Annotated in this window: 227 protein-coding genes and 5 pseudogenes (1 of these 232 cut by a window edge); 115 read left to right on the top strand and 117 right to left on the bottom strand. The window is 66.8% G+C overall.

The window, feature by feature from the left end; genetic code table 11:
- Both dnaE and ABIC28_RS13080 read left to right on the top strand, forming a co-directional pair.
- Positions 1-2,904: DNA polymerase III subunit alpha (gene dnaE / locus ABIC28_RS13075; protein WP_354579232.1), on the top strand; the 2,904-nt coding region annotated here is incomplete at its 5' end.
- 1,005 nt (positions 2,905-3,909) lie between these two features.
- Complete coding sequence (locus tag ABIC28_RS13080) at positions 3,910-4,038, top strand: hypothetical protein (RefSeq protein ID WP_354579234.1); 129 nt, start codon at positions 3,910-3,912, stop codon at positions 4,036-4,038.
- Between the two features lie 163 nt (positions 4,039-4,201).
- Here ABIC28_RS13080 and ABIC28_RS13085 read toward each other — a convergent pair whose 3' ends face one another.
- Complete coding sequence (locus ABIC28_RS13085; RefSeq protein WP_354579236.1) at positions 4,202-4,849, bottom strand: HAD family hydrolase; 648 nt, start codon at positions 4,847-4,849, stop codon at positions 4,202-4,204.
- 173 nt (positions 4,850-5,022) lie between these two features.
- Here ABIC28_RS13085 and ABIC28_RS13090 point away from each other — a divergent pair, with 173 nt between their 5' ends.
- Positions 5,023-5,700: a TetR/AcrR family transcriptional regulator gene (locus ABIC28_RS13090; RefSeq protein WP_354579237.1), complete on the top strand. Its 678-nt coding sequence runs from the start codon at positions 5,023-5,025 to the stop codon at positions 5,698-5,700.
- Positions 5,697-6,626, top strand: coding sequence for a TIGR01777 family oxidoreductase (locus tag ABIC28_RS13095; RefSeq protein ID WP_354579239.1), 930 nt, complete (start codon positions 5,697-5,699; stop codon positions 6,624-6,626). Before ABIC28_RS13090 ends, ABIC28_RS13095 begins: the two co-directional genes overlap by 4 nt.
- A 60-nt stretch (positions 6,627-6,686) precedes the next feature.
- Here the strand turns inward: ABIC28_RS13095 and ABIC28_RS13100 are convergent, their stop codons facing one another.
- A complete protein-coding gene (locus ABIC28_RS13100) occupies positions 6,687-7,448 on the bottom strand; it encodes an SDR family oxidoreductase (protein ID WP_354579241.1) in 762 nt (253 codons plus the stop codon).
- A gap of 129 nt (positions 7,449-7,577) precedes the next feature.
- Here ABIC28_RS13100 and ABIC28_RS13105 point away from each other — a divergent pair, with 129 nt between their 5' ends.
- Entirely contained in the window at positions 7,578-7,862 is a 285-nt protein-coding gene (locus ABIC28_RS13105; RefSeq protein ID WP_354579243.1) for a winged helix-turn-helix transcriptional regulator, read from the top strand.
- A gap of 138 nt (positions 7,863-8,000) precedes the next feature.
- On the top strand, positions 8,001-8,516 hold the full coding sequence (locus ABIC28_RS13110; protein WP_354579245.1) for a hypothetical protein: 516 nt from the start codon (positions 8,001-8,003) through the stop codon (positions 8,514-8,516).
- Positions 8,517-8,960: 444 nt separating this feature from the next.
- Here the strand turns inward: ABIC28_RS13110 and ABIC28_RS13115 are convergent, their stop codons facing one another.
- The 7 genes from ABIC28_RS13115 to ABIC28_RS13145 form a co-directional block, all read right to left on the bottom strand.
- Positions 8,961-9,998, bottom strand: coding sequence for a hypothetical protein (locus ABIC28_RS13115; RefSeq protein WP_354579247.1), 1,038 nt, complete (start codon positions 9,996-9,998; stop codon positions 8,961-8,963).
- Positions 9,999-10,066: 68 nt separating this feature from the next.
- On the bottom strand, positions 10,067-10,972 hold the full coding sequence (locus ABIC28_RS13120) for a hypothetical protein (protein ID WP_354579249.1): 906 nt from the start codon (positions 10,970-10,972) through the stop codon (positions 10,067-10,069).
- Between the two features lie 656 nt (positions 10,973-11,628).
- Complete coding sequence (locus ABIC28_RS13125) at positions 11,629-12,357, bottom strand: barstar family protein (RefSeq protein ID WP_502945016.1); 729 nt, start codon at positions 12,355-12,357, stop codon at positions 11,629-11,631.
- Between the two features lie 234 nt (positions 12,358-12,591).
- A complete protein-coding gene (locus ABIC28_RS13130; protein ID WP_143548437.1) occupies positions 12,592-12,852 on the bottom strand; it encodes a hypothetical protein in 261 nt (86 codons plus the stop codon).
- Positions 12,853-12,864: 12 nt separating this feature from the next.
- On the bottom strand, positions 12,865-13,347 hold the full coding sequence (locus tag ABIC28_RS13135; protein WP_209928380.1) for an LppA family lipoprotein: 483 nt from the start codon (positions 13,345-13,347) through the stop codon (positions 12,865-12,867).
- Positions 13,348-13,421: 74 nt separating this feature from the next.
- Entirely contained in the window at positions 13,422-16,022 is a 2,601-nt protein-coding gene (locus ABIC28_RS13140) for an alpha/beta hydrolase (RefSeq protein ID WP_209928379.1), read from the bottom strand.
- Positions 16,023-16,132: 110 nt separating this feature from the next.
- The gene (locus tag ABIC28_RS13145) at positions 16,133-16,813 is read right to left on the bottom strand and encodes an MspA family porin (protein ID WP_354579254.1); all 681 of its coding nucleotides are present in this window, start codon (positions 16,811-16,813) and stop codon (positions 16,133-16,135) included.
- Positions 16,814-17,064: 251 nt separating this feature from the next.
- Here ABIC28_RS13145 and ABIC28_RS13150 point away from each other — a divergent pair, with 251 nt between their 5' ends.
- The 3 genes from ABIC28_RS13150 to ABIC28_RS13160 all read left to right on the top strand — a co-directional run bounded on the left by ABIC28_RS13150 (position 17,065) and on the right by ABIC28_RS13160 (position 18,787).
- Positions 17,065-17,238 (top strand): hypothetical protein, encoded by a 174-nt coding sequence (locus ABIC28_RS13150; protein WP_179800534.1) that lies wholly within the window; start codon positions 17,065-17,067, stop codon positions 17,236-17,238.
- 263 nt (positions 17,239-17,501) lie between these two features.
- Positions 17,502-17,855 (top strand): hypothetical protein, encoded by a 354-nt coding sequence (locus ABIC28_RS13155; protein ID WP_354579256.1) that lies wholly within the window; start codon positions 17,502-17,504, stop codon positions 17,853-17,855.
- A 152-nt stretch (positions 17,856-18,007) separates the two neighbouring features.
- Positions 18,008-18,787: a hypothetical protein gene (locus ABIC28_RS13160; protein ID WP_354579258.1), complete on the top strand. Its 780-nt coding sequence runs from the start codon at positions 18,008-18,010 to the stop codon at positions 18,785-18,787.
- A gap of 433 nt (positions 18,788-19,220) precedes the next feature.
- Here the strand turns inward: ABIC28_RS13160 and ABIC28_RS13165 are convergent, their stop codons facing one another.
- The 4 genes from ABIC28_RS13165 to ABIC28_RS13180 form a co-directional block, all read right to left on the bottom strand.
- The gene (locus ABIC28_RS13165; protein ID WP_097211596.1) at positions 19,221-19,784 is read right to left on the bottom strand and encodes a maleylpyruvate isomerase N-terminal domain-containing protein; all 564 of its coding nucleotides are present in this window, start codon (positions 19,782-19,784) and stop codon (positions 19,221-19,223) included.
- 44 nt (positions 19,785-19,828) lie between these two features.
- Positions 19,829-20,788 carry a quinone oxidoreductase family protein gene (locus ABIC28_RS13170; RefSeq protein WP_354579260.1) on the bottom strand — a complete coding sequence of 320 codons (960 nt, stop codon included), beginning with the start codon at positions 20,786-20,788 and terminating at the stop codon, positions 19,829-19,831.
- Positions 20,789-21,756: 968 nt separating this feature from the next.
- Positions 21,757-22,203, bottom strand: a complete 447-nt coding sequence (locus ABIC28_RS13175; protein ID WP_209928372.1) for a DUF1579 family protein — start codon at positions 22,201-22,203, stop codon at positions 21,757-21,759.
- A gap of 761 nt (positions 22,204-22,964) precedes the next feature.
- Positions 22,965-23,294 carry a MerR family transcriptional regulator gene (locus ABIC28_RS13180; protein ID WP_354579263.1) on the bottom strand — a complete coding sequence of 110 codons (330 nt, stop codon included), beginning with the start codon at positions 23,292-23,294 and terminating at the stop codon, positions 22,965-22,967.
- Positions 23,295-23,434: 140 nt separating this feature from the next.
- Between ABIC28_RS13180 and ABIC28_RS13185 the strand changes: the two genes are divergently transcribed.
- Complete coding sequence (locus ABIC28_RS13185; protein WP_280923632.1) at positions 23,435-23,857, top strand: Hsp20/alpha crystallin family protein; 423 nt, start codon at positions 23,435-23,437, stop codon at positions 23,855-23,857.
- A 389-nt stretch (positions 23,858-24,246) separates the two neighbouring features.
- Complete coding sequence (locus ABIC28_RS13190; RefSeq protein ID WP_354579265.1) at positions 24,247-24,678, top strand: STAS domain-containing protein; 432 nt, start codon at positions 24,247-24,249, stop codon at positions 24,676-24,678.
- A gap of 574 nt (positions 24,679-25,252) precedes the next feature.
- Here the strand turns inward: ABIC28_RS13190 and ABIC28_RS13195 are convergent.
- Positions 25,253-25,684 carry an STAS domain-containing protein gene (locus ABIC28_RS13195; RefSeq protein ID WP_354579592.1) on the bottom strand — a complete coding sequence of 144 codons (432 nt, stop codon included), beginning with the start codon at positions 25,682-25,684 and terminating at the stop codon, positions 25,253-25,255.
- Positions 25,685-25,914: 230 nt separating this feature from the next.
- Positions 25,915-26,286 (bottom strand): hypothetical protein, encoded by a 372-nt coding sequence (locus tag ABIC28_RS13200; protein ID WP_097211605.1) that lies wholly within the window; start codon positions 26,284-26,286, stop codon positions 25,915-25,917.
- Positions 26,287-26,430: 144 nt separating this feature from the next.
- On the opposite strand from ABIC28_RS13200, the gene ABIC28_RS13205 reads away from it, so the two are divergent.
- Complete coding sequence (locus ABIC28_RS13205; protein WP_097211791.1) at positions 26,431-26,994, top strand: hemerythrin domain-containing protein; 564 nt, start codon at positions 26,431-26,433, stop codon at positions 26,992-26,994.
- 157 nt (positions 26,995-27,151) lie between these two features.
- On the opposite strand, the gene ABIC28_RS13210 is transcribed toward ABIC28_RS13205, so the two are convergent.
- A complete protein-coding gene (locus tag ABIC28_RS13210) occupies positions 27,152-27,586 on the bottom strand; it encodes a hypothetical protein (RefSeq protein WP_306455728.1) in 435 nt (144 codons plus the stop codon).
- Between ABIC28_RS13210 and ABIC28_RS13215 the strand changes: the two genes are divergently transcribed.
- Entirely contained in the window at positions 27,579-28,430 is an 852-nt protein-coding gene (locus tag ABIC28_RS13215; RefSeq protein ID WP_354579267.1) for an SDR family oxidoreductase, read from the top strand. The genes ABIC28_RS13210 and ABIC28_RS13215 overlap by 8 nt on opposite strands.
- A 379-nt stretch (positions 28,431-28,809) precedes the next feature.
- Here ABIC28_RS13215 and ABIC28_RS13220 read toward each other — a convergent pair whose 3' ends face one another.
- Positions 28,810-28,974 carry a hypothetical protein gene (locus ABIC28_RS13220; protein ID WP_179800536.1) on the bottom strand — a complete coding sequence of 55 codons (165 nt, stop codon included), beginning with the start codon at positions 28,972-28,974 and terminating at the stop codon, positions 28,810-28,812.
- Between the two features lie 392 nt (positions 28,975-29,366).
- Here ABIC28_RS13220 and ABIC28_RS13225 point away from each other — a divergent pair, with 392 nt between their 5' ends.
- The 4 genes and pseudogenes from ABIC28_RS13225 to ABIC28_RS13240 all read left to right on the top strand — a co-directional run bounded on the left by ABIC28_RS13225 (position 29,367) and on the right by ABIC28_RS13240 (position 31,025).
- Positions 29,367-29,789, top strand: coding sequence for a VOC family protein (locus ABIC28_RS13225; protein WP_097211607.1), 423 nt, complete (start codon positions 29,367-29,369; stop codon positions 29,787-29,789).
- Between the two features lie 137 nt (positions 29,790-29,926).
- Complete coding sequence (locus ABIC28_RS13230) at positions 29,927-30,187, top strand: DUF4186 family protein (RefSeq protein ID WP_307861320.1); 261 nt, start codon at positions 29,927-29,929, stop codon at positions 30,185-30,187.
- 246 nt (positions 30,188-30,433) lie between these two features.
- Positions 30,434-30,619: pseudogene (locus tag ABIC28_RS27245) on the top strand (DUF4158 domain-containing protein); the annotation flags it as partial.
- 13 nt (positions 30,620-30,632) lie between these two features.
- A complete protein-coding gene (locus tag ABIC28_RS13240) occupies positions 30,633-31,025 on the top strand; it encodes a DUF4158 domain-containing protein (RefSeq protein ID WP_257017452.1) in 393 nt (130 codons plus the stop codon).
- Positions 31,026-31,309: 284 nt separating this feature from the next.
- On the opposite strand, the gene ABIC28_RS13245 is transcribed toward ABIC28_RS13240, so the two are convergent.
- Both ABIC28_RS13245 and ABIC28_RS13250 read right to left on the bottom strand, forming a co-directional pair.
- Positions 31,310-31,606 (bottom strand): MerR family transcriptional regulator, encoded by a 297-nt coding sequence (locus ABIC28_RS13245; protein WP_179800546.1) that lies wholly within the window; start codon positions 31,604-31,606, stop codon positions 31,310-31,312.
- 1,037 nt (positions 31,607-32,643) lie between these two features.
- The gene (locus ABIC28_RS13250) at positions 32,644-32,943 is read right to left on the bottom strand and encodes a hypothetical protein (RefSeq protein ID WP_143548442.1); all 300 of its coding nucleotides are present in this window, start codon (positions 32,941-32,943) and stop codon (positions 32,644-32,646) included.
- A gap of 1,043 nt (positions 32,944-33,986) precedes the next feature.
- Here ABIC28_RS13250 and ABIC28_RS13255 point away from each other — a divergent pair.
- The 3 genes and pseudogenes from ABIC28_RS13255 to ABIC28_RS13265 all read left to right on the top strand — a co-directional run bounded on the left by ABIC28_RS13255 (position 33,987) and on the right by ABIC28_RS13265 (position 36,674).
- Positions 33,987-34,808: a CPBP family intramembrane glutamic endopeptidase gene (locus ABIC28_RS13255; protein ID WP_269589710.1), complete on the top strand. Its 822-nt coding sequence runs from the start codon at positions 33,987-33,989 to the stop codon at positions 34,806-34,808.
- A 533-nt stretch (positions 34,809-35,341) separates the two neighbouring features.
- Positions 35,342-35,623, top strand: a pseudogene (locus tag ABIC28_RS13260) (histidine kinase); the annotation flags it as partial.
- Between the two features lie 382 nt (positions 35,624-36,005).
- Entirely contained in the window at positions 36,006-36,674 is a 669-nt protein-coding gene (locus ABIC28_RS13265) for a response regulator (RefSeq protein ID WP_209928359.1), read from the top strand.
- Positions 36,675-37,124: 450 nt separating this feature from the next.
- Here ABIC28_RS13265 and ABIC28_RS13270 read toward each other — a convergent pair whose 3' ends face one another.
- The 3 genes and pseudogenes from ABIC28_RS13270 to ABIC28_RS13280 form a co-directional block, all read right to left on the bottom strand.
- Positions 37,125-37,661 (bottom strand): AAA family ATPase, encoded by a 537-nt coding sequence (locus ABIC28_RS13270; protein WP_269589708.1) that lies wholly within the window; start codon positions 37,659-37,661, stop codon positions 37,125-37,127.
- Between the two features lie 123 nt (positions 37,662-37,784).
- Positions 37,785-37,904 (bottom strand): annotated as a pseudogene (locus ABIC28_RS13275) (IS21-like element helper ATPase IstB); the annotation flags it as partial.
- Between the two features lie 1,043 nt (positions 37,905-38,947).
- A complete protein-coding gene (locus ABIC28_RS13280; RefSeq protein WP_108168818.1) occupies positions 38,948-39,388 on the bottom strand; it encodes a decarboxylase in 441 nt (146 codons plus the stop codon).
- Positions 39,389-39,949: 561 nt separating this feature from the next.
- Here ABIC28_RS13280 and ABIC28_RS13285 point away from each other — a divergent pair.
- Genes ABIC28_RS13285 through ABIC28_RS13300 form a run of 4 tightly spaced genes read left to right on the top strand, consistent with a single transcriptional unit; the run spans position 39,950 to position 42,282 of the window.
- Positions 39,950-40,300, top strand: a complete 351-nt coding sequence (locus ABIC28_RS13285; RefSeq protein ID WP_097211614.1) for a PadR family transcriptional regulator — start codon at positions 39,950-39,952, stop codon at positions 40,298-40,300.
- A gap of 2 nt (positions 40,301-40,302) precedes the next feature.
- Positions 40,303-40,665, top strand: a complete 363-nt coding sequence (locus ABIC28_RS13290) for a DUF1048 domain-containing protein (protein WP_097211615.1) — start codon at positions 40,303-40,305, stop codon at positions 40,663-40,665.
- Between the two features lie 25 nt (positions 40,666-40,690).
- The gene (locus ABIC28_RS13295) at positions 40,691-41,521 is read left to right on the top strand and encodes an ABC transporter ATP-binding protein (RefSeq protein ID WP_097211616.1); all 831 of its coding nucleotides are present in this window, start codon (positions 40,691-40,693) and stop codon (positions 41,519-41,521) included.
- Positions 41,518-42,282, top strand: coding sequence for an ABC transporter permease (locus tag ABIC28_RS13300; RefSeq protein ID WP_097211617.1), 765 nt, complete (start codon positions 41,518-41,520; stop codon positions 42,280-42,282). The genes ABIC28_RS13295 and ABIC28_RS13300 overlap by 4 nt, the downstream gene beginning before the upstream one ends.
- Positions 42,283-42,449: 167 nt before the next feature.
- Here the strand turns inward: ABIC28_RS13300 and ABIC28_RS13305 are convergent, their stop codons facing one another.
- From ABIC28_RS13305 to ABIC28_RS13315, 3 genes are all read right to left on the bottom strand, one after another.
- Entirely contained in the window at positions 42,450-42,695 is a 246-nt protein-coding gene (locus ABIC28_RS13305) for a hypothetical protein (RefSeq protein ID WP_354579274.1), read from the bottom strand.
- A 475-nt stretch (positions 42,696-43,170) separates the two neighbouring features.
- The gene (locus tag ABIC28_RS13310; RefSeq protein WP_354579595.1) at positions 43,171-44,394 is read right to left on the bottom strand and encodes an alpha/beta hydrolase family protein; all 1,224 of its coding nucleotides are present in this window, start codon (positions 44,392-44,394) and stop codon (positions 43,171-43,173) included.
- Between the two features lie 201 nt (positions 44,395-44,595).
- A complete protein-coding gene (locus tag ABIC28_RS13315) occupies positions 44,596-45,705 on the bottom strand; it encodes a DUF418 domain-containing protein (RefSeq protein WP_354579276.1) in 1,110 nt (369 codons plus the stop codon).
- A 186-nt stretch (positions 45,706-45,891) separates the two neighbouring features.
- On the opposite strand from ABIC28_RS13315, the gene ABIC28_RS13320 reads away from it, so the two are divergent.
- From ABIC28_RS13320 to ABIC28_RS13330, 3 genes are all read left to right on the top strand, one after another.
- Positions 45,892-47,097 (top strand): sensor histidine kinase, encoded by a 1,206-nt coding sequence (locus ABIC28_RS13320; RefSeq protein ID WP_354579278.1) that lies wholly within the window; start codon positions 45,892-45,894, stop codon positions 47,095-47,097.
- Between the two features lie 17 nt (positions 47,098-47,114).
- Entirely contained in the window at positions 47,115-47,747 is a 633-nt protein-coding gene (locus tag ABIC28_RS13325) for a response regulator (protein WP_257017458.1), read from the top strand.
- Between the two features lie 64 nt (positions 47,748-47,811).
- Positions 47,812-48,033 (top strand): hypothetical protein, encoded by a 222-nt coding sequence (locus ABIC28_RS13330; protein WP_097211622.1) that lies wholly within the window; start codon positions 47,812-47,814, stop codon positions 48,031-48,033.
- Between the two features lie 299 nt (positions 48,034-48,332).
- Here the strand turns inward: ABIC28_RS13330 and ABIC28_RS13335 are convergent, their stop codons facing one another.
- Positions 48,333-48,869: a MarR family winged helix-turn-helix transcriptional regulator gene (locus ABIC28_RS13335; protein ID WP_258195860.1), complete on the bottom strand. Its 537-nt coding sequence runs from the start codon at positions 48,867-48,869 to the stop codon at positions 48,333-48,335.
- Between ABIC28_RS13335 and ABIC28_RS13340 the strand changes: the two genes are divergently transcribed.
- On the top strand, positions 48,838-49,920 hold the full coding sequence (locus tag ABIC28_RS13340; RefSeq protein WP_354579281.1) for a substrate-binding domain-containing protein: 1,083 nt from the start codon (positions 48,838-48,840) through the stop codon (positions 49,918-49,920). The two genes, ABIC28_RS13335 and ABIC28_RS13340, sit on opposite strands and share 32 nt — an antisense overlap.
- 107 nt (positions 49,921-50,027) lie before the next feature.
- Here ABIC28_RS13340 and ABIC28_RS13345 read toward each other — a convergent pair whose 3' ends face one another.
- Positions 50,028-51,593, bottom strand: coding sequence for a purine-cytosine permease family protein (locus tag ABIC28_RS13345; protein ID WP_354579283.1), 1,566 nt, complete (start codon positions 51,591-51,593; stop codon positions 50,028-50,030).
- A 394-nt stretch (positions 51,594-51,987) separates the two neighbouring features.
- Between ABIC28_RS13345 and ABIC28_RS13350 the strand changes: the two genes are divergently transcribed.
- The 3 genes from ABIC28_RS13350 to ABIC28_RS13360 all read left to right on the top strand — a co-directional run bounded on the left by ABIC28_RS13350 (position 51,988) and on the right by ABIC28_RS13360 (position 54,779).
- Positions 51,988-52,269, top strand: coding sequence for an FmdB family zinc ribbon protein (locus ABIC28_RS13350; protein WP_179800547.1), 282 nt, complete (start codon positions 51,988-51,990; stop codon positions 52,267-52,269).
- A gap of 19 nt (positions 52,270-52,288) precedes the next feature.
- Positions 52,289-53,542: a formamidase gene (gene fmdA / locus ABIC28_RS13355; RefSeq protein WP_097211624.1), complete on the top strand. Its 1,254-nt coding sequence runs from the start codon at positions 52,289-52,291 to the stop codon at positions 53,540-53,542.
- Positions 53,543-54,167: 625 nt separating this feature from the next.
- Positions 54,168-54,779 (top strand): AAA family ATPase, encoded by a 612-nt coding sequence (locus ABIC28_RS13360; RefSeq protein ID WP_354579285.1) that lies wholly within the window; start codon positions 54,168-54,170, stop codon positions 54,777-54,779.
- A 611-nt stretch (positions 54,780-55,390) separates the two neighbouring features.
- On the opposite strand, the gene ABIC28_RS13365 is transcribed toward ABIC28_RS13360, so the two are convergent.
- From ABIC28_RS13365 to ABIC28_RS13380, 4 genes are read right to left on the bottom strand one after another with little or no spacing between them, the layout of a single operon-like run.
- Positions 55,391-55,972 carry a GTP-binding protein gene (locus ABIC28_RS13365; protein WP_097211626.1) on the bottom strand — a complete coding sequence of 194 codons (582 nt, stop codon included), beginning with the start codon at positions 55,970-55,972 and terminating at the stop codon, positions 55,391-55,393.
- Between the two features lie 6 nt (positions 55,973-55,978).
- Complete coding sequence (locus tag ABIC28_RS13370; RefSeq protein WP_097211627.1) at positions 55,979-56,368, bottom strand: DUF742 domain-containing protein; 390 nt, start codon at positions 56,366-56,368, stop codon at positions 55,979-55,981.
- 6 nt (positions 56,369-56,374) lie between these two features.
- The gene (locus tag ABIC28_RS13375; protein ID WP_097211797.1) at positions 56,375-56,788 is read right to left on the bottom strand and encodes a roadblock/LC7 domain-containing protein; all 414 of its coding nucleotides are present in this window, start codon (positions 56,786-56,788) and stop codon (positions 56,375-56,377) included.
- 2 nt (positions 56,789-56,790) lie between these two features.
- Positions 56,791-59,250 (bottom strand): sensor histidine kinase, encoded by a 2,460-nt coding sequence (locus ABIC28_RS13380; protein WP_354579288.1) that lies wholly within the window; start codon positions 59,248-59,250, stop codon positions 56,791-56,793.
- An 860-nt stretch (positions 59,251-60,110) separates the two neighbouring features.
- On the opposite strand from ABIC28_RS13380, the gene ABIC28_RS13385 reads away from it, so the two are divergent.
- The gene (locus ABIC28_RS13385; protein WP_143548444.1) at positions 60,111-60,371 is read left to right on the top strand and encodes a hypothetical protein; all 261 of its coding nucleotides are present in this window, start codon (positions 60,111-60,113) and stop codon (positions 60,369-60,371) included.
- Positions 60,372-60,529: 158 nt separating this feature from the next.
- Here the strand turns inward: ABIC28_RS13385 and ABIC28_RS13390 are convergent, their stop codons facing one another.
- Entirely contained in the window at positions 60,530-61,327 is a 798-nt protein-coding gene (locus ABIC28_RS13390) for an alpha/beta fold hydrolase (RefSeq protein ID WP_354579291.1), read from the bottom strand.
- Positions 61,328-61,694: 367 nt separating this feature from the next.
- On the opposite strand from ABIC28_RS13390, the gene ABIC28_RS13395 reads away from it, so the two are divergent.
- From ABIC28_RS13395 to ABIC28_RS13435, 9 genes are all read left to right on the top strand, one after another.
- On the top strand, positions 61,695-63,209 hold the full coding sequence (locus tag ABIC28_RS13395) for an MFS transporter (protein ID WP_354579292.1): 1,515 nt from the start codon (positions 61,695-61,697) through the stop codon (positions 63,207-63,209).
- Positions 63,199-63,816, top strand: a complete 618-nt coding sequence (locus ABIC28_RS13400; RefSeq protein ID WP_245221135.1) for a TetR family transcriptional regulator — start codon at positions 63,199-63,201, stop codon at positions 63,814-63,816. The genes ABIC28_RS13395 and ABIC28_RS13400 overlap by 11 nt, the downstream gene beginning before the upstream one ends.
- 162 nt (positions 63,817-63,978) lie before the next feature.
- Entirely contained in the window at positions 63,979-64,650 is a 672-nt protein-coding gene (locus tag ABIC28_RS13405) for an SRPBCC family protein (RefSeq protein ID WP_269589695.1), read from the top strand.
- 417 nt (positions 64,651-65,067) lie between these two features.
- Positions 65,068-65,538 (top strand): Hsp20/alpha crystallin family protein, encoded by a 471-nt coding sequence (locus tag ABIC28_RS13410; RefSeq protein WP_257017461.1) that lies wholly within the window; start codon positions 65,068-65,070, stop codon positions 65,536-65,538.
- A gap of 991 nt (positions 65,539-66,529) precedes the next feature.
- On the top strand, positions 66,530-67,156 hold the full coding sequence (locus tag ABIC28_RS13415; RefSeq protein WP_354579295.1) for a hypothetical protein: 627 nt from the start codon (positions 66,530-66,532) through the stop codon (positions 67,154-67,156).
- Between the two features lie 109 nt (positions 67,157-67,265).
- Positions 67,266-67,931 (top strand): DUF6891 domain-containing protein, encoded by a 666-nt coding sequence (locus ABIC28_RS13420; RefSeq protein ID WP_097211635.1) that lies wholly within the window; start codon positions 67,266-67,268, stop codon positions 67,929-67,931.
- Between the two features lie 119 nt (positions 67,932-68,050).
- Positions 68,051-68,902, top strand: a complete 852-nt coding sequence (locus tag ABIC28_RS13425; protein ID WP_209928346.1) for a DUF1707 SHOCT-like domain-containing protein — start codon at positions 68,051-68,053, stop codon at positions 68,900-68,902.
- The gene (locus ABIC28_RS13430) at positions 68,899-69,720 is read left to right on the top strand and encodes a DUF1707 SHOCT-like domain-containing protein (RefSeq protein ID WP_097211637.1); all 822 of its coding nucleotides are present in this window, start codon (positions 68,899-68,901) and stop codon (positions 69,718-69,720) included. Before ABIC28_RS13425 ends, ABIC28_RS13430 begins: the two co-directional genes overlap by 4 nt.
- Before the next feature lie 144 nt (positions 69,721-69,864).
- On the top strand, positions 69,865-72,036 hold the full coding sequence (locus ABIC28_RS13435; protein ID WP_209928345.1) for a hypothetical protein: 2,172 nt from the start codon (positions 69,865-69,867) through the stop codon (positions 72,034-72,036).
- A 22-nt stretch (positions 72,037-72,058) separates the two neighbouring features.
- Here the strand turns inward: ABIC28_RS13435 and ABIC28_RS13440 are convergent, their stop codons facing one another.
- The 8 genes from ABIC28_RS13440 to ABIC28_RS13475 all read right to left on the bottom strand — a co-directional run bounded on the left by ABIC28_RS13440 (position 72,059) and on the right by ABIC28_RS13475 (position 77,053).
- Positions 72,059-72,814, bottom strand: a complete 756-nt coding sequence (locus ABIC28_RS13440) for a GntR family transcriptional regulator (protein WP_354579297.1) — start codon at positions 72,812-72,814, stop codon at positions 72,059-72,061.
- A complete protein-coding gene (trpA, locus tag ABIC28_RS13445; RefSeq protein WP_258195861.1) occupies positions 72,811-73,590 on the bottom strand; it encodes a tryptophan synthase subunit alpha in 780 nt (259 codons plus the stop codon). Before trpA ends, ABIC28_RS13440 begins: the two co-directional genes overlap by 4 nt.
- Positions 73,577-74,755: a tryptophan synthase subunit beta gene (trpB, locus tag ABIC28_RS13450; RefSeq protein ID WP_108168825.1), complete on the bottom strand. Its 1,179-nt coding sequence runs from the start codon at positions 74,753-74,755 to the stop codon at positions 73,577-73,579. The genes trpA and trpB overlap by 14 nt, the downstream gene beginning before the upstream one ends.
- Before the next feature lie 119 nt (positions 74,756-74,874).
- Positions 74,875-75,261 carry an HsmA family protein gene (locus ABIC28_RS13455; RefSeq protein WP_097211642.1) on the bottom strand — a complete coding sequence of 129 codons (387 nt, stop codon included), beginning with the start codon at positions 75,259-75,261 and terminating at the stop codon, positions 74,875-74,877.
- A gap of 32 nt (positions 75,262-75,293) precedes the next feature.
- Positions 75,294-75,734 (bottom strand): DUF7832 domain-containing protein, encoded by a 441-nt coding sequence (locus ABIC28_RS13460; RefSeq protein WP_097211643.1) that lies wholly within the window; start codon positions 75,732-75,734, stop codon positions 75,294-75,296.
- A gap of 85 nt (positions 75,735-75,819) precedes the next feature.
- Complete coding sequence (locus tag ABIC28_RS13465; protein ID WP_097211644.1) at positions 75,820-76,080, bottom strand: hypothetical protein; 261 nt, start codon at positions 76,078-76,080, stop codon at positions 75,820-75,822.
- Positions 76,077-76,283 carry a hypothetical protein gene (locus ABIC28_RS13470; RefSeq protein ID WP_108168819.1) on the bottom strand — a complete coding sequence of 69 codons (207 nt, stop codon included), beginning with the start codon at positions 76,281-76,283 and terminating at the stop codon, positions 76,077-76,079. Before ABIC28_RS13470 ends, ABIC28_RS13465 begins: the two co-directional genes overlap by 4 nt.
- An 89-nt stretch (positions 76,284-76,372) precedes the next feature.
- Positions 76,373-77,053 (bottom strand): P-loop NTPase family protein, encoded by a 681-nt coding sequence (locus ABIC28_RS13475; RefSeq protein WP_218840969.1) that lies wholly within the window; start codon positions 77,051-77,053, stop codon positions 76,373-76,375.
- A gap of 407 nt (positions 77,054-77,460) precedes the next feature.
- On the opposite strand from ABIC28_RS13475, the gene ABIC28_RS13480 reads away from it, so the two are divergent.
- Positions 77,461-78,102 (top strand): SMI1/KNR4 family protein, encoded by a 642-nt coding sequence (locus ABIC28_RS13480; protein WP_097211645.1) that lies wholly within the window; start codon positions 77,461-77,463, stop codon positions 78,100-78,102.
- A 49-nt stretch (positions 78,103-78,151) separates the two neighbouring features.
- Here ABIC28_RS13480 and ABIC28_RS13485 read toward each other — a convergent pair whose 3' ends face one another.
- Positions 78,152-79,597: a DUF6924 domain-containing protein gene (locus tag ABIC28_RS13485; protein WP_143548445.1), complete on the bottom strand. Its 1,446-nt coding sequence runs from the start codon at positions 79,595-79,597 to the stop codon at positions 78,152-78,154.
- Positions 79,598-80,161: 564 nt separating this feature from the next.
- Between ABIC28_RS13485 and ABIC28_RS13490 the strand changes: the two genes are divergently transcribed.
- From ABIC28_RS13490 to ABIC28_RS13505, 4 genes are all read left to right on the top strand, one after another.
- Positions 80,162-80,611, top strand: coding sequence for an SRPBCC family protein (locus ABIC28_RS13490; RefSeq protein WP_097211647.1), 450 nt, complete (start codon positions 80,162-80,164; stop codon positions 80,609-80,611).
- Positions 80,612-80,713: 102 nt separating this feature from the next.
- Entirely contained in the window at positions 80,714-81,235 is a 522-nt protein-coding gene (locus tag ABIC28_RS13495) for a cysteine hydrolase family protein (RefSeq protein WP_097211648.1), read from the top strand.
- 11 nt (positions 81,236-81,246) lie between these two features.
- A complete protein-coding gene (locus tag ABIC28_RS13500; RefSeq protein ID WP_097211649.1) occupies positions 81,247-81,681 on the top strand; it encodes a MerR family transcriptional regulator in 435 nt (144 codons plus the stop codon).
- Positions 81,678-82,712, top strand: a complete 1,035-nt coding sequence (locus ABIC28_RS13505) for an aldo/keto reductase (RefSeq protein ID WP_097211650.1) — start codon at positions 81,678-81,680, stop codon at positions 82,710-82,712. The genes ABIC28_RS13500 and ABIC28_RS13505 overlap by 4 nt, the downstream gene beginning before the upstream one ends.
- Positions 82,713-82,736: 24 nt before the next feature.
- Here the strand turns inward: ABIC28_RS13505 and ABIC28_RS13510 are convergent, their stop codons facing one another.
- The 3 genes from ABIC28_RS13510 to ABIC28_RS13520 are packed head-to-tail and all read right to left on the bottom strand — an operon-like array spanning position 82,737 to position 85,600.
- Complete coding sequence (locus tag ABIC28_RS13510) at positions 82,737-83,360, bottom strand: IMPACT family protein (RefSeq protein WP_097211651.1); 624 nt, start codon at positions 83,358-83,360, stop codon at positions 82,737-82,739.
- A 29-nt stretch (positions 83,361-83,389) separates the two neighbouring features.
- Positions 83,390-84,220 (bottom strand): DUF1707 SHOCT-like domain-containing protein, encoded by an 831-nt coding sequence (locus ABIC28_RS13515; protein ID WP_354579305.1) that lies wholly within the window; start codon positions 84,218-84,220, stop codon positions 83,390-83,392.
- 21 nt (positions 84,221-84,241) lie between these two features.
- The gene (locus ABIC28_RS13520) at positions 84,242-85,600 is read right to left on the bottom strand and encodes a flavin-containing monooxygenase (protein WP_209928327.1); all 1,359 of its coding nucleotides are present in this window, start codon (positions 85,598-85,600) and stop codon (positions 84,242-84,244) included.
- Positions 85,601-85,644: 44 nt separating this feature from the next.
- Between ABIC28_RS13520 and ABIC28_RS13525 the strand changes: the two genes are divergently transcribed.
- Positions 85,645-86,565, top strand: coding sequence for a poly(ethylene terephthalate) hydrolase family protein (locus ABIC28_RS13525; RefSeq protein ID WP_354579307.1), 921 nt, complete (start codon positions 85,645-85,647; stop codon positions 86,563-86,565).
- A gap of 12 nt (positions 86,566-86,577) precedes the next feature.
- Entirely contained in the window at positions 86,578-87,039 is a 462-nt protein-coding gene (locus tag ABIC28_RS13530) for a HEAT repeat domain-containing protein (protein WP_108168820.1), read from the top strand.
- Positions 87,040-87,267: 228 nt separating this feature from the next.
- Here ABIC28_RS13530 and ABIC28_RS13535 read toward each other — a convergent pair whose 3' ends face one another.
- Positions 87,268-88,452, bottom strand: a complete 1,185-nt coding sequence (locus ABIC28_RS13535) for an FAD-dependent monooxygenase (protein WP_354579310.1) — start codon at positions 88,450-88,452, stop codon at positions 87,268-87,270.
- A gap of 100 nt (positions 88,453-88,552) precedes the next feature.
- Between ABIC28_RS13535 and ABIC28_RS13540 the strand changes: the two genes are divergently transcribed.
- Complete coding sequence (locus tag ABIC28_RS13540; protein ID WP_209928324.1) at positions 88,553-89,284, top strand: TetR/AcrR family transcriptional regulator; 732 nt, start codon at positions 88,553-88,555, stop codon at positions 89,282-89,284.
- Between the two features lie 135 nt (positions 89,285-89,419).
- Here ABIC28_RS13540 and ABIC28_RS13545 read toward each other — a convergent pair whose 3' ends face one another.
- A complete protein-coding gene (locus ABIC28_RS13545) occupies positions 89,420-90,154 on the bottom strand; it encodes an SDR family oxidoreductase (protein WP_257017464.1) in 735 nt (244 codons plus the stop codon).
- A 75-nt stretch (positions 90,155-90,229) separates the two neighbouring features.
- On the opposite strand from ABIC28_RS13545, the gene ABIC28_RS13550 reads away from it, so the two are divergent.
- Positions 90,230-90,844, top strand: coding sequence for a TetR/AcrR family transcriptional regulator (locus ABIC28_RS13550; RefSeq protein WP_097211657.1), 615 nt, complete (start codon positions 90,230-90,232; stop codon positions 90,842-90,844).
- Positions 90,845-90,981: 137 nt separating this feature from the next.
- Here ABIC28_RS13550 and ABIC28_RS13555 read toward each other — a convergent pair whose 3' ends face one another.
- From ABIC28_RS13555 to ABIC28_RS13565, 3 genes and pseudogenes are all read right to left on the bottom strand, one after another.
- A complete protein-coding gene (locus ABIC28_RS13555; protein ID WP_097211658.1) occupies positions 90,982-92,469 on the bottom strand; it encodes a GMC family oxidoreductase in 1,488 nt (495 codons plus the stop codon).
- Between the two features lie 111 nt (positions 92,470-92,580).
- Positions 92,581-93,073 (bottom strand): annotated as a pseudogene (locus ABIC28_RS13560) (DinB family protein).
- 23 nt (positions 93,074-93,096) lie between these two features.
- The gene (locus ABIC28_RS13565; RefSeq protein WP_354579314.1) at positions 93,097-93,723 is read right to left on the bottom strand and encodes a class I SAM-dependent methyltransferase; all 627 of its coding nucleotides are present in this window, start codon (positions 93,721-93,723) and stop codon (positions 93,097-93,099) included.
- 87 nt (positions 93,724-93,810) lie between these two features.
- Here ABIC28_RS13565 and ABIC28_RS13570 point away from each other — a divergent pair, with 87 nt between their 5' ends.
- A complete protein-coding gene (locus ABIC28_RS13570; RefSeq protein ID WP_097211659.1) occupies positions 93,811-94,404 on the top strand; it encodes a helix-turn-helix domain-containing protein in 594 nt (197 codons plus the stop codon).
- Positions 94,405-94,886: 482 nt separating this feature from the next.
- On the opposite strand, the gene ABIC28_RS13575 is transcribed toward ABIC28_RS13570, so the two are convergent.
- Together ABIC28_RS13575 and ABIC28_RS13580 are read right to left on the bottom strand one after the other, a co-directional pair.
- Complete coding sequence (locus ABIC28_RS13575) at positions 94,887-95,795, bottom strand: hypothetical protein (RefSeq protein WP_354579316.1); 909 nt, start codon at positions 95,793-95,795, stop codon at positions 94,887-94,889.
- 135 nt (positions 95,796-95,930) lie between these two features.
- On the bottom strand, positions 95,931-96,614 hold the full coding sequence (locus tag ABIC28_RS13580) for a transglutaminase-like domain-containing protein (protein ID WP_097211661.1): 684 nt from the start codon (positions 96,612-96,614) through the stop codon (positions 95,931-95,933).
- Positions 96,615-96,691: 77 nt separating this feature from the next.
- Here ABIC28_RS13580 and ABIC28_RS13585 point away from each other — a divergent pair, with 77 nt between their 5' ends.
- Complete coding sequence (locus ABIC28_RS13585) at positions 96,692-97,366, top strand: hypothetical protein (RefSeq protein WP_097211662.1); 675 nt, start codon at positions 96,692-96,694, stop codon at positions 97,364-97,366.
- Positions 97,367-97,373: 7 nt separating this feature from the next.
- Here ABIC28_RS13585 and ABIC28_RS13590 read toward each other — a convergent pair whose 3' ends face one another.
- The 4 genes from ABIC28_RS13590 to ABIC28_RS13605 all read right to left on the bottom strand — a co-directional run bounded on the left by ABIC28_RS13590 (position 97,374) and on the right by ABIC28_RS13605 (position 99,835).
- On the bottom strand, positions 97,374-98,024 hold the full coding sequence (locus ABIC28_RS13590) for a hypothetical protein (protein ID WP_354579319.1): 651 nt from the start codon (positions 98,022-98,024) through the stop codon (positions 97,374-97,376).
- Complete coding sequence (locus tag ABIC28_RS13595; RefSeq protein ID WP_097211664.1) at positions 98,011-98,721, bottom strand: hypothetical protein; 711 nt, start codon at positions 98,719-98,721, stop codon at positions 98,011-98,013. The genes ABIC28_RS13590 and ABIC28_RS13595 overlap by 14 nt, the downstream gene beginning before the upstream one ends.
- Positions 98,722-98,939: 218 nt before the next feature.
- The gene (locus ABIC28_RS13600; RefSeq protein ID WP_097211665.1) at positions 98,940-99,371 is read right to left on the bottom strand and encodes a hypothetical protein; all 432 of its coding nucleotides are present in this window, start codon (positions 99,369-99,371) and stop codon (positions 98,940-98,942) included.
- A 38-nt stretch (positions 99,372-99,409) separates the two neighbouring features.
- Entirely contained in the window at positions 99,410-99,835 is a 426-nt protein-coding gene (locus ABIC28_RS13605; protein ID WP_097211666.1) for a hypothetical protein, read from the bottom strand.
- A 74-nt stretch (positions 99,836-99,909) separates the two neighbouring features.
- Between ABIC28_RS13605 and ABIC28_RS13610 the strand changes: the two genes are divergently transcribed.
- Positions 99,910-100,323, top strand: coding sequence for a hypothetical protein (locus tag ABIC28_RS13610; protein WP_143548446.1), 414 nt, complete (start codon positions 99,910-99,912; stop codon positions 100,321-100,323).
- Positions 100,324-100,328: 5 nt separating this feature from the next.
- Here ABIC28_RS13610 and ABIC28_RS13615 read toward each other — a convergent pair whose 3' ends face one another.
- The 6 genes from ABIC28_RS13615 to cycA all read right to left on the bottom strand — a co-directional run bounded on the left by ABIC28_RS13615 (position 100,329) and on the right by cycA (position 105,446).
- Complete coding sequence (locus ABIC28_RS13615; protein WP_097211668.1) at positions 100,329-100,700, bottom strand: DUF4259 domain-containing protein; 372 nt, start codon at positions 100,698-100,700, stop codon at positions 100,329-100,331.
- A 67-nt stretch (positions 100,701-100,767) separates the two neighbouring features.
- A complete protein-coding gene (locus ABIC28_RS13620; protein WP_097211669.1) occupies positions 100,768-101,184 on the bottom strand; it encodes a hypothetical protein in 417 nt (138 codons plus the stop codon).
- 40 nt (positions 101,185-101,224) lie between these two features.
- On the bottom strand, positions 101,225-101,857 hold the full coding sequence (locus ABIC28_RS13625) for a class I SAM-dependent methyltransferase (protein WP_097211670.1): 633 nt from the start codon (positions 101,855-101,857) through the stop codon (positions 101,225-101,227).
- A 62-nt stretch (positions 101,858-101,919) separates the two neighbouring features.
- The gene (locus ABIC28_RS13630) at positions 101,920-103,530 is read right to left on the bottom strand and encodes a hypothetical protein (protein WP_097211671.1); all 1,611 of its coding nucleotides are present in this window, start codon (positions 103,528-103,530) and stop codon (positions 101,920-101,922) included.
- An 11-nt stretch (positions 103,531-103,541) separates the two neighbouring features.
- Entirely contained in the window at positions 103,542-103,913 is a 372-nt protein-coding gene (locus ABIC28_RS13635; protein WP_097211672.1) for a DUF3955 domain-containing protein, read from the bottom strand.
- Positions 103,914-103,985: 72 nt separating this feature from the next.
- The gene (gene cycA, locus ABIC28_RS13640; protein ID WP_097211673.1) at positions 103,986-105,446 is read right to left on the bottom strand and encodes a D-serine/D-alanine/glycine transporter; all 1,461 of its coding nucleotides are present in this window, start codon (positions 105,444-105,446) and stop codon (positions 103,986-103,988) included.
- A gap of 734 nt (positions 105,447-106,180) precedes the next feature.
- Here cycA and ABIC28_RS13645 point away from each other — a divergent pair.
- The 7 genes from ABIC28_RS13645 (at position 106,181) to ABIC28_RS13675 (ending at position 112,311) form a co-directional block, all read left to right on the top strand.
- Positions 106,181-107,437: an NAD(P)/FAD-dependent oxidoreductase gene (locus tag ABIC28_RS13645; protein ID WP_097211805.1), complete on the top strand. Its 1,257-nt coding sequence runs from the start codon at positions 106,181-106,183 to the stop codon at positions 107,435-107,437.
- Positions 107,438-107,738: 301 nt separating this feature from the next.
- On the top strand, positions 107,739-109,406 hold the full coding sequence (locus ABIC28_RS13650) for a PucR family transcriptional regulator (protein ID WP_097211674.1): 1,668 nt from the start codon (positions 107,739-107,741) through the stop codon (positions 109,404-109,406).
- Positions 109,407-109,773: 367 nt separating this feature from the next.
- Complete coding sequence (locus tag ABIC28_RS13655; RefSeq protein ID WP_245222178.1) at positions 109,774-110,232, top strand: RidA family protein; 459 nt, start codon at positions 109,774-109,776, stop codon at positions 110,230-110,232.
- Between the two features lie 115 nt (positions 110,233-110,347).
- Positions 110,348-110,581, top strand: coding sequence for a hypothetical protein (locus tag ABIC28_RS13660; RefSeq protein ID WP_097211676.1), 234 nt, complete (start codon positions 110,348-110,350; stop codon positions 110,579-110,581).
- A gap of 15 nt (positions 110,582-110,596) precedes the next feature.
- Positions 110,597-110,869: a WhiB family transcriptional regulator gene (locus ABIC28_RS13665; RefSeq protein ID WP_097211677.1), complete on the top strand. Its 273-nt coding sequence runs from the start codon at positions 110,597-110,599 to the stop codon at positions 110,867-110,869.
- A gap of 33 nt (positions 110,870-110,902) precedes the next feature.
- Positions 110,903-112,099, top strand: a complete 1,197-nt coding sequence (gene alr, locus ABIC28_RS13670; protein ID WP_097211806.1) for an alanine racemase — start codon at positions 110,903-110,905, stop codon at positions 112,097-112,099.
- Positions 112,096-112,311, top strand: coding sequence for a hypothetical protein (locus tag ABIC28_RS13675; protein WP_143548447.1), 216 nt, complete (start codon positions 112,096-112,098; stop codon positions 112,309-112,311). The genes alr and ABIC28_RS13675 overlap by 4 nt, the downstream gene beginning before the upstream one ends.
- Before the next feature lie 46 nt (positions 112,312-112,357).
- On the opposite strand, the gene ABIC28_RS13680 is transcribed toward ABIC28_RS13675, so the two are convergent.
- Both ABIC28_RS13680 and ABIC28_RS13685 read right to left on the bottom strand, forming a co-directional pair.
- Positions 112,358-113,386: a MerR family transcriptional regulator gene (locus tag ABIC28_RS13680; protein WP_097211678.1), complete on the bottom strand. Its 1,029-nt coding sequence runs from the start codon at positions 113,384-113,386 to the stop codon at positions 112,358-112,360.
- Positions 113,387-113,397: 11 nt separating this feature from the next.
- On the bottom strand, positions 113,398-114,063 hold the full coding sequence (locus ABIC28_RS13685) for a HEAT repeat domain-containing protein (RefSeq protein WP_269589672.1): 666 nt from the start codon (positions 114,061-114,063) through the stop codon (positions 113,398-113,400).
- A gap of 132 nt (positions 114,064-114,195) precedes the next feature.
- On the opposite strand from ABIC28_RS13685, the gene ABIC28_RS13690 reads away from it, so the two are divergent.
- A complete protein-coding gene (locus tag ABIC28_RS13690) occupies positions 114,196-114,819 on the top strand; it encodes a class I SAM-dependent methyltransferase (protein ID WP_354579326.1) in 624 nt (207 codons plus the stop codon).
- On the opposite strand, the gene ABIC28_RS13695 is transcribed toward ABIC28_RS13690, so the two are convergent.
- Positions 114,784-115,671 carry a hypothetical protein gene (locus tag ABIC28_RS13695; RefSeq protein ID WP_354579328.1) on the bottom strand — a complete coding sequence of 296 codons (888 nt, stop codon included), beginning with the start codon at positions 115,669-115,671 and terminating at the stop codon, positions 114,784-114,786. The genes ABIC28_RS13690 and ABIC28_RS13695 overlap by 36 nt on opposite strands.
- A 201-nt stretch (positions 115,672-115,872) precedes the next feature.
- Between ABIC28_RS13695 and ABIC28_RS13700 the strand changes: the two genes are divergently transcribed.
- The 6 genes from ABIC28_RS13700 to erm all read left to right on the top strand — a co-directional run bounded on the left by ABIC28_RS13700 (position 115,873) and on the right by erm (position 122,026).
- Positions 115,873-116,826, top strand: a complete 954-nt coding sequence (locus ABIC28_RS13700; RefSeq protein WP_269589669.1) for an STM4015 family protein — start codon at positions 115,873-115,875, stop codon at positions 116,824-116,826.
- Complete coding sequence (locus ABIC28_RS13705) at positions 116,823-117,917, top strand: STM4014 family protein (protein WP_269589668.1); 1,095 nt, start codon at positions 116,823-116,825, stop codon at positions 117,915-117,917. Before ABIC28_RS13700 ends, ABIC28_RS13705 begins: the two co-directional genes overlap by 4 nt.
- A complete protein-coding gene (locus tag ABIC28_RS13710; RefSeq protein ID WP_097211683.1) occupies positions 117,904-118,770 on the top strand; it encodes an STM4013/SEN3800 family hydrolase in 867 nt (288 codons plus the stop codon). The genes ABIC28_RS13705 and ABIC28_RS13710 overlap by 14 nt, the downstream gene beginning before the upstream one ends.
- Complete coding sequence (locus ABIC28_RS13715; protein ID WP_354579332.1) at positions 118,767-120,125, top strand: STM4012 family radical SAM protein; 1,359 nt, start codon at positions 118,767-118,769, stop codon at positions 120,123-120,125. Before ABIC28_RS13710 ends, ABIC28_RS13715 begins: the two co-directional genes overlap by 4 nt.
- Before the next feature lie 2 nt (positions 120,126-120,127).
- The gene (locus ABIC28_RS13720; protein ID WP_354579334.1) at positions 120,128-121,036 is read left to right on the top strand and encodes an STM4011 family radical SAM protein; all 909 of its coding nucleotides are present in this window, start codon (positions 120,128-120,130) and stop codon (positions 121,034-121,036) included.
- A 177-nt stretch (positions 121,037-121,213) separates the two neighbouring features.
- The gene (gene erm / locus ABIC28_RS13725; RefSeq protein WP_354579336.1) at positions 121,214-122,026 is read left to right on the top strand and encodes an ErmE/ErmH/ErmO/ErmR family 23S rRNA (adenine(2058)-N(6))-methyltransferase; all 813 of its coding nucleotides are present in this window, start codon (positions 121,214-121,216) and stop codon (positions 122,024-122,026) included.
- 99 nt (positions 122,027-122,125) lie between these two features.
- Here erm and ABIC28_RS13730 read toward each other — a convergent pair whose 3' ends face one another.
- The gene (locus tag ABIC28_RS13730) at positions 122,126-122,845 is read right to left on the bottom strand and encodes a GbsR/MarR family transcriptional regulator (protein ID WP_097211686.1); all 720 of its coding nucleotides are present in this window, start codon (positions 122,843-122,845) and stop codon (positions 122,126-122,128) included.
- A 277-nt stretch (positions 122,846-123,122) separates the two neighbouring features.
- Between ABIC28_RS13730 and ABIC28_RS13735 the strand changes: the two genes are divergently transcribed.
- Complete coding sequence (locus ABIC28_RS13735; protein WP_354579338.1) at positions 123,123-123,911, top strand: alpha/beta fold hydrolase; 789 nt, start codon at positions 123,123-123,125, stop codon at positions 123,909-123,911.
- 97 nt (positions 123,912-124,008) lie between these two features.
- The gene (locus ABIC28_RS13740) at positions 124,009-124,407 is read left to right on the top strand and encodes a hypothetical protein (protein ID WP_209928302.1); all 399 of its coding nucleotides are present in this window, start codon (positions 124,009-124,011) and stop codon (positions 124,405-124,407) included.
- A gap of 79 nt (positions 124,408-124,486) precedes the next feature.
- Here ABIC28_RS13740 and ABIC28_RS13745 read toward each other — a convergent pair whose 3' ends face one another.
- On the bottom strand, positions 124,487-124,891 hold the full coding sequence (locus ABIC28_RS13745; protein WP_354579340.1) for a DUF4259 domain-containing protein: 405 nt from the start codon (positions 124,889-124,891) through the stop codon (positions 124,487-124,489).
- Between the two features lie 395 nt (positions 124,892-125,286).
- Between ABIC28_RS13745 and ABIC28_RS13750 the strand changes: the two genes are divergently transcribed.
- A complete protein-coding gene (locus ABIC28_RS13750) occupies positions 125,287-127,659 on the top strand; it encodes an MMPL family transporter (RefSeq protein ID WP_354579342.1) in 2,373 nt (790 codons plus the stop codon).
- Positions 127,660-127,765: 106 nt separating this feature from the next.
- On the opposite strand, the gene ABIC28_RS13755 is transcribed toward ABIC28_RS13750, so the two are convergent.
- Positions 127,766-128,143: a hypothetical protein gene (locus tag ABIC28_RS13755; protein ID WP_097211690.1), complete on the bottom strand. Its 378-nt coding sequence runs from the start codon at positions 128,141-128,143 to the stop codon at positions 127,766-127,768.
- A gap of 350 nt (positions 128,144-128,493) precedes the next feature.
- Between ABIC28_RS13755 and ABIC28_RS13760 the strand changes: the two genes are divergently transcribed.
- The gene (locus tag ABIC28_RS13760; protein WP_097211691.1) at positions 128,494-128,913 is read left to right on the top strand and encodes a helix-turn-helix domain-containing protein; all 420 of its coding nucleotides are present in this window, start codon (positions 128,494-128,496) and stop codon (positions 128,911-128,913) included.
- 18 nt (positions 128,914-128,931) lie between these two features.
- On the opposite strand, the gene ABIC28_RS13765 is transcribed toward ABIC28_RS13760, so the two are convergent.
- Both ABIC28_RS13765 and ABIC28_RS13770 read right to left on the bottom strand, forming a co-directional pair.
- Positions 128,932-129,882, bottom strand: a complete 951-nt coding sequence (locus ABIC28_RS13765) for a hypothetical protein (protein ID WP_143548448.1) — start codon at positions 129,880-129,882, stop codon at positions 128,932-128,934.
- On the bottom strand, positions 129,879-130,379 hold the full coding sequence (locus ABIC28_RS13770) for an ImmA/IrrE family metallo-endopeptidase (RefSeq protein WP_097211693.1): 501 nt from the start codon (positions 130,377-130,379) through the stop codon (positions 129,879-129,881). Before ABIC28_RS13770 ends, ABIC28_RS13765 begins: the two co-directional genes overlap by 4 nt.
- Positions 130,380-132,047: 1,668 nt before the next feature.
- Between ABIC28_RS13770 and ABIC28_RS13775 the strand changes: the two genes are divergently transcribed.
- The 3 genes from ABIC28_RS13775 (at position 132,048) to ABIC28_RS13785 (ending at position 134,223) form a co-directional block, all read left to right on the top strand.
- On the top strand, positions 132,048-132,656 hold the full coding sequence (locus ABIC28_RS13775) for a hypothetical protein (protein ID WP_143548450.1): 609 nt from the start codon (positions 132,048-132,050) through the stop codon (positions 132,654-132,656).
- A 309-nt stretch (positions 132,657-132,965) separates the two neighbouring features.
- A complete protein-coding gene (locus ABIC28_RS13780; RefSeq protein WP_097211696.1) occupies positions 132,966-133,181 on the top strand; it encodes a hypothetical protein in 216 nt (71 codons plus the stop codon).
- Between the two features lie 109 nt (positions 133,182-133,290).
- Complete coding sequence (locus ABIC28_RS13785; protein ID WP_097211697.1) at positions 133,291-134,223, top strand: hypothetical protein; 933 nt, start codon at positions 133,291-133,293, stop codon at positions 134,221-134,223.
- Between the two features lie 30 nt (positions 134,224-134,253).
- On the opposite strand, the gene rox is transcribed toward ABIC28_RS13785, so the two are convergent.
- On the bottom strand, positions 134,254-135,684 hold the full coding sequence (gene rox, locus ABIC28_RS13790; protein WP_354579347.1) for a rifampin monooxygenase: 1,431 nt from the start codon (positions 135,682-135,684) through the stop codon (positions 134,254-134,256).
- A 392-nt stretch (positions 135,685-136,076) separates the two neighbouring features.
- On the opposite strand from rox, the gene ABIC28_RS13795 reads away from it, so the two are divergent.
- Both ABIC28_RS13795 and ABIC28_RS13800 read left to right on the top strand, forming a co-directional pair.
- Positions 136,077-138,272, top strand: a complete 2,196-nt coding sequence (locus tag ABIC28_RS13795) for an acyltransferase family protein (protein ID WP_354579349.1) — start codon at positions 136,077-136,079, stop codon at positions 138,270-138,272.
- 443 nt (positions 138,273-138,715) lie between these two features.
- Positions 138,716-139,471, top strand: a complete 756-nt coding sequence (locus ABIC28_RS13800) for a hypothetical protein (RefSeq protein WP_209928286.1) — start codon at positions 138,716-138,718, stop codon at positions 139,469-139,471.
- A 1-nt stretch (position 139,472) separates the two neighbouring features.
- Here ABIC28_RS13800 and ABIC28_RS13805 read toward each other — a convergent pair whose 3' ends face one another.
- Positions 139,473-139,904 (bottom strand): nitroreductase/quinone reductase family protein, encoded by a 432-nt coding sequence (locus tag ABIC28_RS13805; protein WP_097211700.1) that lies wholly within the window; start codon positions 139,902-139,904, stop codon positions 139,473-139,475.
- Positions 139,905-139,907: 3 nt separating this feature from the next.
- The gene (locus tag ABIC28_RS13810) at positions 139,908-140,483 is read right to left on the bottom strand and encodes a pentapeptide repeat-containing protein (protein ID WP_097211701.1); all 576 of its coding nucleotides are present in this window, start codon (positions 140,481-140,483) and stop codon (positions 139,908-139,910) included.
- A gap of 87 nt (positions 140,484-140,570) precedes the next feature.
- Between ABIC28_RS13810 and ABIC28_RS13815 the strand changes: the two genes are divergently transcribed.
- The 7 genes from ABIC28_RS13815 (at position 140,571) to ABIC28_RS13845 (ending at position 148,579) form a co-directional block, all read left to right on the top strand.
- Positions 140,571-141,167 (top strand): TetR/AcrR family transcriptional regulator, encoded by a 597-nt coding sequence (locus tag ABIC28_RS13815; protein WP_209928284.1) that lies wholly within the window; start codon positions 140,571-140,573, stop codon positions 141,165-141,167.
- A 223-nt stretch (positions 141,168-141,390) separates the two neighbouring features.
- Complete coding sequence (locus tag ABIC28_RS13820) at positions 141,391-143,760, top strand: ATP-binding protein (protein ID WP_354579352.1); 2,370 nt, start codon at positions 141,391-141,393, stop codon at positions 143,758-143,760.
- 24 nt (positions 143,761-143,784) lie between these two features.
- The gene (locus tag ABIC28_RS13825) at positions 143,785-144,036 is read left to right on the top strand and encodes a dihydrofolate reductase family protein (RefSeq protein ID WP_209929218.1); all 252 of its coding nucleotides are present in this window, start codon (positions 143,785-143,787) and stop codon (positions 144,034-144,036) included.
- Between the two features lie 130 nt (positions 144,037-144,166).
- Positions 144,167-144,640, top strand: a complete 474-nt coding sequence (locus tag ABIC28_RS13830; protein ID WP_097211704.1) for a flavodoxin family protein — start codon at positions 144,167-144,169, stop codon at positions 144,638-144,640.
- Positions 144,641-144,687: 47 nt separating this feature from the next.
- Positions 144,688-145,131 carry a hypothetical protein gene (locus ABIC28_RS13835; RefSeq protein ID WP_097211705.1) on the top strand — a complete coding sequence of 148 codons (444 nt, stop codon included), beginning with the start codon at positions 144,688-144,690 and terminating at the stop codon, positions 145,129-145,131.
- 148 nt (positions 145,132-145,279) lie between these two features.
- Positions 145,280-146,863, top strand: a complete 1,584-nt coding sequence (locus tag ABIC28_RS13840; RefSeq protein WP_354579355.1) for an MFS transporter — start codon at positions 145,280-145,282, stop codon at positions 146,861-146,863.
- 108 nt (positions 146,864-146,971) lie between these two features.
- Positions 146,972-148,579, top strand: coding sequence for an AMP-binding protein (locus ABIC28_RS13845; RefSeq protein WP_354579357.1), 1,608 nt, complete (start codon positions 146,972-146,974; stop codon positions 148,577-148,579).
- 81 nt (positions 148,580-148,660) lie between these two features.
- Here ABIC28_RS13845 and ABIC28_RS13850 read toward each other — a convergent pair whose 3' ends face one another.
- Positions 148,661-149,695, bottom strand: coding sequence for an SMI1/KNR4 family protein (locus ABIC28_RS13850; protein WP_209928276.1), 1,035 nt, complete (start codon positions 149,693-149,695; stop codon positions 148,661-148,663).
- Positions 149,696-149,731: 36 nt separating this feature from the next.
- Between ABIC28_RS13850 and ABIC28_RS13855 the strand changes: the two genes are divergently transcribed.
- The 3 genes from ABIC28_RS13855 to ABIC28_RS13865 all read left to right on the top strand — a co-directional run bounded on the left by ABIC28_RS13855 (position 149,732) and on the right by ABIC28_RS13865 (position 151,985).
- On the top strand, positions 149,732-150,121 hold the full coding sequence (locus tag ABIC28_RS13855) for a hypothetical protein (protein ID WP_269589656.1): 390 nt from the start codon (positions 149,732-149,734) through the stop codon (positions 150,119-150,121).
- A 99-nt stretch (positions 150,122-150,220) separates the two neighbouring features.
- On the top strand, positions 150,221-150,847 hold the full coding sequence (locus ABIC28_RS13860; RefSeq protein ID WP_354579359.1) for an AF_1327 family membrane protein: 627 nt from the start codon (positions 150,221-150,223) through the stop codon (positions 150,845-150,847).
- 163 nt (positions 150,848-151,010) lie between these two features.
- Positions 151,011-151,985 (top strand): hypothetical protein, encoded by a 975-nt coding sequence (locus ABIC28_RS13865; RefSeq protein ID WP_354579361.1) that lies wholly within the window; start codon positions 151,011-151,013, stop codon positions 151,983-151,985.
- A 109-nt stretch (positions 151,986-152,094) separates the two neighbouring features.
- Here ABIC28_RS13865 and ABIC28_RS13870 read toward each other — a convergent pair whose 3' ends face one another.
- Entirely contained in the window at positions 152,095-152,229 is a 135-nt protein-coding gene (locus ABIC28_RS13870; RefSeq protein WP_257017466.1) for a hypothetical protein, read from the bottom strand.
- A 191-nt stretch (positions 152,230-152,420) separates the two neighbouring features.
- Between ABIC28_RS13870 and ABIC28_RS13875 the strand changes: the two genes are divergently transcribed.
- Positions 152,421-153,572 (top strand): acetyl-CoA C-acetyltransferase, encoded by a 1,152-nt coding sequence (locus tag ABIC28_RS13875; RefSeq protein ID WP_354579364.1) that lies wholly within the window; start codon positions 152,421-152,423, stop codon positions 153,570-153,572.
- A gap of 178 nt (positions 153,573-153,750) precedes the next feature.
- Complete coding sequence (locus ABIC28_RS13880; RefSeq protein ID WP_209928268.1) at positions 153,751-154,287, top strand: hypothetical protein; 537 nt, start codon at positions 153,751-153,753, stop codon at positions 154,285-154,287.
- A 55-nt stretch (positions 154,288-154,342) separates the two neighbouring features.
- Here the strand turns inward: ABIC28_RS13880 and ABIC28_RS13885 are convergent, their stop codons facing one another.
- Entirely contained in the window at positions 154,343-154,927 is a 585-nt protein-coding gene (locus ABIC28_RS13885) for a TetR/AcrR family transcriptional regulator (protein WP_097211712.1), read from the bottom strand.
- A gap of 89 nt (positions 154,928-155,016) precedes the next feature.
- Between ABIC28_RS13885 and ABIC28_RS13890 the strand changes: the two genes are divergently transcribed.
- Positions 155,017-156,054 (top strand): beta-ketoacyl-ACP synthase III, encoded by a 1,038-nt coding sequence (locus tag ABIC28_RS13890; RefSeq protein ID WP_097211713.1) that lies wholly within the window; start codon positions 155,017-155,019, stop codon positions 156,052-156,054.
- 93 nt (positions 156,055-156,147) lie between these two features.
- Here ABIC28_RS13890 and ABIC28_RS13895 read toward each other — a convergent pair whose 3' ends face one another.
- Positions 156,148-156,882 (bottom strand): SMI1/KNR4 family protein, encoded by a 735-nt coding sequence (locus ABIC28_RS13895; protein WP_354579367.1) that lies wholly within the window; start codon positions 156,880-156,882, stop codon positions 156,148-156,150.
- 49 nt (positions 156,883-156,931) lie between these two features.
- Here ABIC28_RS13895 and ABIC28_RS13900 point away from each other — a divergent pair, with 49 nt between their 5' ends.
- Entirely contained in the window at positions 156,932-158,185 is a 1,254-nt protein-coding gene (locus ABIC28_RS13900; RefSeq protein WP_354579369.1) for a DUF4303 domain-containing protein, read from the top strand.
- A 75-nt stretch (positions 158,186-158,260) separates the two neighbouring features.
- Here ABIC28_RS13900 and ABIC28_RS13905 read toward each other — a convergent pair whose 3' ends face one another.
- A complete protein-coding gene (locus tag ABIC28_RS13905; protein ID WP_354579599.1) occupies positions 158,261-160,579 on the bottom strand; it encodes an FHA domain-containing protein in 2,319 nt (772 codons plus the stop codon).
- A gap of 136 nt (positions 160,580-160,715) precedes the next feature.
- Positions 160,716-161,891, bottom strand: a complete 1,176-nt coding sequence (locus ABIC28_RS13910) for an NADH:flavin oxidoreductase (protein WP_097211716.1) — start codon at positions 161,889-161,891, stop codon at positions 160,716-160,718.
- A gap of 193 nt (positions 161,892-162,084) precedes the next feature.
- Here ABIC28_RS13910 and ABIC28_RS13915 point away from each other — a divergent pair, with 193 nt between their 5' ends.
- On the top strand, positions 162,085-162,585 hold the full coding sequence (locus ABIC28_RS13915) for a nuclear transport factor 2 family protein (protein WP_097211717.1): 501 nt from the start codon (positions 162,085-162,087) through the stop codon (positions 162,583-162,585).
- 4 nt (positions 162,586-162,589) lie between these two features.
- Here the strand turns inward: ABIC28_RS13915 and ABIC28_RS13920 are convergent, their stop codons facing one another.
- The 3 genes and pseudogenes from ABIC28_RS13920 to ABIC28_RS13930 form a co-directional block, all read right to left on the bottom strand.
- Entirely contained in the window at positions 162,590-163,600 is a 1,011-nt protein-coding gene (locus tag ABIC28_RS13920; protein ID WP_354579372.1) for a LacI family DNA-binding transcriptional regulator, read from the bottom strand.
- Positions 163,601-163,734: 134 nt separating this feature from the next.
- A pseudogene (locus ABIC28_RS13925) lies at positions 163,735-164,274 on the bottom strand (LLM class flavin-dependent oxidoreductase); the annotation flags it as partial.
- An 84-nt stretch (positions 164,275-164,358) separates the two neighbouring features.
- Positions 164,359-165,309 carry a GlxA family transcriptional regulator gene (locus ABIC28_RS13930; RefSeq protein WP_097211720.1) on the bottom strand — a complete coding sequence of 317 codons (951 nt, stop codon included), beginning with the start codon at positions 165,307-165,309 and terminating at the stop codon, positions 164,359-164,361.
- 70 nt (positions 165,310-165,379) lie between these two features.
- Between ABIC28_RS13930 and ABIC28_RS13935 the strand changes: the two genes are divergently transcribed.
- Complete coding sequence (locus ABIC28_RS13935) at positions 165,380-166,186, top strand: MBL fold metallo-hydrolase (RefSeq protein ID WP_354579374.1); 807 nt, start codon at positions 165,380-165,382, stop codon at positions 166,184-166,186.
- Between the two features lie 294 nt (positions 166,187-166,480).
- Here ABIC28_RS13935 and ABIC28_RS13940 read toward each other — a convergent pair whose 3' ends face one another.
- Both ABIC28_RS13940 and pip read right to left on the bottom strand, forming a co-directional pair.
- Positions 166,481-167,236 carry an alpha/beta hydrolase family protein gene (locus ABIC28_RS13940; RefSeq protein WP_354579376.1) on the bottom strand — a complete coding sequence of 252 codons (756 nt, stop codon included), beginning with the start codon at positions 167,234-167,236 and terminating at the stop codon, positions 166,481-166,483.
- 167 nt (positions 167,237-167,403) lie between these two features.
- A complete protein-coding gene (gene pip / locus ABIC28_RS13945; protein ID WP_354579378.1) occupies positions 167,404-168,369 on the bottom strand; it encodes a prolyl aminopeptidase in 966 nt (321 codons plus the stop codon).
- 67 nt (positions 168,370-168,436) lie between these two features.
- Here pip and ABIC28_RS13950 point away from each other — a divergent pair, with 67 nt between their 5' ends.
- Complete coding sequence (locus ABIC28_RS13950) at positions 168,437-168,757, top strand: DUF6191 domain-containing protein (RefSeq protein ID WP_269589649.1); 321 nt, start codon at positions 168,437-168,439, stop codon at positions 168,755-168,757.
- Positions 168,758-168,788: 31 nt separating this feature from the next.
- Here the strand turns inward: ABIC28_RS13950 and ABIC28_RS13955 are convergent, their stop codons facing one another.
- The 5 genes from ABIC28_RS13955 to ABIC28_RS13975 form a co-directional block, all read right to left on the bottom strand.
- On the bottom strand, positions 168,789-169,235 hold the full coding sequence (locus tag ABIC28_RS13955) for a MarR family winged helix-turn-helix transcriptional regulator (RefSeq protein WP_269589648.1): 447 nt from the start codon (positions 169,233-169,235) through the stop codon (positions 168,789-168,791).
- Positions 169,232-169,858 (bottom strand): DJ-1/PfpI family protein, encoded by a 627-nt coding sequence (locus tag ABIC28_RS13960; protein WP_354579381.1) that lies wholly within the window; start codon positions 169,856-169,858, stop codon positions 169,232-169,234. The genes ABIC28_RS13955 and ABIC28_RS13960 overlap by 4 nt, the downstream gene beginning before the upstream one ends.
- Positions 169,859-169,913: 55 nt before the next feature.
- The gene (locus ABIC28_RS13965) at positions 169,914-170,549 is read right to left on the bottom strand and encodes a pyridoxamine 5'-phosphate oxidase family protein (protein WP_269589647.1); all 636 of its coding nucleotides are present in this window, start codon (positions 170,547-170,549) and stop codon (positions 169,914-169,916) included.
- A gap of 78 nt (positions 170,550-170,627) precedes the next feature.
- Positions 170,628-171,665 carry an alpha/beta fold hydrolase gene (locus tag ABIC28_RS13970; RefSeq protein WP_354579384.1) on the bottom strand — a complete coding sequence of 346 codons (1,038 nt, stop codon included), beginning with the start codon at positions 171,663-171,665 and terminating at the stop codon, positions 170,628-170,630.
- 11 nt (positions 171,666-171,676) lie between these two features.
- A complete protein-coding gene (locus ABIC28_RS13975) occupies positions 171,677-173,362 on the bottom strand; it encodes an alpha/beta fold hydrolase (RefSeq protein ID WP_354579601.1) in 1,686 nt (561 codons plus the stop codon).
- 341 nt (positions 173,363-173,703) lie between these two features.
- Between ABIC28_RS13975 and ABIC28_RS13980 the strand changes: the two genes are divergently transcribed.
- The 3 genes from ABIC28_RS13980 to ABIC28_RS13990 all read left to right on the top strand — a co-directional run bounded on the left by ABIC28_RS13980 (position 173,704) and on the right by ABIC28_RS13990 (position 177,356).
- Positions 173,704-175,266 (top strand): hypothetical protein, encoded by a 1,563-nt coding sequence (locus ABIC28_RS13980; protein WP_354579603.1) that lies wholly within the window; start codon positions 173,704-173,706, stop codon positions 175,264-175,266.
- 54 nt (positions 175,267-175,320) lie between these two features.
- Positions 175,321-175,866 (top strand): TetR/AcrR family transcriptional regulator, encoded by a 546-nt coding sequence (locus tag ABIC28_RS13985; RefSeq protein WP_209928259.1) that lies wholly within the window; start codon positions 175,321-175,323, stop codon positions 175,864-175,866.
- A gap of 113 nt (positions 175,867-175,979) precedes the next feature.
- Positions 175,980-177,356, top strand: coding sequence for a flavin monoamine oxidase family protein (locus tag ABIC28_RS13990; RefSeq protein ID WP_354579386.1), 1,377 nt, complete (start codon positions 175,980-175,982; stop codon positions 177,354-177,356).
- A 96-nt stretch (positions 177,357-177,452) separates the two neighbouring features.
- Here the strand turns inward: ABIC28_RS13990 and ABIC28_RS13995 are convergent, their stop codons facing one another.
- The 4 genes from ABIC28_RS13995 to ABIC28_RS14010 all read right to left on the bottom strand — a co-directional run bounded on the left by ABIC28_RS13995 (position 177,453) and on the right by ABIC28_RS14010 (position 182,698).
- Complete coding sequence (locus ABIC28_RS13995; protein WP_354579388.1) at positions 177,453-179,078, bottom strand: AMP-dependent synthetase/ligase; 1,626 nt, start codon at positions 179,076-179,078, stop codon at positions 177,453-177,455.
- Positions 179,079-179,145: 67 nt separating this feature from the next.
- Positions 179,146-180,663 (bottom strand): flavin-containing monooxygenase, encoded by a 1,518-nt coding sequence (locus ABIC28_RS14000; protein ID WP_354579390.1) that lies wholly within the window; start codon positions 180,661-180,663, stop codon positions 179,146-179,148.
- Positions 180,660-181,886, bottom strand: coding sequence for a serine hydrolase domain-containing protein (locus ABIC28_RS14005; protein WP_354579392.1), 1,227 nt, complete (start codon positions 181,884-181,886; stop codon positions 180,660-180,662). The genes ABIC28_RS14000 and ABIC28_RS14005 overlap by 4 nt, the downstream gene beginning before the upstream one ends.
- A 38-nt stretch (positions 181,887-181,924) precedes the next feature.
- Complete coding sequence (locus tag ABIC28_RS14010) at positions 181,925-182,698, bottom strand: SDR family NAD(P)-dependent oxidoreductase (protein ID WP_354579394.1); 774 nt, start codon at positions 182,696-182,698, stop codon at positions 181,925-181,927.
- Between the two features lie 165 nt (positions 182,699-182,863).
- Between ABIC28_RS14010 and ABIC28_RS14015 the strand changes: the two genes are divergently transcribed.
- The 3 genes from ABIC28_RS14015 (at position 182,864) to ABIC28_RS14025 (ending at position 185,131) form a co-directional block, all read left to right on the top strand.
- Positions 182,864-183,781 (top strand): crotonase/enoyl-CoA hydratase family protein, encoded by a 918-nt coding sequence (locus ABIC28_RS14015; RefSeq protein WP_257017476.1) that lies wholly within the window; start codon positions 182,864-182,866, stop codon positions 183,779-183,781.
- Positions 183,765-184,382, top strand: coding sequence for a TetR/AcrR family transcriptional regulator (locus ABIC28_RS14020; protein ID WP_097211736.1), 618 nt, complete (start codon positions 183,765-183,767; stop codon positions 184,380-184,382). Before ABIC28_RS14015 ends, ABIC28_RS14020 begins: the two co-directional genes overlap by 17 nt.
- Before the next feature lie 146 nt (positions 184,383-184,528).
- Positions 184,529-185,131, top strand: coding sequence for a TetR/AcrR family transcriptional regulator (locus tag ABIC28_RS14025; protein ID WP_354579397.1), 603 nt, complete (start codon positions 184,529-184,531; stop codon positions 185,129-185,131).
- On the opposite strand, the gene ABIC28_RS14030 is transcribed toward ABIC28_RS14025, so the two are convergent.
- The 6 genes from ABIC28_RS14030 to ABIC28_RS14055 form a co-directional block, all read right to left on the bottom strand.
- The gene (locus ABIC28_RS14030) at positions 185,105-185,695 is read right to left on the bottom strand and encodes an SMP-30/gluconolactonase/LRE family protein (RefSeq protein WP_354579399.1); all 591 of its coding nucleotides are present in this window, start codon (positions 185,693-185,695) and stop codon (positions 185,105-185,107) included. The genes ABIC28_RS14025 and ABIC28_RS14030 overlap by 27 nt on opposite strands.
- Positions 185,696-185,926: 231 nt before the next feature.
- Positions 185,927-188,170 (bottom strand): acyl-CoA dehydrogenase family protein, encoded by a 2,244-nt coding sequence (locus ABIC28_RS14035; RefSeq protein WP_354579401.1) that lies wholly within the window; start codon positions 188,168-188,170, stop codon positions 185,927-185,929.
- 29 nt (positions 188,171-188,199) lie between these two features.
- A complete protein-coding gene (locus tag ABIC28_RS14040) occupies positions 188,200-189,156 on the bottom strand; it encodes an SDR family NAD(P)-dependent oxidoreductase (RefSeq protein ID WP_097211815.1) in 957 nt (318 codons plus the stop codon).
- Entirely contained in the window at positions 189,153-189,962 is an 810-nt protein-coding gene (locus ABIC28_RS14045; protein ID WP_097211740.1) for an enoyl-CoA hydratase/isomerase family protein, read from the bottom strand. The genes ABIC28_RS14040 and ABIC28_RS14045 overlap by 4 nt, the downstream gene beginning before the upstream one ends.
- Positions 189,959-190,975 (bottom strand): TIGR03617 family F420-dependent LLM class oxidoreductase, encoded by a 1,017-nt coding sequence (locus ABIC28_RS14050; RefSeq protein ID WP_269589641.1) that lies wholly within the window; start codon positions 190,973-190,975, stop codon positions 189,959-189,961. Before ABIC28_RS14050 ends, ABIC28_RS14045 begins: the two co-directional genes overlap by 4 nt.
- Positions 190,972-191,589, bottom strand: coding sequence for a TetR/AcrR family transcriptional regulator (locus ABIC28_RS14055; RefSeq protein ID WP_257017470.1), 618 nt, complete (start codon positions 191,587-191,589; stop codon positions 190,972-190,974). Before ABIC28_RS14055 ends, ABIC28_RS14050 begins: the two co-directional genes overlap by 4 nt.
- A 126-nt stretch (positions 191,590-191,715) precedes the next feature.
- On the opposite strand from ABIC28_RS14055, the gene ABIC28_RS14060 reads away from it, so the two are divergent.
- The 3 genes from ABIC28_RS14060 to ABIC28_RS14070 all read left to right on the top strand — a co-directional run bounded on the left by ABIC28_RS14060 (position 191,716) and on the right by ABIC28_RS14070 (position 195,129).
- The gene (locus tag ABIC28_RS14060) at positions 191,716-193,146 is read left to right on the top strand and encodes an aldehyde dehydrogenase family protein (protein WP_354579405.1); all 1,431 of its coding nucleotides are present in this window, start codon (positions 191,716-191,718) and stop codon (positions 193,144-193,146) included.
- Positions 193,147-193,208: 62 nt separating this feature from the next.
- Positions 193,209-194,345, top strand: a complete 1,137-nt coding sequence (locus tag ABIC28_RS14065) for a thiolase family protein (RefSeq protein ID WP_097211744.1) — start codon at positions 193,209-193,211, stop codon at positions 194,343-194,345.
- Positions 194,346-194,364: 19 nt separating this feature from the next.
- The gene (locus ABIC28_RS14070; protein WP_354579408.1) at positions 194,365-195,129 is read left to right on the top strand and encodes an SDR family NAD(P)-dependent oxidoreductase; all 765 of its coding nucleotides are present in this window, start codon (positions 194,365-194,367) and stop codon (positions 195,127-195,129) included.
- Between the two features lie 103 nt (positions 195,130-195,232).
- Here the strand turns inward: ABIC28_RS14070 and ABIC28_RS14075 are convergent, their stop codons facing one another.
- Positions 195,233-196,237 (bottom strand): poly(ethylene terephthalate) hydrolase family protein, encoded by a 1,005-nt coding sequence (locus tag ABIC28_RS14075; RefSeq protein ID WP_108168824.1) that lies wholly within the window; start codon positions 196,235-196,237, stop codon positions 195,233-195,235.
- Positions 196,238-196,354: 117 nt separating this feature from the next.
- Here ABIC28_RS14075 and ABIC28_RS14080 point away from each other — a divergent pair, with 117 nt between their 5' ends.
- The 6 genes from ABIC28_RS14080 (at position 196,355) to ABIC28_RS14105 (ending at position 204,111) form a co-directional block, all read left to right on the top strand.
- Positions 196,355-196,972, top strand: coding sequence for a TetR/AcrR family transcriptional regulator (locus ABIC28_RS14080; protein WP_209928253.1), 618 nt, complete (start codon positions 196,355-196,357; stop codon positions 196,970-196,972).
- A gap of 154 nt (positions 196,973-197,126) precedes the next feature.
- Positions 197,127-199,568, top strand: a complete 2,442-nt coding sequence (locus ABIC28_RS14085; protein ID WP_354579411.1) for a beta-glucosidase — start codon at positions 197,127-197,129, stop codon at positions 199,566-199,568.
- A 221-nt stretch (positions 199,569-199,789) separates the two neighbouring features.
- Entirely contained in the window at positions 199,790-200,392 is a 603-nt protein-coding gene (locus ABIC28_RS14090) for a TetR/AcrR family transcriptional regulator (protein WP_354579413.1), read from the top strand.
- Between the two features lie 22 nt (positions 200,393-200,414).
- Positions 200,415-201,959, top strand: coding sequence for a flavin-containing monooxygenase (locus ABIC28_RS14095; RefSeq protein WP_354579415.1), 1,545 nt, complete (start codon positions 200,415-200,417; stop codon positions 201,957-201,959).
- Positions 201,956-202,771, top strand: coding sequence for a mycofactocin-coupled SDR family oxidoreductase (locus ABIC28_RS14100; RefSeq protein ID WP_354579417.1), 816 nt, complete (start codon positions 201,956-201,958; stop codon positions 202,769-202,771). The genes ABIC28_RS14095 and ABIC28_RS14100 overlap by 4 nt, the downstream gene beginning before the upstream one ends.
- Positions 202,772-202,941: 170 nt before the next feature.
- Positions 202,942-204,111, top strand: a complete 1,170-nt coding sequence (locus tag ABIC28_RS14105) for a serine hydrolase domain-containing protein (protein ID WP_097211751.1) — start codon at positions 202,942-202,944, stop codon at positions 204,109-204,111.
- 78 nt (positions 204,112-204,189) lie between these two features.
- Here the strand turns inward: ABIC28_RS14105 and ABIC28_RS14110 are convergent, their stop codons facing one another.
- Together ABIC28_RS14110 and ABIC28_RS14115 are read right to left on the bottom strand one after the other, a co-directional pair.
- The gene (locus ABIC28_RS14110) at positions 204,190-205,350 is read right to left on the bottom strand and encodes a hypothetical protein (RefSeq protein WP_354579419.1); all 1,161 of its coding nucleotides are present in this window, start codon (positions 205,348-205,350) and stop codon (positions 204,190-204,192) included.
- On the bottom strand, positions 205,350-206,300 hold the full coding sequence (locus ABIC28_RS14115) for a metal-dependent hydrolase (protein ID WP_269589636.1): 951 nt from the start codon (positions 206,298-206,300) through the stop codon (positions 205,350-205,352). Before ABIC28_RS14115 ends, ABIC28_RS14110 begins: the two co-directional genes overlap by 1 nt.
- A gap of 162 nt (positions 206,301-206,462) precedes the next feature.
- Here ABIC28_RS14115 and ABIC28_RS14120 point away from each other — a divergent pair, with 162 nt between their 5' ends.
- Complete coding sequence (locus ABIC28_RS14120; RefSeq protein ID WP_354579422.1) at positions 206,463-207,083, top strand: TetR/AcrR family transcriptional regulator; 621 nt, start codon at positions 206,463-206,465, stop codon at positions 207,081-207,083.
- Positions 207,084-207,167: 84 nt separating this feature from the next.
- Positions 207,168-207,914, top strand: coding sequence for a thioesterase family protein (locus ABIC28_RS14125; RefSeq protein ID WP_269589634.1), 747 nt, complete (start codon positions 207,168-207,170; stop codon positions 207,912-207,914).
- Position 207,915: 1 nt separating this feature from the next.
- Here the strand turns inward: ABIC28_RS14125 and ABIC28_RS14130 are convergent, their stop codons facing one another.
- Positions 207,916-208,509: an NADPH-dependent FMN reductase gene (locus ABIC28_RS14130; protein WP_354579424.1), complete on the bottom strand. Its 594-nt coding sequence runs from the start codon at positions 208,507-208,509 to the stop codon at positions 207,916-207,918.
- Between the two features lie 145 nt (positions 208,510-208,654).
- Here ABIC28_RS14130 and ABIC28_RS14135 point away from each other — a divergent pair, with 145 nt between their 5' ends.
- Positions 208,655-209,512 carry a helix-turn-helix domain-containing protein gene (locus tag ABIC28_RS14135; RefSeq protein WP_354579426.1) on the top strand — a complete coding sequence of 286 codons (858 nt, stop codon included), beginning with the start codon at positions 208,655-208,657 and terminating at the stop codon, positions 209,510-209,512.
- A gap of 6 nt (positions 209,513-209,518) precedes the next feature.
- On the opposite strand, the gene ABIC28_RS14140 is transcribed toward ABIC28_RS14135, so the two are convergent.
- From ABIC28_RS14140 to ABIC28_RS14155, 4 genes are all read right to left on the bottom strand, one after another.
- On the bottom strand, positions 209,519-210,394 hold the full coding sequence (locus tag ABIC28_RS14140) for an alpha/beta fold hydrolase (protein WP_354579428.1): 876 nt from the start codon (positions 210,392-210,394) through the stop codon (positions 209,519-209,521).
- 30 nt (positions 210,395-210,424) lie between these two features.
- On the bottom strand, positions 210,425-211,234 hold the full coding sequence (locus ABIC28_RS14145) for an SGNH/GDSL hydrolase family protein (RefSeq protein ID WP_354579430.1): 810 nt from the start codon (positions 211,232-211,234) through the stop codon (positions 210,425-210,427).
- Positions 211,231-211,965 carry a hypothetical protein gene (locus ABIC28_RS14150; protein WP_269589629.1) on the bottom strand — a complete coding sequence of 245 codons (735 nt, stop codon included), beginning with the start codon at positions 211,963-211,965 and terminating at the stop codon, positions 211,231-211,233. The genes ABIC28_RS14145 and ABIC28_RS14150 overlap by 4 nt, the downstream gene beginning before the upstream one ends.
- 62 nt (positions 211,966-212,027) lie before the next feature.
- Positions 212,028-212,801 carry an SDR family NAD(P)-dependent oxidoreductase gene (locus tag ABIC28_RS14155; protein WP_269589628.1) on the bottom strand — a complete coding sequence of 258 codons (774 nt, stop codon included), beginning with the start codon at positions 212,799-212,801 and terminating at the stop codon, positions 212,028-212,030.
- Between the two features lie 50 nt (positions 212,802-212,851).
- On the opposite strand from ABIC28_RS14155, the gene ABIC28_RS14160 reads away from it, so the two are divergent.
- Positions 212,852-213,340 carry a MarR family winged helix-turn-helix transcriptional regulator gene (locus ABIC28_RS14160; RefSeq protein ID WP_097211759.1) on the top strand — a complete coding sequence of 163 codons (489 nt, stop codon included), beginning with the start codon at positions 212,852-212,854 and terminating at the stop codon, positions 213,338-213,340.
- 73 nt (positions 213,341-213,413) lie between these two features.
- Here ABIC28_RS14160 and ABIC28_RS14165 read toward each other — a convergent pair whose 3' ends face one another.
- Both ABIC28_RS14165 and ABIC28_RS14170 read right to left on the bottom strand, forming a co-directional pair.
- Positions 213,414-214,046 carry an NAD(P)-dependent oxidoreductase gene (locus ABIC28_RS14165; RefSeq protein ID WP_354579433.1) on the bottom strand — a complete coding sequence of 211 codons (633 nt, stop codon included), beginning with the start codon at positions 214,044-214,046 and terminating at the stop codon, positions 213,414-213,416.
- A 146-nt stretch (positions 214,047-214,192) separates the two neighbouring features.
- Complete coding sequence (locus tag ABIC28_RS14170; RefSeq protein ID WP_354579435.1) at positions 214,193-214,417, bottom strand: putative antibiotic biosynthesis monooxygenase; 225 nt, start codon at positions 214,415-214,417, stop codon at positions 214,193-214,195.
- Positions 214,418-214,563: 146 nt separating this feature from the next.
- Between ABIC28_RS14170 and ABIC28_RS14175 the strand changes: the two genes are divergently transcribed.
- Both ABIC28_RS14175 and ABIC28_RS14180 read left to right on the top strand, forming a co-directional pair.
- The gene (locus tag ABIC28_RS14175) at positions 214,564-215,370 is read left to right on the top strand and encodes a helix-turn-helix domain-containing protein (protein ID WP_354579437.1); all 807 of its coding nucleotides are present in this window, start codon (positions 214,564-214,566) and stop codon (positions 215,368-215,370) included.
- Positions 215,371-215,587: 217 nt separating this feature from the next.
- On the top strand, positions 215,588-216,052 hold the full coding sequence (locus tag ABIC28_RS14180; protein WP_097211763.1) for a MarR family winged helix-turn-helix transcriptional regulator: 465 nt from the start codon (positions 215,588-215,590) through the stop codon (positions 216,050-216,052).
- Positions 216,053-216,124: 72 nt separating this feature from the next.
- Here the strand turns inward: ABIC28_RS14180 and ABIC28_RS14185 are convergent, their stop codons facing one another.
- Positions 216,125-217,036 carry a VOC family protein gene (locus tag ABIC28_RS14185; RefSeq protein WP_354579439.1) on the bottom strand — a complete coding sequence of 304 codons (912 nt, stop codon included), beginning with the start codon at positions 217,034-217,036 and terminating at the stop codon, positions 216,125-216,127.
- A gap of 190 nt (positions 217,037-217,226) precedes the next feature.
- The gene (locus ABIC28_RS14190; protein WP_354579441.1) at positions 217,227-217,946 is read right to left on the bottom strand and encodes a DUF4386 domain-containing protein; all 720 of its coding nucleotides are present in this window, start codon (positions 217,944-217,946) and stop codon (positions 217,227-217,229) included.
- A 116-nt stretch (positions 217,947-218,062) separates the two neighbouring features.
- Between ABIC28_RS14190 and ABIC28_RS14195 the strand changes: the two genes are divergently transcribed.
- A complete protein-coding gene (locus ABIC28_RS14195; protein WP_097211820.1) occupies positions 218,063-218,755 on the top strand; it encodes a TetR/AcrR family transcriptional regulator in 693 nt (230 codons plus the stop codon).
- Between the two features lie 43 nt (positions 218,756-218,798).
- Here the strand turns inward: ABIC28_RS14195 and ABIC28_RS14200 are convergent, their stop codons facing one another.
- From ABIC28_RS14200 to ABIC28_RS14230, 7 genes are all read right to left on the bottom strand, one after another.
- Positions 218,799-219,311 carry a hypothetical protein gene (locus ABIC28_RS14200; protein WP_269589620.1) on the bottom strand — a complete coding sequence of 171 codons (513 nt, stop codon included), beginning with the start codon at positions 219,309-219,311 and terminating at the stop codon, positions 218,799-218,801.
- A 51-nt stretch (positions 219,312-219,362) separates the two neighbouring features.
- Entirely contained in the window at positions 219,363-220,232 is an 870-nt protein-coding gene (locus ABIC28_RS14205; protein WP_269589619.1) for a citryl-CoA lyase, read from the bottom strand.
- On the bottom strand, positions 220,229-221,479 hold the full coding sequence (locus ABIC28_RS14210; RefSeq protein WP_257017472.1) for a CaiB/BaiF CoA transferase family protein: 1,251 nt from the start codon (positions 221,477-221,479) through the stop codon (positions 220,229-220,231). Before ABIC28_RS14210 ends, ABIC28_RS14205 begins: the two co-directional genes overlap by 4 nt.
- On the bottom strand, positions 221,476-222,249 hold the full coding sequence (locus ABIC28_RS14215; protein WP_097211768.1) for an IclR family transcriptional regulator: 774 nt from the start codon (positions 222,247-222,249) through the stop codon (positions 221,476-221,478). The genes ABIC28_RS14210 and ABIC28_RS14215 overlap by 4 nt, the downstream gene beginning before the upstream one ends.
- 180 nt (positions 222,250-222,429) lie before the next feature.
- Positions 222,430-223,713 carry an RNA polymerase sigma factor gene (locus tag ABIC28_RS14220; RefSeq protein WP_354579445.1) on the bottom strand — a complete coding sequence of 428 codons (1,284 nt, stop codon included), beginning with the start codon at positions 223,711-223,713 and terminating at the stop codon, positions 222,430-222,432.
- Positions 223,714-223,731: 18 nt separating this feature from the next.
- Positions 223,732-224,151 carry a YciI family protein gene (locus tag ABIC28_RS14225; RefSeq protein ID WP_097211770.1) on the bottom strand — a complete coding sequence of 140 codons (420 nt, stop codon included), beginning with the start codon at positions 224,149-224,151 and terminating at the stop codon, positions 223,732-223,734.
- A gap of 131 nt (positions 224,152-224,282) precedes the next feature.
- On the bottom strand, positions 224,283-225,565 hold the 3' portion of the coding sequence (locus tag ABIC28_RS14230) for an MFS transporter (protein ID WP_354579448.1). It continues 166 nt past the right edge of the window; only the last 1,283 of its 1,449 coding nucleotides appear in the window; its start codon lies off the right edge, out of view; its stop codon occupies positions 224,283-224,285.

Below are 225,565 nucleotides of genomic sequence, written 5' to 3' on the forward strand. Positions count from 1 at the left end.
GCGACCAACGACTGCCACTACGTCACCAAGGACGCCGCCGAGAATCACGAGGCGCTGCTCTGCATCCAGACTGGCAAGACGCTCAGCGATCCCACCCGGTTCAAGTTCGACGGTGACGGCTACTACCTCAAGTCGGCCGAGGAGATGCGGGCGATCTGGGACGACGAGGTCCCGGGCGCCTGCGACTCGACGCTGCTGATCGCCGAGCGCATCCAGCCCTACGACGATGTCTGGAAGCACCGCGACCGGATGCCGATCTTCCCGGTCCCGGACGGACACACCCAGCAGACGTTCCTGCGCCACGAGGTGCTGCGCGGACTCGACCGTCGCTTCCTTGGCGGTCCGCCGCTGGAGTACCTCGAGCGCGCCGATTACGAGATCGGCGTCATCAACGAGATGGGCTTCCCGGCCTACTTTCTCGTCGTCGGTGACCTGATCAACCACGCCAAGGAGGTCGGCATCCGCGTCGGCCCCGGCCGAGGATCCGCGGCAGGCTCGCTCGTCGCGTACGCGATGGGCATCACCAACATCGACCCCATTCCGCATGGTCTGCTGTTCGAGCGGTTCCTCAACCCCGAGCGCGTCTCGATGCCCGATATCGACATCGACTTCGACGACCGTCGCCGCGGGGAGATGGTCCGCTACGCCACCGACAAGTGGGGCAGCGACCGCGTCGCCCAGGTCATCACGTTCGGCACCATCAAGACCAAGGCCGCGATCAAGGACTCCGCCCGAGTCCAGTTCGGCCAGCCCGGTTTCGCCATCGCCGATCAGATCACCAAGGCGCTGCCGCCGCCGATCATGGCCAAGGACATCTCGGTCTCGGGCATCACCGACCCTGAGCACGAGCGCTACAAGGAGGCCGTCGAGGTCCGGGCGCTGATCGACTCCAACCCGGACGTCGCGAAGATCTATCAGACCGCCAAGGGGCTCGAGGGCCTGATCCGCAACGCGGGCGTACACGCCTGCGCGGTGATCATGTCGTCCGAACCGCTCACCGACGCGATCCCCGTGTGGAAGCGCGCGCAGGACGGCGCGATCATCACCGGCTGGGACTACCCGTCCTGCGAGGCCATCGGCCTGCTCAAGATGGACTTCCTCGGACTGCGCAACCTCACCGTCATCGGCGACGCGTTCGACAACATCAAGAACAACCGCGGCATCGACCTCGACCTCGATACCCTCGCGCTGGACGACGCAGCCACCTATGCGATGCTCGCCCGCGGCGACAACCTCGGTGTCTTCCAGCTCGATTCCGCGGGCATGCGCGAGCTTCTGCTCCGCATGGCGCCAACGGAGTTCAACGATCTCATCGCATCGAACGCCCTCTACCGACCCGGCCCCATGGGAGTCGGAGCGCACTGGGCATACGCGGACCGCAAAAACGGCCGTGAGGCCGTGACACCAATCCATCCGGAACTCGACGAATCGCTCCGCGAGATCCTAGGCGAGACTTACGCACTGATCGTCTACCAGGAGCAGATCATGCAGATCGCCCAGAAGGTGGCCGGCTACACCCTCGGACAGGCAGACCTGCTCCGCCGCGCAATGGGCAAGAAGAAGCCAGAAGTCCTCGCCGCCGAGTTCGAGAACTTCCGCAACGGTATGCGCGGCAACGGCTACAGCGACGAAGCAGTCACCGCCCTGTGGGAGGCCGTGCTGCCGTTCGCCGGCTACGCCTACAACAAGTCACACGCCGCCGGATACAGCCTGGTCATGTACTGGACCGCCTACCTCAAGGCCAATTACCCAGCCGAGTACATGGCCGGCCTGCTCACCTCCGTCGGCGACGACAAAGACAAGACCGCCATCTACCTGGCGGACTGCCGCAAGCGAGGCATCACCGTGCTACCGCCCGACGTCAACGCCTCTCGCGTCGACTTCGCCTCGGTCGGCGAGGACATCCGGTTCGGCCTCGGCGCCGTGCGCAACGTCGGCGCCAACGTGGTGGGCTCGATCATCGCGGCCCGGGAGGAGAAGGGGAAGTTCACCGACTTCTCCGACTACCTTGGCAAGATCGACGCGCTCGCGTGCTCGAAGAAGGTCACCGAATCCCTCATCAAGGCAGGCGGATTCGATTCCCTCGAGCATCCGCGCAAGGGCCTGATGCTGGTGCACGCCGACGCGATCGACGCGGTGATGGGCACCAAAAAGGCCGAGGCCATGGGCCAGTTCGACCTCTTCGGCGGCGACGCCGACGAGTCGATCACGTCCGTCTTCAACGTCAAGGTGCCCGACGAGGAGTGGGACACCAAGCACAAGCTCGCCCTCGAACGCGAGATGTTGGGCCTGTACGTATCCGGCCACCCCCTCGACGGCATCGCCACTGCGCTCACATCACTCACCGACACCTCGATCGCAGCTGTGCACGCAGGAAAGGTTCGCCACGGCCAGAAGATCGTGATCGGCGGCATTGTCGCGGCAGTCGACCGCCGCGTGAACAAGAAGGGCGAACCGTGGGCCATCGTCGAGATCTCCGACCTCGACGCTGCCACCGAGATACTCATCTTCTCCTCGACCTACACCAGCTTCCATCACACTCTCACCGAGGACTCCGTCTTGCTCGTCACCGCGAACGTCAACATCCGCGAGGACAGGACGTCAGTCGTCGCAGTCGAGATCTCCACACCCGACCTGGGAGTTGGCGGACCATCCTCCGCCCCGATGACCCTCACCATCCCGGTCCACGCGTGCACACGACCCAACGTCGAAGCCCTCCGTGATGTCCTGCAGGGTCACCCCGGAAGCACCGACGTGCACATCGTGCTGACCGGCACCACGACGACACGGTTGGCAACAGACCCGAAGTTTCGGGTCCACAAGACTCCAGGCCTATTCGGAGATCTCAAGGCTCTGTTCGGAGCCAACTGCCTGACAACAGCTGCTCCTGCAACGAATGCGTAGATTGCGTCAGCGGACTGGCAGCCGAGTCGCCTTCGACATTCCCAATCTTGATCAGCAGGGGCTGCCCCCCGGTTTAGTTGTGTGACAACCGGACGAACGCCCCGCCCCTATTCTTCTCTCCGGGGCCCTCCCCATCCATCCAACCAACCCGCCACCGTCTCCACCAAAGTCGGCCCATTTCATCCACGCCGCCAAGCCATCTCCGGCCCCGCCGCCTGCCTGCCATTGCATTCCACAACACGCGCGCGGGGCCGCCGCTGCCGGCCTGGCCGCACCGCAGGTCAGTACGCTCGGCACTCATGGTTGCGGACTATGTTGCGGAGGCTGGGTTCAGCGAGTGCGCGCGTACCGACATGGACTGCATGCCCGGATTCGGAATATCCTGGTCGAGCTCGCGCTCGCCGGCGCCGCCACCGTCCTATGGCTGGCACTTGCAGTGTCCGCTTCCGTCACCATCCTTTCGTCGAGCACCCCGATTATCAGACGAGCGCTATGGGTGGCCACCGTATGGTTGGTCCCGCTGGTCGGCGCAATCGTGTGGTTCATCCATGCGCATCGCAATCAGACGTCAGGGAGCCGACACCGCACCGAGGTCCTTTAGGTAGGTTCGACCGGCGCATTCGAAGCCGCTGCTCCCTCGCTTGATAGTGCCGATCAACGCCGTGGAATCAGCCGGGCAGGTGAGCATGTCAGCTCGCCAAGACTCGAGCGATGGACTTCCGCGGTATCTGCCCTCTCATCGCCATATCCTGAGTGACTGAGCACGAATCCAGCTGCAGATCAGATCGCTCGCCTACTGGTCGAGCAGGAAGACCTTCTGCTCGATCACCGCGAACTCGAGGCTCGCCTGGACCGATTGAGGCGACGAATCGATGACGTGAGCACGGAGATCGCCTCACTTCACCGAGTTGAGCGCGAACTGCTCCAACGTCACCCGGAGCTCGAACAGGACTGATTCTGAGGCTGGAGGCAGTCCCCTCCTGCCGCCCTGCCAGTGGCAATGCGGTGTGCAAGCAGGAGCTCTTCTACCTGGCTCTCGAAGTGTGGTGGCACGCGCTGGCCACCTTCGGTATGGACGGGTATCTCGACTTCAACGGCGCGATGCGTGAGCAGTTCACCGTGCCGAGCGCCTGACTCATACTTCCGGCGTAGTGCGAGGGCAACCTCGCTCTAGTCGAAACCAGAATCACCACGAGCATCGACCTGCTGACCGTCACAGGACCACGTAGAAGGTGCACCCGACGGACGGATCCGTCTATCCGTCCGGTCACAGCAGTGAGCTCCGGGACGCGTGCAACTACTGGCTGGAACGAGTGCGCCGCGGCACCGAATCCAGAAGCCCAACAGACCTCAACGCAGATTCGACCTCGTCTGCTGTAGATGCTTGCTCCGCTCGAATGCCCAGAGTGCGAGCACTATTGATGTTCTGCGCCTTGTCGTCGACAAAGAAGACGTCTGGGGCTGACGCGTTCAACAGTGCAAGCCCCGCTCGAAATGCCTCAGCATCCGGCTTCGTCGCTCCGAGCATGCAGGAAAACACATGCTGGTCGAAAGCACGTCTAGGCAAGAGGCTGTCGACCACCGCAAGGAGAACCGGACCGTTGTCAGTGAACGTGGCAACTGTGACACCGTCCGCCCGAAGCTCGGAGGCGAGATCAATGAGGCCGGCGACGGGCTCGAACGCGCTGATCCAGTGCCGACGCAGCACATGCAGGTCCTCCCGGAATCCGAAGGAACGGAAACGCTCCAAGATCTCGGTCTCCGAGTACGTCCCGAGGTCGCACTCCTCATCGAAGCCTGACTCGAACACCAGCGCAGACACATCTCCCGGAGTGACACCCATCGCCTCGGCCAACCTAGCGGCACGACGATCCGGATCGAACTGACACACCACGCCACCCAAATCGAACAGAACAACCTCAGGTCGTTGGCTGTCCACCGTCATGCCTCAGCACGATAGACGCCACAACCCGTCTGACAACCACACAGCGCGAACACTCCTTCGAGAGTCCCCGATCAACACAGACCGACAACCTTGGCGGGTGGCCAACTGCCCTATTTGAACGCGTTCGACTCTGGCGTTACGCTCAAGTTGAACACGTTCAAACAGGAGATGCCATGAGCGATCGCGGGACCGAGACTCGGGGAAAGCTGGTGGAGACCGCGTTGCGGCTCTTTCGTGACGAGGGCTTCCAGTCGACGACGATGCGCCGGATCGCCGGGGAGGCAGGCGTCTCGCTCGGTAATGCCTACTACTACTTCGCCAGCAAGGACGAGCTCGTTCATGAGCTGTATCTGGTGATCCAGCGCGATCACCGTGATCGGGCGCTTCCACTCCTGCGTGAGGGCGGCTCTCTCGAGGAGAATCTGAGGACGGTTCTGCACGCCGGACTCGATGTCATGGCTCCGTATCACGGCTTCGGCGGCACATTTCTGCAGAGCGCCCTGCCGACGACATCGCGATCGAGCCCGTTTTCGGTCGAGTCGACCGACGCGCGGGCGATGGCAATCGATCTGATGCGCGATGCTCTGGTGGCCTCGAAGCAACGGACGCCGCCGTCATTAGAGAAGGAGCTCCCCACACTTCTGTGGCTCACCTATCTCGGCGTGACTTTGCACTGGGTCACCGATGCGTCTCCCGAGCAGACACGCACCCGCGCGCTGATCGACGGCCTTTCCCCTGTGGTTGCCAAGGCAGTCAAGCTCGCCCGATTGCCAGTTGCCCGGAGCTTGGTCGGCGATGTCGCCAAGTTGATGGCCAAAGTCAGTACCCGAGAAGGAGTCACAGCGCGATGAGCACTATGAACAGCGTCGTCATTTGCGGCGCGTCAGGTTACATCGGGCTGTATCTCCGCCGCTCGCTCGAGGCGGACGAGGTCGCGGTGCGGACAATCGGCCGACGGGACGCGAGCGATGCGACCTGGTCCGATGAGCAAAGTGTCGTCGATGTTCTCAGCGGCGCAGATCTGGTCGTCAACCTCGCCGGCCGTTCGGTGAGCTGCCGCTACAACAAACGCAATGCCGATGAGATCTTCTCATCACGGGTGGAAACCACCGCCCTACTTGGCCGCGCCCTGGCCCGCACGCCGCAGCCACCGTCGCTGTGGGCAAATGCCAGCACCGGCACGATCTACCGAGATGCTCGTGATCGACCGATGGACGAGGCGACCGGCGAACTGGGCACAGGATTCTCCGTGGCCGTCGCACGAGCCTGGGAGCAGGAGCTATTCGCAGCACCAACACCCATCCGCAAGGTCGCGCTCCGAATGTCGATCGTGCTCGGCGCCAGCGGCGGGGCGATCAACCCCATCATCAATCTGACCCGCCTGGGCTTCGGCGGCAAGATGGGCGACGGCCGGCAGATGTTCAGTTGGGTGCACATTGAGGATGTCGTCCGCTCGATCACCCATGTCTTCGAACACCGGGACATCTCCGGGCCGGTCAACATCGCTGCGCCGGTCCCCGTGACCAACGACGAGATGATGCGTGAGATGCGCGAGGCGCTGGGTCGACGGCGTGGGTTGCCGACACCCGGCTGGATGCTGGAGCTCGGCGCACGGATCATCCGCACCGAGGCCGAGCTGGTACTCAAGAGCCGTTGGGTCGCCCCGACTGTGCTCGCAGACACCGGCTTCCGGTTCAAATACCCGACACTGAAGTCGGCGTTGAACCAGATCGCTCAGGAGACTCCGCGCGGACTACTTCCCGTGGCACTCGGCTGAACGACAAGGCGCCCGTATCAACCTTCACAAACCCATGTCGCTGCCGTAGGTACCAAAAGGTTATGGGGTTGGCATCGAGAGGTAGTCCAGCCCGCCGATGTAGACCGTGTGACCCGTAGCGTCATTGCTACGGGTGGCATCGGCGACCGCGCGGGCGAACCCCTCGACCGTTGGCAGTGGTCCTTGATCGCGACGTGCCTCAACGGCGTCACTGTTCCGGCGTTCGAGCAGTCGCACGATGATCGTGCCGTCGATCATGTCGCCCGACACAACGATGAGCTCGACTCCGTGATCGGAGAGCTGCGGGATCATCTTCCGCAGCGCATCTTCTCCTGCCCGCTTGCTCTCCGCGATGGGTGCATACTCGGCCGGCACGGGTTTGCGGCCGTGAAAATGCGCCTGATGGCTGGTGACGAACACGATCCGAGACCCAGAAGGCATGAGCGGCAACGCAAGTTTGACGAGCCTGAGCTGCGCATCACGGTTGATCTTCATCGGGTAGTCCGGCTCCGCACCGAGTTCGAGCCCGCCGGATGCGTTCAATACGAGCACATCCACGCGCCCGAACTCCGTGGCTACCTCGGTGATCAAGCGGTTCGCCGCCACCTCATCTGATAGGTCAGCACCGGCTACCGATGCAGTCCCTCCTGCTTGAGCGATGCTGTCAGCGATGGCCTGCGCACGCTTCAACTTCTCTCGATAGTTGATGATCACGTGATCCCCGTCCGCCCCAAGCGCCCGCGCAGTCTCGGCGCCAATCCCGCGCGATGCACCCGTGACCAGGACGACCCGCCGACTATCAAGGTCTACGACCTCGCTCATGCCACCCCTCCTCATGACCCAAACGCTTCTAATTTCGAACCACTATGATGGTTCGAAATGAGAAGCGCAAGAGAACCGCAACGATCCCGACAGCTGAGCGAGCCCTCCCCCGAGCCGATACTTGCGACGATGGAGCTCCTTGGACAGCGCTGGATCTTGCGTGCGCTCTGGGAGCTAGAGCCCGGCCCGTTGGGCTTTCTCGAGCTTCGCCGTCGGATGGGAAACTGCTCGTCGAGCACGCTTTCGGAGCGGCTGCAACAACTGCAGAACGCTGCAATGATCGAGAAGCGGTCCGACAAGACCTATGAGCTGACCGTCGCAGGAATGGAGCTCGGCGCCGCCTTGCAGCAAGTCTGGGACTGGTCCGAACGTTGGTCGGCACATCTCGACACCCGCTCCACCCCGGACGGTTAGTTGTCGTCCGAACTGGGGCCCTGATCGTCTGCGGCCGGGCGAAGCATCGTCCTGGAATTCGGCAGAACGGCTGACGCTCGCGGCCTACGCTGGCACTACAGCAAGGGTCGGGGTGGATCCCACGTTGGAGGGCACGCCATGCGCCGTACATCGATTCATCGCCTACTCATCGCCGGAACCATCGCGTCGGCAACCACACTGATGCCGCTCCTCGGCTCCACGGCCGCGGCAAACCCGCCGCCCGGCCCAGCGGATTCGACCACGGCGTTCCAGATCCCGGTCACGTTCCTCTCGGGTTGCGGGGTCGGGTTCAGGTGCTACTTGCCGCCGCTGGTGCCCCTGACCCCCACGGCAACGACGGGAGCGCCGGGCGAAGTGACCTTTCAGCTTGCCCGTCCAACCACGTACCAGATCGACTCGTACGACTGCATTGGTGTAACCGTGAACTGGCGAAACCTGACGACCGGCGCCACTGGCACCACCCAGGTCCGACGCGTCCCGATCGACTACAGTCGCACAACGCCGCAGGACTTTTGCGCGTACACCCCTTCGACAGCGGAAACCGGCAGCGGCGTCGTCACCGCGACCGCCGACGCGCGGACCCCCGATCACCGCCCCGTCAGCCCGGGCGTCGTGATCCTCCCAGTCCCCTAGACCGGCATTCAAAGGAACTCATCCAGATTTGTGTGATCACGAGCCCCCTCCAAATGTGATCACCGACTGGTCAACCTATCCAATCTGCATGAGGCCCAGCATGACCCGTCATAGGTGAACGCCCCGGTGGCCTTTCCATTCCATCCACCCACGGCAATCCATCCATCCACGGCTCCACGCCCCATCCATAGTCACCATCCATGGACGGGGGCGTTCAACCGCTCGCGAGGGTGTTTACCCCATCGAGTCCGTTTGGGTTTACCAATGCGCACCGGCCGCGACGTGATGCTCGGATTCCACCCTCGATGCCGATTCCGACCACCTCAGCCCGCTCGAACGCTGCAATCGAACTGATCCTCCGTCTCGATGCGTTCCGGCCGTCGCCGCGGACCGGTGAAAGGCCGCGAATGACCTCCAAGGCCGAGTGCGGCGGAACTGATCGCCTCACGGACCGTCCGAGCCGCCGAAGACAAGCTGTGGTGCACCGACGATTGGATCGCCCGGGTGAAGTTGGTGCTGCAGGATCGCGACCGCGGCCGCGTCGAGAGTGCCGCGGTAGATGGCGCATGCCCAGTCGAATTCCCTTGTAGACCAGGCAACCTGGAATCCATGCGTCTTCACTCTCCACGGTTCTTGTGACCGTGGTCGCCGTATCAACCAACCCGGACTGTCACCTGACTCTCGACTCGGGCCGAGGGGCGCGGAAAATGCCCCGGATTCGTCATCCGACAGGTCGACCATGCGTGGCGTGAAGTCCATCAACACCGGCACGTGCATTGGTTCGGCGTTGATGTTCTCGCGAAACCACTGCATCGCCCCATCCGACCGGCGAGGAACGCCACGCCCGGCTTGGGCGCGCGACTCGGCGTCGGTGACGACCGGCCCGTTCCAGGTGAACAGTGCCGGGTCGATCGGCGAGCCGACGGCGACCTCCATGTATACGGCTCCATCGACACCGTCACCAGAGTGCTGTCCCAGCACGGCGCCGCTGGCGGCATCGACGACCAGCCGAACCGACAGGCGGGGCATCGCCCTACTCTCACGCGGTGCCAGCTCCACCGACCAGCAGCGACGGCCAAGGAAATCCACATCTGTGACCGGCCCGGTCGGGCGGGCGTGGTGGTTGCGGACCCAGTGATTGACGGGCCGAGTGATGACCAGTTCCCTGCCGGGGCCCAGGAATTGCACACTGCGGAGCTCGGTGCACCGCGGCCGCTCGGAGCTGGATGTGAAGTCCCAGGCGGTTTCGCCGTCGCTCACGAACAGCGGATCCCCGTCCATCGACTCGATCCGGGTCCGGCGCCCCCAGCGATACAGGTGGACGCCGTCGTGACGAAGGCGCGGCAAAACAGGCTCTTCACCATAGGAGCCGTAGGAGAAGCGCCATGGTTCGTCGGTGTTCCGGTACGGGACAACGACGCCGTGCACCGGCTGTTTCGGCCCGTCGGCCATTGTCACCAACATTTCAACCCATTCGGTCACGTTTCCTCCCTCAGTAGTCGACTCGTGTGCCGCGCTATCACCCCGATCCGGCCGCGGCTCATCGGCGCTCACACGTACAAGACCCCGTCAACGGCGTGAGTGACGGGCGGATAGGCGCGCGTTCCGGCTTGTTCCATCAGTTCCACGCGTGCGTATTTCATGATGTCCTTGAGTCGCTCTCCCCCTTCGTCATAGAGGTTCAGTCGCGCGACCAGAGTCAGCCCGGGGTAGTGCGTGTGAGTGAATCTCAGATGGATACGTCCGTCGGGCCAGGTGCCGACGTAGTTCGCTTCGACGTTGCTGACGTGGTCGGAGAAGCGGAATCCGTCCAGTTTGCGGAGGCAGTACTGCACGTAGGAGTCGTGATCGAGCGGCTGCGGTCCCACCGGACGGCAGTGCGCGGAGATGTCGAGGCCGTCGGCGGCGCCGACCCGGTTCACCGTGCCGCTGTCGACGGTGCAGGTGATCACGTAGCGACCTTCACCAGTATGCGTTTCCGGCCTCACCACCAGCCAGAGACGACCAGACGCGACCGCGCCGTGGATCACCCTGACGTCCCGAAGCTCGAGGACGCGCAGCGGCTCCGGGTCGCCGTCACGGAAGGCCCGGATCACCGTGATCTCGGGTCGCGCGTCGTCCTTTCCCCAGTACCAGCGGATTCCGCCGCCAGAGGCCCTTTTCCTGTGATGTGCCTCGTTGTAGTGGGCGTCGGCGTACTCACTCGTGTGCCAACCGGCTCCCATAGCAGGTGCCTGTCTCGCGGACAGATGTTGTGCGCGGCTGATCAGCGAGGGGACAGCTGCAGTCCAAGGCAGTTGGAGCCACGACTTGGTGTATTGCACGACGTACTCGTCGGGCACGACCTTGCCCCGATCCGATCTTCGTGGCACCCGCACCCACGGAGCGTCTTCGACACCGAGTAACAGCGCGTCCTCATCAAAGTCGAGGGTCGCCAGTTTGCCCTCGACGTCCACGCACTCGACACCTCCGGAGGGCAGTGCAAGGAGAAGACCTGATCGTCCCACCTGTCGGCGGGGCGGAATGTGCGGCGACGATGTGACGTCTAAGGGGCTCCGCGAAGGTCTCAGACACCACGCGCCTGCCGGGCCAGCGCACACAAGGACGTGATGTTCTATGTATTCGGCGTGGTCGATGCCATCGGGCCCGACTCTCGCAAGCGGACCATCACGATAATTCTGGATCCATAGACCGTTCGGGTCGGCGACGATCGTCGGAGGTTGCGAATCGGCTGGCCCGGGCGGAAGTGCCGTCCATTCGACGATCCGCTCGAGGTGATCAGTAACCGGATCGAGAACCGCCGCGACAGGTTGGGTGTCATCGACAATCCAGACGTAGCCACAGGAAGAGAACACATATCGGGGGCGCAGCGCTCTGCGCACCGTTGAAGCGCGGGTCATGCGCCTTTCTGCCGTGTCATGTTGCCCAGAATACGCATCACGCACGATTTCAGGCGGTAGATCCCCTGGGGCATCCTGGTGGACTGGGCACACCGAACAGCAACATGCGTTCAGGGATAGCGTCAACGCCCAATCCCAGCCGCACCACGATCACCCGTTGACGGGCGCGACGAGGTCTTCGCGGCGAGCGGCATTAGCGATGTTGCCGCGCGTCACCAATCATCGGAGTCGTCGCGCAGTTCGCTGTACTCACCGAGGATGCGTTCCTTCTCCGCGCCGAATGGGTAGCTGGAAACCCTTGAAGAACCCGTTATCAGCCCGGCATGACGCACTGCCCGATAGATGTCCTCGTCGATCTCGCCGAGGTCGCCCTCCCCGCGTAGACCAACAACCACGACCACGTCGCAACATTGTCGTTGCTGCTCTAAGAGATGCTCAGACGAATCATCGACGGCGAGTCGGACCGGGTCGAGGATCTGCCACCTCGCCCACCCACCAACCCGCTCCTCGAGTGTGGATGCGATGACCTCGATGGTCGCGGCGGCGTCAGTGTTGGTGGTTTCAAATCGGAACTCGACGAACTCCTTCTCTGTGATGGGCCAGGAACTCGGCGGTATATCCCAGACGCTCCCGGCTCGGACCGGTCGTCCATCGACGGGACCGAGGTCGTCAGCCGTCGACTCGACGATGCACAACATCGGGTGCGAGAAGAGCGCCGCCAGGCGCGCTTGCTTCGCGAAAATGGTCAGCATCACATCTGCCGTGTGACGGTCCAGGTTCACCAGGGTGTCGTAGCCGGCAAGAGCGAGGACTGTGCCGGTTGTATCTGGGTCGCTGCCGTATCGAAATTCGCCGACATCGTACATCAGGTCGTTGAAGGCATCGAGGTTCTTGCCGTAGAAGGCGGGGAAGGACAGTGCACCGGCCAACACCGTGTGCACGTCGGTGACGGTGATGCTGTGCTGCAGATCGATCCGATGGACCAGGTAGCCGAGTTCATCGAGTCGCCGAGAAGCGCAGTCGAACCCGAATCGGGTGTCGTACCTGTACACGGATCCGTTCTGCAACAGGCTCCAGTCAAAGCGCTGCCGTTGCGTGTCGAAGAGCTCTCGATCAAGCGGGTCGAAGACAGGACCGCGAGGCATGCACGAATCGTAGATGCTGTACGAGCTCGGTCAGTGTGCCCGCACCGCCGCGACAACGGAGTCCGTTCCGTTCCAGAACAGTCGACCGGCGACCGACATCACAAGGAAGAACCCCAGGTACACGGTGACGGTTCCGTGGGCGTCCGCCCAGCGGGTCAGGTTGGTCATATTCGCGAATGCGGCGATCAGCAGAGCGAGTCCGGCAAGTAGGGCCAGACATGCGCGGGTCATTTCAACCGGGGAGGAGGGCGCGGTGTCGCTGGTCGGGTTGTGAGTTGCAGTGCTGTTCATGGGTTCTGATCCTCAGGAGGTAGCAGGCGGGGAGGTCGTGGCGTGGTGGTCGGCGGCAGGAAGATGGCAGCCGGTAGTGGCCGTGAGATTCGTATTTCCGCGATGACCGAATTCGAGGAAGCCGCCGTCGGGGCTGTCACGCCGGATTTCATGGCGGCCAGGCTCGCTGGCGTAGACCAGTGTGGAGTCAAATCCGTACCGGACGGAGATCTCCTCGACCACCGCGAGGGCGGAGGGCCACACCTGGTCAGGAACCGGCCCGGCAGCATGCCAATCGGGGATGGCCACGGTTCGCCCGCCGAGATGGACGAGGTCATCGGAGCAGCCGGCGTGCGTTGCGGTCCGCCACGGTTCCCAGCGCAGTGTGGGGACGATCGGGCCGAGCGCAGTGACGATCTCCCCGAGCATTCTCTGGTAGGTGGCGACGGCTTCCTCACTGGTGGGACGGGCGAGGAGCTCGCGCATCCCTTCGTCGTGGGTGACGGGCTGGTTCATGCATCCTCCTGACAAGACGGCGACCGCACACACCGCCACGATCGCGGCGGCGGGACGCCGAAACCTGATGGTGTTCATCCGGTCACGACCAAATGTGGCAATCCGGCGAGGACGACGGCCATGTTGTAGAGGCTCATGGACTGATTCTTGTAGTACTCGCTGTGCCCCTCTGAACCGACCCGGTGCCCATCACCGGGTACCGCACCCTCGGAAGTCGACAGTTCGGTGATGCCGTCGACGGCAGTGGGGGCATCGCCGAACTGTCCGAGTGCCAGCAGTGGGTTGATTGCGAGCTGAGCGACGGGAGGAATCCAGGAGCGTATTTCTGCCTGGCCGGCGACCGGATCGCCGTCCGCGGCTAGCGCGTAGCCATGGGTGCCCTGCAGGTCGGTGGCGGTGTCGGTGCCGATGCCCGGGGAACCGAAGAACACGACGTTGTCGGTGGGGGTGTTCTGTTGCACAGCGAGCCCGGCGGTGTAAGAGCCGTAGGAATGTGCGAGCACCGTCATATTCGGGTCTGCGGGGCGCGAGGCTTCGACGCCGCGCAGGAACGACGTCAGCTGATCCGCACCGGACTCCGCCTTTCCCGACGTCGCCACGCCCAGCGGTGCGCTCATCTGCGGGGCCTCGTATCCCATCCACGTCACCACCGCCACAGTCTGATTCTCCCTACCCGGTTCACGATCGAGCTGGAGCTCAGCTTGGCTTTTCAGGTTGGCGGCATCGCTGTCCGAAGCTTCGATGCCACCGTCGACTGTGGTTGTGAAGCCGTGAACCCGAACCGCTACGTTGTCGGCGGTATCGACGTCGCCGACGGAGATCGCGGCCTTCGTCAGGTCGCCGGAGTTGTCAAGAAGAAGCAGCTGACGGGTTTGGCCATCACCGCGGTTGAGCACGTTCTCGATGGCCTCCAGAGAAGCGATCTTGTGCTCCGTTTCGGCGAGTTCACGCGCGGCCAGTTCCTGCCCAGGTGGCATGACCCCCGCGAACGCGTTACCCGGATGAGGTTTGCCGAGTTCGCTTCGGAGTCGGGCTTCTTCGGCGGTCAGGCGCGCGCGTTCGGTGGCCAGACGAGCCCGGTTGGCGCGGTCACGTGCGGAAGCGGGGATCCCGTCGTGTGTGCCGACCCACTCCGGGTAGGTCCGGATCACCCGCTCACGCTGCGCAGGGGTCAGCGCCGCCCAGTAGTCAGAGGCGGAGGTGACCCCGGCCCCCGGGTCAGCGTCCTCATCGGATTGTGGAGGGTCAGGCGGCGGCACCGTGACGATTTCCTCGAGCGCGCTGCCCTGGCCGCTGCCCTGCGTCGAGTTGTACGTCGTGGGCGCGGTGTTTCCGGCCAGTTCGTTGCCCCATTCACCGGCACCGATCTGCGGACTACCTGCCTGCTGCTCCTCGATGGCGTCCAGTGCGGTGCCGTCACCGGCGTTGGCCGTGTTGTACGTCGTGGGCGCAGTGTTTCCGGCCAGCTCGTTGGCCATTTCGGTGGCGCCGATCTGCGGGTTTCCGATGGCGGGCGCCTGTTCGGCTGTCGGCGGATTCGTGGCGCGGGGAACCGAGCGGCCGGGCGACTTGTCGACAGGGGTTCCGGTGCCAGAAGCTGCGGTACCGCCGCCACCGAACTTGCCCCCGTTCGGCGGGGGGTCGGCGAGGATCGGGTACGCGGTGTCGGAGTCTGCGAAGACCTGCTGGATCAGCTGTCCGTCACGGACGACGAACCGTGTCAGCACGGGTCGCCCGTTGGCGTCGTACGCCCACGGCATCGCGACGCCGCCGACCCGGTTGCCCCCGGCGTCGAGGATCGAGGCGGAACCGTCGAGCTCGACGACGATCCGCCCGCCCGGCGGCACCGCCATGATCTCGACGACCCCTTCGCGTGGCGAGGTGGGGTCGTTGATGAGCAGCAGAGTCCGGAATCCTCCGCCCTCAGCGATCGCGAGGCGCTCGACCCCGCCGGGCGCGTACTGCATGAGCGGTGCGGCGGCGGTCGTCACCAGTCGTGAGAGCAGGGCCTCCGGCGGCGCCGCTGCGATTCGCGAGGCTGCGGCGGTGGTTGAGGCTCGCCGACGGCGCCCCGCACCGAGGCCCCCGGCGGTGAAGGCGGCGGCAGCGATCACCAATGCCAATCCCACATCGTCGGTGTTGCCACCAGAGACGGGGGTCGGCAGCGCCCTCGCATCGTGATGGATCGGCGCCGGTGCGCTCGGCGGAGCGGTGTCCGTGCCCACTGGCGAGGAGACAGTACCTGTGGTCGGTGCAGTCAGTTGGGCGCTCAGGCCGTCCGGCGGCGCGTTGGTGCCCGCGGAATCGCCGGCCGCCCTGGTCTGAGGGCTCGCCAACATCGTCGACGGCGGCTGGGCGCCGGTGCTCTCAGGCGAGAGATCACTCGTGCCCCCGACCACCCCGATGCCGCCGACGTTTACGCCGATTCCGGTGCCGTTGTCGGTACCGGTCGGCACCGCACCCATCGTCGGCTGCGGTGTCGTCGTGGTGGGCTGCGACTGCCCAGGGTCCACGCACACGTACGGCGGGGACGGTGGCGGCGCGTCAGCCGCGGTGGAACCGGGATGCGCGGCAACCCAACCCTGCACCCACACCTGGTTGTACTGGGCCGTTTCTCGTGCGCAGCGCTCGGCGGGGGTTTCCTGTGCGTTGGCCGTGGCGGTGCATCCGAGCATCCCGATTCCCACCCCGGACATCGCCGCGAACACGGCGACCGCAGCGGCGCCCCGACGACAGCTGCTGTTCGTAATTCGGCACGGTGTCAACGTAATTCGCCGCCCTCGCGCTAGAGCCACATCGGCTTGCTGTAGGCGTAGACGACCTCGTTGGACACCGTCGTCGACACCGTCAGCTTCGACACCAACCGCGTCGAAACCGGACCGAGGCAGTTGTTGACCTTGATCGGCAACTCCGCGACCCGCACCCCACCTAGGAACGGATCACCCGGATTGGTGGGCTGCTCGAGCTGCTTCTTACCCAGACTGACGGTCGAGACCGCACCTGGCTTGAGCTGAGTGCTCACGGACGGACCCACACTCGCGTTCAAACCAGGCGAAAAACCCGACACCGGACCGATATTCACGTTCGCCGATGCACCGACGCTGCCCTGCAACCCGACGGTCACGCCATTGGACACGTCAAGGCCGCACCCGATGTCAATCGACAACTCCACCTCGGCGCCATGCAGGGCGCCGGTCCCGCCGCGCTGCACCTGCCCGGCCGCCAACACGGAGATGAAGCCCTCCCGCGTGGTGTTCGCAACCGCCAGATTCGGCACGGGCGTCACCGTCATGTCCCGCAGCGCGGCCTCCGCCCGCCACCCACCGAGCGTGGTTATCGAGCGCTGCTCATCGGCCAGTGGTGACACATCCGCCGAGCTGACACCCACCCCAACCGTGAGTGCCGCGGCCACCGCGACGGCCCCCGCCGCCACCGCTCCGCCCCTGATCCGAGACAACTTACGCATCAATACCCCTCCCCTGAGTATTTGCTAGACATTTGCCCAGCCCGCTTGACGTTGCCCCACGCCCCACATATCCGCAACCCGCCATCACAGAATCTCACGCTCACCCACCGGCCCGAGTAACATCATTTACCCTCGTCACGCCGCAAAAGCCGCCCTGCATACAAGCGCCGGCAGTGTCGTCCATCACAATCTGCGGTCCAACCCGTGCGGACCCAACCCCGACCCCGCCGTCCCTACGGAGGTAGCTTGGAATGAACCGATATCAGAGCGCAGCGATCGGCCTGTACCTCACGGCAACGATCGCGCAGGCACTGACCTGGAGCGACCTCAGCGGCGACGAGCGGAGCACGCGCATCGCCCTATTCCTCCTCGCCGGGTCGCTCCTGGCGGCCATCCTCGGCGCAGCCGCACGACCAAAGGACTGACACCGGAAGGGATACGCGAAAGCACTCACGGCCATCCGCCCACACCACACGCCAGACTTGCGAGTGTCATCGTGCCCGAATGTGCCACTCCCGCAACCAGATACGAGCTGGGAATAGCGCTGCTCGGCGCGCCCGATGGAGACGGCAGCCCGGAGTGATCCCCCACACAAACGCCCACCGAGAGGTGGTGACCGCACGGCCGATGTGTTCGGGTGGGGTTCGTAGCTGCCGACACTCGGCAGCCAACAGGGGAGGAAATCGCCATGCGAAACACCATCACAAAAACCATCCAATTCACCACCGTCGCAGCAGGAATCGGCGCGGCCATGACCCTCGGCGCCGGCGCCGCATCCGCACTGACCGTCACACCGATCCCCGGCGGCACCACCATCGAACTCAACGCAGCCGAAACGGCCGCGCTGGCAAACGCACACATCGCCGGCCCCGTCCTCAACCCGCTCTACCCGAACCTCCGCAGCGTCGACAACGGTCTGAGCTTCGGCGACAGCGTGCAGATCTCCGCCGACCGCGGCGCCGCCGCACACCGCGGCAGTGGAGCCGACGTGTATGGCCCGCTGCACTACCCAAACACGGTCCGGCTCTACCACTACGAGTAAACCGTCGGACCGCCCTGGGACCCTGACGAAGGCCCGCCCCAATCGTCACAGGGCGGGCCAGTCGCACCCGCCAGCCAGGACGAGAACCCGCTCACGAAACCGACCTGGGACCACGCTCCCCAGCAACCGCAACCTCCGGAGGATCGGGTCTGATGACCGAGACCAACGCTGAGTTCAACGCGCGGATGGCCCGCGAACTGTACGAGAAGGAACGCCCCCGCAAGGGCCGCGGTGCGGCGCGGAACCGGATCCTCGCCGGCGCCGCCGAACGCCTCGGCCCGGAGTGGGTGGTCATCGACAAGGGCATCAACGCATCGCTGCTGTGGACGCCGGTGCGGTGGTGGTATTGCGCGATCGGGAACACCGCCGCTCCGAATCGGGAGGAGTTGACGGTCTCGCACTTTCCGCTCCTGGTGCCACTACACCCGGGTTCCTACGTTTTCGATCAGGACGGCTATGCGGGTACGCGGTATTACTTGGGTGATACGGCCGTCTACCCGACCTCGATCGACCTGTTCGACCTTGATGCCGGTGTCGAGATGGTGTGTTGGTGGGCGCTCGGCCCGGCGATGGAGCGATTCACTCTGCACAGCGACCGCCGTATGACTGAGCTGCTCGAGATTACATTTCGCGATCACCTCAAACGCCGGCCTCTTCAGTGGCCGCAGTTGGCGGGGTGGCGGGCCCTCTACGGGACAGGTGACCCTATCGAGGTCATCGAGAATATGATCGACGTCCTCATCAATCACGGAGGTTTCGAGGAGAATCTGCCGTTCTGGCAGGAGTTCCACGATGTCGCGGCGGTAGGTGACCGGGTGGCGACGGTGCGGTGGCTCGACGGGCAGCGCCGCCGCGTGCTCACCGACCTACTCGGCCTGCCTGACCGCTACGTCGCTGACGTGATCGACACCGACAGCCAACCCCTGACCTGACACGTCACTCGGACGGTTCACCCGACCGTCGCGCGCACGCTGGAACTCATCCAGATTTGTGTGATCAGGAGCCCTCCTTAAGTGTGATTACCGATTGGTTAACCTATCCAATCCGGCTGCAGCGCAGAACGAACCGTCATTGGTGAACACCCCTCCATGGTCCATCCATCATCCATCCACATCCACCATCCATTCCATCCATCTCGCTCGCGGCCCGCGCGCACAGAAGCGCTGGCGCGGATCTCTCTCTCCATCCATCCACCCACTCCACCAGACAGCTCCATCCACATCCGCTCCATCAGGCTCGGGTTCGCCGAGGATCTCGCCCCAGGAGTCGAGAATGCCGCGGGGGAGGTGTCAGTCACGCAGAGGAACCAGGTTCTGCGGAGCGATGCGGGATGCCTGAGTCGGCCGGGGCGCCGGGCCCCGAACGTCACCCACGACCCCACTCGGCGAGCACCTCGGCGGTCAGCCCGCCACCTGCCGAAGTTGTCACATGCCCGAGTACCCCATGTGTGCGGAGCATCGTGCGAACTGCCTTGCCACGGTTGAGAAGAAACCGACAAAGTGACGGATCTAGTTCGATACTCGGCTCGGCGACAGAGGCGATGTCCCAGCCATGGAACACCAACTCCTGCACACGCATCACCAGCAGCGTTTGTGCGTCAACGTCCTGGAGCGGATGGTGCAGGACGATGCCCTCGTCGCGGTGGTCGACGAATTCGCGGCGAAGTGCGTCCGCCAGCTTGCGGTGTGCTCCAGCTGGGTCGTCCCCGACATGATCCGCGGTTCGGCTCCAAGCAATCTCGGCGGGATCAACACCGGAAAAGTAATGCGCGTAGCGGATCGCCCCGCCGAGAACGTGGTTGGCGACGTCATGCGTACTCCATCCCGGGCACCGGCTGGGCTGGGCCCCGATCGCGTCCTCGCCGCGGAGCACCCCCGCGAACGTTTCCGTGGCAAGGTCGAGCTTCTCCAGATCGACATCGGAGATCATTTGGTCGCGTCCGTCCTCTCACTATTCTGATGGGATCCGCAGCGCTAGGGGACGAAGACGAATTTGCTTGCCGCGCCGGCGGCCAGTTCGCTATAGGTTTCCACCGCTTGGTCCAGCGGACGGGGGATGATGTCTGCCGGTGCGTCGAGTGCACCGGACTCGAACAGTGGCCGCAGGGCGTTGAGTCCGCCTGCACTGGTGATGGTGTCGTGGCGGGCGGAATTGACTCCAATAAGAGTGGCTCCATGTCGATAGAGTTCGAGCACCGGAACGCGCTCGTGACCGTCTGCGGGAGCCGCGATGATCGCCACCCGTCCACCGGCCGCCAACGCCGGAATCGCGGCCGGCAGCCAGAATCCGGTCGTGTCGAACACGACCTCGGCACCGTCGTCAAAGTGGTCACGCACCCGCGCGTCCAGCCCGGTATCGAGCACGATCGCCTCGATGGCTTTGGCCCGTAGTTCCTCGGCGTGCTCGGCGCGGCGGACGGCCACCAGGACGCGGGCTTTACGGGCGGCCGCTAGAGCCTGGGCGGCGCTGCCGACCGCACCCATGCCGATCACAACCACTGTCGTCCCGGCGCCGATCCCGCAGCGCTCCACGGCCTCCCATGCAGTCAGGTGCGGCACACCGCTCGCCGCTGCTGCTGCGAATGACAGATTCTCTGGCTTGGCCGCCACCCCGCGTGCCGGCAGCGCGACAAATTCGGCGTGTGAACCGTCCCGGGTGAACCCGAGTTCTCGACCACTTCCCCACACATCGAGACCGAGCAGGTCGGCAGGGCCGGCGACTACGGTGCCGGCGAAGTCACGGCCCGGGGTCCGCGGCACCGTCGTGTATGGGAACTTGCCGAGCACATTCTTGAAATCGCTGGGATTGAGCCCGGCCGCACGCACCTGCACTACGACCTCGCCCTCGCCAACTTGCGGCAGGGAGACGCGGTCGAGATGCAGTGCGTCCAGCGAGCCGATGCTGTCGAACCGCACGGCGATCATGTCCGTCATCAGTGTTCTTCCTTCGCTATTGCGCTGGGAGTTGCCGGCGCGGCACGTCGCCCCTGCGCCGCACAGCGTTGTTCCTCCGTGACCGGCCGCGCGCCGTCTATCCATGCCGGCCGCACTGATCGGACCGTGGTTGGAGCACGGTCGGGCAACGATGGATCGCGGTTAGGCGCTCCAGGAAGACCTCGATCGGCTCGACCACGCTGAAGTCCTCGTCGAGGACAGTCCACGACTCGTCACCACCGTTCGATGGCAAGACTCGCTGAACAAGCACCGCAACCCCCAACCACCGCACCGACGTTCGGGATGGCTACGTCATCGCGTGCAATGTTGAGTGCCATGAACCCGAACGTAGAACACGTTCCAGCCCACGTCCAGTTAAACGAACCGATTGGTCCTTTTTGTGTCGATTCCCCATTCCGAGCGTTCGGCAGTCACAGTGCACACCAGCCAGACGGAGCATCCGCGCCTATCGAGGCCATGGAACGACACAGGAACCGACTCGCCTGCGCTTGGACCACACAGCGCCCCTCCTGGGACACCCGGATAACACCGCTCGTTTGCGAGCAATTGGGGACGCAGCGTCACCGCCCTGGTCCCGTGTCGACTAACCGATGAGGTCCTCGAGCGCCGTGCCAGCGCTCTCAGGGAGCTGACCACCGCCGCCGCTCGGTAGGCGCGCAGATTAAGTCGACTCCCGGGCGCGATGCCTGGATGTCCTGTTTGACGAGTCACGCCAACCGACAGCCTGGAACTCATGCAGATTTGTGTGATCTGGAGCCATCCTTAAGTGTGATTACCGACTGGTCAACCTAGTGAATTCGCGTGCAGCCCAGCGCGCTCCGCCATTGGTGAACGCCCTTCCATTCCATCCATCCATCCATCCATCACCCACACCTATCGCTGTCGACTATTAGCGATCGTCAAGTAGGACACCCTTCGAACCCAATGCAATCCGGGTTGGGCGTGCGCTACGCCATAGCGACGAATCGCATGTCCATCCAGTGAATCCAGCTGCCAGTGTCGTCCTGCCGCTCCCATCGCGCCGTCATGGACGACTTGTCCTCGGACGGCCGGAGGGTGCTGCGCATCCCGTCGCCCAGGAACGTCCATGATCGGTCGGCGTTCAGGTTCGCGGTCATCCTCCCGTACGCGCCGGAGCCGTCGAACGCCCGCATGGCGTACGTGTCGGTCGCGGCGTCGTGGTCACCGATGAGCTCAAGGGCCTGCACGTGGTCGTCGCCCATCGTGACGTCAACACGATGGACGATCCATCGCCCGCCGGGCATCCACTCGTACTCGTCGGTGCCGTCGATTATCGCGGCGGGCTCCCCTTGCTCGTCGAACGCAGTGCCCGACGTCCTCCACCGTCCGATGATGGTCTCGAACGAGCGCATGTCGTCTGCTGTGACTGTCATGTAGTTCCCCTCGTAGTCAAGCGCGGTCGCGCACCGCCGACCTCCCGGAACCACCCTCTTCCCGGTCGTCTGGTGGCGGCGACGGCCCCGCCAGTGCGCACGGCGATCGGCGACTCCCTCAGGTAGACCCGCCGGCGCTCGAAAACTCATCGGTCCGGACTCTGCATTCACTCGGCGAGGAGCCTTCCGGTCGCCTGCGCAGAAGACCCGATTCCGCTGTCGCGCACCCTGGACACCGCGGACAATCGCTTACGACCCAGCCGTTTGTGTGCGCTAACGCCTCCGCCGTGGATCTGTCCGGCGCGGTGGTGCTGTACCCGAGATCGCAGCGGACGCAGCGAAAGCTCCATCGACGGGAAGCTGCATCGTCAGATCGAAGCACTGCGATTGCCCTTCATCACGGCCTGCGACCACTCGTTGAGGGGGCTTGGATCCGGCCAATGGACCGGATCCTCAGCGGGGGAAACGGGGTCGCGGCTACGCATAGTCGACTCGCCGGCCCGGGGCTTCGTGTGATCATCTTCGCGGCGCACAGCTCTGCACCTCCCTGACGCCTGTGCGCCCGCCCAGTGCGAACGCGACTCACTGTGCACTTTCAAGCTAGCACCGGACGTCGCTAGGTTCCAGACTTCACTACCTTTTTCCTATGCCATACGGCATAGAAAAGTTGCTCTACTCATCAGAAGAGGAAGAATCGCTGGGAACCGCGAGAGGCACGGGTCGGACACCGCATTGATGGGCAGCTCGGCAGGCAGACCGCCCTAACGGACCTGCTGCCGAGGGGAAGTGGCCTCGCGCCCAGCACGCAGGTCCGCATTCTCGGACTCAAGGCGCAGATTGTCCGCCTCGAGCGACAGAATCCGCGCTACACCTGCGAGGTTCACACCAGCGTCAACGAGCTCGGCGACCCTCTGCAGGATTGCCAGATCGTCGTCGCTGTAACGCCGGGTTCCGCCTTCCGTCCTGGCTGGGGTGAGCAGGCCTCGCTGTTCATACAGGCGCAATGTCTGCGGGTCGATGCCCGACAACTCGGAAGCGACCGAGATGCCGTAGACACCCAACCGGGAGCGCGGGGTGGACTCGTTCACCATCCGCGGCCCTCCATCTTTTGATCCTCTTGCACCAGGTAAGCCATAGTGCCATCATAATCTATGGCGGGAACATGAGGTTACCTTCCCGCGTTGACAAGGGTATCAACTGTTCATCTGTATGAAGTTGCCTGGAGGTGACGATGATGTTGATGCGTACTGATCCGTTCCGTGACTTCGACCGCCTCGCCCAGCAGGTCTTCGGGACGGTGGCGCGTCCGGCTGTGATGCCTCTGGATGCGTGGCGCGACGGTGACAAGTTCATTGCCGAATTCGATCTTCCCGGGGTGAAGGCCGACTCGATCGATCTCGATGTCGAGCAGAACGTGCTGACCGTTCACGCAGAACGCCCGGAGTTGAGCACGGATTGTGAACTGGTCTCCGCCGAGCGGCCACGTGGCGTGTTCAGCCGGCAACTGTTCCTCGGCGAAACCCTCGATACCGCCGGCATCGAGGCAAGCTATGAGGACGGGGTCCTGAGATTGTCCATTCCTGTCGCGGAGAAGGCGAAACCACGCAGGATTGAGATCGCGGGCAAACGGGAGCAAAAGGTGATCGACGCCTGACTCAACGTTCTGGCCCGGTCGCAGTCGATGGCGGACCTGGTTCGCCGTCCAATCCCGTGCCTGGGTACCACCCGCAACGCTCGGGACATGGGAAATATGGCCTCACTGCCGACATCGTTCCTGTCGGCACTGAGGCCACACTCTGGGGGCATGGCAGGCCGAGTTCGCGCTTGAATGCTCGATGCTTGACACCCACCCCAGCGATCTTGAAAAAGGGGTTCACCCGGCGAAACACTCTTCAGATCCGCCATGTTTCTTGGTGGGCATGAACCTGGTAGAGAACACAGCCAAGCCGAAGCGCTGAGGGCGGCAAGTCCACGCCATTCTTCTCACCAGGGTCAATCCGGTTTCCTTCGAGCGACGACGTCCTCAAGACCGGAGGCCGTGACATGAAGATTCACATTCATCACTACAGCCGCTTGGACGACTGCCTGTGCGCAGGGCGGGATCGCCGCGGTGGGCCCGGGTCGACGGTCGTCGACATCAGAGGGGAAATCGACTACGCATCCGCCGAAACTCTGCGATCAGCCCTCGACGCCGGCATCGATTCAGCGGTCATGAGCCTGATAGTCGATCTGACTCACTCAACATTTCTAGGAGTCTCTGGCGCACAGGCACTGGCCCGCGCAAATATCCATGCGTCCGCCAATGGTCTACAGCTACTCCTCGTAGCGCCACCACAGTGTCTGGAACGAGCCCTTGAAGTGACCGGCCTGACGGACCAATTCCAAATCTTCCCCTCGCTCCAGAGGGCGGTGGATGAGAACCGACGGTTGCGGGCCGAGAAGGAATCAAGCGATACGCGAACACGCGCAGGATGATCGACGAGGCAGACGATGCGGACGGGTTCGACCATCAACGGCGGAGAGTGAGCGCAGACGATCCCCGCATCTATCCAGGACCGAACGTACTGCGCAACACGCAAGTTCGACCTCCGTAAGAGCGTGCGACTGGAACGTGTCCCAGTCTCCAGAGCCTGGTCGCCTCGCTCGGCTGCCGTCGCGCCAATTGAGGGAAAGCAGACTTCGCGCCACCGGCTGAAATGACCACGACACTCGGCGATCTCGTCAAGCTATCGAGGTAGCGCGCATTCCCTGGGCGGCCCCCACCAGCGCGGGCAGCAGCTTGATGGGGGCCGTGCCCGCGGGAGTGTGCGTTGCGGACGCACCGACCGTATCGAACATAAGGCCGCGTGAGGAGGGAAATCTACGCCTCCGTCACTGGCCGGATCCTGACGGTCGATCGATACAGCGGGGCCGCCTCGGACTTGGCTGAAGGAACTGATCCACGGCCTGCGCAAGGACAGAGACCGTCGGCAGCCGACAGTTGCCTCCGACGGTCCCTGTTCGGCGTGCTGAATCCACGCAGCGGCACGAGCACGCCGAACCCCCACCACTAGCAATTTACCCCCGCAGCGCTGCAATGGATCTGGGTCGGCACCACCAGAGAAAGGGACCACCGATAGCGGCTTTCGCATGCTTCGAATGCGCGTTTCGGCGAGGTGAAGCAGTGGAACTGCTTGTCAGCGCCCGTGACGGAGAGGGCGCGCTCCACGCAGTGGGGACCGCCGACCAGGACGACGTCCACCCCCGCGCACCCGGCACGCCAATGCACCCGGGTGAGAGCTTCGATGGCCGATACCGCCAGGAAGGTAACTCTGGAGAGGTCCACGACGAGGCCGTATTCGGCGGCGTTGGCTCCTGCGTCGAGCCGCCTTTCGAGGTCGGGCAAGGTATGCACGTCCACCTCCCCCGATACCTCGATGACGCCAATTCCGACGCTGGGTACACCTGCGGGGATTCGGCCAATTCCGGGGCCGTCTGGCATCGGCCGGCGGGTGAGTATGGGTGAAATCGACACAGCAGGCCTCCTGGTTCTTGCTGCACCTCCCGGGTCGAGTGCGCCACGCCAGAAAGCAGATGCTGATTGCTCACGGGCTCACGGGCTCACGTGAGAGGCAAGCGGGGGCGGCTGTGGACTCAACCAACTAGGGTCTACCACCCTCGTCGCGCGCTGTACAGGCCCCTTTTCGGCTCGATGCACCCGGGCCCCTTGGGCTATCGCCCGGCGGGACTCTGCGAGACGTGTTCGCTCAGGCGGCGCAGAAATCTCTCGCGATGCCCGTGCAGCAGTTCCGCCTCGGCCGCGTGCACGGCCTCTTCGTGCTGCTCGACCCTGCGCAGTTCGAGTGCGCGAGTCACGCGCGCCGGGGCCGTCTCCTCATGCAGTCGACAGGCGCGAGCTGCGGCCGACTCGTCACGCAGCAAATGAGCGGCCACGCGATCGCAGTCGATGAGGATTCGCTCGTATCCCAGGCGCAGCGCCGACTCTTCGGGGAGACGCACGACAGCGACATCCTCGATCAGCTGGAGCGGTAGGCGTACGAGCCTGTAGTTGAATCGGGCCATCGCCAAGGGCAGGCCGAACACGGCTCGATCGTACCGACCGCGTCGTGCTGAGGGCTGTGGACAGCCGTTGTGGAATTCGCTGTGTGTTTCCTGGGTGAGTTTCGTGCCCAGGCCCCGCGGGTAGGCCAGGTGTGGCAAATGACCGCGACACGGAAGGCCGAGCCGATGCCCACGACACAAATCCGATCGACCGAAGATGTGGTCCAGTTCCTGGTTGGCCAGCACCAACAGATCAAGACCCTGTTCCGCGAGGTCCTCGCCCAGTCTGGCCAAGCCCGAGAGGAAGCATTCTTCGAGCTCCGACGACTGCTCGCGATCCACGAGGCCGCTGAGGAAGAGGTCGTTCATCCCCGCGCCCGACGCGACCTCGACAACGGAGAGCCACTCATCGAGGAGCGGCTCGAAGAGGAACACGAAGCCAAGGTGGCGCTGTCCGAGCTCGAGGAGCTCGATGTCGACTCGGACGAGTTCACCGCGAAGATCAGGGAGCTACAGTCCGCGGTCCTCGAGCACGCCGAGCATGAGGAGAACGAGGAGTTCGATCGGCTACGCAAGGCCCTGACCGACGAAGAGCTCGCCCGCATGACCAACTCGGTCAAATTGGCCGAAGCGATCGCACCCACACGCCCGCATCCAGGAGTCGAGTCAAAGGCAGAGAACATTCTCGTCGGACCATTCGCGGCCATGCTCGATCGGGCGCGTGACGTGATCGACGGACGTCGTACCTGAGCCGGGCCCCTGCGTGACTTGGCGGGCGACGACTTAGCTCAAGTTCCCCCACTCCGGTCGCTGTCGCTGTCGACGGCTCAGTCGATCGATCGCGATCGGCGCGCGGCTATGTGGTTGTCCCGCTGTTGTCACGCAGCTTCCGAAGGACCTGGTCGACTCAGCCTCGGGTGAGCGGATCATGAGGCGCTGACCTGATCCGCCGATGTTCGAGGACTACCAGGGCGACGCCGGCAACAAACAAGCTCAGGCCAGTGACACCGCTGATCCATGCCCAACCCTCGAACCCGTATCCGGCCGCCACCAGGCACAGCGCCATCAGCACCACGCCTGCCGCGACCACCGCGTAGCCGACCCAGCTGCGCGTGTCGATCACCGCTTCGCCGGCGTGCGGTCGAGCGGTCCTGGCGTCATCTCGAATGTCATCCCTGTCCTCGTTCACCGTGACTCCCTTCGCGTTCCTACCGTTGGATACCCCGGTCGCATACGCATACGCATACGGCGGGCAGAAGGGTTCGCGTTTCGCCTTCGTGCAGTCGGGTAGCCCGGTGTCGATGAAACCAAGTTCTGCCGCGGAGGCCACGACGATGAGCACCGAGCACACCCCCCACACCATCAACTATCCGGGCGAGACGGAGGAGATGGCCGAGGAACCGCACGACGAGATGCGCCGATACCGGGGTCGTGGCTTGCTCGAGGGCAAGAAGGCACTGATCACCGGCGGCGATTCCGGCATCGGCCGCGCGGTGGCGGTCGCGTTCGCCAAGGAAGGTGCCGATGTCGCCATCGCCTACCTCGAGGAGGAGCGGGATGCGGAACACACCACCGCCCTGGTGGCCGCCGAGGGACGCACCTGCGCCAGATTCAGAGGCGATCTAGCGGAACCGGCACACTGCCGCGCCGTGGTCGAACACACCGTTGACGAACTGGGCGCGCTGGACATCCTGGTCAACAATGTCGCCTACCAGAACCCGGTCGAGGACCTCGCCGAACTGTCCGACGAACAGTGGCGACGCACCTTCGCCGTGAACATCGACAGCTACTTCCATGTCACCAAAGCCGCACTGAACCATCTGCCAGATGGAGGATCGATCATCAACACCAGCTCGATCAACGGCCTACGCGGGAACCGGACCCTGATCGACTACTCCGCGACGAAGGGTGCGGTCATCGCACTCACCTACGCGCTGGCCCAGGCACTCCTCGATCGCGGTATCCGGGTCAACTGCGTGGCACCCGGACCGGTCTGGACCCCGCTCATCCCGGCTACGATGAGCGCCGACAAGGTCGCCGGGTTCGGTAGCCAGGCACCCTTCGGTCGAGCCGCGCAGCCGGACGAGATCGCCCCCTCTTATGTCTTCTTCGCCTCCTGCCTTTTGTCCTCGTACTACTCCGGTGAGGTGCTCGCCCCGATCGGCGGCGAAACGCTACCTGGGTGACCAGACACACGAAACCCGCGGAGCGAACACAGTTGAGCAGCGCGTCGCGCCACCAGAGAACCTCAGGAAACCAGCACCGAGCTACGGGAATTGCGCGAGCGGCTCGTAGCACCGAATGCGGGAAATCCTCGCCGACGATGGTGCGAGCACGTCTAGTCCGCGGCCCTACGCCAAACTTCTCTACAGTCCACCGGTGTCCGGTTTGACGATCGTTGGGCAGGACAGTTTTGTGCCTGCATGCGTCTTGGCAGCTGTCGTCGGCCGCTCTCGGCGGGAAACGCGCACAAGGGCATTCAGCGCCCCGTGCCGCGCAGTATTGAAATTGAATCCTCGGTTGGCACATCACCCCATGACGACGAGGAACCCGACGATATGTCGGTCAGTCTTCGAGTTCGTCGATGTTGTACTTGATGGCTGCGTCGCTGATCAGCAAGCCGAGCCCGAGGGCCGCGCTGCCGAGGGCGAGTCCGATGGTGAGAGCCAAACCCACACCCAGACCCAGCGCGAGGGCGGTGCTGCCCAGACCCAGAAAGAGGCCGAGCATGATCTCTCCCAATTCAGTGGATTTGTTCCCGACATCGCCGGGAAATCCTGACATATCCATTCTCGTCCGGTAGCACCTGCTACAGAAGAACCCAGGGGTACGGAAAACGGATGCTGGGGCGGCCATGCGTCTCCGGCGCTGGAGGCCCAGAAGGCCAGGACAGGCAGGCTCCGAGATCAGGGTTCGCAATAATCGACTGCGAGTGGCGCGAGTTCGGAATGAGGCGTCCACTGTCCACGCTGGCGCAGTAGTAGCACCAGGGAGACCAGCCGGTCGGCGCGCATAAACAAAAGACTTACCAGTAATCACGACAGGAGGTGTCGTGATTCGTTGAGACCTTGATTCTGCGCCCATCGGACAGCCCGATGGTCACTTCACGAAGGAGCGTCCAAGTGGGGTCTCAGGTCAATCCGTGCATCACGTTCAACGGCAACGCGCGGCAGGCAATGGAGTTCTATCGGCAGGTTTTCGGCGGCGAGCTGGAGATAGGAACCGTCGCGGACTTCGGCTTACCGGACGCACCCAACGCCGACAAGATCATGCACTCTCGTCTAGACACTTCGGCCGGCTACACGCTGATGGCATGGGATTTCCCCGACGACCGGCCAGGCCATCCGCCCTATCGGCCAGGGAACAACGTCGCGGTCTTCCTCGGCGGCGACGACGGCGAACTCCGCGACTACTTCCAGAAGCTGTCCGTCGGCGGCACCGTCACCCTGCCGCTGGAAATGCAGGTCTGGGGCGACGAGGCAGGCTCGCTCGTGGACCAGTTCGGGATCAGCTGGATGTTCAACATCACCGCCCAGCACAACTGAAACACGACGGAGTCGCCCGTGTTGATCGAAGAGTTGAACGCCAAGCTGGAACGGATCGGACAGCAACCCTTCCGCTCGAAGTTCCAGCTGAGCGGCCGGGACCGCGCAATGGTCGAACACCGCGGATTTGCGACTGTGTGCGCGGGCACACAGACGAACTGATCCGTGACCGGCTTGCCCCCGCCCAACCACACAACGACGGCCGGCAAACGCCCTACTGCGGCCATCCCGTCTTCGTCGCTCAACACGCGACCGCGACCTGCTGCCGCATCTGCCTGCAGCATTGGCACGCAATCCCAGCCGGCCGTGCGCTCAGCGACACCGAACGCAGCCATGTCGTGGAGGTGATCTGCTTCTGGATCGCGAAGCAGTGCGACCCAGGGCACCCTCCACCGTGACCACGCGGTTGCTGTCAACCTGCCGCGTGGATCACTGCCTCGCTGCGGCACGCCATCGGCGGCCAGCCACCGGCCGCCATGCCCAACCGTGGCGTCACCAACGTCATGGCCTCATACATCTACCAGCACCGACCATCAAAACGCCGTTGCAGTATTAGCGGAGGTTTGGGCTTGAGGCCGGGCTATGGTGCCGGATCTACGCAACGGTGAGCGGTGTTGCGGTGTAGGTGATTTCATGGCGCCGTGATGGATGGGGGCTACGGCCGGGTCGGTTCGTATTCACGTGTGGAGATGGAGCGGTTCTTCCACCCGGACGATGAGGACCGGCGGCTGATCGCGGCCCGTCGCCGCGATTACAACCGGCTCGGCTACGCCGTGCAGATGATCACGGTCTGTCATTTGGGCATGTTCCTGACCTACCCGCTGGATGTGCCGCCGGAGTTGGGTGGAGTACCCGGCCGAGCAGTTGGGCATCGACGACCCGGCATGTCTGAAGGACTACGCAGATCGGCGAATGACCCGGTTCGAGCATCAGGCCGAGATCACGCAGGAGTACGGCTTGGCCGCGTTCGCGGACGTGGAGGCGGAGCTGGCGGTGGATCGCGGACCAGGCGTGGATGACCGGCGACGGACCGAAGGTGATCTTCGAGGGCGCGGTGGCGTGGCTGCGGGCATGCCAAACCTGCTGCCCGGCATCACGGGGTTGGAGAGGCTGGTCGCCGCGGGCCGTGAGGTCGCTGACAAGCGTCTGTGGAATCAACTCGCGGGCAGGTTGGACCCGGCCGGGTCGGCGTCGCTGCTCGCCCTGCAAACCGCTCAACCCCACGAGTCAACCTGAGTGGGGGCAGTCCGACCGCTACCGCAGATAGTTTCCCGAGTCGTCCCCGCGGGTCAGGTGAATCGCGCCAGGACGACTCAGAGGTTACCGCACATAGTGAGCTGCTATGTGCGGTAACTCCTTTCGGGCCCATTGTTCCTGCAATGCCGTCCGAGTGAAGTCGACGGGGGCGGACCTCTAGCGAGAGCCTCCTCCGCGCGACCGACAGGTATCGGTGCGATAACTAGGGAATGGGACTGCTCCCCGAGCTCCGCGTCGTGAGTCCATGGCGCTATACAGCCGGGTCAGTCGGTGGTGGCTTCAGTGTTCGTGGCCTGGTCTGGGTGCTGCTGTGCCTGGCGGAATTCGGTATTGATCCGTTGGGCTTCGGTGAGTTGGTCTTCGAGGATGATGATGCGGCAGGCGGCGTCGAGTGCGGTGCCCTGGTCTATTAGTTCGCGGGCGCGGGCGGCGACGCGTAGTTGATATCGGGAGTAGCGTCGGTGGCCGCCTTCGGATCGCACCGGGGTGACCAAGTTCGCGGTGTCGAGGCTGCGGAGAAAGGCTTGTGTGACGCCCAGGAGTTCGGCGGCGCGTCCCATGCTGTACGCCGGGAAGTCCTCGTCGTCGATTCTGTCTCCCGGGCCGCGGTCGTTCGGTTTCGCCGGAATGTTCGTGGCACCTTTCGTATGCACGGACGGGGGCCCCGGCGCCTGTGCGGCGCCGGGGCCCGAGGGGATTCACTTGAACAGACCAGCCATTCGGCCGGCTTCCTTACTGGTTCCCCGCCTCGGCGGACGGGACGCGATCGTGTAACAGCTGACCGTGCACCACCTCCTAGTCGGGACTTTTCAATGTTCCGGGGCGGCGATCTTGCAACCGCCCAGGTGCGACGCCTGCGTGCGTCGCATTTCCTGCAACTTCCTGTTCCGCTCTACCGGGCTCATCTGACTGCCCGGTAGAGCGGCGGGACGCGTCGAGTCTTCCGAAACACACTCAACACATCTTCTCGACGCGTCCCGCCCTACTTACCGGTCTTCCTTCATGCGGGCAGTTCGTCCTCTGCCACGCCCCTTGGATCCGTCTCTCATCTACGGCTGGAAGATTACAACGGCGACATTCGATTGTCTACAGTCGCCACTACAGAATCTTCGTGAGCGCGGTCACTCACTCGAACCTGCAGTTCAGAGCGCTTGAAGCGGGTCTCGTGGCGGCGCGCGCGCCATCCGAGAGTGAGCTGTGCGCGCCCGGCCTCCCGATTTCCCGCCGGTGAACCCCGCACTGACAGAATGGAACCCATGCCACTACCCCTAGACGCAGCGTTCAGACGCCGCGTATATGCGAATCGACAGCGCGTGAAAGACGACAGGGAACGGGTGCCCGGAACAAATCGACGGTGGCCGGACGATGGTGGGGCTGTGCAAGGGCGGGTGATCCCGCTCAGCCATGCCACCGCGATGAAATCCGCGCGCGCAGAACTCGCCACCCACGCGCGCAGCATCGAGAACCTTCACGGGGCAATTCATCCCTGAAATATTCTGCACTACAGAGGTTTCGGCGACAGTTCATGGCTAAAAACGTGACTGCTGCCGAGCAGCCTCTGTGTGGACACGAGATTCAGCCCCGACGGGTCTGCCGGTTACCGATGCTTGGCGAGGAATGGGCGGTGCACGACAACATCGTCTGCTGGCGCGAAGGTGATGGCGTCGATGCCCGGTTCGGCGAAGGTGACGCGGACTTCCGGATTGTGGGGTTCATTGTCTTGCCGACGCTCAACAGTTGTTTCGACCAGGTAGCTGCGGCGATATGTCCGCCCGGATTGTTCGCTGGTGTCCACCTCGACGAGGATCGGCCCTTCGCTGGCGAAATCTGGCAGGTCCGCCGCTTTGATAGAGACAGTCAGGATGCTGGTTGGCGCCTGTTGGGTAGCAGAAGACATGGCGGCCGTCGTTCCTTCACTCGGGTCTGACGCGCATCACTATCGGTGGCTTCCCGCTAATCCTACGCGTGGATGGTGCGGACCGATCTGGACTCCTCGTCTGTGCCTCGCGGCGTTACGTGGCGGTGTTCTCGCGTCGCTTCTTGGCGTTTCCGAGGGGATGACTGCCGCCGCGGCTCTTCCCAATCCGCCGCGCACGGGTTCGCGGGTCCTGTATGACGATCGGCTACCAGTACGCCCTCAGGCTTGCGCGAAGCCGATTGGGCGCCCACCCAAGTTGGGCGTAACGCTCGGTATGTTTTGGGCGATTCTCCCGATATGAACAAGATGAGAGCAGCAACGCTCGTTGCGACAGTAGGGGTGCTCGGTCTTCTCGGGGGCGGGGTCGCAAATGCATCACCGGGCGGCTACGACCCGTACGCCGGCCTTCCGCTCGAGGTCCGAAATTGGCTGCAGCCGACTGTTGCCGCTGTGATGCACTTCTTCGGCATCGGGTAGCCAATCTCTTCAAACTGATCAGCCCCGGCCGAGATCCTCGGCCGGGGCTGATCTCGTCGTCCTCCATCGATAGGCGGACCCTATCGCTGTCGGCTGTCCTGCAAGGCGATCGCCAAGTCGGACGGCCATCTCGAATTGGCGTAGCAAATCCGAGATGGATCAGACGCCGGCGCAGGCGTCCCGGTAACCCGTCCTGCATCTCAGTCCGGGAAGGCTGGCCTATCCCGGACTCGAGCCCACCCAACGGTCAAAAGACTGGAACTCCTCCAGATTTGTGTGATCCGGGGCCATTCTTAAGTGTGATTACTGACCTGTAGACCTGCCCAATCTGCATGCAGCCCAGAACGCTCTGCCATGGTGAACACCCCTCCATCCACCCACCTCTGGCCTGCCGCGGTTGCAGCGACGCATCGCGTCGTAGGTAGCGTGCACGCCACCCCGAGACGGTCGCGTGGGCTACAGCCTTTCCGTTCACCATGTCGTGAAGTGGAGGCATGACCACTGCTTCGACCTTTCGGCCATCTGCAACCGTCCTCGATTCGTCCGTGCGCGCACGTGGAGTTCTCTGGTTCCTCGTTCTCGCGTTCGGGGCTTCCTGGGTTCCGTGGGCAATCGTGTGGGCCGCCGGCTACTCGCTCGACGACCCAGTCGTCCAACTGCTCACCGCCGCGTTCGTGCCCGCCGTCGCCGCGATCGTCACGCGCCGGTGGATCACCCGCGAAGGGTTCTCCGATGCGGGGCTGAGGCCCCGACTGCGTGGGGCGTGGTCGTCGTACCTGATCGCCGCGCTGCTTCCCGTAGCGGTTCTCGCGACCGCGTTGGCAGCGGCCGCGGTGACGGGCGTGTGGGACGTCGCGGCGTGGAACTTCGGGCGGGACGACCTGACCTTCGTCCTGATCGCGGTGGTGGTCCCGATTGTGGCTGCGCCCGTGTTCTGGGGAGAGGAGTTCGGCTGGACCGCGTACCTGCGGGATCGTCTCGTTCCGGGTAGGCCGGTCGCAACGACAGTCGCGACCGGCCTGGTCTGGGGTGTGTGGCACTGGCCTCTGCCCTGGGTGGGGTACTTCGGCGCCGGTGGTACCGCCACCGATGCGGTCGTGGCGATGCTGATGTGGCTTCCGTTGTCGGTGCTGCTGGAATTCGTGATCGGTTGGCTGTGGAGTCGTAGTGGGTCGGTGTGGCCGCCCGCGATCCTGCACGGCGGCAGCAACCTCGTCGTAGCCGTCGGTCTCGAGCGTTTCGTGGATCCCGGCGCCAACGCGAGTGCCGTTACGCTTCTCATGTGCGCCGCCTACGTTCCCGTCGTCCTCCTCATCGTCGGGACGACGAGGGTACGTCGGCGCGCGGCGATCGGGGCCGCGCAGTGAGGGGTGGCGTGTCGGCAGCACTGCGGTCTGGCCCCCGGTACCTCCGCACCGTGTGGCCCTGGCGGTCGTTGGCCTGCCTTGCCACCGCGGGCGTCCTCTCGATTGTCACCGTGATCGGCATCCTCCCTGTCCTGCTGTTGGGCATGACGCGTCGACTGCGGACAGCGTTGTGGGAACCGATGCTTCGCGCGCACAGCGCGCGACTGAGGCTGGTCGATCGGTCGATCGCGGACTATGCGGACGTGGAGGTGACGGCGTCCGCGAACGAGGAGCGACTGCCGACGATGCGGCATGTCGCGTACGTCCTGTGTGCGGCGATCTCCGGCGGCGCCGCCACCCTCCTGGCGATCTTCGGCGTCACCATTGTCGGGATGCTTCTAGCCGCGCCCGTGGTCATCCGCGACGACCACTTCGATCTCGGCGCGTGGACTGTCGAAACCAGTTCGGGTGCCTGGGGTTTGGCGCTGGCCGGGGCAGTCGGCACGGTGCTGCTGCTGGTGGCGGTCGGCGCCTGGGCCGCGTTCGAGGCGGCGATGGCCCGTCGTCTCCTCGGGTCCGACGCCGATCCGTGGCGTCTCGAAGCGGCCCGCCTCGAGACGACCCGTTCCGCGCTACTCGACGCAGAGGGCTCGGAGCGGACCCTCCTCGAATCGGAATTACACGACCGGGTACAGCACCGACTGGTTGCGCTGTCGATGAACCTCGGACTGGCCGAAGCAGCCGACTCGGACGGACCGACGGGCCGGCTCGCCGCCGATGCTCACCGGCAGGTGGACGAGACGCTCGCGGAGTTGCGGGCCGTGCTGCGCGGCTACTCGCCGCGGGCGTTGATCGAGCGGGGCCTCGCCCCCGCGCTGACGGACCTGGTGGCAGACGTCCCGCTCGACGTGACCATCGCGCTCGACGGTGTCACCGGTGCGGGGGAACGACTGTCGCCGCCGGTCGAGCACATGTCCTACGTGTTGGTGTCCGAGGCCCTGACGAACGCCGTGCGACACGCACAGACTCGACATGTCACCGTGCAGGGTGACCGCGTCGGGGACATGTGGCTGTTGACCGTCACCGACGACGGCGCGGGCGGCGCACACATCACTGCCGGTGGCGGTCTGGACAGGCTGCGTGGTCGTCTCGGCGCTCTCGACGGAAACCTTTCTGTGACAAGTCCGGTCGGGGGTCCCACGACAATTCGGATGGAGTGTGAGTCCGACCGAACGGCCGCTGCGGATCGTGCTCGCAGAGGACAGCCCACTGCTACGGGCCGGCGTGGAGAGCGTGCTGGCGTCCGCCGGACACGTGGTGTGCGCGGGTGTGGCGGATGCGCAGGGGCTCCTCCACGCGTGGGAGGCGCACCGACCGGACCTCGTGGTGACCGATGTCCGGATGCCGCCGACCAACACCGATGACGGACTGCGCGCGGCGGCGGCACTCCGCCAGCGCGATCCGGACCTCCCGATCGTTGTACTGTCCCAATACGTCTCGGTCGCCTATCTCGACGAGTTGCTCGGCGACGACACCGCACGGGGCGGCGTGGGATACCTCCTGAAGGAGCGCGTCGGACATGTCCGTCAGTTTCTCGACGCCGTGGATCGGGTTGCTCGTGGTGAGACCATCATCGATCCCGACGTCGTGCGGGCTCTGGTCAAGGCCACCCGCAGCCGCGCGCCGCTGGCGGTTCTCACGGACCGCGAGCGGGAGGTCCTCGCACTGGTCGCCGAGGGGCACACCAACTCCCTGATCGCACAGCGGTTGACGGTGTCCGAAGCCGCCGTGCGCAAGCACGTCGGGTCCATCTTCTCGAAGTTGCCGCTGCAGGACGGTGACAGACGCGTGCAGGCGACGCTCATCTACCTACGGTCGCTGGGCTGACGACGGGGCGAGGCAGGTCTACGCTGCCCCGGTCCGACCACAGCCACCGCCGCAGGACTGCTCCAATCGACACCTGACTGCGGCACCTGCATGCCATCCATCTGGAATCCATCCAGATTTGTGTGATCAAGAGCCGTCCTTAAGTGTGACTACCGACTGGTCAACCTATCCAATCCGCATGCCGCCCAGAACAACCCACCATTGATGAACATCGCCACGTTTCCAGTCCACGCTCTTCCAGGACCGGCCGTACGGCTTTGGCTGGCTCGTACGCAGTCGTCGGCCAGCCCGCTCGCTCCACGGCGGGCGTCCAAGCCCCGTCGACCCCGCACGCGCCGCCCGGCGCGGCGCGTCCACGCCCGCGACGTCGAGGCTGGGCTGCCCGGTTGTGATGCCGCGGCTGCCGCACCAATTTCTTCCTTGGCGTGTTCACCGTCCGACGTTGCCGAGCTAGAGGCGAAGGCGAAACCTACTGGAAGCAAGGGCGTCGGTGACACGTTCGATTGTGCGGCGCGCATCGTCGCTCGACGTGTCGAGTACGTACGGCTCGTACTCACCCAGGGACGCGAACTGCGCCCACATCGTGACAATCGGGTGCTCGTCGACGAGCGCATCGGGCGCCGTGCGAGCCTGAGCGCGCGAGAGAGTGGTGCTGCGGTCGGGCCGGAGTACGACGTAGTGGAGGGCGATATCCGTTGTGTGGCTGCGGAAGTGATCGAGCATCCACGGCCCGACGATACCGTCGAGTACCGCTGTGAATCCGCCCGCCGCGTACGTGAAAGCAGCTCCGGCGATGACGTCCATGACGGTCTGGTTCTGTTTAGCGGATGCTGGCTCGTACGGCGGGATCGCCCCGGCGACAATGTAATGCCAGAAGTCATCGGTATGCAGGTGCACGCCCCGCTCGAAGCTCCGGGCGAGCGCGGCCGCGACAGTGCTCTTCCCCGCTCCCGGCGGGCCGGTCAGAATGATCACGGTTCCGCTCATCCGATGAGCCCCCTTTCGTGCCGTCCTGTGCGCTCGGTCAGCAGATCACTCTTCTTCGACCCGACTGGCTCTGTCAACTGGAAATGGCGCAAGGTGGGGTCTGACCGTCCCGACCCCGACGGGTTAGCCGGCTGTCGCTGCTTCGGTGTGGGCGAGTCGATAGGCGTGGGTGCTGGTCTCGATGATGGTGTTGCGGTGGGTGAACCGGTCGACGATGGCTGCGCAGAGTCTGGGGTCGGTGAAGAGGGTGCGGGGCGCACGATTCGCTTTCCGCGGCGTTAACCGCGGCACCTAAAGGCCATCAATCTGGAATCCATCCAGATTTGTGTGATTAGAAGCGCCCGTTAAGTGTGGTCACCGACCGGTGAACCTATCCAATCCGCATGCAGCCCAGAACGAACCGCCATAGGTGAACACCCCTCCATCCAACCATCCACTGTCCACATCCATTCATCCATCCATGCGTTGGAAGGGCATCCGGATTTTCGGGAAGTCCTCATCTCTCAGCGTGACCGTTTTGGCACATCCGCACTCCACGCCGGGGCCGAGAAGGTCGCAGTGCGCCGTTGGGACTTCATATCGGCGACGCATCGATCTAGGAGCCCGCAGACTTCTAATCTACGCCGGGGCAAGCGCTGTCCCCCGGCAACGCCGGGTGCCGTTCGGCTTCCTGGGTCCGTGCGGGCGAAAGGCCCATGGCTTTCGCAGTCGGCGCTGGACTTCTGCCCGCTCACAGCCGGCACTCATGTCACGGGCGATCGGAATCGACTCGACAAGCCCAGGTGGAGTACTCCTCGCGGACGAGGATCGGGTGTTCACCCCGCGAATCCAGTCTTGGGTGGTGTCGGGCCGTGCCGTGATGCCGATAGACCCCTACGGGACTGGCAGTGGCACAGGGCAATTCGGGTGTCACAGCGACGGCGACGGATCGGCCGAGTCGGCTACAGGAGGCTGAGGCAGTACAAGTAGAAGCGGTGGACAACCAGCACTGCGACGGCGAGGAACCAGAATGTCACCGAGATCAGGTGGCTCCCGGCCGCGGTCATGGCTTTCGTACGGACGGGCCGGGCGAAGGTGCCGTTGTGCAGTTTCCGGAGGGTGACGTATCAGAAGACCTGGATGGTCGCGGCCCACACGACCATGCAGTACGGACAGAGGGCGCCGATGACGTAGAGCTCTGCGCGATCAGCCAGTGCACGAATGCCACGGCAGCGGTCGCACCGAGTTTCAGGCCCAGCCAATACCAGCGGGCGCCGGAGGCGAGTACGGCGCCGGTCGCCGCAAGGTCAGTCCGTCGAAGTCGTAGCGAAAGCAGTGGGCCTGGTCATGAATGTGACGCTGGGGCGCGGGAACCGGTAGGTCGCACACGCCACATCCAACGCCTCGTCCACCGCGGTGACCAGTTCGAGCTCGTGCCCCGCCGGCCGTTCAGCAACCTCGATGACCAACTCGGTGAGGATTTGGCCGTGGTCACGGTGGACCTGCTCCATCAGCGAGACCATCAAGTCGACTGTCGCGCCGATGCTCCGAGGCGCGGCTACTTCACCGCTGACGGTGTAGCAGAGCCCGACCAAGGAGAGGTTTGGCTGCTCGATCACCTCAGTCAGCTCGCGCGTGATCGCGCGCCGGGTCGCCGCATCAGCCTGCTGGGGCACGTGAACCAGAGCGTTCCGCTTCGGCTGCGGCCGAGCCAGCCAATGGTGGCGTCGGTGCAGATTCAGGGTCATCGAGTGCCTCCTAGGACCTCCGGGCGTCTCGGGTGCAGACTCCCTCTCCCCATATGTACCGCTGATAGCAGTCGACGCGCCGCCCCATTGACGAACTGCTTACATTGCCGCGCACATCGTTGACGCGACCTTCACGCCCCGGTCCTCAAGTCGTGGTCGCGCAGGGACCCGCCTAATCGGCTAACCCGTGGCGCACCTTGTGGTTACGGCCCGTGCACGGCTGTGTGTGGATCGTTGCGCCACTCGGCTTCGAAGCGTTCACTCCCGCGGGCAACCCCGACAGGTTTCGGGCTGTACATCGCCAGAGCGGGATCGCTGTCCAAGAACGCCCTCCAGATGCTCGCCTGCCGGAACGCAGACAATCAAGTCTGGTCGCCTGGCGACTGTTTCTCCTGCTCCCGCCCAGAGGCGCCTACACGTCGATTCGGGAACCCACGATCACTGTCCGCTCGCCCGGCAGGCCGAAATACTCCGCAGCATCTACCCCTTGCGCGATCACTACTCAGTGCTACTATCTAGTAGTAGTCAGCAACACTGAGTAGTGGAGAGGAGGGGGGTTCCATGGGCAGGCAGATGACCGAGATGCTCAAAGGCACGCTCGAGGGCATCGTCCTCGCGATTCTGGCCGTGCGGCCGGCGTACGGCTACGAGATCACGGCGCGGCTTCGCGAGCAGGGTTTCTCCGAGATCGCCGAGGGCACCATCTACGCCCTGCTGGTCAGGATCGAGCAGCGCGGGTTCGTCGATGTGGAGAAGGTCCCGTCCGAGAAGGGGCCGCCGCGCAAGGTGTACTCGCTCAACTTGCTGGGCGGCGAGTACCTCGAAGAGTTCTGGAGGACGTGGAGCTTCCTCGCGGAACGGATCGAACAGCTCCACCAACACGTCGAACACCCGCAGAACGAAGGAGAGTAGTCATGGCCGCAGGATGGATCGAGCAGATCACGGGCTCGTTCGAGGACAAGAAGCGTTGGCGCGAGTACAAGGCCCGCAAGGAACAGCTCCCTACGAGCTACCGAACCGGGATCGACGGGCTTGAGCGCTATTTCATGTACGCCGGGTCGATCGTCAAGGGCGATGTCCTCATGCAGATGCACGAGGACCTCGCCGACCTGATCGAGCGCGCCGCTGCAGACGGCACCCCGATCCGCGACATCGTCGGGGACGACCCGGTGGAGTTTGCGGACACCTTCATCCAGAACTACTCGGACGGCCAATGGATCAACAAGGAGCGCAAGCGCCTGACGGACGCCATCGATCAGGCCGCCGACGAGGAATGAACCCGCCAAGAACGGAGAACCGGATATGACCACCGATCAGGCCCTCGAACCCGCGATCCGGGTGCAGGGCATCGTGAAATCGTTCAATGACCTACACGTGCTGCGGGGTGTCGACTTCGACGTGACAGCGGGGAGCATCCTCGCGCTGCTCGGCTCGAACGGTGCTGGCAAGACCACGCTGGTGCGGATCCTGTCGACGCTACTGAAGGCCGACGCGGGCGCCGCCACGGTGCACGGCTTCGACGTCGCCGCGAATCCCGGCAACGTGCGCGAGTCGATCAGCCTGACCGGCCAGTTCGCCGCGATCGATGAAGTGCTCACCGGCCGTGAGAACCTCGTACTGGTCGCCAAGCTGCGTCACCTGAAGAACCCGAGTGCGATCGCCGACGACATGCTCGCCCGCTTCTCACTCACCGATGCAGGCAGCCGCAAGGCGGCGACGTACTCGGGTGGCATGCGACGTCGGCTCGACATCGCGATGAGCCTGATCGGGAACCCGCCGATCATCTTCCTCGACGAACCCACCACCGGGCTGGACCCACAGGCCCGGATCGAGGTGTGGCAGACGGTCAAGGAACTCGCCAGGGGCGGCACGACCGTGCTGCTGACCACCCAGCACCTCGACGAGGCCGAGCAGCTCGCCGACCGCATCGCGATCCTGCACAAGGGCACGATCATCCAGAACGGCACCCTCACCGAACTCAAGAAACTCCTCCCGCCCGCCAAGGTCGAGTACATCGAGAAGCAGCCCTCCCTCGAGGACGTCTTCCTCTCCCTCGTCGGTGACACCGGCGAGACCGAAACCGCCGGCGACCGTACCGACGGCACCGTCCCGGCAGGAAAGGAATCCCGATGACCACCCACGTCCTCGGCGACACCGGCGTCCTCACCGGCCGCTCGCTGCAACACATCGTCCGCAGCCCTGACACGATCGTCACCACCGCGGTGACCCCGATCGCGCTGATGCTGCTGTTCACGTACGTGTTCGGCGGCGCGATCAACACCGGATCCGACGAGTCGTACGCGAACTACATGCTCCCCGGCATCCTGCTCATCACGATCGCGTCCGGCATCGCGTACACCGCGTACCGGCTGTTCCTCGACATGCAGGGCGGCATCTTCGAACGCTTCCAGTCCATGCCGATCGCGAGGTCGAGCGTGCTCTGGGCGCATGTGCTCACCTCCATGGCCGCGAACCTGGTCTCGGTCGCGATCGTCACCGGCGTCGCGCTGCTCATGGGGTTCCGCACCGGAGCATCCGTGGCCGCGTGGCTCGCGGTCGCCGGCATCCTGATCCTGTTCACCCTCGCACTGACCTGGATCGCCGTGATTGCCGGGCTCTCGGCGAAGACGATCGACGGCGCGAGCGCGTTCAGCTACCCGCTGATCTTCCTGCCGTTCATCAGCTCGGCGTTCGTGCCCACCGACTCGATGCCCGGCCCGGTCGCATGGTTCGCCGAGAACCAGCCCGTGACTTCCATCGTGAACACTATCCGAGCCCTGTTCGCCCAGGAACCCGTCGGCAGTGACATCTGGATCGCCCTCGGTTGGCTGGTCGGCATCCTCGTCGTCGCCTACACCTTCGCGATCACCATCTACCGTCGCAAGATCAGCTGAGTCCGAGCGCCTCCCACGGAAGGCACACACCCGTGCCACACGACGTCGCCCGCTTCCCCGCACCGGGGCGGGCGGCATCGTCAATCAGCGGCGCGGTCCCCGAGGCTGGGCATGGTTGGGTGATGACGCATGCTCAGCATGTCGTTCCCGAGTTGTCGAGTTTCTCGTCAAGCACCACAGCTGAAGAAGCGAACCAATCGAAACGGTTTCTTCGACCCGAAAGCCAAGCGCGAAGCAACCTGGAACTCATCCAGATTCGTGTGATCTATAGCCGCCCTTAAGTGTGATTGCCAACTGGTCAACCTATCCAATCCCCATGCAGCCCAGACCGAATCGCCATTGGTGAACACCCCTCCACCCACGCGCTCGCCTTCCATCCACATCCACCCACCTTCCTCCATCCATTCATCCATCCATGCCGCTCCATCTCGCTCGCTCGGTGCCGTTGCAGGAGACCCTCGACGCGGCTGGTGTCGCGGGCGATCGGCACGTCCTCGACCAAACCGGGCGGAATGCAGGCGGAGAACAGGGTGCCGTCGACGGTGCCCCGAATCGGGCCGGGATGCACGGCGCACCGGCGGGGATGAAGGTCGACGATCAGGATGTCTTCCTGCCGCAACGGCAGGGAGAACGTCAGCGGGCGGCGCAGTTGTATGCGCGGTCACACAGGGGCTCACGCGGCGCCGGCATCTCCCCCGCTCGATCGGACCAGTCCCGCCCTGCCGTCGCGTTATACAATCCTGACGATGCTTGCACCTAAAACTGCAGTAGTGCAATCGATTTCATCCGCGCGCAATGGAGGTTTCATCCGACCTGCAGCTTCCTCCGTCGCCGAAGCCTGCTTCTCGCGACCAGGCATCGACGCCTCCAGGCGTAATACGAGTGGCCTCACCGGGTGTACGCCACCTCGGGGAAGTCGGGCGAAGGGCCGTCCAGCAGGTGACCGATGCCGCGCAATTGCTGGTCGAAGAAGGCGAGTGGATAGGCTTGCTGGAACGCAAGCGCACGATCGGTCGGGATGGTGCCGACCATTTCTTGTATGTCCTCCGACGAAACGCCTGCGAACGGAAGAGCGATCGGTATGAGCTGAGCGTCATCGCCGAAAGAGTTGTGCGCCGCACCCTTCAGTGTCAGGTTGAGTCGCCATCCGCGCAGATTTGACCAGAACTTCTGTAGGAGAGGGTTGGTGGCCCTGCCGCCCTTGCCCTCGGTGTCCACCACGAGGAATGGTCGATCCAGGCCGGCCTCGACGACCGGTCCGACACCTCCGCCGTCCAGACCCATGCCTGCCTTGATGCGTCCGTCGGCGTACATCGCCGATGCTGTGGCCGCGGCACCGAGAGAATGACCCATCATGCCGACCCGCGTGAGGTCCAGTGCACCTGCGAGGCCTGCGGGAAGTGGCGCGCTGTCGACGTCGGGGTTGTGACCGGCCTCCAGCGACTCGAGCTGATCGAGTACGAATCGTGCGTCGTCCGTACGAACGCTGACCGCTTTGCCGAAGTCCGTGATCTCGCCCTCCGGATTCGTCACGACCCGATTGCCTGGGAATTCCACGACCATTGCGTCGTAGGTGTGATCGATGGCGACCACCAGGTACCCGCGGCTGGCCAGCTCCTGTACGACGCCGGTGCCATAGGCTCGTGATGCGTTGGCTCCAGGGGAATACAGCACCACCGGCAAGTCCCCCAGGCTCCGGTCGACAGGCGCTCCCACGAGGCCCCGAGTATTGCCGAAGGCAACCTTGCCCGGCTCCACACCGGCGTGTTCCATATAGCTGTCAGCAGCGGCCTTCGGCAACCACGGTGCGCTCGGGTACTCGCCCTCACCTGCCCGCGTGGGATACCACAGGCTGACCATCAGGTCCCGCTTTTCGTTGGCCACCCAGGGATCTGGGCGTGACTCGTCGATCAGGTGGAGGGACTGTGTGCCGATCCGATTCGGTCCGGTTGGCGCTGCCGGCGAAAAATCGGCGGCTCCGAGACTGGGCGCTGGGAGCGCCCCCGATGTTGTCGCGATGCGAGCTTCCGTGTTCGCACAGGCCGTGGTGGCGGTCGCTACGGCGACTGTAATCAGCGCTGCGCCAGAGATCATCATTGCTCGTCTGTTCATGCTTCCCACGATCGCGCACCGCAAGGCACCACACATCTGCGCACGGGAGGACATTTGCTCCGAGTTCCTCAGGGATAACCCCTACTGGCATCGCGGCGGATAATCGGAGTGGCGCGCGGTCCACCGCCGATACCCGGTCTTCGAGAGCGCCTACGCTGTTCAGGCCGGACCGGACGCGACGGGCCGCGCACCTGGTGGTCATCACGAGCGCGATCGGCCGTAGGTCGCCATACGAAGGACCCACTCGACCGGGCCGTAGCGGTGGCGCCGGACCCACCACGCGCTGACAACCAGCTGGATCGCATAGACCGACGCGGCGATGCCGAGCACCGCCCAGTCGGACAGGCGCCCGACGAGCGCGAAACCGTATCCGGTGAAGATGATGGCGGTGACCACCGACTGGCCGATGTAATTGGTCGCCGCGAGCTTTCCGGCCGGCGCCAGCACCCGGGCGACCGATGGGTGCCGGTCCATGACCCGCAGCACGGTGGCCCCGTACGCCGCGGCCAGGACCGGGCTTGCGAGTGCGTTCGGGCCGGTCAGGATCGGCATCTCGGTCACCGCAGAGAGCACGGAGATCGGAGCCGCGACTCCGAAGCCGATCCACTGGACGGGGCGGAGCAACGGCCGGTAGCGCTCCGGGCGTTCGAGCAGCCGCACCTTGCCGGCAGCCAGGCCGACCAGGAACAGTGGCAGCACACTGAGCAGACTGATGAGCAGGAACGCGGCGATGTTATCGGTGAAGTTCTCCCATCGGTAGTGCGCGGCGTCCAACCATCCCGACTGCATCGCCGCCAACTCCCTCGCGGTCTCCGCATCCTCCGCGGAGCCGGTGGCCGCCGCGGATTTGATCATGCCCAGCACGGTCATCCCGATAACGGAGATTGAGAAGGGCACCGCCGCCGCGATCAGCGCGGTTCGGGGGCGAAGGGAACTGAGCGCCAACAGGATCAGGCCCATGACCCCGTAGCAAAACAGGATGTCTCCGCTGAAGAAGAACACGTAGTGCACCAGCCCGACCGCCATCAGCGCCAGGCAACGCCGCACTGTCCTGGCTCGCGGGCTCGCCCCGGCGCGCTTTGCCGAACGGATCTGCATCGTGAGGGAGTAGCCGAACAGGAAGGAGAAGATCACGTAGAACTTGTTGTGGAATATCGCCGCGATCAGCGACTGCGCTGGACCGTCGGCGAATCCGCCCGGGGTCGACATCACGGTGATGTTGACCATGAGGATGCCGCCGAGCGCGAAACCGCGCAGCACGTCGAGTGCTTCGATGCGAGAGACCGCAGGGGCCCCTATCTGGGTAGTCATACCGTGACATTAGGAGCGCATGCACAGTGTTCAGATCGCCCTGCGGGCAGATTCGGCCGCAAGCACACTGGGGAGCTTTCCCTAGGGGAAAACCCTGATTGCGGCGGGCGACGACCGGTCTGTGCCGTGCCGATCATCGGACCGTAGGGGGATGTCTCGGCGGGCACCACTTCCTACGATGGGCAGATGCCGGTCACGCCGCATCCACCCCTGATCACGCGGCTTCCGCCCGGATTCTGGCTCGTGCTCGATGCCGCATTCGGCGCGCTGGTCGCGCTATGGAGCATTGTCGAGCTGCAAGGGGAATCCCGCGATCCAGACCCACTCGGCCGCGGACTCCCACATCCGGGCCCGGCCGCCCTTGCGCTGGCCGTCGGAACCATCATCGCCTCAGGCATGGTGATCGCACTGCGCCGCCGCGCCCCGCTCGGTGCGTCCCTGGCCCTTCTGGCAACGTGGGTCGTCTTCGTCGCCGTGGACGGTCGGTACTGGATCGCCGTCGTCGTATGCACCACCACAATCGTCGCCGCGACCATGGTGGTGTACCTCCTGGCGTCGACCCGCGGCACCTGGATCGGCCTGAGGGCGCTCGGGGTCGCCGTCGCGGCCGGCGCCCTGGCGCTCTTCGGCCATGCCGACCTGCGACAGTTCGGGTACCTGGCCGCCATCGCCACGACGAGCGCGTGGGCGATCGGGTACGCGGTCGCACGGCATCGCGCATACCGCACGGACCTCGCCCGACACGAGCGCCGGCTCGTGCACGCCGAGTTCGTAGAACAGCGGCTCGAGATCGCCCGCGAACTGCACGACGTCATCGCCCACAGCATGAGTGTGGTCTCCATCCAATCCGGGTACGGGCTCTACGTGCTCGATCGAGACCCGGCGAAGGCACGCTCGGCCCTCGACGCGATCCAGGCCACGAGCCAGTCCTCGATCCGAGAGCTGCGGAACCTGCTCGCCGTGCTGCGCGCGGGGTCCGGCAACGACGGCACCGACGGTCTGGTCCCCACACCCCGGCTCGCGGACCTCGACACCGTGATCGGCCGGACCGAGGACGCCGGCGTCCAGGTGGACCTGCGGATCACCGGCACCGCCCGGCCCCTCACTGCGGGCATGGAGGTGTCCGTCTACCGGATCATCCAGGAAGCCCTCACCAACGTGGTCAAGCACGCGGATGCGACGACAGCCGTAGTCCGGGTGGACTACAGGGCGGACGAGTTGGCCGTCGAGATCTGCGACGACGGCTGCGGCGGGACCGCCGCTCCGGACGGGCACGGCCTGTCTGGGATGCGGGAACGGGTGGCGATCTATGGTGGACGATTCAGCGCGGGTGCCGGACCGGACACGGGCTTCCTGGTCTCGGCCCGTCTCCCGATGGGCGGACTCAGTTGAGATCACGGACGATTCGCGTGCTGGTGGCCGACGACCAGATGCTGGTGCGGTCCGGCGTGCGCGGCATCCTCGAGGCCGCCGACGGATTCGCCGTGGTCGGCGAGGCCTCCGATGGGCGGGAAGCGGTGGCCATCGCGCGTGCGACGGACCCCGACGTCGTCCTGATGGACATCCGGATGCCCGGCATGGACGGGATCGAGGCGACCCGCCGCATCACGGCGACCATGCAGGCACGGGTTCTGATTCTGACGACCTTCGACATCGACGACTACGTTTACGGCGCGCTTCGCGCCGGCGCGAGCGGATTCCTCCTCAAAGAGGCCACACCACAACAGTTGCTCGACGCAATCGAGGTCGTCGCCGCCGGCGAGGCCCTGCTGGCACCGAGCGTCACCCGCCGACTGATCGGGGAGTTCACCAGCCGGCCCACCGATGCCCCACCGGTCCCGATCGGCCCGCTCGCCATCACCGCCCGCGAGCGCGAGGTGCTCACCCTCATCGCGGAGGGCCTGACGAACAAGCAGATCGCAGATCAGCTGTACATCACTGAGGGCACGACGAAAACGCATGTCGGCCACCTACTCGCCAAGCTCGACGCACGCGACCGCGTACACCTGGTGATCATCGCGTTCCAGGCCGGCCTGGCGTGAGCTCGACCAGACAGTGACCGGCCCGGCCTCGTCTCCTCCCCCTTACCTTCTTCCTAGCCCCGGTATGTCTCCTTCCCTCTGTTATCAGACCGAGGAAGTCGAACACGTATGGGTCCTGGACCAGCTGCTGAGCGAGGTCCGACTCCGAGACAGCGAGCGTCATCGCGGGATGGCGGCCGACGAAACCTACTGGCTCACCGATACCGCCTGGATCGGCACCGATTCGCTCACCTGGGTGCTCGACGACCCTCGTGAGCAGCCCGCATTAGCCGAAGAAACGCATTAAGGACACCGAACCGCCCAACCGCCACTGGAAATGATCCGAACCTCGCGTCGGCCGCTGGGGCCGGTATGCCTCCGCACGGTGGCGGTGGCAGTTCCGATCCGGTCGGGAGCGTCAGGTCACTGTTCGGATCGTCAGGTCGAAACTGGCGCCCGCTGCTAATTCGCCCCGTCAGTCTGCAGTTCCAAGACTGTGGACTGACGGGGCGCGCCATCTGCGGTTCCCATATCCATTCTGAAACCGACATTGGCCGCCCGGTGAACCAGCCTTCCAGTCGGTGAGTCGCCCCAGCGTTCCTGGCTCTAGATCCGGGCAGGCTCGGGGTCGTGCAGTTGTTCGAGGAATGCACTCAATGACCGCGCCAGCCGGCCGTTGTCGTCGGCGAACCGGTCCAGGCCGCCGGCCTCGATGGCGCGGGTCATCTTCTGATGGGTGGCGAGTCCTCGCCTGGTGGGGAAGACGAGCACGCGCCGGCGGTCGGTGTCGTCGACTTTGCGGTGCACGAGGTTGTCGGCGATCATCGCGTCGATCAGCCGGGTCAGGCTGGCCCCGGTGAGCTGTGTCGCGTCGGCGAGTTGCGCCATCGGGTGGCCGGCGGAATCCGCCACGGCGGCAAGTACATGCCAGCGGGCGGTCGAGGTTTCTCCGAGGCAGGTTGAGATGGACCGTTCCAGTTCTTGTGAGGCTTGCCGCACCAGTCGCGTCAACTGCTCGAGCGCGGTGGCGCCGGTGCTATTGTCCACAACGACACTATACAGCGCCGTATGGGATTGTTTCAGATAGAAATATATGGCGGCGGTGAAACCCATGACGAATTCGATCTCGGCTTTCGGTCGCACTCGACAGAGCATCGACATTGCGCTGGTCGTGCCACGCAGCGGTGCGGCTGGAATGTTCGGCCCGTCCTGTGAGGCATCCGCAGACCTGGCCGTCGCAGCCCTCAACGCGGCACGTGGCATTCTTGACCGGCCCGTGAGGCTGCACCCTGTCGACGCCGGGGCGCCGCTGCCGGTATTGGCGGCGCAGATCGACACAATGGTCAGCTCCGGGTCGATTGACGGCGTCGTCGGCTGGCATCTGTCCGATGCTCGCAAGGTGATCACACCGACGACCGCGGGCCGAGTTCCTTACGTCTACACCACCTTCTACGAGGGCGGTGAGGATTCCGACGGCGTCTACATGGTCGGCGAGACACCGGAGCAGCAGTTGTTCCCGGCAATGAGCTGGCTGCGCGCCGAACTGGGAATCCGCCGCTGGTGTCTGGTCGGCAACGACTACGTGTGGCCACGGGAAACAGCAAGGACAACACGGGAATTCGCCGGCTCAACCGGCATGGACATCGTCGGGGAATCGTTCGTCCCCCTCGGTGGACGCGATTTCACTGCGGCGCTCGAGATGGTTCGGCGCTCGCGGGCACAGGGCGTGTTGTTGTTGATGGTCGGCGCCGACTGTGCCGCCTTCAACGATGCGTTCGCACGGGCCGGCCTCGACGGGGACCGGATCCGGCTGAGCATGATGATCGGCGAGGACGTGCTCTACTCGGGCGGACCGGACAGCACACGCGGATTGTTCACCGCCAGCGGCTATTTCGAGGGCGTGATCTCGTCGGCAGGCATGGATTTCGGTGCCCGCTACCTCGAACACCACGGTCCGGCGGCGCCAGCGCTGAACAACATCGGCGAATCCTGCTACGAGGGGATCCTGCTGTTCGCGGCCTTGGCACAGGCGGCCCGGAGCCTCGACCTGCGTGCGATCGAACGTCATGCCCCCTCCGTTACCTACGGCGGTCCGCGCGGTGAGGTCCGGGTACGCGGAACCCACACCACCCAGCCCGTCTATCTCGCCGCCGCGGACGAACTCGAATTCAACGTGCTCGCCGAATTGACCTGAGATTTGTCGGTGCAAGCCCGGTCGTTTACGGCGGGGAGGATGACAAGCCCTGACCGGACAGTCCCAGCCAGGTCGGGTGAACGACCTGGCCAGGACGTCCATGCCGATCACACGACGCTGTGTGCTTGCCGAAGGCCGAGTCCGTCGGCGTCGACGTCATTCTTGTAGGACGCGGATTGGCACTGCTCGTGACAGTTCTTGGTGAGTGTGCAGCTGAGCGAGGAGATCGGTCCGCCATGGAACGGGCAGTCGTGCACCATGTCGGGTAGTTCGTAGCGCTTCCCGTCCACGATGTCGAGGAGGGTCTGCCCGGCCCACAGTGGTTCCTTTTCGATCTCTTCACGGAGCGGGTTCGGCCGGGCCAGGTAGTATTTGCCGCCGGTGAGGACCGCGATGAGTGGGGTCAGGACCAGTGCGATCGCCAGTGCCAGGTAGGGCGACCACGCCTGCAGGAAGGCGCCGAAAGCTCCGAAGTAGGCGACGATCGAGACCGATGATGCGACCAGCATCGAAACGAATCCGACCGGGTTGATCGGATAGAGGTAGGCCCGCTTGAACTCGATGTAGGGCGGGCTGATCTTGAGGATCCCCTTGTTGATGACGAGATCCGCGACGATGGCTCCGATCCAGGCGATGGCCACGTTGGAGTAGAACCCCAGGATCGTGTTCAGGACGGTGAACATGTTCGCCAGCATCAGTGTCAGCGCGATCGTGATGTGCAGGGCGAGCCAGACGACGCGGCCGGGGTGGACGTGGAGGACGCGGCTGAAGAAGTTCGACCACGACAGCGAACCCGAGTAGGCGTTGGTGACGTTGATCTTGATCTGGGAGAGCAGCACCATGACTGTGGCGATCGCGAGGGCCACGGTGGGGTTGTGGATCATCGAGCCGTAGCTGCCGAGGAACTGCTCGATCGGCTCGGTGGCCCGGGCGAAGCCCACTTCTCCAGCGACGTAGAACGCGAGGAACGCTCCGCAGATCTGTTTGGCGGCACCGAGGATCACCCATCCGGGGCCGGCGGCGAGTACGGCGGCCCACCACCGCAGCGGCGGGGTCTCAGACTTTTCGGGCATGAAACGCAGGTAGTCGACCTGCTCGCCGATCTGTGCGATCAGGGACAGGGCCACGCCGGCGCCCGCGCCGACCGCGATAGCGGTTACCCGTTCAGTGCCGCCGTCTCCGCCCCATGAGAGAAACCCGTCGAAGCCGCTCGGGTCGGCGATCGCGATCATCACCAGCGGCGCGGCGAACAGGATCAGCCACAGTGGCTGTGTCCACACCTGGAATTTCGCCAGTGCAGACATGCCGTACAGGACGAGCGGAATGATGATGAGGGAGCCGAGCAGGTATCCGACTGGCAGCGGCATGTCAAAGGCCAAATACATCGCCTGGGCCATGATCGCACCCTCGAGTGCGAAGAAGATGAAGCAGAAGCTGGCGTAGATCAGGCTGGTCAGAGTGGACCCAAAGTAGCCGAACCCGGCGCCGCGGGTGAGTAGGTCCATGTCCAGGTTGTACTTCGCGGCGTAGTACGCGATCGGGATACCGGTCAGGAAGATGGTTACCGCTGCGACGAGGATCGCCACGATCGCGCTGGCAGCGCCATGGCTGACGGCGATCGACGCGCCGATGGAGTAGTCGGCGAGATACGCGATGCCTCCCAGTGCGGTCACGGAACAGGCCATCGGACTCCAGCGGCGGAACGACTTCGGTGCGTAGCGCAGCGAATAGTCCTCGATGTTATCCTTCGCGGCCCACTCCCGGAACCTGGACCAGGTTGTTCGTGTGCCCGTGTCCGTCGGTTGATGCCCGGCGGGTGTTGGCGAGACGGTGCTCATCTGTGTCCTCTCTTGCTGTCGAAGCTGCGGCGTGTCCACGAGCTGCAGTAGGCAAGACGCTAAGGGCAATAGGCCCAAATGGAACTACTTCATATGGAAATTAACGGGACCGCCACAAGACGCCGCGCACGTAACACGAAGCTCACCTGACGGATTCGCCGCGGTGACCTACCGCGACTTATATCGTCGCCATACGGAATAGCTCCGCATGAAACTAAAGGAGGTGGCCATGCCCTACTACCAGTTCACATGCCGAAGCTGCGGCAGCTTCGACAGCAACTACGCAATGGCCGACGTCCCACTCGAGTCCCCCTGCCCGCACTGCGCAAACCCCAGTGCTCGAAGCTTCGGCGGCGCCGGCCTGATCAGAACTCGGTCCGCGGCCACACGACTGATCGACCAAACGAAACGGACCGCCAGCGAACCCGCAGTCGTCAGCGCGCCACCGTCCAACACCGGAAGCCGGGCCTTCACCCGAAACCCTTTGCACCGCCAGCTCCCCCGCCCCTGATACCGAAAGAAGGTCCGCCATGCCCGAACTGATCTTCCCCCTCGACTCCACCAAGAAGTTCACCGATCAACACATCGTCGGCCACAACCGCTGGCACCCCGACATCCCCGCGGCCGTGACCGTCAAACCGGGCGACGAGTTCCGCGTACACGTCCGCGAATGGTTCGATGGCGCCATCCACAACGACGACTCCGCCGAGGACGTTCTCCATGCCCCGCTCAGCACCGTGCACTGCCTCTCCGGCCCGTTCGCGATCGAAGGCGCACAACCAGGCGACCTGCTTATCGTCGACATCCTCGACATCGGACCGATCCCCCAAGAAGACTCGGGTCCACTCGCCGGCCAAGGCTGGGGATACACGGGCATCTTCGCCACCGAGAACGGCGGCGGATTTCTCACGGAACAGTTTCCCGACGCCTACAAGGCGATCTGGGACTTCAGCGGCCACACCGCCACCTCCCGGCACATCCCCGGGGTCAGCTTCACCGGCATCACGCACCCCGGCCTCATGGGAACCGCCCCCTCCGCTGCGCTGCTGGCAAAGTGGAACACCCGAGAAGGCGCACTAATCGCGACCGACCCGCAGCGGGTACCGCCGCTCGCGCTGCCACCCGAGCCGCAAGACGCGATCCTCGGATCACTGACCGGTACCGCATTCGATCGGGCCGCAGCCGAAGCCGCACGCACCGCCCCACCGCGCGAGAACGGAGGCAACCAGGACATCAAGAACCTCACCCGCGGCAGCCGGGTCTTCTACCCGGTGTTCGTCGACGGCGCGAACCTGTCCGTCGGCGACCTTCACTTCTCCCAAGGCGACGGCGAAATCACCTTCTGCGGCGCCATCGAGATGGGCGGCTTCATCGACCTACGAGTCGATCTGATCAAGAACGGCATGGAGCTCTACGGCGTCGCCGAGAACGCAATCTTCCTGCCGGGCAACGAAGGTCCGAACTACACCGAATTCTTGGCCTTCTCCGGCACCTCGGTCACCCTCGACGGCAAACAGCGCTACCTCGACTCCCAGCTGTCCTTCCAACGTGCCTGCTTGCACGCTATCGACTACCTCACAAAGTTCGGCTACAGCCCGGAGCAGGCCTACCTGCTGCTCGGGGCCGCGCCGATCGAAGGACGCTTTTCCGGGGTGGTCGACATCCCCAACTCCTGCGCCACCGTCTACATTCCGACCGCCATATTCGACTTCCCTATCGTCCCGACCGCCGCCGGACCCATCACTATCAACCCTGGCCCCGGCGCCCCCCGAGCCACCCGATAAGGGGTCTGAGGAGTATTGCCGACCGATCTACTGCTCAGCCTCAACCCGCCGACTCATCATGCCTAGAGTCCCAGAACATTCACTGCAACAATGTATTCAGACATGACTCACGCCAAGAACCCTGCATCGGACAGATGCAGGGTTCTTTCCGGCGAGATGCAGTGTCGGTCCCCGGAAGTGAGAGGCCACTGTCGAATTGGTCGCCGTGCTGGAGTGTTGTCAGCCAGAGCTGGATTGGTGACCTGAGGTCCGCGATGCCGGCCGTAGATCCGGGGGGCGAGCGCGTCCGTCTGACTGCGGGCATCGCGGGGGTGGGGCGTGAATGTCATCAATCTGGAATCCATCCAGACTTGTGTGATTCGAAGCGCCCGTCAAGTGTGATCACCGACTGGTCAACCTATCCAATCCGCATGCAGCCCAGACCGAACAGGCATAGGTGAACACCCCTCCATCCACGAACTGCGACGAACGAGATCGCAAACTCGCAAGAGCGGTGGCCTTCTTCATTTCGTTGCACGGATCGGTCCGCTGGTCACGGCTGTCCCAGTCGGTTTCTCCGAATCAGGTGAGACTGCTACGAGGTCAGCGCCGACGCGAATCGGCCGTGCTCGCTAGGCTCGGCGCAATGCTCATATGGATCAACGGCGCGTTCGGTGCGGGAAAGACTCAGACTGCGTTCGAGTTGAATCGACGTGTCTCTCGCTCTCACGTCGCCGATCCTGAACTCATCGGTTTCGCAATCCACAAGATGCTTCCGGCATCCGCGCGACGCGACTTTCAGGACCGACCCCAGTGGCGATCAGCTGTAGTCGCGACGCTCGCCGACGCGGTGGCTGCCCACGACGGTCCAGTGATCGTCCCGATGACGCTGGTCAACCCGGACTATTTCGACGAGATCATGGTGGGTCTGTCCGCCGAAGGTGTTGACGTCAGACACTTCTCCCTCGTCGCGTCACCAGACACTCTCCGACGTCGACTGCGAACCCGCGCCGGTTACTGGCTGGGTCGCGCTGTGGGAAGCGATGAAACCTGGGCTATGCAACAGATCGGCCGGTGCGTGACCGCGCTAGCCACGGAACGATTCACTGAACATGTCGATACCGACGATCGCGCCGTCGACGACGTAGTCGAGCACATTGCGGCACGCACGGACTTACACCTGGCACACGACCGCCTGGACCCCGTCCGCTATCAGCTCCGGCGGGCCGCAGTCGGCATCCGTCATATCAGAACCTGAGTGGCGATCGGTAAACAGGACGGAGTCGCAGCTGATCGACGAAGAGCGATCGACGCACGGTGGTCGATCCGTACAGCACCTACCAGTTGGACGACGAGTTACCAGGTCGCGACGTGTAGCGGCCGGCCTTGCGTCCCGCGCGAGCACGACGTCCGGCCGCAAAGATGCCCAGCACCAGAATCCCTGTGAACAGCATCACCCCGCCTACATACGCGACAGCGATCATCTGGTTCGACATAGCTGGTCAACCTATCGCCGATCGCTGTCCCACGGATCACCGCCCCACTCGTCATCGACGACGTCCAGCCAAGGATCGGGACTGGGATCCGGCGGCCGCGGCGCCTCGTCATCAGCCCGCGCGCTCCGCGGGCCCGGACACGAACTGCGACGGCCGCCCTGCCGCAGGACCTGTCCCCTAACGACCTAGCCCGCAGCATGCCCGAACAGCTCGGCCGCCCCGGCCGCTACGAACGCCAGCCGCTCGACGAGCTGCATGCCACCCCCACTCCCTTCCAGAGGATGGAGAGTGAGTCTGCGACCGCGCAGGCGTGTTCGAACCGCCCCGGTGAGTCCGGCGACTGATCCCGCCGCGACGACAAACGTTACGTTGCTCAGGCCACCGCGGTGCTGACCTGGGCGATGAGGTGTTCGACGAGCGTTATCAGTACAGATTTGCACGAATCGCGATCACGAGCGTCGCAAAGCACGATGGGGGTTTCGGTATCGAGGTCGAGTGCCTCGCGAACCTCGTCAGTTGTGTAGGCCTGGGCGCTGTCAAAACAGTTCACCGCGACCGCGAACGAGACTCCCCGCCGTTCGAAGAAGTCGATGGCGGCGAACGAGTTCTCCAACCGACGGGTGTCTGCGAGAACGATGGCGCCGAGGGCCCCGCGCACCAGTTCGTCCCAAAGGAACCAGAATCGGTCCTGTCCAGGAGTGCCGAACAGGTACAGAACCAGGCTTTCATCGAGGGTGATACGACCGAAGTCCAGGGCCACGGTGGTCGTGGTCTTACCCTCCACGCCCGACAAATCGTCGATGCCGGTGGATAATTCGGTGATCGTTTCCTCGGTACGCAGTGGTGCGATCTCGCTGACGGAGGCCACCATCGTGGTCTTACCGACTCCGAAGCCGCCGGCTACGAGGATTTTGACCGAAGCAGCCAGGTCGGCTGAGGACGCATTGTCATGCATAGTTGTCTACAGCTTTCGGATTCCATCGAGCACTGCTTGCAAGATGTTCAGGTCGCCGATCCCGGCAATGTCGTTGTAGGAGTCGCTGCTGGCGGGAGCCCGGAAGTTCAGCATTCCCTCGGCGATGAGATCACCGACCAGGATTTTGGTAACCGCCAGAGGCAGATTCAGGTGCGCCGAGACCTCGGCCACCGACTGCGCAATAGAGCACAGCTGAACGATCTCCGCGTACTCCGTTTCGATGTGCTGCAGCCGCGGAGCGGGGGACACGGTCACTACGAGCGTGAGCATGTCGAGATCGTGTCCCGCGCCCATCGTGCGGCCCCGTGTGACGGCGTACGGGCGGACCAGAGGACCTGCCGCATCGTCGAACCACGATTGACCTATACCTGTCACGGCAACCTACGCTCCCTGCTCGGCCACACCGTTACGAGGATGGGCGGACAGATAGCTACCGACACGCTGCACAGTCAGGTTCATTTCATACGCGACCATACCCAGATTCGCGGTGTCGACGGCTTGCAACGCGATACATGCGTTGCTTCCGGCCGCCGTCACGAACAACACCGCCTTCTCGAGCTCGATGACGGCCTGGCGAACGCCGCCGCCTTGAAAGCGATGTCCCGCGCTGCGGGCTAGTCCGTACAGGGTGGCCGACATGGCGCCGAAGTGCTCGGCGTCCTCACGGCTCATGGACGTGGACCGGCCCAGCAGCAGACCATCGGTGGAAAGCACGACTGCGTAGCGCACCCCGGCAAGACGATTGACCAGATCGTCGAGAAGCCAGTTCAGATCACCTGTGTTAGAAGTCGTCACGTTCACCTTCCTTCACCTTCCATTTCGTCCCTCGTTGTATACCCCTGCGGTGGTTCCGAATGGCGAGCCTGCTGGGTACCGTACGCGATGGCGGACATCAGATCTCGCGCTTCCTCCGCCGATCGTGACGGCTGCTGCGCGTCCACCTCGAGTTGAGTGTCGTGCGCCAGCTCCGGCGCCAGACTGGCCTGCCGGCGCCGGCGAGGCAGGCTTGGGCGAACGCCACCGCCGTTGTCGGGCAACGGTTGCGGGGTGAGGGCCTCCGGCTCGACAGCGGGGGTCGGCGGCTCATGCCACGGCGTTGCCACAGAAGATTCCGTGTACTCGGTGTGCGGCGCGCTATCGATGCGCTCGACATTCGACCACGCCTGTGGCGGGGCCACCGACTGCACTGGCTGTTCGATGGGAGGCGCTGGAGCCGGGGGTGCCAGTGTCGCGACACCCGCTGCAGCCGAGACCGATTCGGAAGAATCGAGGTCCGGTATCGCAGTGGCTATCCGCCTCTCGGGCCGATGTCCGGCGAACCGATCCGGCTGATGGCCAGCTACAGGTGTCGCATCGGCGGCGACCACCGAGTTCGGCACCAGCACGATGGCGCGAACGCCGCCGTACTCGGATTCGGTTAGCTGCACAGAGATTCCGTGCCGTCCACCCAGTTGTGAAACGATGAACAAGCCCAGGCGTGAAGTCGCAGAGAGCGTTTCGACTCCGAAATCCGGTGGATTGCGCAGCATCTCGTTGACGCGGTCGAGTTCTTCGACGGACATCCCCATGCCCTGATCAGTGATCTCGATCGCGACACCCTTGCCGACCACGTTGCCGCTCACCTCGACGCGCGACTGCGGCGGGGAGAACGCCGTCGCGTTGTCGATCAGTTCGGCGAGCAGGTGGATGAGGTCGGCGACCACATTGCCGACGATGAACACCTGAGGCATGCGGCGGGTGTGCACCCGCGTGTAGTCGAGGCTCTCGCCGGTCGCGCTACGCACCAGATCGACCAGTGGCACCGGACTCCGCCACTGCCGGCCGGGCTCGCCACCACCGAGGATGATGAGGTTCTCGGCGTTGCGGCGTTCGCGGGTCGCCAGGTGGTCGAGTCGGAAGAATGTCTCCAGCAGGGCGGGATCCTCTTGGCTTTGTTCGGCCTCGTCCAGGACCTCGAGTTGCCGGTGCACCACCATCTGGCTTCGGTGGGCGATGTTGAGGAACACCGCGCGCACGCCCTCGCGGGTGCGGGCCTCGGTGACCGCGGCGGAAACGGCTGCTGTGTGTGCACGATTGAAGGCCTGTGCCACCGAGCCGATTTCGTCGTCCCCGAAGTCCAGGTGCGCAGCTTTGGGATCGATTTGCTCGCCCGCACCCAGCTTGCGCATGGTTTCGGGCAGTTCGACCTCTGCCAGGTCCAGCGTTTCCTTGCGTAGGCGCGTGAGCCGCCCGATCAGTCGGTTGGCCATCCATAGCGACAGCAGGAACGCGACGAGCGCAAGCGCGAGCACAGCGGCACCCGCCCACAGTGAGTTCGCCGCGGTGCGTTTGCCCTCGTCGGCAGCAATCTGGTTCGCATGGTCGTTCAGGCCTTTCCATGCGCCGATCACCCCTGCAGACAGCTGTTCCTGCGCGGTCTGCCACTCGGCAAAGGTCATTGGCGGTGGCGGGACGTCACCGTTCTTGTCCGACTTCGGCGGATTGATGAGGTAGTCCTCCATCGCGGCCACCTGCTGCCAGCTGGGAGAGGCCAGCGCTGCCTGGATCTTCTCAGCTGCTGGATCAGCGCCCAGGTCGGCGGCGAGCTGCGGAAGTGCGGTCCGGTAGAACCCGACCAGATTTCGATAGTCGTTGCGCAGTGGACCGCTGCTGAGCTGCCCCTGTAGTTCGGCAGCGGTGAGCGCGGCGGAACGCGACATTCCCTCCATCGCGTGCAGGACCCGCACGCCATTGATCAGCGTGACGCCGACCTGGGCGTTGGGTGCGTTGCCGGTGATGAGGTTGGTGCCGAGCGCAACCGCATCGAGAATCGTGTTGTAGAGGGCGAATGTGTCCTCGATCGGCATTCTTCCTGCATCGATCTGACCGCGAATCTGGGGCAGGCGAGCCAACAAGGTGTCGAATCCACCCGTGTCGGCACCCATGGTGCCCTGCGACGCGCTCTGCAGCCTCGATGAGTAGGGGGCCAGCTCTGCGAACGCGGTGTCGAGCTTGTTCCGTGCTGCGGCGAGCGCGGCCGGATCGCTCTGTTCACCGGACAGATGCCACAGCGACAGCATCCGTTCCTGTTCTACCCCGGCAACCACGTCGCGAGCGAGGCTCACGGCATCTCCGTTCGCTGCCGCCCATTGTTCGGACTGTCGGCCCTCACGTATCAGGTATCCCGCCGTGCCTACACCGATTCCGAGCAACGCCAGGCTTGGAACCAACGCGATGGCCAGGATCCGGGCTCGGACACCGAGGCGCACTTTCAACATCGGGGGAATATAACTGGTCGAATTCCTACCGCGTACGTCGGCCTCGCCACCCCGAACTTTCTTGATTCGGCTGGGCCGCTTGGTGTTTAACCCTAAACTCGGGCGGGTCGAGGTGGGTTGCAAGGCTAACGAATTTTCTCTCTCTTCGTAGTGCCTCTAGAGACGATGGCGGACCTGGCCGATGGGGACTGCCCCGGCTGTGTCCCGTGCGGCCGACCTCATCGAAGCGATGCGCGCGAGTGCGTTGAATGATCGGCCGTTGGAACGCGGATGAAGGCGGATGAAGGCGGGCCCAGCCTGGCCACCTTCGTCGCCCACCGGCGAGGCGACTGAGCCGACGGTAGCCCAAATCTGCGCCACGGACTTCCACCTGGCACACGACCGCCTGAACCCCGTCCGCGATCAGCTCCGGCGGGCCGCAGATGCCGTCGACGAGGATGATGGCTACCAGTTGGACGACGAGTTACCAGGTCGCGACGTGTAGCGGCCGGCCTTGCGTCCCGCGCGAGCACGACGTCCGGCCGCAAAGATGCCCAGCAGCAGAATCCCTGCGAACAGCATCACCCCGCCTACATACGCGACAGCGATCATCTGGTTCGACATAGCTGGTCAACCTATCGCCGATCGCTGTCCCACGGATTGCCGCCCAGTCGTCGTCGACGGCGTCCATCCAGGGATCCGGCGGCAGCGGGAGCTCGTCATCCGTCCGCGCGCGCCATTCTGTGTAGAGAAATCGACACCGGGACAACGGGATTCTCGATGCCACCGATGCGATCGAATCAGCCACCAACCGGACGGGCGATATATATGGTTTCCACGACGTCACTCGGCGTCGAACAGCACTAGTGGAGAGGATCACCTTGAAGCGTTCAATCATCGTTGCGTTGGCCAGCGCAGCCATCGCCCTCGGCACCGCGGCTTCGGCATCGGCCGCGCCGGTCAACCTCGGAAATCCGGCTGATGTCGCCGATTCCGGCAGCAGCAACTTCTTCAATGCAACCCCTGGCCACAACTCCGGATCCACCGACCTCGCGAACAGTGTGGGACTGGCTCCGTTTGACTTGCTGTGCAGGCTGCTCACCGGCGAGCCGCTAATAGCCTGTATTCCACACGATTTGTGACCCCATGAATGGGTTGCGAAGCCGATGACACACCGTGCGTCCTCGCCCTGTCCGCACAAAACCTGGCTCCGCGCCGAGTCGCCACAATGGTGTTGGTGAACACTCCCCGCCCCTGCCCCGCCACCAATTCAGTGGTGTCACACAGCAACACGACATCATCACGGCATGGCCGCCCCTCGCCTCGCCTGCTGTCCAACCCCTTCGCCGACCACGGATTCCGGCTGGAGGACCAGCATGGCGGCGAGCAGTTGATCCCAAGCGGTGGCCGGAAGTTCGTGGCCGATGCCGTTCAGGGGGAGCAGGTCGGCGCCGGGGATCTCGCGAGCCATGGCCTGTCCGTTGCCGTACGGAAAGAACGGGTCATCGGTACCGTGGACGACGAGGGTCGGCACGGCGATGTCGCCCAGGCGCTCCCGCCAGCGGTCGCCCGCCTCGGCAAATGCCAGGTTGCGCATGCTGGAGGCCATGTTGGTGGTGCGGTCGACCATTCGGGTCACCTGATGACGCGCCTCCTGTTCGTCGAATCCGAGTGCGCCCGCTCGTACCCGGGCCTGTTCGACGCCGTAGTCGATCACCGCCGCCCGGTCGGACCAGTCCGGATCGGCTGCCTTGGTAAAGAACTCCACGATCCGGTCCGAGTGTTCGGGTAGATCCGTGTCCGCCGGGCCCGGGGAGGTCGGACGGGTGTTGATCAGGGTCAGCGCCGACATACGGCCGGGATGGTCGAGGGCGGCAAGCTGACAGATCCATCCGGCCACCGAGAAGCCCACCAGGTGAGCTCGCGGAAGTTCGAAGACATCCATCAGTCCAATGACGTCCGAGACCAAGTCACGGAGGCTGTAGCCGGGAGAGCCGGTCGCATAACTAGTCGACCGGCCAGTGTCGCGGATGTCATAGCGCAGGACGAACCGACCAGCGCCGGCAAGCCGGTCGCAGAACCGGTCGTCCCAGAACAATCTCGATGTGCACGGCAGCACCACCGGCGGCCGCCTCCGGTCCCCAAATGTGGTCACACACAGGTCGACGTCACCGAGGGCGACCAGGCGCTCTGGCGATCGTTGAATATGAAGCGGCATGGCGACTCCTCCACGGTTGCATCTCGCAAGAAGAGACCACTTCCGCGGCTCTAACTCATCGGTCCGGGTGCCCTTCCATGACCAGCGACGAAGCCGAGCGCCAACCACGCTGGAAATCATCCATCCATCGCCGTCCACCGCCATCCAGCGGGCAGGTGCCGAATGGATGACGCTTCAAGTTTTGACAGTTACTACTAAATGCGAGACACTCTCATTATCGAGTAGACCCCAAATGATAGGAACTGCCATGAAAGCACCAGGCGTGCGCCGTTGGCTGGCCCTCGGCGCCCTGGCCGTCGCCATGCTGACCATCGGACTCGACGTCACCGTCCTGACCGTCGCCCTGCCCACCCTCGCCGTCGACCTGCACGCCGACACCGCCGCGCTGCAGTGGTTCAGCGGCGCGTACACCCTCGCCCTCGCCGCCTTCATGCTTCCGGCCGGCGCGCTTGGTGACCGCTACGGACGCAAGAAGTTCCTGCTCGCCGCCCTACTGCTGTTCGGCGCGGCCTCGATCGCCTGTGCCTTCGCGGCCTCCTCCGGACAGCTCATCGCCGCCCGCGTGGTGCTCGGCGTCGCGGCGGCCGCCATGATGCCGCTGTCCATGTCGGTGCTGCCCGGCCTGTTCCCCGAACCGGCGCAGCGTCAGCGCGCCCTCACCATCTGGATCACCTCCACCGCCATCGGCCTGCCGCTCGGCCCGATCCTCGGCGGCTGGCTGCTGCAGAACTTCTGGTGGGGTTCGGTGTTCCTGCTCAATGTGCCCATGGTGGCCATCGGGGCGACCGCCGTCGCGCTACTGGTGCCAGAATCGAGCTCCGACAACAAGTTCCGGCTCGATCTGCCGGGTGTCGCCCTGTCGATCGCCGGAATGCTCGGTCTTACATACGGTTTCATTCGCTGCGGACAGGAAGGCTGGGATGATGGCCTCGCCTGGGCGGCCATTCTCGGCGGCGCGCTCGTGCTCGGGGCGTTCGTGCTGTGGCAGCGGCGCGCGGCCTATCCGCTGATCGACCTCGGCCTCTTCGGCGCACGCGGATTCCGCTGGGGCACCGTCTATCTGGTCCTGGTCAACTTCGCCATGTTCGGCATCTTCTTCACCATGCCGCAGTACTTCCAGTCCGTGCTCGGCACCGACACCCTCGGGAGCGGACTGCGGCTGCTGCCACTCATCGGCGGGCTCGCCGTCGGTAGCCGGGTGGTGGACAGGGTGCTGCCCAAGGCTGGGCTGCGCGCAGTGCTGACCGCCGGATTCGCGCTGCTCGCAGCCGGACTCGGCATGGGTGCACTGCTCACCGTGGACAGCGGCTACGGGCTCGCGGCCACCGCGCTGGTCCTGCTCGGCTTCGGCATGGGGCTGGTCATGCCCGCCGCCATGGGTCTGGCCATGGACGACCTCACCCCCGAACGCGCCGGCTCCGGCTCCGCACTGCTGCAGGCGCTGCGGCAGGCGGCGGGAACCATCGGCGTCGCCGTGCTAGGCACCGTGTTGTCCACGCAGTACCGTTCCAGCCTCGGCGAGCTCAACCACGACCCCGTCTCCGACGGTGTCAACGCCGGGATGGGAGTCGCGCACAAACTCGGCGATCCGGCCATGCTCACCCACGTGCAGACGGCGTTCATGGACGGCATGAGCGTCATGCTCTGGGTGTGCGCCGCGATCTGCCTCGCCGCCACCGTTCTGGCCGCGACGCTGACCCAGCGAAAGCCGGTGACACCGGAGCCCGAGACCGATGCTGCACAATCGGTTCATGCCAGCTGAGTCCACCAACGCTCTACATTCCGAAGAACCCGCACGTCGGCCCAAGCCGACGCTGCGGGAACGGAAGAAGGAACGCACTCGGCGCACCATCCGCACCGAGGCGTTCCGCCTCTTCCGGGAGCAGGGCTATACCGAGACCACCGTCGAACAGATCGCGGAGGCCGCGGACATCTCGCCCAGCACCTTCTTCCGCTACTTCCCGTCCAAGGAGCAGGTGGTACTCGCCGACGACCTGGATCCGGTCATGATCCAGGCCATCGAACGCCAACCGGCCGATATGCCGCTGCTCGCGGCCTTCCGCCAGGCCACCATCGAATCCTTCGAGGAGATCTCCGACGAGGACTACGCGTTCGAGAAGGAACGGATCAACCTGGTGTACTCGGTGCCGGAACTGCGCGGTGTCATCGCCCGGGAATTCGAGCGCAATATCGAACTGGTCGTGGGACTCGCGGTGGCGCGAACCGGGCGCAGCACAGAGGATTTCGAGATCCGCGCACTTGCGGGCGCGCTCACAGGGGCCATGCTGGCGCAGATGGGGCGCGACCCGTTCGATCTCGATCAGATCCTGCGCATCATCGATTTCCTGGGTTCCGGAATGCCGATCTAGACCGGCCGCACGCCGGTCAGGCTCGCCACCGTGTCGTCGCTTGCGGTCGAGAAGAATCCGCCCTCCACGTCAACGAGGCCGTGTCGTTTGAAGGCACGGGCGGCGTATCATTCGCCCGGTCGCCGAAGGGCGGCAGCGGTCTCGACGGATGAGGAAACGCGAATGGTCGAACGTCCTGAGCAGATCTGCGGACAGCGAGCCGGGAGCTCGGCACCCAAGCTTGTCGCAGCCTGCGTGCTGGCCGCCTGCATCACGCTGGGCGGCACGGGAGTCGCCGGGGCCGATCCCGATTCGGGTTCCTCGTCCGCACTGGACGCGGAATGGGAGGCCTCGTGGGCCGCCTACGAGTTCGAGGAGAGCCAGGCCGGTTCGGCACTGGTGACGGTGAACGTCGACCTGCCGGTCACCATCGACGCGCCCATCGATCGCGTGTTCCCGGCGTATTCGAACTTCTCCAACGGCTTCGGACGGCACCCGTTCCTGAAGGGCGTGCTCGATCGCCGCAAGTACACCGAGGGTGGCGCCGACGTATGGGAGTTCATCGCCCTCGAGAACATCCCGGCAGGTCCGATGTCGATCCCGGGACGCACCGTCGGGCAGCAGCGGGTGTACGCCGCCGACCACTGGTACAGCACCGATACCTGGGACATGCCCGGCGTGATCACCCACCAGAAGGTCACCTTCGCCGAGGACGGCGACGCAACCACGGTCACCGAGCACCTGACGTTCTCGGCGCCGGCGGCGCTGATCGACTACACCGTGCAGAACGGCGTGTCCTCGCACATCGCGAACCAGCAGGCCGTGCAACGCGACATCGAAAACGGCACGCTCTAGGCGCTGATCGCGCCGGCCGAGGGCCAACCGCGCTCATATCTGTGATCACGGGGCATCGAGGCGGTGATCGCCGAGCCGGAGTGATGCTCGCAGCCCGCAACGGAATGCTCAGCATCCCGCCGGCGGAGCCGGTGCGACTGCGGATCAACTCCTGGATCCGAGCCCAGCACCTGTCCGACAACGTCGTCGACAGCGTCAGATGTCACCGCCTGTCAGAAGCGACGCAGACTCGTCCGCACCGACGCATAGGAGCGCCTGGACTGCCCCGAGCTCCACTGACTCGTCAACCAAACCGGGGGCAATCCCCTGGCACTGGCACTAGTGCCTGCGAAGTGCTAAACCGAAAGGAGTACAGCCGAGCCGATATCCCACCACGGTGGCGGGGTGCGGCCCACCAACCTGTAGGAGGTGGTTGCTGTGCCACTTCGATTCGATCCATTCCGCGATTTCGACAGGCTCACCGAGCAGGTGCTCGGGGCGTCGGCCGGATCCGCCCGGGCCCCACGGTTCATGCCGATGGACCTCTACCGGTCCGGCGATCACTACGTACTGCACGCCGACCTTCCGGGTGTGGACCCAGGTTCCGTCGAGGTCAGCGTCGAAGGCGGCATCCTCACGGTGAAGGCCCAGCGCAGCGAGCGCACCGAACATGATGTGCAGTGGCTGGCCTCTGAACGTTTCGCCGGGGGTTACATGCGCCAACTGTCTCTCGGCGACGGAATTGACTCCGAGCACATCGCCGCGACCTATCAGAATGGAGTGCTCACGGTCACCCTCCCGGTGGTGGAGAAGGCCAAGCCCAGGCGCATCGAGATCACTCCCGGCGCGAGTGAGGAAAGGAAGATCATCGAGCCCGCCGACGCACCCGAGCAGGCCAACAAGACGTAGATTCTTCACAGGACGGGTTCAAGCTTGCCGGGGCGGTCAGCGCGGGTCGGCGGCGGATAGGCGTGCGGATCGACGACGGCATCCCCGTCAAGCGATCTCGACTGGCTTCGCCCTCGATCGCGTCTAGCTAAGTGCGCGTCCCCAGCTCCAAAGGACGTTTGCGTGGGCCCGCTCGAGTTCTCGATTCTCCGCCCTTCGAGCAGTTGCGGGGCGACGACCGGCTCGCTCCAGCGCTACTTCGCGCCCCAAGTTGTGATCCCCCTGACCGGTCCCCTTGCCGGTGCCTTCTCGTCGTGCTTGCGAGTGAGGTTTCTGGCGACCGCTAGGACAGCGCGCGCTGTCGTCGCCCTGGCTGACTTGTCGGCATCACCTGTGCGCTGAGAGTGCTGGCGCGGACGAGAGGCATTGCCGCTACTCGGACTCGACCACATGGCCGTCTGGGTTTACGCCCCACCATCCGCCGCAGAGGAGGAGCTCCGATCCGAATCTGCTGTCGCGAATCACGATCGTCCTGTTCGGATCAGGCCGCACAGGATCGTCGTCACGAGTGTCAACTCCTCATGAAGAAGCTGGGAACCAGCGAGCACCACAAGTTGACAGATTCGAAATATACCGAATGCGGTCGGGGTTTTTCGGTGCGCGAGAGTCGGTTTCAGATCAGGTTCGACTGCCATTAAACAGATCCCGCCGCACCCGGTCTAATATATGTGCGCCAAGTGCGAGTCCAGATCGGACGGGTCACGACGAGAATTCAGCGTCTTGCACGCGGCACGCATCGCGCGCGAGCCGTGCCCAGAGATTGCACGAACTTCTGCCGCTGGTCGTATGACAGGCGACTCGAGTCATCGACTGACAGGTTCCGGCGTCGACCTCTGAGACCGACGCCGGCTATGTCTATCCTCCGCCGTACCACCAACCACTGTGTCGCTACGAACCGCTACTCTCCTACCCACTGCGATCAACAAGATCGGACTCGTGGACGAATGGAGCGATGATGGGCATCCAGGGATGCAGCGAGTCCGGAACCCCCGATGGTGCAGAAGCAGCGGCGACGAGTATTCCTGCACCGCTTCTTCGGGACTACCGCCACATCGGAGGAATCGAATCAATCGCGGTCGACGGCACTCGGTACTTCTTCGGCTACGACTTCAGCGAGGATCTGGTGCTTTCCCCACTCATCGACGACACCGAACTCATGTCGGTCTTCGCGGAGACGCACATGGAGCAGCGGGACGGCCTGCACGATCGCGAGTACTGGCGGGATCTCGTTGATGGATCACTCGAATACTCAGGGTTGGCGGAGCCGGAATCTTGCTCCTTCGAGTCCGACCAACTGCGCTTGATCGTCACCTCGCTGAAGAATATTGCCGAGACCGGAGTGCCGGCGCCTGACTTCGACTACCCCTACCACCTGAGATTCCTGTTGTCCTCCGCCGGGCAGTGGGAAGAGCAATTCACCGCAACCGAAGAGGGCATGACGGCCCTCCAGGGCATCGAGAGCTCTGCCGGAGGGACCACGCTCGAGCAGATCGCTCGGGACGTTCTCCTCGAGACTCGGAATGCGATGAATGTTGCTGGGGGAAACTGGGCAGAGGTCTTCAACGCACTCGCACACTGACGACGCGGTACCGCTCCCCGACGCTGAATCCACCCGTGGATCGACGAAAGCTAGCATCGTCGCTGCCGGGCGATTTGCCCGGTTCCGCTCGTTATCCGGAGGTGGCGCTGTGAGCGCGTTGTCGAACCCGAACACGTTCCCGCCCTACGCCACCCTGCCCGACCTGCCCCTCGACGAGGACGGCCGCGTTGAGCTGACCCGGCAGATCTGGGATCAGCTGATCACCGGCCGCGGCGACGCCGACGATTTCGTCGACACCTACGGCGACGACTACGACCTCACCGACGAGCAGCTCCGGGCGGCGTTCGCCGCGCTCCGAACCGCACGGCTGCTCCAGCAGACGGAGATCGGCCCGTACACCTCCCGCACGATCGCCGCGTTCGAGGAGCTCAATGCCAACGGCGTGGTCGCCCGCGCGGACTTCTCCTGCTGCGGCAGCTGCGCGTCCGGCGAGATCTGGGGCGAGCTCGACGACAGCCGCCACTGGATGGGCTACGCCTACTTCCACCAACAGGACACCAGCGGTCTCATCGAGGACGGCGAGACCTATATCGGGTACGGCGCGTTCCCGCCCGAGGACTTCGACGAGGCCACCTACGACACGCTCAGCGATGACGCGAAACAAGACCTCTACACGGCCGACGTGACGCGCCTGCTCGACGACGTGATGTTCCCCGTCTTCCTGCGGCACGGCATCGAGCCGGAATGGAACCGCGACCTGGGCACGAGGGTGCTGCTCAAGAACGCCGACTGGTACAGCCCGATCGAGGCGTAGCGCCCGGTCGAGTGGGCGTAGCCGCACGTGGGGACCGAAATACGGCATGGACAGGTCGGGACCGGATCGGTCCGGAGCCGGGCGGACAAGGTTCCGAACGGTTTCCTAGGATCACGTGCGTGCCTGATCAGGTTTCCTCCACTCGCGCGCGCGATATCGATCGCGCCCAGACATGCGGGCTGCTCGACGCCGGCTACGGCGAGGGACAGCTCGACCCGGCCGAGTACGAGGCCCGCACCGCCGCGGCAATGAAGGCCAAGACGCTCGGTGAACTCGACGCGCTGGCCTCGGACCTGCAGATTCCCGAGCATCTCGTCGAGGCCGCACGCGCTTCCGCACCGGTACCACGCAGGCGCGTTCCCGGACGCGTCGTGGCCGCCGGTGTCGTCGCGGCCGTGGCGGTCGTCGGAACCGTCGTGTTGATGACCCGAGGCCACGACGCGGCACCCGCGACGGTCGTCGCAGCCGAACCGGTTCCGGCGCCCGTCGCTCCTGGCGAGCCGCAGCCGATCGTGATCGAACCGCTCGATCCGCGCTCTCCCGCCGCGATCCGTGACTTCCTACATCAGTACGAGCAGACGTTCGGGGATCTGCGGGTGGATGAAGTGCTGTTCTACCCGACCTACGTGTTCTTCACCCGAATGCTGCAGGACCAGCCGCACCGCGAGCAGAGTTGGAGCTTCCGCGCCGGCTTCTCCACGTCGGGGTCGCCGAGTTCACGCACCTCCGACACCGACACGGTCGATCTCGCAGCCCTCGACATCGACCGGCTCGGCGAGCTGATCACGACGGGGGCGGGCCTGGTCGGGATCCCGGCGGGAAAGGTGGAGCACATCTTCGTGCGCCCCGATTCGTCGACCGGCGAGGGTCTGGTCAGCGTGTTGTTCCAGGACAAAGACGATCGACGGGGAATGGTGGACACGCGCCTGAACGGCACGGTCGTCGACGTCTCCAAGGCCGAGGGACGATGACCACACCGAACAGCCGGCGCCCTCGGGCCTCGGCACTGCGGCTGCGCGCCCGCGACGTCGACCGCGCCGCGGTGTGTGACGTCCTCGATGCGGCGTATTCCGACGGCCAGCTGAGCGATGTGGAGCACCGACATCGGACCGAGGCGACCCGGTCGGCGCGAACGCTCGCCGACCTCGACCGACTCGTGCGGGACCTGCAGGTACATCCGGATCTGCACGATGCCGTGCCGACACCGCCATCACTGCGGGACGCCCGCTGGGCCGTCGCGCTCTCGGCAGCCGTGGTCCTGGTGTGCGGAATCGTGGTGGTCACGTCGGCCCGGGATCACGACGAGCCGGCCACCGCCGCCGCGACGACCACGGAGTTGACCACCGCGGCAGGACTCGGACGGATGCTCGACGAGATAGCCCACCAACTGGGCAACTCGGAGGTCGACCAGCTGACCGTCTACCCCGAGTACGCGACGTTCTCACGCCCGGTGCCCAGCAAACCCGGCCTCGCGCAGAGGTACGAGTACCAGGTCGAAAAGGGACAGGCCCGGATCACGGAAAACGGGACGTCGTCCAATCGCACCGAGGGCGTTCCCATCAACCTGGCGGAGCTGCGCCCGAACGTCCCGCGGGTGATCGGGCTGCTCCACGGCGCGGATCGCACGCTTCGCGTGGACGACCCGACCCGGATCCACATGGAAGCGAAGCGCGGCGATGACGGGCCGGTCGTGAGCATCCACTTGTGGAACGAGGACGCGGGCGCGCAGGGCTTCCTGACGGTCGGGTTCGACGGCGCCGTCCGCAGCGTCTACCGAAGCGACCAATAGTTCCTCGCCCTGCAAGCGACGCCAGGCCCATCAACTCGGCTACACGATCACCTGAAGCGGCGGATACGCCGACCCGTCGCGGTGGCGGCGCAACTGTGCAACTGCCCTGTCCGACACCGGGCAGTTCAATGACAAGGAGACCCCATGAACAGCGTGTCCCGGCGCACCCACCTCGCCGAGGTCGACTGGCCGACACTGGAACACGCCTACGGCGACGCGAGCGATGTGCCCGGCTGGATCGAGGGGCTCGCCGGCGCGGAGACGGTCGAGGAGTCGCTGCACGAACTGTGGGCGGCGGTGTTGCACCAGGGAACCCTCTATGACTCGACCGCGCCGGCGATGACGTCGATCGCGTCGGTGCTCGGCGCACGGCAGTCCGCGGATGCGGAGAGCACGGCGTGGTTGCTGCTGATGTTCGCCGACACGGTGCGTGCCTACGAACAGGTCGAGGTGGACGACGCCGAGACGGCCGCCCTGGTCCGGTCGGCCCGGGACTCGTTGATCGATATCGCGGCGCTCGTGCGACCACTGATCGTCGACGACGGCTCGGAGGCCGCGGCCGCGGCATTGCTGCAGGCCGCTGCGCGCACGGCCGATTCCGCTGCCCTCGACACGCTCGCGGCGCGGGCGTGCTCCCGCCCGGCGGAGCAGGTCGAGCAGGCATGTGTCGCCGCGCTCACGACTCTCGGTGTCGATGTCTCGGCCGCCCTCGCTGACGGGGATCCCGGCCTGGTGATGGCGGCGACGCTCGCGCGGATCACGGCCGGGGGCACTGAGACCACCGATCTCGACGCGCTCGTAGCGGGATGGGAGCTCGCCGTCGAGGTGGCGCCCCGCATCGCGTTCGGCGTCGGAAACCTCCCGGAATGGTTGAGCGAGGTCAACCCGGAGGCATCGGCTGTCGTACTCGCCGCGCTGCCGGCGCCGGACGAGACGACGATCGCAGGGCTCGTCGATGTCGTCATCGGTTCCCGGAGCAACGCTCCGGCGGCGGTCCGTCGCTTGCTCGCGCTGGCGGCGCTGCCTGAGGCCAGGCCGGAGGCGATGATCGCTGCGCTCCGGCAGTGCCCACCGACACCCGAGGTCTGCGACCTGCTCGTCGCCCTCGCGGAGCGGGTCACTACGGGCGACACCTCCGCCATCGGGTCGAGCACCGTCGACACGGATGCTCGGGCAGATTCCGCGCTCGCTCTGCTGCGGGCCGGCGACGGACGGTGGGCTCGCCCGATGGCTCAGGCCCTGCTCACGAACCCCGCCGCGCGCGGCCTCATGGTTGCCGCCTCCGCGTCGGGACGGTCCGCGCTCGGCTACGCGCTCGTCCGCGAACACGCACCGTCCGCCACCATGCTCATCGTCGGCATCCGGCAGGCGCTGCGGCAGCAGCCTCCTGCCGATCCGTCCCGCGACGGCGCCGGACACCTCATCGAGTTGCTCGCCTCCTGGCCCGCCGAGACTGCCGCCGAGGCCCTGCCCGAGGTACAGGAGATGCTCGCGGTCGCGCCGAAGCAGTCCGCCGACGCGCTCGCGACATGGGGCGACACCGCCGGCATCGACCGCGTCCGCGAGGCGAGCGTTTCCGGCGACGCGACCGTGCTGCTCGCTCTCGCACGCCTGACGAAGGACCCGGAGGACTTCCATCGCGTCCTCGACGCTGACCTCGAGTACAGGGAGTCCGCGGTGCTCGCGCACTGGGCTGACCGCACCGATCCGCGCTTCCTCGACTGGTGCCGCAGCCTCGTCGGCGAGGAGCCCGCGACGAGCGACTACCAGCGAGATAACCAGCTCGCCTCACTACGCATTCTCGCCGCCACCGACCCGGGCGAGGCCGCAACCGGCTGGCCCGTGCTTCGCAGCATCATCGACGAGGGGCGCGGCCCGATCGAAGAAGCCATCGGTCTCGCGCTCGAGTGGCGCGCCCAGCAGTTGCTACCGCCCAAGGCGCACACCGACTTCGAGGCGCTGCTCGCCGACCTCGTCGTCACCGACCGCAAGAACTACAACGGCCCGCTCATCAAAGCCAATGCCGCCGCCGCGATCGCCCTCCTCGACCTCGGGCTGCCCCTGCCCGGCACTCCCACACGAATCGTGAAGATCGTCGCGGGTGCCCTGACCGACCGGTGGGCACGCGATCTCGGCCTCCGACTCGCCGAACGGCTGGCGGCAGCACCGGCAACGGTCCGCCGCGAGGTCGCGAAGAAGCTCCGTTCCCTCGTGGACCGCGACGATCGCTTCGACTCCAGCGGCGACATCGCTGTCGAGGATGAACGCGCGCTTGCCCGCCTGCGCCCGATCCTGCACGACCTGGAGATCGACTGAACCCCGCCGTACCCACACGTCGTCAGGTGTGCCGGTCGTTGATGCGATAGGTGACGCGAAGCTGCTGGGGCCCGCGGTCGATGTGGATCTCTGCGATGTCGGACGGAATGAGGGCGGTGTCGTGCAGGACCGGGGTGCCGTCCTCGGTGACGTTCGTCCGGCGACTGAGCATCGCCGGGCTCTGCTCCGGGCGCGCCAGCAGTTCGGCTTCGGCAGCACCGAGCGTGGTGACGGTGATCGACTCGTTGGCCGAGGCGACCGGGTAACCGTGTTGTGCGAGAACCTGATACAGCGACGCGTCGACCAGTTCATCCGGGGAGATCCCCATTCCCCGCGGGATGTAGGAGTACTGGAGCACGGCGGGATGCGTGTCGATCACGCGGTGGCGGGTGACCACGAGCACCTGCTCGGTCGGCCCGAGGTGCAGCGAGCGGGCGACCTCGGGTGGCGGAATCTCGCGCGCTGACCCGAGAATGTGCGTCTCGACGTTGGCACCCTGCGCCCTGAGATCATCCGCAAACCCCGATAGGTGGAGCAGGTTGTAGGTGTACCGCTTGTTCGCCGGGAAGGTACCCGCGCCCGGACGCATTTCGATCAGCCCGTCGTTCTCCAGCAGTTGCAGTGCCTGCCGGAGGGTCATGATCGTGACACCGTAGGACGCCGCGAGTTCACGCTGCGCGGGCAAGGCGTCGTCGGACTGCCATTCGCCGGTGTCGATCCTGGCCCGCAGGTCGTCGTAGATCGCCAGGTACTTGGGCAGTCGAGATTGCCTGGTCACGGAATTGCTGCCTCGTCGAGTCGTTGGCGGAAGTCTTGGACGGTTCCCATGATCGACGCCGCGGTCGCACCCTCGAGCACCGGGTCCATCAGCGCCGAGGCGACGACCACGCCGTCGGAGTACCGAGCGGCCCGTGCCGCGCGCTCGGGTGAGTCGATTCCGAACCCGATCACAACCGGCAGACCGTCCGCCGACCGGAGGCGTTGGGCGAACTCCCACCCGCTCTCGTCCGTGGTCCGGTGCCGCCCGGTCGGCGCCATCGCGCCCATCGAGTAGACGAATCCGCCACTGGCCCGGGCGATTTGCTGCGCCGTGTCCGCCGATGTCGACGGGGCCGCCATGAGCACCGGAGCCACGCCCGCGGTGTGGGCCGCCGCGAGATAGTCCGCCGATTCCTCGAACGGCAGATCCGCGACAATGGACCCGCTGATTCCGGCGGCGGCGATCGCACCCAGGTAGTTCGGGACGCCGCGCGAGACCAGGTGATTGCTGTAGGTCATGGCGATCAGCGGCACGGACACGTTCGGGAGTTCGTCCATGATTCGTTCCACCTGCGCACCCCGCTGCAGAGCGGCGAGGGAGGCGCGCTGGATGACTGCCCCGTCCAGCATCGGGTCCGAGAACGGGAGCCCGATCTCGACGGCGTCGGCACCCCCGTCGATCATGGCCTGCACGAGATCGGTCCAATCCTCTCGGATCCCGCCCATGACATAGCCGATCAGGCATTTGGAGCCGCTGTCGCGGACCTTGCGAAGCGTCATCTCAAGCACGTTCACGGTCGAGTCTCCTGACTTGTTCGGCATCCTTGTCGCCGCGGCCGGACACCGTGACCAGGACGGTGGAGTCGGGAGCGAACTGTCGGTCGCGGGCGGCCTGCGCGACCCAGGCGAGCGCGTGCGCGGACTCCAGGGCGGGGAAGATGCCTTCGAGTCGCGCGAGCTGCCCGGCCGCGTCGAGGACCTGCTCGTCGGTGACGGTCACGTAGTCCGCGCGGCCGAGCTCGGCGAGGTGGGCGTGCTCGGGCCCCAGCCCCGGATAGTCGAGACCGGCAGCGACGGAATGCGCTTCGAGCACTTGACCCGCATCGTCCTGCAGGTAGAGCGACATCGAGCCGTGCAGCACACCCAGGGTGCCGTTGGTGGCGCCGGCGCCACCCGCACCCTCGACGCCGACGAGTCGCGCCTGCGACGAGGCGAACCCGGCGAACGTTCCCGCCGCGTTGGATCCGCCACCGACGCACGCGACGACGATGTCGGGGACGCCGCCGGCGAGCAGGTGCGCGCACTGCGCCGCCGCCTCGATCCCGATCACGGACTGGAACTCGCGAACGATCCACGGGTAGGGGTGCGGCCCGAGCACCGAGCCCAGGCAGTAGTGGCTCTCGTCCGCCCGAGTGACCCAATGCCGAAAGGCCTCGCTGGTGGCATCCTTCAGCGTCCTGGCGCCGGTTCGAACCGGAATCACCTGCGCGCCGAGCGTCTCCATCCTGTAGACGTTGAGCTCCTGCCGGGCCATGTCGACCTCGCCCATGTACACGGTGCACTTCATGCCGAGCAGTGCAGCGGCCGTTGCCGTGGCGACGCCGTGCTGACCGGCGCCGGTTTCCGCCATGAGTTCGCGCTTGCCCATCCTGCGGGCCAGGAGTGCTTGGCCCAGAGCATTGTTGAGCTTGTGACTGCCAGTGTGATTGAGGTCCTCACGCTTGAGCAGGACGCGGACGCCGAGTGCCTCGGAAAGCCGCAGTGCCCGCGTGACGGGCGTCGGCCGTCCGCAGTACTCGGCCAGGAGTCGGCTGAGTTCCGCCCGAAACTCCGGGTCCGCCCACGCATCGCGGAAGCCTGCTTCGACCGCGCGGCATGCCGGCGCGAGCGCCTCGGGGACGTACCGCCCACCGAATCGACCGAACCTGCCGGACAACCCAGGGTCGCCCATTGGTGACATGGCCACACCCACCCCCAATTCTTTCCAGTGTTCTAGTGTTCTAGAACAATATCAAAGTAGCAGGCCGGCGAAGGCGCAGCGCAGCCAGAGTCACCTAGGTCCGGCTGGCTCAGGCCGCGCTAGCCGGTCATGGCGCCGATGGCCCCCGTGAAGTAGGGCACCAGCCAGATCGTCCACACGACCAGGCTGAACTGGTGGAACTTCGCCTTCTCCGAGGGGCGATCGCGGAGCAGGACAATGACGGCCCACACCAGGTGAATGGCCATGAGCACGATCGCCAAGGCTCCGGTGACGATCATGATCTTGTCGAAGGTGGATGTTCCGGTTTCCGATGACCCGTCGGAGATTTGGCTCATCAGGAAGGTACCGGTGGCGTCGCAGACCAGGCCGAGCGCGAAGGCGCAGGCGTGCCACCACTTCAGGGTCTTCTGGATCCGTTCCGACCACACGCCGATGGAATAGAAGACCAGGGCAAACGTGATGACGATGATCGCGGTGGCCAGCATGTCCCCGAGACTAGCCACCACCATGGAGGTGGTCATCGGAGGTAGCGCGGCCGCCCGGCGTCCACCCAGGCGCGGAAGCGTGCGGCGATCCGATCCGCGATCACGGCGTACGTCTCCCAGCTGTCCTCGACCCGGTAGATGTTCGCCGCTGTGGTGTCGAACGCGTCGAGATAGTCGTCGATGTACCGGGAGTCGTCGTTCTCGCCGGCGTAGTACGCGACGGCGAAGGCGTTGCCGTCGGCGGTGAGATCGTCGCTGACGAACTTCTCGTCGAGCACCTTCAACAGAAAGCCGCCGGGCGTCACCTCCCGAGACTCGAGTGGTTCGAGTTCATCCTCGACATCCTCCCCCGCGAAACCGCTCAGCAGGCACCACGCGACAAACATGCCGATGTGAGTGCCACCAGCAGCATTCGGCAGATCGTCGGGAAACCTGCCGCCGTAATGCCAGGCGGCGTCGTCGTATTTCGTCACGGATTCTCTTCCTTCGGTTCGGTCCACGTTGCAGTGCGCCACGAACTACATCGTCGCTCGGATCAGAGCTGTCGATTCTGTTGGTTCACGGCAATCCAGGCCACGATCTGGGTCCGCGAGGCGCGACGAGGTTTGCCACCTCGGTTTCGCGGCGGGTCAACACGGATACCGCGGATTTCGTCGGGGGCTTATCGGCGCGCTGGTCTCCGAGTGCGTACGCGACCGCGTCGTCGATGCTCACGGCGGCACCGGTGCGGAATGCGTCGCCGTAGGCTTGATTCCCGAGCGCGTCGCGGGTGAGCGCCTCACATTCGTCGTGGTTCCCGAGCAGGTGCGGTTGGGTCACTGAAACGCTCCCGAGCGTCTGCGAGAGGTTCTTCCGGCGGCACCCATCAGGACGGCGGCGCGCGTCGGCTTGTCTTCGCGTATCGCGATCCAGGCCAACGTCTCCAGGCACCAGCCGGCCACGAACGGGACGCTGACCTTTCCGATCAGCCGCAACGTCTGTTCCATCAGGGTTGCGGCCCGATCGGCCGCTCCCGCCCTCACTCCATCACCACGATAGATGGAAAGCTTTTCGGAACAGTGTTTCTGACGTCCGACAACCAGGACTGAACAACACGAACCAACCCCCGCCGTCACGCGTCGAGGTGACCCCCGCCCAGCGACCTGAGCCACGCATCGACCTCACGCTGTCCCGCGAGCCGAATCACTGGCCACCCCGACGCGACCCGCACTGCCATCCGCTGCCGAGTGACAGCGTGCTGTGTCCATGCCCAGAGAATGATGTTGTCCTGCGGATTGCGCTTCACCCACGACAACGGACTCTCACGGTTGCCGTGCCACAGCTCCTCGCGCAAGAGACCGCGCCGAAGCGTGCGCCGGATAACCCTGCCCATCACGACCGGCCGGGAGTGATCGAGCCACACGACCGCGTCGGCGCCACCCGGCGTGCCCGGGTCAAGTAAGCCATCCAAACGCGATGTCCAGTTGCCGTCGATCACCCACCCGCTCGGGTGCTCGGCCGTGAAATCGCGAACAAGCGAACGTGCCTCGTCGAGATCGCGATACGTCCAATCAGCGTCCCAGAAGACCGCATCGAGCTCTAGGCGTGGAACGCCGAGAACCTCCGATACTCGCGCCGCGAGCCGACTCTTGCCGGCCCCGGACGTCCCCAGAACACGCAACCTGCGCGGGACAGATGCGGCCGTCGAATGGGTGGCAGCAGCCTCACGGACCATCCACTCAATGTAGGGCGTGCCCGGAACCACCAACCACTCGATACACACGGCACGACCCGGACCGTGCAGCAGCGGCACTCGGAGGTCCAGCCCGCCCCGATCTGGAACGGGCTGGACCTGCCGGTAGCGGACTCGCTTGAGCGCTACGACATCGAGACGAGGCCGGCGCCACCCCAGATCGCGAGGAGCCCGACTGCGCCGACTCCCGCGATGGTGCCAATCTGACCGAGCTGTTCGTCTGAAGAACCCATGGATGTACTCCTTTGTTGATGGTCGGGTTGTCGTACCAGCGGGCAGCGAAATACGTTGCCCGACTGGACGACGCCACATTCATACATGCCGAGTCCCCCAGCTCGCATTCATGCACGTCGGGGCTGCACCAACGGGGCAACGCGAATAACTCGAGTTGCCTGCACGGCGGTCAGCGCGGGTGCGTCCGCGACTCGTACGCCTAGTCAGGAGCACGGTTTGCGTAGGGTTCGCTCATGACTGTCGCCGCCGAGTGGGCAAGGCTGCTTGACGTCCTTCGAGAGGTCGCGCCCAGCACCGCGAACTCGTTCCGCCCACCCGCCTCGCCCGAGGCGCTAGCCCGGATCGAAGCCCTGACGGGAACGGTCTGGCCATCTGAACTGCGCGAGTTCTTTTCGCTGCATGACGGTCAGATCGACAATTCTCCGGCGGGTGGCGGCTCGGGAGAGTTGCTCCCCGTGCAGCATCTTCTCAGCCTCGACGGGGTTGCAGACTGGCACGCGATGTCAGCCGAAGTGTGGCGCGAGCTCGCAGATGCGGACACCGACTATTACGAAGGCGGATACGACGGCGTGTGCGTTCAGCACCCGAACGCCGGCTCAACCGCCATGATGTTCCTCCCGAGCTATATTCCCATCGCCGAACTAGACGCCTACGCGTACTTCTGCGACACCCGCCCGGGTGAACACCACGGCTGTGTACGCGAATTCGACAAGTACTCCGCAGACAGCCACGGACCCGCCTGGTCATCCATCAGCGCGATGCTCGCAGGAGTCCGAACCTGCATCACCGACTCCCTCCCAATCGGATATTGGGTGCCAGTCATCGAAAATGGCATCCTGTTCTGGGAAGTCGTCGACAACAGCCAAGGCCCATAGCGGAGCCATACCCCATCGAGATCAGAGGCCCGCACAGCCGTTTGCTCGTTCAGGAGAATCCGCGATAGACCCCGTCGGGGCCGGCAGAATCGGCGAAGTCCTCGAAGTCCATGTTGGCGAGGGAGAGGTTGTTCTCGATGGACCACATCTGCGACGGGATCACCCTCACGGTCTGGCCTCTGCCATGACCTGAGTCTGCGGGTCCGGTGTCCACGGCGAGGATCGGATGTTCGGGGTCGGTGATCGTGGTGGTGTCTGCGATGAACACGTAGTACGGGGGCCGGTCACCGATCCGTTCGAGCAGATCTGAGATCGACAAGCCGTCGTTCGCAGGGTTGTCGATACAGGTCAGGCACGCCATGAATTCGGATTCGTCGCCTTCGCCGGCCGCCATCGCCGCGGCGGCCACCTCGCGCCAGGCGGCGCCGTTGCTGAAATCGGTTCGGATGAACAATGAATCCCCGCCTCGATCGCCGAGGTAGTCGTCGAGGTGGCGACCTGTCCCCAACATTTCACTGAGTTCGGCGTCGGCCCGTTCGGCTGTGTCACGGTCGAGCATCTCGCGGATCTGCGCGGCGGTGGTGGCCGGCGGGTCAGCCGGAACGATCGAGCCGATGATTCGTGCGCAGTCGTCGGAGTCGATCAGGTTGTGGCTGCGGATCTCAAACGTCCATGGACCGATTGCTTCGCGGTGACGCAACGGTGTCTGCCCTTGCATCCAGGTGATCTCGGGCTCGCCGACCTCGGTGACCCATTGGCGCAGAGTGAGGTAGCCGTACTGAGCCGTCACCTGCAGATCCATGGCCCCGGTTCGTGGATCACCGTCAACCGGTTGGACTTCGATGGTCCGCGGCAACCAGGCGACCTGCGGCCGCGGCATCTGCGCGAGCGCCTGTGCCTTCGCTTCATACTCGCGCTGAGCAGGGGTGATGAACCGATCCTCTTCCTCCCGGACCGGGCCGATCCAGGTGAACAACGCCGGATCGAAGTCTTCGTCGAAATGGGGTTTCGCCAGTTCCATCACCTGCGAACCTATGGACCTCGACAGGACGATGCCCAGTTCTGCGTCGATCACGTAGGTCACCTCACCACCTGGCATAGCGTCGGCGAACTGGACCTGCCAGCCTGCGCGGCCGCGGACCTCCACTGGACGAGGCAGACCCGTAGGGACCAGCCGCTGCTCCGTCCCTGAATCTTCCAGTGGCCACGTGGCATACGCCTGCAGGAGTTGCCATGGCGCGGCACCGCTGGTCATGACAAACCGATTCGGAGATTTGGCCGTGTGGACCATCACTCCGTCGTCGGCGAGGCGGTACTCATCAGTGTCGTTCTCGATGTAGGTCGCTTCGCCGGCTGCGTCCTCGATACGCCACGTCGTGGGCGGCAAGAACCACACCCGCCCCGTGAAGGTGTCGTCGCACCACATGTCGGCGCGGACGGACCGCCCCATCGTGCTGTAATTCAAACCTCGTATCTGCGGCCACGTCATCGACATCCACCCAACCTAGGACGTTTCTCTACTCAGCCGGGTACTTGTCCACGAAGTCGCTTGTAACGCGGCACCCGCCGGCCCGTATTAACAGACTGTCGATCACCTTTGCTGGGGGAGGCAATTCGAGATGAACCGCACAGTGCTCGTCGCGGCTTGCGCACTGACAGTCAGCCTCGGGGCCGTCTTGGCACCCAACGCAGCGGCGCAAGATATCGGCTTGCGCGAGTACCCGTGCAGCGACCAATTCCGGTGCCGTGGGCACTCGACGCATGGAATGGCCTCAACAAGGTTGCGTTCAGCCCCTTCGGATCCGACAACATCCACTGCGTCACCTTCCACGGAATGACCGCTGTGTACCAGCTCGATCCACAAGGGAGAAGGCGCGCTCTCAATCCCCCAGCAGGGTTCTTGATCGGCGCATTTGCACGTCAGCTCTATTTCTGGGATCCCGCAACGTACTGACCAACAGTGACGCGTCTCGAGTGCGAGCGACCCGCTGAGCGCTACGCCCCGCCGCGGCAACCGCGTCACGGCGACCAGATTCGGATTCGTTGAGGAGGTGCACCGGTGATAGCTGATGCAGAGTTGGATCCCGCTGCGGTCGAGATCGGCAGCTTCTTCCCGCATTCGCCAGACGCCGTTTGGCGTGCTCTGGCAGAACCGGCACTGCTCGAGCGATGGTTGATGCGATCGGTCGGCTTCGCCGCGTCTGTCGGGACGCACTTCACTTTCGCAGTGCCGGGTCAGCCGACCGCCGAGATCGCCTGCGAAGTCCTGGCGGCTCGGCCAGGTGAGCAGTTGATCCTGAGTTGGGTCGATCTGCGAGCCGCGCATCCTGCGCGGTGGACCGTTGACTGGACGATCCGGCCACAGGGCGATGGCACGCGATTTCTGCTGACGCAAACAGGATTTGATATCGACGACCGTCGGCAGAGAATGGCGCGCAATGCCTTGGAGCGGGGATGGAAGGTGACCTTGTCGCGACTTCGTGAGGTACTCGACCACCTTGAAACCTGAGGTTCCACAGTCGGAGACCAGTCCGAGTCATCACGAACGCGCCGACAGCGCTCGTATCAGCGGCTTGCGCTGGAGTGCGCTCCAGTCGCTAGCGTGCCGCGGATGGCCACCACCACCGCACTGATCGAGATCGACTTCCAACACTGGATCGTCGCGCTGGCGCACGACCGCGAGGTCGTCGGCCGGGCGGCGTTGGCCCGTACCCGGTTTCGGACCGAGGGAGCGCTGGTCGTGTGTACCCGGTACCTGAGCACGGACCCGACCGATCCGATGCGGTCGGATCCGGCGGGCCACGGCGCGTCGTTTCATCCGGTGCTGGCGCCGGACGAGGGAGATCAGGTGCTGACGAAGTACGACCGCGACGTCTTCACCAACCCCGATCTGGACACGAACCTGCGCCTGCGTGGGATCACCGATGTCGTATTCACCGGCATCGCCACCGAGCACGGGGTTGCGCTCGCGGCGAGGTCGGCGCGCGCGCTCGGGTACCGCGTGTCCGTCATCGCCGATGCCTGCGCCGGCACGACGGTCGGGTCCCACCACCGGGCACTGGCCGCACTGGCGACGGAGGGAATCACCGTGGTCCGAGCCGACGCTTGCGCTGGAGTGCACTCCAGCACCTAGCGTCGGTACCCATGACGACGGCACTGGGCATCGCGCAGGTCTCCGAGGCGACCGGGCTGACCCGCGACACGCTTCGCTGGTACGAGCGTGAGGGTCTGATCCCGCGTATCGAGCGCGGGAGCGACGGGCGCCGCCGCTACGACGACGCCTCGCTGCGGACGATCCAGCTGATCATTCGGCTCCGCCGCACCGGTATGCCAGTGGCGGAGATCCGGCGGTTCCTCGAACTCTACGAGGAGGGTGCAGCCAGTCACGGACGCCGGATGACGCTGCTGCTCACGCATCGCGAACGAGTACTCGCCCAACTCGACCAGCTGCACCAGGACCTCGACGCGATCGACGACAAGGTCGAGCACTACCGAGGGCTGATCGACCGCGGCCTGGACTGCGGCAACGCGCCGATCACCGACCTCACCGTTCTCGAACGACAAGGAGATTCCCTATGAGTCAGGCACCGACGGTCGAACTCGGCCACGGGCTGGCGGTCAGCCGCATCGGCTTCGGCGGAATGGCGCTGAGCCACGTCTACGGACCGACCGATCCGTCCGAGGCGTTGACCACCCTGCACCACGCCCTCGACATCGGCGTCACCTTCATCGACACCGCCGACGTGTACGGCCGACCCCGCCCGGACGCGCTCGGGCCTGCCGGCACCAACGAGGAACTGATCTCCGAGGTGCTGCGCACCCGCCGCGACGAGGTTCAGCTCGCGACCAAGTTCGGCATCACCGGCAGGATCGGTGACCAGCCCGGGGACACGCCGACCCGCGGCGACCGCGACTACGTCCGGTCGGCGTGCGAGGCCTCGCTGCGGCGACTCGGCACCGACGTCATCGACCTGTACTACATGCACCGACGTGAGCTCGGCCGGCCGATCGAGGAGACCGTCGGCGCGATGGCCGAACTCGTCGAGGAGGGCAAGGTGCGGCACCTCGGGCTGTCCGAGGTGACCGGTGACGAGCTGCGCGCGGCCGCGGCGGTGCATCCGATCACCGCGGTGCAGAGCGAATGGAGCATCTGGTCGCGCGATGTCGAGCGTCAGGTGGTGCCCGCCGCGATCGAGGTCGGGGCGGGTTTCGTGCCCTACTCGCCCCTCGGACGCGGATTCCTCACCGGCACGCTGACCAAGGAGAGCGTGTCCGGTTCGATGCGCAAGGGACAGCCGCGATTCGACGAGAACTTCGAGGCGAACCAGGTCGTCGTGGACGTGGTGCGCGCGGTCGCCGGCGAGGTGTCGTCCACGCCGGCGCAGGTGGCGCTGGCGTGGCTGCTGGCACAGGGTGAGCGGCTCGGCGTGCCGGTCGCGCCGATCCCCGGCACCCGGCGGGCGGCGCGGGTCGACGAGAACGCGGGCGCGGTCCGGGTGGCGCTCGGCGACGACCAGATGTCGAGGCTCGACCGGGCGGCGGATCTGGTGACCGGCGATCGAAACCTGACGTTCAACGGACCGCAATGGATTTCGACGGGGCGAGAGTGACGTCGACGCCCGCTGGCGGCCTGCTCACACATCCACCCACCGTGCACCCGCCGGGACGAGCTCGCCTGCGCCGGCGGTGATCTCGGCGACCGTGTCGGCCAGCCGCGCGGGGTCACGGGTGGCGAGGGTGAGGGCGGCGGCCGCGCCGTAGGCGGTGTCGACGACGGCGACTCCACGACCGCGCAATTCGGCCTCCACCCTGCCGGCGGTGTCATGACCGACCTCGAGCGTCAGCAGCTCGAGGCGTTCGCGGCCGACCAGTGGCGCCGCGTCGACCACCGCCGCCACCGCCCCCGAGTACGCACGCACGAGCCCACCTGCGCCGAGCTTGACACCGCCGAAGTACCGCGTCACCACCACCGCGACGTCGACCAGGTCCCGGGTGCGCAGTACCTGCAGCATCGGCACCCCGGCGGTGCCGCCGGGCTCCCCGTCGTCCCCCGCGCGTTCTGCCCGCTCCGAGGGCTCGTCTCCGGTGATGTAGGCCCAACAGTGATGCCGCGCATCGGGATACCGGCGTCGCTGCTCGTCGAGGAAGTCCTGCGCCTCGGTTGCTCGGTCGGCGCGCCGCAGCACCGCGATGAACCGGGAGCGTTTGACCTCGGTCTCGGCCACGATGTCGGTGCCCGCAGGCAGCGTGGAAGGCATGGTGGTCCAGTCACCAATTCCGGGCGCAGTCACGCGGCCTGGACGTCAAGGATCTTGCCGCGGAGTGTCGCTGTCACGTTCCCCTTGTAGGCGTCACCGTCCTCGACGTACACCGTGACGCGAGGCTCGGTGCTGGAGGCGCGGATCCCTACTCGATCGATGCGCCCGCTGGGCAGGCGAACCAAACCGGGAGCGTCGGCAATCAGTTGGCCGATCCGGTCGACATCGAGTTGCTCGAGATCGACCGTGGCCTGGTCCCGATCCCGGTTCCTGGGCTCCGTCCATGGTTTGAATCCGCCGGTGAACATCCATCGCTGCGAGCGGTGCGGCTGACCGGGCATCACCCGGTCGACGACAGCATCGTCCCGGTAGAGGTCGACATCGTCGGCAGTCGTGTCGCGAAATTCCTGCTCGAAGCGGCGCAGAAACTCGCGGATGCCGTCGGCTGTCAGGGTGTCGACCGGCTCACCAGCAGCCACAGGTTGTGCAGGGGTCGATCCGGACGCGCTGATCGACTGATCGCTGTCGGCGGCGCGGCCGAACAGCAGATAGCCGAAGCCGAAGCCGCCGAGGAGAACCACCACTGCGACCGCGACGACCAGTCCTCGCCCCGGCAGGCCGGAGCGGCGGGCCGGGGCCTCGGGTGCACTCGACAACTCGAGAAGGTGGGCGGGGATCTGCAGGTCAGCCGTCAGCCTGCTGAGGTCACCGATCGTTGCCGCGTGCATCGCGGCCGCGGTGCGGGCCTCGTACTCGTCCACACCGAGCTGGCCGTCGCTGTACGCGGTGTCCAGCAAGGTACAGGTCTGCGAACGGTCGAGGTCCCGTGCTCGGGTGGTAGCTGAATTCAAATCGGACACCCACCAATCCTAGGAAAGCGGTCAGCGGGCGGCCCGGGCGCGGCGGGCGCCGCGCCGGCGCTCGCGTTCGAGACTCCAGAGGTAGTGGTCGAAGTCGACCTCCATGGTGTGTCGCGGCGAGTCGTAGAACCGCCGCTTGGCGCGATCGTGCTCGGCCGTCATCTGCGACCGGATCTCGGCGTCGGGCGGCGGTAGGTACCGGCCGGCGAGGGTCTCCGCGATCCACACGCTCTGTGCCTCGGCAAGTGGCATCACCGCGCCGAGCGGCTGCAGAAGCCCGACGAAGTACAGGCCGGGAAGATCCGGGTGCACAGTTCGCCTCCACAGCGGCAGGTCGTTCTCGGGGGCGGCGACGAGCTCCGGGTCGAGGAACGGAAAGCTCACCCGGTAGCCGGTGGCCCACACGATCAGGTCGGCCCGGGACCGGGTCCCGTCCTCGAAAACGACTGTGTCACCGTCGAACCGGTCGATCTTCGGGCGTGGGATGATCGCACCGGCCTGCAGTCGCGCGCGGATCTGCTCGGACTGAACCGGGTGCGCTTGACCGGGCCGATGTGTCGGCCGCGGGAGCCCGTAGCGGGTCAGGTTACCGGCCGTGAGGGCGGTGACGCGGAGTCCGGCAGAGATCGCCCAGCCCGGCATCCAGCCCGGCATCACAAATCGGTCGGCGGGCTTGCCGAGCAGCATCTTGCGCATCACCCAGTGGCTGCGCCGCACCGCCAGCGTGGTGCTGCGTGCGACCTTGGACGCCTCGACTGCGATGTCGAGACCCGAGTTCCCCATGCCCACGACCACCACGTCGCGGCCGGCTAGCTGGTCGGCGGTGCGGTAGTCGTGGGAGTGGATCTCCTCGCCGGTAAAGGTTCCAGGAGTGGGGTCCGGCCAGCGGGCGTCCCAGTGGTGCCCGTTCGCGACCAGCACGGCGTCGTAGCTCTCCACGCGCTCGCCGGCGGGGCCGGTCGTACGCACCGACCATGTGCCGTCCGGTGCCCGCTCGACCTGCTCGACGGTGGTGCCGAAGGTGATGGTGTGCCGGAACCCGAAATGCTCCACGTAGGACTCGAAGTAGGCCCGGACCTGGTCGTGCCGCGCGTAGGGCGGATAGTCGTCGGGCATCGGGAAGTCCGAGAACGCCATCCGCGGGCAGGACGTGTTGATCTCCAGCGTCTCGTAGCAGGCAGACACCCCGTTCGGGTTGTCGTAGACCCAGTTGCCGCCGATCACGCTGCCCTGCTCGAAGCAGTCGAACGGGATGCCGGCGACGTGGAGCGCCTTCGCCGCGGCGATGCCCGACGACCCCGCACCGATCACGCACACGCGGGGCCGGGTCTCGACGTTCGGGGCCGGGACGCTCCGCCGGGATTCGACAGAATTGTGCATGGCGGCATGCTCGCACGCGCCCACGCTGGGTAGCATGCGATTTCGTGACGTTACGGCGACCTCTACTTCCCACCACCCGACGCACCCGGACACTGCTCCTCGCCGCGATCATCGCGATGCCGATGGCGTCCGGGTTCTCGGCACCGGCACTCGCATCGACTCCCGCGCCAGGTGCCGCGGCGCCTGCGGCTCCCGCTGTTCCAGAAGGGCAATCCGTCAGCGAGCGCTACGCGGCCACCGGCATCCACGCCGTCGCATCGGTCGCGGTGCCCGGATATCAGGTGTTCCACCCCGCCGACATCGCCACCAGCCCCGACCGTCATCCGGTGGTCACCTTCGGTAACGGCAGCCACGCGACGTACGAGCAGTACGAGGAGTTGCTACGCCACCTGGCCTCCTGGGGATTCGTCGTCGTGGTCGCCGACAGCAGCGTCACCGGTGACGGGACCGAGATCCTGGCGGCAGCGCGCTACATCCTGGCGCAGAACGACAACCCGGAGAGCGTCTTTCACGATCGCATCGACGTCGCTCACGTCGCGGCGGTCGGACATTCGCAGGGCGCCGGGGGATCGATCAACGCCAGCACCGACTCCGACGGTCTCATCACCTCCACCGCCGTGCTCGACCTGCCCGATCCGTGGTGGGCCACCCGGCCCGTCGACGAGATCGACGTCGCCCGGCTGACAGGTCCGGTGTTCTACCTGACCGGGTCAGACGATCCGGTCTCGACGGCCATACCGCAGGCCGCCTATCACTCCGTCAGCCCGGGGCCCGCTGCCCGCGGCCGCCTGCTGGGGGTGGGGCACAACTGGCCCACCGACGGGGGCGGATTCCGCGGGTACCTCACCGCGTGGCTGCGCTTCACCCTCACCGACGACACCGACGCCGCGCGCGCCTTCGTCGGTCCTGCACCGGAACTGTTGGCCGACCCACGGTGGGACGGGACCGCGGTCAAGGGTTGGTGAGCCGAGAGCTTCATGAGTTCCGAATCAGCAGCCGCACGTGACTTGGTCAGCAACTTCGCGCAGTGGAGCGCGGATAGGCGTTTCTCCGCACTGCGAACATTCGTTCCCGAGGATGGCGACGGATCCCTGCTGGCCCATTTTCTGCTCGCGGTAGCGGCTGATGTGTCAGAAGACGACTTGGTGAGGATCGAAGCGGTAAGGGTCTTCGCGATCCTTCGGATCGATGACGATTCCCTTGCCGAGAGATGCCGCGGGGCACTGATCCACCTGGCCCGGACAGACGACGATTGGGATGTCCGCAACGCTGCTGGTTGTGCGGTGTTCGACCTGCCTGGCGCCGAGCGTGAACTCGAGACGATGCGCTCCTTGATCGCGGCCGAGCAAGAGGACTTCGTGCGCGAGAATGTCGGAGCCGCACTGGACATGTTCCTCCGGCGCCGTGATTCCGCTTGGTTCCACCCGTTGGACACCTGAACGCACACCCGCCGCCACACGAGAATGGAACACATTCAGAATTGTGGGATCGGGAGCCCTCCTCGAGCGTGATCAGCGCCTGGTCGGCCTGACCGATCCGCCTGCAGCCCAGGAGGACCCGCCATTGGTGAACGCCCATCCAGTCGGCCAGGCCGCATGCTCAGCTGAGTAATCCAATGCAAGCGCCGCATCCGGACCCGTGGGTCGGACACTGCAGTAACCCCTACTTCAGTGTGTACCTACGATTTCCGGGTAGTTCTTCAACTCGATATCATTCTTCGAGTTCTCCGCGGACTTCACCATCATGTCGAAGAACCTCGACTGCAGAAACCAGTTGCGCAAGCGCAGACCCAGCGCGGTCTTCGGCGCCAGGAACCGCCCGGGCTGCGCACCATTGGCCATCTTGCAGTAGCGCTTCATCATTTCCTGGTAGCGGCTGAATGCCACGGCGTAATCGCAGCCCGCGGTGGCCAGTTCACCGGCGAGCACATAGGCACCGACAACGGCGAGACCGGTGCCGAAACCCGCGAGGGTGCTGCCGTAGCCGGAATCGCCGAGCAGTGCGACGCGACCCTTGACGAAGGTCTTCATGCTGACCTTGCTGATCGAGTCGAGGTAGAAGCCGTCCAGGCCGGGTAGCTCGGCCAGCATTCCGGGCACCTCCCAGCCCACGCCGGCGAACTTCTCCGCAATCAGGCGCCGCTGAGCATTGAAATCATCACGGTCGTAGTCGAGTTGTGGGGAGGCGAACAGATACATCTGACCGGCTTTGGAGCCGCCCACGAGAGCCAATCGCCCCGGTGCATTGTGACCGTGTGACACCGCGCGTTCACGCAGCCTGCTCCCGTCGAGCTCCCAGTGCGAGGCTCCGGCAATGCAGTAGTAGTAGCCCTGATGTTTGACGAAGTCCTGTTCAGGACCGAAGGTCAGCTTCCGCACCCGGGAATGGATGCCGTCGCAGCCGAAGACCAGATCGAAGGTGCGGGCGGGCGCGCGGGCGAATTCCACATCTACGCCGGCGGTGGTTTCGGTAAGGGCTGTGATGGTGTCGCCGAACAGGTATCGGCAATTGTCGGCGGTGCGCTCGTACATGACCTCGGATAGGTCGCCGCGCAGGATCTCGATATCGCCGCCGGTGAATTCACCCGAGATGAGGGCCTGCTGCCGACCCTGCGCATCGACGAGCACCATGTCGGTCTTGCCGGTCTGGCGGGCCTTGATGTCCTCGATGATGCCCATGCGCTCGAGCACTGCCATATGCGTGTGGCCGGTGAAATCGATCGCCTGGCCGCCGCCCCGCAGGGCGGGCGCCTTCTCCACAACGGTGACGTCGAAGCCGTAGCGGTCCAGCCAGTAGGCCAGGGCGGGACCGGCGACGCTGGCGCCGGAGATGAGGACGGTGGTGTTGCGCATTTCGAGGACCCCTCCATTAACTGTGTCTACCGGACGCTGTTTCGTGATTAGCGTATGCTGGACGCAGTTAAACGTCAAGAACTCCGAGAGGATGACGACCATGGCCGGACCGACCGCCGCCGAACTGCTCTGGGGAGTCCCTCAGGCGCCCAGGCGCGGACCGAAACCATCGCTCACCCTGGACCGAATCGTCGCCGAGGCCATTGCCCTCGCCGACGCCGAAGGGTTGGCCAATCTCTCTATGGCCCGCCTGGCCGAACGCCTGGGATGCGCCAAGATGGCGCTCTACCGCTATGTCCCCGGCAAGAGCGAGCTCGCAGCACTCATGCTGGACACGGCATTCGGACCCGCGCCGGAAGTGGCTGCAGCCCTGCCGGATTCACCGGAACCTTGGCGCGAGTACCTGGCAGTGTGGGCCGTGACCGCTTTCAACCGCTATCGCGCCCACCCCTGGGCGCTCGAGCTCACGACCGGCCCCCGACCCATCGGCCCCAATGAACTGAACTGGCTCGAGACTGCACTCGCCGCGCTCGACGGCAGCTCACTGACCGGCCCCGAACGCCTCGACAGTGCGGTGCTGCTGCTCGGTCACGTCCGCAGCCTGGTTCAGCAGGTGGGTTCGGCCACCGAGGACGACGATACGGAGGGCCAGCTGGCCAGGGAGATCGGCGCGATCCTGACCGCCCACGGCGACAGCTTCCCGCGCGTTGCGGCCGCGTTCGCCGACCAGGCCGAGCAGACCGATCCGAATGCCGGACGCAATGATGCCCTGCGATTCGGCATCGACCGCATCCTCGATGGAATCGCGGCCTACGTCAGCGCACGGAAGTAGGCGGATCCAAGCGACACAACCGATGATGGAGCTCGAAGTAGCCCGGATGCGAAGGAATCCCCTTGCCGGGCCTGCGATTTTCGATGGTGCGGCGCGTTCACATCAACCGACGATGATGCACTGAGCGACGGTCATTCAGATCCGAGGCCCGAGAAAAAGGCCGCCGCTCGCATCGAGCACCTGACCGGTGATCCACCGAGCATCGGGTGAGGCCAGGAACCCGACCACGTCGGCGATATCGACCGCTTCCCCCAGCCGGTCCAGTGCGGTCATCCCTGCCAGGAAATTCTCGATGCCCGGGGCCTCGAAGTAGGCCCCGTTCGTCGCCGTCCTGGTCGCGCCGGGCGCGACGGCGTTCACCGTGATGCCGCGGACCCCCAGCTCGTTGGCCAGCGTCCTGCTCATCGTCTCGATCGCGCCCTTCGTCATCGCGAACGAGGTCTGGGTCGCGTTGGCCATCCGGGCCGCCACCGAGGAGAGCGTGATGATCCGTCCGCCGGCGGGGAGCAACGGCAGAGCCCGCTGGATGATGAAGTACGGAGCCCTGACATTGACCGCGAACAGGCGGTCGAACTGCTCCGGCGTGGTGGCCTCGATCGGACCCGCCGGCTCCGCGGCCGCGTTGTTGACCAGGATGTCGAGCGGCCTCCCAGCCAGGCCAACGGCCAGCCCATCGAAGAGGGCGTCGATGTCGCCGTCCACCCCGAGCTCGGCACCGACCACGAAGCCTCCGCCACCCGCGGCTTCGATCTCGGCCAGTGTCGCCGTCGCACCGGCGCGATCCGTGCCGTAGTGCACGGCCACAGTCGCGCCGTCGGCGGCGAGCCGCAGGGCGACCGCCTGCCCGATCCCCCGCGAAGCTCCGGTCACCAGTGCGGTTCGACCCGTCAGCGGGCCGCCATGCTTCGAACTGTTAGTTAGTAGCATGATGGTAGTCTATACCACATGAGTGCTCCCCAACCCACCCTCCGAGACCGCCGGCGGGCCGAGATGCAGCGCGCGATCCAGGCCCACGCGATCCCGCTGTTCGCCGAACGCGGCTACGACGCGGTCACCCTGAGCGAGATCGCTGCAGCCTCCGGAATCTCGCCGATGACGCTGTACCGGCACTTTCCCACCAAGGAAGACCTGGTCCTGGTCGGTCAGCAGGACCAACTCATCGCCGACCGGATCGCGGCAGGCCCGGCCGACGGCACGCTGGTCCAACGGATCGGGCGGGCCCTGATCGAGGCGGCCGACCTGATCAGCGGCTCCCGGACCGATGCCGACGATCTACTGCTCGACCGACTCCGTCTGATGATCACCGTGCCGGCGCTCCGGGCCCGACACCTGGACAGTCAGTACGCCACTCAGCAGGCCATCGTCGACGCCCTCCGCGGCGATGCCGCCGCCGACCCCGAATCGGACTTCCGCGCCTGGGCGGCGGCCGGCGCCTGCCTGGCTGCAATGAACGCCGCCCTCACGCGCTGGGCCACCGAGGACGGTCGCCCGGACCTGTCCAACCTGATCGCGGCAGCATTGACGGCCGCCTTCGGCCCCGACGTGACCGGCGGAAGTTGATCCACTGCAGAAGGATTCGACTCGCATGCCGCTCATCGGCCGTACCGCATTCGATCAACGCGGCGACAAATCCATCCCGGCCAAGCGCCGGTTCCGCCGCAGGCCACCGAAGTCGAACCCGCAGAACTTGCCGTAGCTCAGATCAGTTGCGCGGCACGTTCGGCCATCATCACGCAGCCGAGGTACGTGTTGCCCGCAGGCAGCACCGGCATCGCCGAGGCGTCCACGACCCGCAGGCCCTCGACCCCGCGCACGCGGCAGCGCGCGTCCAGGACGGCGTGCGGGTCTCCGTCCGGACCCATCGCGCAGGTACCGCCCATGTGGGCGTAGCTGATCACGCCGCCGTCGACCAGGCCTGCCGCGGCGCCTTCGGCGCTCAGGTCGGCCATCGGCTGGACGCGGGCGGCGCCGAGCTCCGCGAACGGCCCGGTCGACTCCAGTGCGGCAATGCGACCCAGGATCCAGTCGAGGCGTTCCAGGTCGTGCGCTGCCAGCGCCGGCATCGCCACGTCAGGTTCGGAGTCAGGATCGACCGAGGAGATCCGAACCGTTCCCCGCCCGGTGACATCGAGCAGGTACGGGACGACCGAGAAGTACGCGCCGTCGGCGGTCGGTTCGCCGATCGGCAGGTTCAGAACGTGGAAGTCGATCGTGTCCGACTGCGGCGTGCGGCCCACCCACACCGGCTGGACAGGACCGCCGCGCAGCGACCCGCCGCCCGCGTGGTTGTAGACGAGTGGGAAGCCGAGGTGATCCTGCAGGTTCGCCCCGACCCCGGGGATGTCGGCGACGACGGGGATACCGAGGCCGTCGAGCAGATCCTTGGGACCGATGCCCGACCGCTGCAGCAATGCGGGTGAGCCGGTTGCCCCGGCGCTGACGATGATCTCGCCTGCGGACAGTTCCCTGCCATCAGCGGTTAGGACACGGGTCGCCCGCCCCTCCTCGACGAGGACCCTGTCCACGGTCACCCCGGTCTCGACGGTCAGGTTCGGTCGCGACCGGACTTCCCCGGTCAGGTACGCCTGGCTCACGGTGAGCCGCTCGCCGTCCTCGGACACCGTCAGCGGGAAGATCCCGACGCCGGGGAGCTGCCCGGGGTTGTTGACGTCGTCGGCCCACGGCACGTCGAGTTCCTGGAGTCCCGCGAGGAACGCCCGCTGCGATTCGGTCTGTTGGTCGGGGGTGGAGCGGCGTACGACGAGTGGCCCATCGGAGCCGTGCAGCTCCGATGCGCCGCAGTCCAGGTCGTTCTCCATGGCCCGGAACGTCGCGAGGACATCGGGCCAGCTCCACCCGTCGAGCCCCCGCGCAGCCCACGCGTCGTAGTCGGCCGGCTGGCCACGCATCGTGGCGAGGTAGTTCACGGCTGAGGTGCCGCCGAGGACGCGCCCGCGCACCATCTGGACCGTGGTGTGCCCCGCCTGCATCGGGAACGGCCGAGCGAAAGGCGTTCCGGCCCATACGTCCCCCGCCGCAGCGGGCCGCAGAACGGAGTCGTCGTATGCCGCATCGTCCGGGCCCTGCTCCAGCAGCAGGACGCGCCGATTCGGGTCCTCAGACAGCCGCGCGGCCAGTACCGCACCACTGGTGCCGCCGCCTACGACGATCACATCCGCGTCCATCGCCACTCCGCCTCGACTCGCTCGCCCGTTGCTTCACCTTGCTCGACTCTCGGTCACACTAATGGCCGTGGTCTGCTGATCATGCGTTCTGTCCTGGAGAGATTGTTGAAGTCAGCGCCCGGTGGTGTTGTCGATCAGTTCGCGGAGGATGTCTGCGTGGCCGGCGTGGCGGCCGGTTTCCTCGATCATGTGGGTGAGTGCCCAGCGGAGGCTGGGGGCGGGGCGTCCCGACCGCGACAGGGGAACAGGTGCGCAGAGCTCGGTGCACTCGTCGAGGACCTTGTTCGCAGCCGCGACCGTCTCGCGGTAGCGCGCGACGACATCTGTCCGTTGGCGCGGCCAGGAACGTCGCCTGCCAATCGGTCACGTTGTCTCCGAGAAACATCGAGCGCTCGACGAAGGTCAGATGATTGAGCAGACCGAGCAGGTTCGTGCCCGAAGGTACTGCCGCTGTACGCACCTGCGGTTCGGGGGCGCCGTCGACCTTTGCGGCAATCGCTGACCGGAGGTAGTCGAGGAAGGCGCGCAGGGTCTCGGACTCGCCGTTTCCGCTTCGGGGCGGCGGGGTGTCAGGGCGGCGCTTGCGACGTGAGGTGGTGGGCACGGTGGTCTCCTTCACGGGACGGGTCAGGCGGTGCGGCGGATGAGCAGGACATGGTCGGTGACCTCGGCGGTGTGCCCGCCTGGTCCGGTCGCAATCCGGCGGGGCGCCTCGGCCCGCTCGACCGTCCACGTCGTCGGATCCAGATCGAGACCGGCGGCGATCTCCCGCGGTGTCGGGTACCGGAGGTCGGGATCCTGGTTCCATGACCAGGGCGTGGTCGAGCCGTGGTCGACGACCAGCAGTCGCCCGCCCGGACGCAACGCGTGCGCGGCTGCGCACAGGACGGTGGTTCTGTCCAGGTCGAAGGGCGTGTGGAGGTAGTGCGCGCAGATCAGGTCGAACGCGCCGGGTGGGAACGATTCGTGCAGGTCGTGACGCTCGGCGGCGAGGAAGTCACCCAGGCCGCACGCCACCGCCAGGTCGGCGAGTCGGGCGGCCGCCACCGCCGAGATGTCGACGGCGGTGACTCTCCACCCCCGGCGGGCGAGCCACAGCGCGTCGCCGCCGTTGCCGCATCCGAGGTCCAGCGCCTCGCCGGGCGGCAGGCCTGTGACTGTTTCGGCGAGAAGGTGATTCGGTTGCGGGTTCGTGGCTGCCGGTCGGGCCGCGTGGGCGCCGTCCCAGAACGGGCCCGCGTCGGTGGTGCTCATCATGGCTCCTCTGGTCGGGACACGCTCAGTCTCGCCGGGCGCACAACGATCTGGCACTACTTCTTGCGGTTCCGGCAAGATGGGCGCGTGGATCGCGAAACGGAGGACGTGCTCGAGGTGGTGGGGCCGCGGCTGCGAGCGCTGCGGCGCGCCCGTGGTTTGACGCTCGCTGATCTCGCGGCGAGGACCGGGGTGTCGGAGAGCACGCTGTCGCGGCTGGAGAGTGGTCAACGCCGGGCGACGCTCGAGTTGCTGCTGCCGCTCGCCCGTACCTACGACGTGCCGCTGGACGATCTCGTCGGTGCCCCACGCACCGGCGACCCCCGAATTCACCTGAAACCGATCCGGCGGGCCGGGATGATCTTCGTGCCGCTGTCACGGAGGCCGGGCGGGGTGCAGTCGTTCAAGATGGTCATCCCCGCTCAGCCGGAACCGCTCGAACCGACCCCGCAGACTCACGACGGTTTCGAATGGTTGTACGTGCTCAACGGTCGCCTGCGGCTCGTCCTCGGCGATCGTGACATGACATTGCCGCCCGGTGAGGCCGCCGAGTTCGACACGTCCATGCCGCATTGGCTCGGCAGTGCCGACGGCGGAGTGGTCGAGCTACTAATCCTGTTCGGCCCGCAGGGGATACGTGCACACGTGCGGGCCGATGCTGATCGGTCATCTCCTAACTGAATCCCCATTGGGACTCATTACCGAGAGTAGGAAGTCGGTGCGCAACAGCGATACTGGATGAGTGAGTATCACAAGGTGTGTTGACCTGTCGGCCGCGCGATGGATCGAGGAACGACAGGAAGATTGACACCGGCTGGCTGTTCGGGGCCCGGTCTGCTTCGACAAGTACGCGCGCCTGCGATTCATCCCGGACCCCAGCTATCCAGGCCAGCGGGAGGGCGAAGTTCGCGCAGATGATCCGACGCCGAAGCTGTCGATCCCGAACCGCGACTACTTTCTATTCCACGCAGCGCTGAACGACTTCACCGACTGGGATCCACAGGTTATGGCGCTGCTCGACGACATCGAAGCACCCACCCCTGCGTTCGTGTGGCAGGCCGACAGTTCCGTTTACCCCCGAGAAATTGAGCTGAACGGTCGACGATACGTTCACCGCCGTTCATTCAATCGGGTGCGAGACCCCGCCGGGCTCCGGAATCGAATCACTGGAAGTAGGACGCATAGTCGCTGAAAGGAACCTGGCCGGTGGGGCTCGACTTCACGGCGTCGGCAACCGCCGAAGGAATGGGAGCCCAGCGGGCAGGCATCGCGGCCGCCAGGGATGGATTCAATATGTAGAGCAGGGCGAAGTTCACTATCCAGAGGGGCGGCGCCATCGACATGCCCACCTCCGAACTCACACCCCCCTTGGTGTTGGTGACCAGTTGAGCTGCGCCCGAAATCTGTTGCGATGCGAAGCCATAGACCGCTTGTACCGTGTATGCCGACTGGTAGAGCGCTATCAGGGTCTGGGTCGCACCGTTGTTCCGCATCCATGTGCCCACAAACCCGCCGGGAGCGAGCAGCGGGTTCACCTGCCTCGTCGGCGCGTCCGCGTTGGCCGGGCTCTCCAGCTGTCCGCTGGGGTTCACGTATAGCCCGTAGCTGGCCAGAACCGACGGTGTGGAGTTGCCGTCGACGTTGGAATAGACGGGGCGGCCGTTCGTATTGGTCAGGATCTGGACGCATGCATTGATCACCTCGGCATCTTCCAAGCTGCCGCCGACTCCACCGCCGGAAGTGAGGTCGCGATACTGCTGCTCGGATAAGGCGTCGGCCCTGTTGAGCCCGATCTGGCCGGCAATCTCGTCCGCCGCTTGCTGACCGAGGGGCTGATTGAGCTGACCCGGGCTGGTCATCTGCGTCGGTGCGAGATGCTCGTAGCCGGGCGCCCCGGAGAAGGGGATCGCGAACCCGGTGGCGACGGTGTCCGCCGCTGGTTCACCGCTGGCTGTCTGGGGAACTGTCAGGGAGAGAAGGCACGCTCCAACCAGTGCCAGCAACGAAGTGGTCCTGCGGCGGGAAGTTGCTCCGCGCCGATGCCCCGAACCCGCGAATCCAATGACGCGCATACGTCAACCTCCCAGAACACCGTCGGGCGAGGCAACAAGCTTGCGTCCCAGTCAAACGCCGTGAATGACGCCGTGTCAAGACCCACGCCGGACCAGGCAAGATGCGCGCGTAGTTGACGAGGATGGCGCATTGCCTCAGGAATCCGTCGACGACACCCTGCCCACATTGACGGTTTCACTGTCGGCCACGTATGGGGAATTCCCGGGTTCTGGATCTGGCAGGACGCCTAGGCCGCCGGTGGCCAGGGACCTGATGTCGTCGACGGAGCGCAACGCCCGAATCACCTGCGGCGGCGGGCTGACGTGCAATGTCGGGAAGTCACGCTCCCCCAGTTCCGGCCGCACCGGCCACGCCAGCCGCTCGACGTCGAGGTCGAACTGTGCGTCGACACCTGCCTTGTTGCCTCGAGCATCCAGCCGATGCCAGCGCCCCTCCAGGCTGACGGCGACGAGCCCGTGCAGCATGTAGTACCCGTCATCGACGAGCCACTGGTAGCACAGCGCGGTCGGAACTCCGCCGACTCGCAGTACGGCCGTGAGGAGGTGAGACTTGGCGTAGCACAACCCGACCCGGCTCTCGAGGACCTCGCCTGCCGTCACCGTCACGCGGGGATCGTCGGCGTCCCATGAATGCGCCACTTCGTCCCGGACAAACTCGAACGCCCGTCGGGCATAGTCCGTTCGGTCGACTGACTCGCCAAGTAGGCGGTCGGCAATCGACCGCACACCCGGGTCGTCCGTCTGTACGACGTCATCACCGAACAGATAGTCGGCAACCGGCGCGAGGGCCTGCAATTCCGGTACCTTCGAGTCGGCCATCTTGATCTGTCTCCGCTCTACACAGGTCATGGGTCGGACATCCAAAGGTTCCCATCACCAGGAACGAGGGTTCCACGATGAGCGACGATCCTCATACTCCCTCAGGTAGCGAGTCCCGCGCGGAGCGGCGCTGGACCGCATCGGCATTCGTCCTGGTTGCGATGGCCGTGCCGTTCCTGCTTCCCTCGCGCTACTCACCGGGCACCGACTGGGTGCTGCCCGCGATCGAAGGGTTCGTGCTCCTCACCCTGATCGTGGTCGACCCGGGCCGCATCGACCGGCCAGGACGGTGGGTGCGGGCGCTGTCGATCGCGCTCGTGGTGGCCATCGCCGCGGGCGCAGCGTGGGGTTCGGCGCGGCTCGTCTGGGATCTGCTGCACGGCGCCCCACAAACGACCGTGGCGACCGAGTTGCTGATATCGGGGGCTCTGGTGTGGTCGCAGACCGTCCTCGCATTTGGCTTCCTGTACTGGGAACTCGACGGCGGAGGACCCGTGAACAGGCATCTGCAGCCCCCGACCCACCCAGATCTGGCGTTCCCCCAGCAGCTTGATCCCGGCCTCGCGGCACCCGGTTGGCGGCCGGTGTTCGTCGACTACCTGTACCTGGCCCTGACCAACGCGACCGCCTTCAGCCCCACCGACGTCATGCCGCTCGCGCGGTGGGCGAAGCTCACCATGTCCGTGCAATCGATCCTGTCGATCGTCATTCTCAGCTTGGTCGTCGCCAACGCGGTCAACCTCCTCGGCTGAGACCGATTCATTGCACCGGATACCGGAGCGCCTCGATCTTGGCGAGGGCTTCGGTGGCGTCCGCCCTGGGATTCAGCGCGTCGATATGCTCCTCGGTGAGCGGGAGCGACGCCATGAGGTGGTGTGCGAGAGCCGGACTCATCTCGCACCCGTAGTAGGTCGCGTGGCCGAGGAAGTCCTCAAGGGTCCAGTCGGTCAAGGCCCCGAACATCCACGAGGCCCCGTCCGCGTAGACATCGCCATCGGGATAGGCGAAGTCCGAGCAGTTCCACGACGAGTCACCCACCGCCCACCACAGGCACACCGTCATCGTCGGCACGCCATCGAGAGTGAAATCGTCTATATAGGAACGGAACACAGCGGGTAGGTGGTCGGTGAGCCCCGGCCATAGGGCGGCATCAACCTGGTCGTAGGTGTTCATCTCTGATTCATGGTCGAATCCCCGAACGTAGGTTCCTTTGGGACCGAAGATGATTGAGTACTCGTCGCCGGCGCCGTTGTCCATCGAGGCCAGCGACTCATCTGCCCGCCAGCCAGGTCGATACACGTACTTGGGAGAGCCCGTGGTCATGACTGCGTCGAGTGCGGCCAGCACGATGCTGCGGCGCCGTAGTTCCTCGGGCGCCGGGAGCGATTCGAGGAGTTCACGGGTGGGCATGTGGAGACCTTCCTGTTGTCTCGATGTCGTTTGTCCTGACCGCCAAGAACCGCGCGATCCCGACAGTCAGCCCGATACCGACCACCACAACACCAGCGACGACCGCTACACCGACGAGGTAGGCCGCGAGAGACGTGAAGAAGTTCGTGGTCCGCATGATGACAACCACCGCGCCGGCACTGAACGCGGCACCTATCGGAAGCAATACAGCGAGCCACCGCACGGTCGACTTGGCGCGAGGATCACCGAAGTTGTGAAGGAACCGCCACACGAACAGCAGTGTGCCCAGATATCCCAGGATCCCGGACGAGACATTCAGCGTCTCTTCGTACTGTCCCATCTGGATCGCCGATAGGGGCGCGAGCACAAGCGAGAGCACGAGCCAGAGCAAAAGCGAAGGTGTAGCCAGACCAGCCACGAGGCCGAGAACGGCGGCTGGAATGGCCAATTCCAACCGCAACGCGCGACCGCACATGCCCCGCTCGAGCGCCCGTTCCTGGAGCATCTGCTCACTCACCGCTTCCGGGACCGCCGGTATACCGAGTCCATCTCGGCCGACGCCGCGGAGTTCAGCCTCGAGTTCCGTGAGCAGCGTCCGACGATCAGCCCCGCGGACACCGGCACGTCGCCAGAGGCTGTTCGCCTGTTGGATGATCTCGGCCCGTTCGGCGCTGTCAGCGCGTGCGATGGTGTTCATACGACGTCCGTTCCACTGTCAGCTGCCCGCGCCCAGCGGGCAGCTCCCCCCTTGAAGTGTGCGGTGGGGATCGTATTCGCTGAGCGCTTCTCCTGACCACGAATCCAGACGAGGAATTCAGTAAATGAGGCTGGCCGGAATGAGATGGACCGTGACGGTTGACACGGCACCGATGGCTCAAACCGGCACTTCGACAGGTCGGGAAGTCTCCATCTCCATCAGTTGGTTTGGGTAAGTGTTCCGATGACAGTGACTCGTTGGCGTGTTGCAGGGCCGTGGGCTCCGAGCGTGTTGAGGTCATCGTCGTCGTTGACGAGGCGCCAGAAACTCGATTCATCGACTGCGGTTCCGAGGACTAGCCACGTGGATCCGTATCGGGTTGGCGCCCACCAGAGCTCGGTGGACGGCACAGTGTCGTCGACGAGGATGTCGCCGACGGGGTAGCCCTCCAGCGCGCCTATGAAGGTGAATGGTCCGCACCCGGAAGGCAGGGCGTCCAGCAGGTCACGGGTAATGCGGTCTGCCTGGTCGTATGCGTGGTCTTCACTGTCAGCGTTCGCGGTCGAGAAGTCCGGCATCCGAAATCTGACAAGAACCGCGCTCCCGAACGCGGCGGTGAAAAGCCGGAACACGGGGAATCCGCCTGCCATTTCTCCACCTCCCCTGCACGGCATGTCCGCCGCACTCGTCAATTCAGGTGCGTCGCTGAGCGCTCGACCGGCACGAGGGCTGCCTCGATCTGCTCGGTCGGCAACAGTAGCTCGGCGACGGCGGTGCGGTCATCGTCGTGCGTATCCAGTTCCCAGAGGTCGGTGAGCAGCTTGCGGATGGCGGCCGCGAAGTCGGGGTAGGTGTCGAGCGGCTCCTCCGGATACTCGGCGCCCCACCACTGCACGGTGCCGTCGGGCGCAGCGAACACCGCGGTGGCGCCCGAGCTCCACAGCGGCACGAGCTCGGGATGCCGCTCGACGACCGACCAGGCCGGCGCCCACACAGAGTCGGCCCGGTTCTGCAGAACTGGGTGAACGGTCGCGCCGCCCTCGAGGGCGATGCGCACGACGACCTCCGGCAGTCCCAGCGAGCGGATACCGGCGGCGTGCTCCTCTGGCGTCATGCCTTGTTCCTATCGCATACCTGTCGCCACGAGTTGGGGCAATGGGCCGGTCGCCGCGCCGCTACGGTGGGCGCATGACCTCGCCGCTGTTCACCGAACCCCGGCTTGACCATATGGTCACCGATGCTGCGACAGGGCAGGCCATGCGCAGCACCGAGTACAGCGGTGTGGTGTGGATCGGCGGTCAACCACCCACCGGCGGCATGTATCTCCGTCGTACTGTCTTGGCATCCAAGCCCCGTGTGGCGTCCGTGTTCCTGCCCGACTCCCTGCCCTACCTGGACGCCGAGGCGAAGGTCGTCACGCACACGTGGGTGTCGAGCGGCCCGGACGCCTTTATCGTCGCCGGGCAGGCCGAACTCGCGCCCGACCCACGGGACGCTCAATTGCACTGGGTGCAACTCACCGTCCGCGTCGCCGGCAGTGTCCCCGTAGGCATCGGCTTCCGCATCATCGTGGAGGCCCGCCCCGACATGATCGGCCGATAGGCTCCTCATCCCTCGCGCCGCGCCACCTCGGCCAGTTGGTCGAAAGTCCTCACGAGGACCTCGCGTCGGCGCTCCTTGTGGCCGGGCTTGGGCTCCAGCCCGTCGATCGCCCCGTCCCAGACGGCCAGGAACCGGTCCTTCCAGCCGGCGATGGTCTCCGGGTCGGGCAGGATGACCCCGACGTAAGGCTGCTGCGCGATCAGGTGGAGCAGCTCCAGGTTGCACGGCACCGCGACGCCCCAGTATTCGTCCGGCTCGATCTCGACCGGGTCGCCGGACATCGCCTGGGTGATTTCATCGACGAGCCGGCCGGTCAGGTCCGAGAGATGATCGGCGGCGGTGTCGTCGTCGAAGTTGCCGCTGCCCCAGGTCCCCATGGTGTCCGCATCCTCCCGCGTCTGTTTCTGGCGACATTGAACCAGACAGCACCGACGTTCTCAGGGCTTACCGCCCCTGCTCGTTCGGTTCGGGATTGGCCTCCAGCACCCGATTCAGTGGCGGACAGACAACCAGTGCGCAGAGGTATGCGAGGCCGGCGACCGCCGCCTCGTACCAGTACAACGTGGCGGCAGCTCCCGAGCCGAGCAACGACACGGTGACGGGCAGGCTCAGGAGAAAGACGGCGGCTCCGACGCAGATCGCGAACAGCTGACGCCACATCCAACGGCGCGGGTTGATCTCTCGGGCAACAGCAATCGCGGCAAAAGCGCCGGCGAGCGCGCATCCACCGAGCAGCGCGCCAACGAATCCTGCGAACGGCAGCGCTACCAGCAGCGTGGCGGGCGCGGACCGGACCATCACGGCCGCCGCCAGCAACGCGACCGCGATCGGGATGGCCATGAGCCATCCACGCCAGGTCATCGACGAGGCGGTATCTCTCGATGCGGCCTCCGTCGATCCCTCACCGGGTGCTCTGCCTGCGTGCGGTGATCGCGCCGTGAGGCCTGGTGCCGCTCGCCGTTCGGGTATGCGTCTCGATCACCTCGAAGCCGGCCGCGACCAACTCCTGGCTGATTTCAGCCACCGGCCATCGATAGGCAGTGGTTGCGGCATGGTCGAAAGGCCCTACTGCTGCTCCCTCGAAGAAGCCCACCAACAACCCTCCCCCCGGGCGGATCACTCGCGCGAACTCGGCGAGCGGAGTCTGGATGTCCTGCGGACTGTGGTGAATGAGCGTGTACCAGGAGAGCACGCCACCCAATGAATCCGTCGCGGCGTCCAAGGCCTCGAAGCTGCCGACTTCGAAGGAAAGCTCTGGATACTGCGCGCGAGCTCGTTCGACGAACTCAGGAACCAGATCGATCCCGCTCACAGCCGGCCCGCACTCGGCGGCCAAGAAGTCGGTCCACTGCCCCGGACCACACCCGGCGTCGAGTACGGGACCCGTCAGGGTGTCGGCCCAGCTGCTGACCAGCGCCCGATCGGACGGATGTGTCGAAGTCATCGAGCCGAACAGATCCACGTACTCCTGGGACCTGGCCGAGTACGACTTTCGGACGGTGTCGCCTGTTCGGGTGCTCGCGTTGATCTCCATGCCGTCGATGATCGCCGATGGGACGCCCCGACCGCCGGCAACTTGCCGGCAGGATCCGATGTTCAGTCGTCCAGCGCTTCCTCGATGTGCGGTTCGAGCGCTCGATTGGCCTCGGGGGAAAGGCTTTCGGTCAGGGCGTTGACGGCGTCGATGACCTCGTCGCGTTCCAGGGTGTAGAGGAATTGATGCTTGCGGTTGAGGGCGGCGATCGTGTCGAGGAACTCGGTGACCGCCGTGGTGACCGCTTCGGTGTGCGCGGGCTCGGCGGCGCCGGAGGTGTCGCGGACCTGACGGAGCGCAGCGACAAACGCTGTGCGGGCCTTCTTGGAGACCGCGCCGGGGATGCCGTCCCGGCCGTCCCAGTGGCGGAGCGGGTTCTCGAGGTTCTCGGCCAGCCACTCGGGTTTGCGAGGCTTACGGACGGTGAGGGCGACGCGGGGCACCTTCCGGTACTGGGCGCGCACGCCGGTGGCGGCGTCGGCGGGAATGCTGTCGAGGTCGAGGCTTGTGAGGGACGGGAGCTCGTCGGGGCCCGGGAAGTCGGAGGAGTCGTAGCCGAACAGGTCGCAGATCCACAGCGTCGTGAGCTGCGACAGCCCCCGCAGCTCGTCGAGTTCGTCGAGTAGGCCGGGGGCTCCGAACAAATGCAGCCACGAGACGCCAGGGAAATGCTCGACGATGTCGCCGATCTCGAGCTCCTCGATTGCACTGATCCGCAGCCCGTGCGCGCGCTCCAGACCGCGCACGGGCGGCACGGTGCCGGTGAGGTTCACGGTGATCCAGCGGCCGTCCTGCTCGGCGACCACCTGCAGCATCGGCTCCGCCGCGGGCTCCGCCGCGCTCAGCTCGTCGACCAGCGAGTCCAGCGAGTCCAGCGAGTCGAAGCTGTTGACCGCGCCGTCGCCGCGCAGGATCAGGTGATCGAGGCTCTGCGGGAGCACGAGCCGGTGGAGACCGGTGATGTCGATCGTGAGTTGGTCGAGGTTCGTGCCGGAGAAGTCCAGTTCCCGTTGTCCGTGGCCCGTGAGGTTCAGCTCCTTCACCAGAGGTGATGACTCCAGGAACGGCAGGAGGTCGTCGCGCCACGCGTGGAGCTCCACCTGGTAGAGGGTGGGCCAGGCGCGAAGCGATTCCAGGCGGAAGTCGTCGCCGATCAGGTAGCCGGCGTCGTCGCTGAATCGGCGGGCATGGGCCAGGCGCGCTTCGTACCGTTCACCGCTGCGCGAGCACGTGAGGCCCGGTGTCGTCGCCACCTCTTCGCCGTTCAGCGCGGCCCTGAACGCAGTCCTCGCCTCGCTGGGAATCGAGTTCCAGCGGTACTGACGCTCGACGTCGCGGTCGAACTCCCACGAGAAGTACGCGCGGGAGACGGTCTCGCCGATCACGGGGAGCGAACCGATCCGAAGGTAGGAGGCGGGAACCGTGAGGGGGACGTTCCTCAGCATCTCCTCCGGGGTCCAGAACATGAAGTCCCGCACCATCCGCGGCACGCCGGCAAGCGTGGTGACGTCCGGAACCTCGGTGCCCGTCCAGGCGAGGACCGCGGCCGTCGCGAGATCCCGGGTCTCGTCGACCGCGACGACCTGGCACGCTCCGTAGCGACCGATCCGTTCGAGGGTGAAGGCGAAGACATCGCCGGGTGCTGCGACGGACGGGGATTCGGATGTGTTCACCGATGGGAACCCTAACCGGTAGCCGGCATGCGGTGGCCCAGCTGGCGACCCAACCGAGCCAGAACGGCTCCCGCCCCGGCAAGCATCAGCAGGTACCCGAGGGGCGCGAGCGCGAAGAACGGCTCGTGAAGTACGCCGTCCGGCCCCACCTCGCCAGGGTTGGCCACGTAGACCGTCAACGCGAGCACACCGATTCCGATCATCGCTGCACTGACCGCCCAGTACCGTCGTCCTGATCTGGATGAGAAGACCTGTGCCACGGCATAGCCGAGGATGGCTGCGCAGGCGGCGATCACGACGAATCCGAACGCGGTGATGTCAAACATGGTGATGCCCTTCTCCTGTCGGCCCACCGGGTGGGCATTTCGTGTCTGCACCGACATGGTTGCTGTGGCGGACGTGTCCCGTCATCAGACTGGGGTATGACATCCATGCCTGGTGGAGCCGACGGATCACTACTTGTCTGTCCCGTCCTGGAAAGCGGCCGCGCGGGCCATCTGCACGGGTCGACGGCGAACGATCGCCCATGCGACGCCCAGTACCGCAAACCACACGGGGGTGATCAGCAGCGCCTGGAGGGTGTCCTCCTTCTGGGTGAACGCCCAGATCAGGAATCCGAAGAAGGCCATCACGACATAACACATCGGGATGCCGCCGGGCATCTTGTACGTAGAGGCCTCGTGCAGGTGTGGGCGGCGCTTGCGGTAGACGATGTAGCTGATCAGGATGATCGTCCAGACGAAGATGAAGCAGAGTGAGGAGATGGTCGTCACGATCGTGAAGGCCTCGATGAGCGAGCTTCCGACGGCGACCATCACAACACCGGCCAACAGGAACACCCCCGAGAGATACAGGGCGTTGGCCGGGACGCGGCGCGAGGTGAGCTTGCTGAACGAGGCCGGCGCGTCACCCTGCTGGGCGAGGCCATAGACCATTCGCGATGTCGAGTAGATACCCGAATTCGCCGACGACGCGGCGGAGGTGAGGACCACGAAGTTGATCACCGACGCGGCGATGCCGAGGCCCGCGAGGGTGAACATGGCCACGAACGGGCTGCGGTCGGCGCTGATCTCCCGCCACGGGGTCACCGAGATGATCACGACCAGGGCGACCACGTAGAACAACATCACGCGGACCGGAATCGAGTTGATCGCCTTCGGCAGGTTCTTCTCCGGGTCCTTGGCCTCGGCGGCGGTCGTGCCGACGAGTTCGATTCCGACGAACGCGAACGTCGCGATCTGGAAGCCGGCGACGAAGCCCATGAAGCCGGTCGGGAAGAACCCACCGTCATTCCACAGATTGGTGAAGGAGGCCTCCGCGCCGCCCGGCGCGGTGAAATGGCTGAAAACCATCGCGAGGCCGACCACGATCAGGCCGACGATCGCCACGATCTTGACCAACGCGAACCAGAACTCGGTCTCGCCGAACGCCTTCACGGTGGGCAGATTGAGGCCGATCAGCAGCGCTACCGAGACGAGGGCCGGGATCCACAACGGCAGCGAACCCGACCAGTACGACACATATCCTGCGATTGCGATGACATCGGCGATGCCGGTGACGATCCAGCAGAACCAGTAGGTCCATCCGGTGAAGAAGCCGGCCCACGGTCCGAGCAGGTCCGCGGCGAAGTCCGCAAACGATTTGTAGTTTGTATTGGACAGCAGCAGCTCCCCCATCGCCCGCATGACGAAGAACAGCAGGCTGCCGATGATCATGTATACGAAGATCACCGATGGGCCGGCCAGGGAGATCGTCTTTCCAGACCCCATGAACAGGCCAGTGCCGATCGCCCCACCGATCGCGATCAGCTGGATGTGACGGTTGGACAATTGCCGGGACAGTCCCGGCTCGTGTGACTCATCGGCTGCGCCAGTAGGTGGCTCAGATGCGACTCTTGGCTTCGTGTACTCGGACACAAGATGCTCCTAGCTTGGGATGGGTGCTGCACAGCAACAGCTCTGGGCCCACGGGCGGGGCCGAAACACGGCCCGACTCGACCGGTCGGATCGATCGCAGCTGGGATGCCGTGAGAGAGCACGGCTACGCCTCCCAACTGCTCGGATGCCAAGGAACGGCCATGGTCCTCGACAACACCGGCATTGCCCCTCGCGATTTCTCCGGCATCTAGCCGATGGAGAATGGTCGCAAGCCATCACTGCGACTGAAGGACGTTCCGGCCCTTGGCCTCAGCGCCTCGCACCTGAGTCCTGTGCCGCGGATCACACTGTAGGGCGGGCGGGGCTGTAGCGCAACGGTCGATTCAAATCGCCAGGCCACATGGATTCACTGTGAACACACGGATGTTGCGCCCAATTCTAGCCAAATTCGCAGAGCAACAACGTCTTACGGCACCAATGACGGCGCCACTCGTTCCACCCCCAGCGACAGGTGCGGCAACCTCCCCGCAGCGGACCGATTTGGCCACAGGCGGCCGAATCGGGGTAGTCGCGGCCCGCATCTCCATAGGCGCATCGCCAAAGGGCGCATCACGCCGCTGCCGTAGACCTCGATCGTGTCACCGCTGGTCAGGGGACTGATTGTGCTGTCGGCACTGACTGCAGGCGAAGTGTTGGAAGGACAGCACCGTGACTTACCGCACGACCCACTCGAAGATTGTGTGACGGCCACCACGTTCGAGGAGAGGTACTTCATGAGGCTCAGTTCCACGGCCCCACAACGCGTCGGCATCGTTGGTGCAGGAATGGTCGGGCTGTCGACAGCATGGTTCCTGCAGGAGCGGGGAATCGAGGTTACGGTCTTCGACCGCAAGGGAATTGCGGCCGGCGCATCGTGGGGGAATGCCGGGTGGATCACGCCCGGCATCAGCACTCCGCTACCCGAACCTGCGGTGCTCCGATACGGCATTCGCGCCATGCTCAGCCCGTCCTCGCCCGTCTATGTGCCGCCTACCTTGAATCCTCGGTTGATTCGGTTCCTTGCATCGTTCGCCCGACACAGCACCGCCGCACGGTGGCGCGTGGCGATGGAGTCGTTGGTGGGAATCAACCGACATGCGTTGTCCGCGTTCGACGAACTCACGGACGGCGGCGTGACGGGAAGCGCATATGAGGCGAAGTCCTTTCTGGCTGCGTACCGGACGCCGGCGGAACGGGCCATCCTGCTCGAGGAGATCGAGCACATTCGGGCTGCCGGCCAGGGCATCGAATTCGACGTTCTGACCGGCGACGACGCGCGCGAAGTCGAGCCGTCACTCTCCGACGAGATCGGAGCCGCTATCCGGCTACACGGCCAGCGATTCATGAATCCCGGTGACTTCGTGAACAGCCTCGCGGAGGCGGTCCGCAAGCGCGGAGGCACGATCCACGAAGGCTACGAGGTCTCCGGTGTCGTCGATGAAGTTGGCGCCGTGCGTGTTTCGAGTCCAACTGGCGACGTTAGGCGATTCGATGCCGTCGTCCTCGCGACCGGGACGTGGCTCGGCGACACCGCCCGCGACTTCGGCGTCGGGATTCCTGTACAGGCGGGACGCGGATACAGCTTCAGCGTCGCGATCGATCACGTTCCGGCCGGGCCCGTCTACTTCCCGGCACAGCGGGTGGCCTGCACCCCCCTCGGAGACCGCCTCCGGGTCGCCGGAATGATGGAGTTCCGCGCCCCCGATGCTGCCCTGGATCGGCGGCGGATTGCCGCGATCGTGCGGGCCGCGCGGCCGTTGCTGCGTGGCGCTGACCTCGATGCGCGGCGCGACGAATGGGTGGGTTCACGACCGTGCACACCGGACGGACTGCCTGTGATCGGAGCGACCCGATCGCCGCGCGTGTTCGCGGCCGGCGGTCACGGCATGTGGGGGATCACCCTCGGGCCCGCGACGGGGCGTCTGCTTGCCGACACCATCACCACCGGGCGAATCGCGCCCGAGCTGGCACCGTTCAATCCCCTGAGATAAGTCGAGCGGCGGTGAAGTCCTATGCACATGCCGTCGCCCTCGACGCGCCTTCCGGCTTGGCGATCTCCCGTGCCAGGCGTCAGGTCGCGTCGAGGTGACGGCAGAATTCCGAGCTGAAACATGTGCCTGCGATCGGACCCCCGGTCCAGGAGTAGCGGTGTACGAGCGGACTACCGGCAGCGAGCCGCTGGGCACTACCGTAAGAACACCAGTTCGGCCGGCTGGGCTTCGATCATGACTTGCACCTTTGAGCGAATGAGAACAGGCCCAGCTGAGTTGCCTCCGGCACCGAGGAGTACCGATGATCCACGTCAGTGCATTGATCGACTCTCTCGGCGGAGCCCTGCTTCGCCAGGTTGTCGCCGGCCACCGAGACCAGATCAGCGACGTCACCCTCTCTGGCGACCCGTCCTTCGAACACTCCGGCGGCCTCGTCCTGGGACTCGGGATCGACAGCACGGCCGCCGCCGTCGACCTCCTCAATCGCTCAGACCGCACGGGCGCCGCTGCCGTGATCCTCAAAGCACCCTTCGCCGAGGACCCGGACGTGGCCGGCCTCGCCACCGAACTGGGCATCGGACTGGTCGAGCTGCAGCCGCAGGCATCGTGGACACACCTGGTCTGGTTGACACGCAGCGTCCTCGATCACTCCACGACACTCGCGGGATCGGAGATTCAGCGTGATCCCAGCGGCTACGGCGAACTGTTCGCGTTCGCCGACGCTGCCGCCGCGATCGTCTCCGCACCCGTAACAATCGAGGACGCCGACTCACGCGTCCTCGCCTATTCCGAACTCCAGGACACCGCCGACCCCGCCCGCATCTCCACCATCGTCGGACGTCGCGTCCCTGACCGCATCATCAGCCACTTTCGCTCCCGCGGAACCTTCCGGCGACTACAAAAGTCCGACGAGCCGATCTGGGTCGATGCCGGCCCCGACGGCGTTCTGCCGCGCCTCATCATTCCTATCCGCGCCGGACGCGAGCTGCTCGGCTCCATCTGGGCCGTGGACCCCGGACCCGTCCCCGACGACCAGGTACGCGAGCTGACCCGAACCGCTTCGGTGATCGCCCTGCACCTGCTGCGATTGCGCGCCCAGTCTGGTGCAGCACGACGCATGATGGCTGACCGTCTTCGTGCCGCATTGCTCACACCAGACCACGAAACCGGCCTGCGACTCCCTCCAGGCCCATGGCGGGTCGTCGCTTTGGCCGACACCGGTACCGATGAGCCGCCGGACTATCGCGTCGAACTGTGGGAGTCGGTCATGCGCCGGCATGGATGGACACAGCCACTCCTCACTGCCATCGATGGCATTCCGATAGCCCTGGTCACAGAAAATGGGGCGCCGCGTACCACGGGGAGCTGGGCATGGCTCCGTGCACTGGCCGCCGAGACATCCTCGTACGACAGTAGCGTGGCGGTCCTCGCCGGAAGGCCCGCGCACACGACGAAGGATCTCCCCCGATCACGTACCGAGGCAACCGAACTCATTGATCTGGCCCGCACCGGTCGCGTAGCGGCTCCGGCGACGACCTTCGAAGAAGCCTGGCACGAAATCGTTCTCGCGAGAGCCCGAGCAGCTCTACTCACGGGGAGAACGCCGCTCGGCGAGGGACCTGTCCAGACGCTGGTCGAGCACGATGCAGAGCGCGGAACCGAATACGTGACCACTCTGTCCACATTCCTCGCGCACTACGGCGAACCGAAGCGGGCCGCACACTCGCTCCATATCCATCCGAATACATTGCGCTACAGAATGAAGCACATCACCGAACTCACCGGACTCGACCTGACTGAGACCCGACTCCGCCTTGCTATCGCAATCCATCTCACCTCAGTCCTGGACGCCCGAAACGACACGAAAGCCAAGAAGGACCTCACAGCCGGGGACGTCACCGCTGGATCATCCGAAGATGGGGCGGTGTCTGAAGGTCCGAGTGACCAGACGTCCGAGGACATACCGTAGCGGCTACGTGCCAGGAACCCCGGACGCAACGCAACGCGCGCTTCAGATCAGGCGGGGCCCACTGCTGTACTGACCACAGTCGCCGGGTCCCGGACCAAAGCCCTTCTCATTGTTGAATCCGCACTAGATCTCCGCTGCGATTGGTGCCGACGGGACGATGCAATTCTGGGTGACGAGCAGCACAATTGACACATCGAACGACGGTCATGGGCGCTGAATGTTGAATGCCGCTCAGGCAGCACACGTCCTTCGCCAGAAGGCCAATTCCCTTAAATAACAACAATACTCGAGACAGGAGCAATGTATGTACGAGAACCTATCCGCCCCAGATGCGCCCCGCGACGCGACGAGTGCCGCCCCTTCACGCTTGACATCAGGAGCGGCGATCCTCAGCAAGTCCGGGTACACCCTGCCGGTAGCGTCGGCGCCGATCGGTGCATATGTGGCGGCCGTGCGGGCTGGCAATCTGGTCTATACCTCGGGACAGCTACCGTTGGTTCAGGGAATGATCGAGCGGCCGGGAAAGGTGGGTCGGGACGTCTCAGTGACTGATGCGTCGCGGGCGGCGGAGACCTGCACCCTGAATGCCCTCGCTGCCATCGATGCGCTCGTTGGACTCGACGCCGTTGTGCGTGTGGTGAAGGTGGTCGGGTTCGTCGCGTCCGCGGACGATTTCACCGGCCAGCCAGCCGTAATCAACGGGGCCTCGGAACTATTGGTGAATGTCTTCGGTGACGCCGGGGCACATGCGCGCTCAGCTGTCGGCGTCGCGGAACTACCCTTGAATGCACCCGTCGAGGTCGAACTCGTCGTCGAGGTCGCCTGACCCGCACATCTCGCAGGTCGCCCGCAGCCAGTCGGGCGGCCCGATCACTTGTCCGACACCGCCGTCCGGACGCCATTCACAGAACCGCTGGCATCGTAAGCCCCACGGAGGCACCATGACCGACAACGACCACCTCCTCGCATTCGCCCTGAAATGGAGGCATTGGGGAGGCGGTTCGGCAGGCGACATCCTGGTGGAGTTCGGCCTCACCCCGACCATGTACTTCCAGCGTCTCCGCCACTACCTGCACAGCGGCTCAGCCCCAAGTCTGCCGGAACATGTAGTGCACCAACTCGATACCCTCTGCATCACTCGTCTTGCTCAGTCCGGTCTCCGCCACAGCCACTGACGCGCAAACTCCACGATGCCACTATCGGTCCCGGAGCTCCCAGCCCCTGTCAGCGAAGAGTGGGACTGGCAACTCCGCGCACGATGCCGAAACATGGACACCAACCTGTTCTTCCCCCGCGATGACGAGGGACGCGGAGCGCGGGCCCGCCGCGAACGCGTCGCGAAGGCCGTCTGCGCTCGGTGCCCTGTCCTGCAGACATGTCGGCTCCACGCCTTCCGCGCTCGAGAACCGTTCGGAGTCTGGGGAGGCACCACCGAAGGTGACCGCACTCGATCTCGAGAGTAGGCAATCATGATCCACGAGAACAGATTCCCTGCGATGCCGGCTGCGCCGCAAGCCTGCGCCGTCATCGACCTCGATGCCATCCGCGACAACGTCGCGGCACTCCGGTCGCGGGCCCGCACCTGCGAGGTGATGGCCGTCGTGAAGGCCGACGCTTATTCCCACGGACTGGTTCCGTCCGCCCGTGCCGCCCTGGCCGGCGGCGCAACCCGACTCGGGGTGGCGGTGCTCGGGGAGGCGTTCGCGCTGCGCAGCGCAGGTGTCACCGCACCGGTGCTCGCCTGGCTTGCGGTCCCCGGCGCACCGTACCGACGGGCAATCGACGAGAACATCGACCTGGCAGTACACACCATTGATCAGCTACATGAGATTTCCAGTGCAGCAGCAGATTCCGGACACAGGGCCCAGATCCACCTCAAGGTGGACACCGGGATGGGGCGTGGTGGTGCAGCCACCGACGACTGGCCCGGACTCGTCGAGCAGGCCCGAGCGCGTGAGCGCGATGGACTGGTGCGGGTCGCGGGCATCTGGTCACATCTGGCCAGCGCGGACGAACCTGGCGAACCCAGCATCGGGCGGCAGCTCATGGTGTTCGACGAGGCGCTGGAGGTGGCCGCGCGCGGCGGGGTGCGGCCCGACGTCCGGCACATCGCCAACTCGGCGGCGACGCTCTACCTACCGGAAGGCCATTACGACATGGTGCGTCCCGGAATCGCGGTATACGGCGTGGATCCACTTCCCACCGAACTCCGTTCGCCCACCGTCGCGCTGCGCCCGGCGATGACGCTGGAGGCCCGCCTCGCTCAGGTCAAGCGTGTGCCTGCGGGCACCCCGGTTTCCTATGGGCAGACCTACACAACTCCCGACGCCACCACACTCGCGGTGGTGCCCCTCGGGTACGCGGACGGAGTGCCCCGTTCCGCGAGCGGAATCGGGCCCGTACATGTCCACGGACGGCGCTGCGCGGTGGCAGGGCGGGTGTGCATGGACCAGTTCGTCATCGACATCGGCGACGAGCCCGCCGCGGCGGGTGACGACGTCGTACTGTTCGGCCCGGGCGACCACGGCGAGCCCACAGCCACCGACTGGGCAGATGCCGCCGGGACGATTGCCTACGAGATCCTCACCCGGATCGGCGGCCGTGTCACCCGGATCTACACCGGATCGACGCCGATGGATGCACCGCCCCGGGAGCCGGCACCGCACGGCACCACGCCAAAGGAGGAGCGATGAAGATTCCGCTCTGGATCGGCGGCCCTGCTTTGATTTCCCTCGCGGCTGTAGATGCAGCACTCGAACTTCAGGTCCGGGTAGTGGGCTCGCTGACGCGAAGCCTGTTACGCGGCATGGGAACTGACATTGCTGAACCCTCATCATACGAGGATGGTTCGGTCAGGATGGGTGGTCCTCACATGACAGGAGAATCAGGCCCCGCCCTCAGGTGATACGGGGAGACCGAGCCGAAGCTACTGGGTGTCGAGTCGAGCCTCTCTAACATTCCGATTGTCGGCGGGATCCCCGTCCGCGGTCCTGCGTACTCACGATCGCTGCCGCGGTGGCGGCGATCGTCCTTTCGCTGTCATCGGCCAGCCGCGCTAGGGCCTCCCGTGCCGATGTGCCCGGAATCTCCGCAAGGGCCTGCGTGATTCGCAACCGCGTCGTCACATCGTCCGCGTTGTCGAGCGTGTCCTGCAGGGCCCTCACGACGTCGTCGGCCGCCGGCGAGACCTCGGCCAGCAAGCCCAACACCTCGGCGGCCTCGACATCGCGCTGCCCATCGACGACCATGTCGAGGAGCACGGGCATCGAGTCGATGCTCCCCCGGGAGCCGAGGGCGAGGGCTGCGCGGCCGCGGACCGTGTCGTCGGAATCGGTGAGGGCTCGTCGCAACAGCACCGTCGCCTCCGCTGCGGGCACTGCGGCTATCGCCGACACCGCACGGCGCCGGACGTCGACGACTTCCGAATCCAGACCGACAGCCAGGTCGGCCAGTCCCCGGCCTGCAGCCCTCGCCAACGACCACTGCAGCGCCCCCGCCACATTGGGGTCGTCCTCCGACAGGACTGCCGCGACCAGCGCTTCGACCGGCAGCGGCGCGCTCTCGTCGTGGGACAGCACCGCTTGTTGACGGCGAGCCGCGGACTCCGATTCCAGCGCTCGCAACAGCGCGACGATGCGCAGGACGTCGTCCCACTCCGCCGGTGCGGCGGCGTCGACGCGCTCGAGCTTCGCGAGCAGTTCCTCTTCGGCGGCTATTCGCTGGCGCGTGTGCCGGATGAGGTCACCCACCAACTCGGTCGGTGCGAAATCGGCCTCGTCCAGCGCGCGCTTGGCGTCGTTCAACGACAGCCCCAGGGTTCGCAGGCTCTCGACATGGAAGAGCCGTCGGATGTCGTCGGCGGAGTACTCGCGGTAGCCGCCGGAGGTGCGGCCCGTGGGTTGCACCAGCCCCAGCGAGTCGTAGTGGCGCAACATCCGCGTGCTGACACCGGAACGCCGCGAGACCTCACCGATCAACATCCCATCTCCTCCTACGTGTCCGGACCGACGACCGCGACGCGCTTGGCCATCTCGAGCGAGACGGTGAACCCGCTGTCGGGGTCATGGCAGAGCTGCTTCGTGGCCTCCGCATGCGCACGAATGTGCGGATCGGGACTCGTCCCGGCCGCGTCGAGGACCGGGAGGACCGTGTCCCCGAGTCCCGCCAGCGCTCGGCTCAGACTGAGCTGCATCTGGCGGTCCCCCCGTCCGAGCTCGGTCGCGAGGGCGGCCGCGAGAGCGGCCTCGTCGCCGGGCGGAACGAGTGCCACGGCCGCCCGCCACGCGCTGCGCGCGACCTCGTCGTGCTCGTCGTGCACCAGTGCCGACACCGCGGGCCAGGCGAGCCGGTCCCCGATCTTGGACAGGGTGTGCAGCGCCTGACTGCGGGCCTGCGCGGTGTCGGACGTGAGCTCGTGCACGAGGCGCGGCACCGTGATCTCGGCGGACAAGCGGCACAGCGCCCAGGTCAGCATGTCGCGGACGAAGAAGTCCGGCTCGACGGCGCACCGCGCGACGAGAGCCTCCGTCAGCTGGGGATCAGGGCGCGTGCCCGCAGCGAGCGCCGCCTGCAGCCGACCCGACGGGTCCGCGGCGGCCAGGGCGTCGACGAGATGGGCATTCGACCCACTGTGATTGGTTGTGTTCACGACAACCACCTCCTTCGTCGACCATTCGAGTCCTTGTCACTGTGTCAGGGTCAAGTCCTCACCGCCCGGAGGACAAGGCGGCACCTTGCGTGGCCGTGCGATGCTGGAGCAGGCGGGAAATGCGAGCATGGGGAGGCTGTCATGGGGTTCTATGGGGAGCAGATCGTTCCGCGGCTGGTGGACTGCTCGTGTGGGATGTCGCTGACCGAACGGTCACGGGAGCGGGTGTGCTCCGGCCTGCACGGTCGCGTGATCGAAATCGGGTTCGGGTCGGGCCTCAATGTCCCGTTCTACCCGGCCGCCGTCGAGTCCGTCAGCGCCGTCGAACCGGCGGACCGGGCCTGGAAGCTGGCCGGCAAGCGACTCGAGGCCTCCTCGGTCCCCGTCGAACGCTCCGGACTGGACGGCCAGGCACTTCCCTTCCCCGACAACACCTTCGACACCGCCCTGTCGACATGGACGATGTGCACGATCCCCGATGTCGACGCCGCGTTGCGCGAGGTGCGGCGGGTCCTGAAGCCGGGTGGCACCCTGCATTTCGTCGAACACGGTCGCGCCCCGCACGAGAAGGTCCGACGGTGGCAACACCGCTTCGAACCGATCCAGAAGGCCATTGCGGGCGGCTGCCACCTCACCCGCGACATCCCCGCTCTCGTGCGGGCATCCGGGTTCGAGATCCGCGATATCGACACGTTCTACGAGAAGGGCGCCCCGAAGATCCTGGGCGCCCTATCGCTCGGGGTCACCGAGCCCCTCGCGGATTGACCACCGCGCATCAGCAGCGGCGCCACATTCACCACACGCGGGCGGCAGCGCCTCGATGGGCGGCTGTCCCGCACCGGCCTGCGACCGCACCGGGAGCAGCGGCCGCCACGGCCAGTGCCGGCCGAGGCGGCCCCGCACATGCAGGAAGCCGAGGCCGAGGACCAGCCCGAAGATCAGGTGCCCGATCAGCGACAGCGTGATCGTCGTCGGCGTGAGCGGAAACATGTCGTCCTGACCGTGCGGCGACAGGGCAACCGTTCCGATGAGCCCGGACCATACGGGGAACACCGCGAACGCGACGAACGCGAGGAGGACGGTGCGCCGTGATCGGTGTTGGAGGCCGAGTGCGAGGGCGATGAGGAAGAAGGCGATTCCGATGCCGCCGCCGTCGCCGAGGTAGCGCCACAGGTAACCGACGATCGCGCCGGTCCTGGGGTCGGTTCCCGTGTGGAGCCACGTACCCATCTTCGGGATGAAGTCGCCCCAGAGGCCGAGCAGATACACGGTGTCGAGGCGGAAGACGTCATAGACCAGACACGCGAACATCCCCCAGCCGAGGCCATGGCCGACGATGCGGTCGATCGGGTGCGGCGCGAACACGCACAACACGATGAGGGTGGCCGCGAGCGGAATGATCAGCAGCGGACCGGTGGCATTCATCGACACGACGCCGAACACGTGCGCCGAGATCGCGAGCAGCGGTAGGGAAGCGAGCAGCAGGTACATGCCGATCCGGGCGAAGGCCCAGTGGTGACGGACAGCCTTCCTGACGGATTCGACGGCGGGCAGGGCTGCGCCAGGCGGGCCGTGTTCGTGCACGTCGGGGGCGGTGGTACCGAGGATGCGGGGCATGGCGGCGGGTTCCTTTCGGCCGAGGGTCACTCTCGACGAGTGGTCGATTTCCGACTCCCAGCGTCCGTCGAACACCCGGCATGCGAATAGTGCCCCGAGGGGTGGTGATAGCCACCCCGCTTTGGCCCGGCTGGTTCATCTCGACCTTCGCAAGTCGGGCATAATCCCCGTCGAACCCACCCGAGACCAGGAGCGCCCCCGGTGATCAGCGAGCTGCAGAACAAGGTCCACGGCCTTCCCGTCGTGGAGTTCCCCATCGACACCGCCCCCACCGTGCCCGCGCAGGGCCCGGTCGCCTGGCGAATCTCCGTCCCCACATACGAACCGCCCTTCGAGTGGCCGGAGGCGTTCGCGAAGTTCCGTGCCGCGGTCGATCCGTCGACCGTGCAGGCGATCGTCGTCGGCGGCTGGTCCGATCCGTACGAAGACGACCACAGTTCAGCTCATGTAGTGGAGGCTCTCACCGCGGCAGCCGGCGAACTTCCCGCGTTGCGGTCGCTGTTCATCGGGGACATGACCTCCGAGGACTGCGAGATCTCGTGGATCGTGCAGTCGGACGTGACCGCCCTGCTGACGGCCTTTCCTCGGCTGGAGCACCTGGGGGTGCGCGGCGGCAACCAACTGGCGCTGAACCCGGTCCGGCACGAATACCTGCGCAGCCTGGTGATCGAGACTGGCGGCCTGCCCGCCGACGTGGTCAGGGCCGTCGCCGCTTCGGATCTGCCGGCCCTGACTGACCTGGAATTGTGGTTGGGCACAGAGGAATACGGTGCGGATTCGACCGTCGACGACCTCGCCCCAATCCTTGCCGGCGAGAAGTTCCCACGGTTGACCCGCCTCGCACTCTCCAACAGTGACCAACAGGACGCGATCGCGGCCGCCGTCGCGGCAGCACCGATCCTCCCGCAGCTGCGTGCCCTGGATCTGTCCAAGGGTGTGCTGCTGGACGCGGGCGCCGAGGCGCTGCTCGCCGGACAGTCGCTCACCCACCTCGAATCGCTCGACCTGCACCACAACTACCTCAGCGACGGTATGCGGGAACGTTTTCGGGCGGCACTCGAGCCGTCCGGTGTTGACCTGAACCTCGACGCCGGGGACGCCGACGAGGACGAGTACGACGGAACGATCTACCGATCGGTCGCGGTCGGCGAATGACCCGTCCCCGCCTGGCGGTCGTGGGAAATCCGGAGAACCGACGCGTCACGCTGCTGCAGGATGCCGCGGCCCGCAACGGCATTCCCGCCCCGCGGGTGGTGTCCTGGCGCCAGGTGCTCGCCGAGCGCGGGGCGCGGTTCGACCCCGACGAGTTGGTGCGGCTCGACTCGCCCGGTGAAGACCCCGAGGTGGACGCACTTCTCCGCGGGCCAGGAGACCCGACCCGCATCGCCGGTGGCCCACGCTGGTACGCATCGCTGATCGCCGCGGTGGGAACGCTTCGCGGCGGGCGACGACTGACCGATCCGGACGATCTGGCCGTGCTGTTCGACAAGCGACGGTGCCACGCGGTCCTCGCGGCCGGGGGCGTCCCGGTGCCGACCTCCCCCACCTCGGGCGGCGACGCACCGGTGCCGCGGGATTGGCCGGCGGTGCGCGAGTTGGCCGCAGCGGCAGGGTTGCGGCGGTTCTTCGTCAAGCCGACGCACGGCTCGTCCGCGGCCGGGGTGGTCGCGGTGGAGACCGCGCCCGGTGGCCGGGTGCAGGCCCGCAGCAGCGTGGAGATCGCGCCGGACGGTGTCTACAACTCACTGCGCGTCCGCCGGCTCACCGGAGAAGCCGAGGTCGGCGCCCTGGTCGACGCTCTGGCGGGCGAACTCCTGCACATCGAGGCGTGGTTGCCGAAGCCGTCATTGCGGGGCCGCGCCGCCGACCTTCGGATCGTGGTGGTCGCCGGGCGGGCGACCCACGCGGTGCTCCGCACCAGCGCCCACCCCATGACCAACCTGCACCTGGGCGGGCAGCGCGGCGACCTGGACACTGCGCGAGCGGGTTTCGACTCCGCGGGATATGGCTGGGACAACGCGCTCGCCGTTGCGGAACGGGCCGCCGCCCGGTTCCCGCGCACCCTGTGCGTCGGGGTGGACCTGCTGCCCGCCGCAAACTGGCGCGGCGCTGCGGTCGGTGAGGTGAACGCCTTCGGCGACCTACTCCCTGGCCTGAGCGGTCTCCCGGGCCGCGCCGACGGTCTCGACACCTATTCGGCGCAACTGGCCGCGATCGCGGGGTGGACCGATCATGCCGCGGCCTGACGCGACGGCCGCCGCACAGTCGGAATCGACTGCGGCACGGCCGGACATGAACTCCGTCGTGGGATCCGACGACATCCTGATGATCACGCTCGACACCCTGCGCTACGACGTGGCGTGCGAGCTCGCGGCCGCCGGACGGATCCCGAACCTGGTGCGGCACCTGCCAGACGGCCGGTGGGAGGAACGCCACGCCCCCGGAAGTTTCACCTATGCCTCGCATCAGGCGATGTTCGCCGGATTCCTCCCCACCCCGGTCGGACAGGGGCCACACCCGCGGCTGTTCGCGGCCGAGTTCGGCGGGAGCGAATCGACTGCCAACGGGACTTTCGTGTTCGCGGAGTCGAACCTGCCCGCCGGCCTCGCCGCCGCCGGCTACCGCACGGTGTGCATCGGTGGTGTCGGCTTCTTCAACCGCCGGGGTGCGCTGGGCTCGGTGCTGCCCGACCTGTTCCAGGAGGCGCACTGGTCGCCCGAGCTCGGCGTGACCTCGCCGACCTCATTCGAGGCGCAGGTGAGTCTGGCGGAACGTGTGGTGGCCGAACTTCCCACGAAGCGTCGCCTGTTCCTGTTCGTCAATGTCTCTGCGCTGCATCAACCGAACTGGTTCCATGCCGAGGGCGCGACCGCGGATCACGGGGACACGCGGGAAACGCACGCGGCAGCCCTGGAGTACGTGGACCGGCACATCGGGCGGCTGTTCGCCGCCATGTCCGGCAGGCGCCGGTGTTTCGCGATCGTGTGCTCCGACCACGGAACCACCTACGGCGAGGGCGGGTACACCGGGCACCGACTGGGCCATCCCTCGGTGTGGACGGTGCCCTACGCCCACTTCTTCCTCGAGGGACCACGATGACCACCGTCGACCTGCCCCTGCCGACCGGCATGGCTCCGGCGGGATACGTTCCGCCATACCAGAACTACGTGTACGCGTACCCACACAAGACCGCATACCGGCCGCTGCACCCGCGCCCGGCCCTGACCGACCTGTGGGCGGACGAGCCGCAGGACGCGCTGTCGCTGTATCTGCATGTGCCGTTCTGCGAGGTGCGCTGCGGATTCTGCAACCTCTTCACCCGCGTCGGCGCGCCGGGCGAGCTGACCACCCGATACCTGGACGCCCTGGAGCGGCAGGCCGAGGCGGTGCGCGAGGCCCTGGCGCCGTCCGCCCGGTTCGCGACCGCGGCGTTCGGCGGCGGCACCCCCACCTACCTGACCGCGGCGGAACTGGACCGGCTGTGCGACATCGCCGAAGGCATGGGGGCGGACCTGCGGGCGATCCCCCTGTCGGTGGAGGCGTCCCCGTCGACGGCCACCGCCGACCGGCTCGCGGTGCTGGCAGGGCGTGGCGTCACCCGGCTCAGCCTCGGGGTCCAGAGCTTCGACGAGACCGATGCCAGGGCGGCGGTCCGACCACAACGACGCGCGGACGTGGAGGCCGCACTGCAGCGGATCCGGGACGCGGCCATCGACGTCCTGAACATCGATCTGATCTACGGGATCGACGGCCAGACACCGGAATCCTGGATCGCCTCCCTCGACGCCGCGTTGGCCTGGCGCCCGGAGGAGTTGTACCTGTACCCGCTGTACGTGCGACCGCTGACGGGTCTGGCCCGCCGCGGCGGCGGGCCCGATCCGGAATGGGACGCCCGCCGACTGGACCTCTACCGGCGCGGCCGCGATCATCTGACCGCGTCGGGCTACATCCAGGAGTCGATGCGCATGTTCCGCCGCGCCGACGCGCCCGATCTCGGTCCGAACGACTACGCCTGTCAGACCGACGGCATGATCGGACTCGGCTGTGGCGCGAGGTCGTACACCCGAGGACTGCACTACTCATTCGACTACGCGGTCGACGCACACGAGGTGCGGGCCATCATCGACGACTACGTCGCGGGCACCACCGCGGACTTCCGTCGCGCCGTGGTGGGCCACGCGATGACCGGGGACGAGGCCCGACGCCGGCACCTGCTGCAGTCCGTGCTGCAGGCAACGGGAATGCTGTTGGCGGACTATCGTTCCCAGTTCGGTGCCGACCCGCACGAGCACTTCGGCGCCGAGCTGGACCGGTGGACCGAGCGCGGATGGCTGCTCTCCGATGGTGACCGACTGCGGCTGACCGCGCTGGGCCTGGCGTACTCCGACGCCCTCGGACCGGAGCTGTTCTCACCGGAGGTGCGGGCCGCGATGGCCGAGTACGAGGGCCACTGACGGTGCTGACCATCCTGTACCGAGGCCCCCTGGCGTCATGCGACTACGACTGCCCGTACTGCCCGTTCGCCAAACGCCGGGACACCCCCGAGCAGCTGCGCACCGACCGGGCCGCGCTGGAACGCTTCTGCGGGTGGGTGGCGGGTCAGGATCAGGAGCTGTCGATCCTGTTCACGCCGTGGGGCGAGGGCCTGGTTCGGTCCTGGTACCGACGGGCCCTGGTGACGCTGTCTCGGCTCCCGCAGGTTCGCAGGGTGGCGATCCAGACCAACCTCAGCTGCCGCACCGGCTGGCTCGGCGACGCCGATCGCGACGCGGTCGCGCTGTGGTGCACGTACCACCCCGGCCAGACGCCTCACGATCGGTTCCTGACCAAGACCACCGAGCTGACGGCGCTCGGTGTGCGCTTCAGCGTGGGCGTCGTCGGACTGCCGGAGCACCTGGAGGCGGCCCGTCTGCTGCGCGCCGAACTGCCCGATTCTGTGTACCTGTGGGTCAACGCCGCCGAGGGCCACGAGTACACCGACGCCGACGCGGCCGGCTGGATCGGGATCGACCCGCTCTTCGAGTTCAGCCGGAGTCCGCATCGCACGCGGGGTCGCGCCTGTCGTACCGGGGACTCGGTGGTGTCCGTCGACGGTGCCGGCACCGTCCGGCGCTGCCATTTCGTCCCCGAGGTGCTGGGCAACCTGTACGACGGGTCCTTCCGGGACGCATTGCGGCCGCGGCCCTGCCCGCTCGACGTGTGCGACTGCCACATCGGCTACGTTCATGCCGAACAGCTTCCGCTGTACGACGTCTTCGCGGACGGTGTGCTGGAACGGATCCCGGCGGAGCCGGTGTGGCTACCGCTCCCTGCGCGGCGCGAGAACGACCTGGAGCTCATCCGATCTGCGTCCCACGGCCGCTAGGTTAATTGCGTTGCCGCGGGAGAGACAACTCATTAGGTTCTGTCGCATGCATTGCCTCCACTTCATCCGCATCCGCCACAGCCGGGCTCTGGCCCGCTAGCGGACTCCCGGTCGCGCTGGCGCGCCCAGGGCCCTTCGAGACCTTCATTCACTCGAGGACCCGGAAGGGCAGCAGCTGTGGCGTCACAGTCATTCGCACACGGAAACTACTCACACACGCAGAAAAAGGTACGGGCCAAGGGCGGTCGCACGCCAAGGGACCGAGCCAGGCGGGAGCTCTCGCAGAACTTCCTGACCGACCGGCACGCCGTCGACCTGGTGGTCAAGGCGGCCAGACCTGCCGGACTGGTCCTGGAACCCGGATCCGGCAAGGGCGCGCTGACCGTCGCCCTCGCCGGCTCCGGAGCCGATGTCGTCGGCTACGAGATCGACCCGCTGCTGGCCGTCACGCTCAAGGCCAGGACCGGACTCAAGGTGGTCACGGGCGACTTCACCGCCGCCCGGCCGCCGCGCGAGCCGTTCGCGGTGGTCGGCAACATCCCGTTCTCGATCACGTCGAAGATCGTCGACTGGTGCCTGCGGGCCCCGTCGCTGACCTCGGCGACACTGGTCACGCAATTGGAGTACGCGCGCAAGCGGTCCGGGGACTACGGCCGCTGGAGCCGGGTCACGGTGCAGAGCTGGCCGTGGTTCACCTGGGAGCTGCTCGAACGGATCGGTAGGGAGAGCTTCAGGCCGGTGCCCTCGGTCGACTCGGCGATCCTCCGGATCGAGCGACGGCCGGAGCCGCTGGTGCCAGAGGGACCCGCCTACCGGGACATGATGGAGCTGGGGTTCTCGGGCATCGGCGGTTCCTTGCACGCGTCGTTGTCCCCGCGGTACCGCGGGGTGGACGATGCCTTCGCCCGGGCGGGGATCTCCCACGACACGGTGGTGGCGTTCGTCCATCCAGACCAGTGGATCGCGTTGGCCGACCTGTTGCTCGCCTGAGCGGGCACACCCGGGCATCGAACCCAACGATGCCCGGGTGTTCCGCTTTCGCTTGAGTAGGGGCGTCCGCGCCTCACCACCAGCGAAGGATCGCAGTTATCACCCGGCGCTGCGAGCGGCCAGGCGCTGCCGCCACTGCTCCATGGCCTGCCGGAGGGCTTCGCTCACAAGGAGAGTCAGTTCGGCGGAGGATTCGAAGCGGGCGCCCGCCGGGGTGGTGGGCCCGAGGATCTCGGCTGCGCGCTGCGATGCGGCCGCAAGGGCGACGCTCATCTGCACAGCGGTGAGAAGGTTCCGGAGCCCGATCTCATCGTCGATGACGTAACGTTCGCGACGCCCACCGGGAACCAGTTCCCGCCGGAGCATTCCCTGCTGTTCGAGGAATGCGACTGCGTGTGAGATGGATGCGGGGCTGACCCGAAGCCGCTCGACCAGGTCGGCGGCGGTGAGAGCGCCGGAGTCGGTGATCTGCAGGCATGCCAGCACCCTGGCCTCCATCCGGGGCAGCCCCTGCTGAATCAGGAGTTCGGTGAAGGATTCGGCGACTTCCTGGACCGCTTGGGGGTCACGCCCATGGCCGCCGTCGGGGATCGGCGGCGCCGGAGGCTGAGCCTGCTTCTGCCGGCGCGCGCGCTGGCGTGTGGCCTTCTGCGCCCGGTCCGCGCGGTAGTCGTCGGGTCCGCCGTTGCGGGTGACCTCCCGCATGATGGTCGAGGCGGGCCGCTCCAGACGGCGGCCGATTTCTGCGTATCCGAGCCCCTTAGCCAGCCCCGCCGCGATGTGCTGACGGTCCTCATTGGTGAGTCTGCCTCCGGGCATCGGTGCCGGTCCCCTCCGTATCGACATGCGCTGAGCGCGGCGCCCGCACCCGCCCCAGTATGCATTCAGCCCCACCCCATTGCAAAGCTCAAACCGAACCACCCATTGCGTTCACCGTCATATTCATTGCAAAACAAGCCAATCATCTCCGTTTGAACTGGATAAATAGACCAAAGTTGCGTGTTGACGGATTAATAAACGCAACGTACTGTCTCAATCGTTCAGAAGTTACCGAACATCGACGGGGTGCCGGTGGCGCCGCAAGGAGATGAGAAGAATGACTGTTTCGAACTCGACCACTTCGAGCTGGACCGGCATGGTTCCCGTCGACGACACGGAGCTGGCCGTGACCGACACCGGTGGGCCCGGCTGTCCCATCGTCTATCTGAACGGCTCCTACGCCGATCAGAAGCCCTGGCGGCCGTTGATCGCCGCACTCGGCCCCGACTACCGGCACATCACCTTCGACGAGCGGGCCCGCGGCAAATCGAAGCGGTCGGCGGACTACTCCTTCGAGGCGTGCCTGCGGGATGTCGACGCGATCCTCGCGGCGCGCGGGGTGGAGCGGCCGATCCTCGTGGGCTGGTCCTATGGTGCGCTGCTCGCGGCGCACTGGGCCGAACGGAACCCGGACCGCGTCGCCGGGGTGGTGTCGGTGGACGGCGCCATGCCCTACGGCATCACCGGCAAGGAGGCTCGTGAGCGGATCCGGAAGCTGTTCCGCCGGATGCGGTTTCTGATGCCGGTGGCGCGCCCGCTCGGTATGGCCGCACGGATGACCGCCGACCAGCATGCCGAGGTCAACATCGAGGCCAACGAGCTCCACGCCGCCCTCGGTCCGGTCCTCGACCGCGTGACCTGCCCGATGCGCTACGTGCTGGCCACCGGTGCCAACCTCGGCGGAGGCGAGGAGGAGATGGAAGCGGTGCGGGCCTCACTCGATCCGGTGCTCGCCCGGAAGCCGAACATCCAGGTCAGCGCGAAGGTCGCGAGCAACCACTCCCACATTCTCCGTAAGGACTTCCGGGCCGTCGCGGAGGCAGTACGTGAGACGGCAGCGGACTAGGCGGGTTGATCGGTCCGACCGCAGACGGGCTCAACACTTTTCACCATTGTCTATTCAATTCAGTTTCACCACAACAGATTCGAAGGAGAACACAACCATGTCCATCACCCTCACCGACCAGGACAAGATCACCCTGCGGACCGCCGCCTACGGCGCCGTGTCGCTGCTGGCCGCCGCCGGCCGCTCGCCCCACAAGATCGCCACCAACGGCACCATCGCCCTTTCCTCCGCGACCGGCCTCGTCGGGCGCGTACTCGCAGAGAAGTCCTCGATCAAGGACCTGAACGGCAAGTCCGTGGCCGAACTCGCCGACCACGTGCTCCCGGCACTGACGGCGGCCATGAGCCTGCTCGAGAAGCAGGCTCCGGCAGAGGCAGAGAACTTCCGCAGCACCATCAACGTCACCATCGAAGCCGCCCAGATCCATCAGGGCGAGCCCAGCCCCACGATGACCGAGATGGCCCGAAAGATCACAGGCGCCCTCGACGCCGCTTGATCGGATGCAGACCCACGCAGCCGCAGCGTGTCACGGGGTCCCTTTCCGGACCCCGTGGCACGGCAGCGGGCTGATCGACTCAGCTCAGCGCTCTGAGGCTCTCCAGCCTGCTCAGGATCGGCGCCCGCCACGCCTCGAGATCCTCCGGACCGTTCTCAGCCCACAACTCGTGCAGCTCCGAGGTGTCGCTGTCGGCGATCGTCCGTTCGAGCGTGGCGAGAATCCATCCGCGCTGCTCCTGGGTCAGGGACCCGGTGTACGCGGCGGCATCGATGCCCTCGAGCTGCGGGGGCTCCGGCAAAAGTCCGTGGGCCACCGCGACGACCTCCGCAAGCGCGATGGCCGCCTGTGCGTCGTCCGCCTCGAGGTACCCCTCGTCGACATGCCCGCTGAAGTCTTCGATCTCGAAGTCACCTGCCCGCAGCGCCGCCAGCAGGTCGCCCGCTCCGTCGTTCTCGAACGGTCCCGAACCCCACGTCCCCATGCCTCGCTCCTCCTGATCCGCGGGCCGCTCGGCCCGTCGCGCCGACCCTACGATCGACCACCGACAGCCTGCACGTCAGGCTCCTCGGACGAAGAGACGCGGCGGTTGGTGGGATTCTCAGAACCTTCTTAGAGGACCACCGGGGATCGCTCTTGGACACCTGACCACCAGGGAATTCACCCTTCGCCGTGCACCTTCCACCGGTGGTTCGGTCGGCTGACGCCGCCGGGTCCGCAGTTGTCTGCCCTCCAGAACCGGAGACCTTGCGTACCGTGAGCCTCGCAGTGCCGAGCATGTCGAGGACCGGTGGGGATGTTGCCTCGACATGCTCGGGCATACCGGGCTCGGCGTTCGGTTAGCCCGGTACGTGCACCACCAGGGGGGGAGCGCAGCAGGTGTTCGCTACGTGGGGACGGATCGCCTATCGCCTGCGGTTCACTGTGATCGGATTGATGGTCGGGTTGATGCTCGCGCTCGGGGCATATGGCCTGGGGGTCGAGAAGCAGTTGAGCCAGAGCGGCTTGGTCGACCCGGGATCTGAGTCCGTGGCCGCCGCAGAGTTGGCCGACGGCACCTTCGGCCGCGATACCCGCGCAGATGTGGTGCTCCTCTACACCGCGCCCGAGGGCAAGACCGTCGACGACCCAGCATTCGGCGCCAGGATCACCAAGAGCCTCGACGACCTGGCGGCGAACAACCCGGACGAGATCCTCAAGATCAACGCCAGCTACTGGCAGACCAAGATAGCTGCTGCCATGATGGCCGATCCAGCCAAGGAACACGCCATCGCCAGCGTTGCGATCAAGGGCGACAACGACACCGAGGTCGCCGCGAATTTCAAGAAGGTCCGCGACGAGTTCTACATCGACGGGGTCGACGTCCAGCTCACCGGACTGCAGCCGGTCACCGGCACGATCAGCGACACCATGGCCGACGACCTGCACCGGATGGAGATCCTGGCCATCCCGGCGGTCGGCGTCCTGCTCTTCTTCATCTTCGGCGGCATCATCGCCGCGGCCCTGCCGCTGATCGTCGGCGGCCTGACCATCATCGCCGCCAACGGTGTCGTCAAGGCACTGGCTCAGCTCACCGAGGTCAACGGGTTCGTCCTGTCGGTGGTCTCGCTGATCGGCCTCGGCCTGGCGATCGACTACGGCCTGTTCATGGTCAGCCGCTTCCGAGAGGAGATCGCCGAGGGCTACGACACCGGCGACGCCGTGCGACGCACCGTGATGACCGCCGGCCGGACCATCGTCTTCTCCGCAACGATGATCGTCGCCAGCCTCGGCGGCCTGCTGATCTTCCCGCAGGGCTTCCTCAAATCCATGGCATACGGCGCCATCGCGGCGGTCATCCTGGCCGCACTGATCTCGATCACGCTGCTGCCGGCAATCCTGGGGACCCTGGGCCCTCGTGTCGATGCGCTCGGACTCAGGTCGATTCGCAAGACCAAGACCACCGAGGAGATCGAGAACGGCGTCTGGGGCCGGCTGACCCAGTGGGTGATGAAGCGCCCACTGAAGGTCGCGATCCCCATCGTGATCGGACTGCTACTACTCACCATCCCGATTTCGGGGATCAAGCTGGGCGGGATCAACGAGACCTACCTTCCCCCGGACAACCCGACCCGCCTCGCGCAGGAACAGTTCGACGAGTTGTTCCCCAGCTATCGCACTGAGCCGATCAAGTTGGTGTTCGAGGGCGCCCAGGGCGCGGAGATCACCCAGATCGTCAAGGAGGCCAACGGTGCGCCCGGTCTGGTCGAGACGTTCTCGGTGAACAACGCGACCAAGGATGGGGTGACGGTCTTCAAGGCCGGCCTGACCGACCGCAACGACTCCGAGGCGACGATCGACTACCTCCGGGCCATGGACGTGCCCGACGGGGTCACGATGCTGGTCGGCGGGACACCCGCGATCGAGCAGGACTCGATCGCCGCGCTGCTGGACAACCTGCCGGTGATGATCGCCACGGTGGTACTGCTGACCACGTTGCTGATGTTCCTGGCGTTCGGATCGCTGGTGCTGCCGATCAAGGCGGTGCTGATGACCGCGCTGGGCCTCGGCGCGACCCTCGGCATCCTGACGTGGATCTTCATCGACGGCAGCGGTGCCGGTTTCATGAACTTCTCCCCCGGCCCGATCATGTCGCCGGTCCTGGTGCTGATCATGGCGATCGTCTACGGCCTGTCCACCGACTACGAGGTGTTCCTGCTGTCCCGGATGGTGGAGGCGCGGGCACAGGGTGCAAGCACCACCGAGTCGGTTCGGATCGGCACCGCGCACACCGGCCGCATCATCACCGCGGCGGCACTGATCCTCATCGTCGTCACCGGAGTGTTCGCGTTCTCCGAGCTGGTGATGATGAAGTACATCGCCTACGGCATGATCGCCGCGCTGATCATCGACGCCACCCTGATCCGGATGTTCCTGGTGCCGGCGACGATGAAGCTGCTCGGCGAGGATTGTTGGTGGGCGCCCGCCTGGATGAAGCGTATTCAGGAGAAGCTGGGCATGGGCGAGCCGATCCTCGCGGACGAGCGGATGCCATCCGACATCCCGGATCTCGCCGCATCGTATGGCCCGATGCCCGCACAGGAAGCCGCCCCGGAAACCGCGCCCTCGCTGAAGTCCGTTGCCGGCGAGTCATGTCCGTCCGTCTCGCCCGCTTTTGGGGCCACCCGAAATCGGCGTTCGGACGACGCACCGACGATCAGTGTTGCCGAACTGATTGCGCGGCAGAACCGCCTCCGGGTCCCCCGGAGCTAGCCAAGAGCGACCTCGCCGGCAGTGGAACTTCGGCGGCCGGAATTGCCCGAATGTGACACTTCCGCAAACAGATACGGATGCGGACAGACCTGACGTGGCTCGGGTCTCACCATCGCGAGTAGGCGGTGAACACATTCCCGTGGAGGTCGGGGGTTTGCAGGTACACCGCGACCCGACCCCCATGGGAGGCGGCTTCGTCGATGAACTGATCGCCCGTCACCGGCGTCCACCCCCCGGTGTTCCACACCGACTTCGGGTCGAGACCGACGGTCCAACGGTCCCCGAAGACCGCATTGATCACATTGCCTGCTTGGATGTCCGCGGCGACCCGGGTTTCGCTGGGATCGAGAACCGCACCGACATATTGGAGTTCGGGGTTCACCACCGGCGTCAGCGCCGACGCGGTACCGGCGCCGAGCAGCAATGCCCCCGCCGCCCCGACAACGAGCCCCGCGACCGCAGTGGTGGTCTTGACGATATTCATGAAATTCCCCTCCCGTGCCGGCGCCCTCGGCCCCAGCGAACGTGCGGGACCCGTCAGACAGCCAGCTAACATCAGGCTAATCAACGGCGGTCGATTCCGAAAGTCGGCCGGCGACCGAAGGTTCCGAGCAGTGCCCATTCTTCAAGGCCGGAATACGTAGGGTCCGCCGACGAGTGGGGAGTGCGACCGGCCACCCCAATAGCGGCGATTTCGGCGACCCACACCCACCCGAGCCGGCCGAGTCCGAATCAGCGGCTAGTATTCCGAACACGAGTGGTGACGTGAGTTATCATCTAGCTATCTCAGCCCTCTGACGCGGTAAACCCGCTGGAAGGACCCAGTCCCCGAAGATGGACTCCGATTTCGCTTCGCGCTTGAACAAGCTGTTCGAGACCGTGCACCCTCCCGGGCGAAAGCCGCACACCAACGCGGAAGTGGCGGATGCACTGATCGAGGCCGGGCACCACATCTCGAAGCCGTACCTGTCACAGTTGCGCTCGGGACAGCGGACGAATCCTTCGAACGAGACGGTGGCCGCATTGGCCAAGTTCTTCAAGGTCAAGCCGGACTACTTCTTCAACGACATCTACGCAGCGAAGATCGATCACGACCTGAAACTCCTCTCGCAGCTGCAGGGGTACGGGCTGCGCCGGCTCTCGAGCCGCGCGTTCGACCTGTCAGAGGAGTCGCAGACTCTCCTGACCGCGATGGCCGAGAAGCTCCGCGCGAGCGAGGGCCTGCCCGCGGTTCCCCCGGACTCGACCGAATAGTCCGCGCCGCGGGCGCGATCAGCGCCGGGCGAGCCGGGAATGCGCGCGGGCGATCTCCAGAACCCATCTGCGGTCCGAGACGCCATCTGGGGTGCTGATCCACTCCGGGTCGAACGGGACCTCGGGCGAGTGGTCCACCCATTGCGCGACAACCCGAGCGCGTTCGGCCGCACTCGACGGGACCGGCGAATCGTCCAGTCCACCCATTCCGAGACCGATCTGAAGGTAGAGCGCGTCGAGAATCTGTGACACCTGATCCGAGGCCCGCAGCACGCTGCTGGAGTGCGCGAGGTCGCCATCGACCACCTCGGGAAAGCGCTCGGTGACCAGGCGATGAACCTTCCGCAGCCGGGCAAGCACGATCCGCGCCCGCACCCACGCCTCCACCATGAACCACAGCGCACCCGAGGCCATCAACGCGGTGCCAAGCGCCCACGGCCAGCCGGGATCGAAAAAGGTCGATCCGTTGCGGACGATCGCGGCGACCCCGGCCACCACGATCACCGCGCTGCCCGCAGTGAACAGCGCGATCCCGCGACCGAGCGGGGTCGGCGCGAGGTGGCGGACACCGGTGACGGACACGACCCCGAACATCGCAACCACGACCGCGCAGGCAATCCACGGCGCATCAAGAACCCAGGCGGCGCCGACCGCGACCGCCGCCAGGGCGTACACCACCCCGGCGAACCGGCCGACGGCGCGCCGGGAATCGAGCGGCCACACGGCAGCGGCGATCACGAAACTCGAGGCCGCGCTGACCATCCACAGTCCGACCGAGAGCAGATCGACGTCGACGTGACGTCCCAGCAGAACGCGGAGTTCCGGGGTCGCGACGAATGCCCCGACCGCGAGCGACGCCACCGCTGCCACGATGGCGAATCTGACCATCGTGGGGGCGCGGACTATCGCGCGCCCCACCCGTGCTCCCGCCGCGATCCAGGCGAGCAGCGCAACTATCCAGTAACTCACCCGAGCGCCTCGTCGTATCGCAGCACCGACACGGGATTGCCGTGTCTGGACAGAATGGCCAGCCGGTGCAGAAGCAGGCCGGCGAAGGTCTCGGCCTCCCACTCCTGGATCTCGTGCTCGACGGACGGCGGGTCCACGCCGCGCGAGCGCTGGCTGAGCATGTATGCGATGAGGTCATCGTCGGCGGCCAGCGTCTCCTCCTCGATCGCCGCACCGGCATGACCGAAGACGACGTGCCCCAGCTCGTGCGCGAGCGTCCGGTCCGGGTTCGGCAAACCATCGGCGATGATGATCTCGTCATGATCGACAAAGCTGAGGTGTTGTCCATAGACACCGATGGGCAGCGGCTGCGTGCGGACGGTGATCTCGCGACCTCGCTCCGCAGCGACCCGCACGACCACCGACGCGAGGCTTGACGCCTCGGCCGACGCCGCGACCGCACACACCGCATCGACGGCCGCCGACACACGGCGATGAGACCTGATCGCCTTGGTCATTCGTCCCCCATCACAGGCCGCGACGCGCGGTCGGTCCGAAGAACTCTGCGTATGTCGCGTTCGCCCTCGCGCGCTGCGCACGCGCGCCCCGGGCCGAGAACACCGCAGACACCGCCGCGACGGTCGAGAGCCCGCCGAGGCTCACCAGCGCGCTCCCCCACTCGCCCAACCCAGACTGGGCCGAGGTGGCCTCGTAGCCCGGTTGCGGCGACCGAGTTTCGTCGAGCGGTGAGACATCGGGACGAACATCGGTCGAACCAGGCGCGATGGCGTCGGCGGCAGAATCCGGGACGGGCGCAGGGATCGCCGTCTCACCCGGAGGCGCCGGGACGGGTGCCGGGACCGACTCACCTGGAGTCACCGGGACGGGCGCCGGGACCACCTCGCCCGGAGGTGCCGGGACGTGCGCCGGGACCAACTCGCCCGGAGGTACGGAGATGGGAGGCGGTATCACCAGATTGTTGCCGGACAGCGTGGGACCACCGCCCTGGAGAGGGGGGACCGGAATCGGGACCGGGACCGGGACCGGGACCGGGACCGGGACCGGGACCGGGACGAGTCCACCCCCGGCCGTGGTGGACGGGGTCGTTGGCGCCGTGGTGGACGGGGTCGTTAGCGCCGTGGTGGACGGGGTCGTTAGCGCCGTGGTGGACGGGGTCGTTAGCGCCGTGGTGGACGGGGTCGTTGGCGCCGTGGTGGACGGGGTCGTTGGCGCCGTGGTGGTCGGCTCGGGCACCACTGGCGTCACCAGCGGCGGGGCCGTCTGCGGAGCCGTTGGGCGGGTTCCGCACGGAGGCCCGGACGCAGGGACTCCATGAGGACACTGGGGATGGTTCGGATTGCAGGGTCGATGCGAGTGTGACTGGGCGCAGCCCTGAATCGGGTCGGCGACCGCCGTCGCGGCGCCACCCAGGCCGATCCCGGCAAGGATTGCACCGGCACCGCACCAGCGGAGTACCGCCAGCGCCCGGTGGCCGCGGCGAAGGCGCTTTAACGAGCGTCCACCTGCATCACGTCCACCGATCGCCGGCACACCACTCTCGGCCGGCATCCTCACCATTGCGTCTCCAAGTCCGCCGCTCGCCGATCAAGCAACTCCGATACCCATGAAGGCCGTCGGACAAATCCCCATCCAGCGACGCACCTGCAACGATTCGTGAGTGGGCAACCACTGAGCGATCGGCTGGGTCGGCAGGCCACCACGGGTATGCTAGCTGTTTGCTGAAATCTGGCAAATGCCAGACTGCAAGGCAGGGCACCGATGCCCGTGAAACCTTCACTCACCCGCAATAGCGGCCACTTCGCGGCGCCGAACCGACCACACCCGGCCTGTTGCCCACAGACATCCACGTGACACCCCGACCGAACGCCGATTCGAGCCCGGCTCCGACAGCGCCCCCCACAACGCCGAAAGCAGCGCCAGCAAATCTACAGCCTCGCATCGCTTCCTCGGCCGCGAAGTCGGCAGGTGCCGTGCAATTAGAGTCAACCACCACAATCGACTAGGCATCCGAGCCGGCTCACCGCCCTCGGCCTTGACCAAGCCTAGAACTGCTATCTTCTAGCAACATCCTGACGGCCAAGTGCTGCGGATTAGCCGGATGCCTCCAGCTTCGATCAGTAGCCGAACAGGCCGGTCCATCTGCGCATGAAAACGAAGAGGGCAGTATGACCGCAGCAAATGGTCGAGACCAGCGTGACGAAGGCCAACCGATGGCGTTCAAGAATCGAGTTGCCGAACTCGCCGCAGGCATTGGCCTCACCTGCGGACTGGCCCTCGCGGCGCACTTCACCGAGTCCGAAGCGCTGATACTCCTGACAGCAGGAGCGTCCGCGGCCCTCATCGCCGTCGGACTTCTCTGCATGCAGGCAGGCCACTCGGCCCGGAGGTCCGTCGCCCCGCGGAGATCCGTCGCCCCCGTCAGTACACCTCTGATGGAGGCGGTGAACGACATGACCGACGAGGAACTGTCGGGGGCTATCGCCGCACTGCATTCCAACCAAGTCGCGATGGCCGCCGCCGGCCATCCGGCGCAGGCCCAAAGGATCGCGCACGACAAGTTCACATGCCTCGAGGTAGCCCGACAGCGCCGCGAGGCCGCCAACAGCCAAGCCCGCCGACAGAGGCGTCTCATCGCCGCGGTGGTGGCAGCGGTCGCCGCGATCGGGTTTGCCGTCGGCATAGCCGGCATCGCCGACAGCATCGCGTCGGCGAAGGCGCAGGAAACCGCGGAGCAGTGGTACGCCCGGGAAACCCCGCAGCACAACGTCATCTGAGTCTGCGTTCGCGGAACCGGATGCGATGGGCAACCAGCTGAGCCGAGTCCCAATAAGTTAGCTGGAAGCTTGCCAGCAATTGTTCGCATCGCTAGACTTCATTCGCGCCGTTTTCGTCCCCCGACCGAAACGTCGCCGGTCCCGCTGGGTAGAACCCCCGATCCACCCAGCGGGGCCGACCACCCGATCGGCAGACCTCGGCAAATCGCCCGGCACGGACCACGGCTCAGTAATCTTCCAGCTATGTCGGTGCCTACGAGGCGATGCATCTCGCCGGCGCTGGCGGGCAACGAGGCCAGAGGAGGAGCGATGAGGATTCCGCTGTGGATCGGCGGCCCTGCCCTGCTCGCACTGGCGGCTCTGGACGCCGCGCTCGTGATCCAGGCTCGTTCGGTCGGTTCGCTGATGCGGGCGCTGATGCGCGGGATGGGAACTGACCTTCCTGAACCGTCGTCATACGACACGGTCACCCGGTGCAGTGCGCACACCCTCGAGGTCGACGAGGTCGTCGCCACACCGAGTTAGCACCGAATTGTTGTGGCAGTGCACCTCGGCGCACGCGGGCATCGAAGGCCGAGCATGGGAGGACCGAGCGCGCACGGTGGTCGCCGCCATCGTTTGTAGGCTCGGCGCCATGTCGAACACATTCCTGGCACCGGTGGGCGCCGAGTTGACGATGCCGGAGCGCAGCACGGTCACCTCGCATCCGGCCGGCTGGCTCGTATCGTCGCCCGAACGGCTGGAGGTATTCGACGCGACATTCGACCGGTCGCTGTTCGCAGCCGAATTCGAAGGATGCGGTGCTTCGACGGTGTCCGACGCGCTCGACTACGCGGCGGTCAGTCTTCGAGACCGAGCGCAGCTGCACAGGCCGGACGGATCGGTCGTCTGGGAGCACGTCCACGACGGTTGGCCGGAGTGGGGAACCGGTTCCGCGTACTGGGATTCGGCCAGCGAGACATTCGCGTTCACCGAGCCTGGTGACCACAGTGATCGTTGGTGCCTTGTCCGCGACGGGAAGATGGTCGCGTCCGTCGAACTCACCGACCTGACGGCGGGAGGATCACACGTTTCCCGCACCCGCAGCGGGCATCTCGGGCTTTCGATCGGTGCAGGGCAGGATGGCTGTGCGGTCTATTGGATCGATCCGATTCGGCTCGGCGATCGTCTCGACCCGCTCGTGTACGACGAAGAGGTCGTCCTCGATGTCGGCCGAGTCGATTCGGTGGTGACGCTGACGCACGAGTCGGACATCATGCGGGTGCGCCCTGCCGTGGACTCGGATTCATTCATGTCGATACGTTCCGAAGACATCGATTCCGGCATCGAGGAGGGCATCCCCTTCCACTGGGCAGTTGGCGCCGAGGATCGATTCGTTGTGTGCGTCGGCGACGACGATCACCAGGTATTCGCCTCCGGTGCAGCGGATCTCGATTCCTGGACCCGGCTCGATCACCCGGCAGGCCTCGGTCCGGATGCCACACTTGTCGGCGGTGCCAACGGACTGTGCGCGAGCTGTGACTGGCCGTCAGGAGTGGTACGCCTCTGGCGCGGTCCGATGGTGTGATCCGCACGCGGATACCCGGGTCACGCGCGCTCATCCGGCCGCAGCGCCGAACCACGTGGGCAGCCGGCCGATCAGATCCTGTTGATCCTCACCGACCCAGGACACGTGGCCGTCCGGCCGCAGCAATACGGCGGGCATGTCGAGTTCGTCGCTGACGTCGACGACGTGATCGACGCGGTCCGCCCAGCCCGCCACCGACAGCCGACCGGTCTGGTCGAGCAGCAGCCCGCGGCCGGCGTGCATCAGCCCGTAGAGGCGGCCTCGATTCTGCAGCGCCACGTCCCGCAGCCGCCTGCCGAGCAGTTCGTGCCCCTCGCCGAAGTCGTACCGGACCCCGATCGCGGTGACCTTCTCGGTCAGGAACCGATTCACCTCCTCGAAGTCCATCAGTTCCGACAGCAGCAGGCGCACGGACCGGGGACCCGGCTCGGTGGACAGCAGCTCGGACTGCACGCGGGTGTTGTTCAGCACGTCGGCGGCCACCGGGTGCCGTTCGGTGTGGTAACTGTCCAGCAGCCCCTCCGGCGCCCAGCCGCCCACCTCGGCGGCCAGCTTCCAGCCCAGATTGAACGCGTCCTGGACGCCCAGGTTGAGGCCCTGCCCGCCCAGCGGCGGGTGGACGTGCGCAGCGTCGCCTGCCAGCAGCACCCGGCCGACCCGGTAGCGCTCGGCCAGCCGGGTGGCGTCGCCGAAGCGGGACAGCCAACGCGGTGAGTGCACGCCGAAGTCGGTGCCGGCGAACACTCGCAGCTGTTGCTTGAACTCCTCGAGGGTCGGCGGGACCGACCGGTCCTCGGCCACCCCCGCGGCGGGCACGACGATGCGGTACACCCCGTCCCCGGAGGGTCCGGCGCCGAATCCCTTGTGGGTCTTGCGGACCTCGGACACCACGGCGTCCAGGATCTCCGGCGGCGCGGCCACCTCCATCTCCCCCAGCAGCGACTCGACCCGGGTGGGTTCGCCGGGGAAGCCGACACCCAGCAGCTTGCGCACCGTGCTGCGGCCGCCGTCGCAGCCGACGAGGTAGCGCGAGCGCAGCTGCGTGCCGTCGTCCAGCTGGGCGGTCACCCCGTCGTCGTCCTGGCTCAGGCCGACCAGTTCGCGGCCGCGCCGGATCGGGGCGCCGAGTTCGGCGGCGTGCTCGCTAAGCAGTCGCTCGGTGACGGGCTGCGGGATGCCGAGGATGTACGGATGCGCGGTGTCCAGCCGGTCGGGCCGCGGCTTGGCGATGCCAGCAAAGAAGCCGCCGACCGGGTACTTCTTGCCCAGCGCGAGGAACCGCTCCAGCAGACCGCGCTGGTCCATCACCTCGACGCTGCGCACGTGCAGGCCGAGCGACCGGACATGCCTGGTCGGCTCGGTCAGCTTCTCCAGGACGAGCGGCTGCACGCCGTGCAGCCGCAACTCGGCGGCCAGCATCAGTCCGGTCGGTCCGCCACCGGCAACGATCACGTCGATCATTCGAAAACCCCCGTTCGACAAGAACCCGCGTGCTTCGCGAATCCCTGATTTCCGCAGGTCCTGGCCTCCGGCTTGGAGATTCTGCAACACGATGGGGGTCTTGCCGCAAGACCCCCATCGCGCTATATGTTGAGAGTGGCAGGGAGTGGGCAAACTCCTTGCCTTTCTTTCGTCGTCCGACCCCCACGGACAACCTCCTCACGAAGCCGCGGGAGCGCTGAGCGAAGCCCGACAGACCGGAAAGTTGTCCCGGCGTGGCTCGGCACCGTGCGGGGATCTCAGTGGGATGATTTCGCCTACGCTGCGGCCGACCGCTGCACGGGACTCCGCTGCGGTGCGTCTGCCCGGATACACGGGGTGGCTGGATCTTCGGGGGAGGACGGCTGGTCGGGGTGAACACCGTTGTCACTGCAGAGCGAGAACGCCGATCCGACGGTGACCGCCTCACCGATCCCGCTGCAACACGATCCAGGGATTTCCGCCCGGACATCGAGGGTCTGCGGGCGGTCGCCGTGGTCATGGTCGTCCTCTTCCACGCAGGCGCTCCCGGCGTGGCCGGCGGGTTCGTCGGCGTCGACATCTTCTTCGTCGTTTCCGGCTTCCTGATCACGGGGCTGCTGTGGCGCGATGTGTCGACCACCGGCACGGTCGGCCTCGCCCGGTTCTACGGCGCGCGGGCTCGACGGCTGCTGCCTGTCGGTGGCCTGGTGCTGGTCGTCACCGCGATCTGCTCGGCGGTGCTGCTGCCTCCGCTGCAGGCGCGGGACGTCCTCGGCGACGAGATGGCGAGCGCGCTCTACGTCGGCAACTATCGGTTCGCCCTGCACGGCACCGACTACCTGGCCGCCGACGCGCCGCCGTCGCCGTTCCAGCATTTCTGGTCGCTCGGTGTGGAGGAGCAGTTCTACCTGCTGTGGCCCGCCCTCATCATCGGGGCCGCCTGGCTGGTTCGGCGCGTCTCGCGTCGCGGCGGCGCGGATGCCCCGACATCGCCGACGCCGTACCTGCTCGTACTCACGCTGGTTGCGGCGGCATCGTTCGCGGTCTCGTCGGCCTGGACCGACACGCTGCCGTCGTGGGCATTCTTCTCGCTGCCGTCGAGGGCCTGGGAACTGGCAGCGGGCGGACTGGTGGCGCTCTCGCTCCGCGGGTGGAGTCGGCTGCCCGCGACCGCGGCCACCGTCGCCGGATGGGCGGGCCTGGTCCTGCTCGTCCTCGCGTGCACACGACTTGACGAGACGACTCCGTATCCCGGCACCGCCGCGCTGCTTCCGGTGCTGGGCACCGTCCTGGTGATCGGCGCCGGCTGCGCCGCACCGCGACTGGGGGTCGGTCGCGGACTCTCACTTGCGCCGATCCGGGCCGTCGGCCGGGTGTCGTACTCCTGGTATCTCTGGCATTGGCCGGCACTCCTGCTGATGCCTGCCCTCCTCGGTCATCCCCTCGGCCTGCTCGGGCGGCTCGGTGCGGTCGCGTTGTCCGCCGGATTGGCCATGCTGACCCTGTACCTCGTCGAGAATCCGGTCCGGTTCGCAGCACCGCTACGGGATTCGGCATCGCGCAGTCTCGCCCTCGGTGGCGCCATCACGGCCGTCGCCGTGTGCGCGGGGCTGCTGCTCCTCGTCGCACGCCCCGTCCCGGTCGGCCACGGCGCGGCCGCTGCGGATCTGACGGTCACCACCGCGCCCGCGCCCGCGGCGGCGGCCCCGTCCGTCGACCCGCACGAGGCCGCGGTGCAGCAGCTGACCGCGCAGGTGCACGCCGCGGTCACGGAGTCGGCCGCAACGCTCGCCGTGCCGTCGAATCTGTCCCCGACGCTGGCCGACGCACCGGCCGACAAGCCGGAGGTATTCGTCAACGGCTGCGTGCGGTCCTGGCTCGAGGTCGGTGCGATCGACTGTGCCGCGGGCGATCCGACCTCGACGACGACGGTGGCGCTGGTCGGCGACTCGCACGCCGCAATGTGGGATCCCGCATTCGAATCGGCTGCCGAGCAACGACATTGGCGGCTCAAAACCCTGGGCAAGGTCACCTGCCCGCTGCTCGACCTGCCGATCACCAGCCCCTACCTCGGTCGGGAGTACAGCGAGTGTGAGCAGTGGCGAGGCGAGGTCGTCGCGCGGCTACTGGCCGAGCGGCCACGGTTGATCGTGCTGAGCATGTCCCGGCGCTACGGCGGCGACTTCGGGTTCGACGTCTACGGCCCCGCCTGGCTCGACAGCCTGACCCACATGGTGGCGCAGCTACGGGCCACAGGAGCGGCCGTCCTCGTCCTCGGTCCGGTCCCCGATCCGCATTCGACCGTGCCGACGTGCTTGTCCGCCCACCTCGACGACGTGACCGCCTGCTCGCCGCTCCGCCCGGTCGCGGTGAATGCCGCGGGAGTCGCGGCGGAGGCCGCGGCGACCGCGGCAGGCGGCGGACAGTACGCCGACCTCACGGAGTTGTTCTGCACCGCGGACCGCTGCCCCGTCATCGTCGGCAAGGATCTGGTGTTCCGCGACGACAACCACCTGACGCTCGAGCATGCACTGGCGCTCACGCCGGTCGTCACCGCACTCGCGGACCGCGCACTCGCCCCGCGCTGAGCTCAGGACGTACACGCCATTCACTTCAAGTCATCATCGAATAGTGCAGGCGTAGAACCGGAACCAGGTCCCACCTGTCGATCACATTCGGTGCTAACTTCGTAGTGCACAATGGCCGCGCTCGCGCTCGGCGGGCGCACCGGTGCCAGGGAGGTGCAGCGCTGTGCCGCGCGAGGACGATCACCCGCAGACCCGGGTCGGCGAGTCGAATACGAGCCGCCGCGACCCCCACGTTCCGCCCGCCGAGGAGCAGATCCACTGGCCGGAACCAAGCCCCCTCAACGACTGGTGGCAGACCGTGATGAACGGCGGTCGAAACTCTCCTGCCTGACCGCGGGCGCATGCCGAGGAATCCGTGGTCACCGACAATCGGCCGCTTCGAAAACGGGGCGGGCGAACGAAGCGTGTGGGAGGGTGTGCGGGTCGAAACCGGAGGGAGAACCGTGAGCCGCAGGATCACCCGAAAGGCCGGCATCGCCGCCACAGCGTTGACGGCGGCCACCGTGCTGAGCGGCTGCCTGGCCCCTGGCACGCCCCCCGGATGGTCGAGCTACACCATCGAGCAGGGCGCGCACAGTGCGTCGGTGGGTCGCCCGACCGGCGCAACCGGCCCGTTGGAGGGCTGGGTCAGCCCCGGTGGGGCGTCGCGCACCTACGACTTCGTGCTGACCCCGACCGCCGAGTACGTTCTCACCTCTCCCACCCAGCCAGAGGACCAGTTCGACTGGAACAAGCTGCCCGGCTTCTCTGACTGCGGCGACTTCGACCTTGCTCGTAACGGCGCCATGTTCGGCTGGCGGTGGCGTACCGACACATCGCCGCGCGTACTCGAACTCGTGCCGTACGCCAATGCGAATGGAGTGCATCAATACCCGGAAAGCGCGCTCGTCACCCTCTCCCACGACGATCTCGCTGCCACTGTGCCCCTGAGGTATTCGATCCAGATCGACGGGCCGGTATACCGTTTCGCCGTCGATGGCACCATCCTCGGCCGGGACATCCACGAGACGGCCACGCTCCCCCGGTCCTGCCCTTCCAACCCCACCAGCACCGGGAAGTGGTACGCCGGCTTCTACTTCGGCGGCACCTCGACCGCCCCGTCGCAGATGTACGCCTACGTGCGCGAGCCCGCAGGCGGCGCGGAGCCCGGTCAGCCCGGCGGGGAGGGTTCCGTTGGCATCGGCAGTCCTGCAAGCTGATTCATGGTCGCGCCAGGACGCCCACCGGGAACGTACGCCCGGAACGCGCCTCATGTTTCGCGAGCGAGGGCAGGTCGGGCGCAATCACGTTTCGCCAGAGGCTGTCTCGCTCGTCACCCGTGGCGATGCGTGCCGATACATCCCACTCCTGATCGGCGATCCGAATCCGAACGGAGTCGGCCGCCGCTAGGTTCCTCATCCAATCAGGGTCGGTTTTCGATCCAAATGCGGAACCCACCACAACGTACGAATCGCCGTGCTCGAGGTAGATGACCGGGGCGGTTCGCGGAATTCCGGTCTTGCGACCGGGCACCGTCAAGAGGAGAACGGGCAGTCCTACCGACTTCCCACCGAGACGACCGTCCGATCTCCGGTACAGGGCGGCGGTCACTCTGTTGACGAACGCCAATGCGGTCTTCACCGTCGGATGCATCGGTCAGCCGGCCTCCGTGCCGTCCGGCATGGTGACGCCGGTGAGATCGGCGCCGTCCAGGACGGCACCGGCGAGGTTCGCGCCCGTCAGGTTGGCCTTGCCCAGATAGGTACCGATCAGGGTGGCGCCGGTCAGGTTGACGTCACCGAGGAATGCGCTGGTCATGTACGCGCCGGAGAGATCCGCTCCGGTCAGATCCGCGTGCCCGAGGAAGGTTGACGTCAGAAAGGCCATCGTCAGGTCGACCTCCCGCAGGTCGGCCCGCGTGAGAAAGGCGCCGGTGAAGTTCGCGTCATGGGCGACTGCACCGGCGAGATCGGCCCTCGTCAGGACGGCCCCGACGAACTCGGCGGAGGTCAGATTCGCACCTGCGAGACTGGCATCGGTGAGGTCGGCTCCCGACAGGTCGGCGCCGGTGAGGTCGGCGGCGGCCAGGTTTGCACCGGCGAGATTCGCACCCGCCAGATCGGCGTCGACGAGGCTGATGCTCCCCGAGTCACAAACCGCCCGTTGGGAATTCCAGGCAGCAACATCCGAACAGAGTAATTCGAGCGGATTCGCCTGCGATGTCGATGTCATTGAGCCCCCATCTAGGACGAACCAGGTTGACGGCGTCAACCTAACAGCGGTTTGTTGACGGCGTCAACAAGCTTCTACCCTCAGGAGATGCAGGACAGAACCCGGGACACGCGCCGCACCCTGATCGCCGCGGCCAGCGACCTCTTGGCGCGGGGCGGACCGGCTCACGTCACGCTGCGGGCAGTCGGCGCGGCGGCCGACGTGTCGCGGACGGCGCCGTACCGTCACTTCCAGGACAAGGACGACCTGCTCAGCACTGTGGCCGCCGAGAACCTGACCGCCCTGAAGGCAGAGATGCAGCGCGCAGTCGCGGACACCGCGACGGACTCCACCCCGCTGTTTCGCGCCTGCCTCGCCTACGTCCAAGTCGCCTGGGAATACCCGAACCACTACCGACTCGAGTTCGGAGGCGACTACGCGATCAATCCGAGCCGGGCGCTGGTAGACGCCGCCCAGGACTTCACCGACTACTTCAACGAACTCGTGGTCGAGGCTCAGCAGAGCAACACCCTCATCGCCGGCGACGTCCGGGAGGTCGGCCCCCTGCTCTGGGTCCTGCTGCACGGACTGGCCATGTCCAACCACCTCGTCGCCGACCACACGTGCGAGCCCGGGACGGGCTATCAAACCGAGGACATGCACCGCGTTCTCGCCCTCGCCCTACGAAACCTGGCCCCGCGCTGAGCTTTAGACAATTCACCCAATAGCCCCTCTACGGGCCTGAGGCACGTAACGTCACCCACCACCTGGTCGATACCCAACCAGGCAGCCTCGCCTCCCGGTTCGAGGCGGTGCCAAGGTCCGGTCATTCTCCGATCGGCAACAAACATGGCCACCATGAGCCGGTCGGAAACCCGGCAGGCGTAGCGTTGAACACCGGAAGCCTGCGAGATGGGAGGCCTGCTCGATGACGACCTCCGTGATGGACAAGCCAGGAAACCTGCCGGCGGAATTGACGAGTTTCATCGGCAGGCGCCACGAGATAGCCGAGGTCAGGCGGCTGCAGTCCGCCTCCCGGTTGGTGACGTTGACCGGCATCGGCGGCGTGGGCAAGACCAGGTTGGCCTTACGGGTCGCCGAGGATTCGCGTCGGGCTTTCGCCGACGGGGCCTGGTGGGTCGAGCTCGGCGAACTGCGCGACTCGGCCTTGTTGGCGGAGACCGTCGCTGCCACACTCGGACTACCGGATCAGCCGGGTCGGTCGATGTCCGACCTGCTGATCGATCACCTCGCCACCAGGCAGACGATGTTGGTCCTGGACAACTGCGAGCATCTGCTCAGCGCCGTCGCGGAGCTGGTGGAAAGCCTGCTGCGAGCATGTCCGGGGCTGCGGATCCTGACGACGAGCCGCGAGGTCCTCGGGGTGGACGGAGAGCGGGTGGTGCGGGTGCCGCCGTTGACGGTTCCTGACGCGGCGCAGACCCCACCGCTCGAGGCGATGGCCCAGTACGAGGCGGTGGCGCTGTTCGTCACACGGGCCAGCGCCCGGCAGCCGGACTTCGCGCTCACCGAGACCAATTGTGCTGCGGTGGCGGGCATCTGCGACAGGCTGGACGGGCTGCCGTTGGCGATCGAGTTGGCGGCAGTGCGGATCCGGGCGATGTCGGCCGGACAGATCATGGACCGCCTGACCGACAGGTATCGCCTCCTGACCGTCGGCTCGCGGGCGGCGCCGACCCGGCTCCAGACGTTGCGGTCGTGTGTGGACTGGAGCTACGAGCTGTGCGGGGCTCGGGAGCAGAAGCTGTGGGCGTGGCTGTCGGTGTTCGTGGGCGGTTTCGAGCTGGATGCGGCCGAGGGGATCTGTCCCGAGGAGCTGGTCGCCGGCGAGTTTCTGGACGCGGTGGCCTCGCTCGTGGACAAGTCCGTCCTGGTTCGTGAGCAGGTCGGGGACGTCGTGCGCCTGGGCATGGTGGAAACGATCCGCGACTATGGCAAGGAGAAGCTGCGCGAATCCGGCGACCTGCATCGGGCTCAGCGGCGGCACCTCTCGTGGTACGAACAACTGGTGCTGAGGGCGGAGTCCGAGTGGATCGGCCCCCGCCAGACCGATTGGATCGCCCGGCTCGATCGCGAACAGCCGAACCTCCGGGAGGCGCTGGCGTTCAGTCTGACCGAGCCGGTCGTCACCACCGATCCGGATGTGAACGCGCGTCTCACCAATGCCATGTTCGTTGCGTTCTGGTTGTGCCGCAGCCAGTTGGCGGAGGCCAGGCGTTGGATGGACCGCTCTCTGACAACCGCCGTCAACGCGCAGACCGAGGAACGCCTGAACTCGCTGTACGACGACACCGTGTTGGCGGGAATGCAGGCAAAACCCGACGAAGCCGCGGCGAGGGCTGCGCAATGCCGAACGCTCGCAGAGCAATTGGGTGACCCCGAGTCGCTCGAGACCGCGAACTACGCGAGCGGCTATATGGCGTTGTTCACCGGCGACCTCGCCGCCGCGGTGGAACCGTTCCAGGCCGCGCTCGCCAGCGCAGGAGTGCGATCCGAGATCGGGCCCCCTCCAAGGCGAGCCGGGTACGAGATCACCCGGCAGCTGGGTGGCCTCCTCGGCCTGGCGGGCGCGAGCGGACTGCTGGGAGACGAGGAAACGGCCGTCGCCTGCCACGAGCAGATCCTTGCGATCACCACCCCGCGAGAGGAATCCTTCTTCCGCGCACACTCCTCGTGGGCTCTCGGACAGACAGCGCTACAGGCGGGCGACTACGACAGGGCAGCCACCCTGACGGCACAGGCGTTGCGGCTGAGCCGGAAAATCAACGACCCGGCCATGACGGGCTGGTGCCTGGAGTCGTTGGCCTGGAACGAGATGCGCGAGGGCAAGGCGACGCGCGCCGCCGTCCTGATGGGTGCCGCGCAGACGCTGGCGAAGGCCGTGGGAAGCGACTCGGTGACCCTCACTTACCTGATCGGCCATCACGACGAATGCGAGCGACTCACCCGCGACGCGCTGGGGACCCGTGCCTACGGCGAGGCCTTTCGCACCGGCACCGAGATGAGTGTGGACGACGCTGTCGCCTACGCACTCGGGGACCGCCAAACCGACAAGCCCCGTGCGGCACCGGTCGCACCGCTGTTGACCCGCCGCGAAACCGAGGTGGCCGACCTCGTGGCAGAAGGACTGACCAACAAGGAGATCGCCGCGACGCTGGTGATCTCGCCCCGCACCGCGCAGGGTCATGTCGAGCACGTCCTTTCCAAGCTCGGGTTCACCTCGCGGACGCAGATCGCGGCCTGGATCGCCGAGAATCAGAAACCTCGACAGCCCTGATCCGAAGCCGGGAAGGCGGAGAGCATCCGGCTCAACGCCGAACTCAAGGCCACCGGCGAGGGCGACATCCTCGTCGACAGCAGCGCCAGCATCATCAAGCCACTCCTCTCGGCGGACCTACTCGACCGGCTGTATCTGATGATCTGCCCCGAGATCGCCGGGAGCGGGCAGCGACTGTTCGACGACGGCCTGCCCAGTTCGAATTGGACGCTCACACATCAGAAGACCGGCGAACTGGGCGAGATCGCGATGGTCTACGACCCTGCGCGCTCATGACCTCTGTGACGATGCAGACAACGCATCCTTCCGAGCGCAACTGCCGCTAGTCTGACGACGCACCTCAAAGGGGACGGGGTGGGGAAGGCGAGCGTGTCGGCGCCATCCCGAAATCGAGGGGAGCGTCTTCATGAAGTCGATCATCGTGTGCACCTCCGTATCTCACGGAAACACGAAGCGGGTTGCGGACGTCATGGGCCAGGTGCTCGATGCCCGCGTTGTCGCCCCTGACCAGGTCGATATTGCGGAACTGGCCGCCTACGACCTCGTGGGATTCGGGTCAGGGATCTACCTGGGGTCCTTCCACGCGCGGCTGCTCGAGTTCGTCGAGTCACTCCCGGAGGGGCAACGACACAAGGCATTTGTCTTCGCCACCAGCGGATTTCCCGATGCACGGCCCCATGCCTTCTCCCGCCCCCTCGTACGCCGTCTCGGACAGAAGGGCTTCGAGGTGATCGACACCTTCTCGTGTCGCGCGTTCGATACCTATCTTCCGTTCAAGCTGGTCGGCGGCATCCGGAAGGGACGACCGAACGCCGCGGACCTGGAGTCGGCCCGCGCCTTTGCCGAAGGGCTGCCGGCTCGGGCAGGCGCCAGGCCCTGACCGGTTCAACTCTGTAACGGCGCCGGCGACAAAACCGACCCACTGGTATGAATTCTTCGAGGATTGCCCGCGCCACCCCGCTCGCCGTGGCCGTCTGCGCCGCGGTGGTCACCATGTCCGCGCCCTCGGCCGCAGCGGAGGTAGTCGACGTCACCGTCGTCCCCGGGCTCAGCGGGGGCCCGACAACGCCGTACGGGGCCGGTTGCACCTACCTGGTCGTGGCCAGGACGGGCACTCTCGCAGAGCCCGGCGTGGGGATCGTCGACCTCAACCGCGCGTCGACCTTCTTCCCGCACGAGCTGATCTGGGACACCGTCGATCCCTACTACGTCCCGCCCGTCGTTTTGGGTCACGCCTTCTCGCTCTGGACACCGACCGCTCCCGGAGAACACACCCTGATGGCCTATCAGACATCGGCGGGCGGACCGATCGAGACGGTCACCGTCAACCCGGGTACGCCGATCGGACCCGGTTGCATCGTCGCGCCGTAACAAAACAGACGCGTTGGCCATGCGATCGGTGCGGATACGGCGCGGCGGACTCGGCCTCGCGCATCGTGTCAGACATGCAATACTGCTGGTCCGTGGCTCGTTCTTCTTAGTGCTCGCCCACGGTGACTGCCGAGATGGTGGGTGTCCGATGACAGAAGGATCAACTGACAGCGGCGCCGAGCAACTGGCGGGCACTCAACGCCTGCTCGCCGTCCTGCTGGCAATGGCGATGTTCGTTCTTGTCGTCGACACGTCCCTGATGAACGTGTCGATCTCGTCCGTGGTTCGAGACCTCGACACGACCGTGAGCGGTGTCCAGGCGGCCATCGCCCTCGAGGCGCTGGTGTCGGCGGCATTCATCCTGATCGGCAGCAAGGTCGGCGACCTGATCGGACGCAAACGTGCCTACGTGCTCGGCCTCCTCGGCTACGCCGTCGGTGCGTCGGCGATGGCCCTCGCGCAGAGCCTGACTGCGGTCGTCATCTTCTGGGCCGTGCTGGGTGGGATCGGCGCGTCACTCCTCCTGCCCGCCATGCAGTCACTCATCCACGGCAACTTCGAAGGAGGCGCCCAGAAGAAGGTCTACGCCCTCGTCGGGGCGGCGGCCGCGATCGCCGCGGCGGTCGGGCCGCTGCTCGGAGGGTTCATCACCACCTACCTGTCCTGGCGCATCGCGTTCGTACTCGAGGTCGTCATCATCGCCATCGTGCTGTCCGGCATCACGCTCGTCCGCGATGTCCCGTACACGGGGCCTCGGGGCATCGACACGGTCGGGGCGGCGCTCTCCGTGCTGGGCATGGGCGGCATCGTGCTGGGAATCCTGGTGTGGCAGGAGGGCGGCGAAGCAGTGGCCGCGCTCCTGGTGATCGGTGCGACAGCACTGGCCGGACTGGCGTACTGGCTGGTGCGGCGCAAGCGGCGGGGCGAACCAACCCTGCTGGACCCGGATCTGTTCACATCCAAGATCTTCAGGCTGGGGGTCTCCCAGCAAATGCTCCAGCAGATTGCGCTGGGCGGCACGATGATTGCGCTGCCGATCTACCTGCAGATGGTGCTCGAGTACAACGCGATGCAGGCGGGTTTGTCCCTCGCACCCCTCTCCCTCAGCATGTTCGCGGTGGCGGTGCTCGCGGGGAAGAGGGCGGGCGATCGGCGCCCCAGCGGCATCATCCGGTGGGGATTCTTCCTCCTCACGATCGGGATCGTTGCGCTGATCCCGATCGTGCCCCGGGCTGAGTTCGGCTGGGCACTGGTGGTCCCTCTGATCATCGCGGGGTCGGGCTTGGGATTGTTGGTGTCGCAGCTCAACGACTACACGCTCGCCCCGATCTCAGACGAGCGGGTCAGCGAAGCCGCAGGCACCAACTCAGCGGCAGGGTCGTTCGGGCTGTCGTTCGGTCTGGCGTTCGCCGGCGCCACCCTGCTGGCAACGCTGTCCATCGCGTTCACCTCGATGGCGCAATCGAGCACCGTGCTCCCGCCGGCAGACCAGCAGCACGTGGCGCAGGTGCTCGAGGACGACGCGGAGGTCATGAGCAACACCCAACTCGAGGGATTGCTCGTCGACCAGCCCCAGGAGATTCAGGACGAGATCATCCGCATCAACACGGAGGCACGACCCCTCGCCCTTCAGATCGCCTTGCTCGTTCCTATCCTCGCCGGCCTCCTCGGGCTGCTCAACTCGTTCCGCATGATGCGGATACCGGAAGCCCCGTCAACGACCTCCGACTGACCGCAGGAAATGCACCAATCGATCAGTTTCCCCGCAGATGGCCTGGAACGTGTTCTAGGTTCGGGTCATCGCCCTCGACATCGCGGACCGGTTCTGAAAGGAATGAAGATGCAGTTCAACCTCGCGGACGTTTTCGAGACGGTCGCCAGCGCAGTACCCGATCGCATTGCATTGACCTACGAGGGCGAGAACCTCTCCTACGCCCAGCTCGACGCGGAGGCCAACAGGGCCGCCCACCTGCTCGCACAGGCCGGCATCTCCCCGGGCGACCATGTCGCGTTGTTCCTGAAGAACGGCATCGAGCACGTCACGTCCATCCTGGGGTTGATCAAGATCCGCGCGGTGCCGATCAACGTCAACTACCGGTACACGCCCGCCGAGCTCGAGTACATCTTCACCAACTCCGACTCGGTCGCGGTGGTCATCGAACTCCCCGAGCATCAGCGCACCCTCGCCGCCCTCCTCGAGGCGTGCCCGATGCTCCGGACGGTGTTCGTGGTGGGCGAGGTCGCCGACGAGCTGCTCGCCGCCGCGGATGCGCGTGCAGTGTCCGTGGTCTCCTTCGCCGAGGCCCGCGAGCTGTCGCCCACGGCGGATTTCGACTCCCGCACGGGCGACGACCTGTACCTGCTCTACACGGGAGGGACCACCGGATACCCGAAGGGTGTCATGTGGCGGCACGACGACTTCTTCCGCAAGCCGCTCTCCGGCGGGAATCCATACGGCGAGGGCACCCGGCAAGACCTTGCCGAGATTGCCAGCGCTGCAAAGGAATTCCCCGAATTCTCCTTCCTCATCGCCGCACCCCTGATGCACGGCGCCGCGCTGTACTCACTGTTCACCTTCTTCACCCTCGGTGCTCGCGTAGTCCTCAGGCGGGACTTCGACCCGCAGAAGGTCGTCGAATCGATCGAGAAGGACTCGGTCCAGGTGATCCTCATCGTCGGCGACGGCATGGGGCTGCCGTTGGTCGACGAGATGGAACGACGCAAGGGCGAGGTCGACCTCAGCTCCCTGTTCTCGATCACCTCCGGCGGCGCGATCTGGTCCACCAGCGTCCGGGACCGCATGCTGGCGGTCAAGCCGGACCTGCTGTTGCGGGACAACTTCGGCGCCTCGGAGTCCGGGAACGACGGCGCCTTCACCATCGACGAGGCAGGCAATCTGCGAATGCCGCCCTCGCCGAACATGATCCTTGTCGACGAGCGGCTGAACGAGCTTCCCGCGGGCTCCGACGAGATCGGTTACATCGCCCGCATCGGCAACGTCCCCCTCGGCTATTACAAGGACGAGGAGAAGACAGCCCGGACGTTCCCGACTCGCGCCGATGGCACCCGCCTGTCGGTGCTCGGCGACATGGGCAGGGTGGAAGCGGACGGCACCATCGTCTTCCTCGGCCGCGGCTCGCAGTGCATCAACACCGGCGGCGAGAAGGTCTTCGCCGAGGAGGTCGAGGCCGCCCTGCACGCGCACCCGTCGATCTCCGACGCTCTCGTCGTGCCCTCGCCCGACGAACGGATGGGCCAACAGGTCGCCGCGGTCATCGCGACCTATCCCGGATCGCCCGAACTGACCCTCGACGAGGTTCAGGAGCACTGCCGCAAGACCTTGGCCGGCTACAAGATCCCGCGTTCGATCGTGCTGGTGGACGAGGTCAAGCGAACACCGGCCGGCAAGGCGGACTATCGCTGGGCGACGACGATGGCGTCCGCCTAGTCGCACACGATCCGATCCACGCCCGGCACGCGACGCCCGGGCGTGGATCGGATCGCCATGACCTTCTGTCACGTTGGTCGCTCAGCGAATCCCGCCGGCCGCACGCAAAACCCTCAGCAGCTGTGTCGCATACTCCGGATCGAACCGGTACCCGCCGTCGACGGCGACGAGGTTCCCGCGTTCGACCTTCGCGTCCCACCAATCCCGCAGGAACCCTTCCGCGTAGCCGCCCGTGCAGAAACCGTACGGGTCGGCCACGAACGACGTGGTGACCATCAGGGTGTAGCAGGGCCGCTCATAGTCGTCCTGCCCCTCGGCCCGGTTCACGAAGTCGTCGAACGATGACGCGGTGGCCAGGTGCGAGTACAGCCAGAACATGACGTCGTACATCAGCCACGAGTCGCCGTCCGCGTGGAGCGCGTAGAACCCCTTCTCCGTCACGATCCGCTCCGCGAGGCCGCGGACCAGTGCCTCGCCGTCCGGCAGGCCCGCCGCCTCCAGGGCGCGGCGGACGATCGGCGAGAGCGTGCCGCGCCGCACCACCGCGAGATCGGCCTGCAGCGCCTCCTCGCTGTCGTCGAACTCGTCCTCGCTCACCAGGCCCCGGACGAAGGACGCGAAGTCGGGCGCGACCACGGTGATGCGGTAGTCGCCCTCCTGGTCGACGTGCACGACCCGAGGCTCGCCGCGGGGGCCGCACGCGCGGTAGTCGAGCATGATCTGCTCGTGCCCTGCGCTCGGGGTGTCGGCGATACCGACGCCGATGTCCGGGTACCCCCACTCATCCCGCATGAACGTCGAGCCGAGCTCCCCGCACAGCGACCAGGTGGCGGTACGGCCGATCGCGTACAGGCCGCTGATCTGGATGTAGTCCTCGGCCCAGCTCGTCGATTCGTCCATCGGGTGACACGGCCGCTCGACCATGCCGCCGTTGTGCATCCGCATCAGTTCCACGAAGGAGTCCGGGAGCCGGTACCCGCCCAGCTCCTCCTCGATCGACGCGATCAGCTCATCGGTCGGCGAGGGCTCGGCGTAGTTCTCCCGCGAATAGTCGCTGTCGTCCCAGAAGCCCTCGAAGTCGACGCCGCCGAAGTGGCCCGTGGTGCGCACGCTCACTGCTCTGTCCTTTCATCCGGATGCGACGATCGAACCATGAAGCACCCACCACCGGTCTTCGGCGGATTCGCTGACCTGGATTCGGCCGAGCCGGTTCTCGTTGCGGCACACCTCTTTGTGCGGACCTTCGGCGCGAAGCACACCTACGCGGCAGGCGCGAGACTGAAGTGGCACCCGATCATCACAGAGCTGGCGCGCCTCGGCGGATGCGAGTCCGAATTCAGACTCTTCGGCGGCGGCGAGAGATCCGACGCGATCGGTGCCATCGCCACGGAGTGCGTCGTGCTGTGGGAGTCCGCGTTGCTCGCGGCACGCCGAAACGAGGACGTTCTGCTGCTCCGAGCGGGGGTCACGGCACTCTCCTCCCCCGACCCGGTTCGGACCGTGCGGCAGAGGGTCACGACGGTGTGGTCTCCACCGGGCTGACCAGGTGTAACCCAATTTCACAGTTACAGCGTGACAACTGACGTCAATGTGTAACACTCCCCCAGGGTTTCTGATGGTCTCGGGGGAGAGGGTTTGCTGATGACCGAGCACGCCAAGATGGCGCTCGAACTGCTGCGCGACAGCAGCCAATTCAAGTGGTACGTGATTCCGCTGCTACTCCTGGTCATCTACGTGTACGCCACGGAAGTGGAGCGCCGGAACTGGAACGTCTTCTTCGCCGGGCTCGCACTGTGGGGCATGGACCTGTTCAACGAGATCTGGAACTCGCTGGTCTTCCACGCCACGGGCCGCGCACCGGTATGGGCCGCGACCGGACCGACGGCCTACCAGCTGCTCATCGGCCTGAACATCGAGATCTGCTTCATGTTCGCCATCATGGGCGTCGCGGCGGCGAAGATGCTGCCGCCCAAGGAGACCCGAATCTTCGGCCTGCCCAACCGGCCGATCCTCATCGCGATCAACTCCGCCGCCGCCGTGGGCGTCGAGGTGGTGCTGAACAAGATGGGCGTGCTGACCTGGGACTGGTCCTGGTGGCAGCCGGGCTTCCCCTATCTCATCTGGCTGATCGGCTACGTGCCGTTCTTCGCCGTCTGCTTCTGGGTCCACGACATGGCGACTGTGCGTGCGAAGGCCATCACGGTCGGCACGATCTTCGGCATCGATGCCGTCGCCCTCATCATCTTCGGAACGCTGGGCTGGGTGTGATGAAGCGACTTGCCACGCGAGGCGCCCTCGTCGCGGTTTGCCGGAATCGCGTTCGCGGGTCTCACGGTGCAGCCCGGCGCGGTGGCGCACCCTTCCCCCTGGCACGCTCGACTGGACCTGGTCGGTTCTCTCCGCGAACGAAGACCATGTCTGGCGCGACGCCGTGGGCAACAACCACCCCGTGGGCCTGGCCAAGGTCTCCCACGTCTTCGCACTCACCGACGGCGGCACCCGCATTCGCTACGTGGACCCCTGGCTCCCGGTCGATCACAGCTACGAAGTCGGCATGCCCGCCGGAGGCCGCTTCCGCGCGGTCGCCCTCTCCACCAGCGGCTCCACCTCGCTGGTCGTGAATCGCCATGGGGACCTGTACACCCGACTCTATGACTTCGACATCTCCGGCGCGGACAAGGTCTTCTTCCGCTACTCCTACGACGACCAGCCGGGCCTGCGGGAAGCCGCGGACATGCTCAGCGAGCGCATCGATGTCGGCACCGCCGCCATTGCGCTCCCCGCGCCCGACTGGCTGCGTCAACCAAAGGTCCCCGGCGAGATCACCGACCGCATCTCGATACACAAGACAGGCATCGGCTCCGACGCCCGCGAACTCCGCGTCGAGGGCGCCAGCGACGGCCGAACCGGTTATTGGACAAAGCAGCTCACCGCGGACGAGTGGAGCTTCGTCGCCACCGACCAGCCCCTGACCGGGGAGCGTCTGGCCAATACCGCCGACGACCGCAGCGTCGACCCGTCCGTACCGGCCTCGCCGTACAACTACGCGGGCCGCTCCCCCGCGGGTTGGACCGCCGCCGTCGAATCCTTCGACATCGCGAGCTCCCCCACACCGCTGCACGTGGACTTCGGCAACGGCGTCGGACTCGACCTGATCCTCCACACCGTCGACGCCCTCCGGCAGACACCGCAACCGGCAGGCCTCACCGGGCAGGCCCGTCACTTCGACGGCACGATCGAGGTGCCGGCGAGTGTCTCGAATTCCGGCGCCGCCGAGCCCGGTCCGATCCGCGACTTCCTCGCCGGCGCACTGGGCGGTCGGCGTTTCACCGATTTCGGTGTCGACGTCACCGATCGCGACTTCCGCATCGACGGGCTCGGCGTCACGCTCGCGCGCACGCCCTAGGAACCGGGTACGCGATTGGGGTGCGGCCATCGCCGGACCGGACGACCGCAAGCGCAACCGCCTCCGACGAGGCGGCCGCGACGGCCGTCCGGTCCGATCAGCCGATCGGTCAGATCACTCCGCCACCGAACAGCACGCTCACGAGTCCGCCGACGACGAACGTCACGACGTAGAGCGGCCCCCGGATCGGGTCTCCTGCATTGGCTCCCTCACGAAGCCACTCCATGATTTCAAGCGAACCCATGTCCCCACTCCTCATTTCGCGCTGACAGGTACTCCGCGTCGGTAACGCCTCCCCGCCCGCGAGCATTCCCTGCGCGCGGCCGCGGGCCGATCTCGACCGGTGGACCCGACGATCAACCCGAACGCTATAGGGTGCAATCATCTAACTGATTGGCGCATGCCCGAAGCGACCGAGGAAACGAGGAACCCGCAATGTCCGAGGCCTACATCGTCGATGCAGTTCGCACCGCAGTCGGCAGAAAGAACGGCGCGCTGTCCGCCGCCCACCCGATCGACCTGGGCGCGACCGTGATCCGATCGCTCACGGACCGGAACCCCATGGATCCCGCGGCCATCGACGACGTGATGTTCGGCTGCGTCGACACCATCGGTGGCCAGGCAGGAAACATCGCACGCACGTCGGCACTGGCCGCCGGCCTGCCCGAGGGCGTCCCGGGCGTGACGGTCGATCGCCAATGCGGATCCAGTCAGCAGGCACTGCATTTCGCCGCCCAGGCGGTGCTGAGCGGGACGGCGGACCTGATCGTTGCGGGCGGCGTGCAGAGCATGAGCCGGATCCCGATCTCCGCAGCCATGACGGCGGGCCGGGAACACGGATTCGACGATCCCTACTCGGGCTCCCGAGACTGGCACCGCCGCTACGGCAACACGGAGATCTCCCAGTTCCGGGCCGCCGAGCTGATCGCCGAGAAGTGGGGCATCAGCCGCCTACAGATGGAGCAGTGGGCGTTGCGCAGCCACCAGCGCGCACGGGATGCGATCGCGGGCGGACGATTCGACGACGAGATCGTCCCGGTCGGCTCGTTCGAGGTGGACGAGTGCCCCCGCGACACGAGCCTGGCGAAGATGGCAGCGCTGCCACCGCTCCGAGAGGGCGGGCGCCTGACCGCGGCTCTGGCCAGCCAGATTTCGGACGGCGCCAGCGCCGTGCTCGTCGCGTCCGCGGCCGCGCTCAAGACACACAACCTGGTACCGCGCGCAAGAATCCACCACCTGAGCGCTCGCGGCGCCGACCCGATCTACATGCTCACCGCTCCGATCCCGGCCACCGAGTACGCGCTCGGGAAGACGGGCATGAGCATGGACGACTTCGACGTGATCGAGATCAACGAGGCATTCGCCTCGGTCGTCCTTGCCTGGCTCGCCGAGACCGGCGCAGACGCGGAGCGCGTCAACGTCAATGGCGGCGGCATCGCGCTCGGGCATCCACTCGGCGCCACCGGCACCAAGCTTTTCGGGACGCTTCTGAACGAACTCGAGCGAGCGGGTGGACGATACGGACTTCAGACCATGTGCGAGGGCGGCGGCACCGCGAACGTCCTCATCATCGAACGTCTCAGTTGAATCGGCTGGTGCAACCGTCGTCGTCCATGCCGGCGTCCGAACAGCAGAAATTGCCGAATTCGGTTGCGCGAGTATGGTCCAGATTGCACGATTTGTAACAAACCGTATGCCACCTTCGGTATGAAAGGTGCGGCCGAAATGTCTCGGTTCTCGCATTGTCGGATCAAGGGGAGTGATCATGAGCAATAAGTTGGTGCGGCGTGGGTGCGCTGCGACCCTCACTGCTGTCGGGCTCGGCATCGCGGTGGTGACCGGTGGAGGCGTCGCGAACGCTCAGCCCGCGCCGCCGACGTCGACGACCATGACGTGCGGGAGCCTGAACCCGCTCTTCTGGGCACCGTCGTTCACGTGGACCGTCCATGCCGCATCGGGAGCGTCGCTCCGTCCGGGCGCAGACGCGCTGGAGCCGGCAATTCTGCTGAGCGGCGGGAACGAACTGCCCGCGCCGCCCCCCGGTCTGCTGCCGAGCTTCGGAGTCAACTGGTACGGCACGCGGGTGCTGGTCGACTGGACCAACAAGACGACGGGGGCCTCCGGCCACAGCGTCAGCGACGAGACGGCCCTGCAGCAGAAGCCCGGGATCCCGATCAACCGAACCTGGACGGGAACCGGAGCGGTGGACTTCACCGTCACCGTCGAGACCGGTGGGGGCTGGCGGTTCATCAATACGCAGAAGGCCGTCTGCAAGGGCACGATCTCGGTAGTGCCGGCGTAGTCACTCGGGACCGTCCGGTTGTCGGCGGCCGCCAACCGGACGGCACCACCGGCGCTCACCCGAGCGTGAGGTGATGACCCATCAGAACGCTGAGCTGGGCGCGTGCATCGACGAAGGGCTGGCTCGACTCGAGCGCGCGGCTCTGCACGATGGCGCCCTCGATCACCGACAGCAGCAGCCCCGCCATCGAGCGCGCGGCCGCTTCCTCGATTCCGGCCGCGACCATGCCGTCCGCGAGCCGGGAGGTCCAATCGGTAAACGCCTGACCCGCGGCGGCCTGCACCGCCGGGTTCTGCTCGTCCAACGCGGCCGCCATCATGAACGAACCCAGCCGGTACTCGCTGGACTCGAGCGGCTCGCGCCAGAATGCGAACAGCTCGTCCAGCCACTGCTCCACCGACGGCGCGCTCGCCAGCTTCTCCGCCATGACGCTCACATGCGAATGCACCACTCTCGACACGATCCGTGTCGCCGTCTCCACGAGCTGGCCCTTGCCGGCCGGGAAGTGCTGATACAGCGAATTACGCGACGCATTGCTGCGTTTGAGCAGCTCGGTCAGCCCGGCCGCATTCACCCCGAGCTCCTGCACCGTGGCGATGGTGCTCGAGAGGAGTCGGGCTCGCGGTCGTGCCGTGGTCATGCAAATCCTCCCGCGCTTGTGTGAACCGATCGGTTCATGTTAGATGATCTCAACTATATGGACCGATCGGTTCACATGGAGAGGATGCTGTGCCCGCCCCCATCGCCACCGCCAATCCCGTCACGCACACGGCCCTGCTGGGCCTCGGCGCGTACCGACCCCGACGCGTCGTCCCCAACGCCGAGATCGTGGATGCCATCAACTCCAGCGACGAATGGATCCAGACCCGCTCCGGCATCAAGTCCCGAGGCTGGGCCGACTCCGAGGAGACCATCGTCTCGATGAGCGTCGCGGCCTCCCGCGACGCGCTCGCCGCCGCGGGTATCGAGGCCGGGCAGATCGACGCCGTGGTGCTGGCGACGTCGTCACAGATGGTGCTGGGACCGTCGGCAGGCGCTGTGGTGGCCACGGAGCTCGGCATGCACGACACCGCGGCCTACGACATCTCCGCCGGGTGCGCGGGCTTCTGCTACGCGCTCGGCAACGCCGCGAGCCTCGTCCGCGCCGGGCAGGCCCGCCACGTCCTCGTGATCGGCGTGGAACGGCTGTCCGACCTTCTCGATCCGACCGACCGGACCTGCGCGTTCATCTTCGCCGACGGCGCGGGCGCGGTCGTCGTCGGTCCCGCCGACGCAGAGGGAATCGGTCCGGTCGCCTGGGGTTCGGACGGAACCCAGACCGAAGCGATCAAGCAGGACAAGGACTTCAAGCAGTACTTCGCCGAGGTCGCGGCCGCAGAAGCCAGCGGCGGCACCACGGAGCGGCCCTACATCCGGATGAACGGCTCGGCGGTGTTCCGGTGGGCGGTGACCTTCCTGGAGAAGGCCTGCCGCGACGCCCTGGAGAAGTCCGGGATCACGGCGGGCGACCTGGACGCCTTTGTGCCGCACCAGGCCAACAGCCGCATCACCGACGCGCTGATCCGGACCCTGGGACTGCCCGAGACCGTCGCGGTCGCCCGCGACATCGTCGAGACCGGCAACACCAGCGCGGCATCGATTCCGATGGCCATGGAACAGTTGCTCCGTTCCGGCGGCGCCAAGCCCGGCGACACCGCGTTGCTGCTCGGCTTCGGCGCCGGACTGGCCTACGCCGGCCAGGTCGTCCGGCTGCCCGCGATCGTCTGAGTCACCGGGCCCTGGCGGGGCCGCGTCATTGCGGTACCGCCAGGTCAGCCGGCGTCCGTATGAAGGGAACCGCCGGGCGGCCCGGACGCCCGTTCACCCGATGGCCAACCATCCGAGCAGGTCGTCGGTGAGCAGTTCGCCGTCGACGGCGAGGTTCCCGCCGATCGCACCGAGGTCGAGCAGATAGACGCTGCGTCGGTCCCGTCCGCGGTGCCTCATGAACAGTCCCCGCCCCCCACTGTCGTCGCCGACCAGCACCCAGTCGGGTGCATACTCTCGCACCTCGAATGTCTTGTTGCGCTCCTGGATCTGGTGCGGTCCGTACAGCAGCAGGCCATCGTCGCGCAGGGCCCCGGCCGTCGACCGCCACAGCGCGGCGATCGTCGGATTCGGGCCGTCCCGGAGCCCACGGGCGAGGGCGGCCTGGACAGCGAGGAATCCCGCGAAGTTCTCCGCCACGGGGTACTCGTCGCCGTCGAACGGGTCTCGGCGGACCACCGGCCACTCGCCGTCGATGCCCCGGCGATCGAGCGCGAAGTAGTGCGTGTCGCCGCCCTCCTCGGCGTGGAAGCACAGCCGAGTACCCGTCGATCGCCAGTCTGCCGTGATCGCCTCGTCGGCCTCCGCGGGCGCGGCCGTCGCGATCGGGGCCCCGCGCAGCCACCCGGCTCCGTACTCGCCGAGCCACCACCGGTAGGACGGAGGCAGCGGACCGAGGCGGGTCTGCACATTCTCGATCCGGTCCCGCGACGTCGGCCCGGCCGGGCGTTTCGCCAACCCGGGCGATGCATCGAGCAGGGAACGCAGCTGTTCGAGATCCGGTCTCACCGGGGTGAGCCTATCCGGGGCGTCCGTGCCCTCCACTACGGTCGGACGGGTGGACTGGGCGAGCGTGGAAGCGGCCGTACGGGATCAGATCGTGGCGTTCGTGCGCCTCATGCGCGTGGAACACCCCGACGACCGGATCTACGGCGCCGCCGTGCACGAGTTCTATGCCGAAGCCGGCGGCGTGATCGCGTGGCCGTCGATCGGGGTCGCCAGCGAGGAATCCCTCGCGTCGGTCGCGACCGACCACCTCGCCGCCGACGCGCTGCGGTGGAGCCCGGCGGACTGGCCGTGGCAGCTCGACCCAGGCGAGGCGGAGGACCGCTTGGCCGAGCGCGTCGAGGCAGCCGCGACGGCCGATGACGGCGAGCGCTGGCATGCCGTCCACCACCGATTCGAGCGCACGGTCGCCAAGGCCTGTAAGGCGGCGCGCCGCACACTGATCGACGAGGAGGTCGTCGGCCGGGAGTTCGTCGCGGTGGCCATGGACGAGGCGTGGGAGCTGATTCCGCTGAGCCTGACCAAGACCCAGGTACGCAGGCACTTCCCCGAACTCGACGAGGAGCAGCGGGCGCTCGACCGGCTGGCCGCGCTGCCGCCCGACCTGAGGGTGATCGAGTTGATCGCGATCGCCGACTCCCCCGTCCACGCGCCTCCGGGTACCGAACGCGCACGCGCCTGGCTCCGCGAGCTGGGAACCGACGCGGTGTCCGCGATACTGGAACATCTTCCGGTGGCCCGCGAGAAGTGGTTGTGGGCGAAGCTGCTCGGCGAACTCGGCATCCCCACAACGGAAGTGGTCGCAGCACTGGATGCGATTGTGGGCAACCGTCGACTGGGGGAACCCGATCGAGCCTGGGCAGCGGCGGCGCTCTCCCGTCTCGGCCGGATGGATCTGGTGACGGCCCGGCTCGATCGGCTGCCCCGGGAGATCGCCGTCCGCGGGCTCACCGCCCCGTACACCTCCTTCCGAGACGTCGGCGTCCACCAACCGTTGGACTACGGCCCGCTGGAGTCTGCGCTGACCGAGCATCCCGCGCTGCACGACGCGGTGTGCGATCGGCTGTCTCCCGGCAGTGGGTACTGCACGATCGACACGGACGAGACCGAGGCCGCGTTCGTGGGACTCGCTTCGCCATGGGCCGCGGTGCGGCGGCACGGCGTCTTCGTGCTGGCGGACACGGCGCTCACCCCGAACCTGCGAGAGCGGTACAACGCCGATCTGCGCCGCCTGGCGACGGATCCGGATGCCCTCGTCCGCGATGCCGTCGCAGCAGCCAGCGATCGCGGTCCAGCCGTGCGTTGAGCCGCGGCTCTTGTGGAGCCCGGCCGACAGCGATAACGCTCGCTTGCACCAGCCGGGTCGGCCCGTCGTCGGCGGTCAGCCCCGGCGCGGACGGCGCAACCGGAGCCGGCTGTAGGTGAAGACTGCGAGCACACAGCTGATGAGCACCAGCATGGCAATGCTGAGCAGCCACCACGATGCGGTGTGCTGCCACAGCGTGTCCGGCTCGGTGCCGGTGGAATTCGTGACCAGGTCCACCGTCGAGGCCGCGGCCGCGAACCCCCAGCGGGACGGGAAGAGCCACGCGACCTGTTCGAGTACGGCGCGTCCGGTGATCGTGATCAATCCTCCGCACATCACCAGCTGCGCCATGATCGTGACCACCAGCATCGGCAGTACCTGCTCGTTCGAGCGCGCCACCGACGACAACGCCAATCCGACCAGCACACAGCAACAAGTGGTGGCGGCGATGTCCACGATCAGTTCGACCGAGCCCGAGGGGATCAAGCTGCCGCGACCAGGGAGACCCTTGCCCACGAAGACGATCAGCACCATGATCACCGACTGCACGATCGCGGCAGCGCAGAACACGACGATCTTCGCCGTCAGGTAGGCGGACGGCAGCAGCCCGGCGGCACGTTCGCGCTGATAGACCATGCGCTCACCGACCAGGTCGCGGATGGTCAGTGAACAGCCCATGAAGGCGGCGCCGAGAATCAGCACCACCAGGATCTGGGTGAGTTCACCGGATACGTCGGTACCCGACGGCCCGAACCCGGTGTCGCCCGGCACGAGCAAGGCCAGCCCGCCGAGCACGAAGGGCAGAAGCGACAGGAAGATCAGGTAGCCCCGGTCGGCGCGGATCAGCCGAACCTGGCGGCGGGCGACGGTGCTCAGCTGCTTGCGCCCCGATGTGTGTGCGGGGCGACCGAGAGGCCCGGGCGGGCTCGGTGGCGGCACCGCCTCGGGGCGGGTGGCGCGATATTCGGCGAACACCCCGTCCGGGTCGGATGCGACACGGGCGAAGATGTCGGCCCAGTCGGTACTGCCGAGCGCGGCCCCGACTCGGTCGGGCGGGCCCACATACGCGGTCTTGCCGCCGGGAGCGAGGAGGAGGACCTGGTCGCACATCTCGAGGTACGACAGCGAATGCGTGACGATGACGACGACGCGGCCCGAATCGGCGAGACGGCGCAACGTCGCCATGATCTGCCGGTCGAGCGCGGGGTCGAGACCCGAGGTCGGCTCGTCGAGGATGAGTAGGGATGGACCCGTCAGCAACTCCAGCGCGACGGATGCGCGTTTGCGCTGTCCGCCGGAGAGACGATCAACGCGGGTGTCGGCGTGCTCGGTCAGTTGCAGTTCGTCGAGTACCCCTGCGATCACCTCCTCACGGTCGGCCCGGCTCGTGTCCGGCGGCAGTCTCAGCTCCGCGGCGTAGCCGAGTGCCCTCCGGATGGTCAGCTGGCGATGGACGACGTCGTCCTGGGGGACCATGCCGATGCGGGAGCGCAGTACCGAATAGTCGGTGTGCACGCTGCGCCCTTCGAATTCGACGACGCCTTCCGTGGGGCTTCCCGAACCGGAGATGATCTTGGCGACCGTGGTCTTTCCCGCGCCGGAGGGCCCGATCACCGCGGTGAGGCTGCCGGGTCCCGCAGTGAAGGCGACCTCCTCGAGCAGTCGCCGCCCGCCTTCGATGACGAGTCCGACGCCGTCCACCCGCAGCCCGCCTGCGGTCGGGGCCACCACCTGCCGTGGAACGAGCCGGCCTTCCTGCACGCTGAAATCGGTGTTGCCGATCGTGACGACGTCGCCGTCGGTCAGCTGCGCGCGCGACACCCGGGCGCCGCCGACGAACGTTCCGTTGGCGCTCCCCAGGTCGTCGATCTCGAGGCCGGACGGCCCGTTGTGGGCGATGGCGTGATGGCGCGAGGCCAGCACATCTCGGACGACGATGTCGCTGTCGGGCGACCGTCCCACCGTGAGGGATCCCGCCGGGACCGCCTCGTGCGGTGTCGGGGGCGGGCCGCTCGAGGCCCCTACCTCGATCGTCGACTCGTCAAATCGACCGCCCACGTCCAGTCGCGTCGCGTCGGGATCTTCGATCGAGATCCGCACGACGGGCCCCTCGACCGCGTCACCCAGCCGGACGAGGACGTGGCTCGTGACGGGGACCTTCTCTCGCCGCTCGCCGCCGACGTAGATACCGTTCTTGCTGCCGGCGTCGACGAGCTGCCATCCCTCGTCCCACCTGAGCCGTGCATGCTCGCGCGACACCAACGGATCGACAATCGTGATCTCCAATTGCGGATCCCTGCCGATGCGTACGGCTTTGCCTGCGCTGTAGCTTGCGCGGCCGTGATCGGTCTCGACCACGACCCGCTGGTGCTCGTTCCTCGCCCGGTCGTCCATCGCCACGGCCTCCGGTCAGCCTTATCGGGTGTAGAGCGTCGGCTCTTCCATGGTCGCACGTACGTCGACCCCCCTCCTCGGTGTCCGGGTGGGGCCGCTGGGGCCGCTGGGGCAACTGGGGCAACTGCGCTGCGAACTAGCCGGCGCGCTCGACCAGCACACACCGGGCGCCGGAGAAGATCGTCGGCATGCACTTGTTGCAGTGGATGCACAGCGACTTCGCACGGGCGTCCTCGGCGATGCGGTTGACCAGATCCGGCTCCCGCAGCAACGCCCGCGCCATCGCCACGAACTCGAAACCCTCGGCCATCGCGGTGTCCATGCCGGCCCTGTCGGTCACCCCGCCGAGCAGCACAAGCGGCAGCTTCACCGCGGCCCGGATCTGACGGGCCTGCTCGAGCATGAACAAATCCCGATACGGATACGCGTGAAACATCTGCTTGCCGATCAGCTGCACGCCGAGCCGCACCGGCTGCGGCATCGCCGCCGCGAACTCCCGCACCGGAGCATCGCCCTTGAACAGATACATCGGGTTGAGCAACGAACTGCCCATCGTCAGCTCCAACGCATCGACGCCACCGTCCGCCTCCAACCACTGCGCAACCTGGATCGCCTCGTCCACCCAGAACCCGCCCGGCACACCGTCATCCATGTTCAGCTTCGCCAAGATCGCGACCCTGTCACCGACCGCCGCCCGCACGGTGCGCGCAGTCTCGAGCACCACCCGCGCACGATTCTCCAACGAACCACCGTAGGAATCCTTGCGGTGATTGAGCTTCGGACTCAGAAACGAGCTCGCAAAATAGTTGTGACCGAAATGGATCTCCACCGCGTCGAACCCGCCGTCCACAGCCAGCTGAGCCGCCGTCCCGTGCGCCTCGGTGATCCGCGCGATGTCATCCTTCGACGCCGACCGGATCATCCGCATGCTCATCGGATTGAACGACCGGGACGGCGCCAACGCAGGCAAACCCGTCGACTTCTCGTTCGCCACCGGCCCGGCATGGCCCAGCTGCGCCGACGCCGCCGCCCCCTCGGCATGGATCGCGTCGGTCAACCGCCGCAGCCCCGGCAGGGCCTCCGGCCGCATCCACAACTGCCCGCGTTCCGTGCGCCCCTCCGGCGCCACCGCGCAGTACGCGACCGTGGACATGCCGACCCCGCCCGCGGCCGGACGACGATGAAACTCGATCAACTCATCGGTCACCAGAGCGTTCGGCGTCTTGCCCTCGAACGTCGCGGACTTGATGATCCGGTTACGCAGGGTGATCGGGCCCAGCTTGGCCGGGGCCAGGACATCGGGATGGGTCATGGGAGTCCTTCAATGTGTTCGGGGGGACCGCGGCGCAGACGACTGAGCCGGCTGTCGAGGTCAGGTGCGTGCACCAGATTGCGGCCGAACACCCGGACCCGATGTGACCCGTCTCACTCAGCGGGAATCCCCGTGGCACCGGAAGGCGGGCGCATAGAGTGTTACACGTGTCACCCGTTGGGCCAGGGGAAACATGACGAATCAACCAGGGAAGGGCGGCGCAGCTGTGCGAACTGATGGGCCAGATTCGACGTTCCGATCGACTCCGCCCGCCGACTTCGGGCAGCTGCTCGATCACCAGGCGGTGGTCGACAGCCTGCACCGGTTCCAGGCCCGACTCGACGCGAAGGACTGGCCAGGGCTCCGGTCGTCGATGACCGAGGACGCCCGCGCCTACTTCGTCGAGGGCGCCGACGCGGTTCTCGCCGTGGTCCGGGCCCACCTGGACGCATGCGGCCCGACGCAACACCTCATGGGCAACGTGCAGGTGCAGCTGGACGGGGACACCGCCCGGACTCGGTCGTACTTCCGCGCGTTCCACGTCGGCGCGGGCACGAACGAGGGCGCGGTCTACGAATGCCTCGGCGACTACGACGACTCGTGGACCCGGACCGACACCGGCTGGGCGTTGACGAGCCGGGTCATCGCCGTCCGCGCCGAGACCGGGGACCGGGCCGTCATCACCCCGCGGTGACCCGTCAGGCCGACTGCCGGACCACCACTCGCGGGGCGAAGAGATCGCCGAGCGGTTCGAAGGGGAGTCCGTCGACCAGACGGTGAATCGACTCCGCCAGGCCCGACGCGACAGCCGGCAGGTCGACGCAGGTCGTCGTCAGGTGCGGTCGCAGGATCGCGCCGAGCGGCAGGTTGTCGGACCCGACGACGGCGATGTCGTGCGGCACCTCCAGCCCCACCTCCCGCAGCGCCTGGATCAGCACCAACGCGAACTCGTCGTCGTACGCGTACACCGCGTCCGGGCGGCGTCCCGGATCGCGCCAGACCGAGAGGACGGGGAGCAGGCTGTCGATCGACAGGGCGCAGTCGACCCGTTCGACCGAGGCCCCTTCCTGCGCGGCCGCCGACGCGAACACCCGGAACCGGCGCTCCCCGAGCTCGGCGAGTTCGACCCCCGGCACCAGGCACGCGAGTCGTCGATGGCCGCGTCGGACCGCGAGATACCTTGCCGCACAGTCGGCCAGCGAATCGAATTGGAACCGCGCGGTCGGCGCGTACGGGACCACCTCTGGTCCGGCGAGGAGCACGGCCCGCACCCCGGCCCTCCGCAGCAGCGCCGCCGCCTCGGCGTCGCAGCGCGAGGTGTCGGTGAAGACCGCTGCCGGGCGGAGCTGCGCCCACGCGCGGGCACCGGCCACGCCGCCCGAATTGCGGTCGCCGTGCAGGAGGAAGCGGAGCCCCCGCTCCGACAGACCCAGATCGAGCCCCTGCAGGATCGCGTCGACCGCGAACCCGAGCGGGATGTCGGGCATCGGCATCAGCACGATGTTGCTGCGACCGGCGCGCAGAGCGCTCGCCGTGAGGTTCGGCGTGTACCCGAGGGCGTCGACGCTCGCCAGCACGCGTCGCTTCGTCTGCTCGCTGATCGGGTGGTCGTCGCGACCGTTGAGCACATAGGACACGGTGGCCCTCGACACTCCGGAGTGACGCGCGACGTCTGCGCTGGTCGGCCGTCGTTCTCGCGCCCGGTCCACCGTCGTCCCCTTGACCTCCGACCGCCCGCCCCGGGTATCGGAGCGGGATACCCGGAACGCTACACGCGCGGCCGACCGTTGATGGCGGCGAAAGGCCGTCAACCGCCGAGCGCGCGCACCCGCTCGATGACCGGCGCGATCCGCAGGATCCGGTCGCCGGTGCCCCCGACGTTCAGCGGCGGTCCGAAGCCGCCGAATCCGACGCGCTGAGTGGGTCGGAGCACTGCGACCCCGAAGGCCTCCCGCAGTCCCGACTGCTGCTCGTAACCGGCGTCGGCGAACAGCAGGCGGAGCCGGTCGATCGTGGTGAGCAGCGACTCCGCCCTTGCGCCGAACGGTTCCCACGCGATGCCCGCCTCGTCGAACTCCCATTTCATGTGACCCGCGCCGAGGCCGACCTCCAGGCGGCCGCCGGTGAGGATGTCGGCGGTGACGATCTCGCGTGCCAGCAGCGCCGGATTCCAGAACGGGGCGTTGAGCACCAGCGTGCCGACGCGCAGCCGCTCGGTCGCCGCGGCCGCGGCGACCAGCACGGGGAAGGGTGCGGCGACGCCCAGGTGGTCCGCGGCGAACACCGTGTCGTAGCCGAGGCGCTCGGCGCGGCGACAACTGTCCACGAGGTCATTGCGCGAGCCGAGTCCGAAGATGTTGTACGAGAATCGGAATGCCCTCATGAGGGCCACGTTGCCACCGCGACGCGGATTCCGCCGCGGTTTCTGCCCGCGGCGGCCCTCCCCAAGGACGCGGGCGGCGCCCGGTCACCCGGTCGAGAACAGGTCCCGATGCGCCGACGGGCTGATTCCGAACGCGCGCCCGAAATGCAGCCGCAGCGACGCAGGCGAACCGAAGCCCGATTCGCCGGCCACCGCGTCGACGCCGAGCTCCGTCGTCTCCAGCAGCAGCCGGGCCCGATCCAGCCGCTGCACGAGCAGCCATTGCTGCGGGCTCGACCCGGTGCGCTCGCGAAACCGCCGGGTGAAGGTGCGCCTGGTCATCAGGACCACCCGCGACCAGTGATCGAGGTCGACGGGCTCGGACAGGTTCATCCGGGCCCACGCCATCGCCCGCTCGATCTCGTCCTCACCGTCCTGCTCGCGCACGGGGACCGGGATGAACTGCGCCTGGGTGCCGCTGCGGTGGGGAGCCAGCACCAGTCGACGGGCGAGCGCGGTCGCGGCGGAGACACCGTGGTCCGATCGGACCAGATGCAGGCAGCAGTCGAGCGCCGCGGCCGTACCGGCCGAGGTCACCACGTCGCCGAGATCCGACCACAGCACGTCCGATCTGACCGTCACCTGCGGATGCCGACGCGCCAGGTCCTCCGCGGCATGCCAGTGGGTCGCCGCCTCGCGCCCGTCGAGGATCCCGGAATCGGCGATCGGGAAGGCGCCCAGGCACAGTCCGACGATGCGCGCCCCGCGCCCGTGCGCCCGCCGGATCGCCTCGAGCAACGCATCCGACGGCCGGCGGGCCTGCACCCAGCTCGGGACCACCACCGTGTCCGCCTCGACCAGCGCGTCGAGGGAACTCCGCACCGCGACGTCGTAGCCGGCGTTGGTGGGCAGGATGCCCGGATCTTCGGCGCAGATGGTGACCCGGTAGCGCGGCGCCGTGCCGCGGTTCTCCGCGTGCCCGAAGACCAGCGACGGCACCGAGAGGTGGAACGGGCTGATGTCGGGAAAGGCAATCACCGCGACCGAACTGACCATGGCCCGATCTTAGCGAAACATGTCCTGAGGGCCACTGGTCCCGCCTGGGCGAACGGCCGATGCTTGGGGCATGACCTCGACAACAGCGAGCACGACATCGACCGGTTCCGCAGCGGCGCACGGCGTTCGGGCGGTCCTCGTGGGTGGCCCCACCCTGCACCTGAAGGTGGCCGGCCTGAGCATCCTCACCGATCCGACGTTCGACGAGCCGGGCAGCTACGAGGGCGGCGTCACCCTGACCAAGCTGACCGCGCCCGCGCTCCCCGCGGAGGCGCTCGGCCCCATCGACCTCGTGCTCCTGTCGCACGATCAGCACGCGGACAATCTCGACGACGCGGGCCGCCGACTGCTCGGCCGGGTCGAAACGGTGCTCTCCACGCCGGAGGCGGCCGGGCGACTGGCCGGGGTGACCGGACTCGCACCGTGGGACCACACGACGGTCACCGCCCCGGACGGCCGCGAACTCACCGTCACGGCGGTCCCGGCGCTGCACGGCCCCGCCGGATGCGAACCGATCACCGGCACGGTCACCGGGTTCGTGCTCAGCGCCAAGGGGATTCCCACGATTTACGTCTCGGGGGACAACGCGTCCGTCGAGCTGACCCGCGAGATCGGGGAACGGCTCGGCCCCGTCGACATCGCGGTCCTCTTCGCCGGGGCCGCGGATCCCGGCCGCTTCCCGGTGCCGGTCACCCTGACGTCGGCGGAGGCGGTCGAGGTGGCCCGGATCCTCAACCCGTCCGTCGTCATCCCCGTGCACACCGACGGCTGGGCGCATTTCACCGAGGGCGCGGACCGGTTCGCGGCGGCGTTCGAGTCCGCCGGACTCGACGCACGCCTGCACACGCCGGTGCCCGGCACGTACTTCAACATCTGAACTCGTGGGGCGCCGCGACCGCGGACACCCCCGAACACGGAAACGGTGGGTCGAATCCAGTGACTCGACCCACCGTTTCCGGAGTGGTCCTAGGTCTCGACGACCAAGTCGCTAGAACCGAGCGCACTGGCGATCTCGTTGAACAACGAGATGACGGGGTCGAACACCAGCATCGAGACTCCTTCTCACCGTTGGGATCTGCCGCCTCGACCGACTCGAGGGACGACCCATTTATACATAAGCGACCGAATCCCGGGGCCGGATTCCGAACAACACGACCCGATTCCCGTCACGTCAGGCCGGTGACGCACCGACCTGTCCGAGATGACGGGCGAAGAAGCGGGTCGCGCTGTCCATCTCGAATCTGGGCATGTCGACGTGCCCGCCGGCGTTGGCGTGCAACGACTTCTCCTTCGAAGCGAAGGCGTCGAACAGCGCGAGACCGGATTGACGCTCGACGTGCTCATCGTCCCACTGGAGCAGGAATTCGATCGGGACGGTGATCTGTGCCGCAGCCTCGGTCAGCGATTCTTGCCCGAGGCAACCGAAGACGGCCGCGGTGATCCTGGGCTCGGCCGCCGTCAACGGCACCCCGATCCCGGTGCCCTGCATGATGCCCCAGAAGCCGACCGGGCCCTCGGCGCCGATCTCCGGCAACGCCAGGAGGGCGTCCAGCGTCGCCTGCCATTCCGGCACGGCACGAGCCGCGAGGTCCTTGTGGATCTCCACGACGACCAGGCCGAGCGGCTCGCCCGCGGCCTGAGCCTGCCGCAAGACGGCGATGTGGTGCTCGTCCGCCGCGGTCCGGGGCCGGTCACCGTGCCCGGGTGCGTCGAGGGCGGCGACGTGGAAACCGCAGGCCGTCACGAACCGGTGCGCGCGGGCCAGGATTCCCGGAGCCCGCTTGTGCTGGCCGCCACCGTGCGCCATCAGCACCAGGGGCGCGGGTTCGGAGCCGGATGCGGGCGACCAGAGCAGTCCGGTGATGTCACCCAGAGTGAAATTGCGTTCGACGACACCGTTCGACGATGTCTCCGCAGTGAAGTGCATAGGTTGTTGCCTTTCGGGATTGCCTTGTGGGGGCGCTCCCGGCGACGTCTATTTCAGTCGCCCGACCGTGAAGAACAGGGGGAGCACCCAGTGGATACAGCGTTCACGGGTCTCACCTCCTCGAATGTGTCACGGTCGTCTTTTCGGCGACTCTCGGAGGCTATCAGCTAGGGATTCAGAACGCGGGCAAGCATTGCGTCGATGCCTGCCGTGAACTCCGTGACGAAGCCACCGCCGCCGTGTCCCGCGTCGTCGACGACCACGAGCCGACTCGCCGGCCACAGCCGGGCCATCCGCCACGCGGTGTCCAACGGACCGGACACGTCGTAGCGACCGTGCACGAGAACGGCCGGGATCGCTGCGATCCGGTTCATCGAGGCCATGACCTGCCCCTCCTCGAGAAAGCAGTCATTGCTCCAGTAGTGCGTGACCATACGCGCGAAGATGCTGCGGAACAACGGATCCGAGTACCGCTGGCTCGGTTGCCAGTCAGGCACCAGGGACACGTGCGCCTCCTCCCACTCGCACCATTTCCTGGCCGCCTCCTCACGAACCGCCGCATCCGGGTCGGACAGCAGCCGCGCGTAGGCCGCCGCGAGATCACCACCGCGCTCGGCCTCGGGGACCCCCTCGACGAATCGCTCCCACTCCTGTGGGAACACCCGCCCCATCGCGCGGGTGATCCAGTCGATCTCGACGCGGGTGCCGGCGGTCACCGCGCCGAGCACCATCGCCGGCACCCGGCCGGGGTGCTGCTGCGCGTAGGCCAGTGCCAGCGTCACACCCCACGACATCCCGCTCACGATCCACCGGTCGATACCCAGATGCTCGCGCAGCCGCTCGATGTCCGCCACCAGGTGAGCGGTGGTGTTCGAGGAGAGGTCCGCGTCGGGTCCGTCCGCGAGCGGGCGACTGCGGCCGCAGCCGCGCTGATCGAACAGCACCGCCCGGCTCCGCGCCGGGTCGAAATACCGTCGGGCACCGGCGGTAGCGCCGGAGCCAGGACCGCCGTGCAGGAACAGCACCGGCACCCCGTCAGGGTCGCCGACGCTCTCCCAGTAGAGGACATGCCCGTCGGACACATCGAGCAGGCCCGTCTCGTACGGCTCGATCGGCGGGTATCGCGTGGTCACCGAAACAGCATGCCGAACCGCCGACGTCCGATCCACATCCTCGAGATCGCGCCTACACTCGGACCGCATGGGGATGCTGTTCGCGATGACGATTCCGGGGCTGGTGTGCCTGCTCGTCCTGGCCGCGTTCGCCGAGACCCTGTTCAATCGCCTCACCGGCGGCCGTTTCCTGCCGTGGACCCGCCGCGGTGGGCGCGGCACCGTGTCGGCCACCGGCTTCGAGCAGGTCACGGCGATGTTCCAGGGATCGAAGCATCACGAGTTCGAGCAGCGCCAGGTGTCCCTGATGCATCGCGAGGACGACGTGGACGGGGCACCGCCGCTGGTGCGCGTGGATATCGCATCGAACCGGGCTGTGCTGCGCAACGCGGGTGACGTCCCGCGCTGACGGATTCGGGACCGGGCCCCCTCTCGGCGGGTCAGTCCGCCAGCACGTCGAGGGCCGCCGACAGCTGTTCCAGCGCCTCCAGCGCACGGCCGAATTCCTCGACCCCCAGCTGATTCGCGAGCCGGTCGGCGAAGGCCCGCTGGTCGGGCGTGATGCGCCGCATCGCCGCCCGACCCTGGGCGGTCAGACGCAGCAGCTTCGCCCGGCGGTGGGCGGGATTCGGCAGGTACTCCGCGAATCCCTTGTCCACCATCAGGTCCGCTATCCGCTGCACGCTTTGCCGGGTGATGCCCATAGCCCGCGCGATGCCCACGACCGGCAGTGGTTCGTCGACGATCGCGCCGAGCACCTGCCACCACGCGGCGGTGAGACCGGTCGGCCGGGCCAGTTGCTCCGCCACCGCCAGGAACTGGCCGTTGAGCCGGAACGCGGTCAGGGCGGCGCCGGCGAGCAGCTCCGACGGCTTCGGCTCGGTCATTGCGCGGTCGCCGCCTGTAGCACCTCGAACGCGCTCGCGTCCGAGTGCGCGTACAGCCGATACCAGGCGTCGAGCACCTCCGGGGTGTAGACATCGAGGCGCCCCAGGATCTCGCGGGCGAACTCGACGGGGTTCGTCGCGCCCGCGGTGATCAGGTTCCGATCGGTCACCGCGGGCTCGTCCCGGTACCGGCCGCCGCCCGCGTAGCCGGTCATGGCCAGGAAGTACGCGACGTTGCTGGTGTGGTCACGGTCGTCGAGCAGGCCCTCGCCCGCGAGCCCGTAGGTCGCGCCGCAGATCGCCGCGACCGGCACGCCCGCGTCGAGAAACGCGCGCGCCTTTGCCGCGAACGGGGCCAGGGTGTCGCCCCCGATCCAGGCATCGGCCCCGGGCAGGATCAGCATCGCGCTGTCCCCGGGGTCGAGATCGGCCAGGAGGAGGTCCGGGATCATGCGCACGCCGCCGCTGCTGGTCACCGGGTCCAGGGTCAGCCCGACGGTGGACACCGAGTAGCGACCCGGTTCGCGCTGCCACTGACGTTGGTTGATGTGCGCGATGGCGTGACCGGTCTCCCAGTCCGCGAAGGTGTCGTAGATGGCCAGGTGCACCACTTGATTCCTCATGACAGTATTCTGTCATATCGACAGCATGCTGTCACTCAGTGCGGCCGCGAGGCCGTCACACCCTCGCTGCGCCGACCAGTCGGCGCACGGATTCCGGCTCCGGGACGCCCTCCCCCACCCACGGTGCGGGTTCCGGCTCACCGGCCACGGTCCGCAGCGGGACCACCCCCGACCATTCGCCGCCGCCCGCCGACGGCGCGGGCGGCGGTGCGTCGCGCACCTTGACCGTCCAGCACCGCGGCTCGATCGGCAACGCGATCGCCAGGGTCGCCGCGAGCTCCTTCTTCGTGTGGGTGCGCACCTCCGAACTCCGGCCGGGGATCAGCGCATCGGACAACAGGTCGAGGGCGTCCGCTGCGCCGTCACCGCTGAACGCGGCCAGGCGGCCCCGTACGACGGCCGACCGGTAGTTGGCCGTGGAGTCGAACAGGGTGTCCGCCACCACGATCCCGTCGAGCATCGTCACCGAGAACGCCACCGGCGCGCCGGCCGCGACGTGCCGCAGGGCACCGGCGCCCGTCGACCCGTGCAGCACGATGCGGTCACCGTCGCGGGCGTAGAGCATGGGCACCACCCACGGCAGTCCGTCCACCACGGTCGAGAGGGTGCCCACCGCAGCGGCGTCCAGCACCGCGTCGAGATCGGATCGGTCACTTCTGGCGAGGTCGGCGTATCTCCTGATCTGCTCCATGCACCGAATCGTGCCCACTTTCCGGAATCGCCGACAGGCCCAGAATCGCACGAAACAACCAGACCACAATTCGCCGGCTCAGGGCGCCTTGACGTGGTCGTCGAGGAAGCGCTCCGTCAGCGCGGCGATCGTCGCCGCCTGAGCGTGAAACAGGTAGTGGTGGCCGTCGAGGATCGCGACCTGCTGGATCGCGGGGTTGCTGATCGTCGCGTGGTGCGAGGGCTCCCATTCCGGTTCCGCCTCGAGCGAGGAGGCAGCCAGAATCGACAGGACCGGCAACGTCGGCGGGAACACGGCCCCCTCGATCGCTCGCACGTTCTCCGGCTCGTGGGCGACCTCGTCCAGCATCGTCGGGTTCAGCACCCACGAGTACGCCCCCAGGTACCGGTCCTGCTGGTCCGGGGTGTACTCGGCGGTATCGCCGAGACTCTGCCGATAGTCGGCCACCAGGCCCAGGTAATCGGTGCGCTTGTCCAGGGCGATCAGGTCGCGGATGCCGCCGACAGAGGTGACTTTGGACATCCAGCCCGGCCAGTCCGGGTCGCCCTTGGCGCCGTCCGAGGTGTAGCGCTCGTCGTCCAAGCCCACAACGGCGGCAACCTCGTCCGGCCGGTGCGTGGCCCACCACGTCGCATACAGACCCGAGATCGAATGGGGCATCAGGACATAAGGACCGTTCAGCCCCAGACCGCGCAGCGCGGCCCGCGTCTCGGTCACGATCGCCTCACTGGTGCGGGGGGCGTCGGTGCCGTCACTGAGGCCCAGCCCGAAGTACTCGACGGTGACGACCGTGTTCTTCTCCGCCAGGCGACGAGCCAACGGGGCGAAGCCGAGGATGGGTTCCGGCGTGCCCAGTCCGGGCATCATGACGATGGTGCGCGGTCCCGATCCCTGGACCGCGACGCTCATCCGGCGCCCGTCCACCTCGACATAGCGGTGATCGGCACCAATCGCTTCCTCGATGGCCGCCTTGTCGCGCGGTGTCTGCCACCGATGGAAGCCGGCCGAGACCGCAACGGCGAGGACGGCCACAGCGACGACGCCGGCGATCACCCGCCCGACAACACGGAGTACGCGGCGCGGCCGCGATCGCTTCGACGTCTCGCTGTCCACCATGGCCTCCAGGCTCAATTGGTTTTGCAGGTCTGGTCTTTCGGCGGCAGTTCACCGGTCATCAGGTAGCGGACGGCGATGTCCGTGGCGCACGAGCTGGTTCCCGGAACGCCGCCGGGGAGCCCGAACGGAGTCCGCTGGGGCAGGACGAGGTGGGCGGCTTTGCCCTCCACTGTGACCAGTCGCGAACCGGCGACCAGGTCGCGGAGGGCGCGCGCGCCGCCGGCCGGTGTGACGGCGTCAAGCTCGTTGGTGATCAGCAGCATGCCCGGCACCTCGCCCCACTCCGACTGCGAATCCGCCCGCCCAGGAAACGGCCACTGCGCGCACACGGCGGAGAACCCCATCCCGAGGTACGTCAGCGGCGCCTGCTCGGCCGCCCACTGCTGCTCCGCGAGGACGGCATTGGTGTCGTGGCTCCATTCCGCGGCATTGCAGTTGTAGGCCGTCCACCAGCCCTGCCGCGGGGCGCCGGAGAGAACGGCACCCAGCTCGCGGTCGATCAGCGGCGAGAGCTGGAACTGGGAGACCATCGCGACGACCGCCTGGACCGACGCGGGTGACGAATCCCCGTACACCGCTGCGCGAATCGTGAGGAGCTTCGACAGCACGGCCTCGTTGGCGGCGTTCCCGACACCGAACAGGATGGGGTTCAGGTCGTTCGCGGTGAACGCCTGGCCCCCGGGGAGCTGCACGGGCCGGGCGGCGAGGTCGGCGCGGAGCTTCGTGATCGACGCCAGTACCCGATCCGCGTTGTCGCCGAGGACGGTTCCGCGGGTCGCGGCCCAGGGCGCGAACTCGGTCTCGACGGCCTGCTGCCGGGCCCGATACCGTTCTTGCAGAACCGCGTTCGGGCTCCTGAGCGGATCGACGACGGAATCGAGCACCCATCGGTCGACGTGGCCGGGGAAGGTCCGCGCCAGCTCTCGCCCGAGCGCGGTCCCCTGCGACACCCCGAGGTAGCTCCACTTGTCCGCGCGCAGGAGCTGCCGCACCAGGTCGAGGTCACGCACCGTCTGCCAGTAGGTGACGTAAGGTGCCGTCGACGCGCCATCCGGGGTCGTGGCCGCCCCGGCGAGGCATCGCTCGGTCCACCGCCGGGCGTCGTCCAGCTGACGGGCTACAGAGGGCGCCGAGAAGTCGAGGATGTCATAGCCCTCCCGCGGCCCGGTCCCGAGGAGGCCCGGATCCCCGGAAACGGCCGGATCGCAGGACTGCGCCGTCGACGACGTGGATGTTCCCCGCGCGTCGAAACCGACGAGGTCGAACGATTCCCGGAGCTTCGGCATTCCGCCGGAGAAGCTGTGCGGATCGAGGAGGGTACCGGCGCCCGAACCGCCGGTGCTGGTCAGCAGCGGTGTGGTCGCACTGCCTGTACCGGGAAGCCTCGAGATCCAGAAGGTCGCCTCGCGCCCGTCGGCGGGATGCGCCCAGTCGAGCGGGGTGCGGATGCGTGCGCAGTCGAGACCGGGCAGTACGGCCGATCGGGCCGCCGCGTAGCCGTCGCCGGCCAGCGCGTGGTCGAGGAGGTCCGACGGACACGGACGCCAGCGGAGCTCCTGTTCGGCAAACCCAGGAGGGACACCCACCTCCGAGACCGGCGCCGCGGTGGCAGTGACGCTCCCGGCGAACCCGATGAGCACCGCGGACCCCGCCGCGACGACGACACGCGATCGCCGGGCCCGTCCCCCAAGGACCATGCGCACTGCAACCCCTCCCCTTGTAGCGAAGTCGGCCGCGTCGGCCCACTTCGCTTCCGCCGCGACCATTTCCCCCTGTCCGCGCCTCTTCCCATTGGAACATGTCACAGTCACCTCGTCGGCTTGGGGATGTGGAGCAGGGATCATCACCGAGGATTGGGCCGGAGGTCTGGTCGAGCGAGGCCGTCGACCTGGGACATGTAACAAACCATCAATGGCAGTTGATGTTTCATGTCGTGAGCATTCCTACCTATCTCGACGATGCCCCCCGATCGCGAGTTCGCACCGCCGTCGTGTGCTCGATTGCGGTTGTGGCGCTGACCGCGTCGGTGCCTGCCGCGATGGCCGCGCCCGCATCGAGCGCACCCGCCGACTGCGTCCCGTTCGGCACCGCGCAGGTACCGCCCGGCCTGCCATCATTCGGAGCCAGGGACGGGTTGGCGGGGCTGCCGGAGTTCGCGGGGTCGGGCGCGCCGGCGAGCGTCGAACTGCGCACCCAGACAACTCAGTTCAACAAGTTCTGGGACTACGCGCTGGCCGGAAACGCGTTGCTGACCCGGCCCCGGTCGTGGAACGGCGCCAATCCCGAGCCGTGGCGATACGCGCCGCTGCCGACGTGCCTGCGCGATCGCCTGGTCGGGATCTCGGTGGACGACGACGAGCTGATCGCGGTCGACGAGGACGGGTGGATCTACACCATGGACAACGCCTCGCAGGCGCCGGTTTTCTGGAACTGGACCTCCTCGTTCGGGGCACCGCTGTGGCTAGGCAAGGGCAAGCGGCTTCCCGGCGGGGATCCGGGCACCTGGGCGCTGAGCGTCGGATCGCCCTGGGACAACCAGACCTACACGGACGTTGCCGGCCGGATCCACTACTTCGGGCTCGCGAAGATGACGATGGTGCCCACGCTGACCGGAGACGGCAGCCGCATCACGTACGCCGACCCGTGGTTGCCCGACGACGACAGCTACGAGATCGGCGGCCCCGTCGGCGGGCGCTTCCAATCGATCGCGCTGTCTTCCTCGGCTTCAACCACTTTCGTGATGAACAAGTACGGCGACATGTACACCCGCAACTACGACATCGACGGTACCGGCGGAGACTCGGTGTTCTTCCGATACAGCTGGGATGACCAGAGCGGCAAACCCACCGCCCCGAACTCGGCGTTCGAGTCGTGGTTCCACCACTTCGCGGCGATCCAGCTACCCGCACAGGACTGGGTGCACCAGCCCAAGATCCCTGGCGAGATCACCTCGGCCATCAGCGTGCACTCCACCGGCGTTGGTCCGGACCGTCGTGAGCTGCGAGTCGCCGGACGCCAGGACGGCCGGTCCGGGTTCTGGCACAAGAACCTGAACGACCCGGCCTGGTCGTTCGCGGCCACCGGTGCGCCCCTGCCCGGAATCCCGCTGAAGAACCCGTCGGCGGACCGGTCTTCGGACACCCTGGCCCCGCCCGTACCGTGGAATCTGTCGGCGCAGCTACCCGCTCGCGACACCCTGATCGACGCCGAACTTCTTGTCGAGGCGCAGGTTCCGTACTCGATCCTCGATCCGCGCCTGCTCGACGAGGCCGGCTTGCACGCCGGTCCGTCGGCCTACCGGCTGTCCGTCGAGCATTTCGATCCGGCCGCGACCACCCGGCCCGCCACGGTCACCGCCCCCGACGGGAAGACGATCCCGGTGCTTCTACACACCGCGGACGGCCTGCGCTTGGGGCCGCGCGGTACCGGCCTCGACGATCAGCCGAGGCATCTGGTCGGCGCGATCGAGGTACCCCGCGCCGCCTACGACGCGCGTGGCGCAGACCCGACCCTCGACGCGTTCGTGCGGGACTGGTCGCGGGGCAAGCGCGTGGCGCCGATCACCCTCAGCGCCACCGATCACGACCTGGTCGTGCGGTAGCCACACGCGCAAGCGAGCACGGGAGCGGAGACGATCCCCAACTACGATGATCGCGTGTCAACGAGGAGAGAGACCATCCTGGCCGCCGCGACCCCCGTTCTGGCACGCGACAGGGGCGCATCCATGCAGTCGATCGCACAGGCAGCCGGGATCAGCCGCACCTCATTGACGCGATTGTTTCCGACTCGCGAGACACTCGTCACCGCATTGGCCGACCGCATTCATGCCAGGGCGGCCGAGGCACTCGACGCCGCCGAACTCGGCACAGCGGACTTCCAGACCGCACTGACCGCACTGACGAACAACTTTCTGCCGCTGGCCCAGATCTGGGGAGTCCTGTCCCTGGAACCGCATCTCCTGAGCCAGCCGGCACTGGTCGCGCGGGCCGAGGACCTGATGAACCGTCTCGACGAGTTCTTCGCCCGCGGCCAGCGCGAGGGCCACATCCGCCCCGAACTGCCGCCGCAGTGGTTGTCCTTCACCCTCTTCGGGCTGGCGGAGACCGCCTGGTACCTGGTCCTCGACGAGCAAATGGGCTCCCGGCAGGCACCCGATTTCCTCCTCTCGATGATCCTGCACGGGGCAGCCAAGCGCGACTGAGTTCTCGAGGATCGTTGGGCGCCCGGCACTTCAGGCAGCGCGATATCTGGTACATCGATGTACCATCAGGGCCTTAGTTGTACCGACGTAGAGGGTCCAAGGAAGGAACCACCATGAGTCCGAACCGACGGTCCGTGCTTATCGGAGCCGCGATCCTCGCAACCACATCGGCCGCAGGCTTCGGGCGCCGCAGCGCCAACGCATCGACGCCGGGCACCGGTTCTGTGCTGGTGATCGGAGCCGGCATCGCCGGGCTCACCGCAGCACGCGACCTCGCCCGAGACGGACGCCGGGTGACGGTGCTCGAAGCACGCGACCGCATGGGAGGTCGATTGTGGACCGATCGCAATTGGCGAGACATGCCGCTGGACCTGGGCGCCTCCTGGATCCATGGCATCGACGGCAACCCCGTCACCGAGCTGCGCGACGAGTTCAAGCTCCCCACCGTGGTGCTCAATCAGAACGTCATCACCACCTACAGCGGCGGCGACCACCTGACCGCGGCCGAGATGGCGGAGCACGAAGCCGACGCCGCGGCGGCCCTGGCCGCAATACAGGTGCTGTCCGCGCTCCCACGGTTCTCGAACACCTCCTTCGCCGCCGCGATCGACCTGGTGCTGACGCAGCTGCGCCTGACCGGCATCCGTGCCGACCGCGTCCGAAACACCGTCCACCACTTCATCCAGGACTCTTTCGGCGCCGACCCCGAACAGGTCCCGCTGTGGGTCGGCCAGCACCACGTGAGCCACGGCGGCGATCAGGTGGTCTTTCCCCGCGGCTACGACGAGATCCCGACCCGGCTCGCCGAGGGCCTGGACGTGCGATTGGGTCATGTCGTCGATCGGATCGCCCACGACACCACCGGGGTTCGGGTGCACACCGACCACGGTGTCTTCCATGCCGATCACGTGGTCGTCACCCTGCCGCTGGGGGTGCTGAAGACCGATGCCGTCACCTTCGATCCGCCGTTGCCAGCGAAGAAACAGGAGGCGATCCGACGCCTCGGCATGGGCGTCTACAACAAGCTGTATCTACGCTTCGACACCCAGTTCTGGGATGACGCCGAGCTCATCGCCCAATTCGGCGTGCCGAACGATCCGATGGCCGCATGGTTTCCGCTACAAAGCGTCACCGGGGTGCCCGTGATCGCCGCGCTGCGCGGCGGGTCGGTCGCGCGCCGCATCGAAACCCTCGACGACACTGCCACCGTCGCAGAGGGGATGCTCGCCCTGCGCGCCATGTACGGCGAGAGTGTGCCCGAACCCCGCGACTATCGGATCACTCGCTGGTCGTCCGACCCCTACGCCCGCGGCTCCTACTCCTACCCCGGCATCGACTCCACCCCCGACGACCGGGACATCGTCGCCGAACCGGTTGGCAACCGAGTCTTCTTCGCCGGTGAGGCCACGCACGCCACCGAATCCTCCACGGTCCATGGCGCGCTTCTCTCCGGCCGACGCGAGGCCGACCTCATCCGCCGAATCGGATGACCGTGTACGGCCGAGGCGCGCACCCTGGCTGACTCCGTATTCGAAGCACGACCCGTGGTGAACCCGCCCCGGTCCGATCCGGGGCGGGGCGGGTCGCTACGCGTACAGAGCGTCGAACACGTCGCCGTACTTCTCGTGCACGGCACGCCTCTTGATCTTCAGGCTCGCGGTGAGTTCGCCGCCTTCCGGAGTCCATTCCGTCGGAAGCACCTGATAGCGCTTGACCTGTTCCACCCGAGCGAGGTCCTCGTTCGCGAGATCGACCGCGCGGTCGATCTCCGCGATCACATCGGGATGTGTGGCGAGCTCAGCCGGTGTGGCGAAGGCGATGTCACGCGAGGTCGCCCACGCCGCAGCCGCTTCCTGGTCGAGAACGATGAGTGCGACCAGGTACGGCCGGCGGTCGCCGTAGGCCAGCGACTGACCGACCAGGGGGTGCTTGGTCAGCAGCGCCTCCACCGCGGCGGGCGCGATGTTCTTCCCGCCCGCGGTGATGATCAGGTCCTTCTTGCGGTCGACGATGTAGAGATGCCCGTCCTCGTCGATTCGTCCTACGTCGCCCGAGTGCATCCAGCCGTCGTCGTCGGTGACGGAGACGAGTGATCCGTCCTCCTGGAGGTAGCCCGGTGACACGATCGGACCGCGCACGAGGATCTCGCCGTCCTCCAGCAGCTTGATCTCGGTGCCCGGGATAGGGATACCGACCGAACCGAACCGGAAATCCTCCGCGCTGGTGGAGGTGACCACACCGGTCGCTTCGGTCATCCCCCACGCCTCGACGATCGAGACTCCCAGCGACCGGAAGTACTCCTGCACAGCGACCGAAAGCGGAGCAGCCGAACTGCAGGCCCACAGGACCTCGTCGAGTCCGACGTCCGCGGCAGACGAACCCGGCCGCGAACGCAGCGCCCCGGCGAGCTTCTCCCAGATTCGGGGGACACCGAAGAAGCTGGTCGGGCGAGTCCGGACGAGCTGCTCCACCAGCCGACTCGGATCGGGGCAGAAGGTCACGTGGCCTGCCTTGTGAACGATCATGTAGACCGACACCATGCGCTCGGCGATGTGCGCGAGGGGCAGGTAGCAGACGCTGCGGAAGTGTTCGGGCGTGGGCGCCGCCGCGTCCCTCGCCTCCGCATTGGCGATCACGTTGCGGTGCGTCAGCAACACACCCTTGGGCACGCCGGTCGTCCCAGAGGTGTAAATCAGCGTCACCGGATCGTCCTCGGTGATCTCCCGCCAGACAGCCTCGAACGCCTCGAGGTCCGTCCCCTCCGTCACCACGTCGGACCACCTGACGAAGCGCTCGTCGCCGGCCACACACGCCTCCGGATCGAGCACTACGACGTGCTCGAGCTCAGGGAGTTGGTCGAGCACCGGGAGCCAGCGTTCGACCTCGTCAGCTCCCTCGAGCACCGCCACACGCGCTCGGCTGTGATTCGCCACGTAAGCGATCTGGGAGGACGGCATGGTGCCGTACACCGTGGCCGGAAGAGCACCGAGGTGCACCGCCGCCTGGTCCGTCAACCAGTGCTCCGGGCGGCTCGACATCATGATCGCGACGCGATCGCCCTTCCGGACACCCAGCCGGGACAGGCCCAGCGCGATCCGGGCGATGCTCAACTGGGCTTCGCCCCAGGTGAGCGTCACTCCGTCATGAGTGAGCGCGGGCTTGTCGTGGAACAGGTCGGCGTTGCGTTGGAACAGTTCGGGAATGGTCGTCATTGCGGGGCCTTTCTGAGATGAGTGAGGAGTCCGCTGGGATTCGGAACGAGTGCGTGCACCGTGCGGCTCAGCCGGTGGTGACGGGCGGTTGTGAGACGGTGGCCCTGGCGTGCCGCAGATAGTCGGAACGCCGCACGAAGCGGGTGCGCAGCCAGTACGACAACGTCGATCTGGGCCACAGCAGCGTGTTGCGCCCGGTGGCGGGATCCTGGTACCAGCTCTTGCATCCACCGGCCTGCCACACGGTCGAGGAGAGCCGCCCCTGCAGGAACTGGTTGAAGCGATCCTGGGCGTCGCGCCGGACCTCGATCACGCCGCCGCGGCCCGCGTATCGCAGGCACTTGGCCATGTACTCGGCCTGTGCCTCGATCATGAAGACCTGAGAGTTGTGCCCGAGGCCCGTGTTCGGGCCGCACAGCAAAAAGAGGTTCGGGAACCCCGCCACGGTCGTTCCGAGGTACGCCTCCGGACCCGACTCCCACTGCGAACCGAGGGCCACGCCGTCGCGTCCCCGGATCGGCACCCGGCTGAGGCTGTTTTGGGCGTCGAAGCCGGTGCCGAAGATGAGGACGTCGGCGTCGTATTCGGTTCCGTCCGTGGCGACCACGGACTGCGCACGGACCTCCTCGACGCCTGCGGTGACGACGTCGACGTGCGGTTTGGCGAGGGCCGGGTAGTAGTCGCTGGAGATGAGCAGTCGCTTGCAGCCGATCTCGTAGTCCGGAGTGAGCTTTGCCCTCAGCTCGGGATCACGGATCTGCCGCTTCAGGTGACCCGAGGCGAGTGCCTTCGTGGGCCCCATCTTGGAGGTGTCCGAGACGAATCCCTTGGCCCGCTTCTCGTGGATCCAGAACAGACGCGCGCGGCGATTCCATCGCTTGATCGGGTTGCGGCGCATCTCTTCCCGTTCGTCCTCGCTGAACGCGCGATTGACCTTGGGAACGATCCACGGGGCGGTCCGCTGGAAGAGCGCGAGCGTGGCGGTCCGGTCGACGATGGCGGGAACGAACTGGATCGCGCTCGCGCCGGTGCCGACGACGGCCACTCGCTTGCCGTCGAGGTCGCACGAGTGATCCCAGTGCGCGGAATGAAACACCGGTCCCTGGAAGTTCTCGATGCCGGGCAGCTTCGGGTAGGAGGCGTGGTGCAGGACCCCCATCGCGGAAACCAGGAATCGTGCCCGGAAGACCGAGCCGTCCGCCGTGTCGACCCGCCAGGACCCGTCCTGCTCGTCCCAGTCGGCACCGGTGACCTTGGTGCCGAAGCGAATACGCTCGGTGATACGAAGTTCCGCGCTGGTGTCGCGGAGGTACTCCAGGATCTCCTGTTGCGGCGCGAAGAGGTGGCGCCAGTCCGGGTTCTGCCGGAAGGAGAACGAGTAGAGCGGCGAGGGGATGTCGCACGCGCACCCCGGGTAGGTGTTCTCGCGCCACGTCCCGCCGACATCATCGCCCTGCTCGAGGAGCAGGTAGTCGAGACCACCCGCGCGGGAGATCATCGCGGCCGCCGCGAGTCCGGAGAACCCGGCTCCGAGGATGAGCACGTCTGTCCGTGTCGAATCGTCTTGTTCGTTGGAGGAAGTCATCGTTGATCCTGTTCGAGTTGCGGCGCTCGTCGCGCCGGCGGCGACGGGACGGTCTGGCCGAGTGAGCGGTAGATGGCATCTACGAGGGCCCGTCCGCGCTCGTTGAGCAGCGTCCCCTGGCCCTGCTTGTTCATGGTGTAGCCGACGCTGAGGCCGAGCTCGGGGTCGGCGAACCCGATCGAGCCGCCCGATCCACAGTGGCCGAACGCCTGGCTCCCGATTCGCATGCTGTGGCCGTCGCCGAGCTCCGCGCGGTTGTCCATCGACAGCATGAATCCGCCACGGAACCTGGTTCGCATCAGCAGTGTCGCGTCCAAGCCGTCGGACACCGGCATCGAGTGCGCCGGAGCCGATTCGAGACGTCCGAGACCTCCCACGACGGGATCGAGAAGGGCGTTCGCGTACATCTGCGCGAGGCCTCTCCCGTTGGTGACACCGTTGGCCGCGGGAATCTCCGCCGCCCGGCCGGCGCGGGTGTTCACCCCCTTGCGAGCCCAGTCCCCCGAGTTGAACACAAAGAGGTTCGGGATCGAACCGCGCTGGTGAAGGGCGGCATCGAGGAACGGTGTGGTGGTGACCTCGCCGGTGATCCCCTTGACGATCGGAGCGATACGCGGCTCGATCTCCTGCGGCAGTCCGATCCAGAAGTCGAGTCCCTGCGGACCAGCGATCTCCGCCGCGAAGAACCCGCCGATCGACGAGCCGGTGACGCGGCGAACCACCTCACCGAGCACAAACCCGAAGGTCACCGGGTGGTAACCGTGCCGCTTGCCCGGCCGCCAGAACGGCGCCTGGTCCGCGATCCGGCCGACCATGTACTCCCAGTCCTCGAGCATGCCGGATCCGAGCGGCTCGCTGAGCACGGGAATCCCCGCCGAGTGATCGAGCAACATTCCTATCGTGATGTCGCCCTTGCCGTTCGCGGCGAACTGCGGCCACACCTGTGCCACCGGCAGGTCCTCGCGAATCTCGCCGGACGCGATCAACAGCTGGATACACAGCGCGACGGCAGCCTTGGTGCACGAGAACACGACACCGACCGTGTCCCGTTCCCATTGCCGCCCCGTCTCGGGATCGGCGACACCGCCCCACAGGTCCACGACCGGCCTGCCGTCGACCAGGACGCACAGGGAGGCACCCACCTCGCCGCGATCGGTGAAGTTCCGCTCGAACTCCTCCGCCGCCGCGGCGAACGCGGGGTCGACCACGCCACGGTATTCCATTGCGACAGCTCCTTTCACGAGCTCGGGGGAACCTCAGGTCAGCGGTAGAGGCCCTGGGTGTTGATCCCCGCGCCGCCGTCGACCCGCAGCGACTGGCCGGTGATGGCGCCGGCTCCCGTCGACATGAGGAACAACACCGACGCCACCACCTCGTCCACCCCGACAAGGCGCTTCATCGCGACGTTCTGCAGCACTCGATCACGGGTGCTGTCCGGCATCGAGAGAACCTTGGGGGTCGCGACCAGCCCGGGGACGATCGCGTTGACCCGGATACCGGAGTCGGCCCATTCAGCGGCGAGCGTCCGGACCAGCCCGAGCACTCCCGCCTTGGCGGCCCCGTACGACACCTGCCCGGGCAGGCCGTCGAGGGCCCCTGTCGAGGAGAAGAGGACCAGGTTCGCGCAGTTGCTCTCGGCCAGGGCTGCGTAGGCGGCCTGTGCGGTCCAGAACTGGGACAACAGATTTGATTCGATATCCCGGCGGAAGGTATCCGCGGAGAACGACTTGGCGCGGTGCACGGTTGCGACGCTGGCGGCGGCGCCGATGAGGCAGTCCAGCCCCCCGAGCAGTGACACCGCCCGTTCGACCGCGGCCGCCGCGGCCGACTCGTCCGCGAGGTCGGCCTCGAGGAGCGGGATCGCCGCTACTTCATCCGGCAGCGTGGTCCCGGGGCGGTCGATCCCGACAACCTCACATCCGAGCGCCGCCAGGGCCGCGACAAGCGCTGCTCCGATCCCTCCAGCCGCACCCGTGACGATGACCTTCATCCCGGGGCCCGGGGCCGTTGCGGGACTGACCGATGACAACTCCATGGCGGATGACCGCCTTCCTATCCACGTCAATCGACTGGATGATGTTTGCGCCCAAAGACATTGGGTCGATCAATCGATCGACCGCTCGAATGCGGATCAAGTTACCCACGTCACCCCGAGTCCGTCAATGGGGTAGACAACCGCGTCGATCCAAAGCTAAAGTGAATTCACTTTACCAATGAGAGGTGGAAAATGTACGAGACTTTGATCTACTCCGTCGCAGGCCCCGTGGCCACGATCACCTTCAACCGCCCCGATCGACTGAACACCATCGTTCCGCCGATGCCCGACGAGTTCCAGGACGCCATGACGAAGGCGACCCGCGACACCGAGGTCAAGGTGATCGTCGTTCGCGGCGCCGGCCGATCCTTCTGTGCCGGATACGATTTCAGCGGCGGATTCAGCCACTGGGGCGATCAGATGAACACCGACGGGAAGTGGGACGCCGGCAAGGACTTCGTGATGGCGACCGCGCCCTCGGAAGCCCCGACCCAGAAGTTCATGAGCATGTGGCGAAGCCCCAAGCCGGTGATCGCCCAGATCCACGGCTGGTGTCTCGGCGGCGGCAGCGAGATGGCGCTCGGCGCCGACATCGTCATCGCCTCCGAGGATGCCCGGATCGGCACGCCGTACGCGCGGATGTGGGGCTGCCACCTCTCCGGCATGTGGATCTACCGTCTCGGGCTGGCGAAGGCCAAGGAGTACGCTCTCACCGGCAAGCCCGTCTCGGGTGTGGAGGCGGCGGAGATCGGACTCATCAACAAGGCGGTGCCGTTTGCGGAACTCGAAGCCGAGGTGGCACGGCAGGCCGAGCAGCTCGCCAGCATTCCTGTCTCCCAGCTCTCCGCGATGAAGCTCATCGTGAACCAGGCGTATGAGAACATGGGACTGGCCAGCACCCAGATGCTCGGACCGATCCTCGACGGGCTGATGCGAAACACCCCCGAGGCATTGGAATTCATCGAACTGGCCGACAAGCAGGGCGTCTCCGCCATGGTGGCCGTGCGGGACGCGCCGTTCGGCGACTACAGCACCGCACCCAAGGAAGAGCAGCCGGACCCGAACAATGTCATCGTCCCCTGACAAAGCTTCCCCCCACGCGCTGACGGCCAGGGGCGGAGCCACCCGGCTGCGCCTCATCGAGGCCGCCCGCGCGGAACTGCTGGAGACGGGCGGGGCCCTGGAGGTGGCGAAGGTCGCGGCACGCGCCGAGGCATCTCCAGGGCTGCTGTACCGATACTTCGGCGCCAAGGACGGCCTGGTCGCCGCCGTTGTCCACGCCTTCTACGACGCCTATGACGACGCGGTCTTCGCCGTCACGGTGTCCGAGGATCTGGGCTGGATCGAGCGGGAGCGGTTGCGCCTGTCCAGGGAGATCGACTTCCTGCGCGAGGATCCGCTCGCCCCGATCATCGTGGGCAGGCGGCTGCGCGAGCCATCCGCTTCGCAGGCCGACGCCGAACGCCTCGCGACCCAGATCGACATGGCCGCGCGCAATATCGTGCACGCGCAACGGAGCGGCGAGGTCGATCCCACCGTCGATGCGCGACTTGCCGCGGCCGCGTTCCTCGGCGCGTTCCGCGAGCTCATGGCTGAGGCCATGAGCCGGGAGGTCACCCCCTCCCGACAGGAGCTGTTGGACACGATCTGGCGTCTCGGCACCAGCGTCATCCCGGGCACCTGACGCACCGTCGACGCACTGTGGAAGGGGGCGACCGGGAGGATCCTCGATCGCCCGCCGGGCGCCGACCGGTTCCGGGCGCCGGTTGTCCTGCTAGATTTCCCTGCAAGACGCCTGGAACCGGGTGGTGGTTCACGTCGGAGGTGGAAGTGGCGAGAAACCTTGGTCTCGAGGTCGGTGTCGACGTGGCCGAGCAGATCAGAGTCGAGGCGGCGCGACTCTTCCACCAACGCGGCTACGGCATGACCGCGATCCGCGAGATCGCCGAGGCCGCCGGGATCTCGTCGTCGACGATGTACCACCACTATCGGAACAAACAGGATGTGCTGTTCGCGATATCCCGGCAGTTCATGATCGACTTCAACGACGCGCTCCTCCCGGTGCTCAGCGACTCGACGCGCCCGCCTCGGGACCGTCTGGACGACGCGATCGGCCTCCACCTGAAGATCAGCAATGAGAGGCACACCGAGCTGCTCAGCATTCGGGGCAACCGCGGCGCCCTCTCCCCCGTCCAGCTGGACACGATCGTGGGCCTGCAGGCCACCTACCAGCGGGCCATTCGTGACGTCGTCGCCGCCATCCAGGGCCAGGAGACCGCCCCCGGCGATGTCGCGATCACCACGATGGCGCTGATGGATCTGATCAACGGGGTGTGCCAGTGGTTCGACCCCTCGGGGCGCCTGTCGATCGACGAGATCGCGGACCACTACCGGCACTTGGCGCGATCATTGGTGATCGGTGCAGCCCCATAGCCTGAAGACGGATCCCGTCCCGGCCGCGGTGACGTAGAACTCCCCCGAACCCGTTGGGCCACAGCAGATGTTGGTGGGCATGCTACCTGCGGGCAGGTCACAACTCGCCTCGAGGGCGCCCCCGCACCCGACGACGTCGATGCGGTCGCCGCTGGTGGTCGCGATCCAGAGCCGGCCGGTGGAATCGACGGCAAGCCCGTCCGGATGCCCGTCGGTCACCGTGTGCACAGTCGCCCGATCGATGGGACGACCCTGTGTCACATCATATTTCGACACCTGTCCGCTGACGGTCTCGGTCAGGTAGAGCCGATCACCGTCAAACGCGATCCCGTTGACGAAGACCGGGCCCTCGAGTTGCAGTTCCGCTTCGCCGGTGTCGATGTCGACGGCCCAGACCCGTCCCGGCAGCGCCCGATCCGGATGAGCGAAGTCGACCTGCTCCCGCGAGTCGGTGACCCACAACCGCCCGTCCGGCCCCAAGACCGGGTCGTTAGGGGCGCCCATCCCCCTCGCGAGGTAGGACACCTCACCGTCGCGGATGACCTGGATTCCCGGCTCGGCCACGGCATGCGCCGCCCAGATACCACCGTCTGTGCGACATAGAACTCGCCGTCGGGACCGAGTGCGAGACCGTTCGGGCCTCCCCCGACCCGGTGCTCGGCCACGTCCGAGCCGTCCCGTTCGAGGACGATGACCGAGCCCCGACTCATGGACACCACGGCCATCCGGTTGTCGGGCAGGCAGATCGGGCCCTCGGTGAAACCGAGGCCATCCGCGAGCAGCGTGACGTTCATGTCAGCGCGGCAGGCCGAGCACGCGCTGGGCGATGACGTTGAGCTGGATCTCGATGGTTCCGCCACCGAACATGACGGCCGGGACTCCCAGGTAGTCACGGACATACGGCTCTTCCGGGCTGCCCACACAGCCGAGCGGTCCGAGCAGGGCGACCACCGCGCGGGAACCATCGCGCTGGGCGATGGCGTGGAACACCTTCTGCACGCTGTTCAGGGACCCAGTGGTGTCCTCCGATCCGTGGAGTCGCTGCAGCACGCTCCGCAGGTTCAGCGCCGCCACCGACAGCTCGCGGGCGGTGTTGCGGCCGAGGACGCGCATGGCCTCGTCCCGGGTGCTCCCGTACTCGTCGCGGTCGAGCAGCCGACGAACCATGTTCGCCGATCCGTGGCCCAGCTTGGCCGATCCCATCTTCAGGCGCTCGTTCGACAGCGTGGTGACCGCAAGCCGCCAGCCGTCGCCAGGGCCGGCGACGACGCCGTCATCCGGCACGAACACCTCGTCGAGGAAGACCTCGTTGAACTCCCAGATCCCGGTCACCTGGCGAAGCGGCCGCACGTCGACGCCGAGAGCGTGCATGTCGATGAGGAAGTAGGTCAGACCGGCGTGCTTCGGCACATCCGCGTCGGTTCGCGCCAGGCACACTCCCCAATCCGCCTCCTGCGCCTGGGAGTTCCACACCTTCTGTCCGGTGAGCACCCAGCCGCCGTCCACCTTGCGGGCACGGGTGGACAGGCCGGCGAGATCCGATCCCGCACCGGGCTCGGAGAACAACTGGCACCAGATGAGTTCCCCACGCAGGGTGGCCGGGACGAACCGCTTCTGCTGCTCCTCGCTGCCGTGCGCGACCAGGGTGGGCAGCACCCACTCGGCAATTCCCATGTCGGGCTGGGTGAGCCCGCGCCGGGCGAACTCGTCGCCGATCACCGCCTGCTCCACCGGTCCGGCGTCGAGCCCGTAGGGCTGCGGGTAGTGCGGCGCGGTCAGACCCTCCGCCGCCAGCCGGGCGCGACGGGATCCACCCCGGGCCGGGGCCCATCCCTCCGACGGGATCTCGTCGTCGGGAAGCGCCAGCACCTCGTCCAACGCACGCCCGACGCGCTCCCGCAACTCCGGCAGCGAATCCCCGTCGATGAACGAGAAGTCGCGTTCGGTGTGCAGGGCCGCATCTCCCAGTCGCGCCGCCCAGATATCCTGCGCGCCAACCGCGGACGCGATGCTGATGGCACGGCGCCAGTACAGGTGCGCGTCATGCTCCCAGGTGAACCCGATCCCGCCGAGCAGGCTGATGCAGTCCAGCGCCTGGTCGACACCGGCAGGGACCGCGGTGAGCGCCGCCTGCGCCGCCGCGAGCCGCTGCTGATCGGCGCTCGCATCGGCTGCACGGGCCGCGTCCCACGCGGCGGCGCAGGCCACCTGGGACCGCACCAGCATCAGCGCCGCCTTGTGCTGGACCGCCTGGAAGCTGCCGACCGGGCGTCCGAACTGGTGGCGGGTGCGCACATAGTCCACGGCGGTCTCCACACACCACGCGGCGATCCCGCTGGCCTCGGCCCCCAGCAGCGAGGTGACGACAACGTCGACCCGGTCCGCATCGAGTCCGGACAACGCCCGCTCGTGAGGAATCCGGTGACCGGCGAGTTCGAGCCGGCCCACCGAGCGCGTCAGGTCGAGCGCCTCGCAGGGCGCCACCTTCGCGGTGGTCGCGGCCTCGTCGAGATCCGCCCGCTCGAGCCAGAACCACAGGTTCCCGCCGGAGGTGCCCTCGAGTGCGGCACGCACCAGCACCCGCTCGGCGCCCGGCAGCCCGATGGTGGGATCGGAGGTCCCCTCGACCGCCCAACCGCCGGCCACCGGCTGTGCGGTCAGCCGGCTACCGGTGACGAGCGCGCCGGTGGCGCCGCCGGCGAATGCAGCGAGCAGATCGTCGGCGCCGTTCGAGGCCGTCGCCGCCACGGCGCTCGTCAGGACCGTGGGCAGGTACGGGCCGGGGAACATCGCCTTCCCGAGCTGCTCGACCACGACCGCCAGCACCGGCAGCCCGCAGTCCGAACCGCCAACGGCCTCCGGCAGGTGCATGTTGTGCAGGCCCTGCCGCACCACCGCATCCCACATCGAGGCGGGGCAGGTACCGGCGGAGAGGGCGTCGAACTGGGTGCGGGTGGCGGCAATCGGCGCCGTCCGGCGGGCGAAGGCCGCGACGGAGTCCGCGAGCGCCCGCTGATCCTCGTTGATCGATAGTGACATGTGTCCTCCTGGAACGAAGTTCGGGTGGGTTAGGGCTGCCGCGCGCTGGGGGCGGTCAGCTCGTCCGACAATTCCCACAGGGCAGCGGCGGTGGCGGGATCGGTGGCGTGGTCTGCGGCCGCACCGACCACGCAGTCCGCGAGGTAGGCACCGCCCACCGAGTCGAGCTCGGGCGCGGTGGCTCCCCATACCGACGTCGCCGCGGCGGCGGGGACGGACTTGAGGTTCGTCAGCGCGTTCGGCGAGCCCGCCGACATGCGCTTCATCTCGGCCATGTCGCCGGAGGACATGTGGCGCGCGAGGCCGGTGGCGCACACACCCGGATGAACCGCGAACGCGTGCACACCCTGACCGCCGACCCGTCGCTCGAGCTCGACGGTCATCAGTACGTTCGCGGCCTTGGACTGCGCGTAGGCGACGAACTTGTCGTAGGTCCGGCTCTCGAAGTTCGGATCGACGAGATCGACGGGGTGTGCCCGATGCGCGTCCGAGGACACCGTGATCACCCGTGCAGGCACACCGGATCGATCGGCGGCGGCCGACAACGAGGGCAGCAGCGCCGTGGTGAGCGTGAAGTGGCCGAGATGGTTGGTGCCGAACTGGAGCTCGAACCCGTCGCGGGTGCGTTCGAACGGGGTGTACATCACCCCGGCGTTGTTGATCAGGATGTCGACCGCCAGCCGGCGCTCGGACACCCGATCGACCAGGGCACGAACGCTTTCCAGGTCGGCGAGGTCGAGTCCGAACACTTCCGGTTCCGACGAGGGATGCGCCTGACGTATCCGTGTCGCCACCGATCCTGCCGCGGCGGTGTCGCGGGCGGTGAGGACGACGTGCGCGCCCGCTCCGGCCAGCGCCCGGGCGGTCTCGGCGCCCAGACCGCTCGTCACCCCTGTGACTAGCACGGTGCGTCCGTTCAGGTCGACGCCGTCGAGGACCTCGTCCGTGGTGCTCGCGCTGCCGAGGGTTGCCCCCTGCTGTGTCATTCCGGCGAGACCTCCTCCCAGTCCGTGGACAGCCGCGAGGTCCACCGGGGGTCGCGCCGGTCGAGGTACGCGCGAACTCCCTCGGCCGCATCGGGTTTGCCCATCACTCGCAGATGCAGGTCCGTCTCGAGTATCGCAACCTTCTCCGGGCCGTACCCGTGCCGAGCGGTCTGCCACAGCAGTCGTTTGGACAGCGCGACCGAGATCGGCGCGGTGTTCACCGCGATGTCGCGAGCCACCTCAAGAGCGGCGGGAAGCACCTCGCCGGACGGCAGGCACCGGCTCGCCAGCCCCAGCCGGACAGCCTCGGCGCCGTCGAAGGTGCGGCCCGTCAACAGAACGTCTGCCGCGGCCGCCATGCCGGCGAAATGCGGAACGGTCCAATGGGACATCGCGTCTGGCAGCACCCCGCGGCGGACCTGCGGGATCGCGTACTTGGCGTCCTCGGCGACGATCCGGATGTCGGCCTGCATCGCGAGCGTGAACCCGATTCCGATGGCATGCCCGTTCACCGCGGCGATCACCGGTTTACGCAGATCGAAGGCCGGTGGATTGACCGGCGAGGCGGTGAACTCGGCAGCGGGAGCGTCGAAGGTGTCGGCGCCACCGGCGAGATCCGCGCCTGCGCAGAACGCGGGGGGCGCACCGGTGAGCACGATGACCCGGATCGAATCGTCCTCGTCGAGGGTCCGATATGCCTCGCCCAGTGCGCGGCCCATGGCGCTGGTGAAGGCGTTGCGCCGGTCGGGCCGGTCGAGGGTCACCACCGCGACTCCCCCATCCGTCCGCACGGACACCCCGCTCACGGCCGCGCCGCCTGAATGGCCGAGATCAATTCGGCGACATGCTTATTCGATACCGGATAGCCGGGGAAGTAGCAGCACACCCGGTCCGCGTGGTCGCCGAACCGGGCGACGATCTCCGCCGCGCACTGCTCGGGGGTCCCGTGCACCGCGAGCGTGGTCATCATGGTGGTGTCGATCAACTCCGTCATCGCGGCGACCTCGCCGCGCTTGGAGAGCACGTTGAGTTCCGGCTGCACGTCGGCCCAGCCCTCCACCTCCAGCACCGGCCGGTACGCCGGGGTCGAGCCGTAGAACGCGAGCAGGCGCCGCACGCCCCGCGCCGCCGCGTCCAGCTCGTCCGGGGTGCGGCCGGTTCCCACGATGATCTGCGGGTAGATCGCGAGGTCCGATCGTGAACGTCCGCCGAGTTCGAGGCCCTCCTCGATCGAAGGCAGGGTCCGTTCCCGGAAGTGCCTGGCGCTGTTGAACGGCATGACGAGCAGTCCGTCCGCGACTTCCGCGGCCGCCCGCGTCATCAACGGGCCCAACGCCCCGAGACAGATCTCCGGAGGCCCATACGGATTGGGCCCGGGGTTGAAGGTCGGGGGCATGAGGGTATGGGTGGTGAACTCGCCCTGGAACTTGAGCGGGGCACCGCCCTCCCACGCGGCGAAGATTGCCTTGATCGCGAGCACCATCTCGCGCATGCGGGCGGCAGGTTTCGACCACTCGGTACCGTACCGGCGCTCGATGTGCGGCCGGATCTGTGAGCCCAGGCCCAGCCGGAACCGCCCGCGGCTCAGGGTCTGCAGATCGTTGGCGGTGTGGGCCAGGTGCATCGGGCTGCGGGGCAGCGCGATGGCCACGTTCGTCATCAGATCGGCCTCGACCACACCCGACGCCGCGATCAGCGGGACGAACACATCGTGGGCCCCTTCGAAGGTGAACAGCCCGTCCGCACCCAGCGCGACGAGCTCACGCGCCCGCGCGGCCGCGTCCTCGGGCCTGCCGTCCAACTGCACGTCGACCTTCATCGGTTCACCGCCGTGACGTCCGACGCCTCGGTCGCGTGCGCGGCCAGCACGTACAGCGAGCCGGCGAGCGCGTCGACGAAGTCCTCCTCGTCCTCCACTCCCCGGGTGAGCCCGCGCATCGTCGTGGTGCCCGAGAGCAGGTCGAACAGGAACATCGCATTCACCCCGGCGGCGATCTCCCCCCGGGCGACGGCGCCGTCCAGCAGCTCCTGGAAGGCCTTGCGCACCGGCGCCCCGATCGCCAGCAGGCGCTGGCGCGCCTCTTGGGTCTGGGAGTCGGCAAGCAGGCCCGGCACGCCGGCACGCGCGGCGGGCCGCGCGGCACGAATCAGAAAGATCCGCACCCAGGTCGCGAGGTCCGTTCGCAGGTCACCCGACTCATCGGGCAGCGGGTGACCCCCGGTCCCGTGCACGGCCTCCTCGATCAACGCCTCGCGCGTGGGCCACCGCCGATAGATGGCTGGGGTGTTGACGCCTGCCATCCGCGCAATCGCGGCGACCGTCGTCTGCTGGTAGCCGACCTCGGACAGGAGGCGGCGGGTCGCGACAAGCGTCGCCTCGTCCTTGCTCAGATCGCGGGGACGCCCGGCACGGGGCGGAGTCTCATGCTTCACTATTACATAGTAACTCGTTACGTTAGTGTCCGCGGCACCTTCCCCCTCGAGGAGTCGTGACATGAGAAGAATCCGGCCGACCCTCGATTCCGCCCCGTCCGTGGTGGTTGCACCCAGGAGAAGACGTTGAACTACGAACTCGCGGATACCGCCCACACCGTGCGAACGCTCGACATTCCGAGGCTCGACCCGCGGCCGTCGAGTAAATCGCTGAGCAGCCTCAACCCCGCCACCCTCGGACAGATCGGTACCGTCGCGATCACCACTGCCACCCAGGTCGACGGCATGGTCGCGCGGGCACACGGCGCATTCGCCGCCTGGCGGACCGACCGCGAGGCCCGACGGAGGTTTCTCACCGACTGCGCACGCGAGCTCTATCGCTCCGCCGGCACGCTCGCGCCCCTCTTGACCATGGAACAGGGCAAACCGCTCGACGAATCCGACGGCGAGATCCGGTTGGCGGCGAAGTGTCTGGCCGAGGCCGCCCATGCCGATTGGGACGATGACGCCCCGGCACACACCTACGACGAACGCTCCGCAGTCGTAGAACACCGCCCGGTCGGGGTGGTCGCCGTCCTCGTCCCCTGGGACCTACCGATCCTCCGCATGGCCGCGAAGATCGGTCCCGCCCTCGTGACCGGCAACACCGTCGTCGTCGAGCCGCCGTGCACGGTCGCACTGTCCGTCGCGCGTGCCGTCGACATCCTCAAAGCCGTACTCCCGGAGGGAGTGCTCGACATCGCGGTCGGTACCCGCGAGGCCCACAGCCCGCTGGTCGCCCATCCTAAGATCCGCCGGATCGCCTACGTCGGCTCCCGAGGGGGCGCGCGGACGATCATCAGCCACGCGGCCCGGTTCCTCACCCCTGTAGCGGCGACCACGGCCTGCGGCGGGACCGCACTGCTCCTCCCGGACGCCGACGTCGAGAACGCGGCGACCGCGCTGGCCGAATACGCCTTCACCAATTCGGGGCAGACCCGCTGTGCCCCCAAGTCCGCCTACGTACCCACCGACATCGTCGACGACTTCTGCGAAGCGTTCGCCGGAGCGATGCGAACGCTCACCGTCGGCGATGGAATGGACCCGGAGACCACGGTCGGCCCGCAGCACAGTGCGCACCAGCTGTCCATCGCCGAAGACCTACTCCGCCAATCCATCACGGCCGGATCGGCGCTCGTCGCAGGCGGTGGTCGGGGCACCGACCTGCCCGGCTATTTCCTGGAGCCGACCCTGCTGCGGGACACCGACGGTTCGACCGACTTCGAGGACGCGGGGAAAGCCGGCCCCGTGTTCACCGTCATCGGGTACGACGACATCGACCGGATCGTCGACCGCATCAACGAGCACTCCCGTGTTCTCAGCGTGTCGGTGTGGGGAGCCGACCTCGACCGGACAGACCAGGTGGCCGAACGCGTCGACGCCGAATCCGTATCGGTCAACCGGCACGACACCACCGAGGCCCCAGCACCGCTCGAGTCGGCCACGGTCACCGAATTCGGCATGCGCGGTGGCCGCGCCATCGACGAGTTCCTCCATTCCCGCGTGATCACACACTGACGAAACTCGCCGTCCACTCAGCACACCGCCACAGATCCCCAGACACGAGAGAAGGAACAACCATGCATGACGCCGTCATCGTCGACGCCGTTCGAACACCCATCGGGAAGCGAGGTGGGTCCCTGTCCGGCGTGCACCCGGCCGACCTCTCCGCACACGTCCTGGCGGCCCTCACCGGCCGCGTTGGCATCGATCCCACCGAGATCGACGATGTGATCTGGGGATGCGTCGTCCAGGCCGCTGAGCAGGCGGGCAACATCGCGCGCACCGCGGCACTGGCGGCCGGCTGGCCCGAGTCCATCCCCGGCACCACCGTCAACCGCGCCTGCGGCTCGAGCCAGCAGGCGTTGAGCTTCGCGGCGGCATCCGTGATCGCCGGGCACGCGGACTTCATCGTCGCCGGTGGCGTCGAATCCATGAGCCGGGTGCCGATGGGCAGCGCGGCCAAGGAGGGGAGCTCGGCCACGCCGCCGAGCGTGCAGGAGCGCTACGGCATCGAGAGCTTCAGCCAGGGACTCGGCGCCGAGATGATGGCCGAGCGCTGGAACCTCGACCGCCGTAGCCTCGACGAGTACTCGCTTCGCTCGCACGAGCTCACCGCCCAGGCCATCGAGACCGGCGCCTTCGACTCGCAGCTCGCGCCGATCGACGGCCTGCTCGCCGTCGACGAGGGCGTCCGCCGCGGCGGCTCGCTCGAGAAGCTCGCGACGCTGAAGACGCCGTTCAAGGAGGACGGGGTCATCCACGCGGGCAACGCATCACAGATCTCCGACGGGGCGGCGGCGCTGCTCGTCACCACCAGCAAGATCGCCGCGGACCGCGGCCTCGACCCCATCGCCCGGATCCACACCGTCGCGGTCACCGGCGACGACCCGGTGATGATGCTCAGCGGCCCGATCTCCGCCACCGCGAAGGCTCTCTCCCGCTCGGGCCTGTCCATCGAGGACATCGGCGCGTTCGAGGTGAACGAGGCCTTCGCCCCTGTACCGCTCGCGTGGTTGGCCGAGACCGGTGCGGACGAGAAGCGCCTGAATCCGCTCGGTGGCGCCATCGCCGTCGGGCACCCGCTCGGCGGCTCCGGCGCGATTCTCATGACCCGGCTCGTGCACCACATGCGCGACAACGGAATCCGCTACGGACTCCAGACCATGTGTGAGGCCGGCGGCATGGCAAACGCGACCATCGTCGAACTCCTCTGACCTCGAAAGGCCCTCCACCATGGAACTCAAGGGAATCTCCGTCGCCGTCACCGGCGGCGCATCCGGACTCGGCAACGCGACCGCGCGGCGACTGGTCGACGCCGGCGCCTTCGTGACCCTCGTCGACCTGCCGACCTCCGACGGCGATACAGCGGCACGGGATCTCGGACCCAACGCACGCTTCGCGCCCGCCGACATCACCGATCCGGAACAGTTCGCCGCCGCACTCGACGCCGCGACCGAGGACGGAGAACTCCGCGGCCTCGTCCACTGCGCGGGCAGCGGGCGCGGCATGCGAATCCTCGACAAGCACGGCAACGCCGGCTCGCTCGAGGACTTCGAGCACGTCATCCGGCTCAACCTCGTCGGATCCTTCAATGCACTGCGCCTCGGCGCCGAGCGCATCGCGAAGACCGACGAGGTCGACGGCGAACGCGGAGCGATCGTGATGACCGCCTCCGTCGCGGCCTTCGAGGGGCAGATCGGCCAGATCAACTACACCGCGTCCAAGGCCGGGATCGTGGGGATGACCCTGACCGCGGCCCGCGACCTGGCGACCCGACGCATCCGGGTGTGCACCATCGCGCCGGGAATCATGGACACGCCGTTGCTGTCCGGAATGCCCGACGCGATGCGGGCGGGCCTCGAGGCCTCGGTGCCGAACCCGTCCCGGCTGGGTCGTGCGGACGAGTTCGGCCAGCTCGCCGTGTCGATCCTCGGGAACCGCTACCTCAACGGCGAGACCATCCGGCTCGACGGCGGAATCCGCATGGCGCCCCGCTGACCTGCTGATGTATGCACAAAAGACGCGATCGGCTCCTGCCCGCCCTGTTCGGGTGGGCAGGAGCCGATCGCGTCTGGTGTTCGGGTTGCGTCCGACTCCGGTATCAGCCGGTGATGTTGCTCGCCTGGTTGCTCCAGGCGGTCTGGCCGAAGAGCTCACCGGTCCCGGAGACGAAGGCGCTGTGTGCGTGCGCATCGCCGCGCAGCTTGTCCATGTTCCAGGCGGTGAGAACACCGAGGAATCCCTGCACGCCGCTGACGCAGCCCGGATCGTTCACGGGACAACCGGGCTGGCCCTGAATGTCGTTGTGGTTCGGGCCGTTCAGCGTCGCCATCGCCTTCTGCATCGAGTCCGGGGTCGCGCCGAAGTAGCCCTGCGCGGACTGGGGTCCGATCTGCTCCCACGGAAGCGGCTGGGTGGACGGCGAGATGGGGCTGCCGGAGCCGTTGACGTACAGGATGGAGCCGGTGGTCAGTTGCCGGGGATCCGCGCAGACGGTCATCGCCGGGTCCGGCTTCGGCGAGTTGAGCGTGCACATGAACTGTCCGGGGAGCTCGATCGGGACCGCGGACTTGATGGCGCCGCCGGAACGGACGGTGGCATTGAGGGTGCCGACCGCGCCCTGCGAATGCCCCATCGCGCCGACGTTGTCGGTGTCCAGCGTCTGATAGAAGACGCTCGCGGGATCACTGTCCTGACGCTTGAGGAAGTCCACCGCGTCCAGCATCTCCTGGCCGGAGCCCGAGTTGGTGGTGTCGGGCGCGATCACCACGAAACCCCAGGATGCCAGGTGCGAGAGCAGGTAGTCGTACTGGAAGGGATGCGCAAAGGTGCCGTCGCCCCAGGTGATGATCGGGTGCGTGGTGCCGTCCGAGCCGAGGTCGGTGGGGTACCAGACGTCGAACTTGTGGCCGGTGGAGTCGCAGCAACCGAATCCCTGCTGCTTGGTGACCTCCCACGGTCCACGTTCGGAGTAAGTGGCCTCGACGGACGCGGTCGGCTCGTTGCCCGGTGCGGGCGCACCGGCCTGCGCCGTGGCGCCGGTACCGAGCACGGCCAGGGTTGCTGCGGCGAGGAGGACTGCGCCTCTACTCAAGCGACTTCTCATGGCCCGAGACTAACGACAGCACCTAACAACTTTAAGGCTTTGATACACAATCGTTATATATTCCGAACAATGCAGGTCGCCGCGCCGGAGCCGCACGCTCGTCGTTAGGCTCGCCTCGTGACGGAGCGACAGCGGGGCGGACGTGCGGCCAGGGCAGAGGCCAGGCGCGAGGCCATCCTCGACGCCGCGATGGCCGAGATCGCGGAGCGCGGATACCGCGCCACCACCCTCGCTGCGGTGGCCGAGCGCGTCGGACTGACGCAGCCGGGCGTGCTGCACTATTTCCCCAGCAAGAAACACCTGTTGATCGGCGTGCTCGAGGCCCGCGACCAATGGGATACCGCCGCCCTTCTCGCGAGGTCGACGGACGTGCGGCTGTCCCACCTCGAACAGATCGTGGAGTTCAACGCCGGACGCCCCGGCGTCGTCCAGACCTACACCGCACTTGCCGCGGAGAGCACGACCGGACAGCATCCGGCGCGCGAGTACTTCACCGAGCGCTACGCCGCCGCCCGCGATGCGTTCGCCCTGTTGCTACACAAGGAATTCGGCGACCAACTGCCAGGCGGACTCACACCCGAACAGGCGGCGCCGTTGCTCATCGCCATGCTCGACGGCATGCAGATCCAGTGGCTGCTGGCCCCGGACGAGGTGGACATGGCCGACGCCTTCCGCAACTTCGTCTCCCTACTCAGTGCGGGCGCCCACGTCGAAACCCGAACCGACCAGAGCTAGGCCCCCTCCCAGATCAGTCGTTCATAACGTTTCGATAACAACACCTAGTGCTCGCAAGGTAGACTGGCAATATCGCCCAGACGGACCGGAGAGCCGACGGACACTTCTCCTGACCGGCACGTCGAGCACCCGGCCGACGACGAAGGAGTTCATGATGGAAGACGAAGCAACGCGCGAGGCCGTGGAATCGGCGCTCGCCAAGCTGGATCTGGACGCGAAGGCGCGACTGCTCCAGGGGCAGGACATCTGGACGCTGCCGCCGCTCCCCGAAATCGGTCTCGGCTCCCTTGTGATGTCCGACGGCCCGGTCGGCGTGCGCGGGGCCAGCTGGGGTCCGGAGGACCCGTCCGTTCTGCTGCCCTCGCCCACCGCGATGGCCGCGTCCTGGGATCCCGAGCTGATCGCCCGGGCGGGGACACTGCTCGCACAGGAGGCCCGCCGCAAGGGCGTGCACCTGCTCCTCGCCCCCACCGTGAACATGCACCGCACCCCGGTCGGCGGCAGGCACTTCGAGGCGTACTCCGAGGACCCGCTGCTCACCGGCGCCATCGGCTCCGGCTTCGTCCGCGGCGTGCAGTCCGGCGGCATCGGCGCCACCGTGAAGCACTTCGTGGCCAACGACGCCGAGACCGACCGCATGTTCGTCGACAACATCGTCTCCCCCGAGGCCCTGCGCGAGATCTACCTCGCCCCGTTCGAGGCGATCGTGCGCGACGCCAGCCCGTGGGCCATCATGTCCGCCTACAACAGCGTCAACGGCACCACGATGAGCGAGCACATCGAACTGCTGCGCGGCGTGCTCCGCGACGAGTGGGGCTTCGACGGCATCGTGGTCTCCGACTGGATGGGCACCCGCTCGACGGTTGGCGCGATCCTCGGCGGCCTCGACGTCGCGATGCCCGGCCCGCAGTCGGTCTACGGCGAGCTTCTCGTCAAGGCGGTCCGGGACGGCGAGGTCGATGAGTCCGTAGTGGACGAGGCCGTGCGGCACGTCCTGCTGCTCGCGGCGCGCGTCGGCCTGCTCGAGGGCGCGCCTGCCGCCGTCACCGAGTTCCCCGCCGCGGTCGACGGTCGCGAGATCGCGCGCGAGGTCGCACGGCGCTCCTTCGTGCTCGCCCGCAACGCCGAGGTCGATGGCGCTCCAGTCCTGCCGATCACCCCGGCCGAGACCACCGTCGCCCTCGTCGGCCTGGCCGCGCGCGACGCCCGTGTGCTCGGCGGCGGCTCCGCCATGGTCTTCCCCGAGACCGTCGTCTCCCCGCTCGACGGGCTGACGGCCGCGCTGCCCGAGGGCACGCTGAGCTACAACGTCGGTACGGTGCTGAGCGAAGACATGGGCGTCGCCGACCGCGGGTTCGACCTGCGCGCCCGCTGCCTCGCCGCCGACGGCTCGCTACAGCGCGAGCTCCCGATGGCGGACGGCAACATCATGTGGATGGGCGACCTCCCCGAGGGCATCGACTACCCGACGCTGCAGAGCGTCGAGATCTTCGGAACGTTCACGCCGGAGCTGTCCGGCCCGCACCGCTTCGGCACCAAGGGCATCGGCCAGTTCACTCTGACCGTCGACGGCCAGACGGTGTTCGAGGGCGACCAGGCACTGGAGAGCTTCGACCCGTTCGAGATGTTCTTCGGCTCGCCGAAGGACCGCGCCGTCGTCGAGCTCGAGGCGGGCCGCCCCGTCGAGGTCTCCCTGCGGTATGACCCGATGAAGATGGAGGGCGCCCCCATCGCCATCGTCAGCTTCGCTCTGGGGCATCTCGAGCCGCAGCGCGACCCCGAGGAGCTCATGGCCGAGGCCGAGGCCGCCGCGGCCGCGGCCGATGTGGCCGTCGTCGTCGTGGCGACCACCGACAAGGTTGAGTCCGAGGGCTTCGACCGCACCACCCTCAAGCTGCCCGGACGTCAGGACGAGCTGGTCTCCCGCGTCGTCGCCGCCAACCCCCGCACCGTTGTGATCGTCAACTCCGGCGCCCCCGTGGAGATGCCGTGGCGCGACGACGTCGCCGCGGTGCTGCTGAGCTGGTTCCCCGGCCAGGAGGCGGGCTCGGCGCTGGCCGAGGTGCTCACCGGCGCGGCCGAGCCCGGCGGCCGGCTGCCCACCACCTGGCCCGCGACGCTCGAGGACTGCCCCGTCACCGAGGTCACCCCGACCGATGGCAAGCTCGCGTACACCGAGGACCTGTTCATCGGCTACCGCGCCTGGGACCGGTCCGACATCGCGCCCGCGTACTCGTTCGGGCACGGCCTCGGCTACACCACCTGGGAGTACGAGGACATCGAGTGGGACGGCGAGACCGTCACGGTCCGGGTCCGCAACACCGGGTCCCGGCCGGGACGCGAGGTCGTGCAGGTCTACCTCGCCCCGGTCGACGGCGACCCGTCCCGGCCCGCTCGCGCGCTGGCCGGCTTCGCGAGCGTGGAGGCGGCTGCAGGCGAAACAGTGACGGCGACCGTCACCCTGCCGCAGCGCGCCTTCGAGACATGGGAGGAGACGAGCCGGAAGTGGGCCTACCGCCCCGGCGCGTACACCCTGCAGGTCGGCCCCTCCTCCGCAAGCTGCCCTCTCAGCCTGCCCATCGAAGCGGCCGTCTGACAGTTCAACTGTCGAATACGGCCTAGACCGTGCCGGCCCACCGTCCCTCGCGACGGGCCGGCCTGAGACCTTCCCGATCCACCGTCCCTCGCGGTGGGCCGCCGGGATGGTCACGGAATGCCCCGCCACCGAGCCCGCTGCCTGAACAGAGCGGGCTCGGTAGCGGGGCCTTTTTTTCGAATCGGGCACCTCGTTGAACACTTTGACGTAATTTGTTCAACATGCTCAATGAGAGCGAGGGGGCCCAGACGGCCGCACCCACCCTCGAACTGGTTCGCGTGGCCGCGGAATGCGTGCGGCGCAACGGGGTTCGGGGGTTTCGCCTGAGCGAGGTCGCCACTGCAGCTGGGGTGTCCCGGGGCACCGTGTACAACACCTTCGGCGACAAACAGGCCGCCATCAACGCTGGCCTCGCCTACCTGTGCAGCGCCTTCATCGACGGGTTGGCCGCGGCCGTGACACCCAAGCCGACGCTGCGAGGCCAGGTCGGCGAGGCGGCCGCCCTCATCTACGAACACGCCACCACTCCCCAGGCCCTGGTGCCGCCGCTACGCACCGAGAGCATCATCGCGACGTTGCTGGAGCACTACGGCGATCCGCTCTGCCGCACCTGGGCCGCGTTCTGGGCGTCGCTGGTCGCCGAGGCACAGCGACGCGGCGAGGTCGACCCCGGCCTTGACCCGATGCAGGCAGGCGACTGGATCGTGCGCGGTCTCCTGAGCTTGGAGATCCTACCGTTCTCGGTGGCCGGATTCAGCAACGCAGACGACGCGCGGAGCCGCATCGGTGACCTCATGCTCGACGGTCTGACACCACGTCGCTGACGACGAACAGAAATGAGCCGCAATGACATACGAGTACGTCGACGTCGCCATCATCGGCGCCGGGCCGGGCGGCATCACCGCGGCCCACCATCTGCAACGCGCCGGCATCGAGAACTTCGTCATCCTCGAGCGCAGTGACGAGTTCGGGGGCAGTTGGCGCGACAACGTCTACCCCGGCCTGTCCGTGGACGTGCCCACGCTGTTCTATCAGTTCCCCTTCGCGCGCAAGCCCGACTGGTCACGCCTCTTTCCCACGGGCCCGGAGATCCAGGAGTACAACAAGCAGGTTGCCGAAGACCTGAACCTGCACAAGTACTTTCGCGGCAACTGCACCGTCAACCGGGAGGTGTGGGATGACGCGAAGCGGCTGTGGGTGCTCCACATCGAGGACGAGGCCCCCGTGCGCGCACGGTTCGTCATCAATGCCGTTGGCGGTTACGTCAACGCCAAATCGGCGAACGACATCGAGGGAATCGGCGACTTCACCGGCACCGTCCTGCGCCCGAACTCCTGGGACCCCCACTACGACTGGTCCGGCAAAAGGGTCGCGGTGATCGGCACCGGCTCGAGCTCGGTGCAGATCGTGCCGACGATCTATCAGCAGGCCCGCAGTGTCGAGATCTACCAGCGGACGCCATCGTGGATCCTGCCCAAGCCCGACGTCGAACTGTCCGCACGAGCCCACCGCCTCCTCTCGATACCCGGCGCGGGCGCCCTCATCAACGGGGCCGCGCTGGCCGCCATGGAGCTGCCGATGCAGTTCCTCTGCAATGTGCTGCCGCTGCTGCCCCGCAAACTCCTCGCCGCGGTCATGCCGCAGTACGACCGGATCTGGCAGTCGATCTATCGACGTATGTTGCGGCGCAGCGTCGATGACGCCAGCATCCGCGCCGCACTGGTTCCCGACTACGGCATCCTCGCCAAGCGGCCGGTGCTGTCGAGCAGCTTCTTCCCCACGCTCGCGGATCCGTCCGTGTCGCTGGTCGTCGACCCGATCGAACGGGTCACCGCCGACGGCATCCGCACCTCGGACGGCACCGAGCGCCCGTACGACCTGATCGTCGCGGCCACCGGGTACGAGCTGTTCACCGACCCGGAGACGTACCGCAGCGGTGCAGTGGTCGGCACCGAAGGGTTCGACCTGGCCGACGACTACCGCCGCAACGGGCTGCGCAGCTACGGCGGCAGCGCGCACCCGGGTCTGCCGAACCGTTGGTCGCTGGTCGCCCCGCAGGGATACGTCGGCATCGCGTGGCACACGTTCGTGGACCTGACCGCGCGGCATGCCGTGCGGGTGATCACCGAGACCGGACGGAGGGGTGCGACGGTCGCGCAGGTACGCGGCGAGGCGTTCTCCCGGTGGGTGCGCAAGATGGACCGCCACGGCAAGGCGATCAGCGCCTACACCGTGGACAGCAATCCTGGCCTGCGCACCTACTTCGTCAACTCGCAGGGCGAGGCCCTCTACTACCGGCCGCAGACCATCAGCGGCGCGTTCTGGTTCAGCCGGTTCTCATCGTTCGACGACTACGCATTCGACTACACACTCACGGAGGTATCGACATGAGCTCACTCGCAGGGAAAGTCGCCTATGTGACGGGAGCGGCTCGGGGACAGGGCCGTTCGCACGCGGTTCGAATGGCGCAGGCGGGCGCGGACATCGTGGCCGTCGACGTCTGCGCGCAGGTCGCCGAGTTCAGCGGATACCCGATGGCGGAGCCCGCCGACCTCGAGGAGACGGCGCGGCTGATCGAGTCCGAGGGACGCAAGGTGCTGACGCGGCAGGTCGACGTGCGGGACCTGGCCGGCCTGCAGGCCGTCGTCGCCGAGACCATCGAGACCTTCGGCCGTCTCGATGTCGTGGTCGCCAACGCGGGCGTGTGCAACTGGGGTCGCCTCTGGGAGATCTCGGCCGAGCAGTTCCAGGAGACCGTGGACGTGAACCTGACAGGGGTGTGGAACACGATCAAGGCGACGGTGCCCGCGATGATCGAGGCCGGCAACGGCGGGTCCATCATCACGGTCGGCTCGTCGGCGAGCGTGAAGGCGCCTCCCGGCTGTGGCCACTATGCCGCGGCCAAGTTCGGGGTGGTCGGCCTGACGAAGGCACTGGCGGTGGAGCTCGGCGAGTTCGGCATTCGCGCCAATGTTGTTCTGCCGTACGGCACCAATACGGCCCTCGGCAATGACACCTCGATGTACAAGCTGTTCGAGCAATACCCCACGTACGTCTACAGCTACCCGCCGAACCTGCTCAAGACCGATGCGCTGGTGGAACCGGAAGAGATCTCGGAAGCCGTCGTGTGGCTCGCCGGCGATGCCTCTGCCGTGATCACCGGTGCGCAGATACCGGTGGACAAGGGGTTCCTCGCGCGCTGACCATCCGGGCCCGGAGCGGCGGGGGTACAGCCCGCCATACCCCCGCCGCTCCAGTCCGGTCCACCGCAAATACGGTGGTCAGCGCCATGGGAAGCGCCCGCCCTGGTCAATAGCGTTCTGGTCGTAGTGATCTCACCGCGAGGTCCGAACAACCAGGAGGACCAGTGCAGATGACCACCTCTCGACGTCGCGCCGTGCTCGCCGTGACCACCGCCGCCGCCCTCGCGTTGGGAGCGACCGCATGCGGTGACACCGCGCAGTCCGCCGCCCCGTCGCCCGACATCGCGGTGCAGCAGAGGCTGGACGCGGTCACCGAGCGGGGGATTCCCGGCGCGCAGCTGGTGATCACCGACCCCGGCCGCGGCACCCGCGTCCTCCGCGCGGGGACAGGGAACACCGCCACCGACGAGCCGATCCCCGATGATGCGAGGGTCCGGATCGGAAGCAACACAAAGGCGTTCGTCGCGACGGTCGTCATGCAGCTGGTAGAGGAGGGACTGGTCGGCCTCGATGCGAGCGTTGAGCACTACCTGCCCGGAATCGTGGCGGGCAACGGGAACGACGGCAGCCGGGTCACCGTCCGCGATCTCCTGCAACACACCAGCGGACTGACGGACTACCTCGCACCCGGAGGCGCGAAGCCGGAGGACGTCAGGCCCGGGCAGCTGCAGGTCGCGACGGGCGAGGAGCCCATGGGGCACTACATGCCTGCCGAGCTCGTGAAGATCGCGATGTCCCTGTCGCCCGGCCCGGCCGCCAAGGACGAGGCCGTCTACTCGAACACCAACTACATCCTGCTCGGGATGCTCATCGAGAAGGTGACGGGCCGCCCCGCCGCGCAGGAGATCGCCACACGCATCATCGATCCGCTCGGGCTGAAGGACACCTACTTCCCTGATTCCGGGGAGACACAGATCCGCGGACCGCACGCGCACGGATATCACCGGATCGGCGAGCAGCAGGTCGACGTCACCGAGGGCGACGTGTCGTGGGCGGATACCGCGGGCGCCATGGTCGCGACCGGCGCCGATCTCAACACGTTCTTCACGGCACTGCTTCGTGGCGATCTCGTATCGCAGGACCGGCTCGCCGAGATGAAGCAGACCGTGCCGTTCGACCGCGGCCCGAAGGACGCATACGGCCTCGGGCTCGTCCGCGTGAACAGCTCCTGCGGGAAGGAGATCTGGGGGCACGGCGGGGGCATCCCCGGGTTCGGCACCTCCGGCGGCGTCGACACCAACGGCCGCGCGGTCACGCTCACCGTCAATCACATCCCGATGAGCGCGGACTCCGTCGACGCGGCGCAGCAGGTCGTCGACGCCGCGATGTGCGCGGACTGACCGAGAACGGCCCGGGACACGGTTCGAGGCCCGTCACACGGGACGGGCCTCGGGTCGTGTCTGCGCAATCACTCCGACCTATGCAGGCTGCGTCACCGCGCTCTCGCCCGACACGGGCTCACCGCCGTCCTTCGACTGCCCGCGCGGGACGGTGAAGGTGGCGGCAACGCACAGGATCGCGACGGCGAAGCACGCGATGGTGTACCAGAGGTTCCCGACCGGATCGCCGTTCGTGGTGAACCCGTCGACGGCGCCGAAGAAGTCGGGTAGCGCGGACATCCACAACACCGCCATCACAGCGAGATACACGATCGCGTACCACTGGGCGAAGACATTCCGGTACCCGGGAGCATCCGACGGTACCTGCCGCAGGTGCGACCACTGCCGCACCAGGACCACGACCGCGACGACTGAGAGCACGGCCAACTCCGTGGCGTAGAAGAACCCGCGGACCGTGTCGCTCCCCATGCCGAAGACTGTCGCCGGGAGCGGGAGCACGAACACCCCGACCGAGGCGGCGAGGCCGATCACCACGGTGCGCCACACCAACTGCAGGCCGGAGAAGTGCCGGCCCGCATCGACGTGCCTGCCGACGAAGAACTGGACGCACAGCGCCAACGACATCGGCCACAGCGCCGCGAACACCACGACGCTCGGCAGCGGAACCGAATCGAAGAAGGGCAGGTTGACCTTGTTGTCGAGCGTCCATTCCCACCAGCGCAGCTGCGGTCCGAGCTGGTCGAAGATCTCGTAGAACGCGTGGTGCACGAAGCCGACGCTCACCGCGCCGAGGAGCACGCCGTACTTCCGGAACACGCCGAGCATCCGGACGATCTCGAACGCGATGGTGGCCATCAACGGGTAGATCGCGACGATGTACAGCGGCAGGCGACCCCACAGGAAGTCCACGGTGAACACGTTGTGCGCGAACATCGTGCCCAGGTAGTCCTCGGTGCCGAACGTGGCCGGGAAGTAGATCGGCGGCTCGATCACGAACAGGAACGCGGTGGCACCGAACCACAGCACCAGGTTGGTGGGATCACCGTGCCGACGCAGCCGCAGAACCGCGTAGACGAGCGCGAGCACCGCCCCGAGGACGATGGTGAACTCGAGGACCGGCAGGGTCCAGTTCTCGAGCGCGAACGGGTTGCGGACCTCGACCAGTCCACCGGCATCCTCGCACGAGAAGCCAAGGCGGCTAGCGAGATCCGAGAAGGTGGGAGAACAGTGGTCCGACATCAGTTCGCCCCCGCGGAGACCGGCTCGGCCTCGGGCTTTTGCGAGTCCGCGGTGTACCAGCGGGTGCAGTCGTAGCCGGCGTCGTAGCGGGTGAACCACTCGTCGGCGAGGACGGGCAGTTTCTCGTGTGCGGGCTTGTGCCCGGGCATCTGGCTGCGAACGGCGCCGGACAGAGCGGTGAGCTGCTCACCGATCGGCAGGCCGTCGAACGCACGAGGCATCGGCCCCTTGGTCAGGTACGGCGCGAAAGCGGTGAGCACCTTCTGCTTGGCCCGGTGCCGGGCGAACATCGACATCGAGTCGACCTTCCGCTCAGACAGCGGAACGTGCTGGTTGAAGCCGGCGCACGCAATCCGGATCGCCTTCATCACGTGCGCGAAGATCGACGCGGCCATCCGCATCCGGTAGAGCTCGTTGCCGACGACGGAGTTGTAGATGATCAGCGCCGAACTGCGGTGCTCGACCTCCTCGACGAAGTGCCAGATGAACAGGGACGCGACCCGGTCGTCGCCGGGTCGGAACAGGGTGGCCTCGTTGTCGAGCATCAGCTTGAACACCGGAGTGAACGTGGCCTCCAGGTCGGCGGTGTACGCCAGCCTGTAGTTGATCGAGGTCCGCTCGGTGAGGAGGTCGAACTCCCCGGTCACGGCGTCGAGGGTGTTCTGCAGGCCGGGGTAGCGCCGGATCAGCGCGTTCACGTGCTGGCGGTGGGCGGTGGAGTGGTGACCCTCCTGACGCATGAACGCGACCGCTTCCGCCGCGACCTCCGGATCGGTGATCAGCGGCTTCGCCTGCAGGATCAGCTTGACGATCATCTTCTCGAAGCCGATGGCCAGGAACGAGACCGCGTTGGACATGCTCGACCACGCCGGGTTGTCCGGGTTCCACAGGAATGGGACGTCCTCGTCCTCGAACCCGAAGTCCATCTTCCGGGGTTTCAGATCTGTCATGCGCGATTCCTCGTTTCCGTTGGCGCCGGCGAACCCCTGTCAGGGCAGGTGGGGTCACATTCGCAGCGATCATACAAATAGCTGAGACTATGTATGATCACTTTCGGTGAATCCACCGCTGTTCGTGCCGCGGCCGGATGCGGTGCTGGTACCGTCCGCTCGGTGGCGCGCAGACGTGGATGGGGTGGCCGGCCGCCGGTCGACGATGACGAGGCCGCGCGCCGCATCGTCGACGCCGCGGTCGAGGTGATCTCGCGCACCGGGTCGGCGATCAGCATCGCGGATGTCGCGGAGTCGCTCGGCGTGATCCGCCAGACGGTGTACCGCTACTACCCCAGCGCCGAGGCCCTCATGCGGGCCGCGGCCATCGCATCCGTCGACGGATTCCTCGATCGGCTGACAGAGCATGTGCACGGTCTCAATGACCCCGCGGAGGCGATGACCGAGGGCGTGATCTACACGCTGGACGAGGTGCATCGCATCCCCCATCTGGGCATCATGCTCTCGGGTTCCCATTCGAACATCGGCGCCTATGGGCTCACGTCGGACGAGGCGCGCGCCTTCGGCATGACGATGATCCGGCGATTCGATGTCGACTGGGAGGGCCACGGCTACGACGAGGACTCGCTCCGCGAGCTCGTCGAGTACGCCCTGCGGACGATGCAGTCGTTCTTCATCTCGCCCAGCGACCCGCCGCGCAGCGAGGACGAGCTGCGGGGCTACCTGCGCCGCTGGCTGGGAACGGCCATCAGCGCCCAGACACGTTCGCCCGCAGGCAGTTAGACGGCATACATATACGCAGGGCGTATCCAACAGGGGGGTTTGGCAGCGATGGTCGGTTTCTTCACCAGACGTGGAGATCTGTTCGTGGCGGAAGAGTTCGCGGTGAGTCACTGGACGCCGACCCAGGTGGGTGGACACGCGGTGTGCGGCCTGCTCGCCCGGAGTCTCGAAACGCACTGTCCCGCTGGGTTCGTCCCCGCCCGGATGACCGTTGACCTGTTCAGGCCGGTCCTCAACGCCCCGATCGAGCTGCGCAGCGAGGTGGTCCGTCAGGGCACACGGATCACCGTCGCCGACGCCTCCATCGTGCAGGACGGAGAGGTGCGGACACGTGCCTCGGCGGTGTTCCTGACCACCGGTCCTGAGCCCGCGGGCCGCATGTGGAGCCCGGAGACGGACCTGCCGGTGCCGTCGGAGGGGTGCGTGTCCCCGGACGGGGCGCCGCCGCTGTTCAAGAGCGGCGACCGGGAGTGGACGCACGACTTCGCGGCGAACCAGAACGCCGACCGCAAGACCTCATGGCACAGCCTTCCCCCACTCGTCGACGGCGAACCGATCTCACCGTTCCAGCGTGCCGCGGTGCTCGGTGACACCACGAACCACGTCTGCCACTGGGGATCCCACGGCGCCGGCTATATCAACACCGACATGACCCTCACCCTGTCGAGACTCCCGGTCGGGTACGAACTCGGCCTCCGCGCCGAGAACACGGTCACCTCCGCGGGCGTCTCGATCGGCACCGCCACCCTCTACGACCGCACCGGACCGCTCGGCACCTGCGTCGTCACCGCGCTGTCCAACGGCCGCAGGCAGATCGACTTCGCCCGGTAGATCACGCGAGCGCCGGGACCGCTCGGGCGGCGGCGAGGGCGCGCGCCCACCACTGCAGCCGGTCGAGCATGCCCCTGGCGGCGGCAGCGGGCTCGTCCGGTTCACGCGGGGCGCCGTCCTCGTCGAAGAGCAGGTAGTAGCGGGGGAAGGAGACGTACTCGCGCAGCGTGTGCGCGTCGAGCTCGTTGAACACCTGACGCAATCCCTCGATGGCGAGCAGACCGCCGCTGGCGCCGCTGTAGCCGACGAAACCGACTGTCTTGCCGCTCCACTGGGTGAAGTGCCAGTCGATGGCCGCCTTCAGCGAGGCCGGGAACGATCGGTTGTAGTCCGGGGTGACGATGACGAACGCGTCGGCCGCGTCCAGCCGCTCGGTCAGCTCGGCCATGCCGTCGGGGCGGACCGGGTGCGGGTCCATGGCGGGCGGGACCGCGGGCAGCTGCAGCGGCAGGTGTGCCTCGGCCAGGTCGATGACGTCCACGTCGAACTCGCCGTGCAGGCGGGCCTGGTCGACGAACCAGGACGCCACCACCGGGCCGAAGCGTCCCTCCCGGACGCTGCCGATGATCACCGCGAGCTTGAGGTTGTCGGACACGCTGTTCTCCTCTCGGGATGTGCGACGACCGCTCGGCCGCCGCACATCCCACCCTGGTGTCCGGCCCGGCCGGCAGGAAGGCCGCGGGAAGGGTGGTAGTGGCAGGGACACCCTCCGCGCCTCGAACGCTTGTACCGTTCAAGGGGTGAGCGACAACGAGTTGGGGCTGTTCCTGCGCACCCGCCGCAACGCGGTGACTCCCGCCGCGGTCGGCCTGCCCACCGGTCCGCGCCGCCGCACCCCGGGCCTGCGCCGCGCCGAACTCGCCACCTTGGCCGGGGTGAGCGTCGAGTACGTCACCCGGCTCGAGCAGGGCCGCGACCGCCACCCCTCACCCCAGGTGCTCTCCGCCCTCGCCGACGTGATGCACCTGACGCCGAGTGAACGCGTCCACCTGTACCGCTTGACCAAGACGGCCGACGGCGGGTTCAGCTGCATGGGCGGCACCCATCCACTACGCGAGATCCGCCCGAGCGTGCGTGCGCTCCTGGACCATCTGGAACCGGCGCCCGCGGTGGTCGTCAACCGGCTGTCCGAGATCCTCGCTTGCACCGAGGGCTACCGGCGGCTGATGGCACGGACGGGGCTGCTCGCCGACGAGACCCGTTCCAACCTTGCCCTGTTCGTCTTCACCGACCCCCACGCCCGCGCCGTCTATCCCGACTGGGACCACGTGGCCGACGACCTGGTCGCCTCCCTCAAACAGGGACCCTTCCGCGCCGACCCGCACATCGCGGCCCTCGCCGACGAACTGGCCGTCGTCGCGGGCGCAGCATTCACCGACCGGGTCGCGACCGTGCCCAATCTGCCCACCGCCACCGGCATCACCCGGCTGCGCCATCCCGATCTCGGCGAGCTCCGACTCGCCTACGAGACCCTCGATCTGCCCGCGGACGACGCCCTGCGCCTGATCGTCCATCTCCCCGCCGACACCGCCACCGCCTCCGCCCTCGATTCCCTGGTGGGCCGCCGCCCCGGCGGGCTGCGCGCGGTCTCGAGCTGACGGGACTCACCGCCGGGCGAGGAACTCCAGGATCCGGGCATTGACCGCCGCCGGCTGCTCGAGCTGGAGGAAGTGGCCCGCGCCCGCGATCAGGTGGGCCTCGCTACCCGGCGGGAGGTTCGGCCCCACCAGGGCGGCGAGCCGCGGATCGAGGCAGCCGTCGTCTTCGCCGTGGAGATACAGCATCGGGATCACCGGCAGCCGCATCTCGGCCCCGGCCCACCGCCGGTAGCGCGCGGGCAAGCGCGGAAACGGCCGGGCCGCGTTCCGGTAGTAGGCGAAGACGGCCCGGCGGTGTGCCCTCTCGGGGATCGCCGCCAGCACCGCCGGCAGGTCCTCGCTCGCGTCGTACCCGGGTGACCAGTCGGCCCACAACCGACGGACCAACGGTTCCGCGACGCGTTCCGGCAGGAGCGGGAGCTGGTTGAACAGGATGTACCAGCTGTTGCGCAGCTGCCGTGGGAGCACCCGCAGCGCGGCAGGCGTCCGCAGTGCCGCGAACGGCGGGACCGACAGCGCCGCCACGGCGACAAAGGGGTTGTCGGCGTGGGCGGCCAGCGCATTGGCGGTGACCGCACCCCAGTCGTGTCCGATCAGCGCAGCGTCGGACCCGCCGCCGAGCCGGGCGTGGATGGCGACGGCGTCGTCCATCAGGGCCGCGATGTGGCCGCTGCCGTCCTCCGGCACCGCCGAGGGGGCGTAGCCGCGGGTGAACGGCGCGACCACCCGCCAACCCTCGTCGGCCAGTGCGGGTCCCAGGTGCCGCCAGGTGTGCGCGGTATCCGGGAAGCCGTGCAGCAGCACCACCAGCCGGCCGGTTGCGGGCCCCCAGGTCAGGGCCCGCAGCCGGACCTCGTCGAGGTCGAGGGTGATCTCACGCATGCGGACCATCCTGGCCCATCCGCTACCTCGTCACCGGGTCAATGCATCCAAGACCAGGCCGGCCACGGCCGCCTGGGCCGCGGCCTGCGGATGGACCCCGTCCTCGAGCAACGATTCGGGTCCCGTGACGGCCGGGCTCGTGTCGATCACCAGATCCCGGTCCCCCGCGATCCGGCGAACCGCACCGGCGGTGCGTCGGACGTCGTCGTTGGACCAGTGCAGTCCGGCGCCGCCGAAGAAGGGGAACGCGGCGACGGCCGCCTCGTCCACCGGCGGCGGGGTCAGCCAGATCCAGTGCGCCGCATCGCCGGACGCTCGCTCACGGAGCAGCCGCAGGTTCCGCTCGGTCTCAGCCTCGCTGACCAGCCGCGGCCCGTCGACACCACACCGCTGGATGTCGTTGCCGCCCAACAGGATGAACACCCGATCGGCCGGCTGCCTGCGGATCCCGGCCAGTCCGGCCAGCGTCACCGTGGTGGACGCCCCCGACACCGCGAGGTTGATCAGCTCCAATCCGAGGTCCGGCCGGTGCCGGTCGATCAGCGTGCGCAGCACCTCGAACCAGGACAACCGGTCGGCGGTGGTGCTCTCGCCGATCGCCACGATGCGCTCCCCCGCGGTGAACGGCAGGCGGCGCAACCGATCCGCCACCCCCGCGTCCGCGGCCAGCCGGTCCGCGGCCTCGTCCCGCTGCCGATCCAGGTCGGCCAGTGCGGCCTCGTATCCCGCGAGGTCGGTGCCGAACACCGCAGCCTCGGTGGCCCGGTCCGGCCGCGCCCATGGCAGCGCCCGGTCCGGCCGCTGAAATCGCACCAGCTTGGGCAACATCGGATTGCTCATCGTGAACTCCCTTGATTCGCAGTGGTTTCGCCGCGCCGGGCCCGCCGGCGCGGTAGCAGGAAGGCCGCCGACACGATCCAGGCGAAGGCCGGGAACCGGGCTATCGGCAGCAGGATCGACAGGCCCGGCAACGCCACGGACAGCGTCGCGACCATCGCCACCGCCGCGATCACCAGGCCCGCCCAGGCGTGCCACCGGGGCAGCAACCGGGCCAGCAGCCCGGGCACGGCGATGCCGGCCACGAGCAGGCCAAGCGGCACCACGAACCCGGCCCCGCCGGTGACGAAGGCAAGATCGTGCAGCAGCCGGATCAGTTCGTCGTGCGCCAGGATCTCAGGCCGGGTCAATGCCCAGCTGAAGCCGGCCGACATCGCCAGCGCAGCCGCGGCCAGGACGCCACCCCCGAAACCGATCCGGGGACCGGGTGCCTGCACGCCGAGCCGGCCCAGCCGAACCGACACGACCGCGGCGAAGACGGCCAGCGGCAGCGAGGCGGCGAACTGCAGCAGGCTGGCGACCAGCACCTGGTCCGAGTGGTCCCGGAAGTAGGCGACGATCTCCTCCGCCGGGGCGAACGGCGACGGGTAGACGGCCCCGCCGCCCAGGACGATCGGTAGCACCAGCGAGGCCATGAACAGGGCGACGGCGGCGATCGCCACCGGTGGTAGCGGCGGTCCGTCCTGCGGCCGCCTCCCGGCCACCGGTCCCGGCGCCCGGTCGAGCGTTTGCACGCCGCCCGACGGTCCGCTCGGTCGCGGGCCGACGGCGCTCCTCGTATCACTCGCGTTCTCGTTCACAGCGTCATCCCTCCGGTGATGTCGATGGTGTTCCCGGTGATCCAGCCCGCCGCGTCCGAGACGAGAAACGCGACGGTCTCGGCGATGTCGGCGGGTTGACCGATGCGGCGCAGCGGCACGTGTCCGGCCACGGCGGCCAGCTGGGCGGCGGGCATTCGGTGCCGCAGCGTGGCGGTCTCCACGATGGACGGCGCCACGCAGTTGACCCGAATGCCGTTGCCTGCGTGCTCCTTTGCCAGGTGCTCGGTCAGCATGACCACGCCCGCCTTGGCCGCGGCGTAGGCGGCGTTGGCCTGCGAGGCCCGGCGTCCGGCGCTGGAGGCGACCGTGACGATCCGCCCGTCGCCGCGCTCGACCATCCCTGGCAGCACGGCCCGCAGGGTGAGGAACGTCGAGGTCAGGTCGAGATCGACGATCTCCCGCCAGCGCTGCGCGCCCATCTCCGCCGACGGTTCCGGCGCGCCCGCGCCGCCCGCCAGCGGGACCGCGATGTCGATCGGCCCGAGGTCCGCGGACACCCGTTCGGTCAGCTCCGCCAGGTGGTCGGGGTCGCGCACGTCGCCGAGGTGAGCGGTGGCCGTGCCGCCGGACCCGCGGATCTGCTGGACCAGTGCGGTCAGCCGATCTTCGGTACGACCGTGCAGGGCCACCGCCGCGCCGCGGTCGGCGAGGGCGCGACCGACCGCGGCCCCGATCGATCCGGACGCGCCGGTCACCAACGCCACCCGACCGGTGAGGTCGGCTTGGTTGAGCTCATTAATTCCAGTCATGCAATCATTCATAGCACAGAATGATTGAGTGTCAATGGTATGGTGCGGGCATGGCCACCGACCCCGCGGCGCAGCCGTTCCGACCGCCCGCGCAGCGGGTGAGCTTCCTGTTGTCCCAGCTCGGCATGTACGCCACCGCCCGATTCGCGGAGCGACTGTCCGCACTGGAGTTGCAGCCCAGCGACGTCGGCCTGCTGCGGCTGATCGCGACCGATCCGGGAATGAGCCAACAGGCGCTGGCGACCAAGCTCGGCGTGGTGCCGAGTCGGGTGGTGGCGCTGGTGGACGGACTGCAGGCCAAGGGGCTGGTGGAGCGTCAACGCAGCGCCCGGGATCGTCGCAACTACGAACTGCACCTGTCGGTGGGCGGCCGCGCGGTGATGGCGCAGATGCGCGAGATCGGCGAGGCACACGAGGCTGACCTGGTCGCGGCGCTGTCGGCCGAGGAGCGACGCACCCTCGGCGAGTTGCTGGCGAAGGTGGCCACCAGTCACGGCATCGAGCCGGACGTGCACCCCGGCTATCGCGCCCAGTCCTGAGCGGCCCGCGCCGGCCCCACCCGCCTGCGCCGCGCAACGGAAAGCGTCGCGCGGCGCAGGGCCGACGTTTCGGTCAGGCCGAGACCTCGACCGTGCCCTTCCAGGTCGTGGGGTCTTCCAGGATCCGCACCGCATAGTCGGCCAGGGCGGCGCGGCTGATCGACCGCGGCTTGTCCAGGTGCCGATTCACCGCCGCGCGGGCCTCACCCGTCGAGGCTGCGTCGGTCAGCATCGGCGGCCGGACGATGGTCCACCGCACGTCCTGCGCCGAGACGAACTCCTCCATCCGGGCCATGTCGGCGTAGCCGTGCCGGAACCGCGGCTGGATCACCAGCCGGGTCACCATGCGCTGGGCCCACGGGGTGTCGGGTGCGATCTCCAGGCCCGCCGAGGACAGACAGACGAGCCGCCGCTCCGGCCCGCCGTCCAGCGCCGCCAACAGGTTCGCGGTTCCCTGCGAGTAGACGGTGGTCGGATGCTTGCGATCCGTGCTGCCCAGGCAGGACAGGACGGCCCGGCAGTCGCCGACCTCCGATTGCCACCGCCCGCCCTGCAGCACGTCGCCCCCGATCACCCGCAGCCCCGGCCGGGCCGCCACCGCCTCCGGCCTACGGGCGACCGCCACCACTTGATGCCCGGCGTCCAGCGCCCGGTCCAACGCCAGCTTCCCCGTGCCGCCGGTCACCCCGGCCATCAACAGGTCCATCGCAACTCCGATCGCAGCAGTAAATGATTCACATTACTGAATCATAGACCGATCAATCACGCATGAGAACAGAGACAGCGTGCGGCGGGCAGCCCTGCGCTCGCATTCCGCCATCTCCGGATACCGGTTCAAGGCACCGCGTGGCGTCAACGGCACAGCCACCCACTCAGATATCGGGCGGTGAACGGGTTGATGACCCACACCATGGAAGCGACCGCAAACGACACGCTCACGGCCAACCGCACCGGCATCGGCGCACCATCCATGAGGGGCGTCAGGACAGCCCCGAGCACGGCCAGAATCGGGTAGATGCCACACACCGTCAGCAGCCACACCTTCCATCGGCGCGGTGCGCTATTCGTGGTCGTCAACAAAACCTCCAAGTTCATCGATGGCGTTCCTACGCACCCGAGTCTTGAACCTCACGCGATGATGTTGAAGACCGTGGCCTTCCTAGCAGTGACACGGCCAGGGACAGCGACCTTCATCTGTCGCTGGACTTGGCAGAATTCGGTGCGTGAGCACATCTGGGCCTCTCGGCGCCTTCCTCCGATCGCGGCGATCACTCCTTCTGCCGGCCGACGTCGGACTGTCTGTGGGGCCAGGCCTGCGCCGCACCCCTGGGCTGCGGCGCGAGGAGTTGGCAACGATCGCGGGCGTCAGTTTCGATTACTACACGCGCCTCGAGCAGGGCCGGGAACGTCGACCCGGGCACGCCGTGCTGGAGAGTCTCGCCCGGGCACTACGGCTGAGCACCGACGACAAATGCCACCTGCACCGCTTGGCAGCGCACGCCGCCGAACCACGAGCAACCACACCCCCGGCGCCCGCCCCCTCAGTGCGTCCCGCCATCGATGCGATCCTGACAGCGTTGCGGCCTTCGCCGGCATACGTCCTCAACCGGGTCAGCGACATGATCGCCGCGAACCCCGAAGGCCTGTCTCTGTTCCACGGAATCGGCCTGTGGCAACCGAACCGACGCAACACCGTCCGCTACATTTTCACTCACCCGGCAGCCCGCACGCTGTTCCGCGATTGGGAATCCACCGCACGCTCCAGCGTCGCGCAATTACGGACCATGAACGCTCACTGCCCGTCCGACCCCCACTTGCGAGAACTGGTGACAGATCTCGAGTCAGCCGACCCGACATTCCATCGGCTCTGGAGGGACCATGCCGTCGGCCCACGACGGCACACAACCAAGTCATTCGACCATCCAGATCTCGGATCAGTCACCTTCGACTTCGAGACGCTGCACCTACCCGACGACGGGCTACGGCTCTCCATCTACACAGGCGCCCGTGACACCACATCCACCGAGTAGTGCACCGTCACGGGAAGCAACGGAATATCAGCTCGTTCCCGCGTAACCGCATGGGGTGCTTCAGGTTGGCTCATCGACTGCCGGAACCTGGCCTGCAACACTCGACGGCCGGCGGCCGACGCACGCTCCATCGCCTACCGCCCCCATGCCAACCCGCCCATCAACAGGTCAACCAATTATTGGCTACGCCAATACTTGACATCCCTATAATGCCTGCATGAGTTCGTCTGACCACTCCAGCACACCCCAGCTTTCGAGTCGGCCAGGGTACGTGCTGGTTAGAGCGGCTTTACGGGTTCGCCAATGCTATGCCGACACATTGGCAGGCACTGGGTTGCTGCCGAACCAGCACGCTATCCTCAGCACGCTGCACGAACTCGGCCCTTCACACCAAAAGGAACTCGCACTTCGCGTCGTAATCGACCCGGGCGACATCGTGTCCTATCTCGACGGCCTGCAACAGAGCCAGTTCATCGTTCGGGAGCGCGATCCCGCTGACCGGCGCCGCCAGATCGTGACAATCACCAAAGCCGGCCGCACCAAGCTGATTGAGGCGGACAACGCACTGGACGAGGTGGAAGCAACCATATTCGCTTCCCTGACCGCCCGGGATCGAACGTTCCTCGACAAGCTCTCCGCTCGAATCTATGACGCGGCCGCCGAGGTCAGCGCCGCACGATAGCTCCGTGCACCGCAGAGTTTGGCGACGTTGGACGCTCGGCGTGGACATCGGGCATGCCGAACGTCATTGCCGCTAGACACCAGCAGGGATGGGCTTGACGATTCCCGGCAGGCGAGACTTCGCGACATCAGAGAGCTTGTGCCCCCAATAGCTGGGCCTGCCGTAAGTCCGAGCAACCCAACTCAAGTCGTCGACCGTCAACCCCCCAAATCCATACTCGATCTGCAATCCCGATGGGCTCCCGATGTAGACAGAGGTCATGAGGTCGTTGGTGTGCCTGCCAAGGGACTGCATCACGTCGGTGTCGTAAGTGTCGAGTAGGTCGATCAGACGGCCAAGGTCATCCATATGCTCGACTTCGAGCATCAGATGATTGAACCCAACGTGACCAGGGAACTCCGACAACGCGAGCGAGTGATGGCGACCGTTGATGTGATAGAAGCGCACGCTGAAATACTTGGTCGTGATCCGATCCGAAAGCCGGAAACCGAGAACATCGACATAAAACTCATTGGCCTTCTCGATGTCCGGAACCTGAAACACAACATGCCCGAGCCCCTGATCGCCCGTGACGAATCCCCCGCGCATCGTCCGGCCAGTCGAGAACGACAGGGGCGTTGCCACCTTTCCCCACGTCAGCTCATGCCGAATCCCCCAGGGGTCTTCGAACCATGCCAGCTCGGCAACCTCTCGCTCTGCGAGGAGTTCCGAATCACCCGCGTGAACCAGAACCCCGCGTGATTCGAGATGGTCCACGAATGCATGTAGGTCGGTTTCATTCGCCATTCCCCATCCTGCGTAACGGAACTCATCCTCCTCGCCAGGGTGGATCGCAATCCGGTAGTTGATGTCGTCAACTGCGAGACGAACGGCGCCGTCTGCCCCGTCCGGAGCAAGCATCCCTCCGAGGAGCTCCGTCCCGTAGGTCCGCCATTCCTCGGACCGGGGCGAACCGATGCCGATGTAGGACAGCTCTTGAATCATGCGCCCGACTCCTTCACTCGAGGGCCGCGACCGCGTCAGTCCTACCTGCCCAACTGAGCAGTCGCCTCATGCCCGACGTTTGGTATGCCGAAAGCGACGGTACACATGCCAGCCAATGATTGGCAATGCCAATAGTTAACTATTTGCAGCCGGCCGCCGGACCATCGGTCCATCGCCAACGGCACGGAACTCACACTGCCAACGGCTCGAGGCGTATGCCGCCCGAGCCAACGGCGCGGTCGCGGACGGGAACAGACTTGAAGCCCTTGGTGATCAGATAGACGGCAAAGCTGACCTCCCACGCGAACACCGGCAGCGCGGAGATCGCATGGGCGGCAGGGCCATAGAGCCCGAACAGACCGGCAATCGCGGAGGCGGTGACGAGCGGGCCACCGACGAGCCCGAGCACGGCGATGGGCCGGGGCGCGAGCTCGGACCGGTACACCAGGTAGGCCAGCAACAGGGTGTTCATGCCCAGCACCACGCTCGGGCCGAGCAGGAACGTCCAGTCATGGATTGCGACCAGCGCCTGCCCAACCGCGACGAGCGCGCCCTCGCCCGCGCCCGCGGCCGCGCCGTCCCGCCGCAGGGTCACCAGCGCCAGCACACTGACGATGCCGATTGTGATGATCGCGGCCTCGAGGATCCGGCCGGCGACGTGACCGAGGGCCATTCCCTCGCCCTGCCTGCGGATGACCGGATACAGCGTGACGGCCGTGCCGATGATGGCTGCGATCAGGATGAGTTCACAGAGGGCGCCCAGCAGCACCCGGCCGTCGGCACCGGCGCCGCCGACATAGCCGGGATCCGAGAGCGCCGGCTGATAGAGGGCTAGCCCCGCGATCGCCGAGACCTCGGTGACCAGGAACAACACACCGGCGGCCATTGCGGTCCTTCTTGCTGAGGTCATTGCGCCACTCCCTTGAGTCCAGAGGTGTACGTAGTACACCATCGGCCAGAACGCTAAGGTGTACGAAGTACACCTGTCAACCGATGGCGGGTGGCACGCAGGAGAGGACGGAGCCGATGGCCCGCAGCAAGGCGGAGACCCGCCGCACGCCCCTGAACCGAGATCGCGTGCTGGCCACCGCCATTGCCCTGGCCGACTCGGACGGGATCGAGGCGGTGAACATGCGCCGGCTCTCGCAGGAGCTGGGAGTGGTCCCGATGGCGCTCTACAAGCACGTGTCCAACAAGGACGAGCTCCTCGACGCGATGGTGGACACCGTCGTGACCGAGATCGATGTCCCGGACCCAAACCTGCCGTGGCGGAACGCGATCCGATCCCGCATCCTGTCCGCGCGCGCGATGCTGCTCCGGCACCCGTGGGCGCGACGCGTCATGGAATCGAGGACCGCCCCGACCCCGGCGGTGCTGGCCTACATGGACTCCACCATCGCGACCTTCACCGCCGGCGGCCTGTCCGTCGACCTCACCCATCACGTGATGCACGCACTGGGGAGCCGCATCTTCGGGTTCACCCAGGAGCTCTTCGACGAACCCGCCGATCAAGAAGTCCCCGCGGCCGCCGCCGCGCAGCTGGCCGAGGCCTACCCCCATATCGCGGCGGTCGCCGCCAGCCACCCGCACGACGAGCATTCGGTGGTGGGCACGGGCTGCGACGACCAGTTCGAGTTCGAGTTCACCATCGACCTCCTGCTCGACGGTGTCGAGCGGCTACACCGACAGGGCTGGGGCTCCGGCCAGACACCCGCCTAGGCGCGCCGTCGGAATCAGTCGGTCCCCCCACGCCGTGGCAACGTCAGCAGCCCGGTGACCCCCACACCAGCGTCTCGCCGTCGACGCGAACACTTCCGAAGAACCGCTGCTCGGCGTCCGCACCACCGCGGTTGTAGCCCTTCATGATCTCGGCCAACTCGTCGGCGAGCGCCCGCAACGCCGGGCTGACGGTCTCGATGCCGTCCTCGGACACCCACCCCCACTCCCGCGGGACGTCGTCGATCGTGATGACGACGCCGGCATCGTGCGGCGTCTCGACGAGGTAGGAGATCCCGGGAGGGGCATCGCGGATCGGATCGTGCACGGCCAGCTGCCCCGGCGCAGTAGCTGTCGCGAAGACCACTCGCGCAAAGGCGATGTCGTCGCGGATCGCGTCCGCGATGTGCGAGAGACCCGCATGCCGGCCGACTCGATCGTGCCGCGCACCGTGCGTGCGGTCGCCGGCGCCGTCCTTGACGGACTTCGTCAGGATCCGGTCGAGCATCCGCTGCGCCGCGGCTCGTTCGCCGGCGCCGGTTCGTGGATGCTCGATCAACGTTCTCAGGCGAGTGATTCGAAAGCTTGAGTTTCCGGCCACCCACCCAGGCTAGCCAGCGGGGTGCTCGGCATTCTCGCCGAGGGGCACCGCCCGTTCACCAGGCCCGACATAGGCGGCGAGCAGCGGCGGCGGCAGCGGCCCCTTGATGCGGCGACCGCCCTCGCGCTCTTCCCAGGAGTGCGCGAGGATCCCGACCGATCGGGACAGGATGAACAGGCCGCGGGCCAGCTCCGGCGCGAACCCGAGCTCCGCGTAGATGACCGCGGTGGCGCCGTCGATGTTCATCGGCACCGGGCGGTCATGACGTTGCGCGAGTTGCCGTTCGATCTCCTCGGCGACGACGAGATGCTCCCCGGAGACCGTGCCGAGCTCGACATGACGCCGCACCGCGGCGAGCAGGGGGTCACGCCTGGGGTCTCGTGGGTGGAAGCGGTGCCCGAAACCGGGCACGTAGCGGCGGTCGGACGCGAACTCGTCGAGGGAACGCCGCACGGCCTGCCCCAGGCCCGCACCGTCGAGGGCGGCTCGGCGGATCCCGTCGAGTACCTCCACGCATTGCTGCCCGGCGCCGCCGTGGTCGTCGCCGAGCAGGCCCACTCCCGTCGAGATGGCGCCGTGCAGGCCGACCCCGCAGGTCGCGGCCATGCGGGCCGCAGCGATCGATGGCGCCTGCGGACCATGGTCGACCGCGGACACCAGCGCCTTCCCCAGCAGCGACGCCTGCGCACGCGTCGGTAGGTCGCCGCGCACCATGAGCCAGATCATCTCGACGAATCCGATCCCGTCGATGAGCTGCTCGATGGGGTACCCACGCAGACGGATGACGCCCGGCTCGATGTCGCTGATCGCGGTGGACCACCAGTCGACGACATCACGGGTGCCGGTGCGGGACAGCGCGTCATCGCGCCCGGCGCTCATATCGCGTGATCCTCACGGAGACGGACGATCTCGGACCGACCGTAGCCGATCTCGGCAAGGATCTCGTCGGTGTGCTCGCCCAGCCTCGGCGCCGGAGAGGAGGGTGACACCGGATGTCCGTCGACATGTGTGGGAAGCCCGAGGACCTGCAGGGTGCCGCCGCAGGCAGCAGGCGACTCGACGGTCGCAACCAGGCCGCGACGGGCGACCTGCTCCGAACACAGGGCCTGGGGTACCGACACCACCGGGGCAGCGGGGACTCCGGCGCCCAGGAAGATCTCGTCCCATTCCGCGGCCGACTTGGCCTTGAGCGATGTCTCGAGCTCCTCGCGCAGCACGTCCCTGTTGAGCTTGCGGTCCTCGCGGGTGGCGAAGCGCGGATCGTCGACAAGCTCGAGACGGTCGAGGATTCGGCACAGGATCTCGAACTGTTCCTGCTTGTTCGCGGCGATGTTGAGGGCTCCGTCGGCGGTGCGGAAGGTGCCGGACGGCGCCGAGGTGATGTTCTCGTTCCCCATCGGAGTCGGTTCGCGGCCGGCGATGAGGTGATCGGAGACCACCCATCCCATCGAGGTGAGGGCGGCGTCGAGCATCGAGGTGTCGAGGTAGGCGCCCTGCCCGGTGCGCTGTTGACGCACCAGCGCCGAGGACACGGCGAAGGCCGCGGCGAGCCCACCGAAGCTGTCGCACACCGGGTACCCGACCCGCAGTGGCGCGGTGTCGCGAGTGCCGGTGACCGACATGATCCCGGACAGCCCCTGGACGACCTGGTCGTAGGCGGGCCTGGTCCGCATGGGTCCGTCGGCGCCGAATCCGGAGACGGCGCAGTACACAAGACGGGGATTGATGGAACGTAACCGGCCCCAACCGAATCCGAGTCGTTCGAGCACACCGGGTCGGAAGTTCTCGATCAGGACGTCCGCTCGCGTCACCAGCCTCTCGAACACCTCCTTGCCGCCTGCGGTCTTGAGGTTGACCGTGACAGAACGCTTTCCGGAGTTCTGCGCCAGGAAGGAGGTCCCGAGACGCTCGCTGCTCAGCTCGGCGCTGTCGCCGAGCTGGCGGGCGAGATCACCGGTCCCTGGTGTCTCGATCTTGATGACGTCGGCGCCCATGAGCGCGAGTTGATAACCGGCGAACGGGCCTGCGAGGACGTTCGTCATGTCCAGGACGCGGATGCCCGCGAGCAGTCCGACGCTCGCGTCCGAGCCCCCGCCGTCGATGTCGTGTTCGTGCTCTTCGTTCACAGGAACGCCTCCACACTTCCCAGACCGATGCTGCTGATCTCCGCCGCGGACTCGGTGACCGCGTCGACATAGCGCCCCACCCGATCGGCGGTGAATCGGGAGGTGGGACCACCGATGGACAGCGCCGCCAGCACGCGTCCGTCGGCAGACAGGATGGGCGCCGCGACGGCCGAGGCGCCCAGTTCACGCTCGCCGTGGGTCACCGCGTATCCGGCCTGTCTGATGCCGAGCACTTCGCGGCGAAGCGAGTCGAGATCGCGGTCCGGGCGCCCGACGAGGTGACGCAGGACCGACTCGGACGCTCCGCCGAGGAGGACCTTCGCGGCAGCCCCTGACTCGAGGGGGTACGGGACGCCGGTCTTCACCACGCTGCGCACGGTTGCGGTTCCCTCGACCTGCGCGATCGAGACCCGGCTGAGGTCCCGGCGGATGTACACGTTGACCGTTTCACCGCACATGTCGACGAGACGGGTCATGACGCGCCGCGCGTCCGCACCGACTTCCCACAGCGACCCCGCGAGATCGACCCAGCGCAGGAAACCCGCGCCCAGGCTGCAGCTGGAGTCGCCTAGATCGACGATCAGACCGAGTCCGTCCAGGGTGGCCAAGACCCGCACCGCGGTGGTCTTCGGCAGGCCGGTCAGCGCCACGATCTCGCGCAGCGTGCGGCGCGGATGATCGAGGTCGAACAACCGGAGCACGTCGACCGCCCGGGCGATGCTGCGCACCCCGCCGTCCACTTTGTCCGCCGCCAGTCCCGCTTCGGCCATCACCTCACAGTAGACCGCTAGCCGGTTTCACAGAACCATTGTGCGGTTCTAAATTGTCGTCACCGCGGGTCGCGATCGGTCACTCGGTGACGGGTGCGCTCGCTCCGGGAGGCTGTAGCTCTCGCTCTTACGAGTAAATCACGACAATCCGGCCAACCCGGACACGTGGAGGCCGAGCCGTCAGCCGAGGCCGGCGAGCTTGCGTTCGAGCACCGCCCGCTCGCGCGCATTGCCGCACAACCGAACTGCGAGCTGGAGCTCGGTGCGTGCCTCCTCGGCGCGTCCCAGTCTGGTGAGCAGCTCGCCTCGAACGGTCGGCAGCAGGTGCGAGGTCGACAGCGCCCCGGCCGCTGCCAACTCGTCAACGATCGGCAGCGCCGCGGCGGGGCCCTGGGCCATCGAGACAGCCACCGCGCGGTTGAGCTCGACCACCGGCGACGGAGAGAGCCTGCCCAGCGCCTCGTAGATGAGCACGATGCGCTCCCAGTCCGTCGCGTCGACCGATGCTGCGACGGAATGACATTCGGCGATCGCCGCCTGCAGACCGTAGGCGCCCAGTCCCCTGCCGACCCGCTCCGCCCTCGCCAGGGCGGCGCGTCCCCGACGGATCGCGGCGCGGTCCCAGCGGCGGCGGTCCTGGTCTTCGAGCAGCACCGGCTCGCCGTCTGACCCGGTGCGGGCGGGAAAGCGTGCCGCGGTCAGCTCGAGCAGCGCCAGCAGGCCCTGGGCCTCCGGCTCGTTCGGCACCAGCCTGGCCAACACCCGCGCGAGCCGCTGCGCCTCGCTCGCGAGGTCGAAACGGATCAGGTCGCCACCGAAGGTGGCCGAGGACCCCTCGGTGAAGATCAGGTAGACCACGCTGAGCACCGAGCCGAGCCGCTCGGCGCGCTCCTGCGCCGACGGCACCTCGAACGGCACCCGAGCCGCCCCGAGGGTCTTCTTCGCCCTGGTGATCCGGGCCTGAACGGTCGCGGTGGGGACGAGGAACGCGCTGGCGATCTCGTCGCTGGTCAGGCCGCCGACCACCCGCAGGGTGAGCGCCACCCTCGCCTCCCGCGACAGCACGGGGTGGCAGGAGATGAACATCAGCGCGAGCACGTCGTCGTCGATCTGGTCCGGATCCCACAGCACGTCCTCGGCGTCCCTGGCCGGGTCGACCGGTGCGCTCCCCGAGACGGCGCCGCCCTCGCCCAGGTCCTTGGCAAGGGCGGCGTACCTGACGTCGAGGGCGGAGCGCCTGCGGAATGCGTCGATCGCGCGGCGACGGCCGACGGTGAGCAGCCACCCTGCGGGGTTGCGGGGTTCGCCGTCGCGCGGCCAGGTCACGAGCGCCTCGGCCAGCGCCTCCTGGGCGAGATCCTCGGCCAGCGCGAAGTCGCCGGTGTACCGCGCGAGCGCGCCGACGATCCGCGCGGACTCGATCCGCCAGACGGCGGCGACGGCCTCACGCCCGGTGTGATCCACCCTCGCCCGCCGATCCGCTCAGAGCTGGCCGGTGGCCTCGCGCCACGCCCGCTCCTTCTTGATCCACTCGTTGTCCTGCGGGAACTCGTCGATCGTAGGGACCCTGCGGATCTCGGTCTTGAAGCCGGGGCCGGTGATCGGCGACCGCTTCGCCCACTCGATGGCCTCCTCCTTCGACGCCACGTTGAGGAGGTAGAAGCCGCCGAACAGCTCCTTGGTCTCGCCGTACGGACCATCGCTGACCACGGGCTGCTCCGAGGAGTGGTCGACGACCACACCCTCGGCGGCATCGTCGAGCCCCTCCGCGGCGAGCAGCACCCCGGCCCTGATCATCTCGTCGTTGTACTTGCCGACGGTCTCGAGCATCTCGTTGAAGTCGGTGTTCATCATTCCCGCGAAGGCCTCGTCGGTGGCTCGCATGATCAGCATGTACTTCATCGTTGTCTCCCTCGGTGGTCCGGGTCCCTCTCGGACCCTCTCATCCATAGGTCGAACGGGGAAGGACGTGGATCGACACCGCCACGAACTTTTTTTCGCGGCGATCCGAGTTCGGGCCGGCGCAGGGTCGGTCAGCTCGACTTCCCTGCCGTCGGCGACACCCGGGCGACGAGGAGCACCAGCAGTCCGCAGCAGGCCACGAGGATCCAGCCGGGCCGGGAGGCATGAGCGAGATCCGCGGGGGCGGCGGTGGCGATGACGCCGCCCGCGAGGGCAACGCCGAGGGCGGCGCCGAATTGGCGTGCAGTCGAGGTGAGCCCACCCGCAACCCCCGAACGGTCGGCGGGCAGGCCGTTGACCGCGGTGTTGGTGGTGGGGGCGTTCGAGAATCCGAACCCGATGCCGAGCAGCAGATAGGCCAACAGCAACACCAGGATGCTGGTGTCTTGGTCCAGGGACACCAGGCAGAGGCCACCGAGGGTGGTGAAGGTACCGGCGATCAGCAGCGGGCGCCGAGCGCCTACGCGTCCGACGAGGATCCCGGACAGCGGCGCGCAGGCCGTGGCGCCAAGGGCCATCGGCAGAGTGACGGCGCCCGCGGCGAAGGCGCTCATCCCCCGCGCATCCTGCAGGTAGAGCGTGCCGAGCAGCAAGGTCGCGTTCAACGCCACGAACACCACGACGGCGCCGACAACGGCTGCGGTGAACGGCTTTCGCCGGAACAGTCCGAGATCCATGAGGGGTTCGCGCCGCCGGGACTCGGTCCACACGAAACCTGCGGTGGCGGCGGCGACCACCGCGTATCCGATCAGCGCGACGGGGGAGACCCATCCGATTCGCGGACCCTCGATGAGCATCGCCACCGCGCCACCGACCATGACGACGAGCAGCAGCTGGCCGGGCACGTCGAGCCTTCTTGGCCGCTGGCCCCTCGACTCCGGGACGAAGAACGCGGTCAACAGCAGGACGGCCACGACCACCGGCACGTTGATCCAGAACACCGATCGCCAGCCGAGGCTCTCGACCAGCGCGCCACCGGTCACGGGACCCGCGGCCATGCTGACGCCGAAGACCGCCGCCCACACACCGATCGCCCTGGCCCGCTCCCTGGGATCGGTGATCACATTGACCACGATCGCCAACGCGACCGGGCTGAGCATCGACCCGCCGACGCCCTGCACGACCCGTGCCCCGATCAGGAGACCGATGGACGGCGCCAAGGCACACGCGGCGGACGCGACGCCGAATACGAGCAGCCCGAGCTGGAAGACCCGTCGTCGCCCTACCCGATCGGCCACCGCCCCGGAGGAGATCAGCAGGCTCGCCAGGACCAGTGTGTAGGCGTTGACCGTCCACTCGAGGCCGGATGTGCCGACGTTCAGGTCCTGTCCGATCGCAGGCAGGGCCACGTTGA

Source organism: Rhodococcus sp. PvR044 (genome assembly GCF_040548995.1).
In the GTDB taxonomy this organism is placed as follows: Bacteria; Actinomycetota; Actinomycetes; order Mycobacteriales; family Mycobacteriaceae; genus Rhodococcus_G; species Rhodococcus_G oryzae.

What these genes read in the sequence shown, in the direction of transcription:
- ABIC28_RS13320 (WP_354579278.1), top strand. Translation starts at nt 45,892, where the DNA reads ATGCCGGTCACGCCGCATCCACCCCTGATCACGCGGCTTCCGCCCGGA.
- ABIC28_RS14005 (WP_354579392.1), bottom strand. Translation starts at nt 181,886, where the DNA reads ATGGAATACCGTGGCGTGGTCGACCCCGCGTTCGCCGCGGCGGCGGAG.
- ABIC28_RS13215 (WP_354579267.1), top strand. Translation starts at nt 27,579, where the DNA reads ATGAGCACCGAGCACACCCCCCACACCATCAACTATCCGGGCGAGACG.
- ABIC28_RS13170 (WP_354579260.1), bottom strand. Translation starts at nt 20,788, where the DNA reads ATGACGGACATGATCGCCGTGCGGTTCGACAGCATCGGCTCGCTGGAC.
- ABIC28_RS14050 (WP_269589641.1), bottom strand. Translation starts at nt 190,975, where the DNA reads ATGAAGGTCGACGTGCAGTTGGACGGCAGGCCCGAGGACGCGGCCGCG.
- ABIC28_RS13965 (WP_269589647.1), bottom strand. Translation starts at nt 170,549, where the DNA reads ATGGAGCAGATCAGGAGATACGCCGACCTCGCCAGAAGTGACCGATCC.
- ABIC28_RS13530 (WP_108168820.1), top strand. Translation starts at nt 86,578, where the DNA reads ATGAGTTCCGAATCAGCAGCCGCACGTGACTTGGTCAGCAACTTCGCG.
- ABIC28_RS13300 (WP_097211617.1), top strand. Translation starts at nt 41,518, where the DNA reads ATGACCACCCACGTCCTCGGCGACACCGGCGTCCTCACCGGCCGCTCG.
- ABIC28_RS14160 (WP_097211759.1), top strand. Translation starts at nt 212,852, where the DNA reads ATGGCCACCGACCCCGCGGCGCAGCCGTTCCGACCGCCCGCGCAGCGG.
- ABIC28_RS13145 (WP_354579254.1), bottom strand. Translation starts at nt 16,813, where the DNA reads ATGCGTAAGTTGTCTCGGATCAGGGGCGGAGCGGTGGCGGCGGGGGCC.
- ABIC28_RS13565 (WP_354579314.1), bottom strand. Translation starts at nt 93,723, where the DNA reads ATGAGCACCACCGACGCGGGCCCGTTCTGGGACGGCGCCCACGCGGCC.
- rox (WP_354579347.1), bottom strand. Translation starts at nt 135,684, where the DNA reads ATGATCGACGTGATCGTTGCCGGTGGCGGACCGACCGGACTGATGCTG.
- ABIC28_RS13430 (WP_097211637.1), top strand. Translation starts at nt 68,899, where the DNA reads ATGACCACACCGAACAGCCGGCGCCCTCGGGCCTCGGCACTGCGGCTG.
- ABIC28_RS13870 (WP_257017466.1), bottom strand. Translation starts at nt 152,229, where the DNA reads ATGGGTTCGCTTGAAATCATGGAGTGGCTTCGTGAGGGAGCCAATGCA.
- ABIC28_RS14090 (WP_354579413.1), top strand. Translation starts at nt 199,790, where the DNA reads ATGCTCAATGAGAGCGAGGGGGCCCAGACGGCCGCACCCACCCTCGAA.
- ABIC28_RS13400 (WP_245221135.1), top strand. Translation starts at nt 63,199, where the DNA reads ATGCCAGCTGAGTCCACCAACGCTCTACATTCCGAAGAACCCGCACGT.
- ABIC28_RS13250 (WP_143548442.1), bottom strand. Translation starts at nt 32,943, where the DNA reads ATGTCTTCTGCTACCCAACAGGCGCCAACCAGCATCCTGACTGTCTCT.
- ABIC28_RS13480 (WP_097211645.1), top strand. Translation starts at nt 77,461, where the DNA reads ATGACTGTCGCCGCCGAGTGGGCAAGGCTGCTTGACGTCCTTCGAGAG.
- ABIC28_RS14110 (WP_354579419.1), bottom strand. Translation starts at nt 205,350, where the DNA reads ATGTCGGACCACTGTTCTCCCACCTTCTCGGATCTCGCTAGCCGCCTT.
- ABIC28_RS13195 (WP_354579592.1), bottom strand. Translation starts at nt 25,684, where the DNA reads ATGCCAGACGGCCCCGGAATTGGCCGAATCCCCGCAGGTGTACCCAGC.
- ABIC28_RS14190 (WP_354579441.1), bottom strand. Translation starts at nt 217,946, where the DNA reads ATGACCTCAGCAAGAAGGACCGCAATGGCCGCCGGTGTGTTGTTCCTG.
- ABIC28_RS13805 (WP_097211700.1), bottom strand. Translation starts at nt 139,904, where the DNA reads ATGCATCCGACGGTGAAGACCGCATTGGCGTTCGTCAACAGAGTGACC.
- ABIC28_RS13590 (WP_354579319.1), bottom strand. Translation starts at nt 98,024, where the DNA reads ATGCCCACCCGTGAACTCCTCGAATCGCTCCCGGCGCCCGAGGAACTA.
- ABIC28_RS13175 (WP_209928372.1), bottom strand. Translation starts at nt 22,203, where the DNA reads ATGACAGTCACAGCAGACGACATGCGCTCGTTCGAGACCATCATCGGA.
- ABIC28_RS13625 (WP_097211670.1), bottom strand. Translation starts at nt 101,857, where the DNA reads ATGGAGATCAACGCGAGCACCCGAACAGGCGACACCGTCCGAAAGTCG.
- ABIC28_RS13595 (WP_097211664.1), bottom strand. Translation starts at nt 98,721, where the DNA reads ATGAACACCATCGCACGCGCTGACAGCGCCGAACGGGCCGAGATCATC.
- ABIC28_RS13835 (WP_097211705.1), top strand. Translation starts at nt 144,688, where the DNA reads ATGAATTCTTCGAGGATTGCCCGCGCCACCCCGCTCGCCGTGGCCGTC.
- ABIC28_RS13150 (WP_179800534.1), top strand. Translation starts at nt 17,065, where the DNA reads ATGAACCGATATCAGAGCGCAGCGATCGGCCTGTACCTCACGGCAACG.
- ABIC28_RS13350 (WP_179800547.1), top strand. Translation starts at nt 51,988, where the DNA reads ATGCCCTACTACCAGTTCACATGCCGAAGCTGCGGCAGCTTCGACAGC.
- ABIC28_RS13990 (WP_354579386.1), top strand. Translation starts at nt 175,980, where the DNA reads ATGAGTCCGAACCGACGGTCCGTGCTTATCGGAGCCGCGATCCTCGCA.
- ABIC28_RS13880 (WP_209928268.1), top strand. Translation starts at nt 153,751, where the DNA reads ATGAGCAATAAGTTGGTGCGGCGTGGGTGCGCTGCGACCCTCACTGCT.
- ABIC28_RS13780 (WP_097211696.1), top strand. Translation starts at nt 132,966, where the DNA reads ATGAGGATTCCGCTGTGGATCGGCGGCCCTGCCCTGCTCGCACTGGCG.
- ABIC28_RS13495 (WP_097211648.1), top strand. Translation starts at nt 80,714, where the DNA reads ATGGCCACCACCACCGCACTGATCGAGATCGACTTCCAACACTGGATC.
- ABIC28_RS13955 (WP_269589648.1), bottom strand. Translation starts at nt 169,235, where the DNA reads ATGACCGAGCCGAAGCCGTCGGAGCTGCTCGCCGGCGCCGCCCTGACC.
- ABIC28_RS13905 (WP_354579599.1), bottom strand. Translation starts at nt 160,579, where the DNA reads ATGGACGACCGGGCGAGGAACGAGCACCAGCGGGTCGTGGTCGAGACC.
- ABIC28_RS13380 (WP_354579288.1), bottom strand. Translation starts at nt 59,250, where the DNA reads ATGTTGAAAGTGCGCCTCGGTGTCCGAGCCCGGATCCTGGCCATCGCG.
- ABIC28_RS14225 (WP_097211770.1), bottom strand. Translation starts at nt 224,151, where the DNA reads ATGAAGTACATGCTGATCATGCGAGCCACCGACGAGGCCTTCGCGGGA.
- ABIC28_RS13550 (WP_097211657.1), top strand. Translation starts at nt 90,230, where the DNA reads ATGAGTGCTCCCCAACCCACCCTCCGAGACCGCCGGCGGGCCGAGATG.
- ABIC28_RS13165 (WP_097211596.1), bottom strand. Translation starts at nt 19,784, where the DNA reads ATGATCTCCGATGTCGATCTGGAGAAGCTCGACCTTGCCACGGAAACG.
- ABIC28_RS13285 (WP_097211614.1), top strand. Translation starts at nt 39,950, where the DNA reads ATGGGCAGGCAGATGACCGAGATGCTCAAAGGCACGCTCGAGGGCATC.
- ABIC28_RS13535 (WP_354579310.1), bottom strand. Translation starts at nt 88,452, where the DNA reads ATGCGCAACACCACCGTCCTCATCTCCGGCGCCAGCGTCGCCGGTCCC.
- ABIC28_RS13205 (WP_097211791.1), top strand. Translation starts at nt 26,431, where the DNA reads ATGCCCACGACACAAATCCGATCGACCGAAGATGTGGTCCAGTTCCTG.
- ABIC28_RS14040 (WP_097211815.1), bottom strand. Translation starts at nt 189,156, where the DNA reads ATGACACAGCAGGGGGCAACCCTCGGCAGCGCGAGCACCACGGACGAG.
- ABIC28_RS14100 (WP_354579417.1), top strand. Translation starts at nt 201,956, where the DNA reads ATGAGCTCACTCGCAGGGAAAGTCGCCTATGTGACGGGAGCGGCTCGG.
- ABIC28_RS13845 (WP_354579357.1), top strand. Translation starts at nt 146,972, where the DNA reads ATGCAGTTCAACCTCGCGGACGTTTTCGAGACGGTCGCCAGCGCAGTA.
- ABIC28_RS13740 (WP_209928302.1), top strand. Translation starts at nt 124,009, where the DNA reads ATGTCCATCACCCTCACCGACCAGGACAAGATCACCCTGCGGACCGCC.
- ABIC28_RS13415 (WP_354579295.1), top strand. Translation starts at nt 66,530, where the DNA reads ATGATGGGCATCCAGGGATGCAGCGAGTCCGGAACCCCCGATGGTGCA.
- ABIC28_RS13980 (WP_354579603.1), top strand. Translation starts at nt 173,704, where the DNA reads ATGGCCGCGCCCGCATCGAGCGCACCCGCCGACTGCGTCCCGTTCGGC.
- ABIC28_RS13395 (WP_354579292.1), top strand. Translation starts at nt 61,695, where the DNA reads ATGAAAGCACCAGGCGTGCGCCGTTGGCTGGCCCTCGGCGCCCTGGCC.
- ABIC28_RS13580 (WP_097211661.1), bottom strand. Translation starts at nt 96,614, where the DNA reads ATGGCCGACTCGAAGGTACCGGAATTGCAGGCCCTCGCGCCGGTTGCC.
- ABIC28_RS14215 (WP_097211768.1), bottom strand. Translation starts at nt 222,249, where the DNA reads ATGGCCGAAGCGGGACTGGCGGCGGACAAAGTGGACGGCGGGGTGCGC.
- ABIC28_RS13605 (WP_097211666.1), bottom strand. Translation starts at nt 99,835, where the DNA reads ATGACGCCAGAGGAGCACGCCGCCGGTATCCGCTCGCTGGGACTGCCG.
- ABIC28_RS13185 (WP_280923632.1), top strand. Translation starts at nt 23,435, where the DNA reads ATGATGTTGATGCGTACTGATCCGTTCCGTGACTTCGACCGCCTCGCC.
- ABIC28_RS14020 (WP_097211736.1), top strand. Translation starts at nt 183,765, where the DNA reads ATGTCATCGTCCCCTGACAAAGCTTCCCCCCACGCGCTGACGGCCAGG.
- ABIC28_RS13135 (WP_209928380.1), bottom strand. Translation starts at nt 13,347, where the DNA reads ATGAACCAGCCCGTCACCCACGACGAAGGGATGCGCGAGCTCCTCGCC.
- ABIC28_RS13775 (WP_143548450.1), top strand. Translation starts at nt 132,048, where the DNA reads ATGACCGCAGCAAATGGTCGAGACCAGCGTGACGAAGGCCAACCGATG.
- ABIC28_RS13105 (WP_354579243.1), top strand. Translation starts at nt 7,578, where the DNA reads ATGGAGCTCCTTGGACAGCGCTGGATCTTGCGTGCGCTCTGGGAGCTA.
- ABIC28_RS13730 (WP_097211686.1), bottom strand. Translation starts at nt 122,845, where the DNA reads ATGCCCGGAGGCAGACTCACCAATGAGGACCGTCAGCACATCGCGGCG.
- ABIC28_RS13340 (WP_354579281.1), top strand. Translation starts at nt 48,838, where the DNA reads ATGACGAATTCGATCTCGGCTTTCGGTCGCACTCGACAGAGCATCGAC.
- ABIC28_RS13610 (WP_143548446.1), top strand. Translation starts at nt 99,910, where the DNA reads ATGACCTCGCCGCTGTTCACCGAACCCCGGCTTGACCATATGGTCACC.
- ABIC28_RS13220 (WP_179800536.1), bottom strand. Translation starts at nt 28,974, where the DNA reads ATGCTCGGCCTCTTTCTGGGTCTGGGCAGCACCGCCCTCGCGCTGGGT.
- ABIC28_RS14205 (WP_269589619.1), bottom strand. Translation starts at nt 220,232, where the DNA reads ATGAGCGCCGGGCGCGATGACGCGCTGTCCCGCACCGGCACCCGTGAT.
- ABIC28_RS14065 (WP_097211744.1), top strand. Translation starts at nt 193,209, where the DNA reads ATGCATGACGCCGTCATCGTCGACGCCGTTCGAACACCCATCGGGAAG.
- ABIC28_RS13310 (WP_354579595.1), bottom strand. Translation starts at nt 44,394, where the DNA reads ATGAACAGACGAGCAATGATGATCTCTGGCGCAGCGCTGATTACAGTC.
- ABIC28_RS13155 (WP_354579256.1), top strand. Translation starts at nt 17,502, where the DNA reads ATGCGAAACACCATCACAAAAACCATCCAATTCACCACCGTCGCAGCA.
- ABIC28_RS13130 (WP_143548437.1), bottom strand. Translation starts at nt 12,852, where the DNA reads ATGAACAGCACTGCAACTCACAACCCGACCAGCGACACCGCGCCCTCC.
- ABIC28_RS13435 (WP_209928345.1), top strand. Translation starts at nt 69,865, where the DNA reads ATGAACAGCGTGTCCCGGCGCACCCACCTCGCCGAGGTCGACTGGCCG.
- ABIC28_RS13555 (WP_097211658.1), bottom strand. Translation starts at nt 92,469, where the DNA reads ATGGACGCGGATGTGATCGTCGTAGGCGGCGGCACCAGTGGTGCGGTA.
- ABIC28_RS13930 (WP_097211720.1), bottom strand. Translation starts at nt 165,309, where the DNA reads ATGGTCAGTTCGGTCGCGGTGATTGCCTTTCCCGACATCAGCCCGTTC.
- ABIC28_RS13485 (WP_143548445.1), bottom strand. Translation starts at nt 79,597, where the DNA reads ATGTCGATGACGTGGCCGCAGATACGAGGTTTGAATTACAGCACGATG.
- ABIC28_RS13665 (WP_097211677.1), top strand. Translation starts at nt 110,597, where the DNA reads ATGCCACTATCGGTCCCGGAGCTCCCAGCCCCTGTCAGCGAAGAGTGG.
- ABIC28_RS13315 (WP_354579276.1), bottom strand. Translation starts at nt 45,705, where the DNA reads ATGACTACCCAGATAGGGGCCCCTGCGGTCTCTCGCATCGAAGCACTC.
- ABIC28_RS14105 (WP_097211751.1), top strand. Translation starts at nt 202,942, where the DNA reads ATGACCACCTCTCGACGTCGCGCCGTGCTCGCCGTGACCACCGCCGCC.
- ABIC28_RS13360 (WP_354579285.1), top strand. Translation starts at nt 54,168, where the DNA reads ATGCTCATATGGATCAACGGCGCGTTCGGTGCGGGAAAGACTCAGACT.
- ABIC28_RS13995 (WP_354579388.1), bottom strand. Translation starts at nt 179,078, where the DNA reads ATGACGACCATTCCCGAACTGTTCCAACGCAACGCCGACCTGTTCCAC.
- ABIC28_RS13695 (WP_354579328.1), bottom strand. Translation starts at nt 115,671, where the DNA reads ATGCCCCGCATCCTCGGTACCACCGCCCCCGACGTGCACGAACACGGC.
- ABIC28_RS13305 (WP_354579274.1), bottom strand. Translation starts at nt 42,695, where the DNA reads ATGGATGAATGGATGGAGGAAGGTGGGTGGATGTGGATGGAAGGCGAG.
- ABIC28_RS14115 (WP_269589636.1), bottom strand. Translation starts at nt 206,300, where the DNA reads ATGACAGATCTGAAACCCCGGAAGATGGACTTCGGGTTCGAGGACGAG.
- ABIC28_RS13505 (WP_097211650.1), top strand. Translation starts at nt 81,678, where the DNA reads ATGAGTCAGGCACCGACGGTCGAACTCGGCCACGGGCTGGCGGTCAGC.
- ABIC28_RS13820 (WP_354579352.1), top strand. Translation starts at nt 141,391, where the DNA reads ATGACGACCTCCGTGATGGACAAGCCAGGAAACCTGCCGGCGGAATTG.
- ABIC28_RS14165 (WP_354579433.1), bottom strand. Translation starts at nt 214,046, where the DNA reads ATGGACCTGTTGATGGCCGGGGTGACCGGCGGCACGGGGAAGCTGGCG.
- ABIC28_RS13365 (WP_097211626.1), bottom strand. Translation starts at nt 55,972, where the DNA reads ATGCATGACAATGCGTCCTCAGCCGACCTGGCTGCTTCGGTCAAAATC.
- ABIC28_RS13660 (WP_097211676.1), top strand. Translation starts at nt 110,348, where the DNA reads ATGACCGACAACGACCACCTCCTCGCATTCGCCCTGAAATGGAGGCAT.
- ABIC28_RS13585 (WP_097211662.1), top strand. Translation starts at nt 96,692, where the DNA reads ATGAGCGACGATCCTCATACTCCCTCAGGTAGCGAGTCCCGCGCGGAG.
- ABIC28_RS13290 (WP_097211615.1), top strand. Translation starts at nt 40,303, where the DNA reads ATGGCCGCAGGATGGATCGAGCAGATCACGGGCTCGTTCGAGGACAAG.
- ABIC28_RS13110 (WP_354579245.1), top strand. Translation starts at nt 8,001, where the DNA reads ATGCGCCGTACATCGATTCATCGCCTACTCATCGCCGGAACCATCGCG.
- ABIC28_RS13270 (WP_269589708.1), bottom strand. Translation starts at nt 37,661, where the DNA reads ATGAGCGGAACCGTGATCATTCTGACCGGCCCGCCGGGAGCGGGGAAG.
- ABIC28_RS13245 (WP_179800546.1), bottom strand. Translation starts at nt 31,606, where the DNA reads ATGGGACGCGCCGCCGAACTCCTGGGCGTCACACAAGCCTTTCTCCGC.
- ABIC28_RS13635 (WP_097211672.1), bottom strand. Translation starts at nt 103,913, where the DNA reads ATGTCGGTGCAGACACGAAATGCCCACCCGGTGGGCCGACAGGAGAAG.
- ABIC28_RS13405 (WP_269589695.1), top strand. Translation starts at nt 63,979, where the DNA reads ATGGTCGAACGTCCTGAGCAGATCTGCGGACAGCGAGCCGGGAGCTCG.
- ABIC28_RS13190 (WP_354579265.1), top strand. Translation starts at nt 24,247, where the DNA reads ATGAAGATTCACATTCATCACTACAGCCGCTTGGACGACTGCCTGTGC.
- ABIC28_RS13500 (WP_097211649.1), top strand. Translation starts at nt 81,247, where the DNA reads ATGACGACGGCACTGGGCATCGCGCAGGTCTCCGAGGCGACCGGGCTG.
- ABIC28_RS13715 (WP_354579332.1), top strand. Translation starts at nt 118,767, where the DNA reads ATGACCACCGTCGACCTGCCCCTGCCGACCGGCATGGCTCCGGCGGGA.
- ABIC28_RS14155 (WP_269589628.1), bottom strand. Translation starts at nt 212,801, where the DNA reads ATGACTGGAATTAATGAGCTCAACCAAGCCGACCTCACCGGTCGGGTG.
- ABIC28_RS13960 (WP_354579381.1), bottom strand. Translation starts at nt 169,858, where the DNA reads ATGAGGAATCAAGTGGTGCACCTGGCCATCTACGACACCTTCGCGGAC.
- ABIC28_RS13770 (WP_097211693.1), bottom strand. Translation starts at nt 130,379, where the DNA reads ATGACCAAGGCGATCAGGTCTCATCGCCGTGTGTCGGCGGCCGTCGAT.
- fmdA (WP_097211624.1), top strand. Translation starts at nt 52,289, where the DNA reads ATGCCCGAACTGATCTTCCCCCTCGACTCCACCAAGAAGTTCACCGAT.
- ABIC28_RS14095 (WP_354579415.1), top strand. Translation starts at nt 200,415, where the DNA reads ATGACATACGAGTACGTCGACGTCGCCATCATCGGCGCCGGGCCGGGC.
- ABIC28_RS13330 (WP_097211622.1), top strand. Translation starts at nt 47,812, where the DNA reads ATGTCTCCTTCCCTCTGTTATCAGACCGAGGAAGTCGAACACGTATGG.
- ABIC28_RS14145 (WP_354579430.1), bottom strand. Translation starts at nt 211,234, where the DNA reads ATGAGCAATCCGATGTTGCCCAAGCTGGTGCGATTTCAGCGGCCGGAC.
- ABIC28_RS13885 (WP_097211712.1), bottom strand. Translation starts at nt 154,927, where the DNA reads ATGACCACGGCACGACCGCGAGCCCGACTCCTCTCGAGCACCATCGCC.
- ABIC28_RS13600 (WP_097211665.1), bottom strand. Translation starts at nt 99,371, where the DNA reads ATGGCAGGCGGATTCCCCGTGTTCCGGCTTTTCACCGCCGCGTTCGGG.
- ABIC28_RS13160 (WP_354579258.1), top strand. Translation starts at nt 18,008, where the DNA reads ATGACCGAGACCAACGCTGAGTTCAACGCGCGGATGGCCCGCGAACTG.
- ABIC28_RS13760 (WP_097211691.1), top strand. Translation starts at nt 128,494, where the DNA reads ATGGACTCCGATTTCGCTTCGCGCTTGAACAAGCTGTTCGAGACCGTG.
- ABIC28_RS13540 (WP_209928324.1), top strand. Translation starts at nt 88,553, where the DNA reads ATGGCCGGACCGACCGCCGCCGAACTGCTCTGGGGAGTCCCTCAGGCG.
- ABIC28_RS13840 (WP_354579355.1), top strand. Translation starts at nt 145,280, where the DNA reads ATGACAGAAGGATCAACTGACAGCGGCGCCGAGCAACTGGCGGGCACT.
- ABIC28_RS13455 (WP_097211642.1), bottom strand. Translation starts at nt 75,261, where the DNA reads ATGCTGGCCACCGCGATCATCGTCATCACGTTTGCCCTGGTCTTCTAT.
- ABIC28_RS14075 (WP_108168824.1), bottom strand. Translation starts at nt 196,237, where the DNA reads ATGAGAAGTCGCTTGAGTAGAGGCGCAGTCCTCCTCGCCGCAGCAACC.
- trpB (WP_108168825.1), bottom strand. Translation starts at nt 74,755, where the DNA reads ATGTCACCAATGGGCGACCCTGGGTTGTCCGGCAGGTTCGGTCGATTC.
- ABIC28_RS13810 (WP_097211701.1), bottom strand. Translation starts at nt 140,483, where the DNA reads ATGACATCGACATCGCAGGCGAATCCGCTCGAATTACTCTGTTCGGAT.
- ABIC28_RS14035 (WP_354579401.1), bottom strand. Translation starts at nt 188,170, where the DNA reads ATGTCACTATCGATCAACGAGGATCAGCGGGCGCTCGCGGACTCCGTC.
- ABIC28_RS13645 (WP_097211805.1), top strand. Translation starts at nt 106,181, where the DNA reads ATGAGGCTCAGTTCCACGGCCCCACAACGCGTCGGCATCGTTGGTGCA.
- ABIC28_RS14010 (WP_354579394.1), bottom strand. Translation starts at nt 182,698, where the DNA reads ATGGAGTTGTCATCGGTCAGTCCCGCAACGGCCCCGGGCCCCGGGATG.
- ABIC28_RS13615 (WP_097211668.1), bottom strand. Translation starts at nt 100,700, where the DNA reads ATGGGGACCTGGGGCAGCGGCAACTTCGACGACGACACCGCCGCCGAT.
- ABIC28_RS13090 (WP_354579237.1), top strand. Translation starts at nt 5,023, where the DNA reads ATGAGCGATCGCGGGACCGAGACTCGGGGAAAGCTGGTGGAGACCGCG.
- ABIC28_RS13935 (WP_354579374.1), top strand. Translation starts at nt 165,380, where the DNA reads ATGACCTCGACAACAGCGAGCACGACATCGACCGGTTCCGCAGCGGCG.
- ABIC28_RS13140 (WP_209928379.1), bottom strand. Translation starts at nt 16,022, where the DNA reads ATGCTCGGATGCACCGCCACGGCCAACGCACAGGAAACCCCCGCCGAG.
- ABIC28_RS13085 (WP_354579236.1), bottom strand. Translation starts at nt 4,849, where the DNA reads ATGACGGTGGACAGCCAACGACCTGAGGTTGTTCTGTTCGATTTGGGT.
- ABIC28_RS13620 (WP_097211669.1), bottom strand. Translation starts at nt 101,184, where the DNA reads ATGACCTGGCGTGGATGGCTCATGGCCATCCCGATCGCGGTCGCGTTG.
- ABIC28_RS13735 (WP_354579338.1), top strand. Translation starts at nt 123,123, where the DNA reads ATGACTGTTTCGAACTCGACCACTTCGAGCTGGACCGGCATGGTTCCC.
- ABIC28_RS13280 (WP_108168818.1), bottom strand. Translation starts at nt 39,388, where the DNA reads ATGACCCTGAATCTGCACCGACGCCACCATTGGCTGGCTCGGCCGCAG.
- ABIC28_RS14000 (WP_354579390.1), bottom strand. Translation starts at nt 180,663, where the DNA reads ATGACTTCCTCCAACGAACAAGACGATTCGACACGGACAGACGTGCTC.
- ABIC28_RS14085 (WP_354579411.1), top strand. Translation starts at nt 197,127, where the DNA reads ATGGAAGACGAAGCAACGCGCGAGGCCGTGGAATCGGCGCTCGCCAAG.
- ABIC28_RS13520 (WP_209928327.1), bottom strand. Translation starts at nt 85,600, where the DNA reads ATGCACAATTCTGTCGAATCCCGGCGGAGCGTCCCGGCCCCGAACGTC.
- ABIC28_RS13875 (WP_354579364.1), top strand. Translation starts at nt 152,421, where the DNA reads ATGTCCGAGGCCTACATCGTCGATGCAGTTCGCACCGCAGTCGGCAGA.
- ABIC28_RS13910 (WP_097211716.1), bottom strand. Translation starts at nt 161,891, where the DNA reads ATGACCCATCCCGATGTCCTGGCCCCGGCCAAGCTGGGCCCGATCACC.
- ABIC28_RS13815 (WP_209928284.1), top strand. Translation starts at nt 140,571, where the DNA reads ATGCAGGACAGAACCCGGGACACGCGCCGCACCCTGATCGCCGCGGCC.
- ABIC28_RS14070 (WP_354579408.1), top strand. Translation starts at nt 194,365, where the DNA reads ATGGAACTCAAGGGAATCTCCGTCGCCGTCACCGGCGGCGCATCCGGA.
- ABIC28_RS13295 (WP_097211616.1), top strand. Translation starts at nt 40,691, where the DNA reads ATGACCACCGATCAGGCCCTCGAACCCGCGATCCGGGTGCAGGGCATC.
- ABIC28_RS14140 (WP_354579428.1), bottom strand. Translation starts at nt 210,394, where the DNA reads ATGCGTGAGATCACCCTCGACCTCGACGAGGTCCGGCTGCGGGCCCTG.
- ABIC28_RS13915 (WP_097211717.1), top strand. Translation starts at nt 162,085, where the DNA reads ATGACGAATCAACCAGGGAAGGGCGGCGCAGCTGTGCGAACTGATGGG.
- ABIC28_RS13180 (WP_354579263.1), bottom strand. Translation starts at nt 23,294, where the DNA reads ATGGTGAACGAGTCCACCCCGCGCTCCCGGTTGGGTGTCTACGGCATC.
- ABIC28_RS13940 (WP_354579376.1), bottom strand. Translation starts at nt 167,236, where the DNA reads ATGCACTTCACTGCGGAGACATCGTCGAACGGTGTCGTCGAACGCAAT.
- ABIC28_RS13650 (WP_097211674.1), top strand. Translation starts at nt 107,739, where the DNA reads ATGATCCACGTCAGTGCATTGATCGACTCTCTCGGCGGAGCCCTGCTT.
- ABIC28_RS13095 (WP_354579239.1), top strand. Translation starts at nt 5,697, where the DNA reads ATGAGCACTATGAACAGCGTCGTCATTTGCGGCGCGTCAGGTTACATC.
- ABIC28_RS13860 (WP_354579359.1), top strand. Translation starts at nt 150,221, where the DNA reads ATGACCGAGCACGCCAAGATGGCGCTCGAACTGCTGCGCGACAGCAGC.
- ABIC28_RS13510 (WP_097211651.1), bottom strand. Translation starts at nt 83,360, where the DNA reads ATGCCTTCCACGCTGCCTGCGGGCACCGACATCGTGGCCGAGACCGAG.
- ABIC28_RS13680 (WP_097211678.1), bottom strand. Translation starts at nt 113,386, where the DNA reads ATGTTGATCGGTGAGGTCTCGCGGCGTTCCGGTGTCAGCACGCGGATG.
- ABIC28_RS13950 (WP_269589649.1), top strand. Translation starts at nt 168,437, where the DNA reads ATGGGGATGCTGTTCGCGATGACGATTCCGGGGCTGGTGTGCCTGCTC.
- ABIC28_RS13970 (WP_354579384.1), bottom strand. Translation starts at nt 171,665, where the DNA reads ATGGTGGACAGCGAGACGTCGAAGCGATCGCGGCCGCGCCGCGTACTC.
- ABIC28_RS13745 (WP_354579340.1), bottom strand. Translation starts at nt 124,891, where the DNA reads ATGGGGACGTGGGGTTCGGGACCGTTCGAGAACGACGGAGCGGGCGAC.
- ABIC28_RS13690 (WP_354579326.1), top strand. Translation starts at nt 114,196, where the DNA reads ATGGGGTTCTATGGGGAGCAGATCGTTCCGCGGCTGGTGGACTGCTCG.
- alr (WP_097211806.1), top strand. Translation starts at nt 110,903, where the DNA reads ATGCCGGCTGCGCCGCAAGCCTGCGCCGTCATCGACCTCGATGCCATC.
- ABIC28_RS13705 (WP_269589668.1), top strand. Translation starts at nt 116,823, where the DNA reads ATGACCCGTCCCCGCCTGGCGGTCGTGGGAAATCCGGAGAACCGACGC.
- ABIC28_RS14195 (WP_097211820.1), top strand. Translation starts at nt 218,063, where the DNA reads ATGGCCCGCAGCAAGGCGGAGACCCGCCGCACGCCCCTGAACCGAGAT.
- ABIC28_RS13855 (WP_269589656.1), top strand. Translation starts at nt 149,732, where the DNA reads ATGAAGCACCCACCACCGGTCTTCGGCGGATTCGCTGACCTGGATTCG.
- ABIC28_RS13975 (WP_354579601.1), bottom strand. Translation starts at nt 173,362, where the DNA reads ATGGTCCTTGGGGGACGGGCCCGGCGATCGCGTGTCGTCGTCGCGGCG.
- ABIC28_RS13785 (WP_097211697.1), top strand. Translation starts at nt 133,291, where the DNA reads ATGTCGAACACATTCCTGGCACCGGTGGGCGCCGAGTTGACGATGCCG.
- ABIC28_RS13830 (WP_097211704.1), top strand. Translation starts at nt 144,167, where the DNA reads ATGAAGTCGATCATCGTGTGCACCTCCGTATCTCACGGAAACACGAAG.
- ABIC28_RS13100 (WP_354579241.1), bottom strand. Translation starts at nt 7,448, where the DNA reads ATGAGCGAGGTCGTAGACCTTGATAGTCGGCGGGTCGTCCTGGTCACG.
- ABIC28_RS13710 (WP_097211683.1), top strand. Translation starts at nt 117,904, where the DNA reads ATGCCGCGGCCTGACGCGACGGCCGCCGCACAGTCGGAATCGACTGCG.
- ABIC28_RS14185 (WP_354579439.1), bottom strand. Translation starts at nt 217,036, where the DNA reads ATGATTCAAGAGCTGTCCTACATCGGCATCGGTTCGCCCCGGTCCGAG.
- ABIC28_RS13575 (WP_354579316.1), bottom strand. Translation starts at nt 95,795, where the DNA reads ATGCGCGTCATTGGATTCGCGGGTTCGGGGCATCGGCGCGGAGCAACT.
- ABIC28_RS13675 (WP_143548447.1), top strand. Translation starts at nt 112,096, where the DNA reads ATGAAGATTCCGCTCTGGATCGGCGGCCCTGCTTTGATTTCCCTCGCG.
- ABIC28_RS13755 (WP_097211690.1), bottom strand. Translation starts at nt 128,143, where the DNA reads ATGAATATCGTCAAGACCACCACTGCGGTCGCGGGGCTCGTTGTCGGG.
- ABIC28_RS14180 (WP_097211763.1), top strand. Translation starts at nt 215,588, where the DNA reads ATGAGTTCGTCTGACCACTCCAGCACACCCCAGCTTTCGAGTCGGCCA.